Consider the following 230,686-nt stretch of genomic DNA (forward strand, 5'->3'; position numbering starts at 1 on the left):
AGATGGGCATATGCAAAACGTCTGAATACAGAACTTGGTAAAAAGATTGCCAGGGAAATCGTTTTCTATGCATCAGAAAATAGGGCAGATGTGATTGTTTTCGAATATCTGGAGATGAAAGGAAAACTTTCCGGGAAGAAAAAGCAGAAACTGCAGATGTGGAGAAAACGGGATATCCAGAAACGATGCGGACAGCAGGCACATAGAAAAGGAATACGGATTTCCCGAATCTGTGCATGGAACACGAGCAGGCTTGCGTTTGACGGATCTGGAAAAATTGACCGTGATATACAGGATCACCGTCTGTGTACCTTTCAGAATGGAAAGAGATATAATTGTGATTTATCTGCATCGTACAATATTGGAGCAAGATATTTTATTCGTGAAATTTTAAAACCCTTACCGGCAACGGAAAGGTCTTTGCTGGAGGCAAAAGTTCCTGTAGTAAAGCGTAGAACCTCATGTGTTTATGCAGATTTGAGAGACTTAATTTCAGAAATGGAACTGCGAAAAGCAGCATAAACACAGGCAGATATACCGTGGACTACCTGTTATGTGGAGACCTGCCGTATCCGGCATGGAAGAAGCGCGTATCCGCGCAAGATCTAAGAAACAGGCGTATCCGCCGATATTTTGTCTGCCGCCTAAAGCGGTTTGAAGCACGTGACTTTAGTCATGTGAGGTTCACTTTCTGGAAACTGCTGGTGATCTTTCTGGAGAGAACCATCATTGCTATTCCGCTGATCGTATTGTTTGCAAATATGATCGGGCTGTAAATACAGGAAAATACAAGATCCCCGATTTGGCACTTTTGTGCTGAATCGGGGATTTTTTGGCGTAAAAACGCAGGTAAAGGATTCGTAGATTGACAAAACAGCCTATTTTCGCCTATTCTGAGACTGTAAAAACGCTCCGCTGGGCAACATGAGACGGTGCGGGAACAGCAGGAGGAAGGGGCACGACGTGGAAGCGAAAGAGTTCGGGCGGTTTATTGCCGGAATGCGAAAAGAGAAAAAGATGACGCAGGCAGAGCTTGCGGAAAAGATTCATGTGACGGATAAAGCCGTCAGCCGGTGGGAGCGGGGACTTGGCTTTCCCGATATCCAGACGATTGAGCCGCTGGCTCAGGCACTTGGGATTTCTGTGCTGGAACTGATGCGCTCCGAACGGCAGGAGAAGGCGAAGGAAGAGGCGGCGCCGGAAATTCAGTATACTCAGAAGGAGGTGGCCGAAATGCTGCAGAACGCAGGTGACATTTCAAGGCAGCAGAAAAAACAGGACCGGAACGCAAATGTGATCGCGGGATTTCTGGTGATCGGTGTGGCAGCGGCAGCGTGGGCGGCAAAGATCGTAAACGTGGGCGGCGGCCTGATTCTAGGCGGTCTGGTGGCAGCAGCGTTTGTATCGCTGTGGTATTTCTTCCAGAACCTCGATGATGAAGAAAGCCGGAAAGTCTATGGGGCAGCATCCATTCTGTCTATCGGCATTCTGGCATCCCTGGTAAATTTCGTCTGGGGCGATCAGCTGGCAGAATTCATTCCCGGCGGTCTGGAACGAAAAGAGCAGATCTTCTGGACCCTGTGGTATCTGTTTGTTCTGGTAATGATGATGATCGGAACCATTCGATGTATCCGCCGGCAGAGACAGAAAAAAGAAAAGAAATACAAAACCGTTCTTTTCACGGCAATTATGGCGACGATCATGTTTGTAACACTGTGGCAGTATCAGAACACCATGCAGAACCGGTACAAAAACACAGGAATCTGGAGGGGCGCACAGCAGTACGCCGAGGTGCTGCTGAAAAGAAACAAAAACCTCGAAAACGACTGGCTGATCGGCGATGAGTCCTGGCGCGAAGGAAACAAAAATACTTTCGAAATTCGCCTTACCTATTACGCTGATGCCGATGACGCAAAAGAGGGACGTGAAAGCGAATATCAGTACAAGATTCATTTTGATGATGTTGACGGCTACGTCATCAAATCAGAAGGCGTACCAGAGAAAGAGATTGTTTTCCCGGAAAATAAATAAGAAGTGAGAAACGGGATTCCATTCTTGCGCCTCCCACAGAAAAAGACTATACTCATAGTATCAGCATGTACGCTCGGAATCTTTCTGCACTTGCTTTTGCGACTGGCGGTTGGAATCAGTTATGATAAAGAAACAAAAGAACATGCCTGTAAAATAGAAGTATTGTGATGATTTGCAAGCTGTGGAAAAGGGATATCGTGTGTGTGAACGGAGAAAAGCAAGTAAAAATAGTAATCTTTACTATTTTTACTTGCTTTTTCCTTGCTTTTTCCTCCATCATAGGATAATATAAAAATATACGGTTCGGAGCAGGTTCCGGGCAGGAAAAAACAAGATGGAAAGGATATGGATTTTTATGAAAATTACAGAGGATATTATCTACGCAGGAGTCAACGATCATCAGGTAGACCTGTTTGAAGGTCAGTACAAAGTGCCGAACGGCATGGCATACAATTCTTACGTAATTCTCGATGAAAAAACGGCAGTTATGGATACCGTAGATGCAAATTTTGCGGATGAATGGCTGGAAAATGTTGCGAAAGCACTGGATGGCAGAAAACCGGATTACCTGATCGTACAGCACATGGAGCCGGATCACTCTGCGAATATTGAAAACTTCGTAAAAGCATATCCGGAAGCAACCGTTGTTGCAAATACAAAAACTTTTGCCATGATGAAAAACTTTTTCCCAAAGATGGATCTCGCCGGAAAGAAACTGGAAGTAAAGGATGGCGAGTCCCTTACGCTCGGAAAACACGTTCTGACCTTCGTGTTCGCTCCGATGGTACACTGGCCGGAGGTTATGGTTACATACGACAGCACCGACAAGGTTCTGTTCGCAGCAGACGGCTTCGGAAAATTCGGTGCACTCGATCGCGAGGAACCGTGGGATGACGAAGCACGCCGTTATTTCATCGGCATCGTCGGAAAATACGGTTTGCAGGTACAGAAGCTCCTGAAAGTAGCAGGTACGCTGGATATCCAGAAAATCTGTTCCCTGCACGGTCCGGTTCTGACGGAAAATCTTGGCCACTACATTGAAAAATACGATATCTGGTCTTCTTATCGTCCGGAAGAAGAGGGCGTTGTGGTTGCCTATACTTCTGTTTACGGCAATACAAAAAAAGCTGCCGAATTGCTTGCAGATAAGCTGAAAGAAAAAGGATGCCCGAAGGTCGTTGTTTACGATCTGGCAAGAGACGATATGTCTGCTGCCGTAGCGGATGCTTTCCGTTACAGTAAGCTGGTTCTCGCAACCCTGACCTACAATGCAGGCATTTACCCGTTCATGCAGGATTTCATCAACCGTCTGACAGAGCGCAGCTTCCAGAACCGCACCATCGGTCTGATCGAAAACGGAAGCTGGGCACCGACCGCAGCGAAAGTGATGAAAGGTATGTTTGAGAAGAGCAAAAATATCACCTGGACAGAGAATAATGTAAAAGTAATGTCCGCTGTGAAGGAAGAGAACGTAAAAGAGATCGAGGCACTGGCCGAGGAACTCTGCAAATAAGAAATTAAGAAGAGAAGAAAGAATATGGGAAAAATGCTCCGCTGGACTTTGCGAAAGGCAAAGACAGCGGAGTCTTTCGTTCTACTCTTTTGGAAAGAAGATTCTGTGGAGTTCCGGAGGGAGCAGGATCGCCCTGCGGTGGGTCAAAAAAAGCCGGGGGTTGAATTTTGCGAAAGCCTGCGGCCGCCTCTTTGTAAGTGAGACTGCATCAGGTTTCTGATCTTTCGATTTTGATGTCATAATATTCTGAAAATAATAAAATACAAAATAAATTAAAAGAAAGTATTGACAAAACAGAGAAGATGAGTTAATATAAGATCAACAAAAGAAAAGAGAACAAAAATAAGAACAAGAAAGAAACATCAAGACGAAAAAGAAACATCAAAACGAAATCTAAGAAAGTAAGAGGTACAGTCCAATGGCATAGTTAATCCGAACATCAAAAAAATCTCTGAAGAGTTTACATATAGAACCTAAAGGAGATGATTCCAATGAAAGGCAGAGGCCCATAGGGAAAAAATAAAAACAAAAAAATTCAGGAGGTATGGTCCAAAAGGAACATAACGAAATACCCCGAAATCAATGAAAGCAGCAGGTGTATAAAATGAAATTACTGGAAATTCATTAAAAGCCCGGTCGAGAGAAAAAAGAATCGATCGGGCTTAAACTATGTCTGCTGAAAAATCTGTTTGACTGCCCTGCGGTCTGCGCGAGCCGTGAAAGCAGAAAAGACGCTACAGCCCCGAAAGAAACGAGAGCATACAGCGTCCTTTTTCTTTCAAGAATCAGTGTAATACTTGTACGCATGTGTTTACGAGTTGTTTTTTGCAAAAACGATTCTTTTTCAGATGTCTGGTTTTGGCAAGGTAAGTATGGTAGAATAAGAAACGGAAAATGGATAGGAGGATAAGAATCTATGTATTACGTACCAGACGGAACCAAAACATGTGGTTATTATGAATGCAAGAAATGCGGCAACCGCTTTTTATCCCTTCAGACGATGGAAAAAATCCCATGCCCGGACTGCGAGGCAGAGGTGGATTATGAGATCGGACCTGGCGAATCTTTGGAGGATGTGCTGGATACCGCAGTGCTGCTGCAAAGAATTGAGGGCGAAGAGGAAGTGGAAAAGATGGATGCACTCTTAAGTCTTGCGATTACCGGCGGAGATTTTGACTGGATCTGATATACCGGAGTCTTTTTCAAACAGGCGCCGGACAGGTGGCGGATATTTGATGAAAGCAAAGTCTGGCGTTCGCTCTGAATTTTCACAGAATTTTACCGGAGTTTTTCCGCGATTTTAAAAGAAAACAAAGAAATCTCAAAGGTTCATGAGAAAAATATTCAGAAATGACTGAAAAAATATCGGCAAAATTGTATAAAATTGACAGAACTGACGAAAAAGACCGGAAATCATCGAAAAATTTAAGGATTGACAAAAAGCGGGAATTCCGTTAGAATGTGCCTATGTTGAAAAACAGCAGAGCAATGGAACAAAATAAAGACAACGCAACGGAGCGGTTCTGAAAAAGAATCTCTCCGTTTTTTTATTTCTTCCCTTTCTCACAGGTTTAAATTTCTCCCGGAAAACACTCTCAGGAAACCAGAAAATGATCTGTCTGTTTTTCAAGATAAACTCCATATAAGTAATGGATTCGCGAAGGCGCGGTACGAAGGGAAAGCTTCGTGCCGCGTTTTTCAATTCAAAGGAGAAACGTCAGTAAAGAGTTCGCAACGGGGCGATCTGGAAGGAAGACTTCCAGGTCGTTTTTTGTTATCAAAGGTATCAGGGACTGCTTCTGAAAACCAGATTTGATTTTGTCAGAAACAGGACAGAAAAAATGCAGAACCGGAAAGGAGAAAGTCCGATGGAAAACACAAATGTTTTATTCGACCGAAAGCGTCTGATCCGGCTGATCGTTCCCTTGATTGTGGAACAGGTGCTGGCCGTTACCGTCGGTATGGCAGATATGGTGATGGTATCCGGGGCCGGTGAAACGGCTGTTTCCGGAATCTCACTTGTCAATACGATCTGCGTACTGTTGATCGTGATTTTCACATCGATGGCAAGCGGCGGTTCCGTTGTTGGAGCACAGTTCCTCGGAAGCGGGGATAAGAAAACAGCGTGTCACGCAGCCGAACAGCTCGTGATGATCTGCGGACTGATTGCACTTGTTATCTGCGGCATTTCCTTTTTCGGAAACCGCTGGATTCTCCGGGTAGTCTACGAATCGGTGGAAGAGCAGGTTATGGCCTACGCGGTGGAATACTTCTTCATTACATCGCTTTCGTTTCCGTTTCTTGGAATCTACAATGCGGGGGCGGCGCTTTTCCGGGTTATGGGAAACTCAAATATTTCAATGGTTACTTCCATCGTGATGAATGCGCTGAACATCATCGGAAATGCTGTTTTTGTTTTCGGCTTTGACATGGGAGTTGCAGGCGTGGCACTTTCCACTTTGATTTCCAGAGCTTTTGCCAGTATTGTGATTCTTGTGCTGCTGCATCAGGAAAAATACGAGATCCACTGTACGAAATGGTTCCTGGTCGGATGGGACAGGGAGATGCTGAAAAAGATCTTTTCCATCGGGATTCCGCAGGCGCTGGAAAACAGTATGTTCCAGATCGGAAAGCTGCTGACCCAGAGCATGATTGCAGGATTTGGAACAGCATCGATCGCAGCAAATGCCTGTGCAATGACCGTGGAACAGCTTGCTTTTATGCCGGGATCGGCGATGGGACTTGCCATGACAACCGTGGTTGGCCAGTGTGTCGGAGCGGGAGATTATAAGCAGGCGAGAAGCTATACAAAGAAGCTGATCACAGGAGCCTACGCATTCCTTTGGATTCTGAATATCCTGCTTCTGGCAGCAGCACCACTGTTCGCCGGAGCATATAACCTTTCCGATGGCGCTTACCGGATGGCAGTGATCGTGATCCGATATCACAGCATCTGCTGTATGATGATCTGGCCGCTGGCCTTTACCCTTCCAAACACGATGCGTTCCGCGGGAGATGCCAAGTTTACCATGACGGTCAGCATCCTGTCCATGTGGTTCGTTCGAATTGCACTGGCGTATCTGATCGGTGTTTCCCTCCATGTGGGACTCCTTGGTGTCTGGATTGCACAGACCCTCGACTGGGTAGTCCGTGCAGGATTTTACATTGTCCGGTATCTCGGTCATAAATGGGAAAATAAATCCGTTGTAAGGCAACAGGAAAAGGAAATTCTTACAGAATAAAAACAGAAGAATCAACTTGTCGGCATACTGGAAATCCATCTTGAAATCGGAACATAAAAAGACAGAAGTACAACAGGAGGCGAGGCGTATGAAAGAAGAAAACTATGAGGTAGTCGTTTTTCAAGGAGACCCGGGAACCATCGATCTGACGTACGAAGAAATAGAAGCAGAGTGGAACAAAATGCTGCAGAGTGTACCACAGATCGGAAAGTTCCGTATCATCCATCAGGAGAAAAAGAGGTACACCTTCGAAGATTACAGCAGTCAGATCGGGAACGCCGACGCAGCACTTGGTATCTGGGTCCACAAAGGAGTGATCAACGAAAAGCTCTTTGAAGCGCATCCGAATCTGAAATATATCGCAACGCTGGGACATGGATTTGAAGACTTCGATGTGGAAATGACAAGACGCCGGGGCGTGACCATAACGAATACGATTTACGGCGATGTCACCATTGCCCAGTATGCGATGGCACTGCTCATGAACATCTGTCATAACGTGACGGTACAGAGCGATTACACCAAAACAGGGTACTGGAAAGAAAAAGAAACGAATCCGCAGGCAAGCTACAATCAACTGTTCGTGCCGCAGATTGAGCTCTACCAGAAAACGATGGGAATCATCGGACTTGGCGCAATCGGCCTTTGGACGGCAAGAATGGCAAAGGGCTTTGGCATGAAGGTCATCGCAAACAGCCGTCACAAAAAGACGGGCCCGCAGTATGACGGCATCGAGCAGGTCAGCATGGAAGAAATTTTCGAACGGTCGGATGTGATCTCCATTCACTGTCCGCATACGAAGGAAACAGAAAACCTGCTGAACCGTGAAGCATTTGCCAAAATGAAGGATGGTGTCATCATTATCAACACCGCGCGGGGAATCATCATCGATGAGGAGGCGCTTCTTGAGGCGCTGGAATCGAGAAAGGTTTATATGGCAGGACTCGATGTTGTCGCAAATGAGCCGCCGCAGTATCAGATTCCGCTGATGCAGTCGCCGTACATCTTTATTACTTCCCATATCGCCTGGCAGCCGAAGGCAGCAAGACTCCGCGCAGTAGATCTGGCGGTGAAAAACTTCCGGTCTTACCTGGAGGGAATGCCGACGAGTGTGATTAATTAAAAACAGCGGATTGTGAAAACAGCTGCAAAAAAACGACTGTAAAAACAGCAGAGCTGCGGAACAGTCCAGGCATGAAAGAAGAGGTTAGAAAATCTGTCAGAAAACAGATTTCTATATAGAAGCAGCAGAGCCGGTAAATGAATGGAAGAGAAAACCGGGAAGGCGGATAAAAAAGAAATCCGCAGCCGGAAAAATCAGAAGCTGTACAGGAGCCGGTTCGGAAAGGGAGGGAAAATCATGAAAAAGCTGGAAATTGTAATTCGTCCGGAGAGCCTCGAAAACCTGGAGCTACTCCTCGAGGAGCAGAAGGCAAACGGTATGATGATCACAAATATCCTTGGATATGGAAACCAGAAGGGATATCGTCAGATGTACCGCGGAGCGGAAATCGTGGCTAAAATGCTTCCGAAGGTTAAAGTGGAGACCGTTGTGGAGGACGACAAGGTTTCGAAAATCGTTGATTTTGTTGTGAAAAACCTGTCAACCGGAAACTACGGCGATGGAAAAATTTTCGTTTACGATGTCGAAGATGCAGTGCGGATCCGGACAGGTGAGCACGGCGAACAGGCACTTTAAAAAATCTGAAAGCTACCGTTTCAGGATGACCGTTTCAGAAGATCTGCAGACGGGAACAGGTAAGATGGGAATGAGGAGGAACTTATTATGGAAAACACACAGGTATTACTCAATATTGTATGGACCATGGTCGGAGCCTTTCTGGTGTACTTTATGCAGGCCGGATTTGCCATGGTGGAGACAGGATTTACAAGAGCGAAAAACTCCGGAAACATTCTGATGAAGAATATGATGGATTTCGTGCTCGGCTCTATTTTCTTCTTTATCATCGGATTTGCGCTGATGTTCGGAGGAAGCAATGCCTTTATCGGAACAGCAGGTTTCTTTCATCCGAAATCGCTGGCAGATGCAGATGGCATGTTCAACGGACTGCCGATCGGCGTATTCATGATTTTCCAGACCGTGTTCTGTGCAACATCGGCCACGATTGTATCAGGTGCTATGGCAGAGAGAACCAAATTCATCTCTTACCTGATTTACTCCGCAGCCATCAGCGTTATCATTTATCCGATCACCGGACACTGGATCTGGGGCGGCGGCTGGTTAAGCCAGATCGGGTTCCATGATTTTGCAGGATCTACTGCAGTTCATATGGTCGGTGGTCTGTGTGCCCTTGCCGGTGCAAAAATGGTTGGACCTCGTATCGGAAAATACACAAAAGAGGGAAAACCGGTTGCTATTCCTGGTCATAACCTTCCGCTTGGAGCACTTGGCGTCTTTATCCTCTGGTTCTGCTGGTTCGGATTTAACTGTGGATCGACCACAGCAGCAACCTACAGCCTTGGCGACATTGCCATGACTACAAACCTTGCGGCAGCAGCAGCAACGCTGGTTACCCTGATTGTTACCTGGGTACGTTATGGAAAACCGGATATCAGTATGACAATGAACGGCGCACTGGCCGGACTGGTAGCTATCACAGCAAGCTGTGATGTAGTGAATGACTACGAGGCACTGTTCATTGGAGCAGTTGCAGGTGTCGTTGTTGTATTTGCGGTTGAATTCTTTGATAAAGTCGTAAAAATCGATGACCCGGTTGGTGCAATCAGTGTACACGGTGTCTGTGGAGCACTCGGAACTCTATTTACCGGTATTTTCGGTGAAGGATGCAGCTTTATCACCCAGCTGATCGGTTTTGTAGCAGTTGCAGCATATACCCTGATTCTGGCGTTCATTCTGTTCTTCGTCCTGAAAAAGACCATCGGACTTCGCGTAACCGAGAAGGAAGAGATCGACGGACTGGATATGCACGAGCACGGATGCAGCGCTTATGCAAACTTCCACTTCCACAATGACAAATAAAAAGAATCGATGAAAAAGGATCAATAAAAAGGTGGTGCGGATATGAAAAAGCTGACAGTTATTGTCAAACCCGCGAACCGGGAGGATGTCATCGACATCATGGAATCGTGTGCCGTGTACGGCGTGATGGAAACGGATATCACCGGATATGGAAACCAGAAGGGTTACCGGGTGATGTACCGTGGAACCATGAGCGGACCGAATGTACTGATGAAATGCAAATTCGAGACCGTCGGTGACGATAAGACAATTGAAGTATTAAAAGGCTTCCTGGAAAAGAAGCTGTGTACCGGAAATATCGGGGACGGAAAGATTTTTGTCGAAAAAGTGGCAGATGTCATCCGGGTTCGTACCGGCCAGCGCGGCGAGGAAGCATTATAAAAACAAAAGACAGTAAAAAGGTGCAAAGAGGCAGCCAGAACAGATCGTTCGGCTGCCTCTTCTGAGCTAAAAAAGCCGGAACGGGAGGAATGCTGCATGGTAAGATACATTATAAAACGTTTATTTATTGGAGTGGTGACGATCTGGGCACTGATCACCATTACCTTTTTCCTGATTCGGATTATGCCGGGCAGCCCGTTCGAGGCAGACAATCTTTCCCAGAGCGCGATTGAACAGCTTGAATCGACCTACGGACTGGATGAACCCATGTGGAAACAGTATATTCTTTACATGGAAAATCTGATGCACGGGGATCTCGGCATTTCCTATAAAAAGAACGTTTCTGTTAATACACTGATCGCAAGAGGATTTCCGTATACGTTAAGCATCGGACTTCTCTCTATCGCGGTATCCGCTTTCATCGGTATTCTGATGGGTATCTGGATGGCGACGAGCAAGCGGCTGGCAGTGAAAAACACCCTGCTTGGAATTGCGACGCTGGGGGTCAGTATCCCGGGATTCGTCACAGCGATTCTGCTGATGATGATTTTCGGTGTCTGGTGGCCGGTACTCCCGATCGTCGGTCTTGGTTCTCCGGCCAACTACATTCTTCCGGTGGCAGCACAGTCATTCGGACAGATCGCTTCGATTGCCAGACTGACCAAGAGTACGTATTCCGAGGCGATTCAGATGGATTACGTAACGATGGCAAGAGCGAAGGGACTTAGCAATCTGTACATCACCGCGCGTCACGTCCTTAAAAATGCACTGATCCCGGTTGTCACCTATTTCGGACCGGCTATCGCATTTCTGATCACAGGAAGCTTCGTCGTAGAATCTATTTTTTCCATTCCCGGAATCGGACGTGAATTTACGAATGCCATCACAAACCGTGATTACACCGTAGTCCTTGGCTTCAGTGTTTTCATCGGTGTGATTATCACCGTTGCCAACCTGGCGGTGGATATCATTTGTTCCCTCATTGACCCGAGAATCAAACTGACAAACTAGGAGGTGACTGTTATGGACTGGTTTTCACCGATTGATCCATCCAAAAAGAACAGCGAGTTTATTGCCGTGGAGAGCAAAAGCTTCTGGAAAGCGGCATGGGGAAGATTTAAGAAAAATCCAATGGCAGTTCTCGGACTGGTCGTCATCCTCCTTCTGGCGGTGGTTTCCATTTTCGGACCGATGATCAGCCCCTATGCATACGATGCACAGGACGCAGCCAATCAGTACGCGGGCTTTTCGGCACAGCACATTTTCGGAACCGACAAATTCGGCCGTGATGTATTTACAAGACTCTGCTACGGAGGCCGCATCAGCCTGGCGATTGGTTTTGGAGCAGCCGTCATCAACACCGTACTCGGTGTGGTGATCGGTGGACTGTGCGGCTACATTGGTGGAAAATTTGATAACTTTGTGATGCGTATTGTGGATATCATCTACGCAATGCCATCTATGATCTACGTTATTCTGATCATGATGGTTCTCGGATCGAATGTACGAAGCATTCTGATCGGTATCTGCATTCCGGGCTGGATCGGCATGGCACGTCAGGTAAGAGGCCAGCTGATCGCCTTAAAGGAGCAGGAATTTTCCATGGCAGCACTCGTCATCGGAGCAAGCGATGCGAGAATTCTGTTCCGCCATCTGCTGATCAATGCCATCGGGCCGATCATCGTACAGATTACTTTCCTTGTTCCGAACGCCATTTTCACCGAAGCCTTCTTAAGCTTCATCGGAATCGGCATTTCCGCTCCGATGGCAAGCTGGGGTTCCATGGCGCAGGATGCCCGACAGGTGCTCACCATGCACCCGGGACAGCTGCTTTTGCCGACCATCTGCATTTGTATCACCATTTTCTCCCTGAACTTCCTCGGTGAGGGAATCGGCGATGCCTTTAATCCAAAGAAAACCAGGGGGTGAAGCGTATGAGTTTACTCGAAATCAGCCATCTCACAACAAAATTTGAAACGCAGCAGGGAACCGTCAGCGCAGTCCGCGATGTTTCCTACCATCTGGAAGAGGGCGAGGTACTTGGTATTGTCGGCGAGTCCGGTTCCGGAAAAAGTGTCGGCATGCTGACCCTGATGGGGCTTCTGGCATCGAACGGCAGAGTGGAAGAAGGAGAGATCCTTTTCGACGGAGAAAACATTTCTCCGCCGCACACGAAGGACCGGAAAGAAAAACGGGCTTATGAAAAGAAAATGCAGCAGATCCGCGGAAACCGCATCGGCATGATTTTCCAGGATCCGATGACATTTCTGAATCCGATCCTGAAAATCGGAATTCAGATGACAGAGGGAATTCGAAAGCATCAGAATTGCTCTAAAAAAGAAGCGGAAGCGAAAGCCATTGAGCTGATGCGGCAGGTCGGAATTCCAAGTCCGGAAAAACGGCTCGATCAGTATCCATTTGAATTTTCCGGCGGCATGCGGCAGAGAATCATTATTGCGACGGCGCTGGCGTGTGATCCGAAGCTGATTATCGCAGATGAGCCGACAACCGCACTGGATGTGACCGTACAGGCACAGATTCTGGAGCTTTTGAAAAAGCTGACGAAGGAAAAAGGAACCTCCGTTATTATGATTACCCACGACCTCGGCGTTGTCGCTTCTATGTGTGACCGGATTGCCATTATGTACGCAGGACAGATCGTAGAAGAGGGAACCGTCGATGAGATTTTCTACGAACCACATCATCCGTACACGAAAGGTCTTCTGAACAGTATCAACAATTCGGCAAAGGATAACGACGAACCGCTCGTTCCGATTCCGGGAACACCGCCGGACCTCTTAAAGCTTCCGAAGGGCTGCGCATTTATGAGCCGCTGTCCTTACACTATGAAGATCTGTGAGGTACAGGCCTCTCCGGTGACAACCTACAGCGAGACGCACTGCTGCAGATGCTGGCTGGAATGTATGGATGAAACAAAAATCACAGTTTCCGGGGAGGAGGCGGCTGCCAATGAGTGAAAATGTACTGGAAGTAAAAAACCTGTGTAAATACTTTGATGTGAACAGAGGAATGAAGGGAGCACAGAAGGTCATTGCCGTAGATGGTATTTCCTTCGAGGTAAAAAAAGGGGAAACCTTCGGACTGGTCGGAGAATCCGGCTGTGGAAAAAGTACACTTGGCCGCACGATTTTACGGATCTATGAGCCGACAAAGGGCGAAATCGTTTTCGAGGGAGAAGATATTTCCAGGCTTTCCCGGAAAAAGATGCTTCCCTACCGGCAGAAGCTGCAGATGATCTTCCAGGATCCATATGCATCCTTAAATCCCCGTTTTACCGTCGGTGAGATTATTGAGGAGCCGATGGTGATTCATCACATGTACGATGAAAAAAAGCGAAAAAAACGCGTGCAGGAGCTGCTGGAAACGGTTGGATTAAAACCGGACCACATCCGAAGATATCCGCATGAATTTTCCGGCGGCCAGAGACAGCGAATCGGAATTGCGAGAACGCTGGCACTCGAACCGGACTTTATCGTCTGCGACGAACCGATTTCGGCGCTCGACGTTTCCATCCAGGCACAGGTCATCAACCTTTTGGAGGATATTCAGAAAAAAGAGGGTATCAGCTATCTCTTTATCGCACACGATCTTGGCATGGTAAAGCATATCAGCCACCGGATCGGTGTCATGTATCTGGGACACATGGTAGAGATCGGAGAATCCAATGATGTTTACCGCCGTCCGCTTCACCCATATTCGAAGGCACTGCTTTCTGCAGAGCCGATCCCGGATCCGAAGACCGCAAGAAGCAGAAAACGAATCCTGCTGGAAGGCGAAATCCCGAGTCCGATCCATCCGCCGAAAGGATGCCCGTTCCACACGAGGTGCCCCTACGCTATGGAAGAATGCAGCCAGGCCCGCCCGGCAACGTATGATATTGAGGGCAGGAAAGTGGCTTGCTTCTTATATTCCCCGCGGTATTTGAGACAGAGGGAGGGTCTGGCAATCGAACCGCTGCTGGCCGGAGCAAAATAGAACCATTCCGGTGCGGCAGGTTTGGGAACAGAGGTTTCAGGGACCGGAGCTGTGTTTCAAACAAGCATCAGCAGCAAAAGGAGGAGAACATTATGAGGAAATTATGGAAAACAACAGCGACACTGGCAGCGGCTGTTCTTCTGGCAGGATCCCTTGCCGGATGCGGAAGCAGCGGAGGAAGCAGCAGCTCTTCCGGAGGAGGCAAAAGCGGCAGTACTTCCGATATGATTGTAACAACGATGAATACCGAGGCCGGAAGCCTGGACAGCGCAGGAGAGAGCGGTTTATGGTGGTGGTCCTACGATGATGTGTGTATGGCCCCGATCATGGAAATGAAAGAGGACGGTTCCTGGGATTATATTCTGGCAGAAAGCGTTGATGTCAATGAGGATATGACACAGTACACCGTACACCTCCGCAGCGATGCAAAATGGAGCAACGGAGACGATGTGACAAGTGCCGATTTCAAAAATACCATTGTCCGCGCACTGGATCCGAACTGCAAGAGTGGTTATTCCTCAATGCTTTACCCGATTGCGGGAGCTGAGGAAATGTACAACGGAACCGGCGATGAGAGCGGTCTTGGCGTAGACACCAGCGATGACAAGACCATTGTGTTCAACTTAAAGGAGCCGTGCGCTTACTTCGAACAGCTCTTTGTACTTCCGGTTTATATGCCGACGCATCGTGAGCTTCAGACCGAGACCAACGGCGACTGGGCAATGGGAAATGACATGGATGCGCTGGTAAGCTGCGGACCGTACTACCTCGCAGAGTATGTACCGAACCAGTACAGCGTTTATAAGAAAAATGAAAATTACGTTCAGGCAGACCGGATCAAAACCGGTACGATCAAAAAAATGGTTATGGACGATACACAGTCCATCATTAATGCGTATAAATCCGGTGAGCTGAACTTTATCTCAGCAGATTATACCGTTATGGACGAGTATAAAGACAGCGATGGGCTGATTACTTCTCCATCTCAGACTAGTTATTATGTACTGTTCAATGTAAATGAAGCACCATTTGACGATGTCCGCGTCCGCCAGGCGTTCTCTATGGCAGTCAACCGCGATGAGGTAGCTTCCGCGTGCGGTTCCTCTTATGAGGCAAGTGATTTCTTCGTAGCAAAACATCTGAAATCCTCCGCAAGCGGCAAGGACTGGGCAGAGGAAGCAGAGGAAGATCCGATCGGCTTTGATCCGGACAAGGCAAAAGAGCTTCTGGCAGAGGCCGGTTACCCGGATGGAGAAGGCTTCCCGGCCATCACCTACAGATACCCGAGCCTCCAGCTCGACAGCGATATGGCACAGGCCCTGCAGGCACAGTGGAAAACAAACCTTGGCATCGAGGTGGAGCTTCAGGCAGAGGAGCAGCAGGTACAGGTAGCAGAGAGAAGATCCGGCGATTTCCAGCTTGCCCGTATGAGATGGACTGCAGACTTTACCGATCCGTTCACCTTCCTTTCCATGTACCGTTCCAACGACAGCTACAACGATAACAAGACCAACTGCCCGGAGTATGACGAACTGATGGCACAGTCGAATGAGGAAAGCGATCCGACCGCCAGATTTGAGCTGCTGCACCAGGCTGAGAGCGTACTGGTAAACGACTACTGCTTCGGCGTACCGGTACTGAATTCTTCCAATATTTATCTGGTAAGCACCGACATCACAAACTTTGAGATTGACCCGTCCAGAAACATGATCCGTACCAAATATCTGGTATTGGGAGACAGCTCTTCTGAGTCTTAAGCAAAAAATCGGAAAACGGGCAGGCTCCGCAGATGGCTTAGCAGCTGTTTCGAGGGGAGCCGTAAAACGGTAATTTTCCGAAAAAAAAACAATAGAAGCCGTGAAAACAGGAGGAAATGAATATGGAAGTAAATAAAATCATCAGCCACGCATTACAGAGCATGCCGCCGAGCAAACGTCAGAAGGCATTTGCGAAGGACACCTCAAAACTGATCCATATGGGATTAAACGAAAACAATTACGGAATGTCACCGAAGGCAGTGGCGGCACTGGAGGACTCTATGGCGGGAAGCCATTTTTATCCTGATTTTGCGGCAGTACTGCTGAAACAGAAGGTAGCGGAGCAGTACGGATTAAAAGCAGAAAATGTACTGACAGGCGCCGGATCGAGTGCGATGATCGATATGATCGGACTGACCTTTCTGGACGAGGGAGATGAGGTGCTGTTTTCCGCGCCGACCTACGGGGCATTTGCCGACATGGCGTATTTAAATGGCGGTGTGCCGGTCTCCGTACCGGTAACCGAGGAGCAGAAATTTAATCTCCCTGCCATGAAAGAAAAAATCGGTGAAAAAACAAAAATCGTGGTGATCTGCAATCCGAATAACCCGACCGGAACGTATGTGCCGATCGGGGAGCTGGAAGCATTCGCAGATACTCTTCCGGAGGACGTGCTGCTGGTGATGGATGAGGCATACATGGAGTTTGCCACCGAGCCGGACTGCTGCAGTATGGTTGATTATATGAAAGCGCATCCGGAAAAACCGATTCTGGTTCTCCGTACCTTTTCCAAATATTATGCGATGGCAGGCCTTCGTGTCGGCTATGCGCTGGGCTCCGAAGAGCTGATTGGAATCATGCGGAAATGTTCCGCTTCCTGGAACCTGAATGTCTGTGCCCAGAAAGCGGCAGTGGCAGGCCTGGCAGACCAGGAATATTATCAGGAGCAGAAAGCAAAAATCGTGGAGGGAAGAGAATATCTGGAAAAAGAGATGGCAGCGCTTGGCTGCAGGGTTTATCCGTCCCAGTCGAATTTCATCTACTTCGATACCGGAAAAGATCCTGCCTGGATTCAGGAACAGCTGATGGAAAAGGGCATCCGTATCGGCGCTTTTGAGATGAGCCGTGTGAGCGTGGGAACGATGGAGGAGTGTAAACTTTATATCAAAGCATTAAAAGAAATTCTGGAAGTGGCAGAGTGAAAAAGGTTTTACGGTAAACGTTAAAAGATAGAATGAAAGAGAAAAAGACCGGATGAGAAGTAAAAAATCCGGTCTTTTTCTGCTGGTATGAGAACAGAAAAAGCGGATCAGCAGGTTGCATATTTCAGGTAAAAAAGGTATACTTATAAGTGATAAAAAGAGAAATATGTTAGCAGCAGCTAATAAGAAAAAAACAGAGAAAAAACATGGTTTTTGCAAATTAGTGCTTGCCATTCCATGAAAATTGGAATATTATATGTGCAAACGCCTATAGATGAAAAAACATGTATCACATCCTGAAAGGGGAAAGAAAATATGCTTTTTAAAACATACCAGAAGATCACGACGTTATTTAAAGAACATCATGGATATATGAGTTTCGCAGACCTCAGAGATCATCAGGTGACTGTACTGCAGCTGGCAGAAATGGAAGAGGAAGGAAGTCTGGAACGATTTGCACGCGGCTGGTACTGGTGCAAGGACTGTGGTTATGAAAAACCGGAAGACTATCAATATATCGAAATTGCGAAAGTAAACCCACGCGCAGTCATCTGCATGGACAGTGCTGCATGGCTTGCCGGAATGCTGAAAGAAGAGCCGGCTACGATTGCAGTTGCAACAGCACGGACAGACCGAAAAAAAATGGATCTGGAAAATTTTGAAATCAGACGTTTTTATTTCCAGAATGCCGATGTCCCGGGCGAAATCTGTGAGAAAAAGACAGAGTTTGGTTCCTACAAATATTATTCTCCGAAGAGAACCTTCTGTGACTGTCTGCGCATGAACAACAAGATGCCGGAGGAAGTAAAAGAAGAAATCCTCACCTGGTGCCGGAAACAGAAATATTCCAAAGAAGAGATTCTGGAATACGCGAACAAGCTCCGTGCGGTAAAAAATATCGAGGAAGAGTATCAGAAATAAAATTTCACAGGAATAGATAAGGGAAACTCCCGACGGAAGATCTTATACGAGAAATTCTGCCGGGAGTTTCTGCGTGTATATCGGATGGTTACGCATACACGATTTCCTCGTATGTTCCCCGGTGTCGTTCGCAAAAATCGCATAAAATGAGAAGCAAAGAGCAATACTTGACTAGCCGAACGGGAAACGCGGCGATATAATAGAGGCAACAAATTTCGGGAGGATTTTACCTATGAGTAAAGAGACGAGAGAGTATGCAAAACAGCTGGTTTCCCAGATGACGCTGGAAGAAAAAATGAGCCAGATGGTCTATCAGTCACCGGCGATCGAGCGTCTTGGCATTCCGGCATACAACTGGTGGAATGAAGCGCTGCACGGCGTGGCAAGAGCTGGTGTGGCAACGGTATTTCCGCAGGCTATTGGCCTTGCAGCAACGTTTGATAAAGAGCTGCTGCAGGAGATCGGTGATGTTGTTTCTACCGAGGGACGTGCAAAATTCAACGAGTTTTCAAGAAAAGGCGACCGCGGCATCTACAAAGGCCTGACCTTCTGGGCACCGAACGTCAACATTTTCCGTGATCCGAGATGGGGCCGCGGCCATGAGACATATGGTGAGGACCCGTATCTGACTGGTGAGCTCGGATGCGCCTACATCCGCGGATTACAGGGACCGGACCCGGATCACCCGAAGGCAGCGGCGTGTGCCAAACATTTCGCCGTCCACAGCGGCCCAGAGGCGATCCGCCATGAGTTTGACGCAAGAGTCAGCAAACATGATCTGTATGACACCTATCTGTATGCCTTCAAACGCTGTGTCAAGGATGCAAAAGTCGAGGCAGTCATGGGCGCGTATAACCGTGTCAACGGTGAACCGGCATGCGGAAGCAAGACATTGTTAAAGGACATCCTGCGCGATGAGTTCGGCTTTGAAGGCCATGTTGTCTCCGACTGCTGGGCAATCATAGATTTCCATGAGCACCACAGAGTGACCAAAAATGTAGAGGAGTCCGCAGCGCGTGCCGTCAACAACGGCTGTGACCTGAACTGCGGCGTTGCTTTCCTGCATCTGCCGAAAGCATACGAGGATGGCCTGGTATCCGAAGAGGCAATCACCGCGGCAGTTGAGCGCCTGATGGAAATCCGCATCCGCCTCGGTATGATGAAAGACTATCCGTCACCGTACGAAGATCTGTCCTACGATCTAGTCGAGTGCAAGGAGCATGTTGATCTGTCCGTCGAGGCAGCGAGAAGAAGTATGGTTCTGCTGAAAAATGAAAACAACATGCTGCCGCTCGATGTGAAGAAGATCCGCAGTATCGCCGTGATCGGACCGAACGCGAACTCGAGAGCAGCGCTGGTTGGAAACTATCAGGGAACATCGTCCAGATACATCACACCGCTGGAAGGAATTCAGCAGTATGTCGGTGATGATGTGAGAGTGACATACGCAGAGGGCTGCCATCTGTATAAAAATAAAGTCGAAGGACTCGGCGAGGACAAAGACCGTTTCAAAGAGGCTGTCATTGCCGCTGAGCACGCAGACGTTGTCGTTCTGTGCCTTGGACTTGATGCAACTGTTGAGGGCGAGGAAGGCGATGCCGGAAACGAATACGCGAGCGGCGATAAGCTGGGTCTCAATCTGCCGGGCTTACAGGAGGAACTGCTTGAGACAATCACAGCGGTTGGAAAACCGGTAGTCCTCGTTCTCTCGGCAGGAAGTGCCATCGACCTGTCCTGGGCCGAGGAGCATGTACCGGCTATTCTTGACAGCTGGTATCCGGGTGCGCGCGGTGGAAAAGCCGTGGCAGAGGCGCTGTTCGGCGATTATGCACCGAACGGAAAACTGCCGGTGACTTTCTATCAGGGAACAGAAAATCTGCCGGAGTTCACCGATTACAGCATGGCAGGACGAACCTACCGCTATACTGATAAAAATATTCTGTATCCATTTGGATATGGACTGACGTATGGAACAATTTCCTACAGCGGCGCAAAAACGGAGCAGGAGACGAGCGCGGTGCTCGACGATGTGACCGTGTGCACGAAGGTGAAGAATGAGAGTGCATATCCGCTGCATGAGAGCATAGAGGTTTATGTGAAATACAAACACGCACAGCCGGGTGAACCAGGCTTCCAGTTAAAAGGCATCGCGTGCGTGGAACTGCAGGCAGGAGAAGAAAAAGAGGTTTCCGTGACACTGCATGCAAGAGATTTTGCTGTTATCACAGAGGACGGCGGATGTGCCGTACGGCCGGGCGAGTATGAAATCTCCATCGGTGGACAGCAGCCGGGCGAAAGAAGCCGCGCGCTGACAGGACGTGAGACAGAGATTCTGACGGTCAGAAAAGAAGGAAATGAAGAGAACGTCGAGTATTAAGTATTAGATAGAAATTGAAAAACGAAGAGGGAGGTGGAATCGTCTGCCTCCCTCTTTTGGTGACAGAATGGACGGCTTGGTGCGATGATCGCTGGAAATCTGCCGAACCTGCTTCATTTCCAGACCGGCGGACTGTATGGTGCTGCATCTTCGTGCACCGAAGGGAAAAGTGTCGGTTGAGGTGATGCTGAACCGTGCAAAATATTTTGACCGTACAGGAAAGGTCAACGATCATACGATTTATCTGAGCGGAAACCTCGGAAAAAATGCCCTGGAATTTGCCATGTGCCTGTCGGCAAAAGCAACGGGCGGCCGTGTGTATACCATGGGTCATACTCTGGTGATCGAAGAGGCAGAGAAGATTACCGAAAAGCTGGAGCGCGCGATGGCGCAGAGCAGAGAACACAAAATCATTCTCCTTCCGGCGCTGCCGAAGGCGTGGGATCATGGAGAAGTGAAAGGCCTGCGGCTGGTTGGAAATGCATCGATTGCACTTGCGTGGGAGAATGGAAAACTGACACGGTGTGCGGTTACGGCGGATCAGGCGTATGAAGGGGAAGTTGTGTATAGAGAGATGCGTCAAGCGGTAAAACTGGAAAAAGGTGAGACAGTTATGCTGGATGCGGTATTGCAGCTGCTTGAATCATAAACATGAAGATAGAAAATGCCGGGCAGAGAAAAATCTGTCCGGCGTTTTCAGCATATGTAAAGACTATAAGGCGATGGAGGAAAAAGAAGCTTCTTCTGCCAGCAGCAGGTGATAGTAATGCTCGGAATAGCGGCAGAGATAACCAGGCATTCCCCGATAAGAACTGGTTTCTAAAAACGCGGCTGCGACGCAGGTGCGGCATATCGGTTGCAAACGGCATTGACAGCATTGGGAACTTAGGGAAATCTTCTGTGCAGCGGCGGAAACTTTTTCCCAGGCGGAAATAAATCCAAGATCAAAAACAGGGGCGGAGATTTCGGATAACATCACACAGGGGAAAAGAAAGCCCTGCCAGTTGATGAAGAAGGAGCAGTTTCCGGCAAGACAGGAGATATGACCATTGCCCCGTGGAAAAGACGGATTGTTGACGCGGTGGATGGATTCATGAACGTACTGCCGGAAAATATCGCTGGTCAGCTGCAGTTTCAGTGTCTGCAGGGCAAGCGCAGCGGCGTCTTCCGGGTTCAGGCGGACCTGAGCATCAAAAGGAAGGGAGCGTTCCCGGACGGCGGGCATCATATAGTGATCGGCATGAACGGGGACTCCAAGCTTTTCTCCGAGAACAAAGATTTTTGGAAAATCATGCGCGTTCTTTTTAGTGACGCTACAGCTGATTTTGACATCAACGTTTCGTTCGCGGAGCAGACGGATGGCGCGGACGGTCTGATCAAAGCCCTGGGGGTAATGGCAGAGACGGTTATAGGAAGCGGCATCGGCACCGTAGAGCGTGATGTTAATGCGGCGCGGCCTGTACTCAGCAAAAAAATCAGCCCAGGATTCGCCCAGCAGGGTTCCATTGGTGTTGATGGTAAGAATCATGCCCATGTTTCGAAGCTCAAGATATAGTGTTTTGAAATCAGGAAAGAGAAGTGGTTCACCGCCGGTCAGAAGAAGAAAAAGTGTACCGGCTTTTTGCATCTGCTGTGCAAGCAGAATCCATTCATCAACTGTGCGGAGTTGTCCCTGACATTCCATTTCTGAACGGGACAGACGGACATAACACATGTCGCAGTTCATATTGCAGAGTGGCAGAAGTTCAAGCGCGCCGGTAATAGGAATGTGCTGCTGGCGCGCTTTCTGGAGAAAAGAACGCTCGAAGGTGGAAGCGTCGTCCATGTAGTTCATAAAGGTTCCTCCGAAAAAAGTGGTTTGATGAACCAATTATTAATAGGTATAGTAAAGGATCGAAACGAGTGGGTTCGATCCTTTTGCTGTGGTTTGAAAAATTATTATTTAGTGGAAAAATCAGGATTTGGCGGTTTCCCAAGTATTGATGTCTAATCTGGTAGTACAATGAACGTTTGTACCATTTTCGGTCCAGATGACAACGGGGGTTGCTTCATCATTGCGGGTAGACTGGTCATCTATAAAACCACTGATAAATCCACTATCAGATTCCGCTTCATGAGTCTTGTTACAAGGATGATATCCAGAAAATTGAGCTTGAGAGCCCCAGCCTCCCCATGAGCCTTCTTTTGCGATATATTTTTTTTGCCCAGATCCATCATAATAATAAACATTATAATTATGACCGTATTGTCCAGCATCGCAGACAAATTTATAAACTTTCCCGCTATCCCCGCAGGCCGCCACATATTCATTTGCAGCAAATTCCTGAACCTCAACAACAGGTTCCATCCACTCTTTCTTCATAACGATATAACCTCCTCTAATAATGCATACCTTAAAGTATCATGCACAAAATTTAAAGCAGAATTTTGAATCGTATCTTCCGCAGCCTCATATTCCTCTAACGCCTGTGCAACGACTTCCGAAATGGTACGTGGCTGCTGAAAAGCATTCCAGAGAAATGCAGCGGTATCGTTTGGAACCATCACTGCATTCGAAATCTGACAGGCAGTCCCAACGGGAATAATCGCATATTCCCCTGCAATTTCACGCAGCAGATAATTGGAATTGACACGATATTTTTTTTCATTTATCTTTTGTAACAAATCCGACCGGGTCGGAGAAGCAATCGGTTCCATCACAAACTCCCCTCTTGCAAAATGCTGTGCCTTTTCAGGCAGAAAGTATTTCTGCAGTCAGCAAGAAAAATATGTAGAATGTTCGCAGAAATAAATTACATTTATCATTACAAAAAGATTATAGAAGAAGAACTAGGAAAAGTCAAGTAAAAACTGGAAAAAGATGGGAATGTAATCTGCTCAAAAACGAAAAACAAATCGCTGCGTGCGGACACTCCAGCGATATCTGTGCGTGAGCCGTCCGAGACGATTTGGAAAATCTATGGCAGCGGATATGCTGGCGGCTTATTATGACAGAAGCATAGATATCGATGCACTATTTCGGAATTTAAAAATCGGCAGAAGTGAAACATATAAAAAACATCGGAATCAGTATGATGTAATAAAAACCAATATGCAGGAATTTTTAAGCGCAACAAGCGGCATTGACGAAATGCTGCGCATGCTGAACGACTATCTGATTTTTGATCTCAGAGAGCAGTACAGTCAGGTGCGCTTCCGTGATGAAAAGAATCTGATACAGGTAATGAAAGATCTGACATACGATAACGAAAAAGAAAACGTATCCATTCCAAACCGCGAAGTATCCCAGGAGTATATCAACGCAATCAGCAGATTTCCATTCTGCAATACAACGATGAAGACTCGCTGTGGAAGAATATTTTTATCATTATTCTCGGTTCCTGTGTGTTCCGTGTGATCTTGGTGTACACGATTTTCGCGTATTTCCATACCATTCCGTCACTGTATCTGCTGTATATCTTTTCGTGGAGAATTACCAGTGCGGCGGAGATCCTGTATTTCCGGCATGGCTATAAAACGTTGCAGACCAGTCAAAAATAAAATTACGTATTTAATTACAAAAAGGCTCCGAAGATTGACGGAGTCTCTTTTTTTTGTTATCATAAATGCGGAAAAAGGGATCGTGATACGTGGCGGAGAGAAGGGAAGATCAAGGGGAGAAAGAGGAGTTTTTGATGGAAAAAACATTTCAGACAGGGAGTTTTTCCTTCCGGCTGAAGTTTCCGGAAGAGCTGGTACTTCCGGTGGATATGGAAAAATTTTTGGCGGAAACGGATTCTGCGGATTATACATATATCATTACGGCCGTCGACATATTGCCGGAAGCGGAGGGAGAGCTGATTGTGGATCGGGTCGATCTGCAGGTGTTTCATACAAAAGAAGGATTGGAGAGCCGCCGGATCGGTGTGAAAGGAGAAGCGCGTCCTTATGCATTCTACCGTGAGACTGCGCAAAATCGTGCAGAGGTTTTCGTCGGCAGGTGGTATCTGGCAGAAGTTGAAAAGTATGAAGTTGTTTTTCTTTCCCTCCTTGCCCTGGAGCGCCGTCTGGCAGAGCAGCCGTGCCTGATTCTGCACTGTGCATACACGGAGTATCAGGGGAAAGCAATGCTCTTTTCTGCACCATCGGGAACGGGCAAAACCACACAGGCGGGACTCTGGGAACAGTACCGGGGAAGCCGTACCGTAAATGGGGATAAGGCATTGCTGGAATATGACGGCACAGCGTGGACAGCAAACGGCTGGCCGGTCTGCGGAACCTCAGGAGTCTGCGAAAACAAAAAGCTCCCGGTCGGATGCATTGTAATGCTGAGCCAGGCAAAGACGAATCAGGCGTGGCGGCTGCGTCCGGCAGAGGCATTTACGAGTCTGTACGGACAGATCACCATGAACCGCTGGGACAGGGAGGGAATGGTGCACAGTCTCGACCTTCTCGAACAGCTTGCTGGAAAAGTTCCGGTGTATCATCTGGCGTGCGACATTTCAGAAGATGCGGTGAAAACGCTGGAGCAGGAGATCGGGGCCGGCTCGTTCGAAAGTGAAACATATGCAGCTGCACTGCACAAAAACATGATTCAGAAAAGGGAGAAACATGCATGAAAATGATGGATACACGTGCCTATGTCGGAATGCTGAAAGAACTTGCAGAGCAGGGCAGAGAAGTGCGTATGGTGATTTCCGGGAGCAGCATGGCGCCGTTTCTGATTCATGGACGCGACAGTATTTTCTTCCGAGCGCCGGAGCGGGAACTTCGGAGAGGTGATATCGTATTTTATGAGCGGCCGGGCGGACAGTTTGTCGTGCATCGGATCTGCCGCGTTCATGCAGACGGTTATGACATAATCGGGGATGCACAGACGGAAATCGAGCATCATGTGCAACGGAAGCAGATCTTTGCACGGGTGACAAAAGTGGAACGAAAAGGAAAAATACTTGTACCGGGAACGTTCTGGTGGGAGTTTTTTGCACAGGTCTGGATTCGCATTATCCCGCTTCGTCCGATTCTGATGCATGGATATGCTTGGTTATTCGGTGTGGATAAAAAGAAAAATGATGCGTGCAGAGAAAATGAAAGGAAAAAAAGATGATTACAGAAACAGAAACCGCATTCCTTGCGGTGATTCGTGCGTTTTTGACAGAAGAAAAAGCATCGCCGGCGGAAATTCAGGGGCTGACAGAAAAACAATGGAATCATCTGTTTGTCCTCGCGGCACAGCATTCGCTGCTGTCAGCGGTCTACGATGTTGTGGGAAAAACACCGGAATTTGCGGGACTTCCGGGGGAGCTACGCGGACAGGTAAAAACACAGGCGATGCAGAGTATTTTTCAGCAGGTTTCGCGCACAGCGCTGTTTCTTTCCGATGAAAAGGAGCTGGCGCAGCTGGGCGTGCAGCCGCTGGTGATGAAAGGAATTGTGTGCAGAAATCTCTATCCGAAGCCGGATCTGCGCCCGTCCGGGGATGAGGATCTGCTGATTCCGGAAAAGGATTTTGCAGCAGTGGATGCCTGTTTTATGCGGAAGGGCTTTGTGCGGGACAAAGAAACCGCAATGCCGGATGGCATCAAAGACGGTGATGTCCCGGAAGAGATGGGCTATATTCATCCGAAAACAGGAGCCTTTTATGAAATACATACCAGGCTGTTCAGCACAGAATCCTCTGCCTATAGTTATCTGAACCGTGCATTTTCCGATGTTTTCGCGCATCCATCCAAAGTGGAAGTGCAGGGGCAGAGCATCTTTACCTTAGAAGAAACGCATCATCTTTTCTATCTTCTCTGTCACAGCTTCAAGCACTTTCTTCACGGTGGCGTCGGGATCCGTCAGGTCTGTGATATGGTACAGATGATTCGTGTATATGGAAGAAAAATAGACTGGGAAATGTTCTGGCAGCTGTGCGAGGAGTATCATATGACGTGCTTCTGCATCAATCTGCTGGATATCGGCGAGCGGTATCTGGGCTTTTCCTATGAAGCAAGTGGGGCAGTCCGTGCCGTAAAGAAGCTTCATCCGGATTCCGAAGCGCTTCTGATCGATATTCTCGATGCCGGTTCGTTCGGAAAATCGAGCGCGGGGCGGATCCACAGCGCAAACATTACCCTGTATGCGGCAGAGACCGGGGCGGAAAAGCACACGGCGGGGGGAATCTGGAAATCGCTGGTTCCGGAAGCTTCCTATATGAAAAACAAGTATCCCTATGCGGCGAGGTATCCGTTTTTGCTCCCGGCTGCATACGTGGAGCGAATCCTGAAATGGCTGGGGCAGGGAGAAAAAGGACAGAAATTGAGCATTGAAGTGGGTGCGGGACGTGTCGAGCTGCTGAAAAAATACGATATGATCCGTACCGCAGACGGGAAAAAGAGAGGAGACGCGCATGCAGGAAGAATCCAAAGAGAAAAGTAAAGACGCTCCCTTCGAGTCTCTCCGCATCCTGTCGGAGCGATGGAAAAACGGAACGTTCTCGGAAATCATCGATGACTGGAAATGGATTTTTGGCTACAGCGCGCGCTATAAGGGTGCGATTGTTTTTTATACGATTCTCGGTATCTTAAGCACTTCGCTTGGGCTTGTCGGCAGCGTGGCAGGAAAATACCTGATCGATATCATCACCGGATACCAGATACAGAAGCTCCCGCTGCTGCTTTGCATCATGATCGGAAGCACCGTGTTCAGCCTTGGGTTTGAGAGTGTCATCAACCGCATTTCAACGAAGCTTGGTATCGCCATCAACAACGACATCCAGGCGGATATTTTTGACAAAATCGTTGATGCGGACTGGCTGGAAATCAGCAAATACGCAAACGGTGACGTACTCAACCGTTTCAACGGCGACATTGGAACGGTCAGCGGCAACGCAATCAGCTGGCTCCCGACGATTATCATTGCCGTGTATCGGTTTATTGCCACCTTTTTCGTAATCCTGCATTATGACTGGGTCATGGCACTGATTGCTTTTTTAAGCGCACCGTTCCTGCTTCTGATGTCGCGGTTTATGATCCGCCGTCAGCGGGAATACAGCAAAGAAGTACGCGAGATGAGTAGTAATCTGATGAGCTTTGAGGTAGAAGCGTTCTACAATTTTGATACGATCAAGTCGTTTGGCATCGCACCGTATTACAGTAAAAAGATGCGTTGGTGGCAGGGACTTTTCAAGGATATCAGCCTGAAATATAATCTGTTTACGATTAAAACCAATATCGTAATGTCTATTCTCGGGAGTGCGGTGGAGTTTACGGCGTTCGGATACTGCCTGTTCCGTCTGTGGACGCACGACATTACCTATGGAACCATGACGCTGTTCCTGCAGCAGCGGAGTAACCTTTCCGGCGCGTTTGGAAACGTAATTTCGATTATTCCGTCCTTCCTCAACAGCTCTGTCTCGGCGCACCGGATCCGTGAGCTCGTAGAGCTGCCAAAAGAGGTCCATATCCCGGATAGCGCCGCGCTTGATCCACTGGCAAAGGATGGCTTCCGGGTACAGATGCATGGGGTAGAATTTTCTTATATAGAAGGAAACAAAGTAATTACCAGATCGGAGTTTCAGGCTGCCCCCGGCGAGATTGTAGCGTTGGTTGGCCCGTCCGGCGAGGGAAAAACAACGATGATCCGCCTGATTCTCGGCCTTATCCGCCCGCAGGAGGGGGAAACCGTGATCATTGCCTCAAACGGAAAAACGGTTCCCATGAACGCCGAAACGCGTCATCTCTTCGCCTATGTTCCGCAGGGAAATACGATCCTTTCCGGCACAATCGCCGAAAATATGCGCATGGTAAAAGAGGATGCGACCGACGAGGAGATCATCGAAGCGCTCAAAATCTCCTGCGCCTGGGATTTCGTCCAGCATCTGCCGGATACCATCAACAGCCGCGTCGGGGAACGCGGCCGCGGTTTCTCCGAAGGCCAGTCCCAGCGGCTTGCCATCGCCCGTGCCGTCCTCCGCGATGCCCCGGTGCTGCTTCTCGATGAAGCCACCTCGGCACTGGACGTTACGACGGAACGAAACGTCCTCCGAAACATCATCCGTCAGCGTCCCAACAAAACCTGTATCGTTACGACGCACCGTCCGAGTGTCCTCGGCCTCTGCCAGAGAGTCTACCGTGTCATGAATGGAACCGTGGCCGAACTCGATGGGGCAGAAGGGGCAAAGATGGTGGAAGATTTTTGACAGAAAATGGCTTTTCCTTCATAAAACAGATGGAGGAGGAGCCATTTTTTTCGTTGGATGGGAATGACAGAAAAAAGACACAAAAAAGACACAAAGGTCGGAAGAGTGATACTTCAAAGTCAAATCAGTTATAGAGATGGATGCCAAAGTCCTGCTATACTACAACCATCAAAGGTCACACAACATGATACGTGAAAAGGAGAAAAAGTATGAAGAAAAAAGTGTTAGCAGGCATTCTTGCAGCAACTATGGCATTTTCCATGGCAGCATGCGGAAGCACAGGATCCAGTTCTGATTCCGGTTCCTCCGCAGCTTCCGGAAGCACAGCAAAGACAGAGGAAAAAGGCGAGCCGTACACTGTAACTATGGTACTGCAGGGCAGCCAGCAGCAGGATGAAGAGAGAATCGAAGAAAAAATCAACGAGATTCTGGAGCCGGAGCTGAACGCAAAGCTCGATATCGTTGTTCTTCCGTGGGCAAGCGCAACACAGCAGTTACAGCTGATGCTTTCCGGCGATGAGAAAATCGATCTTCTGTACACAAATGCAACAACAGCTGTACAGTATATGCATTCCGGCCAGATCATGGATATGTCTGAACTGATTGACAAATACGGCACAAACCTGAAAGATATCTATGGCGAGGATATTGCAAAAACAAATCAGATTGATGGGTTTGTCTATGGCGTTCCGAACCAGATCGAACGAGGCAGCATTCCAGCCATCTTCATGAGAAAAGACCTGGTAGAAAAGTATAATATCAATACCGATGAAATCAAAGAGCCGAAGGATATGGAGAAAGTATTTGAGACCGTACAGGCAGGCGAGCCTGACATGACAATGCTGTATTCCATCAACGAAGGTGATACCCCACTGACCCGTCTGTTCCGTGGTGATGCACTTGGCGATGCCAACACGGGCGTTCTGATGGATCAGACCAACAGCACAACCGTAGAGAACTTCTTTGCGACCGACTGGTTCAAAGATACCGCAACGATGCTGTATGACTGGTATCAGAAAGGCTATATCAGCAAGGATGCCGGAACAAACACAGAAAACTGGAGAACCGTATGCAAAGCAGGAAACCTGTTCTCCCTGTTCTTCTCCTATCATCCAGGTACCCCGGTTGAGTTCCAGAGTTCTACCGGATATGATTTTGAAATCGTACCGTTCTATGATGCACCGATAATCAACTCTTCCTCCTACAGCGGAATTATCTTCTCTGTAGCACAGAATTCCGAAAACCCGGAAAAAGCAATGCAGGTTCTCGATTACATCTACGGCAGCCCGGAGATCATGAACCTTCTGAACTGGGGCGAAGAGGGAACCGACTACGTAGTAGAAGATGAAGAAAACGGAATCATCAACTACCCGGACGGTGTAACAGCAGACAACGTAGGCTACAGCTTTAACTGTGGATGGGAGCTTCCGAACCAGTTCATCGCATACAAATGGGATGGATCTGACCCGCAGCTCTGGGATAAAATGCAGGAGTTCAACGCTTCCGGTATCGAGTCGAAAGCACTTGGATTTATCTTTGATAACAGCGAATATACCAATCAGGTATCGGCTCTGTCTAACGTTGTAAAACAGTACAGCGGAGCACTTTACAGCGGTTCCGGTGATCCGGAAGAACTGATTCCACAGTTCCTGGAAGCACTGGACGATGCGGGAATCAATGATGTTATTGCTGCAAAGCAGGAGCAGCTGGATGCATTTCTTGCAGACAAATAGGCACCATGATTTGTAAAAAGAACACGACCGGGGCAAAAGAAAATCCGGTGTGATACAGTAACCGAAGGCTCCACTCTTACCAGAAAAGATGTGGAGCTTTCTCTGTGAAAGAACCTGAAAAAACAGCCCTCATAAAAGGAGACACGCTTTATGAAAAAAGCAGAGGTTAAAAAAGAGAAAAAGAAAAACGTGCTGAAGGAATACTGGCCGCTTTATCTGATGATGCTTCCGGCACTTCTGTATCTGCTGATCAACAACTACATCCCGATGGCAGGTATGGTGATTGCGTTTAAAAAACTGAACTTTGCAAAAGGTATCTGGGCAAGCCCGTGGGCAGGACTTGACAACTTCAAATTCCTGTTTTCCTCGAAGGATGCATGGATCATTACAAGAAATACGCTGCTGTATAACGTTGCATTTATTCTTGTAAACATGGTAGTCGGAATTGCCATTGCGATTCTGATTACGGAGGTAAGAAATACAAAGCTCAAAAAAGTGTACCAGAGTGCAATTCTTCTTCCGTTCCTGATGTCCATGGTTATCTTAAGCTACATCGTATATGCGCTTCTGAGTGCGGAAAATGGTCTTGTCAACAATTCGATCCTTCCGTTCTTCCATATTGACCCGATCCAGTGGTACCAGAAACCGAAATACTGGCCGGCGATCCTGATCATCGCGAACTGCTGGAAGGGCGTAGGATACGGATGCCTGATTTATATCGCATCGCTGATCGGTATTGATCCTTCCTTCTATGAGGCTGCCAGACTGGACGGTGCAAGCAAATGGCAGGAGATCACAAAAATCACACTGCCGAGCCTCGTTCCGACCATCATTACCCTGCTGCTTCTCAGCATCGGAAGAATTTTCTATTCCGATTTCGGTCTGTTCTATCAGGTACCAATGAACTCCGGTGTTCTGTTCCCGACCACAAACGTTATCGATACCTACGTATACCGTGCCCTGATTGAACAGGGAAATATCAGTATGTCATCTGCAGCCGGTGTATACCAGTCTCTGGTAGGCTTCTGTGTCGTAATGTTGAGCAACTGGATTGTCCGCAAAGTAGACAAAGACCAGGCATTATTCTAGGAGGATGGAAGTATGACAAATTCAAAAAAAGCAAAACGTTTCCAGTTCTGGATTAATGTAGTACTCATTCTGATTACCTTATCCATTGTACTGCCGTTTGTACTCGTATTTATTTCCTCGCTGACCGATGAAAACACACTGATCCGCAACGGATATTCGTTCTTCCCGGAGAAATTCAGCTTCTATGCTTACTCCTATATCATCCGCCAGGGCGAGAAAATCCTGAGAGCATACGGAATTACCATTTTTGTAACCATCGTCGGTACCGCTGCAAATATTGCGATGTCCTCTCTTCTGGCGTATCCGCTTTCGGTTAAAAAACTGCCGTACCGCAGAGCAATTACCTTTTTCGTATTCTTTACGATGCTGTTCAACGGCGGACTGGTGCCGACCTACCTGATGTATGTAAATTATCTTCATATCAAAAACACGATCTGGGCATTGATTGTTCCGGGCTTCCTGTTAAGTGCAAACAACGTGCTGATGATCCGAAGCTACTTTAACACCAGTATCCCGGACGCGCTGTTCGAGGCGGCCAAGATCGATGGTGCCGGACACATGAAAATTTTTACCAGCATCACCCTTCCGCTTGGAAAACCGATTCTGGTAACAATGGGACTGTTTTCCGCACTTGGCTATTGGAATGACTGGACAAATGGTTTATACTATTTATCAGGAAATGACGGTCAGAAGCTTTACAGCATCCAGAACCTGCTGAATCAGATGATCACCGATATTCAGTATCTGGCAAGCGGAAAAGTAACCGGAAATATCGGCGCGGAGGTGGCAAAGCTGCCGACAACCTCCATCCGTATGGCAATCGCATTTATCGCCATGCTGCCGCTGTTTATCATCTATCCGTTCCTTCAGAAATACTTCGCAGAAGGTATCACACTTGGCGCGGTAAAAGGATGATTCACATGCGGAAATGAAAAAAGAGAAACACGTTTGTGTTTCCGGCATACAGCAGAAAAACAGTACAGACTCATGAAAACATGAGGTGTGCTGTTTTTCTGCTGTATTATCATAGTCAGTAAAAAAGATCCGTTCGCAAAAACAAACATGGAAAGATTCCGAGCGTACCGGAACAGAAAAAAAGGAGGAAACTTCATGCATATTTCAAAACAGACGAAAAAAACAACACTGGCGCAGCAGGGGCGTTATCTTTTGATCTGCCTGCTGAGTATGCTGCTGCTTTTTCTGGCTGGGAGCATGCTTATTCTGAACCGGACGCAGCAGCAGGTATATGAGCAGCTGGAGGAGGTTTCAAAGCTGTATACGGATGAGCTGGACAACCGTTTTTTTCGAATCAGCCGAAATCTGTTTTCGACCGTAATGGACAGCTCCAACCCGGATTCTGCTTTCTGGAAATACATGGATCTGATGGAGAAGGATCAGTATGAGGAATATGTCATCACACAGCTGCGAAGGAACTATGTATCTGCAGCGTGGGATTTTGGAACGGATTACAATGTTTTTCTCTATACGCAGAAGGATGAGAGCTTATATCAGCTGAGCATTTCCTCCGACGGGCGTTATTCCATTGATCCGTATCTGCAGGAAGCGCTGAAGCGCCGGATCAGGAGTCTGTCCCAGCAGACGTATGCAGTCAAGAAAAAATGGACCGTGATGCGCCAGGGCAATGAGGTTTATATGCTCAAGGTAGCACAGAGTCAGGGCGTCGGATTCGGCTGCTACGTCAATCTGAAGACGATTTTGGAACCGTTCTCTGAGCTGTCTCTTGGGAAGAGCGGCTATGTCAGTCTCGTTGACCAGAACGGAAAAAGCATCGGAACACTGACGGAAAAAGGAATTGTAACGGATGGTTTGAAGCTTGATACCGGCAATTATACGTTCCGGCAGGAGCTTTCACAGGCACCGTTTGAAATTCGTACAAAAATCTCCTGGACGGGAGTCTTAAATCTGATGACGGGAAGTGTGTTTGCTCTTCTCGGCGTTGCATTTCTGATGGTGATTGCCGGTTCCGTGCTGCTGTTCCATCTGAAGACAAAAATCCTGAAGCCGGTCGCTATGTTTACGGAAAATCTTCAAAAATATGACAATGGGGATCTCACCTATCAGATGTCGGAAGGAAATCTGGTAGAGCTGGAGCAGATTGACGATAAATTCCGAAACATGATTCATCAGATCCGACGTCTGAAGATCACGCTGTATGAGCAGGAGCTGGAAAAACAGAAAATCGAGATGGATTACCTCAAAATCCAGATTCGTCCGCATTTTTACATGAACTGTCTGAACTTTATTTACAGCATGATTGACTTCGGACAGTACGATCATGCAAAGTCGATGAGCCGTATTACGTCCGATTATCTCGCCTATATTTTCCGCAATACAAGCGAGATGGTGCCGGTGACGGCGGAGACGAACCACTGCGAAAATTACCTCAAAATTCTGCTGCTGCGCTATCCGGAAAAATTCACCTATTATTTTGAAGTCCATGAAGAAGTGAAAGACGCGGTAATCTTCCCGTTTCTGATTCAGGTGTTTGTAGAGAATGCGGCAAAACATGCCCTGACGCTGGAGACGGTTCCGCTGATTTCCGTGACGGTTTACCCGGAGGACCGTGGCGAAGAAAAGTATGTCAACATTTATATTTCGGACACCGGAAACGGCTTCCCGGAGGAGACGCTGCAAAGGCTGAAAGCAGGGGAAGATATTTCCGAGCATGGAAAGCATATCGGGATTGAAAACTGCCTGAAACGATTCCGTTATTATTATGGTGATACAGGAGAGATTCATTTCGATAACAGCCCGCTCGGCGGAGCGATTGTAGATATCCATATTCCATACAAGACAGGGGGAGAAGAACATGAAACTATTGCTCGTGGATGATGAAGAGTACGTGATTGAAAGTATCAAAAGAAATCTCGATCTTACAGAGACCGGGGTGAGCGAGGTGTACACTGCGTTTTCCGTACAGCAGGCGAAGAACATCATGGGAATGGTGGACATTGATATTGTAATCAGCGATATCGTGATGCCGGGCGGAACGGGATTCGACTTTGTGGAGTGGGTCAGGAAAGAGGAGCTGAAGGTCCAGGTCATCTTCCTGACAAGCTATGCGGAGTTTGACTATGCCAGAAGAGCGATACAGCTGAACAGTGTCGATTATCTGCTGAAGCCCATTGATTTTGAAAAGCTGAAGGCGGCCGTGCAGCGTGCGGCGGAATCTGTTGCGAAAGAAAAGAAAATACAGGATCTCAGGCAGGAAAGCATCAAGTGGAACCGGAACAGAAAAATTCTGCAGCAGGATATCTGGAAAAATGTGCTGAAAGACGGCTTCTCTGAGAAAAAATTCTGCGAAACGGCGGCACAGCGTCAGTTGCCATACGGACCGGGACACTATTTCCGGCTGATTTGTCTGATGCCGGAAATAAAGAGCAATAAGCGGGAAATGTGGGATACCGCGACCATGGAATTTGTGATCGAAAATGTGCTGTCGGAACTGTATGAGGAAACGGATATTGCGGTAGATACTGTTTTTTACCAGGAACCGGGCAGCTACTGGATTGTTACACAGTCAAAGGAAAAAGCATTCCCGCAGGACGGTGGACGGGATTGTGAAATTCTGCGGCAGTTTGTTGCGTGGATGAATGAAAAAATCTATCCGGAGCTGTGGTGTGGTGCCGGACAGTGGGAATCTGTGCGGGGGATGCAAAAGCAGAGCCGGAATCTTCAGAAAATGCGGGAGGGAAGCCTTTCCGTGCGGAACGAGGTGCTGTTTCTGAACGAGTTTCGGGCTCCGCAGACCAGCTACGAAAATAGGGAGCTGGATGTGTGGAAAGCTCTGCTTTCGGAGGAAAAACCGGAGGAGCTGCTGGAGCAGCTGCAGAAATACCTTGACCGGACGGAACGGGAAGGAATGATTACCAGAGAATTTCTGGTAGCGCTCCGTACCGATCTGACCCAGGTGGTGTATGCATGGCTTTCGGAACGGGAGATTAAGGCGTACGCGCTGTTTGCCGATGCGGATATGGAAAACCTGCATCGGAATTCCCTTTATGGCGGAGAAGAGATGATGGAATATGCCGGGGTACTGGTTCGGAAAGCAGTGCAGTACAGACAGTACATCAACAAATCAGATTCGGTTACGAGCCAGGTATGCGCATACATTGATGCACATTACCGGGAGGAGATTCACCGGGAGGAGCTTGGAGAGCTTGTCTTTTTGAATACCGATTATCTGTCCCGGATTTTTAAAAAAGAAAAGGGTATTTCGATCAGCAATTATATTATTCAAAAGCGGGTGGAGGAGGCGAAAAAGCTTCTGACACAGAGTTCGCTGCCAATTAATACGGTGTCGCTGTATGTGGGGTACAGCAATTTCTCGTACTTTACGAAGATGTTTAAGGACAATACGGGATACGCACCGCTGGAATACCGAAGAAGCTTTAGTGAAAAATAGCGGAAAGCCACCCTTCACATGTCCGGGAAATAACAGAGGATTTTATCACTTTCTTACGCACCGGAACAACAGCAAACAGGTCAGAATAGTGAAAGAAAAAGGTCGGATCAGGGGATATTTTTTTCAGATCAGATGTGGTAAAATTTCAGTATAAGATTCAGAAAAAACGGAAAAACGATATTTTTCTGACATTTTAGGGGTTTCTGAAGAAGCAGATACAGCAAAAACGAGGTATGGAGGAGAAAAAATGACCGAGCAGAAATTAAAAGAGCTTCTGGCCGACATGACGCTGGAAGAAAAAGTGAACCAGATGAGCCAGGTGGTGGGTGCCTTCTTCAATAAAGATATGGACATCACAGCCATGGGACCGATGGCGGATAAAGGCTTTACGCCGGAAAATGTAGCGCTTTCCGGTTCCATCCTGGGCAGCATGGGCGCAGAAACGTTAAAGAAAATCCAGAAGGATTTTGTGGAGCAGCACCCGCATCACATCCCGATGCTGTTCATGCTGGATGTCATCAACGGCTTCAAGACCATTTTCCCGATTCCGCTGGGACAGGGCGCAACGTTTGAACCGGAGCTGTCCGAAAAGTGTGCGGCAGTTGCTGCAAAAGAGGCAGCCGTTTCCGGCCTTCACGTAACCTTCGCACCGATGACCGACCTGGTTCGCGATGCGAGATGGGGCCGTGTCATGGAGTCTACCGGTGAGGATCCGTATCTGAACGGCCTGTTCTGTGCCGGAATGGTGCGCGGATTCCAGGGAGACGATCTGAAGGAGCCGTACAAAATTGCTTCCTGTGTGAAGCATTTCGCAGGCTATGGCGCACCGACAGCAGGAAGAGACTACAATACGGTAGAGCTTTCCGAGCATACCTTCCGTGACTTCTATCTGCCGTCCTACAAAGCCGGCATCGATGCAGGCGCAGCGATGGTAATGACTTCCTTCAACACGGTAAACGGTGTTCCGGCAACCGGAAACAAGAAACTGATGCGCGGCATCCTGCGTGACGAAATGGGATTTGACGGCGTTCTGATTTCCGACTGGGCAGCGATCGAAGAGATTATTTACCACGGCTATTGCGCAGACCGCGAGGAGGCAGCTGTCCGCTCAGCCGAGGCAGGCGTTGACATTGATATGATGACCGGCATTTACTGCGAAAACCTGTGCCGTCTTGTAAGAGAGGGTAAGATTTCCGAGGATCTGATCGATGAGTCCTGCATGCGTATTCTGGAACTGAAAAACAAACTGGGACTGTTTGAAAATCCGTATAAAGACGCAGACGAGACGAAAGAAAAAGAGGTAATTCTCTGCAAAGAGCACCGCGATCTGGCAAGAGAAGCCGCAAGAAAATCGTTTGTACTGCTGAAAAACGACGAGAAAATCCTGCCGCTTGGCAAGGAGAAAAAAATCGCCTGGATCGGACCGTATGTCCACAGCAGAAACCTGATGGGCGCCTGGTCCTTTATCGGAGATGCAAAGGATGTGACAAATCTGGAAGAGGCCGTAAAAGCGCAGGCAGATACGACAAACATGAGCTTCCATGCAGGTTCCCCGATGCTCGGCTCCGACATCCGTCTGGAGGGCTTCGGTGAAGCGATGGAGCAGTCTCATACACCAAAGGAAGAGGAGACAATGCTTCTTGAGGCGGTAAACGCAGCAAAGGAGGCCGACGTTGTCGTTCTTGCGATCGGTGAGGACCGTCTGCAGTCCGGCGAGGCAACCAGCAACGCGAACATCCGCATCCCGGAAATCCAGCAGAGACTGCTTGAGCGCGTTTCGGAGGTCAATGAAAACGTTGTCGTTGTTCTCTTCAACGGCCGTCCGCTCGACCTGCGCGATGTCGTATCGAAAGCAAAAGCCGTTCTTGAAGTATGGATGCCAGGTACCGAAGGTGCCAATGCAATCGCAGACGTCGTTTTCGGCGCATACGCTCCAAGCGGTAAGCTGACCATGAGCTTCCCGTATTCCGTAGGCCAGGTGCCGGTTCACTACAACGAGTATTCCACCGGAAGACCGCATGTGCCGGGCAAGGACAAAGACCGTTTCCGTTCCAAATACCTCGACATCCCGAACGCACCACTGTTCCCGTTCGGATATGGCCTTGGCTACACCAGCTTTGCAATTTCAGATGTGAAACTGGACAAGGCAGAGCTTGGCATGGAAGATGAGATTAAAGCCTCCGTAACCGTGAAAAACACCGGCGATACAAAGGGAACCGAGACCGTACAGCTTTACATCCACGACGTAGCCGCATCCGTGGTACGCCCGGTGAAAGAGCTGAAAGATTTCTGCAAGGTAACCCTTCAGCCGGGAGAAGAAACCGAAGTCATCTTCAAAATCACAGAAGAAGAGCTTCGCTTCCTGACAGAAAATGAGCGTGTAGAAAGTGAAAACGGTGCTTTCGAAGTCTTCATCGGAAGCGACAGCACGACAGAGAATAAGGCAGAATTTGTGCTGAAAAAATAAGAAGCAATACTGGGATGTAGCGTAAGCGGAATCAAGATGGGGGTCTGAATCGCTACGGAAAGATAAAAGAAAAGCCAGCCACAAAAAGCGAAAAGAATTTTGCTTTTGCGGCTGGCTTTTTTCTGCCGGTACCGTATTGACCCTTCTGTTAAAACAAAGTAAAATAGAAATTGGTATTGGGACGAAAGAGAGGAAAAGAAATGGGGTACTTAGGAAACAAGTTACAGGGGAAATACCACAAAGACACATTCCAGACCGCCGTCAACATGGCGTGGCCGGCGATCGTGGAGTCGTTTTTCATTGCATTTGCGGGTCTTGTAGATTCGCTGATGGTAAGCTCGCTTGGCTCCTACGCAGTTGCCGCGGTCGGTCTGACGACACAGCCGAAGCTGCTTGGCCTGGCGTTTTTCTTTGCGCTGAATGTGTCGATTTCTGCTCTCGTTGCGCGGCGGCGCGGAGAGCAGAGGCAGGGTGCGGCGAATGAGACTCTGGTAACTGCGCTTGTATTTATTATCTTTGCGGCAGCTGCATTCAGTGTTGGATTTGTGGCGTTTGCAAGTCCGATTATCCATCTGTGCGGTTCAACGGCGGAGACTCATAATGGCGCAGTAACATATTTCCGTATCATCATGGGCGGTATGATTTTTAACTGTATCCAGATGGGGATCAACTCGGCACAGCGCGGTGCGGGCAATACAAAAATCACGATGCGCACAAATGTAACATCAAATACGATTAATATTATCCTGAATTATCTTCTGATCAACGGCCATTTCGGGTTCCCGGCACTCGGCATTCAGGGTGCGGCACTGGCAACCGTCACAGGAACGGTTGTCGGATGTGTGATGAGCATCCTTTCCATCACAAAGCAAGACGGATTCCTGAACCTTGGCTATATTCTGAAGAACAAAATTAAACCGACGATTGCAGCGTTCATCAGCCTGGTCAGGGTCGGGTACAGTGTGTTTTTTGAGCAGGTTTTCATGCGGATCGGCTTTATGATGACGGCGATCATGGCGGCCAAGCAGGGAACCGATGCGATGGCGGCACACCAGGTCGGCATGAATATTATGTCGCTTTCGTTTGCGTTCGGCGATGGCCTCCAGTCCGCAGCGGTTGCACTGATCGGCCGGAGCCTTGGCGCAAAAAAGCCGGATCTTGCGAAAGAGTACGGCAGAACGTGCCGTCTGATCGGCGCGGGCATCGCAGTATGTCTCGTTGCGATTTATCTCTTCGGCGGAAGATGGCTGTACAGTCTGTTTTTCGAAGAACAGCATATCATTGAAATCGGTGTCAGCATCATCCATGTCATTATCTTCGTCGTCATTTTCCAGATCTGTCAGGTTATTTACATGGGATGCCTGCGCGGTGCGGGAGATACGCTCTATACGGCAGTTGCATCTATGATCAGCGTTACATTTATTCGTACGATCGTTTCGTATCTTGGCGGTTACACGCTGGGGCTTGGCATCGTCGGAATCTGGTTCGGCGTGCTGGCGGATCAGATGTCACGGTTTATCTTTGCGACGATCCGATTCAAACAGGGAAAATGGGTGAAAATTAAGATTTAACCGAATCAAGCAAGTAGCGAAGCAGATTGCGAATATCCGCTTGACGTAACGATTCAGAGCCATGCGAAATGGTACTCTGAATCATTACCAATATAAAACTAAAACAGGAGGAAGCAAAACGATGTACAAATTTGACAGAGAAGCTTATGACAGGCGGATGGAGTGGTACCGCGACGCCCGTTTCGGCATGTTTATCCACTGGGGACTTTATGCCATCCCGGCGCGCGGAGAATGGGTGCGGAGTACCGAGCAGATTCCAAAAGAAGATTATATGAAATATTTCGAGGAGTTCAACCCCGTTGATTTCGAGCCGCGGAAATGGGCAAAAGCGGCGAAAGAGGCCGGCATGAAATACATGGTTCTGACTGCCAAGCATCACGACGGTTTCTGCCTCTTCGACAGCCAGTATACCGATTTCAAATCCACCAACACGAAATGCGGCCGCGACCTCGTTGCAGAGTACGTTGATGCCGTCCGCGCAGAAGGACTGAAGGTCGGTTTGTATTTCTCCCTGCTCGACTGGTTCCACGACGATTTCCCACATTACGGCGACCGGAACCACCCGATGCGGAACAACCCGGCATACAAAAACGATGACCGCGATTTCGACCGCTACCTGACCTACATGCACAATCAGGTACGCGAGATCTGCACAAACTACGGAAAGCTCGATGTGCTGTGGTTTGACTTTTCCTACGATACGCTGCGCGGCGAAGCATGGAAAGCGACGGAGCTGATCAATATGGTGCGGAAGCTCCAGCCGGATGTCATCATCGACAACCGTCTCGAGGTGAGCGGAGAGGGCTACGGTTCTCTGGCGGCCGGAAATCCGACCCCGTACCACGGCGACTTTGTGAGCCCGGAGCAGATGATTCCGCCGAATGGCATCCAGGATGTAAATGGAAACGATATCGCCTGGGAATCCTGCGTTACGATGAATAATCACTGGGGTTATTGTGCCAACGACCACTTCTTCAAACCGGCACCGATGCTGATCAAAAAGCTGGTCGAGTGCGTATCGAAGGGTGGAAACCTGCTTTTGAACGTTGGCCCGGACGCCAGGGGAAATATCCCGGAGGAGTCGATCGAACGGCTGGCTGAGATTGGAAAGTGGATGAAGAAAAACGGAGAGAGCATTTACGGCTGCGGAAAAGCCGGTATTGAGAAACCGGACTTTGGCCGTGTGACGCGCCACGGAAACCATCTGTATTTTCATGTCTATGAAAATACCGTTGGGCCGCTGCCGCTGCCCGGCGTGAAAAAAGAAGAAATCCAGGCGATCCGCTACGTCGCAACCGGCGCGGAAATCCCGGTTTCCACAAGCTGGGTACACAGCGATTATCCGACCATGGCATTCGCTGATCTCGGCGAAGACCCGGTATTGCCGGATGGAGTCGATACAGTCATCGATGTGATTCTGAAAAAGTAGAGGGTAAAATCGGATTTGATTCTGGAGCGTGTCTGAAAAAGCATTTCCGCAATCTGCAGGCTTCACTTTGCGGTATCTTTTTTTTCAGACACGCTCTAAAAGTCTTACAAGTTCTTACAAAATTCTGTATTTTTCGTTCCGCTGATTGACAGTTCTGGCAGAAGAATGCATACTGAAAAAAACACAAGATCACAGCCCGTGCTTCGAAATTTAACTGAATCAAGCAAGTAGCGAAGCGGATTGCGAAGATCCGCCTGACTCCTTTTCCTGCGCAGGGAAGGATAAGAGCTTTCGGAGTGAGAAAAGGGCAGTCTGTTTTTAGAAACGAAGCAAGAGAATCACAGTTTCGTTTTACAAGAAAAAAAGAGGGGGAATAAAACATGATTCGTCTGAACCACGTCAGCAAAATTTACGGCGATGGAAGCAAAAAAGCCGTCGATGATCTTTCCTGGGATATCGAAGATGGAAAGATCACCGGATTTATCGGCCCAAACGGAGCCGGGAAAACGACAACATTAAAAATGATCACCGGCATCCTGGCACCGTCCGAGGGAACGATTGAAATCAATGGAAAAGATATCCAGAAGGATCCGCTCGAAGCCAAGCGCCAGTTCGGTTTTGTGCCCGACGACCCGGATGCGTTTCTTCGCGTCAGGGGAATTGAATATCTGAATTTTATGGCAGATATCTACGGTGTCGGAACGGAAGAGCGTCAGCGTTTTATCGAAGAAACCGCAAAACGCTTTGAGATGGAAGAGAACCTTTCGAGCCGTATCATGAGCTACTCGCATGGCATGCGTCAGAAAATCATGGTGATGGGCGCACTGATCCACAAGCCGCCGGTCTGGATTCTCGATGAGCCGCTGACCGGCCTTGACCCGCGCTCCGCGCACGAGCTCAAACAGATGATGCGTGAACACGCCGATGCCGGAAACGCCGTGCTGTTTTCCACCCATGTGCTGGAAGTAGCGGAAAAACTCTGCGACCGCATCGCCATTATCCATCACGGCCGCCAGGTATACCTGGGTACCCTGGAAGAATTAAAAGCGGCCTATCCGGATCAGACACTTGAAAATGTCTTTTTGGAGATCACCGAACATGCGTAACTTATGGATTCTCACCCGTTTCCTTCTGAAAAGCGGACCAGGAAAAAGCAATCAGAAGAGCGGAAAAAAGAAAGCATTTTCGGACGGAGGACGTATCGTTGTATACCTTCTGCTTGGTGTCTGCCTCCTTCCCGTGTCGGTCTTACTGTTTCTTCTGGGATATTCCGGCTATACCTTCCTGCAGCCGCTCGGGCTGGAAACCCTGCTGATCGAGTTCGTCTGTGCCATCGGCATGATGGTCATTTTCTTCTATGGCCTGCCGTTGTTTCTGAGCGAGTATTACATGGACTCTGACCTCGTAAAGCTTTTGCCGCTGCCGTTTACCCCGGCGCAGATTGTCGGTGCGAAAGGCTTCTGCTGTCTGCTGAACGAATACTATCTTATTGTACTGCTGTTCTTTCCGTTTCTGTTAGGGTACGGGATCAGCGCCAAAATGGGCATTTTTTACTGGATCAATATGATCCTCGCCTGCCTTATTTTCCCGGTTGTGCCGCTCGTTTACGCCGCAGTTTTGACGATGCTCGTGATGCGTCTTTTCAAAAATATCCGAAACAAGGATTTCTTAAGCTACCTCGGATTCGCCGCATCCCTGATTTTTGCGATCGGCATCAACGTATTTTCGCGCAGTATCGGAAATTTTGAAATGCAGGATATCATGAACCTGATGGAAAGCCAGAAGGGCACTCTGCGCGCCTTCCGGACCATTTTTCCGAACCTGCCCCTGATGACCGGAAGCCTTGCAGATGCATCCTTTCTCAAAATGATACTCTACATCGCTACAACCGCCGTCATCCTTGCTGTCTTTTTCGCCCTCGCCTGGAAAATCTACCTCCCGGCTGTCCTTGGCATGAGCGAGACCACCAGCGAAAAACGCATTTTATCCAAAGAAGAAGTGACCCGAACCGTCAAAAGCAAAAATCCGGTCCGCACCTACGCGATGATCGAATGGAAAAAACTGTACCGAACCCCGGCCTGGTTTATGAATTGTGTTCTGATGCCTCTCATCTGGCCGGTCTTCATGCTTGGCATTGCCCTCGTTTCCGTCATTTCCAGCCTTGGCATGGCTAAAACCACCGGCCTTTGGACACGGCTTGTCGCCGATGGCACCATATTCCGCCTCCTGAAAGGGGAACTGCCTGTCGCAGTTGCCGTCCTTACCGCCGCCGGAATCGCCGTCATGATGTCCATGTTCTGCGTGATCTCCGCCACAGCGATGTCCCGAAAGGGCAGCGAATACATCTATATGAAATGCATTCCGATGAGCTATCACGACCAGATCCGTGCCATGCTGGTAAGCGGCATCCTGATCAGTCTCCTTGGCACCTTGCCGTACGCTCTGGTCTTCAACATCATCGCGGTCGTCTTCGGTCTGCACCCGGCGACCCTTCTTTACACCACGGCGATCACGGTTTTATTTACCCTGTTCGTAAACTATGAACAGCTCCTTTTTGACCTTGCATTTCCGAAATTAAACTGGGAAAACGAAACCGCCGCCATAAAATCCAACAACCGCTCCCTGATCTCCGTCCTCATCGACCTCACCGTCGGCGCAATCCTGATCGGAGCCGGCTACCTGCTGTACGGAAAACTTCACCTCAACATCCACATCACCACGAGCGTGATGATTCTGCTTACCGCAGTCCTGACCTTCGCCATGCGAACCGCCCTTTTTAAATGGGGCGTTCAAGTGATGGAACATCTGGAAAGCGCTTAACAGTTTCGAGACATAATAACAATATTAAAATGTGATAGAAAAGAGATTTCAGCCAATGTGCGGATCTCTTTTTTTTGCGCTCCTTTCCAATTTCGCTGCGTATTTTCTTTTATCGATTATGCTTCATCGTACTACTAAAAGACCTGTGTGGGCAATCCATTGCCGCCATTCCCCGAAAATTTTAAAAGACGGACAAAAAACAGAGGATTTCTCTCTGCATTTTGTCCGTCTCTCTACAACGTATTTATTGGATTCTCCGTTTACGGAAATGATTTCGGAAATGATGAACTAATTCATCGCCTCACCCTTCAGCAGTCTGCTGATGTGCTTGTACAGAAGCATGGTTACCAGTGATACCACAACACCTTTGATGATATTGAACGGTACAACGGCAAACAGAACAAAGGTCGGAAGGCTTGTAATTGCTTTGTTGACTGCAGATCCCATTCCCACAAGGGCATCCATCGGCATTCCAAAGGCTGCTGCATAAGCCGGAAGCAGTACAAAAGCGTTCAGAAGACCGCCGGCTGCTGCCAGAAATACGGTTCCGACTGCCATACCGATCATGGCATTTTTCTTGGTTTTCTGTGTTTTGTAGATCCATGCGGCCGGCATAACATACGCGCAGCCGATCAGGAAGTTTGCCACTTCGCCAACACCTGCGGTGGTACTTCCTTTCATAACAAGGTTCAGCAGAATCTTAATCAGCTCAATCGCAGCTCCGGCAAGAGGTCCCATCGCAAAGGCTCCGATCAGCACCGGAACTTCGCTTAAATCAATCTTGTAGAAACTCGGGGCAAACGGAAGCGGGATGTCAAAAAACATCAATACGACTGCGGCGGCGCCGAGCATTGCCACCTGTACCATGTAACGGGTTTTTCCGATTTGCGACATCTTTGATGTCTGTTTTGCTGTTGTCTGTGCATTCATAACTGCATTTCTCCTTTTTTCTGGAGATCTTGACCGGTTCTGCCGGAAGTAACGAGTCCAAATACGCTCCACGAATTTGAACTTGTTTTCGCGGCAGTCGCCAAGGTCTCGTGCAAGCACGGACTTTGGCTCGTTGTCCGCGAAAAAAAGTGCCCTGAATTCCTTTTCTTGAATTCAGGGCACCAAAAATATTTCCATGCAAATAAACTTTATTTCGTCTTCTTTCATCCAGACTTTAACTGTTGGTCCCGGAGTTGCACCGAGTCAGCCGCTGTTTGATATCGCAGCGGGTCGCGGACTATACCGCCAGTAGGGAATCACACCCTGCCCTGAAGATCTCCGTATTTTGTTTTTACAGGAACATTTTATTCATATTCACACAATTTGTCAATACTTTTTTTAGACAATACATGATCTGGTTAGTTTGCTACGCCCATCTGAATTTTTCCTGTGCTCTTATTTTTCAGCACACGCAGATAGCAGATCCGCATATCTCCCTTCAGGACGAGACGGATCTCAGATGCGCCGTCCGTCTGCGGTCTGTCTGCGAGGGAAATTTCAACATCCTCATAAACCGGCTCGCGGTACCGGTTGCGCTCTTTTACTTCTTCCTCCGCATAGCGGTCCAGTTTCGGGGCGCTGCGGAACTCACAGGTTCTTGTGTCACCGGTAAAGCTTCCCATCGAAACACCATCCACAAAGGCTTCCACACTGCCGCCGCGTTCGCTCTTCACATGAAGCGCCAGAACAGCAGCATCGGAAAGATCACAGTCACGGTAAACGAGAACACCTTCTTTCGTCTCATCCTGCACGAGGACTGCCTTGAAATTGAAGTGGCCTTCCGTCAGATACATGTTCTCGTAATCATCGTAGTGGTCTGCCGCGGTAAATGCACTCAGATCGCGTACTCCCCTTTTTCCGCCCGGAATAAAGATTTCTGCGGAAACGGCTTTATCCTTGCAGGATGCGCCCGCATAGATTTCATACGTTCCTTCTTCTACCATCAGTCTGCGGCTGATGACATCGTAGAAGCGAAGCTCCTCCACCGGGATTTCCAGTGCGATGTGTCTCGTCTCGCCCGGGGCAATGTTTTTCACACGGACAAAATCAAGCAGCTGGCAGATTGGTTTCTTTACGCAGGATTCCAGAGCGGAACCGTAGATCTGGACGACCTCGTCGCTTGCGGTATCGCCCGTATTTCTCACATCGAGAGAGATCTGCAGCAGACGGTCGTCTTTTAAGGAAATCTTATAGTTCTCATACGCAAATGTGGTATACGTCAGGCCATAGCCGAATGGATACAATTCCTTCCCGTCGAAATAGCGGTACGTTCTTTTTCCTTTGATGATGTCGTAATCGTCAATGTCCGGCAGCTGATCGATACTCTCATACCAGGTCATATTCAGACGGCCGGCCGGTGCATAGATTCCAAGCACAGCCTCTGCCATTGCGCTTCCCATATCCTGGCTTCCCGTTGCAGACATGATGATCGCCGGCAGTTTTTCCATCGCTTTCTGAAGTGTGTACGGATAATTCGTAAACAGCACCAGAACGGTATTCGGATTGACCTCTGCGATCCGGTCAAGCAGCATCTCCTGCTCCTCTGGCAGCTCCAGTGTGTTGCGGTCGATCTCCTCTTTCGCATTGATCACGGAGTTACAGCCGAGCGCAAGTAAAACCTGCTTTTTGCCCCGGACTGCAGCAACTGCTTTTTCAATTCCGTTTTCGACAACCTCCATCGTAATCGGAATTCCCTCCGTCTGCTCGAAGGAGAAAAATCCCTCTGCATCCTTATAAACCGGGTAATGGAAACGGTTGGTCAGCACAACGCTGCCATCCTCCTGCGGCTCCACGTGGAAAATCTCCATCACGAACCAGTCGAAGGCTTCCTCCCGGTCTGCCGCAATCTGTCCCATTTTCGGCTTTTCTCCCTGCGACTCTGAGAGTCTTGCACCGAGGTATTTTCCGGTACGGACACTCTTGAACGTATAGCTTCCCTCACCCCAGTATTCCTTGATAAACACATCTGGCTCATCTGCCATCTGAAGTGTTCCGTCTTCTGCTACGGCAAGACCTTTTCCATCACAGCGGAAAACAACGCGATCCAGACCATCCGCGAATGTAATGTTCTCCTGCTTCAGTACTTCTATCCCCTGCAGGAAGGTTGTGCGGTACGGTGCCGTTCCGCCGTACCAGTCCTGATACCATGCATCACCAAGCGGTCCGACAATGGCAATATCTTCTGCTTTCAGGGCTTTGTCAAGTGGCAGCGCTCCGTTCTCATTTTTCAGAAGTACGATCGATTCGCGGCTCAGCTCTTTACAGATTTCACGTGCCTTCGGGGAATCGATATCGTCCTCGGTCACACGGTCATACGGATTCAGATTTTCCCGATCATAAACGCCGAGACGAAGCTTCGTCTCCATCATACAGCGAATAGAGCGGTCCATATCCTCTTCTTTCAGAATGCCAAGCTCATATGCCTCGCGTGCCGCCTGCTCTACCATACGCGGATCGTCAGACATGGCATCCACACCGGCTTTCAGCGCCGTTGCGATCGTCTCCGCATGCTGTCCGAAATAGTGATGCAGATTCACGACAAGTCCCATCGCACCGCCGTCGCTGACAACGTGACGGAGACCGTACTGTTTTTTCAGAATATCGGTCACTTCCGGATTCAGGATACCGATCGTTCCGTTGATCTTGTTATATGCCGTCATGATGCCCTCTGCGCCGCCATCCTCAATACATCTGCGGAATGGCTCCAGATACAGCTCATATTTGTTCCGCGGGTCAATGGAAGAATTTTTCCATCCGCGGCCGACCTCCGTGTTGTTTCCATAGAAATGCTTTAAGGTCGCTGCACAGCGCAGATACTTCGGATCATCGCCCTGCATTCCCCGGATATAAGCACCGGCCATTTTTCCGGTCAGCACAGGATCCTCTCCGTAACCTTCTTCGTTTCTTCCCCATCTCGGATCGCGCTCAAGATCAACGGTCGGAGCCCATCTGCTGAGTCCATGGCCCTGATGGCGGTGCCATACGACGCGCGCCTCGGTTCCTGTTATTTCACCGGCCTGTCTGATCAGCTCCGGGTCCCAGGATGCACTCATACCGATCGGCTGTGGGAAGGATGTTGTCACATCCGGTTTTCCAAGACCGTTCTGATCGTTTCTGCCCTCAACGCCGTGTGCCGCCTCACCGCCCACAGAGACTCCCGGAATACCAAGGCGCGGCAGATCCGGGGAAGAGCTGGCGAGGTATCCCAGTTTTTCTTCGACCGTCATTTCTTTTAACAGCCAGTCGATTCTTTCCTGATCCGTCAGTGATGCATCCCAGAACGGTGTGTTTTTGTTTACCTGAAACTCCTTCTTTTCTGTCATTTTTCAAAAACCTCCCGATGATTTTGTCTCATGAAATTGTTTGCAGATTTTCCATATACTGTTATCTTTTTACAATGTTTCACATTTCCCATTACTGTCGCTGTATTTTAAAACATGGCCTGACATTTAATAATATCAGACCATGTTTTTGTGCCGCCTTCCGTTCAACGGCAAAACCTTATGTTTTTATGTTTTTGCTTTACTTACTCTACATCAACAAGTTTGGTAGCAAGGAACTCTGTCATAGCTTCTTCTGCATCTGCCAGACCATTGTCTGTCAGCTCCTGTACCATGCTCTCCCAGTTTCCATCAAACTCATCTTCGGTACCAGTTACGCATTTAACAAGTCCCGGCCAAGCAATTTCGTCCAGAATTGTCTGTTTCTCAGCAAGTTCCTGTGGCTGCTGATATGCCCACAGTGCAGAGTATGGAAGAAGATCGAACTCTTCCGGCTGTGCAAACATGTCGGTCAGCATCTCAAATCCCATCGCTTCGCATCCTTCTTTTTCTGCTGTATTGTAGTTTGCAATAACAGACTCTTTGGTAGTTGGAGTGTATGGGAATCCGTCTTCAGAGTAGGAACCTGTTCCGTAGATCGGGAATCCAGTGTAGTTGTCAATACCGGTGTTCTTTGCATAATCCGGATCAGACTGAGCTTTTGCAACTTCTTCATCGGTACGATATGGCTGTCCGTCATCATCGAGGAAGTAGTTCTCGCCTTCGATACCCCAGTGATACAGGATCTGTCCTTCATCGGAGCACAGATAGTCAAGGAATTTGATGGCACGAACCGGATCTTCACAGCTCTTGGTAATTCCAATACCCCAGCCAACGGTAGTTCCCTGATACAGAAGGGCTTTTTCTACCTGATCTTCTCTTAAGGTTACAGGAAGTCCAACATAAGTCTGATCTACTTTTCCATCTGCTACCAGAGTAGCTTCGCACTGGCTGTAATGCCACTCAGCATCGGTGATGGCAACAACACGGCCGCTGGCAACTTTTGCAATATAGTCATCATCTGTCTGCGTTGCAAAGTTCGGATCCAGGATACCTTCGTTGTACATACGGCACAGCCATTTGAAGTATTCTTTCTCTTCATCTGTTACATGTTTGTAATGTACGTTGTACTCGTCGTCAATGATCCACTGTCCATTATCCGGGGATGCATCAGCGATCAGTCCTGCCGGGTTTCCAAGGGTAATCATCCAGTGCCAGTCAGAAGCACTCATGGTGATACCGATCATATCCAGACCATCTTCTGTTTTTGGATGTGCTGCAAGATAGCTCTTGATCATTTTTTCATACTCATCCAGTGTCTTCGGATATTTATAATCGTTCTCTTTTAATGCAGCCCACTGAATCTGGCAGCTTCCGCCTGTTGTCAGGGTTTTCTGGTTTACACCTGCGTAGGAAAGCTGATAGATTCCAGGATCATCCTGGCTCCATTTCAGTTTTTCCATCTCTGCTCCGTACATTTTTTTGATGTTTGGACCATATTTTTCAATCAGGTCTGTCATATCAATCAGCGCGCCTGCCTGATACAAATCCGTTGCTGAGCCTTTTGCATAAATCATGTCCGGATACTCATCATTTGCGATCATCAGCGCAATATCTTCTTTTGCATCACCCTGGGATGCTACCGGATAGGAAACATCCAGTGTAACGCCGGTTGCCTCTGTGATTGCTTTTGCTACCGGGTTATCCCAGTTGCCGTTTTTACCATCAGCGTTAAAATACTCAAAGGTAATCGGAGATTTGTCATCTGCTGTCTCGCCTGAAGAACTTGCCTCTGCCGCTGATCCAGTCTCTGTGCTGGATCCTCCCTTGCTGCTGCCACTGTCGGAACCGCATCCTGCGAGCATTCCGGCCACCATAGCAGATACTAACATGAGTGATACTACTTTTCTTTTCATAAAAGCCCTCCTTAAAATGGTTTATGTCATCCTGCACTCTTTCTTTCGCCTGGCAGGAATAAACATCATCTTTTTCTAAAAATTTTTTAATACTGTTTTTTATCAGTCTTTAACAGAACCAAGTGTCATACCGCCGATAAAGTATTTCTGAAGGAACGGATATACAATAACGATCGGCACAGTTGCTACAATCGTTACGGCCATACGTACGGACATTGGTGTTACGGCCGTCTGTACATTGGTTCCTGCATGAACGTCCATTTTCATGGTCGCCTGGTTCATAATCTCATACAGTTTGTACTGCAGAGTCGGGAGTTTTTTCGCATACAGGTAAGTATCCATGAAGGAGTTCCACTGACCTACTGCATAGTACAGACCTACGGTTGCGATAACCGGTTTACAAAGCGGCATAACGACTTTATACCAGATCTGAAAATCGTTTGCTCCGTCGAGCTTTGCTGCCTCCTGCAGAGCCATCGGCAGTCCGTCGATATAAGAGCGGACCAGAATCATATTATAAACCCACATCAGACCAGGCAGAATGTATACCATGAAGTTATTGCCCAGCTTTAAGGTACGGATAATCAGAAGGTATTCCGGAATCATTCCGCCACCGACATACATGGTAACAACGAACAGAAACTGGAATGGTTTGCGGAGTACGAAGTCTCTGCGGCTTAATGTGTAAGCAACCATCGAGGTACATACAATACCTACGATTGTTCCGATGATGGTTCTTGTTACAGAAATCACAGCCGGCATTGCAATGCCGCCGTCTTTAAATACATATTTATAGTTGCTTAATGTAAACTTTCTCGGAATGATGAAGTTTACATTCTTAATGGTATCCGTAGAATCGTTGAACGAAATCGCCAGTACGTTCAGGAACGGATAAATGGTGATGATGACGAGGAATACGAAGATTACCGCCAGTACGTAGTCAAATTTTTTTGCTTTCTTGTTCATATTCGCGTCCTCCTACATAAGTTTATCTTCGCCTACCAGACCGGCAATCTTATTGGCGATCAGCAGCAGGGTAACGCTGACTGCAGACTGGAATACACCGATTGCGGTACCAAGACCGTAGTTGCTGTTTCCGATACCTCTCTTATAAGAGAACCAGGAAAGTACCATCGTGTGATCCTCAACCAGCGGGTTACTAAGAAGCATCTGACGCTCCATACCTACGTTCAGGGCGCCACCGATGCTCATAATCAGCAGTACGATGATGGTCGGTCGGATACCCGGCAGAGTGATATGCCAGATCTTCTGCAGACGGCTTGCACCGTCCATATCAGCGGCCTCGTAAAGACCAGGATCAATACCTGCCATGGCGGACAGATAAATAATTGCGTTCCAGCCAACCTCTTTCCAGCAGTTGATCAGGATAATGGTTACCCAGATAAGCGGTGAGTTGGAACTCATCAGGTGCAGGTTCTTGCCGAAGATACTGTCAACAACACCGCCGTCGTTGAAAATATTCTTTGCAATACTTGCAATGATAACCCAGGATACAAAGTGCGGCAGATAAGAAATGGTCTGCGTTACTTTTTTGAACTTCATAAAGAACATCTCGTTCAGAAGAACCGCAAACGCGATTGCTGCGATCGTTCCGACCGCGATGTCAAGGAAGCTTACCCCCAATGTATTGATTAATGTCTGTGTAAACAGACGGTCTTTGAATGCATCTGTAAAATTTTGAAATCCAACCCAGGTTCTCTCCCAGATCGGAAGTGCAAATGTCGCAGGTTTTACCTCCTGAAATGCCATGGTCCATCCCCACAGTGGAATGTACTTGAAAATAATCAGCCAGATTACAAATGGTACTGACATCACAAGCAGCCAACGCTGTTTCCACAAGATTACAGGGGTAATTTTCTCTCCTTTTTTCTTTTTCATTTTTTCCTTCGCCATACTCCCCATCCTTTCCGTTGTTTTGTGCGTTTTTATTACGCATTTTCTTTGATTATTTGTGATGTTTACACTATATCAAATAAAATCCCCGTTTGATATTGTGTATTTTGTCCACTTATATTGACTTTTTTTATCTTTTTCCACATTTTCAGTTGCTATGGCAGGCATTTTTACTAATTTATATGCGTTTGTTTTTATTTTTTACACCAGCTTACAATTCTACCAATCAGTGTTTTTTTTGTAAAAAAAGCAGGAAAACGTAATGGGGGATTACATTTTAAGAAAAATGTCAGTTTTTTATCCAAATAATCTCCGTTTTCTCTGCTATGATAAACACCATAGAACCAAGAGGGGAAAAACGAGATGAGCCAATACAACATATTAGTCGTAGACGACGACCGGGAAATCGTAAGATCTCTCGGCAAACTATTAGAACTGGAAGGCTGCAGGGTAAAAAAAGCCTACAACGGCATGGAGGCACTCGACATCCTCATGACCGAACAGATCCATCTGATCCTGCTCGATGTCATGATGCCCAAAATGAACGGCCTTTCCGCCCTGATGAAAATAAGAGAAAAAAACAACATCCCGATTATCATGCTTTCCGCGAAAACCGAAGAGAGCGATAAAGTCATCGGACTTTCGATGGGCGCCGATGATTACGTGACAAAGCCGTATAATACCGCCGAACTCATGGCCCGTGTTAAATCCCAGCTCCGCCGTTACTTCTCCTTAGGCGCCGCAAACGGAACCACACAAAGCCAGGATATCCTGAAAAACGGCGGTCTGCTGCTGAACCGAAACACCAAAGAACTCCTGGTGGACGGTGAACCTGTTCGCCTGACCGCAACCGAGTACAAAATTATGGAGCTTCTGATGGAGCATCCCGGCTATGTATTCTCAGCCGAAGAAATCTACAGCCAGGTCTGGCAGGAGGATGCTTACAGCGTAGAAAATACCGTCATGGTTCATATCCGGCGCATTCGTGAGAAAATCGAAATTACGCCGAAAAATCCAAAATATTTAAAGGTGGTGTGGGGAATTGGATACAAAATTGAAAAAATTAACGGAGACTGAAAAACGCATCCTGCTGTGGATGCTTCTCGATCTTTCTATGGTACTGATTTTGTGCGGAAAGCTTCTGCGGAAATGGGCCAGTGAATTCGAATGGGGAATGTGGCGCAACATCGAATGGGGTATCGGCATTGGAGTGACGGTAGTCGGCGTTTTGGGCATAGCCGCAGCCTTGTATCTGGTATGGAAATTCCGAAAAAATACCGGGAACTCGAAAATGACTGCTTTTGCCGGCAGTGAACCGGAAAAAGCGGGAAAAACAGCAAAAAGCAGCGAAGGGGCAGCCGCAGATAAGTCCGAGACAGATGAAATAGAAAAATCCCGGCAGATGCAGTTTGAGGCAAGAGCCGCTGCGGAAGCAGAGAAAGAGCAGCTGTTTCTGAAAAAATCCGAAAAGGTGCCAAATGAGCTTCTGGTTCTTGTCGGAGGATTTGCTTTTTTCGGATGGCTTCAGCCGCTCCGGCACAGCTATGCCAGATACCGCATTGTTGCCGAATGGGGTACTGTAATAGAGTGTGTGCAGACAGGTCTTCTGTTTTTTGGAATCTGTGGCGTTTTCCTTCTCAGTGCCGGCATTCTTGTCTGTCGCTATGAAAAGAAACAACTGAGAGAAATGTCCTTTTTTTGCAGAGAAAGGAAGCGTTACAGAGATCGGACCAGCCTGGAACGGCAGCTTGCCGGTCGGAGTAAATGGCCGTTCCGTGTGGCACTGATTGCGGAACTTCTAATCGTGATTACCATGATCACCGGACTGATAAACGGAATGGATGGCGAGGTGCTGTTTGTCATTCTTCTCGGGCTGACCACGCTGATTTTAATTCTGTTTGCCTGGAAAACATACCGCAGTCGCCTGAACCGGGAGATGGGCCTTTTGATGGAACAGATCCATACGATGGCAGAAGGCAGCATGGAAAGCCGGATCCATGAAATATCCGAAAAATCCCTGCTGTATCCGGCATTTGCAGAGCTGGAAAATATTGAGAGCGCTATGCAGAAGAGCGTAGAAAAACAGATGCAGGCGGAGCGTCTCAAAATTGACCTGATTACCAATGTATCGCACGATCTGAAAACACCGCTCACCTCGATGGTCGGCTATACGGATCTTCTGAAAAAAGAGGATCTGACACCGGCGGCACAGGATTACGTCGAAGTGATTTCTGTGAAACAGGAACAGCTAAAGGAGATGATCCAAAGCCTCTTCGAGCTCTCCAAATCGACAAGCGGAACCGAAAAATTCCAGATGGAAAAAATGGATATGAAACGGTTGATCGAGCAGACCCTCGCCGATATGGACGATGCGATTGCGCAGAGCAATCTGTCGTTTCGCACGGCGCTCGGAGATGAGCCGCTTCCGTTCCTTGGGGATAATGGGAAAATGTACCGCGTGATACAGAATCTCGTGGAAAATATCCTGAAATACAGCCTGGGCGGAACGAGAGTTTACATTGACGCAGGGAAGGAAAAAGGGGAGATTTTCGTGACGATGAAAAACATTTCCGCCTATGAGATGAATTTTGAAGCGGAGGAAATGATGGAACGCTTTGTGCGCGGCGACGAATCACGGACGAGCGAGGGGCACGGCCTTGGCCTTGCGATTGCATCAAGCTACACGGCCAACATGGGCGGCCGCATGGAGCTTGCGGCAGACGGCGATCTGTTTAAAGTCATCCTGCGTTTCCCGGAGGCAGGCGAGGATTCTGCAGCGGGAGAAACAGCCACAAAAACCTGACTTGCATAAGAATGAGACAGAAGCGGGATTGCAGCAGGAAGGATCTGCAGAAGGATTCTGAGAGAGTATGTAATCCCCGGGAGGAAAAAAATGGAGACAATCAGTATTATCATACCATGCTACAACGAAGAGGAAGCAATTCCGGTTTACTACGAGACGATGGTACGTCAGATGGATGAGATGGAAGAACAGCAGAAGGTTCAGTTCGAGCTGATCTTTGTTGACGACGGCTCGAAGGATCACAGCCTGTTTGAGATGCGCCGGCTTGCGCAGAAGGATATGCGCTGCCGTTACCTCTCGTTTTCGAGAAATTTTGGAAAAGAGGCAGCCATGTACGCCGGACTGCAGGCGGCCAAAGGCAATTACGTAACAGTGATGGATGTCGACCTTCAGGATCCGCCGTTCCTTCTTCCGAAAATGTACGCGATGCTGCAGAGCGGTACCTGTGACTGTGTGGCGGCACGCCGGAGCTCGCGGGAGGGCGAGGGAAAAATCAAATCCTTCTTATCAAATGCCTTCTACGGTGTGATCAACCGCCTTTCCAGAACAGAGATTGTAAGCGGTGCACGGGACTACCGTCTGATGAGCCGCAAAATGGTGGATGCCGTGCTCGAAATGAGTGAGTACAACCGCTTTTCCAAAGGAATTTTCGGATGGGTCGGCTTTCACACAGAATGGCTGGAATTTGAGCATGAGGATCGCTGCGCCGGAACATCAAAGTGGCCACTTCGAAAGCTCCTTGCGTACTCAATCGACGGCATCACAGGTTTTTCCGTAGCCCCGCTGTCACTCGCATCCGTCATGGGCGTGCTCTTTTTCCTGATTTCGATGATTCTGATCGTGTTCATTATCGTAAGAACGTTGCTGTTCGGCGATCCCGTTGCGGGCTGGCCGTCGATGGCATGCATCCTTTTTCTGGTGAGCGGTGTACAGCTTTTCTGCACGGGCATTGTAGGCATTTATCTTTCCAAGACATATCTTGAAACAAAGCACCGTCCGATCTATCTTTTAAAGGAGACGAGTGAAGAGACGGTCAAGATGCACAGTGTGCAGCCGGTGAAAAAGCAGGAGAGTGCTGCAAAGAGAAGAAAAGATGCCCATACGGCAGAAAAGAAAAATGTGTATTTTCCAGAGTATGCCGACAAACGCCATGCTTCTGAAAGAGGAGAAATCCGGGCATGAAAAAGGAAATCTTAAAGGAAATAAGAGAGCCGGGGAAATCACGGAAAAAGAAAGGTCAGCCGAAAGGACGGCGGAACGGCTTTTTGGAAGGTCTTACCGGAAAGGATTTTACGGCGGCTGGTCTGTTTTTCTTTTCTTTGCTTTTGTGCCGGCTGTTCGTCCTGCAATACGGCGTATTCGGCTCCTCGATTGACTGGATCAGCCAGCACAGCACCCTTGCCGATTGCTTCCGAAAGCGGTTTTACGCGACCGGAAACCTCTTCCCGGATTTCGCATGGAATCTGGGAGGAGGTCAGAATATTTACCATTTTGCCTACTACGGACTGCTGAGTCCGACCATGCTGTTATCCTACCTTTTCCCGTTCATCCCGATGGACCTGTGGGTGATGGGTTCCTCCGCGCTGCTGTATGCGGCGGATGCAGTGCTTTTTTATCAATGGATCAGCAAAAAGGGTCTGCATTACGGCAACTGTCTTTTTACATCACTTTTCTTTACGTGTTCTACCGCACTTCTGTATCATTCCTATAATCAGCTTATGTTTGTCAATTATATGCCGTTTCTGCTGCTGGCTCTGCTGGGCGTGGATCGCCATTTTCAGAAGAGAAAGAGCGGTCTTCTGATTCTTTCCGTTCTTGGGATGATTCTGACCAGCTTTTATTTTTCTGTCGGCGGGCTGCTTGCGCTCACGGCGTATGCGGTGACGGAGTATTTGAAATGCGGTACAGAAAATGCTGCGTATGAAGCGGAACAGGAGAATCGAAAAGTGTCGCGGAATCAAAAGGCCGGGGCAGAGAAAAAGCAGATGGCAGGTGAAAAATCTTCAGGAACAGTTGAAGCTTTGGCGGGTTTGCGGAGCTTTTTTGGCGCAGCAATCCGCTTTGCGCTTCCGGTCCTCGCAGGAATCCTTCTTTCCGGTATTCTGCTGATCCCATCGGCTGCCGCCTTGTTCGGCGGTAGCGGCGAGGGCGGACGCGGCACCGCAGCGGGCGGCATCGCAGGACTTTTTACCGATCCGGCGATGTGGAAACCGCAGTTTCTGATCCTACGTCTCTGCTACACGCCGTACGGCATTGGCCTCTCCGCATTTGCGGGGGTGGCGCTTTTGGGCAGAGTGATCGGAAAGAGCCGGTTGCGTGAGAAACTGTTGTCCTTCCTTTTGCTGGTATTCTTTTGTATTCCCCTGTTCGGCTATCTGCTGAACGGCGGCCTGTACAGCAAAGATAAAGTATTCATCCCGTTTCTTCCGGTCCTCTGTGCAGAAGTCGGGCTTTATGTGGAAAACCAGCTTGTCCGGAAGCGGGAGTGTGGAAAAAATCGAAGCACCGGGAATTTTAAGCGCAAAGTCATGACAGAGCTGCGAGAATTGCTTCCGTACCTCATAGTTCTGATTCTGATGTGGAATGCAAAGCAAGAGACATACTTTGAACCATACTGGCATCTCGGCATACTGGATGTGATTTGTGTGACTGCGTGCTATCTGGCATGGCGGTGGTTTCCGGCAAAAAAACGGCTGCGGGGCAGAGAGCTTCCGTTTCTGCCGCTCGTCTTTAGTGCTGTGATTCTTGCATTTGCCGGAAAAGCAATCAATCAGGAAAAGCATGTGATGATCCCGCGTAAAACGTATGAAGCTCTGACGGACAGCAAGATTGCAGCGGCAATCCGCGAGATCTGTGCGGAGGATCCCGGCTGGTACCGTATGGAGCAGTATGGAGACGGCGGACAGAACCTTGCGAACGTCAACCGGATATGGGATATTGGACAGAATGTTTCGACGATTTATTCCTCGGCATACAATGCAGAATATAAGAAATTCCGGGACGAGACGTATGGGATTAATGAAGCCTTCCGCAACCGCATGATGCAGACGGTTTCCGATGATCCGCTGTTCTGGCAGTTCATGGGAGTGAAATATATTCTGGCAGAAACACGGCCGGAGGGGTATGAACTGTACCGGGATTACGGGGACTTTCAGGTTTATCGTGCCATATCCGCAGCGCCGGTTGCCTACGTGACAGACCAGGTGGTTTCCGAGACGGAATACAAATCGTTACCTTATCCGCAGAACCAGGAAATACTGGAGACGGCAGCCGTGATCCCGGATCAGGAAATGCGGAAGACAACAGCGGCAATCACGGATCAGGAAAAATCGGCGAAATCTGTGGATAATTTCAGAGCCGCTGCAGATTCAGATACAAAGAATGGTTCTGTAGGACCCCTGTTTCACAGTTGTTTTCAGAAAGTAAACCTTGAAATTCCAGAGACCGATCAGGAAGATCTGCGCATTCAGAAGACAGCGGACGGATATGAGATTGAGACGAAAAAATCCGTGACCGTCTCAGCAACGCTGCCGGGTGCCGCAGAGGGAGCAACGCTGCTCGCCGTTTCTTTCGAGGTGGAGAATCAGAAAGCGAGTCATGATATGTTTATCCGCATCAACGGCCAGACCAACCGCCTGACCGGCATCAACCATACGTATGCCAATGGGAATACACAGTTTAACTATCTTGTAACGATGAAAGAAGATGGAACCGTATTCATTCGGATGGGAAAAGGCCATTATATCCTGAAAAATTTTGAGACATGGACTGGTATGGCACAGCCGTTGGAAAAAACGGAGCAGCTGTACAGTCAGGCGGTTACCCTGATTGGCGGAACAACAGCAACATACGGCGGCGACGGCATCACAGGCGTGGTTTCCGCGGAAAGAGACGGATACCTCATCACCAGCATTCCATACGATGAAAATTTTGTGCTGAAAGTGGATGGGAAAGAAACACTGCTGTTCCGCGCAAACACGGCATTTCTCGGCGCAAAAATCCCATCAGGCGAGCACAAAATTGTTCTTGTGTACCATGCGCCCGGACGGACGGCTGGCAGTTGGTGCAGCCTGATGGGAGGAATGCTGGCACTCATCCTTGTGATCTGTGAAAAAAAGAAACAGCAAAACGGCAGCGAACGGGCAGGAGAGAGCAAAATGTTGCAAAAACAGCGGAAATATTATATCATCAGAGTGTAAAAATAGTTGTAGTGACACTTGGTGGAATGGAGCATATCTTTACAGCCGCAGGAAGAACTGGCAGCGTTTGCCCGTTTTGGAAACGCCGTTGCAAGCCTTTGTGTGGAGAAAAAAGGTGCTAGAGCGTGTCTGAAAAATCATTTCCGCAATCTGCAAGCCCCACTTTGCGGTATATTTTACCCTCATTCGGTTGCCGTAGCCCGCTACGCCGCCCTTATTCGGATAAAATCTCCCACGAACTGGGACTCGCAGTTCACGAAAAGCCTTTTTCAGACACGCTCTATTCCGGCCATGCCGGATCTGGCACAGGTAGAAAAAAGACTGGGGGATAAGAAATGGAATTAAGAGAGCAGTTAAATGGAATCCAGCATGTCGGTATTCCGACCAACGATATTGAGATGACGATTGCGTTTTATGAAAAGCTTGGATTTGAAATTGCATTCCGCACCGTAAATGAGGCGGCGGATGAGAAAGTGGCATTCTTAAAGCTTGGAACACTTGTGATCGAAACGTACGAAAACAAAGCTGCAGCACTGAAACCCGGAGCAATCGACCATGTGGCGATTGACGTAAAGAATATTGAAAAGGTTCACGAAATGATTACCGGGGCCGGTCTGAATACGACGCAGGATGAAGTACATTTCCTTCCGTTCTGGGAAAATGGCGTCCGTTTCTTCACGATCGAAGGACCAAATAAAGAAAAAGTGGAATTCAGCCAGTATTTGTAACGATTCCAAGCCATGCGAAATGGAAGAAAAATCGCGAATCATGCTTGCATGAATATCCGTTTGACCAGCAAAGCCTCTGCCGGAAAGCAAAATTTTTGCCCGGCAGAGGCTTTTTTACTTACTCTGAAACAAATACTACCGGATAGTCAAAAAAGCGCAAATTATCCCTATAGAGTAAAGGAGATGCAAAATTTATCTGCAGTTACAAAAACGGGGTGGAGTTTTTATGGAAACAGGGCAGGAAATCATTGTGCTTTCTGCACGTGAGTGGTAAAATAGAATAGATAATATATAATCTGTTTTGAATAAAAACAGGATATTTTAGATAACATATAATCTGTAACAAGAAGGGGAAAAAATGGAACAATTTATATGGGAAACTCCGGAAGAACTGGATCAAAAACTTGCGCAGCGAGTGAGAAAAATCAGAAAGAGACGTTCAATTACGCAGGAAAAATTAGCATCTATAAGCGGAGTGAGTTACGGCTCAATCAAAAGATTCGAAACGACAGGACAAATTTCCCTGTTATCTTTAACGAAAATTGCAATCGCACTGGATCTTGCAGATGAGCTCAGAAATATTTTCACGCAGGTACCGTATAAAGATATTCAGGAGGTTATCAATGAAACAAGATAAAGTACTGCAGGTGTGTTATGAGGATCAAACGGTGGGAACATTAGCTATGACGGCAGACCACAAAGTGGCATTTCAGTACAGTGATGAATGGCTGGAAACCGGATTTTCGATCAACCCATTTTCATTGCCTTTGCAAAAACAGGTATTTGTTCCAGTTAAGGATCATTTTGAAGGATTATTTGGGGTTTTTGCGGACAGTCTTCCAGATCATTGGGGCAGATTACTGTTGGATCGCCTGTTACGGGCACATAAACAAAATCCGGATGAACTGACCGTACTGGATCGTCTGGCGATTGTGGGCACATCGGGGATGGGAGCGTTGACATATCACCCGGAAAAGAATTTTCCAGAGGAGCAGAGCAGTGCAGATCTGGACAAACTGGCGGAAGAGTGTCAAAAGATACTGAATACAGAGTATTCGGATAAACTGGACGAATTGTATCTGCTGGGAGGTACCAGCGGCGGAGCAAGACCTAAAATCATGACAACCATTGATAATGAAGAATGGATTATCAAATTTCCAGCGCATGTGGACGGAAAAGATGCAGGAAAAATGGAATATGACTATTCCTGCTGTGCCAAGGCCTGCGGAATTATGATGAGTGAAACGAGATTGTTTCCATCAGAAAAATGTAAAGGATATTTTGGAACTAAAAGGTTTGACAGGAGAAACTGTTTGAAAGGGAAAAAGAAAGTGCACATGTTGACGACAGCTGCAATTCTGGAATTGGATTTTGAGCAGCCAAGTCTGGACTATCATGGATTAATGAAACTGACAAAAATCATGACACGCAATTGCGATGAAGATGTTGAAAATATGTTCCGCCGAATGTGTTTCAATGTTTTTGCACATAACAGAGATGATCATTCGAAGAACTTCACGTATTTGTACGAAGCAGACGAAGATAAATGGCATTTAAGTCCGGCATATGATCTTACTTACAGTAATACGTATTATGGCGAACATACTACGTCAGTAGATGGAAATGGAAGAAATCCAGGCAGAAAAGAGTTACTGGCGGTAGGAACTGGTGCAGGGATGAAAAAGACAAGGTGTGAAGAGATCATAGACGAAATTGAGAAAAAAGTAAAGGAAATGTTGGAAGAATATCTTTTGGGTAAGTGATTCTCTTTGCATTCAAAAAATTTTAAACAGCAAGTTATTAACAGTTAAATAAAAAAGAGTTGCCAGACAAATGAACACTATAAGTACCTTGCTACGAGTTTTATTTTCGTAGCAAAGTACAAGATAGTACAGAGATAAAAATATGTCTCATTTGTCGTTTAACTCTTTACATTGCGCTTTTATTTCTTCTATCGAATCCTTCAATAACTTTAATCTGGCAGGCTACTTTCTAAACAAAGTCGTCCCCATCCCACCCGCCTGTTCGGGTATTCGCTCTCGGATGCGATGGGTTTTGTGCCTGCGATGAGATAAGCTTTCAGCTTTTCACCATATAAAAACGGGTCATTTCCGCGCAGAATACCCCATTCCATCATAAGCACGGCGCTTCCCGATACAAAAGGCGTGGCAAACGAGGTGCCGGTGAAGGAAGCATAGCCGCCGCCGGAACGGGGAGCTGGGATATTGACACCCGGGGCGGCGAGATCAGGTTTAATTTCGTGGAGAATACGGGTATAGCCGCGGCCGGAGAAGCTGGCATAGGAGGAAAGGCGGGGATCGTAGGCACCGACCGTGATGGCGGAGCGGGCGGTGGAAGGGATGGTGAGTGTGGTGTCGGCAGTGGGGGAGAAGAAGCGTGTCTGTGAACCGACGGCGTTTCCGCCGGGAAGCCAGAGGTCAAAGGAACCGGAGATCAGGCGGCCGGGGGTGAGACGCAAGGTCCAGATGCCGTTTTCGATGGACAGATGGTTTCCTGCGCCCTGAAAGGTCAGGTAAATTTCCTGCGCCTGGCTGTAGGGGGATGGCATGCCATAAAACAGGAGAAGTTCTGTCGGACCAAGCGTCAGACGCGCCGTGCCGAGGACAGGAGAGAGCGTGCCGGAGCGGATGCCGCCGGGGGAAATCAGTTCGATCGAGATTTCATCCCCATAAACCTTCCAGATCTGGAGACTGAACGAGGATTCATAAGCACCGACCTGAAATTCAACGGAGACAGCGCGGTCAGCCGTTGCCGAGACCGCAGACGTCGCAGCCGGATCAGATGTCGGACGGACTGTTTGCGTCTGACCGGACGACTTGCGGTCCGACTTTAGGTTCCCGGTATAATGGCGTCCGGTATCCCCTTCATTTCCTGCCCCGATACAGATCACGTTCTGCCCTAAATTTGACACTGCATTCAAATACGTTTCAAGTAAGGAATCCCCGCTGTGCGAACCGTAATTATTCCCGAAGCTCAAATTAATCACAAGCGGCCGCTCCACCAGAAGTGCATATCTTACGCAGAAATCTACCGCCTGCAGCAATTGCGATGTCCGCGGCAGATCCGCCGGATCAGGATTCCCAAGCTTTACGACCACGAGTGTTGCTTCCGGTGCCACGCCCCGCATGGCCGCATCTGCCGAGGATCTCCCATTTCCCGCTGCGATTCCGAGCACCGCTGTCCCATGCCCCGTCACATCGCGGGACGGCACGAGGGCAAACCGTTCTTCCGGCGTAGAAGATGCAAGTGCCTCATTGATCTGCTGCCGTGTATATACCGATCCGAGTGCATACCCCGTCGGTGGCTTTCCTGGAATCGTCTGATCCCATAAAAGTGCAATCCGGCTTGTCCCGTCTGATGCACAGAAATCCGGATGCGCATAGTCTACGCCCGAGTCAATGCACGCGAGCAGCACCCCGTCCCCATACAGCCCGGAAATCTCCTCCTGTACCGGTGAAATACAGGACACGCTCCGGGCAAACGCATCCGCGAAAAACAAAGGCTTCGGCTTCTCCAGATACGTAATCTGCGGCAGTTCCGTTACGTAATCCATCAGGGACTCCGGAACCAGAAGAATGGCATACGAAAACAGCAGCAGCGTCACACGAACTCCCTGCTCCTCCAGAAAAGCCAGGTCTCCCTGATACTGTACAATTACTTCCCATGTTTTGCTGTAAGAGTTATAACCTGCCGAAAGCTCCGGCACACGCCGCCGTTCGACTTCCGTTGCGGCCAGCGCAAGGTTCAACAGGTTTTCCCTTTTTTGATCAATCATTACAAAAACTCCGTCCAAAATGTTGTTAAAATCTATTCCGCTTTTCCTGGAAATATGATATAATCGCCATCGTACAATAGGGGTACAGATCTGCTTTTTGGAGTGCATCGAAAAATGGTTTTACGATGCCGCCTGGCGGGTCTTTACTATTTTACGCGAAATGCTTTTGCATTGAAGGGAGAGAACATGAAAATTATCATTGTGGGCTGCGGAAAAGTCGGAGCCGCACTGACCGCCCAGCTGAGCCGCGAGGACAACCTTGTGACGGTCATCGACACAGACAGTATTGTCGTCCGCAACGTCTCCAACACCTACGACGTTATGGGAATTGTAGGAAACGGAGCAAGCTATCAGGTGCTTCAGGAGGCGGATATTGAGCATGCGGATCTGATGATTGCCGTAACCAAAAGTGATGAAATGAACCTGCTTTGTTGTGTCATCGCCAAACAGGCAGCAGACTGTCACACCATCGCCAGAGTTCGAAATCCGATGTATCGGGAGGAGAGAGAATTTATCCGTAAAAAGCTGGGTCTGTCCATGATCATCAACCCGGAGCACGCGGCCGCCATGGAAATGGCAAGACTGCTGCGGTTCCCATCTGCGATTGAGATCGACAGCTTTTCCCGCGGAAGAATCGAAATGCTGCGCTTTAAAGTGCCGGAAACATCGAAAATTGTCCATATGTCGCTGCGTGAGCTGGCCGGAGCGCTTCAGTACAGTCTGCTGGTCTGTGCTGTTGAGCGAAACGGCGAGGTTTACATACCGGATGGAAATTTTGTGATCCAGGCAAAAGACAGCCTTTCCATCATTACCACACCGCAGAACGCAGAGAGCCTGTTTAAGAAAATTGGTGTTCATACAAACAAGGTACACAATACGATGATCGTTGGCGGCGGTGAAATTACGTATTATCTCGCAAAATCACTGGCAAATATGAACGTCGATGTCAAGATTATCGAGAAAAATAAGGATCGCTGTGAGGTTTTAAGCGAAGCACTGCCGGATGCAACCGTTATTTACGGTGACGGAAGTGACCAGGAGCTCTTAAAAGAGGAGCGCATCCAGAATATGGATTCCTTTGTGGCCTGCACCGATATGGATGAGGAAAACATCATTCTGTCGCTGTATGCGAAAGAGAAGGTATCCTCAAAGGTTGTAACGAAAATCAACCATCTGGAATTTAATGATGTTATCCACAGCCTGAACCTGGACAGCCTGATCTACCCGAAACACATCACCGCAGAGTACATTCTGCAGTATGTCCGGGCAATGAAAAACTCCATCGGAAGCAACGTTGAGACGTTGTATAAGCTGATGGAAGACCGTGTGGAGGCTCTTGAGTTTATCGTGAACCAGAATTGCCGTATGATCGGCATCCGTCTGCAGGATATGAAAACACGGCCAAACCTTCTGGTAGCAGCGATTAACAGACAGGGAAAGGTCATCATTCCGGGTGGACAGGATTCCTTTGAGGCAGGAGATTCCGTCATTATCGTAACAACGGAAACCGGTCTTCAGGATATCCATGAGATTCTGGCAGAGTAACGGGGGAAGCGGATTATGAACTATAAAATGATTCGTTTTGTCATCAGCTGGGTGCTGAAAGTGGAAGGTATGCTGATGCTGTTTCCGGCGCTGGTCGGAGCCATGTATCAGGAAAAGACAGGCTTTGCGTATCTTATCTGGGGACTGCTCTGCATTGCGGCCGGTCTGATCCTCTGCTTCAGAAAACCGTCCAATATGGAAATCTATTCCCGCGACGGATTTGTCTGCGTTTCGTTAAGCTGGGTTGTCCTTGGTGTTTTCGGAGCGGTGCCGTTTGTAATTACGGGGGAAATTCCGTTTTATATCAATGCGCTGTTTGAGATCGTTTCCGGTTTTACAACGACAGGAGCCAGCATTTTGAGTGATGTGGAAGCCCTTTCACACGCCAGCCTGTTCTGGAGAAGCTTTTCCCACTGGATTGGCGGTATGGGCGTTCTTGTGTTCATTCTTGCATTGCTTCCGATGAAGGGCGGTTCCGTCATGAACCTGATGAAGGCAGAGAGCCCGGGACCGACCGTTTCCAAATTTGTTCCGAGAGTGCGCGGAACCGCTAAAATTCTGTATCAGATTTATCTTGGCATGACACTTTTTACCATTGCTGCCCTGCTGCTTTCCGGCATGAAGACATTTGATTCTGTCACACTCGCCATGGGAGCTGCCGGAACAGGAGGCTTTGCCGTGTTGAACAGCGGTTGTGCAGTGTACACACCACTGCAGCAGTGGATTCTGACAATCGCCATGATTGCGTTCGGTGTGAATTTTAACTTTTATTATCTGATGCTTTGCAAAAAGGGAAAGGCCGCCATTTCGTCCCAGGAGGTAAGAGCGTATTTCCTGATTATCCTTCTGGCAGGAGGCGTGATTTCCTGGAATACCTATCCGATGTACCATTCCATCGGTGAAGCGGTGCGGACTGCCTTTTTCCAGGTCGGATCGATTATCACGACAACGGGTTATTCCACGACGGACTTTGACCTCTGGCCGGAGCTGTCAAAATGTATTCTGGTGATGCTGATGTTCATCGGAGCCTGTGCCGGTTCAACGGGAGGCGGAATCAAGGTTTCGCGAATCCTGATCCTCTTAAAAACCGTGAAAAAAGAGCTTGGTTCGATCGTACATCCGCGCAGTATCAAACGCATCCGTTTCGACGATCACCCGGTAGAGCATGAGGTTCTGCGGGCGATCAACGTATTTTTGATTGTTTATCTGGTGATCTACAGCTTTTCCATGCTGATCATCAGTATTGATGGATTTTCCTTCGAGACAAACTTCACGGCAGTTGCCGCAACACTGAACAACATCGGACCGGGTCTTGACCAGGTAGGACCGACCAGTAACTTCTTTGGATACGGTCCGGTTTCCAAGCTGATTCTGATTTTTGATATGCTGGCAGGCCGTCTGGAACTGTTTCCGATGCTGATTCTTTTCTATCCGTCTACCTGGAAGAAGAGAGGATAAAGCGGTTCACCGGGAAAAAGAGGGACTTTGCGTCGGCGGGAAACTGCCGGGGCAGAAGGAAAAGAAAAAATGGTTACGATTCACAGGGTTTCCAAAAAAACAGAAAGACGGAATAAAGTCAGGGTGCATTTCCTGATCACAGGCAGAAAGGAAGGAACTTATGAGTAACTGGGAAAAGAATGTAAGAAAAGTTGTGCCGTATGTACCGGGCGAGCAGCCGCATGAGACTGACATGATCAAGCTGAATACGAATGAGAATCCGTATCCGCCGTCACCAAAAGCCGCAGAGGCGATCAGACGGGTAGCAGAAGAGGATACCCTCCGTCTCTATCCGGATCCGACCGCGGCAGAACTGGTGCAGGCGATTGCGGATGTCTACCACGTAAGCACAAAGCAGGTTTTTGTCGGCGTTGGTTCGGATGATGTTCTGGCGATGGCGTTTATGACGTATTTTAACTCTGACAAACCGATTCTTTTCCCGGACATTACGTATTCCTTCTACGATGTCTGGGCGGAGGAATTCCGCATTCCGTACGAGCAGATCCCGCTCGATGAAAATTTCTGCATTGTGCCGGAGCAGTATTTTGCAGAAAACCATCCAAATGGCGGAATCGTGTTCCCGAACCCGAATGCACCGACGGGTGTGGAGCTTTCACTTTCTGCGATCGAATCGATATTACAGCACAACCCGGATGTGGTTGTAATTGTGGATGAGGCATATGTGGATTTCGGAGCAGCCACTGCGCAGCCGCTGTTGGAAAAATATGAAAATCTGCTGGTTGTGCAGACAACATCAAAATCCCGTTCGCTTGCCGGCATGCGCATCGGCTATGCAATCGGAAATGAGAAGATGATTTCGTATCTGAACGATGTGAAATATTCATTCAATTCCTACACCATGAATCAGACCACAATCGCCGCCGGAGCCGCAGCGATCCGCGATGTGGAATATTTCCGCAAGACGGTGAAAAAAGTGATGGAAACGCGAGAATGGTCGAAGGAGGAGCTGAAAAAGCTTGGATTTTCTTTCGAGGATTCGAAATCGAACTTTATTTTCGCAACACACAAAAGCGTACCGGCCGGGAAGATTTTTCAGGCACTCCGGGAACGCCATATTTATGTGCGGTATTTTGAGAAACCCCGCATTGACAATTATCTGCGTATTACGATTGGCACGCGGGAAGAAATGCAGACGCTGTTTGATTTTTTGAAAGATTACTTAACCGAATCAAGCAAGTAGCGAAGCGGATTGCAAATATCCGCTTGCCAAGAGGGATGAAGCAGCTGAAAATATAAAACAGAAGAAGAGTATCTGCAGAGGAGCAGAAGAAAATTTTAAAGGGGGACTGCCGTCGGAATCAGCCATGAGATCCGGCGGCAGTTTTAGAAGGTATTTGGGTATGAACAAAGAGAAGAAAGAAGTAGTAAAGGTAAATCAGATTACGGAAGGTGTTATCTGGCAGCAGATTCTGATCTTTTTCCTGCCGATTCTGTTCGGAACGTTTTTCCAACAGCTCTACAACACGGCGGATGCCATGATTGTCGGACACTTTCTCGGAAAACAGGCACTTGCGGCGGTCGGCGGAACGACAGGTACGCTGATCAATCTGCTGGTCGGATTTTTCGTCGGCCTTTCGAGTGGTGCGACGGTTGTTATTTCACAGCATTACGGAGCCAATAAAGAGGACAAGGTGCAGTGGGCAGTGCACACGTCCATTGCCTTTTCCATTCTCGGAGGTATTGTGCTGACAGTAGTCGGCATTGGCTGTTCGAGATGGATGCTCGATCTGATGAACACGCCGGATGATGTTGTAAATCATGCGCTGATTTATATGCGTGTTTATTTCCTTGGAACCATCGGAAACCTGATTTACAACATGGGTTCCGGTATTCTGCGTGCGGTCGGCGATTCGAAACGTCCGCTGCTGTATCTGATCATCTGCTGTATGACCAATATCGCGCTTGACTTTTTATTTGTTGTCGGTTTGCAGATGGGTGTTATGGGCGCGGCGCTTGCGACCATTCTGTCTCAGATCATCAGTGCGGTTCTTGTTATGGGCTCTCTGATGCGGACCAGAGACATTTACCGGCTTCATCTGCGGAAAATCAGCATTGACTGGATTATGCTGAAACGAATTGTCCGCATTGGTTTTCCGGCAGGCGTACAGTCAATTCTGTACTCGGTATCGAACGTGATCATTCAGTCTGCTGTCAATTCGCTGGGAACCAACAATGTGGCTGCGTGGGCGGCTTACGGAAAGGTGGACGGTCTTTTCTGGATGATGATCAATGCGCTCGGTATTGCGGCGACAACATTTGTCGGTCAGAACTACGGTGCGAAAAAGATGGATCGTGTACACCGCGGTGTGCGCACCAGCATGATCATGGCATTCCTGATGACGGGTCTGATGGTTGTGTTTATGTGGCTTATCGGTGATACACTGATTTCTCTGTTTACCACAGATACGGCGGTGCGTGAAATCTGTCACGGACTGATCCATTTCCTGGTTCCGACCTTCTTTACCTACATTTCCATCGAAATCCTTTCCGGTGCACTCCGTGGTGTCGGAGATGCATGGATTCCGATGTTTATCACCGGAATAGGAATCTGTGGAGTACGTATCGTGTGGATGACGGCGGTTCTGCCGCATTTCCACTCCTTAAAAGGAGCTGCCTTCTGCTATCCGCTGTCGTGGGTAATCACAACGATTGCATACTTTATTTATTACCTGTTCTTCAGTCAGCTGAGTAAGAGGAAAGAATTGAGGAGTATCTAACAGAATGTTCAAACTGTATTAACAAAACTGTGCTATCATGAAAATATCAGTGTCAAAAGGTCAAAAAACCGATGCAGGAGAATTTTTGAACTCGGGACACGGCAAAAAATGAGTAAGTAGCCATTTTTCAAAGAAAAATGAGCGGATTACAAAGGAAAGACAGGTGGAACGTAAGATGGTAAGTGAAAAAGTAACGATTGTCAATCCGTCAGGTCTGCATCTTTTAAACGCGGTAAATTTGTCAAACAGTATAAGCCGGTACAAATCTTCCATGTCGTTTACCTATGAAAACAACGGGATGCAGGGAACGGTTAATTTAAAGAGTATTTTGAGTATCGTAGCTGCAGGAATCAAGCAGGGAGAAACCATTGAGATCTGCAGCAGCGGGGAGGATGAAGAGGAGGCACTTCGGGCGGCTGTTGCCGCAATTAAAAGCGGGCTCGGAGAGACGCCGGAGTGAGGAGATAGGAACATAGAATAGAAATAAAGAAAAGGACCTCGCTTTTTGAAAAAACGGAATGGGAAACCGGACCGTATTTCAAAAAGCGAGGTTTTTGTGTGGCGGCAGATAAAAGATTCCTGCCTTCGGGGGGGATTTCGAAAGCAGGGATGAAAAGATAAGCTGCGAAGCAGCTCTTCGGCTATGAGCAAGCAGCGAAGCGGATTGCGAATATCCGTTTGACAACAGGAGGTATAAGGCCGGAAAAAAGTGTCTACACTCTGGATAAAGCAAAAATGCAGAGAAAAGGAGTGTAGAAAAAATGGCAAGGCAGAAGAAAATTGATCTGGAACATATGACGGAGAAGGAGAAAATGAAATACGAAATCGCAGGTGAGCTGGGGCTTTTAGAACGCGTGCTGAATGACGGCTGGCGATCACTCACGGCAAAAGAAACGGGACGGATCGGTGGCCTTGTGACACGGAGGAAGCGGCAGATGGCGGCGGAAGGAAAGAACGAAAACGAAGAAAAATAAGCGGTACCGCAATTTTTGCAATATCCTCAACAGTTTTGACCATAGATTTTTCCTGTGAAAGCGTTATAATAAAAACAAGGAATGGGTGGTGCCGCGCCAAAGTCCGTGTCTGCACGAGACCCGGCGACTGCCGCGATACCCTGAGAAACTCGCAGAGCGTGTTTCGGATCGTTTGGAGAAGTGAGGGAAAAGTTTATGGAAGCAAAAAAAGAGAAAAAGTATATGTCGGATATCCATCTCGAGGATTATACCGAACAGTACGAAACGGGATTTGCCACAGTGGACACGATGATATTTGAAGGGGGAAGAAGAGAGGAGCTGCTGAACGGCGGCTGGCATTATGCAGTCGATCAGTACGATACCTGTCTGCGCCAGAAATGGTACAAAGAGAGATACCGCGACGAAAAAGGCTTTACTGTGCCAATCGACTATTCCTTTGACGAGTGGCCGGTGATGCAGCTTCCGTGCAGCTGGAATACCATCGATCCGATGTATCTCCTGTATGAGGGAAGCATGGTCTTTACGAGAAAATTTTCCTATATCGCAGAAAGAGAGGAAACAGTCTTTCTGAAGGTGGGCGCAGCCAATTATCTGTGCCGCGTTTTCTTAAACGGAAAATACGTCGGTATGCATCGCGGCGGATCGACACCGGCGTTCTGGAATATCACAGAATACCTGAAAGCGGAGAACCGCATCGTGCTTGCTGTTGACGGAACGAGACGGCCGGAGCAGGTGCCGACCGAGAATACCGACTGGTTCAACTACTGCGGCGTATACCGCGATATCGCACTGATCCGTGTTCCGAAATGCCATATCAAAACTTTTAAAATTGCGCTTGTGCCGGACGGAACATTTGGACATGTTATGGCGAAAGTGACACTGTCGGAAAAAATCACAGCCAAGGCAGAGCTTGTCATCGAGGAGCTTGGCGTGAGCCGGAAAATCCAGCTGGAAAACGGAGCCGGAGAAGTTGTTTTGGATGCAAAACCGGAGCTTTGGACACCGGAAAAACCGAAGCTGTATGATGTAAAAGTAACCTGTGGAACCGATACCGTCAGCGATCGGGTCGGCTTTCGTGAAATTCGCGTGAACGGCAGAGACATTCTGCTGAACGGAGAGCCCGTTTTCCTGCGTGGTATCAGTTGCCACGAAGACAGCGTGGAAAACGGAAAAGGCCTGACAAGAGAGGAACGGATCGAAAATATCCGCATTGCGAAAGAACTGGGATGCAACTTCATGCGCCTTGCACATTACCCGCATAACGAAGAAATGGCAAAACTCGCCGACGAGCTTGGGCTTCTTTTGTGGGAGGAAATTCCGGTTTACTGGGCAATTCGTTTTGAACGTGAAAAAACATATGAGGATGCCCAGAATCAGCTCCGCGAACTCATCAACCGTGACTGGAACCGCGCGAGCGTGATCATCTGGTCTGTCGGAAATGAGAATGCCGATACGGATGAACGGCTGAAATTCATGAGCGCACTGGCAGAATGCGCGCATCGGGAAGATGAGACGCGAATGGTGTCTGCGGCCTGCCTGGTTAATGCTGCGAAAAATAAGATTGAGGACCGTCTGATGGAATACCTTGACATCATCGGCATCAACGAGTACTGCGGCTGGTACACCCCGGATTTTGCGATGCTGCCGGCACTGATGGAAAACAGCCAGCCGGACAAGCCGGTTATCGTAACGGAGTTCGGCGCAGACGCGCTGCCGCATCACCATGGAACCATCTCGGACAAAGGAACCGAGGAGTGCCAGGCGGATGTGTACGAAAAACAGATTGCAACGCTGCGGAACATTGACTACATCAAGGGCATGACCCCCTGGATTCTCTACGATTTCCGCTGCCCGCGCAGAACAAGCCTGATCCAGAAATATTATAACCGGAAGGGGCTGCTCTCTGAGGACAAAAAGTACCGCAAACCGGCATTTTATGTGTTGCAGAAATTTTATGAAGAGCTGAAAAGAAAAGAACAGTAGGGGCAAGAGCTTTTCAAAAAGATCAGCCGACTTGCACGGTTGATGATATCAAACGGAACAGAGAAAAAAAGACAAGAACAGACAAAAACAGATGGTATGAAATCAGCTTTGAAGTCCGATTTCATACCATCTGTTTTTTTCACTGCAACAATCCGCCGTAGGCGGAGAATCCGGCAAGTGCTGTGTTATGCTTTTTTCTGTGCAGCCATCCACTCCAGAATCGGAGTCTCTTTTCCGTCCGTCATAACCGGTTTGCCGTCATAATCGAGGACACACTCATCGTTCAGCATCGGGATCCAGGACCAGTGGCCGATGTATTCGAATGGGGTGCCGTCTGCATTTTTCTGTGTTCCGGTGTGATCGAGTACCTTGTCCCAGTAGGTAAAGTGTGCATTCGGGTTGACCTTTGCCAGACGCTCATAGGTCGGAACGACAAAGTCATCCGGAACGACAACCGGGTCGGTTTTTGCGTGTGTAAACCAGATCGGCAGATCTTTGAGCTTCAGGATGTCTTCATCGGAGATAAATGCATCCGCCAGAGCCTCGCAGACCGGATATGCGGCAGCGTAGCGGGACGGGTTGAAAATGATCTGTTTCATGGTCATAAAGCCGCCGTTGGAGCAGCCGCCGATGTAAATGCGGGAGCGGTCGATCTGCGGATGGGCATCCACGAAAGCACCGATCAGGGCATCGAGAACTTCGGTATATTTGGAAGAACCGTCTTTGGTATATTCTCCGCTTCCGTCATCCATCCACATGGTTGGCGCCTGTGGAGCGAGCAGGTAGGTCTTGCCGCCGAAAATTTTCTGAATCTTTGGGGAAATCAGGTTTACAACTTTATTTCCGATTGCTGCAATCGGCGGTTCCTGTCCGCCCTCACCTGCGCCGTGCAGCCAGATGATCAGCGGGATTTTCTCATCCGCATCCATTTCCGGCTCGTAGTAAACGTAAGAGAGCGGAATCTGCGGATCATCGTAGCGGTCTTCTTTGAGCCATTCACCGTAGATGACGCGGTTTCCGCCGTCTACGTCGAACGTCTGCGGAGAAATGGCATCATCGTCTGTTGCAATTTCAGAGGTCTGTGTCACATCGTAAGCAACATTGACAAATACATTAAAATTACCGTTGAATTTGATGATGGAGCCGATTCCTTCCATGATGAAACACGGCAGCTCCAGCGTCAGACAGGTACCGTCCTCGCACGGTGCACCGGTTTTGTCAGAAACGTAAACGTTCGAAACGCGGCGTGTGCCGTCCATGGAATCATCCGGTTTGTCACCCATGAAATTCGGCCAGACAAAGTTCTCACCCTCGGTGGATGTACGGGTAACGTGTACCGTAAACTGCTCCGGAGATGGGGCCGCACCCTTCATGCTTTTGCCATAATCCAGAATTATTTTCGAAATATGCGGACCGAAATCAAAAACTTCGGTAATGGTATAATAAGTTCCGTTCATTTGTAAAAACCCTCCTTTTGTACGGAATGTACGCTCAGAGTCTTTCTGCATTTGCTTTTGCGACTGACAAAAATCATCTCACAAAATCAGGTACAGAAAAAGCTTGAGAGTACAATTGTTTGCATGGGCAGAAAAGACGGTATTGGGAATAGTAGAATTTTTTTCTGCCCGACAATACCAGTTTACTACAGACATTCCGAAAGAAAAAGTACAAATCAGAGATAAAGTTGCACAGAGATGCTTTTTCTGTGTTTTTGTTTCCGGAACGGAAAAAGTCTGATCGAAACAGAAACAGCAGAAAAGTGTCAAAAAACAGCAGAATCGTTGTTTTTCGTATTGGAGCCGTATGGAATAATAAAATCATACAAGGAAAAAGGGAGGTTTTACGAGATGATTACAAGACTTGAGGAGATTCCGGTAACGAAAGAAAGCTATCCGTTTGCCAGTGCGGAGCGTTACCTGAAGCTGTCGGAGCGCGGCTATGTGGAGAAGGAATATTATATGTGTGGAACGGCCAACGTCTATGAGACTGCAGACGAGCGCGGCGGCGTCCGTGTGCGCACTGCGGATGCGCCGTATACAAACCGCATCATTGTCCGCGCACCGCAGGACACTGCAAAATGCAGCGGAAACGTTGTAGTGGAGATCATCAACCCAACGAGTTTTATGGAGATTGACCGCATGTGGATTCTCGGCTGGAAGAAATTTGTGCGGGACGGAGATATCTATGTGGGAATCACAAGCAAACCGAATACGATCGCAAAAATGGTGGAGTTTGATGAAAAGCGTTACGGCTGTCTTTCCTGGGCCAACCCGACACCGGAGGTACCGTTCTCGGAGCGACTGCAGGCCACAGGCGGACTCGGCGATCTGAATCATGATTACGAAACGGGTCTTTTCTGGGATATGCTGACAGACCTGGCGTGGCTGCTGCGCGGCGATGAGGAGCAGAATCCGATTCGGGAATATAAGAGAGAATACGTCTATTTGACGGGCTGGTCACAGTCGGGTTCGTATCTGTTCCGCTATCTGAACAGCTTTGCGTATCGTCCGGAGGTGGCACGCGGTGCGTGCGTATTTGATGGCTACCTTTCCGGTGGAGGAGTCCATTCCCTTGGTATTCCGGTCAACCAGTATGAATGCAGGGATCCCTACCATTACCGTCTGACACGTGTGGAAAAGGCGCGCGAGCCGTTTATCGCTGTGCAGACGGAGAGTGAAAACGGAAGAATGGAAGCATGGCGCATTGCCCAGCAGGACAGCGATGATCCGGAGTTCCTGTTCCGCCAGTATGATGTGACGGGTGCAAGCCATGACACTTCCTATAGCTATGTGGACTACTATCAGAACGATCCGGATCTGGTGCGGATCAACTATCTGCCATTCTATATGGGAAAAAATGAGGAAGGAAACGACTATCCGTCCCAGATTCTTTTTGCGGCAGCATTTCGGAATCTCTTTACCTGGGTACGGACAGGCGCAGCTCCGGCGCACTGTGACCGGATTGCGATTGACAGCGACGGAGAAAACAAAAAGGATGCGTTCGGAAATACGATCGGTGGACTGCGTACCTGCCTCCTTGACTATCCAACCGGAAGATACAGCAATACCAGCGACATTGAAAAAGGCCAGAATTTCCTGGATCCGGAATCGGAAAAGGAAGGATTGTTCGGTTATCAGCAGGCGTTTTCGAAAGAAATGATAAAAGAGCTGTACGGAACATTGGCACATTACCGGGAAATGGCGGAGAAAAACACGAAAGAGCAGGTAACGAAAGGCTTTGTCTGCCGCGAGGATGCGGCGGAGATGGTTGAGATTGCCGTGCAGCTTGCAAAGAAACGCGGACTGGAATAATAAACAATAAACAGTTACAGTAAAATCAGATTCGAGGAGCGTGCCCGAAAGAAAAGCCGGGCGCGCTCTGTGCAGATAAAGGAGAAAACAAAATGGGGATGAAAGCAGAACAGTGGAGACAAATTATTTTATCGTTTCAAAGTGAGAAAACATACAACAATCCATTCCTCGATGTTTCCATCTGGAGTGTTTTTACGGGACCGTCGGGAAGAAGGATCAGAAGAGAAGCATACTGGGACGGCGGAAATACCTATCGGATTGCCTTTGCGCCGACCGAAACCGGAATGTGGAGTTATAGGTTGGAAGCACCGGAGGAGACGGGACTTTCCGGAGTGCAGGGAACGATCGAATGTATTCCATACGAAGGAGATCTTGCCATTTATCGGCACGGATTCCTGAAAGTGCATCCATCAGGAAGATATCTGACGTATGCAGACGGAACACCGTTTTTCTGGCTCGGTGATACGCACTGGGAATTTGCCTTTGGTGAGCGGTGGGACGAGTCGAACCATCCGCAGATGACGAGCATGTTCCGCGGCATGGCGGACCGCAGGAAGGAGCAGGGTTATAACGTTTATCAGACGAACCTTCGAAGCGACAGCTGGAAGGAGCACAAGAGCCGTTACTGGAAAACGGATGCCACAGATGATGTGCCAGATGTGGCATTTTACCAGAACGAACTCGACCGCCGCATGCAGTATCTCGCTGACCTCGGCTTTGTCAACGCGCTCGGTTTTGCCTGGTCCGGCTCGATCGAGCAGGGCGTGGAGCACCAGAAACATCTGGCGCGCTATATCATTGCCCGCTATGGCGCCCTTCCGGTTGTGTGGACGCTGGCAGGCGAAGTGGCAGGCTATTTCCCGGGAAAGACGCGGGAAACAGCCATCAAAGGCTGGCGTGAGGTCGCAAAGTATGTGGAAGAAATGGACGGCTATGGAACACTGCAGACCGCACATTATACGAATGAGCGTCCGTTTGCAGATTACTATTATGATGAATCATGGTTTGATTTTGTGCTGAATCAGGCCGGACACGGCGATTTTCCAATCAATCCGTCCTGGTACCGTACCTATCGGAAGGAACACGGAACAAAACCGTTCATTGAAGGCGAGTCTCTGTATGAATACTGTTCCACACTGGAAGAAAACGGAACCCGGCTCTGCACCGATGTAATGCTGCGCCGCGTGGCATATATGGCAGTCCAGACCGGCGGCTGCGGTTATACGTACGGTGCGCAGGGAATCTGGGATAATATCTGGGAGGTAAGCGACATCAACCCGGATTTTAATGCATTCAACAAATTTGGCATCACCTGGGCGAAAGCCATTGACGGCCCCGGAGGCGCACAGATGGGATATCTGAAACGTTTCTATGAAGAACATCATTTTGAGGAGATGGTGCCTTACGATCCGGCAGAAGCAGAGGAGAGTATCAGCCCGTTTGCCAATAAGCTTGCGGCTGCCACGATCAGCCGGGATAAAACGAGAGCACTGATTTATTACGGAGAGATGGATGGCATGAGTACACCGCTCGCGGGCCTTTGCGACGGAATCTATGCAATTTCCTGGTTTGATCCGAGAACGGGACAGACAGAAAAAGCAGAAATCCAGGTGGAAGTGCGTGGAAAGTCGTGCATTATGCCAAAGAAACCGGCGGCGGGAGATTGGGTGCTGATAGCAGAATGCATAGAAAAAACTGAAAAGTGATCATAAACTATACAAAATGCGGAAAGAAACCGCAGAAAAGTGCAAATTCATCGCAGGATTGTTCTTTTTTGGAGGTAAGAAAGCAGATATAATAAGATCATCAAATGAGTCACGGCCGAAACTCAGAAACGAAATAAAGTAGCAAGACAAAAAGATAAAAAGCGAGGACGAAAGAATGAAAAAGAAAGTAGCAGCGATTTTCATGGCATCCATTATGGCATGCTCCATGGCTGCATGCGGAAGCAGCGGCGGAAGTTCAGATTCTGGAAAGACAGATTCTAAGGATAAGAGTACCGCATCCAGTACAGCAGAGAACGGAAGCGGAGAAGTGGAAAAAATCATCGTAAGCTTTCCGACCTGGACGGGTGCTCCGGCAGATACGGAGAAAGTACAGGAAGCCATCAATGATATCACAAAAGATAAGATTGGTGTTGAAATTGAGCTTTCCATTACTGATTACGGTTCCTTTAACCAGAACACGACGCTGGCGCTTTCCGCAAATGAGGAAATTGATGTACTTGCATGTGTAGGTTTCCCATATGCAACCGGAATTCAGCAGGGATACCTCTCCGACCTGGAAGAAAATGATCTGATTCAGACTTACGGACAGGGAATTATTGATGCGGTTGGACAGGAAAATGTAGATGCCTGCCGTGTAAACGGAGTTTTATATGGACTTCCAAGTAACCGAGACATTGCACAGGGACGTGGATGCGCAGCGATCGCAACCGAGTATCTCGATGGTATTGGCTACGAAGCAAACACAGACGATGAGATCGTAAAAATCAGTCTGGATGAATTAAATGACATTTATGCACAGCTGCATGAGAAGTATCCGGACAAAGAGGTTTATCGTCCGACAACAGGTTCTATGTCGCAGTTCTCTAACGTAGACTCCCTTGGAGGAAATGTGTTCGGTGTTCTGCTTGACTATGGCCAGAACCTTGATGTTGTAAATCTCTTTGAGAGCGATTTCTACAAGGATTATTGTGCAAGACTGTATGACTACAATCAGAAAGGCTATATCAGTGCCGATGCATCGACCGATACAACAGCAGTCGGAGAGCTTGTAAAAGCCGGAACTCTGATGAGCTATACCACAGGCGGAAAGCCTGGCATCAAAGCGCAGGAGACTACACTGACCGGTCGCGATATGACCATCTTCCAGACACTGGATGACTATATCAGTTCCACATCTGTGGCTAGTATGCCTTGGACCATTCCGATCTCTGCACAGCATAAAGAAGCAGCCATGAAATTCCTGAATGAGTGCTACACAAATGCCGATATCGCAAACCTTCTGGCATGGGGCATCGAGGGAACACATTATAAAATTGGCGATGACGGACTTGCTACTTATGCAGACGGTGTAGATGCATCCAACTCCGGATGGAATCATTCTATGGGATGGATGATGCCGAACCAGTTCCTGACCCATGTATGGGAAGGAAATGATCCGGATCTGTGGACAGAGATGAAAGAGTTTAACACCAATGCAAAGGTTTCCAAAGCAAGCGGTTTCTCCTTTGACAGCACAAATGTGGCAAACGAGCTCACAGCAGTACAGAACGTATACAACGAGTATCAGACCAGCGTAGAGTACGGCTTTGTAGACCCGGAGACCGGAATTGCCGAAATGAATGATAAGATGATGACTGCAGGCCTTCAGAAGATTATCGACGAGAAAAAGGCACAGCTTGCAGCGTGGCAGGAAGCAAACAAATAAAGTTTAAGAATTTAGATCAAAAAATGACTGCGCCGTCCCAAAAACAGGACGGCGCAGGTTGTAAGAAGAGAAAAATCTGTCAAAACCGGAACGCGTCATGACCGGCTGCGGATAAGAAAAAAGGAGAAGGAAAAACATGGCAAGAGTGAAAAGTCAGAAGAGCCAGAAAAGACGAAAAACATTTGTACGTTTTCTGCCGATCTATATTCTGATGCTGCCGGGTCTCATTTATCTGTTTATCAACAATTACATGCCTCTGCCGGGTCTTGTGATTGCATTCAAACAGTACAATGCCGGAAAAGGCATCTACGGAAGTCCATGGGTAGGACTGAAAAACTTTGAATATCTGTTTACGACAAGCGATGCCTTTGTTATTACACGAAATACCATTCTCTACAATGTGGCATTTATCGTAATCAACACAACACTGGCAATCGCAGTAGCTATTATCTTAAGTGAACTGGAAGGAAAACGGAAGAAAGTTTACCAGAGTGCAATCCTTCTTCCGAACCTCCTCTCCACCGTTATCATCGGATATCTTGTTTTTGCATTCTTCAGTGTAGAAAACGGATTCATTAACAACACGATTTTAAAGGCGCTGGGAAAAGATCCGGTTTCCTGGTATTCGGAACCGAAATACTGGCCGTTTATCCTGGTTTTTGTCAGTGCATGGAAGTCGGTTGGCTACAACTGTATTGTGTATCTGGCAACACTGATGGGATTTGATAAATCCTTCTATGAGTCAGCCAAGATCGATGGTGCAACGAGATGGCAGCAGATCAAATATATTACCCTGCCGCTTCTGCGTCCGACCATTATCATGCTGACCATGATGGCAATCGGAAGAATTTTCTACTCTGACTTCGGTCTCTTTTACCAGGTGCCGATGAACCAGGGAGCTCTGTATTCCACAACAAACACAATTGATACCTACGTATATCGCGGACTGCTTCAGATGGGCAATGTTTCGATGTCTGCCGCAGCCGGTGTTTACCAGTCGATCGTAGGATTTATTCTGGTGCTTGGCGCCAACCTGCTGGTACGTAAAATTGACCGCGACAGCGCGCTGATCTAGGAGGAACGGTATGAAAACAAGAGAAGATAAAATTTATAGCTTTTTCGGCCATCTGATCATGACAATCCTGACACTGCTCGCGATCATTCCGATTCTGTTGATGTTCATTTCCTCATTGACTGACAATGCAACTCTGTTACAGAATGGATACTCTTTTCTGCCGGAAAAGTGGAGTACCTATGCTTATGAGTGGGTATTCACATCCAGCAGTTCCATGGTAATCAAAGCCTATGGAATGTCCTTTATCCTGACCGCAACCGGCGTTGTCTGCAGCCTTGCCCTGACAACCTGTCTGGCCTATGGTCTTTCGAAAAAAGGTCTGCCGGGACGCAATGTCCTGACCTTTCTGGTGTTCTTTACCATGCTGTTCAACGGAGGCCTTGTACCGACCTATATCAACTACACAACCGTATTTCATGTGAAAGATACGTTTTTCGGATTGCTGGTTCCGTCTCTGATGATGAGCGCATTCAACGTTCTTCTGATGAAGAGCTACTTTGTCACCGGTGTGCCGGATGAAATTCTCGAGGCTGCCTATATTGACGGTGCAAACGAGTTCCAGACTATGTGGAAGATCGCAATTCCGCTGTCCAAGCCGATTATTACAACAGTTGCCATGTTCTCTGGTATTGCCTATTGGAACGACTGGAACAATGGTTATATCTATCTGACCAAGAGAACGGATCTCTACAGTATCCAGAATCTGCTGAACCGTCTGATGCAGAATATTCAGGCACTGACGCAGAATGCCAACAACATGGCGCAGGCAGGCGAGGGTCTCTCCCAGATCCCGTCCGGAACGGTTCGGATGGCGATGGCAGCACTTGGTATTCTGCCGATCATGATCATTTATCCGTTCATCCAGAAAAACTTTGTAAAAGGTATTACCCTTGGCGGCGTGAAGGGCTGATAAAAAAGTAAGTGAATCCAAAAAATCCGGCTTTCCGATATGCAAAAGGAAGGCCGGATTTTTTTAATTTCTAAACTGCCGTGGTGTCATGCCCGTCGATTTTTTAAACTGGCGGGAGAAGTACGAAATATTCTGGAAGCCGCAGGTGATGGCAATGTCGCGGATGCTCATTTCGCCCTTTGCGAGAAGCTCCTTGGAGCGAGCAATCCGGCGGTCGATGATGTAGTTGATGAGAGAACTTCCCGTGTCTTTTTTGAAGAGATGGGACAGATAATCGGCGTTCAGATACACCATGGCCGCAAGCGTATCGCGATCCAGCTCGTCGGAGAGGTGCGATTCGATATATGCCTTCACGGTGGCAACAGCCGTGTCCTGGGAAGCGGCTGCCTGACGGCTTTGTGTGAACAGCAGAAGACTGTTGGAAATCCATTCTCGTAAAGCACCAAACGAGGAGAAGGTCTGCTCCGGGGAAGCAACGGTAATCTGGCGACGGAAGGCTTCGTCTTCGCTGCCCGGATGATCCATCTGGCGAAACAGCAGCTGCAGGAACTGATAGTAAAAGCCGGTCAGAAATTCCCGTGTAGCAGTGCCGGAGCTTTTCGTCTGATTTAAGAAAGCGAAAACCTCAATCTGAAGCTGTTCCGTTCTTCCGGATGTGAGAAGATCGGACCAGCGGTCAGATGGAATCGGCTGAAAAGGCGTCTGAACAGGAGCTTCGGTTTCAGCGGCAAGATCGAAAACGTGATTTTCGTAGGTGACGTTCTTTCCGGCGAAGGCTTTCATGGAAAGAAAAGCTTTTCGCAGGTCTTCCGGGAGACAGACCTTCTGATCAACGAAAAAGTTGATCGAGAACGGAAAGTGTGTCACAAAGTCGGTCAGGGCCTGACGGCATCGGCCAATCACGGCGTCCCGAGAGTGTGTGGAGGCCGGGAGAAGCAGAAGATAAAAACCATCAAGCACACGGATCGTCAGCGGCAGCTCGCCGGGTTCAAAAAAATATTCCCGGGCAATATTTTTTAAGGCAAATTCATACAGGGTACGGTTGTCGGTCGGAGAAAAGGAGTTCGTCTGTCCGGTCTGGATCAGAAGCGGACAGAAGGGCTGATGAATCAGTTCGACATTCAGACGGCGATAGCGGATTTCATCCATCACTTCGGAAGGAGCAGAGGAAATACTGCCATTTAACAGGTCGAGGAAGAACTGTTCCGCAAGCGGGAGCTCACTTTCCTTCCAGTAATTGGCATGAAGGGTGTTGACGCGGTCCTTTTGCTGCTTTTCACATTGCGCACAGGCTTTGTCAAGAGCTTCCAGAAGAGCATGGTCGTCCAGCGGCTTCAACAGATAGTCACTGCTGGAAAGCTTCATAGCGCGGGAAATATATTCAAATTTTGCATAGGCGGTCAGAAAAATGCAGACGGTTTCGTAGTGTGCCTGGCGGATCTGGTCCAGCAGTTCGAGGCCGGAACCGCCGGGCATCTCGATATCACAGATCATCAGATCAATCGGATGCGCGGAAAAGGCTTCCAATGCCTGCGTCAGATTGTAGGCACAGAAAATCTCAAAAAAGTCCGGGCGTAGTGTGCGGATTTTGTTGGAGATGCTTTCGACGGTATAATATTCATCGTCTACAATTAACAGGTTCATAATAACCTCCCAAAACATATTTTTAGCTGTTCCGGTTATCCGTCGATGCGGAAAAAGGGAACGTAAGGAAAATCAATGGTAATCTGAGCGCCTGCGCCGGGGCGGTTGCCAAAAGCAAAAGCCGCGTCGGGAAAAATCTGGCGGAGGCGGAGCACCACATTTGTGATGCCGATGTGTTCCTGCTCGGAGTTTACATAGGTATCAAGCTTTTGCATCACGGCAAGTATATCCTCGGAAAAACCGCGTCCGGTATCCCAGATACAGATATGAAGACGGGTGCACTGATTTTCTTCCTGCGCGGTGATATCGATATGCATGTCCAGCACTTTCCCCATAACGACCTCATATTTGATCGTGTTTTCCACAAAGTTCAGGAGCATAAGCGGCACAACCGTTGCATTGTGCAGCGATTCTTCGCAGGAAGGGAGCAGGCGCAGCGCGCCGGGATAGCGGATGGAGGAAAGCTCCACGTAGTTTTTTACAAGGTTTAGCTCTTCTAAAAGCGAGACGGTCTGGCCGGAGGAAAGCGTATAGCGCAGATGTACACTCAGGTTCTGAAGCATCTGCCGTGCCAGGTCCGCGTGGTTATTTTCAGTCAGCTGATAAATGGTGTTCAGGCAGTTGATCATAAAATGCGGCGTGATCTGCTGCTTCAGGTAAAGCGCTTCCAGCTTCTGACGGGCGAGCTGTTTTTCATAATTCGCGATTTTCAGATCATCGATCTCTTCGACCATATCGTTGAAAGTGGTCGTCATTTTCCGGAATTCGTCGAGCATGGCGTCATCCGGAATCCGCACCTTGAGATCACCGCCGCGGAGCTGTTCCAGCGCATGCGTCAGCATGTGAACCGGGTGAAGAACCCAGCGGTGCAGGGAAGCAGACAGGAGCAGCCAGATTACGAACAGACCGAGAGAAACGATCAGGGCGAGAAGATAAAAGCTGCTCTGATATTTGGTGTATTCCGAAGCCTTCAAAAGCAGGGTCAGCGACAGCGGTGTTTCCTTCAGTTCATGTGAAACAGCCATCCAGGAGGTTCCATCAATGTCGTAGGAAGGATACCGCCGCCATTTCAAGCGGGGAGCCTCCATGCGGACATTGCTTGACGGGGTGCGCAGAAGAAGGGAGCCATCGGAAAAATACAGAAGGCTGTCCTGCGTTTTGGTATTGACCAGAGTGCCAAGGAGTGTATCCGTAGAAATGTACGCGCCGAGCAGATATCCGTTCAGGTTCAGGATACGGACAAGATAGTATTTCCCGTTGATTTCATTGAGGTTCCAAACAGAGGATGGATCCTCTGTATTGGCGATTTTACGGATATAGTTCCAGAGGAGCGGTGTAGGGTTGCTGGTCTGATCGTAGAGAACCAGGGCATCGGTGGCTTCCTGATAGCAGAAAAAGCCATCGACCGTGTAGTTCGGCGTTGCGCTTTCAAAGCTTTTTTTGATCCGATTCAACGTGACATACCAGCCGGTTGTCTGTGGTTCCGCTGCGCGAAGCGAAAGAAGATCGGCATCATTTAAGGCGAAAACATAGAGATAGGTTTCCGTGCGGGAAAGATTTTCATCTAGGCTTTTCTGGTACAGAACCAGTGTATTTTCCGAGTTCTCATGGATTCGCTCCAGCATCAGACCAAAAGCGGCTGTGTTGTTGTACACGACAAGAGCACAAAAAAGGACGATCATGACTGCAAGCAGAACAAAAATGCGAAAACCAAGTGAGTGTATGGAAATTTTGGAAAAGCGTTTTTTCAAAGGACCATCTCCTCTCCTGTACATGTTAGATATATGCTGAATTTTGAGCCAGATAAAAAGAAAATGCCGGAACTGTTCAGCAAAAGGTCCGGCAGACTCTATGGGAAAGTTTACAATAAAAGTGAAAAAACGTCAATAAATACAAGGAAAAAAGAAATAGATATCGGCAAAAGTGATAAAAAAACAACTGAATTATTGTTTAAAAGTTTAATTTAAAAAGATTGACTATTCAAAATGCATTTAGTAAAATTAAATTATCACGATACGAAGCAATACTTATTTCAGAAAGGTGGAACGTATGTTACAGTCTTATACCGAATATGTAAAACGATATGGAATTGCAGAACTGGTTTTCCGGGGACCGTCCGAGGGAAATCCGTTCGCGGAGCAGTGGGTGAAAGGAACGATGGCAGGCCAGGCAGAGGAAAAGCATGCCGAGGGCTTTTATGATGGAAACGGCGTATACAAGCTTCGCTTTATGCCATCCTGCGAAGGAACGTATGAGATTACCGCAGTAACAAGCTGGGGCGATGAGGCGAAGGTGACGGTGGAGGTCAGCGCAGCCGATGAAAACTGCCACGGTCCGGTTCGGGTAGCAAACACCTACCATTTTGCTTACGATGACGGAAAGGAATACTACCCGTGCGGTACGACCTGCTATGTGTGGGAGCTGCAGAGTAAGGAGACTCAGGAGAAAACGTATGAAAGCCTTGCTGCTTCTCCGTTTAATAAGATCCGCTTCTGCGTTTTCCCGAAGCACTATGTCTACAATTTAAAAGAGCCGGCACAGTATCCGTTTGAAATTCGTGAAAATTCTCCGTGGTCTCCGTCTGACTTTGAGACAGAGAAGCTGGAAAAAGCGCCGCGCAATATGTTCGGCGGCATTGATGCCATGATCGAAAACCCGGATGAAGTATGGGATTATACCCGTCCGAATCCTTCTTATTTTGAACACATTGAAAACACGATCGCACGCCTTGGCACCATGGGAATCCAGGCCGATCTGATTCTGTTCCATCCGTACGACCGCTGGGGCTATTCCCGCATGAATCTGGAGCAGCAGAACTTTTATTTAAGATACGTTGTCAACCGTTTCAGTGCATACCACAATGTATGGTGGGCTATGGCAAATGAATTTGACCTGTTCCGCTGGAAACCGGTATCCGAGTGGGAGTCCAATGCAGAAACCGTCTGCCGTCAGGATCCGTACCGCCATCTGCGCTCCATTCACAACTGTATGACCATGTACGATCATTCCAGGGGATGGATCACGCACTGCAGTCTGCAGAGAATCGATCTGTACCGTACCGCAGAAAATGTGGAAATCTGGCGCCCGCAGTATGGAAAACCGTGCGTACTCGATGAGATTGCATATGAAGGAAATCTTCCGTTCGGCTGGGGAAATATCAGCGGCGAGGAGATGACACGCCGGTTCTGGGAGGCATATACCAGAGGTGGATATGGCCAGCACGGCGAGACGTATGAAAATGAAAACGGTGTGATCTGGTGGTCACACGGCGGAGAGCTGAGGGGCGGCAGCCCGGCGCGTATTCAGTTCCTGCTGGACATTATGGAAGAAAACGGAGGCTATATGGAGCCGCTTCCGGCATTCTTTGATGAGACTTGCTGCACGAACGGCGCAAGCCATCCGAGAAAAGACTGTATCATGTACTATTTCGGAGCCAACCGCCCATGCCGTCGCCCGTTCCACATGCCGGAAGGCCAGGAGTTTGATGTGGAAGTCATCGACACCTGGAACATGACCATCACCCCGGCAGGCCGCCACAGCGGAGAATTCACGATCGACATGCCGTCAAGACCGTATATGGCTGTGCGACTGGTGAAAGTGAAATAAAAATGTGGGAGAGGAATCTTGAAATTCGGTTCTGCATATGATATAGTATATGTAGCTGATAAGAGAAATAAGTGACATGTGTTCACAAAGCGAACCCCCAGCAGCGGCAACTGCTGGGGGTTCTTCCCTATTTTACGGAAGGGCATCCGCCTGGGCTAATTGTCACCATGTTTTCCGTCTAGCCACTTGCAGATATAGTAGCTGATTACACCTGCTACAACGGAAACGATAAGAGAAATAAGTATAGACATGCGCTCACCCCCTTCCTGTTGCCAGTTTGGGAGGCGACAACAACGTAAGTATAACATGGTATAGGAAGAAACGGTTTGAAAAAATAGAACGCATATTTTGATGAAGTGTTACAGTTCACAGATTCCCTGCGAACTGTAACATTCGCAGCCCTCATTTAAAGTTTTGCTTCGCAAAAGGAGGGCTGCTCACTCCTGAATCACTTTCTTACGCAGCGAAACAGCAGGTGTTTCACTGCTGAGTGAACAGTAACGATGAAGTTGCACAAATATGAAAAAAATTCATTTTGATCTTGACAACCCTCCTCACATATGATAATATACCATTTGTATCACGCCGAAGACAGCAGGTGCCGCAAGGCGTAAGTTTCAAACGCCTGCCGAGGAGAAGTTACACAAGGTTCATGTTATGGAATTTTGAGATCTCTTCGCCAATCTTCGCGAAGAGCTTTTTTTATACTTCCAAAGCGTAGGTACGAAATACTACAAGGAGGTGCAATCATGGCAATCAATGCAAAAATCGATCTGAAGAAGCCGGTCCTGGAAGAGATCAGCGCACAGGTAGAAGGCGCACAGTGCGTGCTGCTGGTAAACTACAGCGGATTAACCGTTGCTCAGGATACTCAGCTGCGTAAAGAGTTAAGAGAAGCAGGCGTTCATTACAAAGTATACAAAAATACAATGATGAAACGTGCATTCGCTGGTACTGCTTTCGAGTCTCTTACCAAAGACCTGGATGGCACAAACGCTATCGCAATCAGCAAGGACGATGCAACAGCTCCGGCAAGAATCATCGCTAAATTTGCAAAAACCGCTCCGAAGCTGGAGATGGTTTCTGGTGTTGTAGAAGGAAACTACTACGACAAAGCTGGAATGGAAGCACTGGCAAACGTTCCGTCAAGAGAAGAACTTCTTGGCAAACTGCTTGGAAGCATCCAGTCCCCGATCGCAAACCTGGCTCGCGTCCTCAACCAGATCGCAGAGTCCAAAGGCGGCGCAGCAGAGGCCTAAGCCTCAAGCGGGCAGCGTGAAATACGCAGCCTGAGAACATTATTCAGAAAATATCCAAGGAGGAAAATAAAATGGCAAAGTTAACAACCGCAGAGTTTATTGACGCTATCAAAGAGTTATCTGTATTAGAGTTAAACGATCTTGTAAAAGCATGTGAGGAAGAGTTCGGCGTATCCGCAGCAGCAGGCGTTGTAGTTGCAGCAGCAGCAGGCGATGCAGCAGCAGCTGAGGAGAAAGACGAGTTCGACGTAGAGCTGACAGAGGTTGGCCCGAACAAAGTTAAAGTTATCAAAGTTGTACGTGAAGCTACAGGACTTGGCCTGAAAGAAGCTAAAGAAGTAGTTGACGGTGCTCCGAAAGTCCTCAAAGAGGGTGCTTCCAAAGCAGAAGCTGAAGAGCTCAAAACTAAACTTGAGGCTGAAGGCGCTAAAGTTACTCTTAAATAATTTAAGCGTAAATCAGAATCTATGGACGCACGGCGGGATTTCCTGCCGTGCGTTTTTTTCTTCACAGGATACTTCGTTGAATTTTTCTGTAAAGTAAAAAGCCATCCGGGCAGGAGCGCACTGTGGCGGAGGCAACGAGATAAAGTCCTTGCCGACGCTGCCCGTGGTGACTGCAGTGATAACGAAAGAAGCCCACAGAGAGTGTTTTTTTGAGTACAAAATGGATGAAAGTGGGAGGGAGAAGAAATGCAGGTACATTCCATTCTGGAATCTCTACAGCAGGGAATCCTGATCTGCGATCAGCACAGCAGGATTGTGTTCTTTAATCAAGTCTACAGCGATTTCATCGGCGTTCCGCTTGAAACCGCGAAAGGTCATAAAATCACGGAGTACCGTAAATCTGCCATTGCTCCGGAAGTCATTTGGAGCGGCATCCCGGTCGAGGGAATGGTGCGGAGAGAGGGAACACAGGAATACTTTGCAAGTGTTTATCCGATCTGGGAAGAGCATCATATCCGCGGAAGCATCTCAATTGTGACGAGTCTCGTACAGTTTGAAAAACGGGAATCAGAGGCTCACATGACGCTGGAAGAGCGGGTGCGCCGCTTTGAACGGCAGGAGATCAAAAATACGTTGTTGCTGTACGGACGGGATATGGAAGGGAAGCAAAAAGCGGCAAAGGAACTCGGAATTTCGCTGGCAACGTTATATAATAAAATCAAAGAATAAGACAGAAGGAGAATGAAATGCCGGAATTTCTGCAGCTTTGGGGCTTTGTGGTATTTTCTGTCTTTGCTGTAACAGAACTCACATAAAAGAGGGATCATGATTTCTAAAATTTTAGAAATTACGATCCCTTTTGTAGTATCTGCCCGGATATCGCATTACAATGATCTCAGATCAAAGAAAGCGAGGCCATAGAACATGAAAAAAATCAGAATCGGAAGCGGCGCAGGCTATGCGGGAGACCGCATTGAGCCGGCAGTGGAGCTGATGGAAAAAGGAAATCTGGACTACATTATTTTCGAGTGTCTGGCGGAACGCACCGTTGCGATCGGGCAGCAGGACAAAGAGAAAGATCCGTCGAAGGGATACAACCAGCTGCTCGACTACCGAATGGAAAAAATTCTCCCGCTGATGGCGAAAAACAAAGTAAAAGTCATTACCAATATGGGAGCTGCCAACCCGGTATCTGCTGCCGAACGGACGTGTGAAATTGCCAGAAAACTGGGTGTCGGAGGATTGAAAATTGCCTGTGTGACCGGCGATGATATTACAGACGAACTGGATAAGTATGAAAATGAAAAAGTGCTGGAGGATGGCACGCTGTTAAAAAAGAAAAAAGATGTTCTGATTTCTGCGAACGTCTATATGGGTGCGGAGGGCATCACAAAAGCGTTGGAAGAGGGTGCCAATCTTGTCATTACCGGTCGCGTTTCCGATCCTGCACTGACGATCGGACCGCTGGTATATGAGTTCGGATGGAACATTGACGACAACCCGGATCAGATGGGACAGGCGGTTCTGGCAGGCCATCTGCTGGAGTGCGCCGGACAGGTGACAGGCGGCTATTTTGCGGATCCGGGCTACAAGGATGTGCCGGATCTGTGGAAACTTGGATTCCCGCTCATTGAGATCGACGAGACAGGCGCATTTACCGTGACAAAGGTCGAGGGAAGTGGCGGACTGGTGAGTGTGGATACCTGTAAAGAGCAGATGATCTACGAAATCCACAACCCAAAGGCTTATCTGACCCCGGATGCAACAGCGGACTTTTCAAAGGTGACGTTCCGGCAGATCGGGGAAAACCAGGTTCGCGCCGAGCATGCGACAACGCATGGAAGACCGGAAACTTTGAAAGTGAGTGTCGGCTACAAGGACTGCTTCATCGGTGAGGGTGAAATTTCCTACGGCGGAAGCAACTGTATGGCACGGGCGGAGCTGGCGGCAGAGATTCTGGAGAAGCGGATTGAACTGACAGGCATCGAGCTGGAAGAGTACCGTACTGATTTTATCGGATGCAATTCCCTGTATCGTGATGCAATTTCCAAGGAGATCGGAAGTGGAACTCCGTGTGAAGTGCGCCTCCGCGCCGCAGGCAGAACGAAAGACCGGAAAAATGCCGTTCTGCTGGCAAACGAGGTGGAGGCTCTCTATACCAACGGTCCCGCAGGAGGCGGCGGAGCAGTGAAACGGGTGTCCGAGATTGTCTCGGTCTGCTCAATTTTTGTGCCGCGCGATGCAGTAGAAGCAAAAGTTACATTCCGGGAGGTATAAGGCGATGAAATTAAAAGAGATTGCACATGCAAGAACAGGCGATAAAGGCGAGATCTCCAATATTTCGGTGATCCCATATGATGAGAACAATTATGAAATGCTGAAAGAAAAAGTAACAGAAGCACGCGTAGCAGAATACTTCCGCGAAATCTGTCACGGAAAAGTAACCCGCTACGAACTGGACGGAATCCATGCGCTGAACTTTGTCCTCGACAAGACACTCGGCGGCGGTGTCACAAGATCGCTGGCGCTGGACAAACATGGAAAGACACTCGGTATGGCACTGCTTGAAATGGAGGTATAGGGCGATGGCAGAAGATTTTATGACGGCTGCGGTAAAACGCGTAGAAGCACAATTTGCGAAAAGCGGCGTTTCCGAAAGCTATGCAGCATTTGAGAGAAAAGAAAAACAGATCGAGATGCGTGACGGCGTGAAGCTTCACACGATCTATTATTTTCCAAAAGAAGACACGGCAGAAGAAAAAAAGTATCCTGTCATCCTGACCAGAACCTGCTACCCGGGGAATGACCGGATCCATCGTGCGTACGGCGAGGGACTGGCACACAGAGGTTATGTGTATGTCTATCAGTATTGCCGCGGCAGGGAGCAGTCGGAAGGAAAATGGGAGCCAAACATTAACGAACGGAATGATGGCATCGACACGATGAATTACCTTGTGGAACAGCCATGGTGCGAGATTTTAGGCTACTGGGGCCATTCCTACACGAGTATGACCGGCTGGGCTTTCGCCGATGCCGCGGAAGGAAAGGTTGCTGCCATGTTCCTTGAAGATTATGGAACCGACCGCTTTACCTCAGCCTACGAAAAAGGTTGCTTCCGCCACGATATCTTAACCGCATGGTCGATGGAAAATGCAGAAAAACCGGTGTCCGCCGATTACCGCGAAAGCTGTCGCTATCTGCCGCAGGTCAAGGTGGATGAAGCTCTTTGGGGACAGCGTGTTCCGTCCTACCGCGAATACATCACAAGCCCGAACCCGGGCGATGCGCTCTGGCAGACGGGCTGGTGGAAACAGTTACGGGAAATCCCGTCAAAAACGAAAGTCCCGATCTATCTCTTGAGCGGCTGGTACGATCATCACCACGGTAGCAGTATGAAAACGTGGGAGCGCCTGAACGAGGAGACGAAACAGCACAGCTGGCTGGAAATCGGTGCATGGAACCACTTTTTCCAGATTTGTCTTGAAGATAAAGAGGTGCTGCACCCGCAGAATGAAGAAATTCCAAAGATGCTGGAATGGTTTGAGCTGACGCTGAAACAAAAAGAAATCCCAACACAGCGGATCCGTGCCTATGAGATCGGCTCAGACCGTTGGATTGACATCGTGTCCGACGGACTGGGAGAAGAAGGAACTGCGGGAAGCATGACGCTGTATCTGGATGAGAAAACACTGCGGGAAGACGCGCCGGAACGGGAAAAAACGAGAAACTACACGTTTGACCCGGCCACTCCCGTCGAGAGCATCGGCGGAGAAGCCCTTCTGCATACGATGCCGCAGATTGGCAGCCATCTTCAGCCGGAACCGGACTATCGTGAGGATGTCCTGAGTTTTGTATCAGAACCGCTGGAAGAAACTTTCACGCTGAACGGAAAAGCTTCCGTCCGTCTGTTCGTGGAAAGTGATTGCGAGGATACGGCATTTACCGCTAAAATCATGGAGGTAACGCCGGAAGGAAAAGCGTACAACATTCGTTCCTCGATTGCAACATTGGAGCAGGGAAAAACGGAGGCCGGAGCCTATGAACCGGGCAGCGTGACAGAGGTACAGATTACTATGTGGAATATTGTATACACGATTCCAAAGGGTTCCCGCATTCGTGTAGATATTTCCTCTTCCGACTTTCCGCAGTACCATGTCCACAGCAATCAGAAAGGGCTGTGGTCGGAAAAGACGGAGAATAAAATTGCTCATCAGACCATTCATATGGGTGGAAAAGCTGCATCCTGTGTGATCCTGCCGCTGATGAAAAAACAGTAAAGTGTAACGATAAGGCAGGCGTCCGGGAAAAATCAGAAAGAAAAAGTAGCACAATCCATTCTTTTGTGATATAGTGAAAACACTATAAGTTTTGCGGTAAACCTAAAGAGCAGTACGCATCACGAAAACAAAAGAACAGGAGAAAAGCGATGGAGAAAAAGTGGTGGCACAAAACGGTCGGGTACCAGATTTATCCGAAGAGCTTTCAGGATACCAACGGGGACGGCATAGGAGATCTCAAAGGTGTGATCCGTCATCTTGACCAGATAGAAAAGCTGGGAGCCAATGTCATCTGGCTCTGCCCGGTGTTTGCATCCCCAATGGTGGATAACGGATACGATATTTCCGATTACATGGATATCGACCCGTCGTTTGGAACGATGGAGGACATGAAGGAGCTGATCGCGGAGGCAAAAAAACGCGGCATCCGCATTCTGATGGATCTTGTCGTGAATCATTCCTCTGATCGGCACGCGTGGTTTCAGGCGGCACTCAAAGATCCGTTTGGAAAGTACGGAAAGTATTATGTGTTCCGGGAAGGAAAAGACGGCAAAGAGCCGAACAACTGGCGGTCGATTTTTGGCGGCAGCGCATGGGAGAAAGTACCGAGATATGATAACCTGTATTACCTCCACATCTTCACAAAAGAGCAGCCGGATCTCAACTGGGAGAACCAGGAGCTGCGGGAAGAAATTTATGAGATGATTTTAAAATGGATGGATCTGGGACTTGGCGGATTCCGTCTTGATGCGATCAGCCATCTGAAAAAGAATTATCAGTACACCAACCTTCCGCCGGATGGACCGGACGAGTACAATATGGCGTTCGAGTATTTTAACAACGTAGACGGTCTTGCCGACATTCTGCGTGAAATGAAGGAGCGCACCTTTGCGCCGACCGATGCGCTGACGATCGGAGAGTACGATCACATGGGACCGGAGGATGTGGAGGATGTGATTGGGGAAAACGGCAGTTTCTCGTCCGTTTTCGATTTTTGTCACACCCTCGACAATGTGCGTAACCCGAAATGGGGCAATACCGTGGCGTTGTTTGACGATTATCGCGATCAGCTTTTTGCGGCGCAGAAAATCGTGGATGGCCGCGGCATGCTCTGCAACTTCCTCGAAAACCATGACAAAACGCGCATCATCGACCGGTTCCTGATGCCGGAGGATCAGAACCTCTACAGCGAAAAAATGCTTCCGGTCACTAATTTCTTCCTGCCGGGTATTGTGTTCCTGTATCAGGGACAGGAAATCGGCATGCGCGACGACCCGAAACAGTCCATTCAGGGATTCGTCGATAAACCGACCTTTGCTATTTACGACCGCCTGATTGCTGAAGGAAAAACGGATGCGGAAGCGCTCGAGCAGATCAACCGCGAGAGCCGCGAGCACAGCAGAACTCCGATGCAGTGGGATGCATCTGCCGAGGCGGGATTCACAACAGGTACGCCGTGGTTCCCGGTGAATAAAAACTATGCGGAGCTGAACTATGAGGCTGAAGAAAAGGATTCTGATTCGCTGCTGTGGTTTTACCGCAAAATGGTGGCAGTAAGACGACGTGAAGATCTGGAAGAAACCTTCCTCTACGGAATGCTGATTCCGGAATACGAGACGGTAAGCGGCGTTCTGGCGTACCGCAGGAAGGATGAGAAGAATAATATTCTGATCCTTACTACTTCTCTTGCGGATGGCATTACATTGCCATTTACAGATACAATCGAAGAAGTACTTCTGAATAACTATGACACCTGCGAGGCGGGCGAGGGAACGATCCGTCTGCAGCCGTATCAGTGTCTGGTGCTGAAGGTAAATAAATAGACAAAAAACGGAAACAAAAACTGCGGTTCTGCGGATGCATATGCTTTGCGGAACCGCAGTTTTTCGCAGATAGAGAATTAAAATTTCCCCTTGACATACTCCTTGGGAAACGTAAAAATAGAATTAAAAGGTGTGGGAGAGCAAAAGGAAAAGAGGATGAAAAAACAGGAGAAAAAAACAGGTCTGAAAGAAATCCTGAAAGGGGGTCAGGAGACGCTGCCGGGATTTCAGTTTCAGATCTATCGGGCGGAAGACAAGAGATCACTATGGAATGCAGATTTTGAGATTCTGTTTCTGCTGAAAGGTGATGGAAGAGTCAGTTATGAAGACGGTGTTGTGTATCGGGTTCAAGAGAAGGATCTTTTTGTTGTGAATGGGTTTCAGATTTGTTCGATTGATCTGAATGAGCAGGGGATTCTGCTGTCGTTGAAAATGAGTGCAGATGCGATTGCGTCCGTTCATATTGAATTTTTAAAATATGAGATAGAATGCAGATCCTTTTTGTTCACGGAGGAGCAGCAGGAAACATTTGATGTAATACGCAGTGATCTGGCACGGGTTTTTCAGGAAGCATACAAAAACGATATGATGCAGCCTGTCAATGCGCGCAGTCGGATAACGGCGCTTCTTGAGGATCTTTCGAGGTATTTTGCTGCCGGTGAACGGATGAAACATTCCAGGAGCGGCCGTGAACGGATTCAGATGGCGTCGGATTATATTCTGCAGCATTATAAAGAAGCAATCACGCTAGAGGATTTGGCGGACCATATTTATCTGAGCCGGACGTATATTTCAAGGAGCTTCCCGCGGTATTTTGGTGTTTCGTTTCTGGAATACATAACTCAGGTACGTCTGGCGCATGCAATTCTTGATATGCATGGAGATGCGACGCTGACGGAGATTGCATACAATAACGGATTTTCTAACGAAAATGTGATGATCCGCGCATTCCGAAAATATTTCGGCATGACACCGGGAGAATATCGGAAAAGCATAGTTCAGACTGCCGTAAGAGAAGAAGAAAAGAATTGCGGGCTCATTAAGTATATCGACAGAACAACAGAGGACTATGAGAAAGACAACGATGTATACCGGGTACTTTTGCAGTATGCGGGATTCCGAGAACAGGAATTTGATGCGGAAAAAGAAAATTCAGTTCAGATTCTGGCTGCACTGGGAGGAAGAAAACAGAGAATAGCAGGGCATTGGAGGCGTATCATCAATGGCGGCTATGCAAGATCTGTTCTGGATGCACGTGTGCAGGAGGAACTGGCGCAGGCGATTCGTGATATCGGATATGAATTTATTCGGGTAAAGGGAATTCTGGACGATGATATGTGCGTGCTGCGGAGAGATATGAAAGGAGAAATACGGGTCGGATATCAATATATTGATGCGGTTCTTGATTTTATTCTTTCCATTGGAGCGAAGCCCATGATAGAATTCGGTCATATGCCGGGGCTGCTGGCAGAGCAGCCGAGTCAGATTACCATGCGTCCGGTGCAAAATGCCGCGCCGAAGGATCTGGAAGCATGGAAAAGACTGATCGGCGGGATTATGGATCATCTGCGCACCCGGTATGGAGTGGAACGGATGCGCAACTGGATTTGGGTTCCTTGGGTGAACGCGGATTTCTTTGAGAACTGCGGGATGGATCGGTATATAGAGGTTTACCGGATTTCCCATCAGGAGATTAAAAGAATCTGCCCGGATTTTCTGACCTGTCTTTCTTATGGAACGATGGGAGAACATGGGATAAAAGAGCTGCTTTTGAAAATGGAGGAGGCGGGCTGCCTTCCGGAAATTTACGGAGTACGCAGCTTTGGCGCAGTTATGTCATGGGAAGAGCAGGAAGACCTGAACCTGATTGTCAATAGTGACAGCTTTGATTTTGCAGTCAGCCGGGATATGGATTATTTGCAAAACTATCTTCGGAAAATCAGAAAGAGGCTGCAGAAAATGGGATTTCAGGGAACACCGATCATTGTGGACGAGTGCAGCAATAATGTATGGCAGAGAGATCTGTGCAATGATACCTGCTATAAAGCGGCATGGCTGTTTAAAAACATGCTGGAAAACGAGAATGAGGCAAATGGCCTTGCATATTTTTCCATCAATGACCGTCTGGATGAGATCTTTCCGGTACACGATTCTTTCCATGGAGGATTCGGAATGTTTACGGATGATGGGATACCTAAAGCAGTTTATGGTGCGGCAAAACTTCTCGGAAAGATGGGGACGCGTTTTGTTGCATCGGGAAAAGGGTATTTTATCAGCACCGAAGAAAGAGAAGAGAAAATACAGATTTATCTCTACAATTATGTGCATTATGACATGCTGTACCGTCATCGCCATACCGTCAATATTTCACGGACAGATCGATATCGTGTTTTTCAGGCGGGAGAAAATCTGACATTTTCTGTGCAGCTCCAAAAAGTGCCAGGGGGAGAATACCGTATCCAGTGCTATAAGATTACGCGCGAACAGGGCAGCCCATATGACTGCTGGGCGGCGATGGGTGCGCCGGAGGCAATGACATCGGAAGAGAAGGAAATGATATGCCACAGTGCAGATCCGGAGTACCGTGTCTGGCGGGAAACGGTGGGAGAGGAACAGATTCTTTCTGTTCAGGAACATTTGAAGGTACATGAGGTTGCATGTATAGAGATAATTTGCCTGAATCATTATCGAGAATTGCACTAAAAAATATGAAAACATAATAATAAAACAGAAAAAGACAAGAAAATGAGAAATAGCGTGTGGAAAGTGAGTAGAAAATTGCCAAAAAAATCCTTATACTGAGAAACAGAACAAAGGTCGTAGGCGCATGGTACGGCCACAAAGAGGGCGGAAGAGAGAAGGAGATTCATCCGCAGCCTCAAAAATGTATGGAGGAAAAAACAATGGCAGCAAAAGAACAAGCTTCGGCAAAGCAGAGCCTTACCGAAAAGATCAGCACGAAAGAGAAGGTCAGCTACGGATGCGGAGATCTGGCCAGTAACCTGATTCTCGTGCTGACATCCACATTTGTAGCGTATTTCTACACCGATGCACTGGGATTAAATGCAGCAATCATCGGAAGCATCATGATGTTTTCCCGTTTTGCAGACGGTGTCACCGACATGCTCATGGGATATGTCATGGACCGCGTCAAAACGAAATATGGAAAGGCAAGACCATGGCTGTTATGGCTGGCAATACCGATTGCAGTAGCATGTGTACTTGTATTCCTCGTTCCGAATACCGGAACCGTTGGAAAGTATGTTTACGTAACGATTACGTATAACCTCGTTACCACATTCCTTTACACGATGATCAACATTCCTTACGGCGCACTGACATCCTTAATGAGCCGTGATCAGGGACAGAGAACTGTCATCAACGTATTCCGCATGTTTATGGCACAGGTTGGTTCCCTTATCATCAATGCATCTACCCTTCCGCTGGTAAATAAAATGGGTGGAAGCAGCAACCAGAAGAGCTGGATCATCGTATCTGCGATTTATGCAGTCATCGCAGCAATTCTGTTCTTAGTATGTTTCAAAAACACCAAAGAGCGTGTTACCGTATCTTCCGAGCAGAAAGAAGATGTCAACTTTGTACAGTCTCTGAAATTGATCTTCAAAAACAGCCAGTGGCTGCTGCTCTGCGGCATCTGGATTACTATGTGCCTTGGCATGGGCGCCAGCGGTGCGGTTGGAACTTACTATGCAAAATATATTCTGATGAATGAGAACATGGCAGGATTTATCTCATCTGTTTCTATCATTCCGGTTCTGGTTCTGATGCCGTTCTGTGTACCGCTCAGTCTGAAATACGGAAAACGAAACGTAGCCCTTGTCGGAACTTTCTTCAGCCTTGCCGGCCAGCTCCTGATGGTCATCAATCCGACCAATGCTACCTGGCTTCTGGTATGCTCGCTGATCAAAGGTGTCGGCTCAGCAACCCTGACCGGAACCATCTTCGCAATGGTAGCCGATACGATTGAGTACGGCGAGTGGAAAAATGGAACACGTGTCGAAGGTATGCTGTATTCCACCACAACCTTCGGTGCGAAAGTAGGAAGTGGCTTCGCAAGTGCCGTTGCTTTGTGGGTCATCTCCGCAGCTGGTTATAACGGACTTGCCGCAACCCAGACCGCAAGTGCACTTTCTGCAATCAAAGCCCTGTATCTGTGGATTCCGATTCCGTTCTATGCAATTATGATTCTCTTCTATGTATTTTATAAACTTGACAAAATTTATCCGCAGGTAATGGAAGACCTGAAGGCAAGAGAGGCAGCAAAAGAAAAACACTAAAACAAAAACACTAAAACAAAAACCGAAAAATCGGTCCCACAAAAGGAGAAGATCTTTTTGTGGGATCTTTTTTGTGGTACAATACAACAGAAAAAATCTATTATGAGGTGTGGAATGGAAAGAGACGAAGAAATAATGATGAGAGGAACAAAACAGGAAATGCCGGGATTTCGTTTTCGGCTACTCCGGCCGGAGAAGAAACGGGAACTGTGGAATCCGGATTTTGAACTTTTATTTCTGCTTCGTGGGAGCGGAAGAGTCAGCTACGAGGACGGGGAAGTTCACAATCTCCCGATGGGATCTATCTTTGCGATCAACCGGTTTCAGATCTGTGACCTGGATCTGGACGAAGACGGACTTGCTCTGTCGCTCTGCGTTTCAGCGGAGACGATTGATTCATTTCACATTAAGCTGCTGAAATGTGAAGTCAAATGTCAGTCGTTTTTTTATATGGAAGATCAGCAGGAAAAATTTGATTTGATCCGGCGGGATATGGCACGGATCTTTCTTGAGATGTACAAGAATAATGAGGAACAACCGATCTATATGAAAAGCCGTGTGACGGCGCTTCTGGAGGATCTGCTTTTTTACTTTACATCCGGGGAAAAGGTGGAACAGGGCCGGGGCGGAAGGGAACGCATTCAGCGGGCATCAGACTATATTCTGCAGCATTGCCGGGAAGAGATTACGCTGGAGGATCTGGCGGATCATCTTTATCTGAGCCGTGCCTATATTTCACGGAGCTTTCCGCAGTATTTCGGTGTATCATTTCGGGAGTACGTGACGCAGGTGCGCCTGGCGCATGCCGTACAGGAAATGCACAGCGGCGCAACGCTGACGGAGATTGCCTATCACAATGGATTTGTCAATGAGACGGCGATGATCCGCGCATTCCGCAAATACCGCGGTATGACACCGAGCGAATACCGGAAGCAGATGGAATATACAGTAAAACAGCGTGAAAAGAAAGGAAAAGAGCGGGAAGAGGCGGCGGGAGACCATGATATTTTCCAGAGTCTCCTGCAGTATGCAGCGGTCACGGAGCAGGAGATTGAGACGATAAATGAGAGTGCCGTTTCCGTGACAGCGGCAGTAAACGGACGGAAACCAAGAGTGGCAGGCCACTGGAAGCGCGTGATCAATGCCGGCTATGCGGCAAGTGTGCTGAACCGCGAGGTGCAGGATGAGCTGGAACAGCTGGTGCAGGAGCTCGGCTATGAGCTGATCCGCGTAAAAGGAATTCTTGATGATGATATGTGCGTATTTCGGCGGAATATGTGGGGCGAGATTCAGTTCTGCTGGAACTATATTGATGAGGTGATCGATTTCATCCTTTCCACGGGAGCGAAGCCGTTGCTGGAATTCGGCCATATGCCGTTGCTGCTGGCAAAAACAGACCCGGGAAGAACGATGCGTCCGGCGCTAAGCAGCTCTCCGCGGGATCTGGCTGAGTGGCGCATGCTGATCAAAAACCTGATGGAACATCTAAGGGAACGGTATGGAATCAACCAGATGCGGCGCTGGATTTTCAACCCGTGGATCAGCGGAGACGTGATCACGATTGATGGAGGAGATGAGTTCTTTGAGACGTGGAAAGCATCGTACGAGGAGATGAAACGTGTGAGCCCGGATCTTGTAACATGTCTTTCCTTTGGTCTTGGACCGGAGGAACATCTCAAAGCCTTTATCGAAACTATGAAGGAAAAGGAATGTGTGCCGGAAATTTTTGCATTCCGCTCGTTTGGCACGGTGATCTATGGAGAGGAAGAGGAGAAAATGAATCTGATCCAGAACAACGAGAGCGTCAATATGATTGTGAGCCGCGACCCGGATTTTCTGCGGAACCGCGGGGAGAAGGTAAAAGGTCTGCTGCAGAAGGCTGGGCTTGGTGCACTGCCGGTTCTGGTGGATGAGTGCAGCAGCAACATCTGGCAGAGGGATCTGTGCAACGATACCTGTTATAAAGCGGCATGGCTGTTTAAAAATCTTCTGGAAAATGAAGAGGCGCTGCAGGGAATTGCGTATTTCTCGGTCAATGACCGTTTGGATGAAGTATTTCCGGCGCGGGAAACGTATCATGGAGGTTTTGGGCTGTTCACGATGAACGGCATTCCAAAGGCGGTCTGCACTGCGCTGCGGCTGCTCGGCAGAATGGGATCTCGTCTGGTGAAGCGTGGGGACGGCTATTTTATCAGCACGGAGCCGGAGAAAAACCAAAGCCAGATTTACCTGTACAACTATGTTCACTACGATATGCTGTACCGCTACCGCCATGCCGTGAATATTTCCCGCACGGATCGTTACCGCGTATTCAATATGGGGGAAATCCGGACCTTTTCAGTGAAACTGACCGGACTGGAACCGGGAAAATATTGCCTGCGGCTGTATAAAGTGACAAAAGAGCACGGCAGCAGCTACGATGCGTGGGTGCGGATGGGAGCTCCGGAGCGGATGAACCGGATGGAGCGCGCGATGCTGTGCCACAGTGCGGACCCGGAATACCGTGTCTGGGAGCAGGAAACCGACCCGGAAGGCAGCCTCACGGTGCAGGAACGCCTGGAGCCGCACGAGACGGCGCTGATTGAGGTGGAGCAGATTCTGTAAAATCTTCAAAAAATTGCACTCGCGGTGGGAGAATACAGAGAAAGAGTGGAAAAAAAGCAACAATATAAGAAGATCTTGCGACAATTCGAGTAGAAAAGGACGAAAATATTGTTTATACTGAAAACAACATAAATGCTAAATTCTACAGAAAAGAGGTATTTCAAAATGGGGAAAATATTTGATTACGATGGCGTGCCGGTGCTGCATACCACATCCGGCGATTTAAAAGGTTATTTTTATGACGGTGTTTACATTTACAAAGGAATTCCGTATGCATACGCAGACCGTTTCCAGATGCCGGTTCCGTCCAAATGGGATGGCGTGAAGGATGCGACAAACTACGGCTTTGTATGCCCGCTTCAGAACCAAGATACACCGAACGGCGAGCTTATGGTTCCGCACCGCTACTGGCCGCAGGATGAGCACTGCCAGTCCTTAAATATCTGGACAAACAAACTTGATCCGGAAGCCAAAAAACCGGTTCTCGTATGGTTCCACGGCGGTGGATACGCAGCGGGATCTTCCATCGAGCAGGTTGCGTATGACGGCGTCAGCATCGCAAAGAAAGGTGATTCGATTCTTGTTTCTGTCAACCACAGACTGAATATTTTAGGATATCTGGATCTGTCTCCGTTTGGGGAAAAATACAAAAACTCCGCAAACGCAGGCCACGCCGATATGGTGGCAGCCCTGCAGTGGGTACATGACAATATTGCCCTGTTCGGCGGCGATCCGGAGAATGTAACCATTTTCGGCCAGTCCGGCGGCGGAATGAAGGTGATTGACCTGATGCAGATTCCATCAGCAGACGGCCTGTTCCAGAAAGGCCTTGTCATGAGCGGTGTTATGGAGGACGATCCGCTCGGCGCAGGAGAGAAAGACGGCACGGAGATTATTACGGCAATGATGAAAGCGCTCGGCTTTGACGATGTGGCTCAGCTGGAAACTGTACCGTATCCGCAGCTTGCTGCTGCATATGCAAAAGTGGCTCCGGCGATTGCACAGAGTGGCGGCTACATCGGCGGCGGCCCGAAAAAGGGCGATTACTTCTATGGAAATCCATTCGACGCAGGCTTCCGTGAGCATGCACATCAGATTCCGATGATGATCGGAACCGTATACGGCGAGTTCGCAACGTTTGCACCGGCAGCTTATGATAAGAACAAACTGACAGCGGAAGAGATTCTGGAAATCCTCAAAAAGGTTTATGGAGACAATGCCGAAAAGGTTCTGGACGCTTTCAAAGAAGCATATCCGGAGAAGAACGGCGTAGATGTTCTTGCCATCGACCGTGCAATGCGTGAGCCGACCGTAAAACTTGCCAAACTGTTCGCAAAAGGCGGCGGCAAAGCATATCTCTACAACTTCGCTCTGGAATTCCCGTTCCAGCACGGCAAGCCGGCATGGCACTGCTCCGATATCCCATATTTCTTCGGAAACGCAGATCTCGTAGAAATTTGTGGCATCCCGGATGTCAGCGATAAACTGGAAAGCGAAATCTTCGGAGCACTTCTTGCCTTCGCAAAGAACGGCACCCCGGATCATGCCGGACTCCCGCACTGGCCGGAAGTAGAAGCAGAGGATGCGGATACCATGGTGTTTGACCGCAAAACGGAAGTAAAACACAACTACGATGATAAAGTGTTTGCAGAGATCAACAAAGTTCTGAAACCATGGAGCTTTATGGACATGATGGCTGACAATATTCAGCATTAAAAAGAACGATTCGACGCGGCATAAGCGAAATCGGGATGGAGCTCTGAAATATTAAAAAATTAGAATAAAAAAACCGCCTGTTTGATTTGAAAAATAAAAAAATCAAACAGGCGGTTTTTTCTGAAAATTCGGTGCTTTCAATCACATCTAAAGTATTATTCTAACAGGGTCACGGAAGAAAAACCAGTAAAAAACAGATTGTACTGAAAAAAATACAATCTGTTTTGTTGACACACTTGAAAAAACATGATAATCTAGAAAATGCACTATTATGGCAAGATATGCCTAAAACCTTTTGTTCAGGCATGAGCGGTAATAAATATATTATAACACAAGGGGTGACAACGTCAATGGAGAAAAACAGAATACGTCCGATACCTACCGGAAAAAGTATGCGAATGAGTTACCAGAGACAAAAAGAAGTATTGGAAATGCCCAACTTGATTGAAGTCCAGAAGGATTCCTATGACTGGTTCCTGAGAAGCGGACTCAAGGAAGTCTTTGATGACATTTCACCAATCTCCGACTACGGCGGACGGCTGAGCCTTGAATTCGTAGACTTTACACTGTGTGAAGATGACGTAAAATACTCAATCGAAGAGTGTAAACAGCGTGACGCTACTTATGCGGCACCGTTAAAGGTAAAAGTAAGATTATATAATAAGGAAAAAGACGAGATCACAGAGCACGAAATTTTCATGGGTGATCTGCCGTTGATGACAGCAACAGGAACATTCGTTATCAATGGTGCAGAGCGAGTAATCGTCAGCCAGCTGGTACGTTCCCCTGGTATTTATTACGGCATCGCACATGATAAGCTCGGAAAGAGACTGTTCTCCTGTACCGTAATCCCGAACCGTGGAGCATGGCTGGAGTACGAGACCGATTCCAACGACGTCTTCTATGTCCGCGTAGACCGTACCAGAAAAGTTCCGATCACAGTCCTCATCCGTGCACTTGGAGTAAGCTCCAATGCAGAGATCGTAGAGCTGTTCGGTGAAGAGCCGAAGATTCTTGCAAGCTTCACCAAAGATACTTCCACCAACTATCAGGAAGGTCTTCTCGAGCTGTACAAGAAAATTCGTCCGGGCGAGCCTCTCGCAGTAGAAAATGCAGAGAGCCTCATCATGAGCATGTTCTTTGACCCGCGTCGCTATGACCTGGCAAAGGTAGGCCGTTATAAATTCAACAAGAAACTTGCACTGCGCAGCCGTATCCGCAACCAGATCCTCGCTGAGGATGTTGTAGATCCGTCCACCGGTGAAATCCTTGCAGAAAAAGGCACCACCGTTACTCTGGAACTCGCAGACAAGATTCAGAACGCAGCAGTACCGTATGTATGGATTCAGACAGAGGAGAGAAACGTAAAAGTTCTTTCCAACTTAATGGTAGATCTGAAAGCATGGGTAGATGTTGACGAGGAAGAACTTGGCATCAACGAGAAAGTATACTATCCGGTTCTGGAAAAGATCCTGGAGGAAAATACCGATATCGAAGAGATCAAACAGGCGATCAAACGTGACATTCACGACCTGATTCCGAAACATATCACAAAGGAAGATATTTTCGCTTCCATCAACTACAACATGCATCTGGAATACGGCGCAGGAAATGCCGATGATATCGACCACCTGGGCAACCGTAGAATCCGTGCCGTAGGTGAGCTGCTTCAGAACCAGTACCGCATCGGTCTGTCCCGTATGGAGCGTGTGGTACGTGAGCGTATGACAACACAGGACATCGACGGAATTTCTCCGCAGTCCCTGATCAATATCAAACCGGTTACAGCTGCAATCAAAGAGTTCTTCGGATCTTCCCAGCTGTCCCAGTTCATGGATCAGAATAACCCGCTTGGAGAGCTGACGCACAAGAGACGTCTTTCCGCCCTTGGACCTGGCGGTCTGTCCCGTGACCGTGCCGGATTCGAGGTTCGAGACGTACACTACTCCCATTACGGAAGAATGTGCCCGATCGAGACTCCTGAGGGACCGAACATCGGTCTGATCAACTCTCTGGCATCGTATGCGCGCATCAACGAGTATGGCTTCGTTGAGGCTCCATACAGAAGAATTGACAAATCAGATCCGAAAAATCCGCGTGTTACCGACGAAGTAGTCTACATGACCGCAGATGAAGAGGATAATTACCATGTAGCACAGGCAAATGAGCCGCTGGATGCAGAAGGACACTTCCTCAACAAGAACGTTTCCGGACGTTATCTGGATGAGACCCAGTCCTACGAGCCGCACATGTTTGATTACATGGACGTGTCTCCGAAGATGGTATTCTCCGTTGCTACGGCGCTGATCCCGTTCCTTCAGAACGACGATGCGAACCGTGCGCTGATGGGATCCAACATGCAGCGTCAGGCCGTACCGCTGATGATCACCGATGCTCCTGTAGTAGGAACCGGTATCGAAGCAAAAGCAGCCGTAGACTCCGGTGTCTGCGTCGTTGCAAAGAAAGCAGGAACCATTTCCTACTCCTGCTCCAACGAGATCCGCATGAACAATGATGACGGAACAAAAGATGTTTACCATCTGACCAAATTCATGCGAAGCAACCAGAGTAACTGCTACAACCAGAAACCGATCGTATTTAAAGGTGACCATGTAGAGGCCGGCGAAGTAATCGCAGACGGTCCGTCTACCTACCAGGGCGAGCTTGCTCTTGGTAAAAACCCGCTGATCGGATTTATGACCTGGGAAGGATATAACTACGAGGACGCCGTTCTTCTTAGCGAGCGTCTGGTACAGGATGATGTTTACACTTCCATCCACATCGAGGAGTACGAGGCAGAGGCCCGTGACACCAAGCTTGGACCGGAAGAGATCACAAAAGACGTTCCGGGCGTCGGCGATGAAGCCTTAAAAGACCTGGACGAGCGTGGAATCATCCGCATCGGTGCAGAGGTACGTGCCGGTGATATTCTGGTCGGAAAAGTAACTCCGAAGGGAGAAACCGAGCTGACCGCAGAGGAGCGTCTGCTCCGTGCCATCTTTGGCGAGAAAGCAAGAGAAGTACGTGATACTTCCCTGAAAGTACCGCACGGTGAGTATGGTATCATCGTGGACGCCAAAGTATTTACCCGTGAAAACGGCGACGAACTTTCTCCTGGAGTAAACCAGGCAGTCCGCATCTACATCGCACAGAAGAGAAAAATCTCTGTCGGCGATAAGATGGCTGGTCGTCACGGAAACAAGGGTGTCGTTTCCCGTGTACTTCCGGTAGAGGATATGCCGTTCCTGCCGAACGGACGTCCGCTGGACATCGTGCTGAATCCTCTGGGTGTGCCGTCCCGTATGAACATCGGACAGGTGCTTGAGATCCATTTAAGCCTTGCAGCAGCAGCGCTTGGATTCAACGTATCCACCCCGATCTTCGACGGCGCAAACGAGAAAGATATTCAGGATACCCTGGAACTTGCAAACGATTATGTAAACATGGAGTGGGAAGACTTCTCCGACAAATATAAAGATGTTCTTCTTCCGGAAGTATATCAGTATCTGGAAGAGCACCTCGACCACAGAGAACTGTGGAAGGGTGTTGATATCGCAAGAGACGGTAAGGTACAGCTCCGCGACGGACGTACCGGTGAGCCGTTCGATGGAAGAACGACAATCGGACACATGCATTACCTGAAACTGCATCACCTGGTAGACGATAAGATTCATGCCCGTTCTACCGGCCCATACTCCCTCGTTACACAGCAGCCTCTGGGTGGTAAAGCTCAGTTCGGTGGACAGCGTTTCGGAGAGATGGAGGTTTGGGCTCTTGAGGCGTACGGTGCATCCTACACGCTGCAGGAGATCCTGACTGTGAAGTCTGACGATGTGGTTGGCCGTGTGAAGACATACGAAGCCATCATCAAGGGCGACAATATTCCGGAGCCTGGTATTCCGGAATCCTTCAAAGTATTGTTGAAAGAGCTGCAGTCCCTGGCACTCGATGTCCGCGTACTGCGTGATGACAATACCGAAGTTAAAATTATGGAATCAGTTGATTACGGTGATACCAACCTGAACCACATCATCGAGGGAGACCGTTACTCTGACAGAGAGGACGAGAGATTTGGTGACTATGGATTCTCCAAGAAAGAATTTGACGGAGAAGAAATGGTAGATGTGGAAGAGGATGAAGAAGAAGACTCTTATCTTGATCTGGATGAAAGTTCAGATGATGACATGTAACTTGTAGATCTTCGCTTTGCGAGGAAAGGGGTAATCAAATGCCAGAAACAGCAAAAAAAGAAAATTACCAGATGAGCTTTGATGCCATCAAAATAGGACTTGCCTCCCCGGAGAAAATCCGGGAGTGGTCCCATGGCGAGGTAAAAAAACCGGAGACCATCAACTACAGAACGCTGAAACCGGAAAAAGACGGTCTGTTCTGTGAAAGAATCTTCGGACCAAGCAAAGACTGGGAGTGCCATTGCGGTAAATATAAGAAAATTCGCTACAAAGGCGTAATCTGCGACCGATGCGGCGTAGAAGTAACAAAATCCAGTGTGCGCCGTGAGCGTATGGGACACATTGAGCTGGCAGCTCCGGTATCCCACATCTGGTATTTCAAAGGAATTCCGTCCCGTATGGGACTGATCCTGGATCTGTCTCCGAGAACTCTGGAAAAGGTTCTGTATTTCGCAAACTACATCGTTCTTGATGCAGGCGATACCAAATTACAGTACAAACAGGTTCTGACCGAGAAAGAATACCAGGATGCCAGAGAGGAGTTCGGAAACAGCTTCCGTGCAGGTATGGGTGCGGAATCCATCAAAGAGCTTCTGATGGCAATCGATCTGGAAAAAGAGTCTGCTGAATTAAAGGCAGGTCTTAAAGATTCTACCGGACAGAAGAGAGCCCGCATCATCAAGAGACTTGAGGTTGTTGAGGCATTCCGTGAGTCCGGAAACCGTCCGGAGTGGATGATTCTTGATGCGGTTCCGGTTATTCCGCCGGATCTGCGTCCTATGGTACAGCTTGACGGAGGACGTTTTGCAACATCTGACCTGAATGACCTGTACCGCCGTATCATCAACCGTAACAACCGTCTGAAGAGACTGCTGGAGCTCGGTGCACCGGATATCATCGTGCGCAACGAGAAACGTATGCTCCAGGAGGCAGTTGATGCCCTGATCGACAACGGCCGCCGCGGCCGTCCGGTAACCGGTCCTGGAAACCGTCCTCTGAAATCTCTGTCCGACATGCTGAAAGGTAAATCCGGCCGTTTCCGTCAGAACCTTCTTGGTAAACGTGTTGACTACTCCGGCCGTTCTGTTATCGTCGTAGGACCGGAACTGAAGATTTACCAGTGCGGTCTGCCGAAAGAAATGGCAATCGAGCTGTTTAAACCGTTCGTTATGAAAGAGCTGGTTTCCAACGGCACTGCACATAACATCAAAAATGCAAAGAAAATGGTCGAGAAACTCGAGCCGCAGGTATGGGACGTTCTCGAGGACGTCATCAAAGAGCATCCGGTTATGCTGAACCGTGCCCCTACCCTGCATCGTCTGGGTATCCAGGCGTTCGAGCCGATTCTGGTAGAAGGTAAAGCGATTAAGCTGCACCCGCTGGTTTGTACCGCATTCAACGCCGACTTCGACGGTGACCAGATGGCTGTCCATCTGCCGCTGTCTGTAGAAGCGCAGGCAGAGTGCCGTTTCATGCTTCTTTCTCCGAACAACCTGCTGAAACCGTCCGATGGTGGTCCGGTAGCCGTTCCTTCCCAGGATATGGTTCTTGGTATCTACTATCTGACACAGGAGCGTCCGGGCGAGAAGGGCGAAGGAAGCTTCTTCCGCGATATGAACGAAGCCATCCTGGCATACGAGAACGGATATATTACCCTGCAGACCAAGATTACCATCCGCTGCGAAAAAGAGATGGAAGATGGTACTGTAATGCAGCAGAACGTAAGCTCCACACTCGGAAGATTCCTCTTCAATGAGATTCTGCCGCAGGATCTGGGATACGTAGACCGTACGGTTCCGGGTAACGAGCTTGCGCTTGAGGTTGATTTCCTCGTTGCAAAGAAACAGCTGAAACAGATTCTGGAAAAAGTCATCAATACACACGGAGCTACCAAAACCGCAGAGGTTCTGGACTATATCAAGGCAACCGGATATAAATACTCCACCCGTGCAGCCATGACCGTATCCATTTCCGATATGACCGTGCCGCCGCAGAAGCCGGAGATGCTCGCCGAAGCACAGGCAACGGTAGACAAGATTACAAGAAACTTCAAACGTGGTCTGATTACAGACGAAGAGCGTTACAAAGAGGTTGTAGATACCTGGAAGAAGACCGACGATGCGCTGACAAAAGCATTGCTCGACGGACTGGATAAATACAATAACATCTTCATGATGGCTGACTCCGGAGCCCGTGGTTCCGATAAGCAGATCAAACAGCTGGCTGGTATGCGAGGACTGATGGCCGATACAACCGGACACACCATCGAGCTGCCGATCAAGTCAAACTTCCGTGAAGGTCTTCAGGTACTGGAATACTTCATGTCCGCACATGGAGCACGAAAAGGTATGTCCGATACCGCGCTTCGTACCGCCGACTCTGGTTACCTGACCCGTCGTCTGGTAGACGTTTCTCAGGACCTGATCATCCGTGAAATCGACTGTGCCGAGGGCAAGGACGAAATTCCGGGTATGTGGGTCAGCGAGTTCACAGACGGAAAAGAGCAGATCGAGAGTCTGCAGGATCGTATCACAGGCCGTTTCTCCTGCGAGACGATCAAAGACAAGGACGGCAACGTCATTGTAAAAGCAAACCATATGATCACCCCGAAACGTGCTGCCCGTGTCATCAAAGACGGCATCAACGAGAACGGTGAGCATTATACAAAAGTAAAAATCCGTACCATTCTTACCTGCCGTTCCGGTAACGGAATCTGCGCAAAATGCTATGGTGCCAACATGGCAACCGGCGAGGCAGTACAGGTTGGTGAGTCTGTCGGAATTATCGCAGCACAGTCGATCGGTGAGCCTGGTACACAGCTGACCATGCGTACCTTCCATACCGGTGGTGTTGCCGGTGGAGATATCACACAGGGTCTTCCTCGTGTCGAGGAGCTTTTCGAGGCAAGAAAGCCGAAAGGACTTGCCATCATCACCGAAATCGCCGGTGTTGCACAGATCAAAGACACCAAGAAGAAACGCGAAATCGTTGTTACCAATCCGGAAGACGGCGTATCCAAGACATACCTGATCCCTTACGGATCCCGTATTAAGATCGCAGACGGAACAGTTCTGGAAGCCGGAGACGAGCTGACCGAGGGTTCTGTCAACCCGCATGATATCCTGAAGATCAAAGGTGTACGTGCCGTTCAGGATTACATGATCCGCGAGGTACAGCGAGTTTACCGTCTGCAGGGTGTAGAAATCAACGATAAGCATATCGAGGTTATCGTTCGCCAGATGCTGAAGAAGATCCGCATCGAGGAAAACGGAGATACCGAATTCCTTCCGGGCGACATGGTAGACTTCCTGGATTACGACGAGACCAACAAAGCTCTGATCGCAGAAGGCAAAGAGCCGGCAGAAGGAAAACAGGTACTGCTTGGTATCACCAAAGCATCCCTGGCATCCGATTCCTTCCTGTCCGCAGCATCCTTCCAGGAGACCACCAAGGTTCTGACCGACGCTGCTATCAAGGGTAAGGTTGACCATCTGGTAGGCCTGAAAGAGAACGTTATCATCGGTAAACCGATCCCGGCCGGTACCGGTATGAAGTGCTACAGCAACATTCATCTGAATACCGACAGCATGATCGAGGAAGAAGAGGACGAGGATCTGATTCTGACCGAAGATCTTGAGGACGATGCTCCGGCAGCTCCGATGGCAGAAGCTCCGGTTGAAGAGCCGTCAGCTGAAGAGGAAGAGCCGATGCTCGACTTCGACTTTGAGGAAATGATTCCGTCAAAGGATGATACCGAGGAGTAAACCCTTCAACAAATAATAGCAAGGATTCTCCCACCTCTATAGGTGGTGAGATGAATTGCAAATAAGAAAGTTAACGGCAGTGGCGGGCGGAGAGAAATCGGTATCCCCCACTGACATGAGGCAAACCACAGTCAGCATTCTGCTGACATGTCAGACTCTGTGAAATTACCGACTGTGGATTGAAACAAGGTTAAAAAATAAATATGTCATTTGTGAAAAGCAGAGAATTTTCGGTTCGCCGGGGTCTCTGCTTTCCTTGTGTTTTCGGGAGCATTTTGTTACAATGGAGACAGAAAAGAGGGAAGCCTATGTGGATAAAAAAATTACCTGGCATCGTGGCAAATGCGGCGGTACTGATTCTGGATATATTTGTGATTCTGATGATTGCAGCGCTGTTTCTCCACCAGCAAACGGCGGGAGAGCGTGTGAAAGAGACGATTACGCGTTTTTCCACGACATCGGAGGAGTATTATTCCGAGGGAGAGGCATACAGCCAGAAGAGCGACCGGGTGCATACGTATGCGGTGAAAGAACAGTCTAAATAAGAGGAAAAGATGAGGTAAACTATGCTCCAGAAGTGGAAAAGAAAAGGAAAAAGATTCCGCCATGTGGAAAAAGACGGAGAAGAGACGACGGAGCTTTCTGTGAAAATACAGGCGGCAAAATTTCGTGATCTGCCGATGAGTCTGCGGATTCTGATCGTGAATCTCAGTCTGTTTCTGATTCTGTGCGCCGTATTTTTTATGGCAGGCGCGTATCTGTATGCGCCGCAGGCGGCAGGACGGAATTACGTGGAAGCATGCCTGGCAGGAGACTGGAACAGTGCATACGATGTATGCCAGTTCCCGGACAGCACGTTTCTGTCGCGGAAGAACTACGTCAATGCAATGACCTGGAAAGCAAAACAGGACGGCACTGACGGGCAGGAAACACCGGAGATCAAGAGCTTTTTCATGCGCAGAAAACAGAATCTTGAGACCGGGGAAAACAGGATTTATACTGTGCGGTACACGTTAAAAGGCATGAGCGACTCGCAGGAAGAAACATTGGAGATCGCCGCCGGGGATACCGTAAAATGGAACTTCAAAGAGTGGTACGTTGTGCCGAAAGACAGCTGCGTGACGGATGTCGAAATCACCGTCCCGGCGGATGCCTCGTTCTATCTGGACGGCGTGCAGGTCGGGAAAAAGTATTTAAAAGAGACAGCAGATAACGTCAGCATCTACAAAATCCCGTATCTCTTCCTCGGCGGCCACACCATTGAACTGACCGAAAAACAGAAAGACCCATACCGCGAGATCGTCCTCGTGCAGGACAACAGCAGCATGGAATTCCTGCCGGATTTAAAACTCAACGATTCCACCGGCAAAACCATCGCCGACCGCGCAGAAGAGTCCCTGGACAAGGTATTCACAGCCGCAGCCGCCGGAAAATCCTTCAGCACCATCAAAAATGAATTTTCCGCCGACACCGCCGTACAGAAAACCGCCAAAGAACAGTACCAGCAGCTCTGCGATGCCTACCTGAACAGCGACACCAACACCGGAATCACCAGCATCACCGTGAGCAGCGTCTCCACAACCGTAACCAACGAATCCAACCAGATGAAGATCGAAACCAACGTGACCGCTGCGATCGAGCGACGAACCCGTTTCCTCCATTTCTTCCGCAAAACCAAAATAGAGACCGTCACCTGGAAACTCGAGTCCGTTGTGACGCTGGAAAACGAAAAATGGGTGATGGGCAGCGATTTCCTGACTAAAATAGGACATGAGGCATAAGGTGTTTGCTTCCGTTGTTCTGGCAACGTTAAAACTTTGCAGTTACTCTTAAGCAGAGAGGATAATCAGGCTGGACAGGTGAAAGACCTGTGATTTGGTGGCAAAGCACCAGAAAGAAACCAGGTTTTTTAAAAGAGAGTGACAAAGAGTGATTTTGTATCCGCTTTTACCATGGGTGCAGAGTCACTCTTTTTTTGTGACAAGATGTTAAGAAACGATAAACATTAATTTACCAGAAGTGGAAAAATGTAAGAATTTGTGCCTTGCATCTTAGGTCAGATCACGTTATGATAGTAAGTAGAAAAATGTCGAAAAACGTTTGTGTTACGATGGAAGAAAGTTCCGCAAAGGGGCGGGACGATGGAGTATAAACAGATCATATGGAAAGAAAATCATTGAAACAGAGAAGAAAGCAGATGCGCCGCAGACAGATGATGCAGAAAGTATCACGGATTTCCCTGTGTGTGGTAATCGGCCTTCTTTTTCTTGCGCTTATCTGGAAATTTGCGGGAGCGCAGCTTGCGAAAAAAGGAATTGTACTGAGTAATGACACAGCCGCAAAGACGGTGAGCGAGACGGCGCCGGAGGCGGAGGACGGATCGGGAAATGCGGGAATTAAGAAGCTTGCGGAGACCACGCCGCCGAATGAGACGCCGGGATGGCAGTACAGCTCGTCGGGCTGGTGGTACGCAACGGATGCCACAACGTACTACGTCAACGGCTGGGCAGATATCGACGGAAACCAGTACCATTTTGATTCCAATGGTTACATGGCGACCGGCTGGAAAGCGATCGGCGGAAAAGGCTGTTACTTTGATGACCAGGGTGTTTACCAGCCAGACCGCAACGGCTCGATGATGGTAGCCCTGACCTTTGATGACGGCCCAGGCGTCTATACCAGCACGCTTCTCGATACGCTGGAGCAGTACGGGGCACAGGCGACGTTCTTTATGCTCGGCAGCAATGTGGAAAAATACGGTGCAGATGTGATCCCGCGCATGGCGGCGATCGGCTGTGAGCTTGGAAACCACTCCTATGCGCATCCGAATATGAAAGAACTGAGCACCGACGACGGCCTTGCCCAGTTCCAGATGACGGATGATCTGATCGCCCAGTACAACAACGGACAGGGTGCAACTGTCATCCGTTTCCCGTATGGAAACAGCACCGATGAACTGCTCGCATCTATCGGCCGCCCGAGCATCATGTGGGATGTCGATACCCTGGACTGGCAGACAAAAAATGTACAGGCAAACATCAGCGCCGTTCTCGACAGTGTAAGCCCGGGAGACATTATCCTGATGCATGATATCCACGAGACGACCGTAGAATCGTGTGCAACGATCGTGCCGGAGCTGATCAACCGCGGGTATGAGCTTGTCACGATTCATACTCTTGCAGCGGCAAACGGCGTGGATCTTGCAGCGGGAGAGACGTATTACGGCTTCCATGGCGGAACGACAAACGAATAGAAAACAGAATAGAAAAACGACAAAGAACCGCCGGTTTACTCTCAAATCAAGAGTGAACCGGCGGTTCTTATGTCATTTTATGAAAATTTATTTCATTGCCGCTCTCTTACGAAGTCTGGAATCCAGCTCTTTCTTACGGATACGTAAGGAAACCGGAGTAACCTCAAGAAGCTCGTCCTTGTCGATGAAGTCCAGAGCCTGCTCCAGGGAAAGGATTCTCGGCGGAGTCAGACGCAGTGCCTCGTCGGAAGAAGAAGTACGGGTGTTGGTCAGGTGCTTCGTCTTGCAGACGTTCAGCTCGATATCCTCGGCCTTACCGTTCTGTCCGATAACCATACCGGCGTAAACCTTCTCGCCAGGTCCGATGAACAGAGTACCGCGCTCCTGTGCGGAGTACAGACCGTAGGTAACGGACTCGCCTGCCTCGAAAGCAATCAGGGAACCCTGTTTGCGGTATTCAATGTCGCCCTTGTACGGTGCGTAATCTTCAAACTCGGTGTTCAGGATACCAGTTCCTTTGGTGGAGGTCATGAAGATTCCACGGAAACCAATCAGGCCTCGTGCCGGGATTTCGAACTCCAGACGGGTGGAACCATCGCTTGCGCGGCTCATGCCGTGAAGCTCGCCTTTACGCTCGCTGAGGAGCTGGATGACAGTACCGGAGAACTCGTCCGGAACGTCAACGTATGCGATTTCCATTGGCTCGAGTTTGCGTCCGCGCTCGTCCTCTTTGTAGATAACCTCTGCCTTACTTACTGCGAACTCATATCCCTCACGGCGCATGTTTTCGATCAGGACGGACAGATGCAGCTCACCACGGCCGGAAACCTTGAAGCAGTCTGCGGAATCAGTCTCCTCGACGCGGAGAGAAACGTCAGTGTTCAGCTCACGCATCAGACGGTCACGCAGGTGGCGGGAAGTTACGTATTTACCTTCTTTACCGGCCAGCGGGCTGTCGTTTACGATGAAGTTCATGGAAATAGTCGGCTCGGAGATTTTCTGGAACGGGATGGAAACCGGGTTGTCCAGATCGCCGCAGAGAGTATCTCCGATGTGGATATCCGGGATACCGGAAACAGCAACGATAGAACCGATGCCTGCCTCAGTAACCTCTACTTTTTTCAGTCCGTCAAATTCATACAGTTTGCTGACCTTTACTTTTTTCTTCTTGGTCAGATCGTGGTGGTTGACCAGCATAACGTCCTGGTTCACGCGGATCGTTCCGTTTTCAACTTTGCCGACACCGATACGTCCAACGTATTCGTTGTAGTCGATGGTACTGATCAGAAGCTGTGTGCCAGCTTCCGGATCGCCGGTCGGAGCCGGGATGTATTTCAGAATGGTCTCGAACAGAGGTGTCATATCCTTCGGGGTGTCGTTCAGATCGAGTACGGCATGACCCAGCTTTGCGGATGCGTACAGGAACGGACAGTCAAGCTGCTCGTCGGATGCGTCGAGATCCATCAGAAGCTCAAGCACTTCGTCGATGACTTCGTCCGGGCGTGCCTCCGGGCGGTCGATTTTGTTGATGCAGACGATAACGGAAAGATTCAGCTCAAGTGCTTTTTTCAGCACGAATTTGGTCTGCGGCATAGCGCCCTCGAATGCGTCTACAACCAGAATAACGCCGTCTACCATTTTCAGAACTCGCTCAACCTCGCCGCCGAAGTCCGCATGGCCTGGGGTGTCGATGATGTTGATTTTCGTTCCTTTGTAGTAAACTGCTGTATTTTTGGAAAGAATGGTGATTCCACGCTCACGCTCGATATCGTTCGAGTCCATGACACGTTCCTGAACCTCCTGATTGGCACGGAAAACGCCACTCTGTTTCAGAAGCTCGTCTACCAGTGTAGTTTTACCATGATCGACATGGGCGATGATGGCAACGTTTCTTACATCTTCTCTCGTTGTTTTCATTTCTTCATTCCTCTTCCTATGGGTTGACCCTGCCGGGTTCAATTTTTCAAAATTTCAAGCCGGCCGGGAATGTTTATCACAGCACAAAGGCAGGTGCCTTGCCGTTTTGTCTCTGCTGGATGCCTGCCTATCTGAACTATTATAGCACAGAACAGAGAAAAAAAACAGGGAAGATGTGACATTTTTTGTATTGCAATGGTAGAAAATACGAAGCATGTGGTGCGGTTTTTACAGAAACATATACAAAAAATTGGGCAGAATGCTGATTTGAATAGAAATAAAAAAATCTGGAAAAAAGTGGTTCTGAAAAAGAAATGTGGTTCATACATTAGGATTATAGATCAGCAAAGTACCGATCAGAAATCAATATTCAGAAAGAAAAGACAAAGGAAGGGGATTTTCATTATGGCAGACAAGATGATTGAAAACAATCAGGTGGTTATCATGGGAGAGATTGTCTCCCCGTTTACATTCAGCCATCAGGTATTCGGAGAGGGCTTTTACCTCGTCGATGTGATGGTCAAGCGGTTGAGTGAATCGCAGGACATCATTCCGGTGATGGTCTCCGAGCGGCTGGTGGACGTATCACAGGATTACCAGGGTGAGTGGATCTGCATCAGCGGTCAGTTTCGGTCCTACAACCGCCACGAGGAGAAGAAGAACCGTCTGGTACTCTCCGTATTTGCGCGGGAATTAAGCTTCGTGGAGGAAGAGGACGATTCCGTCAAATCCAACCAGATTTACCTCGATGGATACATATGTAAACCGCCGGTCTACCGGAAAACACCTCTGGGAAGAGAGATCGCCGACCTTCTGATCGCGGTCAACCGTCCGTATGGAAAATCAGATTATATCCCGTGCATCTGCTGGGGACGGAATGCGCGGTATGCCTCTGCGTTTGCCGTGGGCGGCCACGTTCTCATCTGGGGACGGATCCAGAGCCGGGAATATATGAAGCGGCTGAGCGAGACGGAAATGGAAAAGCGGACCGCGTATGAGGTTTCGGTGAGCAAGCTGGAATATAGTGAGAGTTAAAGCGCGATCCGCTGTTGACAAGAAAATTTAATGATGCTATAGTAAAAGCAGAACTGAAGTGGATAGAGGTCGCATTACTTCAAGAGTACCTTTTCGGATGCCTCAGCAGCAAAAGAAGAAGAGGAAAAGGGAAGAATGCCGAAGGACATCCGGCGCTGAACCGGTATGCTCCTGGGCGCAGGTTGAAAAAATCTGCGACTGTCATCGAGAGATGGAGAGCTATCTGATCATAGATACTGCGTATGTGTGAATTTGGAGGCGATCTTATCTGGGATGAGGCGCCTCTTTTTTAAACGGAAAGTGAAATTTTCCGTGGGAGATAAGCTCCGGCGACTGATTTCTTATGGTTTTATCTGACACAACATACAGGAGGAAAAGAGAATGTCTATTTTTAAAGGTGCAGCTGTTGCAATTATCACACCGATGACCGAAACACAGGAAGTGAATTACGAAAAACTCGGAGAACTGATTGAGGAGCAGATCGCCGGCGGAACCGACGCCATCGTTATCTGCGGAACCACCGGTGAGGCTTCGACCCTGTCCCATGAGGAGCATCTGGATGCCATCAAATATACCGTGGAAAAAGTAAATCACAGAATCCCGGTAATTGCAGGAACCGGCTCCAACAGCACGGAGACAGCAATTTATCTGTCTCAGGAAGCAGAAAAATACGGCGTGGACGGACTTCTTCTCGTTTCTCCGTATTACAATAAAGCAACACAGAAGGGCCTGATTGCACACTTTACCGCAATCGCAGACAGCGTCAAAGTGCCGGTCATCCTTTACAACATTCAGGGCAGAACCGGCGTAAACATTGCACCGGAAACGATCGTCTATCTGTTCAACAACGTTGAGAATATCGTTGCAGTCAAAGAGGCTTCCGGAAACATTTCCCAGGTCGCAAAAATTATGCAGCTGACCGATGGAAAGATCGATCTGTACTCCGGAAACGACGATCAGGTTGTGCCGATCCTTTCCCTTGGCGGAAGCGGTGTAATCTCCGTTCTTTCCAACGTAGCACCGCGTGAGACCCACGACATGGTACAGAAATTCCTCGACGGCGATGTGGCCGGATCCAGAGAAATCCAGCTGAGAGCACTGCCGCTCATCGATGCGCTGTTCTGCGAAGTAAACCCGATTCCGGTAAAAGCAGCGCTGAACCTGATGGGCAAAGAGGTTGGCCCGCTTCGTCTGCCGCTGACCGAGATGGAGCCGCAGAACCAGGAGCGCCTGGCAAAGGCTATGAAAGATTTTGGAATCAAACTGGCTTAAGTTAAGAATACACGAAGTAAAGAAGGAAAAAGACAATGGTTAAAATTATTATGCATGGCTGCAACGGCCATATGGGACAGGTCATCACCGGCCTGGTAAAAGAAGATGCAAATGCAGAAATCATAGCCGGAATCGATATGAACGACAACGGCCAGAACGATTATCCGGTATTCAAAAGCCTGGCAGAATGCGATGTTCCGGCAGACGTAGTCGTTGACTTTTCTTCCTACAAGGCAGCCGACGCACTGCTCGATGCCTGCAAGGAGAAAAAACTTCCACTCGTCCTCTGCACCACAGGCCTCACCGAGGATCAGCTCAAAAAAGTGCAGGAGACCAGCAAAGAAATCCCGGTTCTCCGCTCTGCAAATATGTCCCTTGGTGTGAATACGCTGATGAAACTGGTACAGGCAGCTGCAAAAGTGCTTGCCGAAGCAGGCTTTGATATGGAGATCGTGGAGAAACACCACAAACTGAAATGCGACGCTCCAAGCGGAACCGCCATCGCCCTGGCAGACAGCCTGAACGCGGCAATGGACAACCAGTACCACTACGTATACGACAGAAGCCAGCGCCACGAGCAGCGTGACCCGAAAGAAATCGGAATCTCTGCTGTACGCGGCGGCACCATCGTCGGCGACCACGACGTCATCTTCGCAGGCCCGGACGAGGTTGTTACCCTGTCCCACAGAGCATATTCCAAAGGAGTTTTCGGAAAAGGAGCTGTAGAGGCTGCAAAATTCCTGGCTGGAAAACCGGCTGGCATGTATGACATGCAGGATGTCATTGCTGCGAAATAAGGCAGAAACAGGGAAAAAGTGAATAGAAACCAGAAAGTGCGCAACGAAAATGCGAAACGTTGCGCACTTTTTCTTTTCTTACAACGGGATTTTCGGAATTGAGGAAGTTATTTTGCAGAATATTTGGCAGAATACACAAGAAAAAATACGGAATATCAAAAGAGAACGTGAAAATCGCAAACGGTAATGGAAAAATCAATGCGCAACAAGGTAAAACGCTAAAGTTGCGCGTTTTGCACAAAAAATAGTAAAACAGTATATTTCGACAAGAAATATCTTATAAAAACTGCGAATTGTAAACAATATGCCGAAATGATATGATAATGGCACAAAGAAAAATAAAGAGTTGAGCAACAAAAAGTTGCGCAAACAAGAAAGGGAATGAGAAGATGAAAAAGAATGGTTGGAAAGGGTTTTGCAAAAAGCTCTACAAGTACCGGGTATTTCTTCTGATGCTTGCACCGGCAGTAATTTATACCCTGATTTTTTCCTACTACCCGATGACAGGAATTGTAATGGCATTCAAAAAATACTCCTACGCAGGAGGTATCTGGGGAAGCCCGTGGAACGGATTTGATAACTTCAAGTTCTTCTTTAAATCAGGACAGGCCGGACTCGTTACCAGAAATACCGTGCTGTATAATCTGGCATTTATTGTGATCAACACGACGATGCAGATTGCCGTTGCCGTGCTTCTGACCGAGATCCGCAACAAACATTACCGTAAGATCACACAGTCGCTGATGTTTCTGCCGTATTTCATTTCCTGGGTTATCGTAGGAGTTATGGCATTCAATATTTTCAGTTCCGACTACGGTTTTCTGAACCGACTGATTGAAACCTTCGGTGGAACACCAATCAAGTTTTACACGACACCAAAGGCATGGCCGTTTATCCTTGTCTTCTTTAATGTATGGAAGGGAATCGGATACGGTTCTGTTATGTACCTGGCAGCAATTATGGGAATTGACACTTCGATTTATGAAGCAGCCCGCATCGACGGAGCAAACGTGTTCCAGCGAATTTTCAAAGTAACAATCCCGATGATCATGCCGACCACAATCATCCTGCTTCTGCTATCCGTCGGAGGCATCTTCAAAGGAAACTTTGATATGTTCTACAACTTGGTTGGAAGTAACGGTCTTCTGTACAACTACACCGATGTAATTGATACCCTGACGTTCCGTGCCTTAATCAGCAGCAACGACTTCGGAATGTCCGCAGCTGTTGGTCTGTATCAGTCGGTACTGTGCTTTATCACTGTCGTAATCGTAAACAAACTGGTTGGTCTTTATGATAAAGACTACACCTTATTCTAGGAGGGATGAAAAGTGGGATCTTCCAGTCATACAAGTAAAATCAAAAGAGGAAAAGATGCGGTTGCACTTGATATCATCGCGTACGGATTCTGCGGAATCATCGCGCTGGTCTGCCTCGTTCCTTTCATCATGATCGTATCCGGCTCGTTTTCTTCGGAATCGGCCATTATCCAGAACGGTTTCAGCCTTCTGCCGCAGGATTTCAGCCTGGAGGCATACAAAACCGTATTTAAAGATCCTATGGTTGTCTTCCGCGCATACGGCACGACCATCGGTCTGACCATCGTCGGAACGGTACTTGGTCTGCTGCTGCAGACTATGACAGCTTATGTACTGTCACGTAAGGAGTTTGAGTGGAGAAATCAGTTTTCGTTTTTCTTCTACTTTACCACTTTGTTTTCCGGCGGTCTTGTTCCGTACTACGTACTGATGACACAGACCCTGAATCTGCGGGACAGCTACCTTGCACTGCTCCTTCCGCTGCTGTTCAGCGTATACAACCTTCTGATCATGAAGAGTTACATCGTGGGACTTCCGGATTCTCTGATTGAAGCGGCCAAGATTGATGGCTGCGGCGAGTTCCGTATTCTGTTCCGGATTGTAATGCCGCTGATCAAACCGGCACTTGCTACCGTGGGCCTCTTCATTGCACTGGCTTATTGGAATGACTGGTACAATGCGATGCTGTATATCAAAGACACGAACAAGTATCCGCTGCAGTATTTCCTGTATCAGCAGGTTAATGATATTGAGGCATATAAAAAGCTTCTTGCAAACAACGCCGCAGGCTCTGCCGTCAGCGCAATCTCATTGCCGACCCAGTCCCTGAAAATGGCACTTACCATTGTAGTAACCGGCCCGATCGTTCTGGCATATCCGCTGGTACAGAAATACTTTGTACAGGGTATCACAATCGGAGCAGTCAAAGGCTGATACAAATCATGTTAATTTAACTGAATCAAGTAAGTCCCCTGTTTCCATTGCGAAAAGCAATAAGCAGGCGGGTGGGGACTTGCTTGTATCAGGAGGAGTGCAAGCTCCTTCTGATAAACTGCGGAGCAGTTATTCGGTTATGAGCAAGTAGCAAAGCGGATTGCGAATATCCGCTTGAATTACACATTATATTTATGAAGGAGGTTCTTTATGAAAAAGAGCACAAAAAAACTGGTATCTGTATTACTTGCATCCGCAATGGCAGCCGGTATGCTGGCAGGATGCGGTTCCGGCAACGGAAAGGGAAGCACGGGCGACAGCAAAAGCAGCTCCGCAGCTTCCGGCACATCGGGAGACAACCTGAGTGCAGACACTTCGGAGCATGTCGATCTGACGATGTATCTGATCGGCGACCGTACCCCGGATTTTGATGAGGTTTACGCCAAAATCAATGAGATTCTGGAAGAGAAGCTGAACTGCTCTCTGAACGTAGAATTCCTTTCCTGGGGCGAGCATGACACGAAATATTCCCTGCTGTTCTCCTCACAGGAAGATTTTGACCTGATCTTTACCGCATCGAGCTGGTGCCATTACGAGCAGACCGTTTCCCTCGGCGGATTTGCACCGCTTTCTGAGGACTTTATCAAAACGTATGCACCGGATATCTGGGAGGTTGTTCCGGAAATGGCATGGGAGCAGGCAAAGATTGACGGACAAATCTACATGGTTCCGAGCTATGCCAACGAGTTTGGTCAGGAAGTTCTGGCAGTGCGCGGTGACCTGATGGAAAAATACGGTATGGATGATATTACATCCTGGGATGACCTGATGAAGTTCTACAAAGCATGTGCAGCAGACGGTATCTATGCAAGTCAGGGCGGACCGTGGTATCCATTCTTCCAGTCCCAGGGCTATTCCACAACGGGCGGAGCACCGAAGGGCGGCGAGCTGATTCTGTATCATACCCAGGATCCGAAAGATCTTGAATTCCAGTACATCGGTGAATGGGATGCGTTCCGTGAGTACTGCCAGGAGATGAAAGACCTGGTAGACGCCGGAGCATGGTCCAGCGACGTATTAAACAGCAGCGATGAGAGACAGACCGGACTTCTGACCGGAAGAACAGCAAGCATGAGCTGGAATCTCGGAACCTGTCTTACCTACGGAAAACAGGCAAATGAGGAACATCCGGATTGGAATGTAACGATGGTAGACCCGAACAAAAACCTGTCGAAAAAAGTAAACTCTTACATCAACAACGGTGTTGCCATCAACGCAAACAGTAAAAACAAAGAGAGAGCCATGATGGTATTAAATGAATTCTACACCAACCCGGATGTTTACGATCTGGCTATGCTCGGTATCGAAGGAAAGCACTGGGAAGCAGTCGGTGATGATCAGTACAAAGTTATTGATGAGAGCGGCTATGGTGTAGCAAGTAACTGCAACTGGGGATGGAACAACTGCACCATCCAGAGAGAGGAATATCTTGAGAACAGAACGGCTCTGGACGACAAGTATGAAAGCATCAAAGATGCCTTCAACAACAACATCAAAGAAGATCATGTTTACGACGGATTTAACTTTGATTCCAGCAATGTAAGTACACAGTTTGCAGCAGTAGAGGCAGCCATCGACAATTATTATAACCCGCTGATCAACGGTCTCGTTGACGATGTGGACGCTTCCATCGATGCCATGAACGCAGCTATGGACAGCGCCGGAATCCAGGATATTCTGGATGAGATGAACCGTCAGGCAGCAGAGTATGTAGCGGAGAAAGAAGAAAAATAAAACAGTAAAATAAAACAGGGAATGGACGCGCTGGTCTGCCAGAAGCTCCGGCGCGGCCGTTCCTTCTTTTAGAGATCAAGTGATGGTTCAAAAAGCTTTGAGGGATGACTTGATTTCTAACAGCATTCGTATTAAATATAAAAATATAGGAATTTTTCAAATTTAACAGAAAGTGACAGGGTATTTTTATGACACTGGAGGAAATTGCAAAAGAGATAGGGGTATCAAAAAGTACCGTTTCCCGTGCACTGTCCGGTAAGGGCAGAATCGGAGAGAAGACCAGAAACCGGATTCTCGAGGTGGCAAAACGGGGAGAAGAGCGGGAGGAGATGGCGCGGACCCGAACGGTGACGCACAACATCGGCGTGGTACTGCCTTCAGACGTTTATTATGGAAGCGGTGTTTATTTCCAGAACTGTCTGCTCGGCGTCTGCGAATCGGCATCGATGCTCGGGTACAATGTGCTGATTACGACGAGCAACGCGCATGATATTTCAGAGCTGCAGTCGCTGGTGGAGTCGAACCGGGTGGATGGTATGCTCCTGACACGTGCGCTTGAGGATGACCGTGCGCTGCAGTATTTAAGTCAGGCAAATTTCCCGACAGCACTGACGGGAACATGCCGGTATGACAACATTATCCAGGTGGATACCGACAATGAGGGTGCGGCAGAGAAAATGACAACGCTGCTGATCGGAAAGGGATTCCGCAGATTTGCGTTTCTTGTCAAGGATATGAGCTATAACGTAGACCGCAAGCGTCACGAAGGTTTCTGCCGGGCGCTGATTAAAAATGGAATTTCCGAGAAGGATCAGCTTTTCTACAATGGTTCGATCCGTATGGAGTTTCTGGATGCGATCATTGAAAATATTATATCCAAAAAAGTGGAATGCATCATCTGTGGCGACGACGAGATTTGTACGATGGTGATGTCCCGGCTCCAGGCGGAAGGCTATCGAATTCCCAAGGACGTCGCGATTGCTTCGCTCTACAACAGCACCAATCTGGACTGCTATTCCCCTGCAGTTACAGCAGTCAGTGTGGCAGCATCCCAGATGGGAGGCACAGCCGTGCGTCAGCTGATCCAGCGGCTCCGAGGGGAAAATTATGAGAAGAAGACGATGCTGGATTACGACATTTTATTCCGAAAATCGACAAACTAACGTAGCAGGGAGGACAGAACAATGGAATTTCAGAAGGGAATGGATCTATCTTTTATACCGGAGCTGGAAGATGCCGGAGTACAGGTGAAGGACTTTGACGGAACTGTTATGGATCCGCTGGATCTCGTTCAGAAATACGGGGTAAATTCCGTACGGCTCCGTATTTGGAATGCGCCGGAGCATGTCAGGGAGTCCGGCGGATACTGCAGCTATGCGCATACACTGGCGATGGCAAAACGGATCCGGGCACATGGCATGAGCTTTATGCTGGATTTCCATTATTCTGATTTCTGGGCGGATCCCGGTCAGCAGAGAAAGCCGAAAGATTGGGAAAACTTAAGCTTTAAAGAATTAAAAGAGGCTGTTTTTTCTTATACAAGAGATACGCTGACGGCATTAAAAGAGGAGGACGTTCTGCCGGATATTGTTCAGATCGGAAATGAGATCCGAAGCGGCCTTCTGTTTCCGGACGGAGAGCTGCCGGATTATACAAAAATGGTACAGCTTGTAAATGCCGGAATCCGCGGTGCGCGGGCTGCAGCCGGAAAAGATGAGATGCAGGTTATGATCCATCTCGACCAGGGCGGACGGTATTTCTATCTGAAAGAGTGGTTTGACTGTTCCTTTGAGGCAGGACTCGAGGATTTTGACCTGATCGGACTTTCCTATTATCCATTCTGGCACGGCACTTTCACGGATCTGAAAGAGACAATGACGAAGCTGATCCAGGATTACAAAAAGCCGATTATGGTCGTTGAGACGGCGCATGCATGGAGAAAGAGTGCGCATGGGTTTATCGATGAACAGCAGGAAAAAATCGCAGGATTTCCGGCGACGCCTGCCGGACAGAAGCAGGTGCTGGATCTGGTTGCCAATATCGTTGCTTCGCTGCCGGATGAAATGGGGCAGGGTATCTATTACTGGGAACCGATCTGTGTTCCGAAAGACGGTGAGGGCGGCTGGTCGGAAAATATGGGTCTGCTGGAGGAGAAGGGAACCATCATGGAGGGCATTCGTTCTTTCCTGTTTACACGGAATGATGCCTGTCCGGAAAAACCGGCCAAGATTTACGAGCCGGAGCCAATGACCGTAGTAAAAGACGAAGCATGCGGTCTGCCGGAGATGCTCCCGGTTTTGCTGTATGACGGAATGGTGGAGCAGCGGCGGGTAAACTGGAACGAAGTGCCGGACACACGCGTGACAGGCGAATATGATGTGACAGGAAATGTGGAAGGTGTTCCGTTTGCTGCACATGCGAAGATCTGCGTGGTGGAAGAGCTGCCGGAGGCGGAGAATCTGTTGCTCGATGTCGGCTGGGAAGACGGCCTGGCGCGCTGGAACGTAGAAAAATCCGAGGATGCCGTTGCAGTACAGCTGTTTCCGGAGTTTGTCGATCCGTTCCCAGCTCCGCCGGTGAATGCGGTACGCGTAGAAGCACCGAAAAACTTTACGTTTTCGATCTGCCAGACGGTAAAGGTACAGGAGGCAGGAACGTATACATTATCTGTTGCCTTTCAGGGAACCGATACAACAAATGTGGATGTGCGGCTGTTCCTCAATACGGAAGAGGGAAAAGAAGAGACTGTGATTCATCCGACAGAACATGCATGGACCGGCTACAAAGTGACATGCGAAATCAGAAAACCGCAGGAAGTCACTGCCGGAATCCGAATTTCATCGCCGCCGATGTACGGCATGATGCGGAATTTCTGTCTGCAGACAGTAAAAAGAGAGGGACAATAAGACGATGAGAGCAGAGTACAGCTATTGCAGGGATTATCTGATTAAAAATGGAAAACCGTGGTTTCCGGTGATGGGCGAAATGCATTACAGTCGGTACCGCAAAGAGTGGTGGGAGGAATCACTGCGCAAAATAAAGGCGGGCGGAGTTTCTGTCGTCTCGGCCTATGTGATCTGGATTCACCACGAGGAAGAGGAAAATGTGTTTGATTTTGAAGGATGCCGGGATATCGGAACGTTTGTAAGACTGTGCCGGAAAGTCGGACTGTCGGTATTCTTGCGTATCGGACCGTTTGTGCACGGGGAAGTGCGGAACGGCGGATTCCCGGACTGGATCATCGAGAGAGAGAAAGAGGGCATGGCGATCCGCTGTAACAACGAGGAATATCTTGGCTATGTCAGACGGTTCTGGAAAAAGGTTTATGCGCAGGTCGATGGATGCATGGAAAAGGACGGCGGTCCGGTGATCGGTATTCAGATCGAGAATGAGTACGGCCACGTCGGCGGTCTGCAGGGACCGGAGGGCGAGGCGCATATCCGCACATTGACAGCAATGGCAAAGGAAATTGGCTTTGATGTGCCGCTGTACACGGCGACCGGTTGGGGCGGAGCCTGCATCGGCGATCTGCTTCCGGTCATGGGCGGCTACTGTGAAGCACCATGGGATCAGAGAACGTGCGAGATTGAGCCGAACGCAAACTTTGTGTTCAGCCACACAAGGAACGATGCACTGATTGCGTGTGATCATCATGTGGAAAATGCAAACAGTTACAACGAGGAGGATTTTCCGTTTTTGACGGCAGAACTTGGAGGCGGGCTTCAGGTTACCATGCACAGAAGACCGGTGGCGAAGGGATGCGATGTCGGAGCGATGTCTACCGTAAAAATGGGAAGTGGAGCAGGGCTGCTCGGCTACTATATGTACCACGGCGGCAGCAATCCGAAGGGAAAACTGTCCACCCTGCAGGAGAGCCGCGCGACAGGATATCTGAACGACCTGCCGGAGATCAATTACGATTTCAACGCGCCGATCCGGCAGTACGGAACAATCTCGGACAGCTATCGGGAGATCAAGCTGCTGGCGCTGTTTTTGAATGATTTTGGCGAGGATATGGCCTCACTTCGGTCTGAAATTCCAACGATAAGGATTCTGCCGGGAGATATGCACACGGTTCGGACAGCGTGCCGTCACGATGCGGACCATGGATACGTCTTTTTTAACAATTACCAGAGAAGATGGAAGATGGATGATCATCCACAGGTGAAACTGGAGGGACTCCTGGATGGAAAAGCGAGCGTGGGATTTCCGGCATTTGACCTGAAAGAGGGAATGTATGGATTTTTTCCGTACAATATGAAACTAAACGATGCGGTTCTTCACACGGCACTTGCCACACCGCTCTGCGTTTTACATACGAAAAAGGGAGATGCGTTCGTATTTTACGGTGATCTCGACCCGCAGATTCAGTGGGAGGGCGATGCGCGCGCAGAACTCTGCCTGATTTCCCGGCAGGAGGCGCTGAATGCATGGAAGGTGCATCTGGATCAGGATTATCTCGTTCTTTCCGAAAATTATGTCTGGGAAGAAAACGGTGAGCTTGTTGTGACAGGCAGTGGAAAAACCATGATCGCTGTGTATCCGGCAGTGGAAAAAGGCATTGTGGATTTCAAAGAGTGTGGAAAAAGAGGAAACTTTACGCTGTATGAGCGTATTTACAAAGCACAGGAGCCGGAGGCAGAGCTTGTCTGCAAAGAGCAGGATAAAGAGAAAGCAGTATACGAACTGAAGCTTGCTTATCCGGGCGAAAAAAATTATCACGATGCGTTTGCTTTTCTGACCTGGTACGGAAACCGTATGGAAGTGTTTGATGGGGAAGAGAAAATCAACGATTATTTCTATACCGGTCAGGAGGCCCTGTTAAGCCTTGGCTATTTTGAGTTTCCGGAGAAACTGAAACTCGTTGTCTATCCTCTGCATCCGGGTGATCCGATTTTTCTGGAAAAGCAGCCGGATGCAGCGGATGGATGTGCCTGCAAAATTGAGAAGCTGCACGTAGAGACGATATTTCGATGAACAGAGAAAGGAAAACGAACATGAACCAGAGTGGATTTATCTATGGAGGGGATTATAACCCGGAGCAGTGGCTTGCGATGCCGGAAATTCTGGAGCAGGATATCGAATATATGAAGGAGGCGCATATCAACGAGGTGACGCTTGGTGTCTTTTCCTGGTCTGTGCTCGAGCCGGAGGAGGGTGTATACCACCTGGAATGGCTGGAAAAGATCATGGATCAGCTGTATAAGAATGAGATTTCAGTAATTCTCTCGACACCGTCTGCAGCACGCCCGAAGTGGCTTGCAGACAAATACCCGGAGGTACTGCGCGTAAACGCGGACCGCACGAAAAATCTGTTCGGCGGACGCCATAATCACTGTTATACTTCGCCGGTTTACCGGGAAAAGGTGGGGAAAATTGATCGCCTGCTGAGCGAGAAGTTTGGAAAGCACCCGGCGGTAAAAATGTGGCACATTTCGAATGAACTGAGTGGAGAATGCCATTGCCCGCTCTGCCAGAAGGCATTTCAGGGGTGGCTGAAGAAAAAATATGAGACGATTGATGCATTGAATATGTCGTGGAATACAACGTTCTGGAGCCATTCGTATCAGAATTTTGAGCAGATTGAGAGTCCGTCCCCAAAGGGTGAGATGGGGCTTCACGGACTGAATCTTGACTGGAAACGGTTTGTGACAGATCAGACAGCAGACTTTGTTGCCTGGGAAAAAGCAGCGATCCGCGCGGGCGGTTCCGAACTTCCGGTGACAATCAACATGATGTATGATTTCCAGGGACTGAATTATCATAAGTTCAAGGATCTGATTGATGTGGTGTCATGGGATAATTATCCGACCTGGCACAAGGAAGCAGAAGAGGTGACTGCGCTTGATGCGGCACTGCAGCACGATTTTATGCGGAGTTTGATGAAAAAACCGTTCCTTCTGATGGAGTCCTGCCCGACAAGCACGAACTGGCAGAGTGTCAGCAAGCTGAAACGGCCTGGGCTTTTAAAGGCGGCATCGCTGCAGGCAGTGGCGCATGGTTCCGACAGTGTCCAGTATTTCCAGATCCGCCAGAGCCGCGGTGCGAGCGAGAAGTTCCACGGGGCGGTCATTGACCACTACGGCGGAAAGGATACGCGCGTGTTCCGTGAGGTGACAGAGACGGGCGAGGCGCTTTTGGATCTGGCGCAGATTGCGGGAAGCACGACGAAGGCACAGGCTGCAATTTTGCATGACTGCGAAAGCCGCTGGGCCATGGAGGATGCGCAGGGACCACGGAATATGGGACTGCATTACATGAATACCGTGAAGAAAGTATATGGCGGTCTTCGGAAACTGGGTGTGAATGTGGATTTCCTTGATATGGAGGAGAGTCTTTCCGGCTACCGGATTGTCTTTGCACCGATGCTGTATCTGTTTCGGGCCGGAATTGAGGAAAAAATCCGGAATTTCGTGGCAGACGGCGGCACCTTTGTGATGACATACTGGTCGGGAGTTGTGGATGAAAACGACCTCTGTTTCCTCGGCGGAACCCCGCACGGACTGATGGATGTATTCGGCCTGCGGAGCACCGAGCTGGACGCATTGTATGATCAGGATGTGAATGCGGGTGTGGGAGAAGGAAAGACATATGAAATCCGAAATTTCTGCGACCTGGTAAAAACGAACGGTGCCGAAACGCTGCTGGCATACCGTGACGATTTCTATGCGGGATATCCGGCACTGACGAAAAATGTATTTGGAGAGGGCGAGGCGTATTATGTCTGCGCAGATTTTGAACAGGCATTTTACGATGACTTCTGCCGGAAATTGGCAGAAGAAAAAGGCCTGGAACGCGCGGCAGCCGAAATCCCGGAAGGGCTCGATGTTGCAACAAGGGAGGATGAGAAATACAAGTATCTGTTTGTACAGAACTACGGAGCTGAACCGGCTGCATTTCCGATGGATACGGAAACATACCAGCCGATGACGGGAGAGTATGATGGAGTGGTCAGAAGATTTGAGACGGTTGTGTTTCGAAAAGAAAAATAGAAGTTAGGGAATAGAAACAGACGGCAGGCTGTGTGTGAGTACACAGCCTGCCGTCTTTTGAATGGACGGTTATTTCAGTTCCTGTTCCGCCTTTTTCCAGACCTCTTCGTCCAGATCGGTCAGTGCCAGTGCATCGGCGAGTTCACGCACTCGTTTTACGGTGAGATAAAAATAATTCACGCCGCAGGTCAATGTCCGTTTTAAGGAACGGGCAAGGACACTGCCATGCGTTTCCAGCCCGGCGCGGTCGAATTCGGCGAGGTAGCCTTCGAGATCGTAGGGAATCTGAAAACATTCGATCTGCCATGTGCTGTTTTCCAGCGTCAGAATCGCGAAATGGGCATGGCCGCCGACTCCATCAAGCGCAAGCCCAAGGGAACCGGGATTCAGGTATGTTTTTCCGGCATATTCTCTTTGCTCCTGCTTGTGGCTGTGCCCGCCGAGCAGGATTGCGGCATCGAGATTTTCCAGATGGGACAGCAAAAGCTCCGGATGCAGACCGAAATTCCCACGGAGTTCTCCGGGCGCGCCGTGACAGAGACGAAGTGCCGGGAAGAGAGATTCGCGGCAGGTATCCGGTATGATTTCTTCCTGCGGAACAAAAACAGGAATCAGCCGGCCTGACTCATGCATTTTTCCGACCAGAACTCCGTCTGTCGGCAGCTGTTCGAAAAATTCCAGATCCTGTCCGGTAAGATTCCGAAACGTATAATCCAAAAGTCCGCTTGTCGAGGAACCTGCCTTCCAGTTCTGCGGATGCCGGAGATTTTCCAGCAGATATTCTTCCCTGTTTCCCCGCACCAGATAGCAGGGAAACTCCTCCTGCATTTCGCGAAGCACTCTCATCATCCGTTGCGGAAAAGGCCCGTCTGTTACAAAATCTCCCAGCCCGATGATACCGTCGATCTCCTGACTGCGAAGAAATGCCAGCACCTTTGCGAGCGCATAATAATTCCCGTGAAGATCACTGATTACTGCTAATTTCATGTGTCGTCCTTTCTGTGATATTGAGTCAAAAGGTGTTTTGTCCCAACATCTCTCTATATCAAAATTATAAAATGCGAGATACTGTTTCGATTTTATCAGATGGAGAGAAAGAACGCAATTTAAAAACCTGCTGACAGAAAAAGCATGTTATGATAAGATCAAAGGCAGAGAGTTTCGAATATCTTTACTGTCGGAGGGAATGTATGATTAATCGGGAAGACATGCTGGAGCTGACGAGGAGGATGACGCCGGCGCGGACTTCGTTTGTGCGGATGGCGGGTTGCTATACGGATTCGGATGGGGAGTATGACGGCAGTTTCAACATTCATTTTCTGAAACTGTCCGGTTCGGAAAAGGCCAGGAATCTGGCGATTGCCAAGAAAATTCCGTTTGCGGAATCGAATGAGAAGCTGCGGGAATACCGTTTTCCGGAAACATCCCAGGGGCCGGGCAGTATCTGGCAGATGCTGATGGCGCTGCGGGAATGCGGACTGAAGAACGATGCGCTGTTGGAAACGTTCTATGATATCCTGATCGAAGGATTGCAGATTCACGGGGCTTATGCCATTTACATGTTTTATGACCGGTATGATATTCCTGCAAAGGCTTTCGATAAAGAGCGCCTGGGGGAATCCGAGGAGATGTTCCCCTATCTGATCTGCGCTGTCTGCCCGTTGGTTGGAGAATACGAGCCGGGAAATCCTATCTGTGGATTTCTGTTCCCTGCCTTTGTGGACCGGAGCGGAGATCTGGAACGGGTTGATATTTATGCAGAGCGTGCAGCGTGGGGCGATCAGATGGCCAGCATTCTTGGCGCGAAGGGCAGAAAATTCAGATGCGGTCTGTAAAAGAAAAAATCAAAAGTGACGGATCAAACCAGGTGCTGATGTGCCTGGCAGTAAAAAAACTTCCCGGCGAACCTGCATATATCGTTCGCCAAGGGAAGTTTTTTAGATACGGGAGCAGCAGAAGTGCATATTTACTGTGCCATCCCCGCTCCATTCTGTGTAGTTGCTCCGTTTTCCTGCGGATTCTGCGTCTCATTGTCGCCGCCGCTTACCACATCGTCCACCGCGCGGCCGACATCCTCAACGCCCTCACCGACACCACGGGTCACATCTTCAGCGGCGTCGCCGACATCATCTCCAAGGGTATTTCTATCCCCGGTATTTGTACCGTTCGTACCGTTGGCATTCCCATCGGTGCCCTCCGTCACATCATTTACATTGTCGTTTGACGGCATCTCTGTCGTATTGACATCGTTTCTGTTATCCGTCTGTCCCATGTCGCTCTCCGTGTTGGTATTGCCATTTCCGGTGTCGTTCGTGGTGTTGTTTCCACAGGCCGTCATCCCGGCCAGTAATACCGCCAATGCCAGCGTCATACACACTCTTCTGATTTTTCTCATCTTCAAAATCTCCTTTCCCTAACAGTGTCTGGACAGTTGCTAGTATTTGAAAAATGCCGGAAAATATACGGAAAAAAGAGGCTTTTGGAAATCTTGACAAAGGAAGAAAAAAACACTAAAACAAAAAGTACGAAAACGGACTAAAAACGAAAACAGGATATATCGAAATGGAAGTCAATCCGGCAAACCGGCGGGAAAAAATCATCAGTCTGACTGAAACGGGAAAACAGTATGCGAGAGAGCTGGTTCTTCCGCTGTTTCAGTCCGAGGAGGAAGCTGCGGCGCAGTTTACGGAGCAGGAGATGAAAGAAGTAATCCGGATGCAGGAAAAATTTGCCGATGCACTGGCAAAGAGTATGGAGGAAAAGGTATCCATAGTTCACAATCTGTCCGCTTCGTGATATGATAACAGCAGAATTCGAAAAGGAGAGAAAGAGAATGAAAGAAGAACTGAAGAAATCCCTTCGCACCTACGGCGCCCTGCTGCTGCTCGGTGTGACCGGCGTTCCGCTCGGTGCGGCAGTCGGTCTGATTGAGGCGCTGTTCTGCCGTCTGCTTTTGAAAGTCACGGCTGTTCGCGTGGCACATCTTTTCTGGTGTCTGCCGTTTCTCGCTATGGCAGGTCTTGTGATCGTGGCAGTCAATCAGAAATTCGGTGGCAGGGGAAAAGGAGGCATGAGTCTGATTTTTGATGTAGCGTATGAAGAGGAGACAGAGCTTCCGCTTCGCATGATTCCGCTGGCAATGCTCTCAACGGCGTTGACGCATCTGTTCGGTGGAAGTGCCGGCCGCGAGGGCGTTGCCGTTCAGATCGGTGCTGTGTTTTCCTATTTTGCCGGCAAAAAATTACCGTTTAAAAACGCGCCTGGTATCTTTCTGGTAACCGGTATGGCCGCCGGCTTTGCGGGCATGTTCGGAACGCCGATTGCAGCTGTGATCTTTGCGGTAGAGGTGCTCGCTGCGGGTGAAATGCGGTACGAGGCACTGCTTCCGGCGTTTACCGCATCTTTCTCTGCGAGCGCTGTAGCTTCCCTGCTTGGAATCCGCAAAGAAAATCTGGCTGTCCACATCAGCGAAAGCCTGACACCGTTCCTGCTGGTGCGTCTGATTACACTTGGTATTATTTTTGGAATCACAGGCGGCCTCTTCGCCTGGTGCTTAAAGCACACGAAAAAATATCTCGGCGAAAAAATCAAAAATCCGCTGGTACGTGTTTTCTCCATCGGTGTTATCCTTAGCATTCTGTTCCTGCTTCTGTACCGCGGACGGTATTGCGGCTTTGGAACGAATCTGGTGGAAGCGGTATTTCATGGGGAAAAGGTATATGCATATGACTGGGCGCTGAAATTTATCCTGACAATTCTGACGCTGTCCGCCGGGTTTCAGGGCGGCGAGGTAACACCGCTGTTTACCATCGGAGCAACCCTGGGAGCAGTCCTTGGCAATCTGTTCGGTATTCCGGTGGAGCTTTCCGCGGCGCTTGGCTATGCGGCGGTTTTTGGCGGCGGAACCAACACCTTACTGGCGGCTATTTTCATCGGCGGCGAGATTTTTGGCTACGATTATCTGCCATATTTCTTTATTGTCTGCACCGCGGCCTACGTATTCAACCGCAACAGCTCGATCTATTCCCGCCAGAAACTGACGAAATACAGCTGCTGATAACAGAAACGTCACAAAGTTATCACACACCGTTACGTGTTACAGTTCACTGGTGCCCAGCGAACTGTAACATTCGCAGCCCTCATTTAAAGTTTTGCTTCGCAAAAGGAGGGTTGCTCACACCTGAAACATGTTCTTACGCAGCGAAATAGCAAGTGTTTCACTGCTGAGTGAACAGTAACGGTTACGTTACGATACGGGTTGACGCGTTTCCGGGAATGAGGTTATACTAGAGGTATCATATACGAAAAAGGAGTAACGAATTATGAAAGGTATCGTACTTGCCGGAGGTTCCGGCACACGTCTTTATCCGTTAACTATGGTAACATCGAAACAGCTTCTCCCGATCTATGACAAGCCGATGATCTATTATCCGCTGTCTGTTCTTATGAATGCAGGCATCCGCGACATCCTGATCATCTCCACCCCGCAGGACACCCCGCGTTTCGAGGCACTGCTCGGTGACGGCCATCAGTTCGGTGTACAGCTTTCCTACAAGGTACAGCCAAGCCCGGACGGACTGGCACAGGCCTTCATCATCGGCGAGGAGTTCATCGGGGATGATTCCGTTGCCATGGTGCTCGGCGACAACATCTTCTTCGGACACGGTCTGAACAAACGCCTGAAAGCAGCAGTAGAAAACGCTGAGACCGGAAAAGGCGCAACCGTATTCGGCTATTATGTAGATGATCCGGAGCGTTTCGGGATCGTAGAATTTGACTCCGAGGGAAAAGCCATCTCCATCGAAGAGAAACCGGAGAAACCGAAATCAAACTATTGTGTTACAGGTCTGTATTTCTATGACAACAAAGTCGTAGAGTATGCAAAGAACCTGAAACCGTCACCGCGCGGAGAGCTTGAGATCACCGACCTGAACCGGATCTATCTGGAAGACGGCAGCCTGAACGTTGAGCTTCTCGGACAGGGCTTCACCTGGCTGGATACCGGTACACATGAGAGTCTGGTAGAGGCAACCAACTTCGTAAAAACCATCGAGACCCATCAGCACCGCAAGATCGCGTGCCTCGAGGAGATCGGTTACCTGAACGGCTGGATCGGCAAAGACCAGCTTCTGACCGACATCGAACCACTGAAGAAAAATCAGTACGGCCAGTATCTGATGGATGTGATGAACGGAAAATATATCGACAAATAAAAGCGAACAGCGTTGAAGAAAACTGCCCCGGAAGAAAAATCCGGGGCAGTTTTTGAAAAAAATGCTTGACCATGACATAACGTCATCCTTTATACTCATGGTACAAACAGAAAATCAGACTGAAAAACAAGAGACAGACAAAACATAACGATAACAAAATCAGAAAAAAGGAGAACCATTATGAGAGTATTTGTAACAGGTGTAAAAGGCCAGCTCGGCCATGACGTCATGAATGAACTTGCAAAACGCGGTCATGAAGGAATCGGCGTTGATATTGAAGAAATGGATATCACCGATGCAGAAAGCGTAAGAAAAGTCATTACCGAAGCAAATCCGGATGTCGTAATCCACTGTGCAGCATGGACCGCTGTAGACCTTGCTGAGGATGATGACAAAAAAGAAAAAGTACATCAGGTCAATGCAGTCGGAACCGAGAACATCGCAAAAGTCTGCCATGACCTTGACTGCAAAATGATCTACATCTCCACCGACTACGTATTCGACGGCCAGGGCACCCGCCCGTGGGAGCCGGATGATGAGCGTCATCCGCTGAACGTATACGGCCAGACGAAATACGAGGGAGAGCTCGCGGTAGAGAAATGGGTGAAAAAATTCTACATCGTCCGCATCGCATGGGTATTCGGCGTGAACGGAAAGAACTTCATCAAGACCATGCTGAACCTTGGAAAGACACACGATCATCTGACTGTTGTAGATGATCAGGTAGGAAGCCCGACCTACACCTACGACCTGTCCCGCCTGCTTGTTGACATGGCAGAGAAAGAGAACTACGGCCGCTACCATGCAACAAACGAGGGACTCTGCTCCTGGTATGAGTTCGCCTGCGAGATTTTCAAACAGGCCGCTGAGATCGATCCGGCTTACGGAAAAGTAAGTGTATCACCGGTAAGCTCTGACCAGTACCCGGCAAAAGCAAAACGTCCGTCCAACAGCCGCATGAGCAAAGAGAAACTGACCGAGAACGGATTCGAAAAACTGCCGACCTGGCAGGATGCGCTGCACAGATATCTGCGCGAGATCGAATTCTGATAGCAAACCCCGAAAATAATGCAAAAAAGCAGTTCTGAATTTTTTTATCCTCTTCCGGCAAGAAGACACGTTCTGCGGTGGGAGATGAATTTGGTTTCTGAGATTGCTATAAACATTTCCAATAGGCGGAGCCCCAGGTAAAACGGGGGCTCCTTTTTCTTATGCCAAACCCATGCATTCAACAGGAAGAATGCCCTTTTTTCTTTTGTGAATATTGACAGAAAATGCCGTTGAAATTCTCACATTGGATCCGGGTATTTCTGTTGACATTTGAACATGAAATTGCCATTATGAAAGCAGAATCTTTACGTATCCGGCAGGGGGCAGGAACGTGAAGATGACAAAAGAAGGCATGGGGGATGAAGCAATGAAAAAGAGTCTGTTTTACCGGGCAAAAAAGATGCCGCCATCTGCGCAGATCATGCTGCTGTTTGCCGTCGAGGGTGTATTTCTGCAATATATCACATCGATCAACGGTTTCGGCCTGAATCTGTATGCGACAAACATGGGTGCAACCGACAGTCAGATCGGCATTATCCAGATGGTGCCGAACATTGTAGCGTGTGCAGCACTGCTGCCGCTTGGAATTCTGGCGGATCGTCTGAAGTCGACAAAGACGATACCGATGCTTACGCTTCTTATGATGTGTGCCGGCTATGCATTTCTTGGAAGTGTACCGGCACTCGGCGAGAGATGTATGGAGCTGTTTTTTGTATCACTGGCATTTACTGCGGGGGCACTTGCTATTTACAATGCGCAGTGGCAGGCAATGTTCGGTGCTGCGGTTTCACTGCGGCAGCGAAACGATGTCTATGCCTTTCGGAATCAGTTCATGTTTGTGATTGGCATTCTTGCACCGGTGATCTGCGGGATTTTGATGGGAAGATGCCACACGGCCGATGGAAAACTTCTGGTACTCCGAAGCTTCTTTTATCTGTGTGCTGTCTGCGTTCTGCTGCAGGCCGCTGCAATCAAAAAAATTCCGGTGAAACAGCAGGAGGAGGGCAAAGCTCCGGCAGAAGCGGGGAAGGCATCCTCACGTTTTTCTGTTTCCGATCTGCTGGAGGCGATCACAAGCGTGGGGAAAAATAAAGCATTGCGCTGGTTTTTCGTGCCGGTGGTCTTTTTCTATATCACCTGGCAGCTTGACTGGAGCATGTGGTATTTAGGACAGGTCAAATATTGCAAAATGTCGGAGATGACACTTTCCATCTGCAACGGTGTTTTCAATATCGGTCAGCTTGCGGCAGTTGGAATGATCGCGAAGGTTGTCCGGAAAAAATCGCCGGATTTTGCACTGATTTTCGCCGGGATCGGTCTTTGCTTCTGCCCGGTTATCATGATTCTGGCTCCTCATCTGCCCCTGGCGTACCGCGGGGTTGCTTTTATTGTTTTGATGACGGTTCTGAATGCTCCGCAGTGTGCCGTTGCACTTTGTACGATACAGATTCTCTTAAATGCCGCGCCGGAAAAGAACCGTTCGCTTTTGATCAGCCTCTTTACGATGATTACAACGCTGACCAACAGTGTTCTGCCGCTGCTTGGTGTCCGTCTGTATACAGCACTTGGGGCAGATCTTACGGCACTGTACCGGTTCAATCTGATAGATCTTGGGGTTCGCATTTTATCCACACTCGGGCTGGTATGGCGTTATCAGAAGGCGAAAAAAGATGGCTTTCTGACAAAGATTTCGGATTGAGACGGGCCGTAAAAGCCGAAAATAACATTTACAACAGGAACGATATCGTGTATGATAAATGTGGCTTTCTTTGCACGTATGGAAAAGAGAAGCGCAAAAAGGAGTTTAAACAATGAAATGGAATAAATTTACATTAAAAACAAGATCGGAAGTGGAAGACATTGTGATCTCTACTCTGGCCGATGTGGGAATCGAAGGCGTGGAAATTCAGGACAAACAGCCTTTGACCGAGAGCGACAAACAGCAGATGTTCGTAGATATCATGCCGGATATTCCGGATGACGACGGCATTGCCTATCTGAATTTTTACCTCGATGTGGATGAGGACAAGGAGAAGGTTCTTGCAGATGTCCGCGCGGCACTTGCAGAAATGCAGGAGTTCCTGGACCTTGGAGAGTGCACCATCACAGAGTCTGAGACAGAGGACAAGGACTGGATCAACAACTGGAAACAGTATTTCAAACAGTTCTATGTGGACGACATTCTGATCATCCCGTCCTGGGAGGAAGTAAAGCCGGAAGACCGGGATAAAATGATCATCCATATCGATCCGGGCACAGCCTTTGGAACGGGTATGCATGAGACAACACAGCTTTGCATCCGTCAGTTAAAGAAATATGTGACAAAGGATACCGAGCTGCTTGATGTCGGAACCGGAAGCGGTATTCTTTCGATTATTGCACTGAAGCTTGGTGCGCGTCATGCGGTCGGAACAGACCTCGATCCGTGTGCGGTTCCTGCGGTTGAGGAAAACAAAGAAGTCAATGGAATTCCGGTAGAAGCTTTTGATATGATGATCGGAAATATCATTGATGACAAAGAAGTACAGGACAGAGTCGGATACGAGAAATACGATATCGTTACCGCCAATATTCTTGCAGATGTTCTCGTTCCGCTGACGCCGGTAATCGTACACCAGATGAAGCCGGGCGCTGTTTATATCACATCCGGCATTCTCGATGTGAAAGAGGAAGTTGTTAAAGAGGCAGTCGTTGCAGCGGGACTTGAAGTAGTTGAAGTTACACATCAGGGCGAATGGGTTTCTGTTACAGCAAGAAAACCGATGTAAATTAAGAAAAGCGAAACACCAGAAGAGAAAGAGAACAGATTCATGTACCGTTTTTTTATAGAAGAAAGTCAGATTTATGACGGCACTGTCCACATCACGGGCAGTGACGTTAATCACATCAAAAATGTGCTCCGCATGCGGCCAGGCGAAAAAATACTGGTCAGTACCGGAGGCGAAAAGGAATATCATTGTGCCGTTTCGGATTTCCCGGAAGGTGAGGTTCTTGCCGCAGTAGAAGAAGTCACAGCAGCAGACAGAGAACTCCCGTCCGGAATTGTACTGTTTCAGGGTCTGCCAAAAGGTGACAAAATGGAACTGATCATCCAAAAAGCAGTGGAACTTGGTGCGACGAAAATTGTTCCGGTGGAGATGAAACGCTGCGTTGTGAAGCTGGACCGGAAAAAGGCGGAAAAGAAAGCAGAGCGTTGGCAGACGATCGCGCTTGGTGCGGCAAAGCAGTCCAAACGGATGCAGATTCCGACGGTACACATGCCTGTTACATTTCAGCAGGCGCTTGCAATGATGGCAGAATCAGACGTTCGCCTGATGCCGTATGAGAACGCAGAGGGGATGGAAGGAACGAGAAGAATTCTGGAATCCATTGAACCGGGTGAATCTATTGCGATCCTGATCGGACCGGAGGGCGGTATCGACGAAGCGGAAGTGGAAATGGCCATGAAGGAAAAGGTAGAGCCGATTACGCTCGGAAAGCGCATTCTGCGCACGGAAACGGCCGGAATGACCGTGCTTTCCATTCTGGTGTATCTTTTAGAAGGAAGGGAACGAACAAGATAATGGAAGCATATCTGGACAATTCCGCAACCACCTGTGTTTATCAGGAAACCGCAGATCTCGTCTGTGATCTGATGGTAAATCATTATGGAAATCCGTCTGCGATGCATCAAAAAGGGGTAGAAGCAGAACAATATATCAGAACCGCCCAGGAAACGCTGGCAAAGATTCTGAAAGTCAAAGAAAAAGAAATTTTCTTTACTTCCGGTGGCACAGAGTCCGACAACTGGGCGCTCGTCGGAACAGCAATGGCAAATAAGAGAACGGGAAACCACATCATCACAAGCGTGATCGAGCACCCGGCCGTGTCGGCACCGCTGGCATTTCTGGAGGAGCAGGGATTCCGTATTACGCGCCTGCCGGTAAATAAAGAAGGCCTTGTGGATGTGAACGAACTCGAAGAAGCGATCACGCCGGAGACGATTCTCGTTTCGATTATGTATGTCAACAATGAGATCGGTTCTGTTGAGCCAATCGGGGAGATCGGACGCAGAATCAAGGCGAAAAATCCGAAAACGTATTTTCATGTCGATGCGATCCAGGCGTTCGGCAAATACCGGATTTATCCGAAACGGATGGGCATCGACATGCTCTCCGTGAGCGGCCACAAGATCCACGGACCGAAGGGAAGCGGCTTTTTATATATTGATGAGAAAGTAAAAATCCGTCCGCTGATCTTAGGCGGCGGCCAGCAGAACGGCATGCGTTCCGGAACCGACAATGTGCCGGGCATCGCAGGCCTTGCGAAATCCGCTGAGATCGTTTACAGGCATTTTGACGAGCAGACTGCGCAGATGCGTGCCTGCAAACACCGTCTGATCGAAGGCTTGCGGGAGCTGGACGATGTGGTCATCCATGGCATGCCGGAAGAAGAGGGTGCGCCGCAGATTGTCAATGCATCGTTCTTAAATGTGCGTAGTGAAGTGCTGCTGCACACGCTGGAGGACCGCCAGATCTACGTTTCCGCCGGAAGCGCCTGCTCATCACACAAGAGAGCCGGAAGCCCGACGCTGACTGCCATCGGCGCATCGAAAGCCGAGATGGAGTCTGCCGTGCGGTTCAGCTTCAGCGAATTTACGACACTGGAACAGATTGATTACACCCTGGATACGCTGCGCGAGGTACTGCCGATGCTGCGCAGATTTACCAGGAAATAATAGAAAGAGGAAAATTATGATTACAATACAGCCGGAAATTGAAATCCTGAGCACCGAATCCTACGAGGATATGCTGCGCCGGATCGAGAAAATCGGAAGAGTCTGCTACAAGAGCGAGGAGCGCATTGGAGAAGGCACTGCAGAGAAATTCATTGCAGGCATCATCAAACGCGGCCATGAATCCGTCATTGAGCACGGCTCCATCACCGTAAAAGTAACGTGCGACCGCGGCGTGACCCATGAGATCGTCCGCCACCGTATCGCAAGCTACAGCCAGGAGAGCACCCGCTACTGCAACTATTCGAAAGATAAATTTGGAAACCAGATCACCTGTATCGATCTGGCAACCGGATTTTCCTATGATCTGGACGACGAGAACGACCGTAAAAAATACGAGGTATGGCAGAAAGCAATGGAAGCTGCAGAGCAGTATTACTTCCAGATGCTCGAACTCGGAGCAAAGCCGGAGGAGGCAAGAAGCATTCTTCCGAACTCTCTGAAAACCGAGATCGTCATGACCATGAACTTAAGAGAGTGGCGCCACTTTATCCGGCTTCGAAGCGCCAACGCCGCACATCCGCAGATGCGTCAGGTATCTGACCTGATCCTGAAGAAATTTTCTGAGGAATATCCTCTGTTCTTCCGTGATCTGGCTGAGAAAAAAGGAGAATAAAAAACGATGATGTACAAAGCATTTCTGGTAAAATATGCCGAGATCGGCATTAAAGGAAAGAACCGTCATCTGTTCGAGAAAGCGCTCTGCGTACAGATGGAGCACGCGCTTGCCCCGGTAGACGGAAATTTCCAGGTCACCCGTGAGATGGGACGAATCTATGTCAACACCGAAGGAGACTTTGATTACGAGGGCGCTGTCGATGCGCTGACAAGAGTTTTCGGTATCGCCGAGATCTGCCCGGTTGTCATTTTAGAGGACACCGGCTTTGAAGATCTGGCAGAGGCAGTGGTTTCCTACGTGAAAGAGCTGTACCCGACCGAGGAGAAAACCTTTAAGGTATGCGCACGCCGTGCGAACAAAAACTATCCGATGCACACAATGGAAGTCAACTGCGAGCTGGGCGGCCGCATCCTCGATGTCTGCCCGAACCTCAAAGTAGACGTTCACGAGCCGGATATCTATCTGAACGTCGAGCTGCGTCAGAAGATTTATCTGTACTGCGAGAGCATCGCAGGCCCTGGCGGTATGCCGGTCGGCACAAACGGACAGGCCATGCTGCTGCTTTCCGGCGGTATCGACAGTCCGGTTGCCGGATACATGATCGCAAAACGCGGTGTTAAGATTGATGCCGTTTACTTCCACGCTCCGCCGTACACCAGCGAGAGAGCCAAACAGAAGGTTGTGGATCTTGCAAAACTCGTTGCACGCTACAGCGGCCCGATCCGTCTGCATGTGGTCAACTTCACCGAGATCCAGCTTGCAATCTACGAAAAATGCCCGCACGACGAGCTGACCATCATCATGCGCCGTTATATGATGAAGATCGCAGAAGCGTTTGCACGTCAGGACAAATGCCTTGGCCTGATCACCGGAGAGAGTATCGGACAGGTGGCAAGCCAGACGATGCATTCCCTCGCCGTTACCAACGAAGTCTGCACCATGCCGGTCTTCCGTCCGCTGATCGGTTTCGACAAACAGGAGATCGTCGATATTTCCGAAAAAATCGGTACGTACGAGACATCTGTTCTGCCGTATGAGGACTGCTGCACGATCTTCGTTGCAAAGCATCCGGTGACAAAACCGAACCTGAATGTCATCAAATGCTCCGAGCGCCATCTGGACGACGTGATCGACGAGATGATGGAACGCGCAGTTTCTACCGCAGAGACGATCGAGGTCTGCTAAGGAAAACTTGCTTTAAAGAACAAAAAGGCCGGATCTTGTTTTGGGGGTTCTGAAAAACAAGATCCGGTCCTGATGATAAACAAAGACAAAAAAAGAGCCGCGGCGAGTGCGCGGCCCTTATGTTCTATCGTAATTATACAATGTACGGAGCAAGAACATCAAGTACGGTCTGAAGAGCATCTCCATCAGCATGGACGTTCAGGTCGATCGGTTTGGAAAGGTCGAGGCTGAAGATTCCCATGATGGATTTTGCGTCGATTACGTATCTTCCGGATACCAGATCGAAATCAAAATCGAATTTGGAAATGTCGTTGACGAAAGATTTTACTTTGTCGATAGAATTAAGAGAAATCTGTACTGTTTTCATGTTTGTAATCCTCCCTGTTATTTGGTTAACATTATTTATTACCCTCATTTAACAGCTTTATCTTACCGTCTGGAGGGGAAAAAGTCAATGCGAAAACATACAAAGATAAAGTGGAATCTTCGTGATTTTTAATAATAAAGATGAAGAAGAAAGGAGTATGGCATGAAAAAAACGGTAGCTTTGCATAATCTTGGGTGTAAAGTGAACGCATATGAGCTGGAAGCCATCCAGCAGCTCCTCGAAAACAGAGGGTACGAGATCGTGCCTTTTGCACCGGGAGCGGATGTTTACATTATCAATACGTGTACCGTGACGAACATTGCGGACCGGAAATCGCGGCAGATGCTGCACAAAGCGAAAAAGATGAATCCCGATGCGGTTGTCGTGGCCTGCGGCTGTTATGTGCAGGCGGCTGGGGAAAAACTCGAAGAGGATACGGCGATTGATCTGATCATCGGAAATAATAAGAAGAAAGATCTTGTGGATATTCTGGAAAACTTTCTGGCAGAACGTGAGGATGGTGGAAAACCATCCGACGCGGAGTGTAAGAGCTTCCTCGTGGATATGACACACAACCGTGAGTACGAGACACTCTCGATCAGCAAAACGGCGGAGCACACCCGCGCATTCCTGAAAGTACAGGATGGATGCAATCAGTTCTGTACTTATTGTATTATCCCGTACGCGCGCGGCAGAGTCAGAAGCCGCCGCCAGAGTGATGTGGTAGAAGAAGTAAAACGTCTGGTGGAGGCCGGATACCAGGAAGTCGTGCTGACCGGTATCCACCTTTCCTCCTACGGACTCGATTTCCCGGAGGGCGAAAAAGAGACGCTGCTCGACCTGATCCGTGCTGTTGATGCAGTGGACGGCATCAGAAGAATCCGTCTCGGATCCCTGGAGCCGGGCATCATCACCGAAGAGTTTGCAGAGGCGATCGCCGCAATGCCGAAGGTGTGCCCGCATTTCCATCTTTCGCTGCAGAGCGGAAGCAATGGAACACTGAAGCGGATGAACCGGAAATATACCGCAGAAGAATACAAACACAAATGCGATCTGCTGCGTAAGGTATATGGAAATCCGGCGCTGACGACCGATGTGATTGTCGGTTTCCCGCAGGAGAGTGAGGAGGAGTTTGAAGAGTCGCGCGCCTTTGTCGAGGACATTCATTTCTTCGAGACTCACATCTTCAAGTATTCGAGAAGAGAAGGCACCCGCGCCGCAGCGATGGCAGGCCAGATTCCGGAGCAGGAGAAGACGAAGCGCAGCCACGTTCTGCTGGAACTGGACGAGAGACGGAGACAGGAATATATGGAAGGCTTCCTCGGAAAAGAGCTGGAAGTGCTCATGGAAGAAGAAGTCGAGATCGACGGCGTCCATTACTGGACGGGACACACGAGAGAATATCTGCGCGTTGCTGTTCTTTCAGAAGAAAATCTCATGAATCAGATGGTGCTTGTCACCCCGGCGAGAATCCATGGAAAAGACTGTCTGATGTAGGAAATGATACCAATCCGGAAGATCTGATAGAAAAAAGAGCCGGAACGAAAAAGTTCGTTGCACTTTTTGAGGGTTCGTGGTAGAATACCCCGTGAGCCTGCAAAAAGGCGGGCAGACGAAGAAGAAAAACAGCGGCTGGCAGAACGAACGAAGAAGTGAGGGATGTCGGCTGCTTTCGCGTCTAAAAAGTATAATCTGTAATTCGTAGTAATTCGTAATGAAATGTTCGGCCGCAGATGCGGCAAAGGGTAAAAATCGTGATCAAAGAAGAGATTGTCAGAGAACTTTATGCAATTGCAGGGGAAGATGCGGTACAGACCGCAGAACCGATGAAAAATCATACGACCTTCCGTGTGGGCGGTCCGGCAGATTATTTCGTCGCTCCTCATACAGAAGAAGAAATTAGAAAAATCGTGGCTCTCTGCGAAGAAAAAGAGATCCCGTGGTTCGTCACCGGAAACGGCAGCAATCTCGTTGTAAGTGACGAGGGCTACCACGGTGTGATTCTTTCGGTTTACAAAAACTTTCAGGGAATCGAAGTGGAAGGAAACAGAATCCGGGCGAAAGCCGGAAGCATGCTCGTATCCATCAGCCGGGCGGCAAGAGAAGCCGGTCTTTCCGGTATGGAGTTTGCCTCCGGAATCCCTGGAACTTTAGGCGGCGGCGTCCGTATGAACGCGGGAGCCTACGGCGGAGAGATGAAGGATATTGTACAGAATGTCACTGTACTCACAAGAGAAGGTGAGATCCGGAAACTGGAAAAAGAAGAGCTCGGCTTCGGCTACCGTGCCAGCGTCATCAAAGACAGAGGCTACGTCGTACTTGGAGCAGAACTTATGCTTGTTCCGGGAGATAAAGAAGAAATTCTTGCCCGTATGCAGGAATTGAAAAACAAGCGGGTAGAGAAACAGCCGCTCGAGTATCCGAGCGCCGGCAGCGCATTCAAGCGGCCGGAAGGCTATTTCGCAGGCAAGCTTGTGATGGATGCCGGACTTTCCGGCTATGCAGTCGGCGGTGCAAAAGTATCGGAAAAACACTGCGGCTTTCTGATCAATGCAGGTGGTGCAACCGCATCGGATGTGATGGAACTGATCCGTCAGATCCAGGCAAAAGTAAAAGAACAGTTTGGCGTACAGCTTGAGCCGGAAATCCAGTTCCTCGGGGAATTCTGATTTTCGTTATCCACCAAAGGAGAAAAAACATGCGTTTTGTAATTGTGACCGGCATGTCCGGTGCGGGAAAAAGTACAGCGTTGAAAATGCTGGAGGACGCGGAATATTTCTGCGTCGATAACCTTCCGATCCCGCTGGTTGAAAAATTTGCACAGCTTACCGCCGACGGTACTTCCGGAGAAATCCAGAAAGTGGCAGTCGGAATCGATATCCGAAGCGGCCAGGCGCTCCCGGACCTGCAGAATGTTCTGGAGTGGATGAGCATCAACGGAATCTGCTATGAGATCCTGTTTCTGGACGCGTCCGATGACGTGCTGGTCAAACGATACAAAGAGACGAGAAGAACGCACCCACTGGCAGGCCTTGGACGGGTGGATGAGGGAATTAGAAAAGAGCGCAAAGCACTTGAGTTCCTGAAAAAAGATGCGGACTACATTCTCGATACGAGCCAGCTTCTCACAAGAGAGCTGAAAGCGGAGCTCGATAAGATTTTCGTGCAGGATCAGAAATTCAAAAATCTGATGATTACCGTGCTCTCATTTGGATTCAAATACGGAATCCCGGCGGATTCGGACCTTGTTTTCGATGTGCGGTTCCTGCCGAATCCCTACTACGTAGAAGGCATGCGCCCGCTCTCCGGCAACGATGCTCCGGTGCGGGATTATGTGATGGGATTTGAGACAGCGCAGGTGTTTGCGGAAAAATTAGAGGATATGATCCGTTTTCTGATTCCGAATTATATTTCCGAGGGCAAGCATCAGCTCATTATCAGCATCGGCTGCACCGGCGGAAAACACCGTTCCGTAACCCTTGCCAACGAGCTGTACCGGCGTCTTTCCAACGCGAAGGACTATGGAATCCGGATTGAGCACCGGGATCTGGAAAAAGACGCCATCCGAAAAGGAATTTAGAGGTGGAAGGATGTCATTCTCAAGCGAGGTAAAAGAGGAATTATCGAGACATCTTCCGACGGCACGCCACTGCCAGATTGCGGAAACAGCGGCGATCCTGTCACTCTGCGGACAGATTTCCGAGAAGGACGGGACGATACGGATTCAGACAGAGAATGCGTATGTGGCAAGAAAGTACTTTACTTTATTGAAAAAAACATTTAATATAGAGGCAGAGCTTGCAGTTAAGCTGAATCAGAAGGAAAATACGTATCTGATCCGCGCAAATGACAGGGAAGAAACCTGTCAGATTCTGCAGGCAGTGAAGTTACACGAGACAGACCGGCAGTTAACAATGCCGATTCCGGCTGTTGTGGTACAGCGTCAGTGCTGCAAACGGGCATTTCTGCGGGGCGCATTTTTAGCGTCCGGTTCCATCAGCGATCCCAACCGGTTTTACCATCTCGAAATTGTCTGCCCCGATGCGCCGAGAGCAGAACAGGTGCAGGAACTTCTGAAAAGCTTTGGAATTGATGCACGGATCGTTCTCCGGAAAAACCACCATGTGGTTTATATGAAAGAAGGCGCACAGATTGTGGAGATGCTTGGCATCATGGAAGCCAACATCGCACTTATGAATCTGGAAAACGTGCGGATCTTAAAAGAAATGCGCGGCAGTGTCAACCGAAAGGTGAACTGTGAAACTGCCAACATCAACAAAACGGTCAGCGCGGCGATCCGCCAGATCGAAGATATCCGGTATATCGAAGAAACCACAGGCTTTTCTTCTCTGCCGGAACCGCTGGAGCAGATGGCAAGGCTCCGCTTACAATACCCGGAAGCATCGCTTCTGGAACTGGGCAAGATGTTAACGCCGGTTGTTGGTAAATCCGGAGTTAATCATAGATTAAGGAAACTAAAAGAGATTGCAGAAGATTTGCGAAGGAAACAAGGAGGAGAAGTATTATGATTAAGAAACCAATCACAATTCGTCTTTCAAGCGGCCTGGAGGCGAGACCAGTTGCCATGCTGGTACAGGTAGCGAGCCAGTACGAAAGTGAAATCTACGTCGAGAGCGGCAGAAAAAAAGTAAATGCGAAGAGCATTATGGGTATGATGACACTTGGTCTGGACAATGGCGAGGAAGTTACCGTGACCGCAAACGGAAAAGACGAGAGCGAAGCCATGGACGGCGTTGAAAAATATTTAAGCAGTCCTTTTGCTGAATAATCTTACTGCACTTATAGCATGAACATAGAGCAAAACGGCATGTCAGAAAATTTTGACATGCCGTTTTGCTATGCTTTTTTATGTGAAATCAGACGAAAATCAGACCACGTTCTTCGCGCGGAACCAGTAGGTATAGAAATAGGAAAAACCGAGCGATTCATACAGTGTGATCGCAGGCGTGTTTCCCTCGACAACCTGAAGATATGCTTTCGTTGCACCGAGCCGGATTCCCTCGGAGAGGATTGTGCGGCAGATCGAGGAAGCGTAGTGGCGGTGGCGGTACGCAGGATGCACATGGATGGCATAGACACCGACGTAATCGCGGTCGCGGATGCCAAGGCCGGTGGCAACGATCGTTCCGGTTTCATCCTGGATGGAGGTACAGATGGTTTCTTTTGGAATAGCGCGGTACATCGAAGGAACGACCATGCGGTGCATCACGTTCGTCGTGCTCTTTAAAGCAAAGAGGCTGTCAATCCATTTCGGCGGGATAAAGCTGCTGACGGTCACGGCAACGGCAGGATCCTTTTTGGCAAAGTTCGCCAGATCCATTGTCATGACGTGCGTCGTGTGCTGGACTACATAGCCGCGGTCGGCGAGCATTGCATCAAAGCCGGGATTGACAAGCGGACTGATCTTGAAAATTGCCGGTGTACCCCAGCGACGGTAGATCTCCTCACAGTACTGCACTTTTTCCTCCACCGGAATCGTGGACGGCCCGATCTGCTCGACGCTGTTGGTCCGGTGTGTATAAAAATAAGAAAAACGAAGAATCCATCCGTCGTACAGCTCGATCTGGTGAGACGGCCATGCGTTCAGGGAAAGATCTTCGATGGTTTTGATCAGTGTATTCATATGAAAGTATTCCCCCTTTGGTTATGCATATAGTATAGAAGAAACAGGACAGATCTTCAAGAAAAAATCGAAAAATTCGACACGCGGAACCGGGCGGCCGGGACACGATGCGTAACGTTTTCTTGCATAATCGAAGAAAAGGGGTTATAATAGGGGGCAAAGACTGAGAATACAAGGAGAATTGAATATGTCAAAATTACTGAAGGTAATTGTGAATACGCTGCTTCTGCTTGCAATCCTGTCAGCAGGCGCACTGGTGATTCCGCCGTTTGCCGGCATCACGACACTTGTCTCAGACGGGATGGGAAATACCAACATTTCCCGCGGCGCTGTTACGTACGCAAAGAAGACAGATACGTCATCGGTTGCGACGGGAGACAAAATCCTGGTTGATGACAATTCCGGAAAGTATATCTATACGATACAGTCCCTCGACATCGCTGCCGGAACCGCATCCGTAAAAAATGTGATCAGTGGAGACACAACGGAAATTACCGTGAGAGCAACCGTGAGCAAAGTGATCATCACGATTCCGGTGATCGGCTTTCTGTCGATGGCGGCGCAGAGCAGAGAGGGAATCATGATCATCGGACTTGCCATTCTGTTTCTGGTCATTCTGTTCATCCTTTCCGAGGTATGGAAACGTGATGAAGAAGAGGATGAGGAAGAAGAGGAAGAAGACGAAGACGAGGACGATGAGAAAGCGTCCGAAGAGCTTCGCAGCAGAAAGAAAGCTGCTCTGGAAGAAAAAAAGAAACGGGAAGAACAGGAAATGATCGAACAGTTGAGAGCAGCCGACCAGAAAACGGCAGAAGAAGAGAAACAGGACGAATTTGAAATTCCGGATCTGGAAGAAGAAGAAACGGAGCAGGTGTCCTTTAATACCGTCGATCTGCAGAACCTTGTAAGAGGAGAAGAAACCGAAGAAATTCCGGAAGCCGTGGAAGAAACGGAAATCGTCGAAGAAGCTGCCGCAGAAGAAACAGCGGAAGAAGTGACAGAAGAAACCGAAGAAACGGAATCAGCAGAGCCGGAAACTGTGGAAGAAATCGAAGAGTTTGAAGAAACCATCGAAGAGCCGGAAGAAGAGCCGGAACCGGAATCGTCCGAACCGATCGAACTTGCCATGCCGGTTTACACGGCGGAAGAACTCCTCCAGAAGGCCCACGCAGCCGGAGATGACCCGAAAGTCATTGAAGATCCTGCAACCGGCATCACAATCTTAGATTATTCCGACATTCTGTAACTATTCAGAGCCATGCGAACGAAAAGAACGCGAATCATGCTTGCATGAATGGACGTTCTTTTCTTTTTGTTCATATGGCAAGAAGCCACATCGAGATGCATCGCAGCGGAATCGAGATGGGGCTCTGAATAGTTGGAAAACGTCAAAAAAGAGAGAGATATAGGAAAAGTGCACAACACGGCACCCCTGTATTTCTCTTTTTGCATAAAAACGGATAAATCGAAAAAAATAAAAAAAAACCTTGATTTTTCGCGTGCTTTCTTGTATACTAACAACTGTTGTGACATTGATAGCGTTGAAGCGCGAGGTTGCCGCTGAGAAACAGCGGGTTTTCCGTGGAGCGAATGTCAAGTTAAAGAAACTGGCGACAAGTCACTGTACCCACAATTAAGTCCACCTGTAAGAGTGGAAACGACCGTGTGCAAACATCAGGACACACACGGGTAAGTGTACAGTCACCGCTTGTCGTACTCGTAAAAGTGCGAAAAGGAGGCGACTTTTTTTATGGCAAGTCAAGTAATGAGAATTACACTGAAAGCGTATGATCATCAGTTAGTAGATGCATCTGCACAGAAAATTATCGAAACTGTAAAGAAGAACGGAGCAACGGTGAGCGGACCAGTACCGCTTCCAACGAAGAAAGAGGTAGTAACTATCCTTCGTGCAGTTCATAAGTACAAAGATTCCCGTGAGCAGTTCGAGCAGAGAACCCACAAGAGACTGATTGATATCATCGCACCTACCCAGAAAACAGTGGATGCATTATCAAGACTGGAAATGCCGGCTGGTGTTTACATCGACATCAAGATGAAAAACAAATAAGATCAGCTGCAAAAAGTCCGGGATCAGCCCCCGGCCATCAATTAAGTAAGCAATAGATGATATAGAAGCAACACTCATTCGAAGGAATCAACATCCCTAAGGGTCATAGTGTTCCACTTATATCAACTGTTCGCTAGAATGAACTTCTTTATAATAGGAAGTTCCGCTGTAGATAAAACAGGAGGTAAAAGGAATGAAGAAAGCAATTTTAGCTACAAAAGTCGGAATGACTCAGATCTTCGACGAAAACGGTGTTTTAGTACCGGTAACTGTATTGCAGGCAGGTCCGTGTGTTGTAACACAGGTGAAAACCGCAGACAACGACGGGTACAGTGCAATTCAGGTAGGCTTCGGCGAGAAGAAAGAAAACCGTGTGAACAAACCGATGAAAGGCCAGTTCGCAAAAGCAGGTGTTTCCTGCAAGAGATATCTGAAAGAGTTCAGATTTGAAGATGCCGAAACCTATACATTAGGACAGGAAATCAAGGCCGATATCTTTGGCGCAGGCGACAAAATCGACGCTACTGCAACAAGCAAAGGTAAAGGATTCCAGGGTGCCATCAAGAGACATGGTCAGTCCAGAGGACCTATGGCTCATGGTTCCAAATATCATCGTCACGCAGGTTCCAATGGTGCTTGCTCCGATCCGAGTAAGGTATTCAAAGGAAAAAGAATGCCAGGACAGATGGGTGGAAAGAAAATCACCGTACAGAACCTGGAAATCGTAAAAGTTGACGTAGAGAACAATTTACTGTTAGTCAAAGGTGCTGTACCAGGACCGAAAAAATCCATGGTTACCATCAAAGAGACAGTAAAATGCGGTAAATAAGTTCGTTGAAAGGAGGAACACACGTAATGGCTAACGTATCTGTATTAAATATGGAAGGCAAAGAAGTTGGCAGCATGGAGCTTAATGATGCAGTGTTCGGTGTAGAAATCAACGAGCATCTGGTACATCAGGCTGTAGTGCTTCAGCTTGCAAATAATCGTCAGGGAACTCAGAAAGCTAAAACCCGTTCCGAAGTAAGCGGTGGCGGAAGAAAACCGTGGAGACAGAAAGGAACAGGTCACGCAAGACAGGGTTCAACAAGAGCTCCTCAGTGGACAGGCGGCGGAGTTGTATTCGCTCCAGTACCAAGAGATTACTCTTTCAAAATGAACAAGAAAGAGAAAAGAGCTGCATTAAAATCCGTTCTGACAAGCAAAGTTCAGGAGAACAAATTCATCGTTCTTGATGAGCTGAAACTTGCAGAAGTTAAAACAAAAGAGATGAAGAAAGTGCTTGACAACCTCAAAGTAAACAACGCACTGGTAATCATCGGAGATGACAGCGAAAACGTAGCACTGTCCGCAAGAAACATTGCTGGCGTTCAGACTGCATCTGTTAATACCATCAACGTATTCGACATGCTGAAATACAACACCATCATCGCAACCAAAACAAGTGTTGCATCTATCGAGGAGGTGTACGCATAATGGCAGATATCAGATATTACGACGTAATCCTGAAACCAATCGTAACTGAGAAGAGCATGAATGCTATGGGCGAGAAGAAATACACATTCCTGGTTCACCCGGAAGCAAACAAATCTCAGATCAAAGAAGCAGTTGAGAAAATGTTCGAAGGAACAAAAGTTAAAAGCGTAAACACCATGAACATGGACGGAAAGAACAAACGCCGTGGAATGGTAGTTGGAAAAACTGCAAAGAGCAAGAAAGCAATCGTTGCTCTGACCGAGGACAGCAAAGACATCGAGATCTTCGAAGGACTTTAATTAGCAGCTGTTCGAAATATGCACACATAAGTGCGATACGAAATGAAAGGAGAACAAAGTAATGGGAATCAAAAGCTTTAACCCATATACACCTTCCAGAAGACACATGACCTCCTCTGATTTCAACGAAATCACGAAGAGCACACCGGAGAAATCTCTGGTAGTGTCCCTGAAGAAAAACGCTGGACGTAACAACCAGGGTAAAATCACTGTAAGACACCGCGGAGGCGGAAGCAGAAGAAAATACAGAATCATCGACTTTAAGAGAAGAAAAGATGATGTTCCGGCAACTGTTAAATCGATCGAGTACGATCCGAACAGAACAGCAAACATCGCTTTGATCTGCTATGCAGACGGCGAGAAAGCATACATCCTGGCTCCGGAAGGACTGAAAGTTGGCATGAAGGTTATGAGCGGCGCTGCTGCCGAAGTAAGACCTGGAAACTGCCTGCCGCTGTCCGAGATTCCGGTTGGTACCATGGTTCACAACGTAGAGCTTCATGCAGGCAAAGGCGGACAGCTTGTTCGTGCAGCTGGTAATGGCGCTCAGCTGATGGCTAAAGAAGGCAAATACGCAACCCTTCGTCTTCCATCCGGAGAGATGAGAATGGTTCCGATCAACTGCCGTGCATCCATCGGTGTTGTTGGAAATGGCGAGCACAGCCTGATCAACATTGGTAAAGCAGGACGGAAACGTAACATGGGTATCCGCCCGACTGTACGTGGTTCTGTCATGAACCCGAATGACCATCCACACGGTGGTGGAGAAGGAAAGACCGGTATCGGACGTCCGGGCCCGTCTACTCCTTGGGGAAAACCGGCTCTTGGCCTGAAGACCAGAGCAAAGAACAAGCAGTCTAACAAGTACATCGTAAGAAGACGCGATGGAAAAGCTTTATCGAAATAAGGAGGTAAACGATGTCTCGTTCATTAAAAAAAGGACCATTTGCAGATGAAAGCCTGTTAAAGAAAGTTGACGCTGCAAACGCTTCAGGAGATAAAACAGTCATTAAAACCTGGTCACGTCGTTCTACAATCTTCCCGTCATTCGTTGGACACACAATCGCTGTTCATGACGGAAGAAAACATGTGCCGGTATACGTTACAGAGGATATGGTTGGACACAAACTCGGTGAGTTCGTAGCAACCAGAACCTACAGAGGTCACGGCAAGGACGAGAAGAAATCCGGCGTCCGCTAAGTAGAATGATTTGAGAGAGGAGGTTTTTTAGCAATGGCTAAAGGACATAGAAGTCAGATTAAAAGAGCAAGAAATGCTAACAAAGATACCAGACCGTCTGCAAAGTTATCCTACGCTAGAATGTCTGCGCAGAAAGCTGGATTTGTTTTAGATGCAATCCGCGGTAAAGACGTAACAACCGCACTTGGTATTGTAACTTATAACCCGAGATATGCCTCCAGCGTAGTGAAAAAACTGCTGGAGTCCGCAATCGCAAACGCTGAGAACAACAACGGTCTTTCCAGAGAAAACCTGTATGTAGCTGAGTGCTTCGCTAACAAGGCTCCGACCATGAAGAGAATTCATCCGAGAGCACAGGGCAGAGCTTACAGAATCCTGAAGAGAAACAGCCACATCACGATTGTGTTAGACGAGAAATAAGGAGGACATGTCATGGGACAGAAAGTTAATCCACACGGCCTGAGAGTCGGTGTTATTAAAGACTGGGATTCCAAATGGTATGCCGAGGGTGATTTCGCAGATAACCTCGTAGAGGACTACAACATCCGCACATACCTGAAGAAGAAACTGTACAGCGCAGGTGTTTCCAAGATCGAAATCGAAAGAGCATCTGACAGAGTAAAAGTTATCATCTACACCGCAAAACCGGGCGTTGTTATCGGTAAAGGCGGAGCAGAGATCGAGAAAGTAAAAGCTGAAGTTCAGAAACTGACTGACAAAAAGCTTATCGTAGATATCAAAGAAGTAAAAAGACCGGACCGCGATGCACAGCTCGTTGCTGAGAACATTGCATTACAGCTGGAAAACCGTATTTCCTTCCGTCGTGCTATGAAGTCTACCATGCAGCGTACGATGAGAGCTGGCGCTAAGGGAATCAAAACATCTGTATCCGGACGTCTTGGTGGAGCTGATATGGCTCGTACCGAGTTCTACAGCGAGGGAACTATTCCGCTGCAGACCCTGCGTGCCGATATCGATTATGGATTCGCTGAAGCAGATACCACTTACGGTAAAGTTGGCGTAAAAGCATGGATCTACAATGGCGAAGTACTTCCAACCAGAACTAAAAAGGAAGGGAGCGAGAATTAATTATGTTAATGCCGAAGAGAGTAAAACGTCGTAAACAGTTCCGTGGTTCCATGAAGGGTAAAGCCCTCAGAGGAAACAAAATTAACTACGGTGAATTTGGTCTCGTAGCCCTTGAGCCATGCTGGATCAAATCCAACCAGATCGAGGCAGCCCGTATCGCCATGACACGTTACATCAAACGTGGTGGTAAAGTTTGGATCAAAATTTTCCCGGACAAACCAGTAACCGCACAGCCGGCTGAAACCCGAATGGGTTCCGGAAAAGGTTCTCTGGAGTACTGGGTAGCAGTAGTAAAACCAGGCCGTGTAATGTTCGAAATCGCAGGTGTTCCGGAAGAAACAGCCCGCGAGGCATTACGTCTTGCCATGCATAAGTTACCATGTAAATGCAAAGTTGTTTCTCGTGCAGACTTAGAAGGCGGTGATAACAGTGAAAACTAACGAATTTGTAAAAGATTTAAATACAAAGAGCGCAGCTGAGCTGAATGACGAATTAGTAGCTGCTAAAAAGGAACTCTTCAATTTAAGATTCCAGAATGCAACCAACCAGCTTGACAATACAAGCCGAATCAAAGAGGTTCGCAAAAATATTGCAAGAATCCAGACTGTTATTGCCCAGAAGGCAAACGCAGCTGAGTAATTAGGAGGAAAATATCGTGGAAGAAAGAAATCTTAGAAAAACTCGCGTGGGCAAAGTTGTCAGCGATAAGATGGATAAGACTATCGTGGTTGCCATCGAAGACCATGTAAAACATCCTCTGTACAAGAAAATTGTAAAAAGCACATATAAGCTGAAAGCACACGATGCAAACAACGAGTGCCATGTAGGTGATACCGTACGAGTTATGGAAACAAGACCTTTATCCAAAGATAAGAGATGGAGACTTGTGGAGATCGTTGAGAAAGCGAAATAAATAAGAGATCAGAATGCTAAAGGAGGAATACCAGCATGATTCAGCAGGAAACTAGACTGAAAGTCGCTGACAACACCGGTGCAAAAGAAATCTTATGCATTCGTGTTATGGGCGGTTCTACAAGAAGATATGCCAACATTGGTGATGTAATCGTTGCTTCGGTCAAAGATGCAACACCAGGCGGCGTTGTTAAAAAAGGTGACGTAGTAAAAGCTGTTGTTGTAAGAAGCGTAAAAGGCGCTCGTCGTAAAGACGGTTCTTACATCAAATTTGATGAGAACGCAGCAGTTATTATCAAAGATGACAAAACTCCAAAAGGAACCCGTATTTTTGGACCAGTAGCCAGAGAGCTTCGTGAGAAACAGTTCATGAAGATTGTTTCCTTAGCTCCGGAAGTATTATAGGAGGACAGCTATGTCAATGAAGATTAAAAAAGGCGATACCGTAAAGGTAATCGCCGGCAAAGATAAAGACAAAACCGGCAAAGTAGTCAGCGTTGACGTAAAGAACAACCGTGTTGTTGTTGAAGGCGTAAACATGATTACAAAGCATGAGAAACCGTCTATGAGCAATCAGCAGGGCGGAATCGTTAACAAAGAAGCTCCTATCGATGCATCCAACGTAATGCTGGTTGTAAAAGGAGTTCCGACCCGCGTTGGAATCAAAGTTGAGATGGTTGAGAAAAACGGCAAAACAAAAGCTGTTAGAACCCGCGTTGCAAAAGCAAAAGAGCTGAACGGCGCAGTAATTGATTAAGGAAGAGAGGAGGCAAAACCGTGAGTAGACTGAAAGATCTTTACAACGAGCAGATCGTTGATGCAATGACCAAAAAATTTGGATACAAAAACGTGATGGAAGTGCCGAAGCTCTCCAAAATCGTAATCAACATGGGTGTTGGTGAAGCTAAGGAGAACGCTAAACTTCTGGACGCTGCAATCAGTGATATGGAAGCTATCACCGGACAGAAAGCAGTTACCACGAAAGCGAAAAATTCCGTAGCAAACTTTAAAATCCGTGAGGGTATGCCGATCGGATGCAAAGTTACCCTTCGTGGCGAGAAAATGTACGAGTTCGCAGACCGCCTGATCAACCTGGCACTGCCTCGTGTACGTGACTTCCGCGGCGTAAATCCGAACGCTTTCGATGGCAGAGGAAACTATGCTCTTGGTATCAAAGAGCAGCTGATTTTCCCAGAGATCGAGTATGATAAAGTTGATAAAGTCAGAGGTATGGACATTATCTTCGTTACCACTGCTAACACAGATGAAGAAGCTCGTGAATTACTGACATTATTCAACATGCCATTCGCAAAGTAATAGGAGGAATTGATTCATGGCTAAAACAGCAATGAAAATCAAACAGCAGCGCAAAGCTAAATTCTCTACAAGAGAATACAATCGTTGCAGAATTTGTGGCCGTCCACACGCATATTTAAGAAAATACGGAATCTGCAGAATCTGCTTCCGTGAATTAGCATACAAAGGCCAGATTCCTGGCGTTAAGAAAGCTAGTTGGTAAAATTTTAGAAGGAGGCAAATTCAAATGAGTATGAGTGATCCGATTGCAGATATGCTTACAAGAATCCGTAACGCTAACACTGCAAAACATGATACAGTAGATGTTCCGGCATCCAAAATGAAAATCGCAATCGCTGATATCCTGGTAAACGAGGGATACATTGCAAAATATGAACTCAGCGATGAGGGTGCATTCCAGAATATGCACATCACCCTGAAATATGGCGCTGACAAAAACGAGAAGATCATCACCGGTCTGAAGAGAATCTCCAAACCGGGTCTGAGAATCTATGTTGGCAAAGATGAGCTGCCGAGAGTACTTGGCGGACTTGGAATCGCTATTCTTTCCACAAACCAGGGTGTTATCACCGATAAAGAAGCTCGTAAGCTGCAGGTCGGCGGCGAGGTTCTGGCATTCGTTTGGTAATAGAAACGAAACAAGGCAACTGAAAACAGAGAGAGCTTAAAGCTCTCTCCGAAAATCTAAGTTAATAGGAGGAAATTGGTATGTCACGTATTGGAAGACTGCCAGTGGCAATTCCTGCAGGTGTAACAGTAGACATCCAGGAAAACAACCACGTTGTAGTAAAAGGACCAAAAGGAACATTAGAGAGAACTCTCCCGTCTGAAATGACCATCAAACTGGAAGACGGACACGTAGTAGTTACAAGACCGAACGATCTGAAGAAAATGAAAGCTCTTCATGGTCTGACCAGAACTCTGATCCACAACATGGTAATTGGTGTTAGCGAAGGCTATACCAAAACACTGGAAGTAAACGGTGTAGGTTACAGAGCTGCAAAACAGGGCAACAAATTAGTTCTGTCTCTTGGATATTCTCATCCGGTAGAGATGATCGATCCGGAAGGACTCTCCTCCGCTGTAGACGGCAACAAGATCATTGTTTCCGGTATCAGCAAAGAGAAAGTTGGCCAGTATGCCGCTGAAATCAGAGACAAGAGAAGACCTGAGCCATACAAGGGCAAGGGAATCAAGTATGCTGATGAAGTGATCAGACGTAAAGTTGGTAAGACTGGTAAGAAATAATTAAGGAGAGTGTGAACATGATTAGTAAAGTATCAAGAGCGCAGATGCGCCAGAAAAAGCATAGAAGATTACGTAATCATATCGTAGGTACTGCACAGCGTCCGCGTCTGTGTGTATTCCGCAGCAATAACCATATGTATGCTCAGATTATCGACGATACGATTGGAAATACTTTAGTTTCTGCTTCTACTCTTCAGAAAGATGTTAAAGCAGAGCTTGAGAAAACCAACAATGTAGATGCAGCAGCATATCTTGGAACCGTTCTTGGAAAGAAAGCTGTAGAAGCAGGTATTACTGAAGTTGTATTTGACCGTGGCGGATTCATCTACCAGGGAAAAATCCAGGCATTCGCAGACGCAGCTAGAGAAGCTGGGCTGGTATTCTAAGAAAGGAAGGAAAAGAACACATGAAGCATACAATTATTGATGCAAGCCAGTTCGAACTGGAAGAAAAAGTCGTATCAATTAAGCGTGTTACAAAAGTTGTTAAAGGTGGTCGTAACTTCCGTTTCACAGCTTTAGTAGTTGTCGGCGACGGCAATGGACACGTAGGCGCAGGCCTTGGAAAAGCAGCCGAGATTCCGGAAGCTATCCGCAAAGGTAAAGAAGACGCTATGAAGAAACTGGTAAGCGTAGCAATCAATGAGAACGGAAGTATCACTCATGACTACGTAGGTAAATTCGGAAGCGCAGAGGTTCTGTTAAAGAAAGCTCCTGAAGGTACTGGTGTCATCGCTGGTGGCCCAGCCCGTGCCGTAATCGAGTTAGCTGGTATTAAGAACATCCGTACAAAATCCCTTGGATCCAGAAATAAGCAGAACGTAGTTCTGGCTACCATCGCTGGTCTGTCTGAGCTGAAGACTCCAGAAGAAGTAGCAAGACTTCGCGGCAAATCTACAAACGAGATCTTTGCTTAAGGAGGATGTGAAAAATGGCAGATAAATTAAAAGTAACACTGGTGAAATCCCCGATCGGATGTGTTCCGAAACATAGAAGAACCGTGGAAGCACTGGGTCTGAAAAAAGTTAACAAGACGGTAGAACTGCCGGATAACGCAGCAGTTCGCGGCATGGTTAATCAGGTTTCTTACCTGGTTAAAGTAGAAGAAGCATAAGGAGGTACCGTAATGGACTTATCTAATTTACAGCCGGCTGAAGGTTCCAGACAGAACGATAACTTCCGCAGAGGCCGTGGACATGGTTCAGGAAATGGTAAAACAGCAGGTAAAGGCCACAAAGGACAGAAAGCACGTTCCGGAGCACCGAGACCGGGATTTGAAGGTGGTCAGATGCCTTTATACAGACGTCTTCCGAAGAGAGGTTTCAAAAACAGAAACTCCAAGGAAATCGTTGGAATCAATGTAGATGCTCTGAATCGTTATGAGGACGGAGCTGTTGTAACCGTAGAAACTATGATTGAGACTGGTCTTGTTTCCAATCCGAGAGATGGCGTAAAAATCCTTGGAAACGGTGAAGTCACCAAAAAACTCACTGTAAAAGCAAATGCTTTCAGCGAGAGCGCAAAGGCAAAAATTGAAGCGGCAGGTGGAACAGTCGAGGTGATCTAATGTTTAAGACCTTTATCAATGCATTTAAGGTCAAAGATGTTCGTCGCAAAATATTTTATGTGCTTATGATGCTTGTTGTCATCCGGTTAGGCTCTCAGATGCCTGTACCGGGTGTCAATACAAGCTTTTTTGCGAATTATTTTGCAAATAATACGAATGAGGCATTCAGCTTCCTGAATGCATTCACGGGCGGCGGTTTCGACCGTTTCTCCATCTTTGCTCTGAGTATTACACCGTACATTACTTCTTCCATCATTATTCAGCTGCTCACCATTGCAATTCCACGACTTGAGGAAATGCAGCGTGACGGCGAAGAGGGAAGAAAGAAAATGACTGCGATTACTCGTTATGTGACAGTAGGTCTTGCATTGTTTGAGTCTGTTGCCATGGCAGTAGGCTTTGGACGCCAGGGACTCCTCACCACTTTTAACGCAGTTAATGTGATTGTTGTAGTGGCAGCTCTGACAGCCGGTTCTGCCTTCCTTATGTGGGTGGGAGAACAGATCAACGACAAGGGCGTTGGAAATGGTATTTCTATGGTCCTGTTAATCAACATCCTTTCCAGAATCCCGCAGGATATGGTAACCCTTTACGAAACCTTCGTAAAAGGCAAAACCATCGCGCGTGGTCTGCTGATGTGGATTATCATCGCTGTTGTGATCATCGCTGTTGTTGTGCTGGTACTGATCCTGAATGGCGCTGAGAGAAGAATTCCGGTACAGTATTCCAAGAAAATGGCCGGAAGAAAAATGGTTGGCGGACAGTCATCCAATATTCCGCTGAAGGTAAATACAGCGGGCGTTATCCCGATCATCTTTGCATCATCCATCATGTCTTTCCCATCGATTATCCTGTCGTTTGTCGGAAAGTCGGATATCAAAGGTATCGGCGGAACGCTGATCAAGATGCTGAATTCCAACAACTGGTTTGACAAAACCAATCCAGTTGCTTCGCTGGGCCTGATTCTCTACATTGTCCTTGTTATTTTCTTCGCTTATTTCTATACCTCCATCACCTTCAACCCGATGGAAGTTGCAGATAACATGAAAAAACAGGGCGGCTTTATCCCAGGCATCCGCCCGGGTAAATCCACGGTAGATTATCTGAACAATCTGCTCAGCTATATTATTTTTATCGGTGCAGCAGGTCTTACCATTGTTGCAGTGATTCCATTTTTCTTTAATGGATTTTTCAAAGCGAATGTATCCTTTGGAGGTACTTCTCTGATCATTATTGCCAGCGTAATTCTGGAAACCTTAAAACAGATTGAATCCATGATGCTGGTACGCAATTACAAAGGATTCTTAAACGATTAAGGCATAAGAGGGACTGTCTGGATAAGACAGTCCCTTTCTTTTGTTTAAAGCGCTTTTAAAGAGGCTTTAACAGAGAAAATTTTTGCTATTGTGGTTTATTTTATGGTATAATAGGGTAAATTACACGCAGTGGATTGCTGCAAATTCAAACATGGGAGGAAAAGCGCATGAAAATTATTATGTTGGGGGCACCTGGTGCCGGAAAAGGTACACAGGCAAAACAGATCGCTGCAAAATATGAGATTCCTCATATTTCAACCGGCGATATCTTCCGCGCAAATATCAAAGAGGGAACCGAGCTTGGAAAGAAAGCGAAAGCATTCATGGACAAGGGAGAACTCGTTCCGGACGAGCTGACCTGCGATCTTGTTGTAGACCGTATTTCCAAACCGGACGCAGCAAAGGGCTACGTGCTGGATGGCTTCCCAAGAACGATTCCGCAGGCAGAGGCACTGACGAAAGCCCTGGAAGCACGCGGAGAGAAAATTGACTACGCAATCAATGTAGAAGTACCGGATGAAAATATCGTTCACCGTATGGGCGGACGCCGTGCCTGCATCGGATGCGGAGCAACGTATCATGTAGAATTTAACGCACCAAAGGTAGAAGATGTATGCGATACCTGCGGCGGCGAGCTGGTTCTTCGTGATGACGATAAACCTGAGACCGTACAGAAGAGACTGTCTGTATACCATGCTCAGACACAGCCTCTGATTGACTACTATAAGAAAGCCAATGTTCTGGTGGAAGTTGACGGAACCCAGGATATCAACGTGGTATTTCAGGATATAGTAAAGATTTTAGGAGCGTAAAGGATGTCCATATCAATTAAAACTGCCCGGGAAATTGAAAAAATGCGCCGTGCCGGTGAACTGCTGGAGAAGGTACACGATGAATTAGGCCGCGCCATCCATCCGGGAATGTCAACCTGGGAAATCAACAAGCTCGGAGAAGAGATGATCCGCAGCTTCGGATGCACTCCCAACTTTTTAAACTATAATGGGTATCCGGCTTCAATCTGCGTTTCTGTGAACGAGGAAGTGGTTCACGGAATCCCAAGTAAAAAACGGATTCTGAAAGAGGGCGACATTGTCAGCCTGGATGCGGGACTTATCTATGAAGGATACCATTCCGACGCAGCCCGCACACACGCGGTCGGTGAGATCTCGCCGGAGGCAAGAAAACTGGTGGAAGTAACACGCCAGGCCTTTTTTGAAGGAATCAAATACGCAAAAGCAGGCCATCATCTTCATGAGATTTCGGCGGCGATCGGCGCATATGCAGAGAGCTTCGGCTACGGCGTTGTCCGTGATCTTGTGGGTCACGGTATCGGCACACACCTGCACGAAGACCCGGCGGTGCCAAATTTCGCACAGCCAGGCCGCGGCGTCCGTCTGCAGCCTGGCATGACGCTCGCCATCGAGCCGATGATCACAGCCGGAGGCTATGCAGTCAGATGGCTGGATGATGACTGGACCGTTGTGACAGAAGACGGCTCTCTTGCCGCACATTATGAGAACACGATTCTGATTACGGAGGGAGAACCGGAAATTCTGACACTTTCGCATACGTAGGAGGATTTATGAAACCGATTGTGAAAGGAATGTTTGCCAGAAGCCTGGCCGGCCACGATAAAGGAAAGCTGTATGTGATTTCGGATGTACAGGAGCCATACGTATTCCTGGTGGACGGAAAAATCCGTACCGCCAACCGGCCGAAAAAGAAGAAGCTGATTCACGTACAGCCGGATTACGAAATGACGGATGCGGTTCGTGATGAAGATATCCGTAAGGCATTAAAAGAAAAAAGTTGCAAAGAGTTGAAGGAGGATTAATCAATGTCTAAGGCAGATGTAATTGAAGTAGAGGGAACTGTCCTCGAGAAATTACCAAACGCAATGTTTAAAGTAGAACTGGAAAATAAACACGTTGTACTGGCTCATATCAGCGGAAAGCTGCGTATGAACTTTATCCGTATTCTTCCGGGAGACAAAGTAACCATCGAGCTGTCCCCATACGATCTGGACAAGGGACGTATTATCTGGAGAGATAAATAAGAAATACGATAAAAAAAGCCATCCGGCATGCCGGATGGCTTTTTCTCTGTATGTGTTTCTCTGTATTCATCCCCAATAACAGTAACCGTTCTACAGAACAAAGATTTCGATCACCGGCCTTCAGATTTCTGACAGCCACAAAGCAAGCACCAGTCTGCAAACCCTGCAGCATCCGCGGCGGCGGGCATCTGAATTTCTTTTCAGTCCCTTTTGAAACCTTCCAGATGTATTATGCAATATTTTAATAGAAAAAGCAATGAAAAAAGTATAAAATTTTATGAAAACTTTTTGTAAAAACCAGGAGAATTTGTGCACTTTTGAAACAAAATTTTTAAACCGTCAGAAAAAAAAGAAAAAGTGAAAAGACAGGAGAAAAGAGCGGCCGGAAAACCGTGAAAATGACAGATGAGGGCTCGAAAGCGACAGAAGAATATATGTTCGTGAATTCTGTGTGAAGTTGAAATATTTGGTTGAATTCTCAAAATAATGTGATACAATGCAATAGAGAAACTTTACGGGGAAATTTTACCGGGAAGGGTCTCCTGGGCGGTGTGGTAAAATCCATGCACCGGCAGAAATCAAGGAAACATTTTATGAAACAGCAGGCTGCAGTCTGAAAAATAATTCGGATCTGCAGCAATGGCATCGCTGCTCCTTACAGATAACAGGAAAGGAAAATGTGCAATGACAAAAATGGGAAAGAAAAAGAAAAAAGGCCTTGTTGCAGCATTGAGCGTAGTTGCAGTGATTGTTTTACTTGCCGCTGCATATGGAATCTTCTGTCTGATCATCGAGGATGACAAAATCTGGGCAGATGCTTCTATTAACGGAGTAAACATTCAGAGAATGAGCAAAAAAGAAGCTGCACAGACAGTGGAACAGAAGTTTGAAGAAGATTATAAAGATACAGCTGTTACCGTTGAGCTGGATGGTCAGCAGTATACGATGAATGTATTTCCAATGCTGGGGATGGATGCTTCCGCAGAAATTGAAAAAGCATATGAAAAAGGCCATGGAAATCTTCTGGTTCGCGGTCTGGAGTGGGTCGAGATGAAACGGGGAAAGGCAGAGAAACTTTCCTATGATGTGCAGCCGACTGTGGCCCATCCAGATGAGGTGGAAGGAATTGTACAGGCATCCGGCATTCAGGATTACAACTCCATGCAGGATACTACATATGAAGTAACAGATACCGGCCTGATCGTGCATAAAGGCATTTCCGGAACCAGACCGGATGTGGATGCTTTAAAACAGCAGATCCAGACGAATGTGACAGCAATGAATTTCCAGGATGTAATTTCCTGCCCGACGGCAGAAAATCAGCTGACGGAGCCGGATTTTGCCGGAATTGCAAGCCAGATTTATACCGAGCCGGTCAATGCGACGCTGGATCCGGACAACGGATATTCCGTTGTGGCATCGAAAAACGGAACCTCAATGGATGCGGACAGTGCGAAAGCCGAGTATGAGAGTGCAGAAGAAAATACGGATATCACGATTCCGTTTACCTTTACCGAGCCGGAGATTACAACCGAGAAGATGAACGCAAATCTGTTTAAAGACACGCTTGGAAGTTACAGCTCCAGCGCAGCAGGTGGAACGAGCGGAAGAATTCACAACGTCGGACTTACGGCATCTATCTGCAACGGACAGATCGTTCTGCCGGGAGAAACCTTCTCTTTTAATGGTGTCGTAGGTGATACAACGGCGGAAAAAGGATACCAGGAGGCAGCAGGCTATCAGGATGGCAAAGTCGTCCAGGTACTTGGAGGAGGCGAATGCCAGGTGTCTTCCACACTGTTTTCCGCTATTTTGTATACAGACCTTGATGTGTTGGAAAGAGCCAACCATTCGATGCCGGTACATTATGTGCCGTCAGGAATGGATGCAACCGTATTCTGGGATTCACCGGATTTCAAATTTGAAAATAATCATAAGTATCCGGTGAAAATTGTGATGAATATGGACAGCAGTGATACACTGACCGTAAAAATTCTCGGAACAAAAGAAAACGACTATACCATTGAGCCAAGGGTAGAGCAGATCGATGAGATGAGTAATGTAACGTATCGTGATTATAAAGATGCAAGCGGAAATGTAGTAAAATCAGAATCCGTATGCGCAAGCAAATACAAACCGCTGAACTCAGGATCATGATGCAAAAAAGATGTTACCTGTAAAAAACAGGCGGGACAGAGAAGAGAAATCTGTCCGGCCTGTTTTTTTCTTACCGGTGGGAGAGATGAAAAAATGCACAGAAAAAGAGCAAAAAAAAATGAAAAAATATGTAAAAAATTTCTTGCATTTCCGGGAACAAAATGCTATACTATAAAACGAACTTTTGCGCGTGGACTTTTTTCTAACCCACAAAAAGAAAACGCATTCCAAAAGTTTACAACAGAAAATTCCCCTACACGGGGCGCTAAGGAGCAAAGAAAGGAGGATTCATCATGAAGGTTAGATCTTCTGTAAAACCGATCTGCGAGAAATGCAAAGTTATCAAAAGAAAAGGTAGCATCAGAATCATTTGTGAGAATCCAAAGCACAAACAGCGCCAGGGCTAATCCGTCATTAGGCTTGATCGTAATTGTGCAGATTTTAAGTGCGGCTGCAGCGAGGACGCGCGTGAATGCGTTGTTCTGCTGTTAATATTATAAAGTGAGACACCTGGCAAGTTGCAGCCAGGACACCTCCGGCGGGTGGACGCGCGGAGCGCAGACATCCCTTATAATATTGCTTAATACTCCGATCTGTCAGGTGGCAGAAGGAGAAAGGTCGTGCGAACACGGCTGGATACACGCATACCTGTATCCCAATTAGGAAAATATTAATGTTTTAGAAAAATGGAGGACAAAGTACATGGCTCGTATAGCTGGTGTAGACTTACCAAGAGACAAACGTGTTGAGATTGGTCTGACCTATATCTACGGAATCGGTAGAACAAGTGCAGATCGTATCTTAAAAGAAGCTGGAGTAAATCCGGACACACGCTGCAGAGATTTGACAGACGATGAAGTAAAGAGACTCAGCGCAGTTATCGATGAGAGTCAGGTTGTAGAAGGAGATCTTCGTAGAGAAATCGCTATGAACATCAAACGTCTGCAGGAGATCGGATGCTACAGAGGTATCCGTCATCGTAAAGGCCTTCCGGTTCGTGGTCAGAAAACAAAGACCAACGCAAGAACCCGCAAAGGTCCTAAGAGAACTGTTGCAAATAAGAAGAAATAATTTAACCAGTAGTCCAATATAAGATTAAGAAAGTGTAGGTTAGTTTTAAAATGGCAAAAGTGACAAAGAAAACGACAAAACGTCGTGTCAGAAAAAACGTTGAACACGGACAGGCACATATCCAGTCTTCCTTCAATAATACAATCGTAACACTGACTGATGCAGAAGGAAATGCTCTTTCTTGGGCAAGTGCCGGCGGTCTGGGATTTAGAGGTTCAAGAAAATCTACTCCATACGCAGCTCAGATGGCTGCAGAAACTGCTACCAAAGCAGCGCTGGTTCATGGCTTAAAGACTGTTGACGTTATGGTAAAAGGACCAGGATCAGGTCGTGAAGCTGCAATCCGTGCCCTTCAGGCATGCGGTCTTGAAGTTACAAGCATCCGCGACGTAACACCGGTTCCGCACAACGGATGCCGCCCACCAAAACGTAGAAGAGTCTGATTAGGAGGTTAAGAACATGGCAGTAAATAGAGTACCAGTCCTGAAAAGATGCAGATCCCTCGGAATGGATCCTGTATATCTTGGAATTGATAAGAAGTCCACAAGACAGCTGAAAAGAGCAAACAGAAAAATGTCTGAGTATGGTCTTCAGTTAAGAGAAAAACAGAAAGCAAAATTCATCTACGGCGTTCTGGAGAAACCTTTTGTTAACTATTACAAAAAGGCTGACAGAATGGAAGGACAGACTGGTGAGAACCTGATGATCCTTCTTGAGCTCCGTCTGGACAACGTTCTGTTCCGTATGGGAATGGCTAGAACCAGAAAAGAAGCACGTCAGATCGTTGACCACAAACACGTTCTGGTTAACGGCAAACAGGTAAATATCCCGTCTTACCTTGTAAGCGCTGGTGATACCATCGAAATCAAAGAGGGTAAAAAATCCTCTCAGAGATATAAAGACATCGTAGAGGTTACAGGCGGCCGTCTGACTCCGGAATGGATCGAGGCTGATCTTGAGGCACTCAAAGGTGTTGTAAAAGAGCGTCCTACCCGCGAAATGATCGATGTTCCGGTTGACGAAGTGCAGATCGTCGAGCTGTATTCTAAATAAAGAATCGCCATACGCGGAAGGCTTTATTCCCATGAGTAATGAGCCAACCAATTTAAAAGGAGGGGCTTTCGAGTGTTTGATTTTAACAAACCGAAAATTGAAATTACTGAGATTTCTGATGACAAGAAGTACGGCAGATTTGTGGTTGAACCTCTGGAAAGAGGCTACGGTATCACATTAGGTAATTCTCTTCGCAGAATTATGCTTTCTTCCCTCCCTGGAGCAGCAGTAAGCCAGGTTAAAATCGAGGGCGTTCTTCATGAATTCAGCTCCATCCCTGGAGTAAAAGAAGACGTTACAGAAATCATCATGAACCTGAAGAGCCTTGCAATCCGCAATAACAGCGAAACCAACGAAGCAAAAGTTGCTTATATTGAGTTCGAGGGCGAGGGAGTTGTAAGAGCATCCGATATTCAGGTAGATCAGGATATTGAGATCATGAATCCGGATCAGGTAATCGCAACCCTGAACGGCGGCCCGGACAGCAAGCTGTACATGGAGCTGACGATCACAAAAGGCCGCGGTTATATCAGTGCTGACAAAGGCAAGAGCGATGACATGCCGATCGGCGTTCTCGCTGTGGATGCTATCTATACACCGGTTGAGCGTGTAAACCTTAAAGTGGAGAACACCCGTGTAGGTCAGATTACCGATTACGATAAACTGACACTGGATGTTTACACCAGAGGAACACTGGATCCGGATGAGGCAGTCAGCCTGGCAGCTAAGGTTTTAAGCGAGCATCTGAAACTCTTCATCGATCTGTCTGAGAATGCGAAGACAGCAGAAGTTATGATCGAGAAAGAGGACAATGAGAAAGAGAAAGTTCTGGAGATGAACATCGACGAGCTTGAGCTTTCCGTGCGTTCCTATAACTGCTTGAAACGTGCCGGTATCAATACCGTAGAAGAGCTGTGCAACAAAACTTCCGAAGACATGATGAAGGTTCGTAACCTGGGCCGCAAGTCTCTGGAAGAGGTACTTGCAAAGCTGAAAGAACTGGGACTGTCACTGAGTCCTGGGGACGGAGAATAAATCACAGCGATTTATCTTTCCGTTTGATTTGTAGACGAAAACCCCCTGTCAGTAAGTCCGAGGCAGCATGACTTGCGGGTTCCACAAATGGAGGAAAATTTAAAATGGCAAAATATAGAAAACTTGGCAGAACATCTGACCAGAGAAAAGCATTATTAAGAAACCAGGTAACCAACCTTCTGTATCACGGAAAAATCGTTACCACTGAGACCAAAGCGAAAGAGATCCGCAAGATCGCTGAAAGCATGATCGCACTGGCTGTAAAAGAGAAAGATAACTTTGAGACCGTTACCGTTACTGCTAAAGTAGCTCGTAAAGATGCTGATGGCAAACGTGTGAAAGAAGTAAAAGACGGCAAAAAAGTTACCGTATACGATGAAGTTCAGAAAGAGATCAAAAAAGATCTTCCGTCCAGACTTCACGCTAGACGTCAGATGGCAAGCTTCTTCTATCCTGTAACAGAGGTTCCGACCGAAGCAGCAGGACGCAAGAAAAACACCAAGTCCATCGATATGCCACAGAAAATGTTCGATGAGATCGCTCCGAAATATGCAGACCGTAACGGCGGATATACCCGTATCATCAAGATCGGACCGCGTAAAGGTGATGCAGCTATGGAAGTTGTAATCGAGCTGGTTTAATCTGTAAATAGTTTTGAAATCCGCAGGGGCTGCCTCTTAATAGGTGGCTCCTGTTTTGTTGTATATCATATTTTATATGACACAATTGCGAAATTGTGGCAATGTACGGGGTTGCATCTGCTTTGCGAATAAGGTACAATACAGAATACAGAACAGCTAAAATGGGATACAAAGGAGAGCATTTGCATGGAGAGCAAGAAAAAAATGTTGTTTATTTTTAATCCGTTTTCCGGAAAAGCACAGATTAAAAGTAAACTGTTTGAAATTATCGATGTTTTTGTAAAAGGCGGGTATGAGGTCATTGTCCACCCGACGCAGGCAGTCGGAGATGGTTTCGAAAAGACAAAGGAGCTTGCGCCGCAGGTGGATCTCGTTGTCTGCAGCGGGGGCGACGGAACACTGGATGAAGTTGTCAGCGGTCTGATGGAAGTGGATCAGCGCGTTCCGATCGGTTATATTCCGGCCGGAAGCACCAATGACTTTGCAAACAGTCTTTCTATTTCGAAAGATATGGTACAGGCGGCAAAGGATATCATCGAGGGAAACCTGTATTCCTGTGATGTGGGAGCGTTCAACAACGACAGCTTTGTCTACATCGCTGCATTCGGCCTTTTCACGGATGTTTCCTATGAGACAGACCAGCACATGAAAAACATTCTCGGCCATCTGGCATACCTGCTGGAGGGATCCAAACGGATCTGGAATGTGCCGACGTACTGGATTAAAGTCGAGGCAAACGGGGAAACCTTTGAGGGAGAGTATATCTACGGTATGGTGACGAATGCCAAGTCCGTCGGCGGCTTCAAAAACCTGCCGGGACAGGATGTACGCCTGGATGACGGACTCTTCGAGGTAACCCTGATCAAACGCCCGAAAAACCCGCTGGAACTGAATGAGATCATTGCGTCCCTGCTGATGCAGGAGGATCACACAGACCTCATCGATTCGTTCAAGACCGACCGCATCATCATCGAGTCCAACCAGGAGATTTCCTGGACTCTGGACGGCGAATACGGCGGAGATCACGGCTATGTCTGCATCGAAGCGCGCAAACATGCCATGGAACTGGTTCTGAACAATAAGTAGGCACGGCTTTTTGATAAGTTTTTCACAAAAAAGTGCAAAAAAATGGATTTCGCTACGAAAACCATTTGGCATTTGCAGAAAGATGTTGTATAATAAAACCAGTTATGAAAGTAACAAGTATGCCGTAAGCCTGAAAACGGTACACGGCACAATTACAGACACAGGAGGTCATTTGAGCTATGTTAGTATCAGCAAAAGAAATGTTGGACAAAGCAAAAGCTGGCCACTATGCAGTTGGTCAGTTTAACATCAACAACCTGGAGTGGACAAAATCCATCCTTCTTACCGCACAGGAGATGAATTCTCCAGTTATCCTTGGTGTATCTGAGGGTGCAGGAAAATACATGACAGGTTTCAAAACTGTAGCTGCTATGGTAAAAGCTATGATCGAAGAACTGAACATCACTGTTCCGGTTGCTCTGCATCTGGACCACGGAACCTACGAAGGATGTTACAAATGCATCGAAGCAGGTTTCTCATCCATCATGTTTGACGGATCTCATTATCCGATCGAAGAGAACGTTGCAAAAACAAAAGAACTGGTAGCTGTTTGCAAAGAGAAAGGAATGTCTCTGGAAGCAGAAGTTGGTTCTATCGGTGGAGAAGAAGATGGTGTTGTAGGTATGGGCGAATGCGCTGATCCAAACGAGTGCAAGATGATTGCAGACCTCGGTGTAGATATGCTTGCAGCAGGTATCGGCAATATCCACGGTGTATACCCGGCTAACTGGCAGGGACTGAGCTTTGAGACTCTGGCAGCTGTACAGGAGCTGACAGGAACTATGCCGCTCGTTCTTCACGGTGGTACAGGTATCCCGGATGACATGATCAAGAAAGCCATTGACCTTGGCGTTTCCAAAATCAATGTAAATACAGAGTGCCAGCTTGCATTCGCAGCAGCTACACGTAAATACATCGAAGAGGGCAAAGATCAGCAGGGTAAAGGATTTGATCCTCGTAAACTGCTTGCTCCGGGCGCAGAAGCTATCAAAGCTACTGTAAGAGAGAAAATCGAACTGTTCGGTTCTGCAAACAAAGCCTGAGTTTAAGCACGAAAATGCTGTGCAGGATTCCTGGGGGACTTCCCCCTCAGGGTCCGCACAGTATTTTTTTTCGCGAGCAACGAGTCAAAGTCCGTGCTTGTACGAGACCTTGACGACTGCCGCGAAAGCTTTCATCGAATCCGCTAATTTTTTCGCCTGAATTAGGAAAGTTTTGTAAAATAATACGAAAAAGGGACTGAGTTCAAAAAAGCACTTGCGTTTTTGGGGTTTTTGAGTTATTTTAGTATCAGTTGGAAATCAAATCCATATGCGAATGTAAAACAAGGGCGTTCTACAAAAAATATAGCTTTTTTAGCTACCTTTTTGAGAACTCCTTTTTCTTGTATTAGGATCTTTTTAGAATCCGGCGGGAAGGTCGCATCGCAAAATTCACAAATGGAAAGGAAGAAAGAAAATGGGAGAATATGTAAATCCAGCCAAAATTTTTGGCGAAAATGTATTCAATGACACTGTAATGCAGGAACGTCTTCCAAAAAATGTTTACAAGAAGCTGAAAAAGATCATCGAAGAAGGCGGTGAGCTGGATCTTGCTACTGCAGATACGATTGCACATGAGATGAAAGAATGGGCAATTGAAAAAGGAGCAACACACTATACACACTGGTTCCAGCCGCTGACCGGTGCAACTGCAGAAAAGCACGATTCTTTTATCACAGCACCGATGCCGAACGGCAAAGTACTGATGAGCTTCTCCGGTAAAGAGCTGATCAAAGGCGAGCCGGATGCATCTTCTTTCCCGTCCGGTGGACTGCGTGCTACCTTTGAGGCAAGAGGATATACAGCATGGGACTGCACCTCACCGGCTTTCGTTCGTCAGGACGCAGCAGGCGCAACCCTCTGCATTCCGACTGCATTCTGCTCCTACACAGGAGAGGCGCTTGACCAGAAAACACCGCTTCTTCGTTCCATGGAAGCTCTGAATGTACAGTCCCTGCGTCTGTTAAAACTGTTCGGAAACACCACTTCCAAGAAAGTAACTCCTTCCGTAGGACCGGAGCAGGAATACTTCCTGGTAGATGCAGAGAAATTCCTGCAGAGAAAAGACCTGATCTACACCGGACGTACCCTGTTTGGCGCAATGCCTCCAAAAGGACAGGAGATGGACGATCACTATTTCGGAACCATCCGTCAGAGAATTGCTTCCTTTATGAAGGATGTCAACATTGAGCTGTGGAAGATGGGTGTTACAGCAAAGACACAGCACAATGAGGTTGCACCGGCACAGCACGAGCTGGCTTCCATTTATTCCGAGGCAAACGTAGCAGTTGACAACAACCAGCTCGTTATGCAGACTTTAAAGAGAGTTGCATGCCAGCACGGACTGAAATGCCTGCTGCATGAGAAACCGTTCGCAGGTGTCAACGGTTCTGGTAAACACGACAACTGGTCCATCACCACAGATGACGGCATCAACCTTCTTGAGCCGGGCAAAACACCGCACGAGAACATTCAGTTCCTGCTCGTATTAAGCTGCGTTCTGAAAGCCGTTGATGTTCACGCAGATCTGCTTCGTGAGTCCGCAGCCGATCCGGGAAACGATCACAGACTGGGAGCTAACGAGGCGCCGCCAGCTATTATTTCTGTATTCCTTGGAGAGCAGCTGGAGGATGTTGTAGAGCAGCTCATCAGCACCGGAAATGCAACAAAGAGCAAAAAAGAGGGCGTTCTGGAGACTGGTGTTAAGACACTTCCGGATCTCAAGAAAGATGCTACCGACCGTAACAGAACCTCACCGTTCGCCTTCACCGGAAACAAATTCGAGTTCCGTATGGTTGGTTCCCGTGATTCCGTTGCAGCTCCGAACATCGTACTGAACACCATCGTTGCAGAAGCATTCCGCGATGCATGCGATGTACTGGAAGGCGCTGAAAACTTCGAGGACGCTGTCCATGATCTGATCAAGAAGAACTTAAGTGAGCATCAGAGAATCATCTTCAATGGCGACGGATATGCAGATGAGTGGTTAGCTGAGGCAGAGAGAAGAGGACTTCCGAACATCAAATCCATGGTGTACGCAATCCCGGCACTGACCACTGATACCGCAATCAAACTGTTCGGCGATTTCAAAGTATTCACCGAGGCAGAGCTGGTATCCCGTGCAGAAGTTAAATTCGAGAACTATGCAAAGACCATCAACATCGAAGCAAAGACTATGATCGACATGGCAAGCAAACAGATCATCCCGGCAGTCATCAAATATGCGACTTCCCTGGCTGGATCTATCAACACCATCACCGCAGCAGGTGTTACAGCAGTTGGTGTACAGAAGAATCTGCTGAACGAGACAAGTGCACTGCTTGAGGAAACCCAGAAAGCACTCGACGAGCTGATCGCAATCGAGAATGCAGGATGCGAGATGGAAGACGGCGAAGCAAAAGCAAAATACTACTACGAGAAAGTTGCTCCGGCTATGGAGGCACTCCGTGCACCGGTTGACAAACTGGAGATGATCGTAGACAAAGAGATGTGGCCGATGCCGTCCTACGGCGATCTGATGTTTGAGGTTTAATCCGCAGACGGTCTGATAAATTGTAAAAATTCTGTGAAAACAGGGCAGAAAAAGAGGCTGTTTTTGACAACAGCCTCTTTTTTTAGTATAATGAAGATTAGCTGTTGCCAGAAGAAAAAGGCGGACAGCGCTGCCGGAAGAAACGGCAGGAAAACATGGAGGAAACGCTTCTGGATTTCGAAGGAAAACAGAAGTATACAGAACAATGAATGCAGAACTGGAAATTTTAGGTGTGAAGCTGAAACATTACCGCGTCGATGCGGCGATGGAGATTGCAGAGGAATACCTCTCAAACGATAAGCTGAACACCATCGGGATTGTTACGATGCAGATGCTGATGCAGGCGAGCAAGGAACCGACGTGGAAACAGTATATCGAAGATCTGGATCTGACGGTCATCGGGGAAACCGAGGTGCTGGAGGCAGCAGGAATTGACCCGGAGACGCCGTCCTATGAGGAAGTGGAGACGAACGAGTTCATCGCACGCTTTTTCTGGGGACTGATTCAGAAGAAAAGCCGGATTTTCGTACTGGGCGACACTGGGGAAGAACTGCAGACACTGCAGAAATATCTGACAGAAACGTATCCCGGCATTGAGATCGGAGGCGGTGCTGTCGTCGAGACGCTGGAGGAATCCGCGTTTGACAGCCTGGTCAACGAGATCAACAGCCAGACGACGGACGTGATTGTGAGCGGCCTTGCGGGAACGCGGCAGGATCGTTTCGTTCTGGAAAACAGCAGCAAAATCAGCGCAAAAATCTGGCTGAGCCTTGGCGAGCATTCGACGCTGCAGAACGAGGCCGGTATAAAAACGAGCTGGTGGGGAACTCTGCTAAAGAAGAATACGTTCAAGTGGATGGTAACAAAATATAACAGCGAAAAGGACGGTTGAAGTTCATGAACTGGATACGGAACAAACAGCAGTGGAGAGATTATCTGCTGATTACGCTGGGAACCGCGGTCATGGCGGTTGCGACCAGCTCGATTTACGACCCGGCGGGGCTTGTTACTGGAGGATTTTCCGGTCTTGCAATCGTCATCAAACAACTGAGCCAGATGCTGTTCGGAAAAGGAGTTCCGCTCTGGGTGACGAACCTTGTGCTGAACATTCCGCTCTTTCTGTTCGGAATCCGCATGAGCCGCGATTTTCTGGTGAAAACCATCTTCGGAACCCTGATGAATACGTTCTGGATTGCCGTTCTCCCGGTGCTGCAGCTGGTGCCGGATGACAGGATGCTTTCCGCACTGTTCGGCGGCGTTCTGATGGGAGCAGGCATCGGCCTCGTCTTCATCGGAAACGGTACGACGGGCGGAACGGATATGATGGCGGCTCTGATCCAGAGAAAGCTGCGCCACTATTCCGTTGCACAGGTTATGCAGGTGCTTGATGGAATCATCGTCATCGCCGGTATTTTTGTCTTCGGTATCCACGCTTCGCTCTATGCGATCGTGGCAATCTACGTGACGACGAAAATGACGGATGCCCTGATGGAAGGTATGAATTATGCGAAATCCGCGTTTATCATTACCGCGCATCCGGAGCAGGTAGCCGATGAGCTCATGAAAGAACTCGACCGCGGCGCGTCCGGCATCCACATCAAGGGAATGTACACGGGCGAAGAGCGTATGATGGTATTCTGTGTTGTGGGCAAAAAACAGATCCCGCAGCTCAAACAGATCGTAGGAACGATCGATCCGAACGCGTTTGTCGTTGTGTCGGATGCAAGAGAGGTCTTAGGAGAGGGCTTCCAGACGGATTTCTCCTGACCTTTTTACGTAATTTGTGGTATAAATGTTGTGTTTTCTCTTCCTTTTTTGTCTATTTTGTATTAATATAAGTATATCTGTGAGGTACTTTGCATCAGGCGCAGAACCATAGGGGTGTGGATATGCCTGGCAATGAAAGCGGGTGCAGCCGGAGACAAACTATAGGATGAAAGAGGGAAGAAAATATGATTTCAAATCAGATTTTACAGAGTACCATTGAGGGAATCAAAAATATTTCGCGTGTCGAACTCTGCGTGACTGATGTAGAAGGAAAGGTTCTGGTAACGACGTTTCCGGAGGTTGAGATCAGCCAGAATGATATTGTAACGTTTGCGCAGTCTCAGGCAGATTCCCAGACCATGAAAAATTATCAGTTTTTTAAAGTATACGATGAACACCAGCTGGAGTACATTCTGGTTGTAAAAGGCGGAAACGATGACATTCACCTGATCGGGAAAATGGTTACCTTCCAGATTCAGGGCCTCCTTACCGCCTACAAGGAGCGCTTCGATAAAGACAACTTTATCAAGAACCTGCTGCTCGACAACCTGCTGCTGGTCGACATCTACAACAGGGCGAAGAAGTTACATATTGAAGTGGAAGCACGCCGCCTTGTATTTATTCTTGAGACAAATCCGGATAAGAACAGCGGGGCGCTGGAAAGCGTCAAGAGTCTGCTCGGTACCAAATCCGGTGACTTTATAACTGCAGTTGATGAGAAAAACATCATCATCGTAAAAGAACTTGCTCCAGGTGAGGATTATGCCCAGATGAACAAAGTGGCAGCCACCATTCTGGAAGCAGCAGGAAGAGATGAGGAGGGGAAAACCCACGTTGCTTACGGTACCATTGTCAAGGAGATCAAAGAAGTATCGCGTTCCTATAAAGAAGCCAGAATGGCGATGGACGTCGGAAAAATTTTCTCCGCTGAGAATGATATCTATGCATACAGCTCACTGGGCATCGGCCGTCTGATTTACCAGCTTCCGATCCCACTGTGCAAAATGTTCATCAAAGAAATTTTCGGCAACAAATCGCCGGATGACTTTGATGAGGAGACACTGACAACGATCAATAAATTCTTTGAAAATTCTCTGAATGTCTCGGAAACCTCGAGACAGCTTTATATACACCGAAATACCCTTGTCTATCGGCTGGATAAGCTGCAGAAGAGCACGGGACTCGATCTTAGAGTTTTTGAAGATGCGATCACATTCAAGATTGCGCTTATGGTTGTGCAGTACATGAAATACATGGAAACGCTCGATTATTAAGCGAGAACCCTTGAAGGAGGAATTGCATGATAACATTGGATAGTGTAAGTAAGAGTTACGCGAAAGGCCAGCCGGCCGTCAACAACGTATCCTTACACATCGAGAAGGGGGAATTCGTCTTTATCGTGGGAAACAGCGGTTCTGGAAAATCGACGCTGATCAAGCTCCTTTTGAAAGAACTCGAGCCCACATCCGGTACCATTAAGGTAAACGGACAGATCTTAAATAAAATGAAACGCTGGAGAGTGCCGAAATACCGCCGCGGTGTCGGCGTCGTATTCCAGGATTTCCGCCTTTTAAAAGACCGGAATGTCTATGAAAACGTAGCATTCGCACAGCGTGTCATCGAGAAACCGAACCGCGTCATCAAAAAGCGCGTGCCGGAAGTCCTGACGCTGGTCGGACTGGCAGAGAAGTACAAATCCTTCCCGAAGGAGCTTTCCGGAGGAGAGCAGCAGCGAGTTGCCGTGGCAAGAGCCATTGTCAACCGGCCTGACATTCTTCTGGCGGACGAGCCGACCGGAAACCTGGACCCGGGAAACTCCATGGAGATTATGAAGCTCCTGGAGGAAATCAACAACAGAGGAACGACCGTTCTTGTGGTAACCCACAACCGTGAGATCGTCAACTCCATGAAAAAACGCGTTATTACCATGCGAAAAGGCGTGGTAGTCAGCGATGAGAAGGAGGGCGAGTACCATGAGGTTTAGTACACTGGGCTACAGCATCAAACAGGGTGTCAAAAACATCTGGAGAAACAAGATGTTCTCGCTGGCATCCATCGCAACCATGGGAGCCTGTATCTTTCTTTTCGGTATCTTCTTTGCGGTTGTCATCAACTTTAACTACATCGTAAAAAATGCCGAGACAGATGTATCCATGACCGTCTTCTTCAACGAAGATGTGGATCAGGCGACGATCGATGAGATCGGAACGGAGATCAAGGCCAAGACCGATGTGGTCAAGGAATGTAAGTATGTTTCCGCGGATGAGACGTGGGAAAACTTTGCAAAACAGTATTTCGAAGGAAAAGAGGAATACAAGGACGGCTTTAAGCCAAACGACAACCCGCTCGCAACTTCTGCTCACTACGAGGTTTACGTATACCAGGTAGAGACGCAGGATGCACTGGCTGAGTATATCCGCTCGCTGGACGGTGTCCGTGAGGTTAAACAGGCCGAGGGCGCAACAACAACGTTGACGACGATGAACCGTGTCATTGGCTACGTTTCCATCGCGATCATCCTGATTCTTCTTGCCGTATCTGTTTTCCTGATCAGCAATACCGTCACGATCGGTATTTCGGTCCGGAAAGAGGAGATCGGTATCATGAAGCTGATCGGTGCGACGAACCTGTTTGTAAGGGCTCCGTTCCTGATCGAGGGTATCCTGATCGGTCTTGTCGGAGCAGCGATTCCGCTGGGGCTGCTGTACGTTGTATACAACAGAGTCATCAGCTACGTTATGACGGAGTTCAGCGTACTGTCGAACTTTATGGCATTCATGCCGGTATCGGCCGTCTTCCGGATTCTGCTTCCGGTCGGACTCATTCTCGGTATGGGAATCGGTCTTGTCGGCAGTATCTTTACGATTCGAAAACACTTGAAAGTCTGATAGGATTAGACAATATAATGAAGTAAAAATAAGTCCCGGAATCCGTCAAAAGATTCCGGGATCTTTCGATTGGGAGGCATATTTTGGAAGAGCTGATGAAGGAAGAAAAAGAGGGCGTAAAAGCGGCAGAGCAGGAAAAACCGAAAAAGCGCAGAAACAGAAAGAAAAACCGAAAAAATGAGATGCGGAAGAGCTACTTTGCGGGCATGATTTCGATGCTGGCGATTGTAATGATCGTGCTTGTCGGAACAACGTTTCTCTGGCCGGGAAGCAGTGCGGACCACCCCGGCGGCTTCTGGTCGTGGCGGAAGACGGCGGCGATCAAAGCGATGATCAGCCAGCTTTACGCGGGCGATGTGGATGACACAGAGCTGTCGGATGCGATGTATAAAGGGATGATCAGCGGCCTCGGCGACAAGTATTCTACGTATTACACGAAAGAGGAATACGAAGCGATCAAGACAGCGCAGGAGGGTTACTATCAGGGCATCGGTGTTACGGTGACGCTGGACGGCGATAAGCTGCAGGTCACCGGCGTACAGGACGATACCCCGGCGGCGAAGGCCGGTATTCAGGCGGATGACCGCATTGTGAAGATTGACGGGCAGACACTCGAAGGCTTAAGCCTCAACGATGCGGTCGGTCTTCTGAAAAACAGCGAGAACGATACCGTGACGCTTTCCATCGAGCGGGAAGGCGAGGCGGATCTGATTGAAACGGAAGTCACAAAAGAGAAGCTTGCGGCGATTGTGGCAGACGGTAAAATGCTGGACGACAAGATCGGCTATCTGGCCATCAGCGAGTTTACAGGGCTTACCTCCGAGCAGTTCCAGAAAGCATACCAGTCACTGCAGGATCAGGGCATGGAGCGCCTGATCATCGACCTGCGCGGCAATCCGGGCGGCCTTGTGACGGCAGTCTGCGACACCCTGCGCCAGATCCTGCCGGAGGGACTCATCGTGTATACCGAGGATAAAAATGGAAAACGGGAAGAGTATACCTGCGACGGCGATACCCCGATCTCGATTCCACTCGTCGTGCTGGTCAATGAAAATACGGCAAGTGCGGCAGAAATCTTCACGGGAGCAGTCAAAGATTACGGCATCGGAACGATTGTCGGAACGACGACATTCGGAAAAGGCATTGTCCAGAATACATTCCAGCTCTCGGACGGCAGCGTGGTGAAACTGACGATTGCCCATTATTACACGCCGCTCGGAAACGACATCCACAAGGTCGGCATTACGCCGGATGTCGAGGTGGAGCTGCCGGATGACGCGACGAGCGATGTGCAGCTCGAAAAAGCGCTGGAAGTTGTCAAAGGACTGGAAAGTGCGGAATAAAATAAGAATTTTCACAGAAAAGCAGGAAAAAGGTAGGAAAAAAAGCACGAACGTGTTATCTTAGTAGAGGAGCCGAAAACAGATCTTGGCAGGCTCTAAAAGAAAGTGAGGAAAGACAGATGAACTTTACAGAAAGAAGAAAACAGGTTTTTGATAAAATGGACCAGGATTCCGCACTGCTTTTGTTTTCCGGAATCGAGCTGCATGTCAGCGCAGACGAATATCTGCCGTTTGAAGCAAACCGCAACTTTTTCTATCTGACCGGCCTTCGCAGAGATCACATGATCCTGATGATGAAAAAGACCGCAAAAGAGGAGAAATCCATTCTGTTTATCGAGGAAGCGGATCTGAACCAGGAGAGATGGTTTGGAAGAAAAGTAACCGTATCCGAGGCACAGGAGATCACCGGAATCGATGACGTTCGTTTCCTGGATTCCTTTGAGGGCGTGGTAAACCGTCTGATGGCACGCGAGGACATCGGAACCCTGTATTTCGACTGCTACCGCTATCAGGTCGAGGATCTGCCGGATTACAACATGGTAAAGGCAGAGGAGTTCGCAAAGAAATTCCCGGGCAGACCGATCAAAGACATTGCGCCTGTCATCGCGGCACTGCGTATGCAGAAGGATGCGGATGAGATCGCACTTGTCCGCCAGGCAATCAAAATCACGGATGATGCGCTGAAATTTGTAATGAAAAACCTGAAACCGGGCTGCACCGAGTATCAGGCACAGGCTGATTTCGAGTACAAGATTTTCCACGAGGGAGCAGACGGAACCGCATTCCCGACGATCGCAGGAAGCGGTGCAAACGGAACGATGCTGCACTACGACACCAACCGTGACGTGTGCGAGGATGAGACCCTGCTTCTGATGGACCTCGGAGCAAAATTCCAGGGCTACTGCGCAGATATCACCAGAACGTATCCAGTCAACGGAAAATATACGGAACGTCAGAGACAGGTTTACGACGTTGTTCTGGCAGCAAACCGCGCCGTTGCAAAAGCAGCAAAACCGGGTATGACATTAAAAGAGCTCGACGATATCGCAAAGGATGTTCTCGGCGAGGGCTGTGTGAAACTTGGCCTGATCGAGAAGAAAGAGGATGTCGGAACCTATTACATGCACGGCGTTTCCCATCACCTCGGCATCGATGTACACGATGTGACCGCGGCATGGAACGACAAGCTGCGTCCAGGCGCCATCATCACCGATGAGCCGGGTCTTTATATTGATGAGTGGGAGATCGGAATCCGGATCGAGGATGATATCCTGATTACAGAGGACGGATGCGAGGTTCTTTCCGAGAATCTGATGCGTGATCCAGACCAGATTGAAGCCTTTATGCAGGAAAAAGAGGCGTAAGAAAAAAACTACGGAGGATTTAGTTAGATGAAAATTGCAGTTACATACGATAACGGGAATATTTTCCAGCATTTTGGAAAAACAGAGAATTTTAAGGTTTACGAAGTAGAAGACAATCAGGTGGTTTCCAGCGAAGTGATCGGATCCAACGGAACCGGCCACGGCGCACTGGCAGGCCTTCTTTCCGAGCAGGGCGTGGATGTTCTGATCTGCGGCGGCATCGGCGGCGGTGCACAGGCTGCTCTTGCTGAGGCAGGCGTAGAGCTCTGCTCCGGAGCGGAGGGAGATGTGGATGCAGCGGTGGAAGCTTACTTAAACGGAACGCTCACATCTGCGGGTGCAACCTGCGATCACCACGATCACGAGGAAGGCCATTCCTGCGGCGACCACTGCGGAAGCCATGAGGAAGGGGAGAGCTCCTGCGGCGGTTCCTGCGGAACCTGCGGCGGCGGATGCGGTGCACCGACTCCGGTTATGGAAGGTAAGAATGTCGGAAAAACCTGCCGTACCCACTACAGAGGAACCTTCAACGATGGAACCCAGTTTGATTCTTCCTACGACCGCGGCGAACCGCTCGAGTTCATCTGCGGTGTGGGGCAGATGATCCGCGGCTTCGATGCAGCCGTTGCAGAGATGGAAGTCGGCGAAAAAGTCAACATCCATCTGATGCCGGAGGAGGCTTACGGAATGCCGGATCCGAACGCAATTTTCACCGTTGCGATCGCACAGCTTCCGGGAGCAGAGGAAGTAGAGATCGGACAGCAGGTTTATCTGCAGAACCAGTATGGCCAGCCGTTCCCGGTAAAAGTTACTGCAAAAGACGAGACCAATATCACGTTTGATGCCAACCATGAGATGGCTGGAAAAGAGCTGAATTTTGAGATTGAGCTGGTTGAAGTGAAATAAAAAAATGCATAAAAAAGAGTGTCAGGACGAAGGAGCCAGGCACTCTTTTTTGATGCGCAGAAAAATCAACGATTCCCATTTCCGATTTCCGTTATTTTTTGTAAAAGTAAACAAAAAATGACCAAAATTCATTTTTCACCATTTCAAATATTGACTAATAGTCATTTAAGTTGTAAGATGTGGTACTAGAAAAACAAGTTAAAAATGAATCAGAGGAGATGAATGAAAATGGTTAAAGTTGGCAAATGGATTGCCAAGCACAGGATTCTGATGCTGATCATTGGATTTCTGCTGATTATTCCGTCAGTCATCGGAATGGCAGCAACGAAAGTAAACTATGATCTGCTCAGCTATCTGCCGGAGCATCTGGAAACTGTAAAAGGACAGGACATTCTGGTAGATGAATACGGCATGGGTGCGTTCTCCATGGTTGTCGTGGAAAACATGGAAATGAAGGACGTACAGAAACTCGAAGAAAAATTCGAGCAGGTAAACCACGTAAAAGAAGTTTTATGGTATGACGATGTGGCAGACATCAGCGTGCCGGTTGAGATGATCCCGGAAAAACTCCGGAAAGCATTCTACAATGGGGATGCAACCATGATGCTCGTTCTGTTCGATAATACGACTTCTTCCGATGACTCCATGGAGGCAATCGAGGATCTTCGTAAAATTGCGAACGAGCAGTGCTTCATCGGCGGTATGACCGGTGTTGTTACCGATATCAAAAACGTAGCATTAAAAGAGCTGCCGGTTTACGTTGTCATCGCCGCAGTTTTGAGCCTCGTTGTCATCGAGCTGACATCGACTTCCTTCGTTGTTCCGATCCTGTTCCTGTTAAGTATCGGACTTGCAATCCTTTACAACCTGGGAAGCAACGTGTTCCTTGGTGAGACTTCCTACATCACAAAAGCGCTGACCGCCGTGCTGCAGCTTGGTGTTACGATGGACTACTCCATCTTCCTGCTGAACAGTTTCGAGGAGAATAAAAAGCGTTTCCCGGATGACAAAGAGCGTGCGATGGGCCATGCAATCGCCAACACGTTCAAATCCGTAGCCGGAAGCTCCGTTACCACCGTAGCCGGTTTCCTGGCACTTTGCGTTATGACCTTTTCCCTTGGCCGCGACCTTGGTATTGTTATGGCAAAAGGCGTTCTGATCGGCGTTGTCTGCTGTGTTACCGTCCTGCCGGCCATGGTTCTGGTATTTGACAAGGCAATCGAGAAAACGAGACATAGACCGCTGGTAAAGAGTCTGGATAAACCATCCGCTTTTATCACCAAACATTATAAGGCGTGGGTTGTGATCTTCCTGATCCTGCTGTTCCCGTCGATCTACGGAAACAATCATACCCAGATTTACTACAACATTGCGCGTTCTCTTCCGGCTACCCTGGACTGCAACGTGGCAAATGATGAGGTAAAAGCGCAGTTTGACGTAAGCAACATGCATATTGTGATGATGGATCGCGATATGGATTCCAAACAGAAAAAGAAAATGATGGAGGAGATCGGCAACGTAAAAGGTGTCAAATCGACCATCAGCATGAGTTCCCTGCTTGGACCGACGATTCCGGAATCCATGATCCCGGAAAATCTCCGAAGCATGCTGCAGAGCGATGAGTATGAGCTTGCATTTGTGAGCTCTGAATATGAGTCCGCAACAGATGAAGTAAACGAACAGGTCAAAGCGATTGACAAAATCGTAAAATCCTACGATAAAAATGGAATGGTCATCGGTGAAGCACCGTTGATGAAAGACCTGCAGGATGTTACCGATGCTGACCTTGTCAACGTAAACGTGCTTTCCATTGGTGCAATCTTTATCATCATTCTGCTGATCTTCAAATCGATTTCTCTGCCGATTATTCTGGTAGCAGTCATCGAGTTTGCAATTATGCTGAATATGGCAATCCCGTATTATCAGGGAACCAGCCTTCCATTCGTGGCCAGCATCGTAATCGGAGCGATTCAGCTCGGTGCAACCGTGGACTACGCGATCCTGATGACAACCCGTTATCAGAAAGAGCGCCAGAATGGAAAAGACAAGAAGGAAGCTATCAGTATTGCCCATAAGACCAGTATGCCGTCCATCATCAGCAGTGGTCTGAGCTTCTTTGCCGCAACCTTCGGTGTGGCCTGCTACTCTCAGGTTGAGATGATCGGTTCCATCTGTACTCTGCTTGCACGGGGCGCGATCATCAGTATGGTCGTTGTTATCCTGATTCTGCCGGCCATGTTTATGATTTTCGATAAACTGATCTGTAAGACATCGATTGGATTTTTAAAGAAGAAAACAAAATAAAGTATGACAAATCCCCTGTACCGGAAGTAGCTGGTGCGGGGGAATTTTTTTGCTTTGCGTTCAAATTTCTGATATGACGGATAAGATTCTGCCACGGATTGAAGACTGGAAGAACCGGCCACTGGACGAGGTCTATCCTATTCTCCACATCGATGCAATCCATTATTCTGTAAGGGATAATGGCGTGATCCGAAAGCTTGCTGCTTATCCAATGCGTCGTAAAACCCCTTGCTGTGGGGAGTGTCAAATGGAAGAAGTATACCGGAAAAGAAGAAGGATAATACGGAAAATCTGAAAAGATAAAAACTACTCTTTATGAAGCGTATTCTCATAGTGACAGATCACTGGATGATATCCTGGCGTTTATTGAAGGAAGAGATGATGATATTGACTGGTGAGGGATGGGGAAAACAGTCTTTAGGGTACTTTTTTCAGGAAGTTCACAAAATAGGTAACTGTTTCATTTGATAAATATAGTATATTCTGGAAACGTGTTCTGTGTGTGGTGAGAAAATTAAGGGTTTCTAAAATAATGAACATTATATTGACAGAAATACTCCGGGGAAAAATAAAAATCCCCGGAGTATTTTTACGTGTTTCTATCTAAAAGCACCATCAAAAATCATATCAGCAAATCTTACATTCCGGTCACTCACCGCACCAGACAATTCAAACATTCCTTTAGTACCATCTGTGACAATCAAAGTCAAGGTATTTTCATGAAAATAGAATTTCCATGTTTGTGAATGCCCGGTTTCCTGCCAGCATATAGTCAAAAGAAGGGTACTCTGGTCTACCCAACTGTGATGGGCAGCATATTTCCAAATACGGTTTCTCTGTTCGTCTCCAATAAGTGGGCTATTTGACGGAATTTCAATTGCATATGTGGTTTCTCCAAACAAATCAACAGTACAGGAACTGTGAATAGTCTGCATTTCATCGATTACAAACTCCATACGGCTGTTGCCAATTTCAAAGCGAAGAGTATGTTTTTCATCTGATGTACGACTGCGTAAATCAAATTCTTTTCCCTGAAGCATATGCATTAGATAAGAAGCACTCGGCGAATATACAACAGGAGTTTCCCACTGGTTCATTACGTTTTTCATGTATTGGTAACACCATGCATCACGAGGTTTCGGCTGCTCAGTTATGTTATTAAGGATATACTTTTCAATCAGAGGGAAAATTCTGCTTCCATCCGTTTCTTCAGCAGTAGTTGTAATAACCATATCCATTTTCGGAAATACCATGCAATACTGGCCAAATGCTCCATCAGCACGATAGCTCCCCGGACTGTTCTCCCAAATTTGATATCCATAGTGGCGGCCCCATCCGGCACATCCCTGCACGTTTGTGGAAATGTGGGGGTATGATGCCTCCGTAACCCATTCTTCCGTGAGAATGCGTATGCCATTGTAAACACCTTTATGTAAGTACAAAAGTCCCAGCTTTGTGAGATCACGTGGAGCAATCAAAAGCCCCCATGCTCCAGTGTTAACATCTCCATGTTTATCCCAACTGACATCTGTAATCTCCATAGGATCAAATAGATGCTTCTGTAGCCAATCTTTCAGGCACATGCCAGTCACACGGCTGATAAGTTCTGACAGCATATAAGTTCCTCCGGAATTATAGACAAAATGAGTTCCTGGCTCATATACTATTTTTCTGGTAAAAAAGATTTCCGGCCAGGGTCTTATGCCATTGCACATATCTCCCACTGTATCCACGCCATGACCCGTACTCATAGTCAAAAGATGGCAAATTTTTATGGTACGGGCTGCATCATCCATGTCCAAATCTCGACATTCCGGAAAATAATCAAGAAGGAAATCATCTACCCGCAACAAACCTTCTTTTACCGCAATCCCTATAGCCGTGGATGTAAATGTTTTGCTTACGGAATATACCAATCTTTTATCAAGTGCACAAAACGGATATTTGGAAACTTCTGCTATCGCTTTATCATGGCGAACAATATGAAGAGTCCGCAATTTATAATTTATTTCATCACATTCTTTCAGAAACTGGGCAATAGCTACAGAGGAAATGCCTACATCTTCAGGAATATAAAATTTATTGAATAATTGTGTCATCAGAATTCTCTCCTTTATTGGGTATTTCTCAATTTTATAACTTCTTCATCTGGATTCATAAAGTTACTAATCAAAACTAACAAAATGCTACAGACCAAAGGAACGACTGCATATCCGCATCTTTCAGCAAACAGGGTGACAGAAGATTGTGCAATGCCATTATTTGCAGCTTGAGCGTCATATTTACACAGAGACAAAGTGTGTGTCCGGTCAATGATAAAACCGCTTGAAAATTCTGTCACTGCGTTGATAATACGTCCGGCAGACATCATAAAAGCAATAAACGACATGGACAACAGCAGATTGTCGGTCAGATACAGTGTTAAAAAGAACCAAGAATACCACCCAGACAATTAGCTCCACAGCCAAAAAGTGCGTATCCAAACATTTGAGATTTTGCAATCTCTCCATTATTCTTATCTCTCATTGTGATAATCCTCCAAGATTATTTTAAGTTTTTTACGCGCGCTTTTACTTATCTGAAAGATATCATAGATAGTATATTGTAAGATATAGGAAAATTAACCTTTGAATTTAGTAATATTGACCAGTCATTTTTATAAAATGATATGGGTGTCAAAACACTCGTTTTATAGTAACTCATTAACTAACGTACCTTTTGACCCCCTAATCATAAAATGGATTTTTTGTTATCATTTTTCTATAATTTCCAGGGGTTTTCGAATAATATTTTTTAAACTGAGCGATAAAACTTCCCTCATCCGAAAAGCCCACCTCCTGAGCGATTTCAGAGATCCGTGTGTTTGTGTCCTTAAGCAATTGTTCTGCATGAATAACCCTGCACTGTGTCACATACTGATTAAATGTCATACCTGTATTTTTTTTGAATAAACGGCAAAAATATTCTTTGGAGAAGAAAAAACGTTCTGCTACTTCACTGGTCTTGAGATTGCTGCTGTAGTTTTCATGAACATAATTAAGAACATGTTCAAAACGCTGAAAACTTTCCGAACTTGTCGCTTCGAACTTTTCCCGTTTCATACAACATTCTGTTGCAAGAATATACACAATTTCACAAATTTGTTTGATTGCATAAATATTCATATATGCTGCATCTTGTGTTTTACATTTCTTATTCATTTCTTCAAGAAGTAACTGTATCTTCCGTTCTGCCATATTGTTAAGAATAAAGTAACAGTTATCATAATCTGGAATCACTTTTTTTAGAAAATCGTAGCTGATTTGTATCGTAACCCCTGTAACGCAGATCCCGCCCTGTGGAAAAAAAGGGATAGACGAATGGACTTCTCTGCTGTTTATCACAACAACATGTGAAGGCGTTACATCTTCAATTCTTCCATTTATAAAGAAGCGGGAAGAGCCTTCAAAAACCGTATTTATTTCCAACTCTGGATGCCAGTGACTTTTTATGATTGCACTGTCCGCCCGGGTATGGCGAATCAATCGTCCAGGAACGATTCCGTTTAGTTTTACTTTTTCATAAATTCCATAATCTTTCATTCGTTATACCTCCCTGTCTGGATTTCAATCAAATAGGAGAGAGTGATTATTTTCCGTCATCAATAAACGTAGTACGCATTTCTGTATCCCATAGAGATATGTGTAGTATTCTCATTGCGAGAACTCATGTAAAGTATATCAGATTAATTTAAAAATGTCTAATAAGTATGATATGGGTGTCAAAACACTCGTTTTATAGTAACTCATTAACTAACGTACCTTGAAAATTTCATATAAGACAACAAATATTTCATATTAGTAGTGTTTTCCATTAACATACATTCAGATTCTTTGTTGCTTTTTTAGCTGTTTGCTGAAAGTAAGGCGCACTGATCCAGACTGTCCAGATATGCTGACAGTTTCTTAAAATTCAATGCCGCAAGTTTAATTCCGAACCGAAGCTTTGTGGCTAAAAGTCCTCTGACCGGCATTGCCCTGTCTGCTTGATATAGCTGCAGCTTTTCGGGGCATTTCCGGCAGGACAGCTGATAACCCTGGTCCCTTCTTCTGTGAATAAGAAATTATTCATTCTTAGCAAAAGACATGGGATCACCTCACAAATAATCTGAGATCATGATACCATTTCCTGACATAAATTTATTGTTTTATATGAAATTTTCAAGGTTCGCACGGGTGTACCTTTTTTTACAAAAATGATTAGTCAATATTTCTAAATTTAAAGGTTAATTCTTCTATATCTTCCAATATACTATCCATGATATCTTTTAGATAAGTAAAAACGCGCGTGAAAATCTAAAATAATTTTGGAGAGTTATTGCAATGAGAGACAAATAATAGAGGTATTGTAAAATCTCAAATGTTTGGCCTTATAGTAGGACTTTCTAAGAATATAGGGAGGAATAACATGAAAAGGAAGAAAATTTTAGCTCTGCTTATGGTAGCAGCACTCTGCGTTGGAACAGTGGCAGGATGTGGCTCCAAGGATACGGAAAGCAGTAAGAGCGAAAGCAGCAAGAATGAAAACAGCGAGAGCAGTACTGGGGACAGTAAGGATGATTTGTCACCTATAACTTTCAAGTACTACAATGCAGACGGAAAAAATGGTAACTGGGAAAATCCTGTTGCTCAGGCGATTACTGAAGCCACAGGTGTGACTTTGGATATTTCCTATCCGGTATCCAGTACAGGCGATCCTGACGAGGATATATCTTTGATGATTGCTGAGGACAAATATCCAGATATGATTTATGCTAAGCAAAGTGTAAACAGTCTGTATGAGGCAGGTGCACTTATTGATATGACAGATCTGATCGAGGAATATGGTCCAAATATTAAAAAAATGTACGGCGATGAGTTTGAAAAGCTGAAATGGGGTTCTGGAGATGAAGGAATATATCAGCTTTCTTATGCTGGTGTAGGATACCAGATTTTGGCAACCGGAGGAAACTGCCAGATACAGTACGCAGCTCTTAAGGAAAATAATTATGAATATCCTAAGACTCTGGAGGAGTATGAAGCCCTGATCAAGCAGTACCTGGCAGCACATCCTAAAACCGATGATGGTCTGGATACCATTGGTATTTCCATGAGTGCTGCTGACTGGCACTGGCTCATTACACTCAGTAATCCCGCTGGATTTATTGCTGATGGTGCACCGGATAACGGTTCCTGGCTTGTTGATGATAACTATAACTGCATTTACAAGCATGTGAGTGATAAAGAAAAAGAATATTTCAGATGGCTGAGTCGTATGTATGATGAGGGAATTCTGGATCCAAACTTTGCAACACAGACAGATGACGATTACATTGCAAAGCTTGCCAGCGGACGTGTTGTAGCTATTACTGATGCACTTTGGCATTATGGACAGGCGGAAGCAACATTGAAAGCAGAAGGAAAACTGGATAAAACATATTGTCCGCTTCCTGTGACAATTGATGCTGAGACGAAGGCACCCACACTGATGTATCAGGGTCTTCAGGTTGGATACGGACTGGCAATCACAAAGGACTGTGAGGATCCGGTTCGTGCAATTAAATTCCTTGATTATCTCTGCTCCGATGAGGGTGCAGTACTTTACAAATGGGGTGTTGAAGGAGAAAACTATTTTGTAGATGAGAATGGAATGAGATATCGTACGGAAGAAGAGATTGCAAAAGCAAGTTCTGATCCGGATTACGGAAAAAATACTGGTATTGGCAATTATACGGGATTTCCGATTTATGGAGACGGTGCAGTGGATGAAAATGGTAATCCTTACACACCTGTTACGAGAGAATCTGTAATTGCAGAGTATAACGAGGAGCAGAAGGCAGCTTGTGAAGCATGGAATGTAGAGATGCTGACCGATATCTTCCCGCAGCCAGATGAATTCGAAACACCGCCGTATTCCCCACTTTGGGCATATGCGACACCGCAGGAGATTACGAACAATGTGGAAATTCTGAATGAGATTGCATGGCCGGGACTGATTAAGTGCGTGACAGAAAGTGTAGATAATTTTGATGCAAACTGGGATAAGCTGATTGCGGATTATGAGGCTAATGGATTGGAAGAAACAGAACAGATGATGACAGATTTCCTGGCAGAAAAAATTTCATAAACAAAAATATGGAAACTGATAAAGGGACCTGATTCGTAAGGAGTCAGGTTCTTTTCATAAATGGATAAGAGGGGAATAGAAATGAAAGGCAGGGAAAAAATATGAAAAGTAATACGATATATCCGCCGATGTCCGAACGTGAGATCAGCGGTGCTGCAATATCGAGAGAAGCGGCGACGCAGGGAATGGTACTTTTAAAAAACATAAATGGGGTTCTTCCGTTAAAGGGCAGGGGAAAGATTGCCTTGTTTGGAAACGGAGCTGCCAGAACAATCCGCGGCGGAACGGGATCGGGAGATCCTTTTAACGGCGGTCTTTCCGGCGGTGGTGATCAGGATGTGGATCAGTCTCTGCGTTATCATATTAATATTCTGAATGCTATGGAAACAGAAGGTTTTGAGATTGTGAACCGGGAACAGCAGATGGCGTGGGCCAGATGCTATGATCTGGCCAAAAGAGAGATGAAGGACCAGGTCATGAGTGTTTTTGCGTTTCCGGAGGAACCGCTGACAACAGAAAAACTGGAAGAATATGCAAAAGAAACAGAAACTGCTATTTGTGTCATTTCGAGAAATTCCGGTGAGGGAAATGATCGTTTCATGAAAAAAGAAGTATCCATTGGGGATAAAAAGTATGAAATTGGAGATTACAGGCTTTCTGCAGTGGAGATGGATAATCTTAAAAAGCTGCGGTCAGCTTTTTCCTCATTGATACTGGTGCTGAATGTTCCGGGCTCCATATCGGTGCAGGATCTGGAGGCAGCTTGTGCGGATGCTATTCTTCTCATGGGGCAGGCAGGACAGGAGGGAGGAGCCGCCGTTACCGATATTCTCACCGGTAAGGCAACACCGTCAGGAAAGCTGACCGCAACCTGGGCAAAAAAATATGAAGATTATCCTACGGCAGGCAATTTCCTTCAGGATTTTAATAAAGCAGTATATACGGAAGGAATTTATGTAGGTTATCGTTACTTTGATACATTTAATGTTGGTCCGGGTTATCCTTTTGGTTATGGACTCTCCTATACGACATTTGCACTGGGAAATCTGGAGGCATCGCTGGATGAGGATACACTGGTTCTTGGCGTAACAGTAGAAAATACAGGAGCGTTTGCCGGACGTGAAGTTGTGCAGGTATATGTTTCTGCACCGGTATCGGAGATGGATATGCCGGAACAGGAGCTGAAAGGTTTCCAAAAAACGATGTTACTGGCACCGGGCGAAAAGGAAGATATCAAAATCCGCATACCGCTGCGTAATCTTGCATCTTATAGTGAAAATGCAGGAGGTTATATTCTGTCAAAAGGAGATTATGGAGTGCGTATCGGTACTTCTTCCCGAGATACAAAACCGGTGTGCAAGATTCGGCTGGAACAAACTGCTTTGACAGAACAGGTATTGGTGGAGCTTCCGTTAACGGAAACTTTGGAGGAAAAGAAGGGGTTAACTGACCGAAAGGATGAAACTATATGGAAGGATGTACCGGTTCTTCTGGCTGTGCAGATACCGGAAACGCTGGATTCGCGTTCAGCCTATAGCGATGAAAAGGTGGTTACATATGCGACAGATACCAGCTATCAGCCGGTTATGCCTTACGAAACAGTACGGTATGTGGAAAAGAAAGAATGGAAGCTGAATGATGTGGCTTCGGGCAGAGTGTCAATGGAAGAATTTGCCGCACAGCTTGATGCTGCACAATTGGCGGATCTTTGCTGTGGTACAGGCTGGGGTGTGCAGGATGAGAACAATCCTGTGATTGGAGCCAGTTCGGAATCTGTACCTGGAGCGGCAGGGGAAACAACACACGCACTGGAAAGTTATGGTGTTTCTTCTATTGTATTGGCAGACGGTCCGGGCGGTGTGCGTATCACACAGCAGTTTGAGGCAACCGATCTGGAATCGGGGGAAAAGAGGCAGGTATACCATTACTGTACGGCATGGCCGGTGGGTACGCTTCTTGCTCAGTCTTTTGATCCGGAAATTTTGGAACGGGTAGGATGCGGAATGGCAGCAGATATGCAGGCAATGCGGATTGATTTGCTTCTGGGACCAGGAATGAATATTCAGCGTGATCCTATGTGCGGACGAAATTTTGAATATTTTTCGGAAGATCCTCTCATATCTGGAAAGATGGCGTCAGCAATGGTACGCGGTCTTCAGAGTCTGCCAGGAGGAGGTGGATGCATTAAGCATTATGCAGCTAATAATCAGGAGACGAATCGGAATGCTGTGGATTCTGTGATTGGTCAGCGGGCACTGAGGGAGATTTATCTGGAACCCTATAAAATTGCTATTCAGGAATCTCAGCCGTTGTCTATCATGAGTTCCTACAATCTGATCAACGGTGTTCCTACAGCAGATAGTTATGACTTATGTACGGATCTTGCCCGCGGAGAATGGGGATTTGAAGGTCTGATCATGACTGATTGGAACGGAGGCAGCAGTACACCCTGGAAATCCATGCATGCCGGAAATGACTTGATTATGCCGGGAGGAAAAGGAAGGGCCATGAATATTCTTCAGGCTGTGAGAACAGTTATGCCAGAGTTTGATGAACGTGGGCAGGTAATTATGGTGCAGGAAGTACCATTTGCACCGGTTTTCGCAGCCAGCTGGAATTCCTTTACAGTTGATCCGGAAGGACCGGATACAGTCATGGCACCTCTGGGTGAAGGACATACTGCCGAGATGAAGGATGGAGAGATTTTGGTTGATGGGGAAAAAGTCTACATGCAGGCAAATGATATGAAAACATTTTTCAAAGATCCGGCAAGTTTTGTGCCAAAGATATGCCCGGCCAATGAGGAAGTTGCTTTTATTTTAGATGATGGCAGAGCAATCGGATACAAAGGACATTTAGATAAGAAACCTCGTCTGTGTCTCGGAGATGTGCAAAGATGTGCAGTCCATAATCTTCGGATCATTCTGAAATGTATGGGATTATAGTAGATGGGTATCAATAATTATTGTATAATGAGGTGAAAAAGTTTAGAAAATGAGAGGATGACTGAAGTCGGAAAAGAGATTGGATATGAAAATACGGAAAACTTTTTTCGTGCGTTTAAAAAGCATTATCATATGACTCCCTCTCAGTATCGGGCTGCAATACAGGAAGAGACCAATATGCAAACTGTATGTGGAGATAGAGATGTAATAAAACGGTAACAAAAAAATGACAAAATGGTAATGAAATAAGATATACATAAAATTACTAAAGAAAGGTGGAATACAAAATGGGAGATTGTTTTTACTGTAGTAAGGCAGAACCGGTAGTTCAGACTAAGGCGGGTAAGATACGGGGATTTAAGATGAATTCTACATACACTTTCCATGGCATCAAGTATGCTGATGCTGATCGCTTTCAAATGCCCAGAGAGGTAAAACCATGGAAAGGTATTAAAAATGCTCTGGCCTACGGTTATGTGTGTCCTATGCTGATGCAGGATCATCCGTTGATGGAGGTTATGATCCCACATCGTTACTGGCCAACGGATGAGAATTGCCAGTATCTGAATATTTGGACACAGAGTCTGGATCCGGAAGCAAAAAAACCGGTTATGGTATGGTTGCACGGAGGTGGATTCTTTGCAGGCTCATCCATTGAACAGGTGGCGTATGAGGGAGATCATCTGAGTGAGTACGGAGATGTGGTTGTCGTGTCATTAAACCATCGTCTGAATATTTTGGGATATCTTGATTTATCTGCTTATGGGGAAAAATACTACAATTCTGCTAATATGGGAAATGCAGATATGGTCGCAGCCCTTCATTGGATTCAGGACAATATTGCTAGTTTTGGCGGAGATCCAGGTAATGTAACCCTGTTTGGTCAGTCCGGTGGTGGAATGAAAGTTTATTCCCTGATGAATACACCGGCTGCAGAAGGTTTATTTCATAAGGGGATTATCCAGAGCGGCGTAATAGAAGAAGGTAAAAAAGGGGCAGAGGATGACGGTACCGCAATTGTGGAGGCCCTTCTGACGGAATTGAAGTTGGAATCCGTTGAGGATTTGGAAACGATTCCTTACTATTTCCTTGCGGAAGCATATAATAAGGTGTCACCCAAGCTGCAGGAGAAAGGACTCTACGTGGGAGGAGAGCCGAGAGCAAATTCATGGTATGCCGGTGATCCGCGCAGAGTAGGATTTACCGATGGAGCAAAAAAGATTCCGGTGATAGTGGGTAGCGTTTTTGGAGAATTTGATTTCAAGCCGGTTCTGGAGAATAGGGATGAACTGACCCGTGAGGAAACGATGAAACTTCTGGAAAAATGCTTTCAGGAGGATGCAGAAGAGATTGCAGCAGAATTCGAAAAAGCATATCCGAATAATCGCCTTGTAGATGTTCTGTCGCTGGATTATATTTTCCGTTATGCATCGAAAGATTTCATTGCGAAGAAGTCAGTACATAAGGAAGCTCCCGTATATTCCTACATGTTTAATTATGAATTCCCATATGAGGGAGGAAAACTGGCATGGCATTGCTCTGAAATCCCGTTTGTTTTCCATAATATTGACCGAATTCCTGTCTGCAATGTGCCGGGAGAAACAGACCGCCTGCAGGAGAGAATATGTGGTGCCTGGATAAACTTTGCGAGATACGGAAATCCTTCCGTTCCTTCTCTTCCGCAGTGGCCGGTATGTGAGCCAGGTAAAGAGGCAATTATGATTTTTGACAATATCTGCGAAGTTAAAGATAATTATGACCACAGGCTGATGGAGCTTCTTGTTAAACATGCTCCGGCATTTACGGTACCATTAGATGAGGATGCAGAAAATGTATTTATGCACTGATGCGGAAAGGATGGAATGGATATGGCAAAGCTGACTACATATCAGGTGATGGAGATTGCAAAAGACACCTGGGCTATCAATGAGGCTGGTATGACAGCCATGTTTTTGTTAAAAGGTACGGAACGTGCATTACTCATCGATACGGGTGTCGGAATGACAGACCTGAAAAAGCTGATTTCCTGGCTGACTCCGCTTCCCTATGATGTAGTGCTGACACATGGACATCAGGATCATATCGGAGGAGCTGCTCAGTTTGAAGAGGTATATATTCACGAAAAAGATGAGGATAGTCTTAAACCGATAAATTATGATAGCATCGCAGATTATGTGGAACTTTTGGGAAATATGGGAGCTTACGATGTGTATGACTGTAGCCCTGCGGATATCCGGCGGATACAAAAGATGCCAAAATGTCTTCCTTTGAAGGAGGGGATGGTGTTTGAGCTGGGGGGACGCAGTATCGAGGTAATTGAGACACCGGGTCATACATCGGGAGGCTGTTGTTTCCTTGATCGGAAAGAGCGAATCCTGTTTTCAGGAGATGCCTGCAATGGTAATCTGCTCTGCAGAGACAGTATTAATACACTATTGGGAGCTCTGGATAAAATCAAGTCCTATGAAAGTGAATTTGACCGCAATTTTAATGGCCATGTGGGATATGCGGGAATGCCTTTCGTTGGTTCCATGGATCATAGCATCATGAATACAGCGATACGCATCTGTGAGAATATCCTTTCAGGAACTGCGAAAATCGAGGATGGCGGTAAGAATGCGTTTGACGGAGATTGCAAGGTTGCGACAGACGGAAGAATCCGTATTGTATTTTCCCCAGACAGACTGATAGATGAAGGTGAAATTCCAGTAAGATAAACACAACAGACTCCGCTGGGGTTAACTTAAGCCTGAAAGCCTTGAAATCAAGACCTTTGGGCTTTTTATAAGTGTGCCATCAAGGCAGAATCTCCGGTTCTGATGGCTTACAGTACCATAGAAATGATGAGGTAATAATAATGAAAAAATATTTTTTGTATTTTCTTGGTTTGAATTTAATAGCTTTTGCTGTTGTATTAAATGTTCGCTTTGATTTAGGAGTTGCTGCTTTTAGTTCTGTGATGTATTCAATATCACAAATCTATAACATTTCTTTAGGAACAGCTTCTATTATCTGTTACTTAATATTTGTTATTATTCAATGTATTTTATCCAAAAAGATCACAGTTACTTTTATTTTAGAAATTCCGTTATCGTTTGCTTTTGGTTGGTTGACTGATTTATATGATTTTATAATTCCTACATTATCGTTAAGTTTATACTTAAGGGTTATTTGTTTTATTATGACGATGTTCATTACTGCAATGGGCGTATTTTTAAGCGTGAAAACAAATCTTATTTTAACACCAACTGATGGTATTGTAAAAACTATTTCAGAAGTCTTCTCTTTTCCTTTTTCAATAGTGAAAAATACTTTTGATATTACACTTGTGTTTGTCACTATTATTTTATGTTTAATTAATCATACCCATTTTTATGGTCTTGGTATAGGAACCATACTGACAGCCTTATTTATAGGAAGAATTATTAATATTTATGAAAAAAAGATACAGTTATCTTTTTAAAGGTGGCAATTGGGTATTACGATGCTAAACTGTTGCTGGAAGCATCGAAGGAGACACGGATCCATATGCAGATGGTCTTTGCCTTGTTAATGGGGCTTAGCCAACCTTGATCATAGCGCACAATAAAACACTTGCAGCACAGCTGTATGGTGAGTTTAAGGAATTCTTCCCGGAAAACGCAGTGGAATACTTTGTCTCCTAGTATCTTGATATTAATTTGCATACCATATATTGATTTGGAAAGGTAAAATAATACTATATAAAGCATAATAAACGATGCGTTAAAAGTAAATGGACATGATGGATTGGCTATAACGGTGAACAAAATTCGTCGAAGAAAGTAGTAAAATTGATACATGGAAAATACTGATTGAGAAACGAAGGTAAACTGATTATAATAAAATCAAGAAGAAAGATTTGTGAATCGAGAAACTTATAGTATTATCAGCAGAAAATGAGGTGATGATGTATGCCAAAGATTATGCAGGATTTAATTAAACAGTATGTGGAAGAGGTCAAGAAGATTTATGGCTCCCATGTACGTCAGATAATCCTTTATGGTTCTTATGCAAGGGGTGACTTCCGTCCGGATTCTGATGTGGACATTATGATTCTGGTAGATATGTCGGATCTGGAATTAAAGGCATATGCACAACAGCTCTCGTACATGACCTATGACTTTAATATGGATCATGACACGGATATTAAGCCTATTGCAAAAAGTGAAGCACATTTTAACAAGTGGATTGTGAACTATCCATTTTATTCCAATATTCATAAAGAAGGGGTAGTTTTGTATGGAGCAGCATAATCAGGAAATCGGTACTAGACGGGATCTGGTGTTATATCGTCTGGAAACAGCCCGAAATGATCTGAAATCAGCAAGAGCATTATTTTCTATTGAAGATTATAAAGGAGCCAATAACAGGGCATACTATTCTATTTTTCATGCAATTAATGCAGTACATGCTGTAAGCGGTAAAGCATATAAAAGGCATAAGGATGCTGTGGCTAACTTCAATAAGGATTATGTGAAAACATCAGTGTTTCCAAGAGAAATGGGAAGGAAAATCGGACAGGCAGAAGAGATTCGCCATGCCAGCGATTATGATATATTGCAAGTAAAGAAGAATCAGAACGGCAGATTTCAGTTGCAGATGAATTTATAATTCTGGCAGAAAAATATTGTATGGAACAGCTTGAAAAACAAAAGGAAAATTGAAATGAACGAGGATGCCCCTCAGGGTTTGAAGCCCTGAGGGATATTTTATGTAAAAGTATATTATTCTAATAAGCGCAACGGATGCTCCCCATACCACAATGGAAATATTATAGCTGAGGAGATTCCGCCGGAATTGCTTTCTTATATGGAAGAAGTATTACCGGAAAAGAAGGAGCTGGATACGGAAATTGTTCTGGATACAATGATAAATGTAAATGAATTTTTGAAGAACTAATGTTCGCATCATATATACAATTTTAAATTTCCATGATATAATATCTCTTACATTTGAGTGTTAATTCGTCCACGTTAGTTTTACTACTTTTTATCAGTCTATAAAATATCGGGTGGTGAACAGAATTCGTCGAGAGGCATATTCGGCTAAAATCAGAGAATGTGCTTCGACGAATTTCTGACTGATAGACGAACTTTTTTGATATAAAAACCAGGAGGTGCTTTTTTGCAGAATTCACAACAAATATTCAAATTACACTCCGAATACCAGCCTACAGGCGACCAGCCCCAGGCAATCGAAAAACTGGTCAAAGGCTTTCAAGAAGGCAATCAATGCGAGACTTTGCTGGGCGTTACAGGTTCCGGCAAGACCTTTACCATGGCAAATGTTATTGCACAGTTAAATAAGCCAACCTTGATCATAGCGCACAATAAAACACTTGCAGCACAGCTGTACGGTGAGTTTAAGGAATTCTTCCCTGAGAATGCAGTAGAATATTTTGTCTCCTACTACGACTACTACCAGCCGGAGGCTTACGTGCCGTCTTCGGATACGTATATTGCGAAGGACTCTGCGCGGAACGATGAGATTGATAAGCTGCGGCTTTCCGCGACTTCTGCACTGAGTGAGCGGAACGATGTCATTGTGGTTTCCAGTGTTTCGTGTATCTATGGAATCGGAAGCCCGAAGGACTACATGGAGATGATTATTTCGCTCCGCCCGGGAATGGAAAAGGACCGGGACGATGTGATCCGGCAGTTGATTGATATTCAGTATGACCGGAATGATATGGATTTCCACCGCGGTACGTTCCGCGTGCGCGGTGATGTATTGGAGATTTTTCCGGCGGAAGAGACGGACAAGGCGGTGCGCGTCGAGTTCTTCGGGGATGAGATTGACCGTCTGGTGCAGATCGATACGCTGACGGGTGAAATCTTATGTGAACTGAACCATATCGCAATCTTTCCGGCCTCCCACTACGTTGTGCCGATGGACACGATCCTGAAAGCAACAGGCGAGATTGAAAAGGATATGGAAGAGCAGGTGAAGTTCTTCAAGCACGAGGGAAAACTGATCGAGGCCCAGCGCATCGAGGAGCGGACCAATTTCGATATTGAGATGCTCAAAGAAACCGGCATCTGTTCCGGCATCGAAAACTATTCGCGTTACCTCTCCGGATTAAAGCCAGGCGAGCCGCCCTACACACTGATGGACTATTTCGGAGATGATTTCCTCATCATCGTGGATGAGTCGCATAAGACTGTTCCGCAGATCCGCAGCATGTATGCCGGCGACCAGTCGCGGAAATCGACGCTGGTGGACTATGGATTCCGTCTGCCGTCCGCAAAAGACAACCGCCCGTTGAACTTCGGCGAGTTCGAGGACCGGATCGATCAGATCCTCTTCGTATCTGCCACGCCGGGCGACTACGAGGCAGACCACGAGCTGCTGCGCGCCGAACAGATCATCCGCCCGACCGGCCTTCTCGACCCGGATGTCGAGGTGCGCCCGGTGGAGGGACAGATCGACGATCTGATTTCGGAAGTAAAGAAAGAAACTGAAAAACACAACAAAGTTCTCGTGACGACGCTGACGAAGCGTATGGCAGAGGATCTGACCGACTATATGAAAGAGGCCGGCATCCGCGTGCGCTACCTGCACTCCGATATCGACACCCTGGAACGGACCGAGATCATCCGTGATATGCGTCTCGATGTCTTCGATGTGCTCGTCGGTATCAACCTTCTGCGTGAGGGTCTCGACATCCCGGAAATCACACTCGTGGCGATCCTGGATGCCGATAAAGAAGGTTTCCTGCGTTCCGAAACCTCCCTGATCCAGACCATCGGCCGTGCCGCGCGAAACAGCGAGGGCCATGTTATCATGTACGCCGATGTGATGACCGATTCCATGCGCCTCGCGATCGACGAGACGAAGCGCCGCCGTGCCCTGCAGGAAGCCTACAACAAAGAACACGGCATCACTCCGACCACCATCAAAAAAGCCGTCCGCGATCTCATCAGCATTTCGAAAGAAGTGGCAAAGACAGAAGAAAAGATGGAAAAAGACCCGGAGTCCATGAGCCGCGAAGAACTGGAAAAACTGATCGGCCAGGTACAGAAACAGATGAAAGCCGCTGCTGCCGAACTCAACTTCGAAATGGCCGCCGAGCTGCGTGACAAAATGATCACACTGAAGAAGAGCCTGGATGACATGGAAGAATAAAAAAGAAGAAAAGAGCATGAAAAAAAGCGTGCCGGAAAAGCGACAGAAAACTTTCCGACACGCTTTTTTGCGTCCGATTTTGATTCCTTATTGTTCAGAATTGACGCAAAATAAGAATACCATTATAATATAAAATACGACCAAATGGTCGTATCGAAACGCAAAACACCAAAATAAAAAGACAACAATAAAAAAATTAATCGCCGAATTTTCTCTTTTTACTGGAGACACTCAGCAGATAGTCGACCGAGCAGTCATAGAACCGTGCAAGCCGGATCACATAGTCGATCGGGATGTCGCGGATTCCTTTTTCGTAGCGGGAATAGACGTCGCGGTTGCATTCGAGCAGGGCAGAAATCTCTTTGATGGTGAGATCCTGATCGATCCGCATATCTTCAATTCTCTGGTATTTCATACGTTGTACCATCCTTTCAGATTCAAACCCATACTACCAAACGGTTGGATGGACAAAGTTAAATCAGATCATATGGTCGCAAATTGGAGAATGGGGCGGGAGAGAGAAACGGCGGGTGAAGACAGCCTGTGCAGAAAACAGAAAAATATGTACGGCAGAAATGGGGGAACGAATGGGAAAAGCAGAAAGAATAGAAATAGAAGATTTTGTCCAGAATATAGTGGAACGGATGGAGACGCCGGAAGCGTTTGAAAAAATGATCAGCCGGGAGGAAGAATGCGAAGCGCAGGGGCAGGAGAGCCGTCTGAGGGATGTGCTGAAGAAAGAATGGCCGGTGGACGAAAAGGGAGAGCGGATCTATCAGATCACTAATATATATGAAGAAAAAGCAGAAGAACTCCTCATTGTAGAACTGTATACCGGCATCCACCTGGAAAACGGAGTCCCGTGCGGGCATTTTACGCTGTATCTCTGCGGGGAGCCGGACGGATGGAAACTCAGCGAAACGCGGATGATGGAATATCTGCAGAATCTGTAAACGAAAAAGCAAAACAGGGAGGACAGGGAAAAGAAAAACTGTCCTCCTGCTTTTGCTGCGGCGGAGACACCGGAAAGTCAGGATCCATACGGCCGCTTCTCATCGCTGATGCCGACCAGATAATCCAGACTGACCTGATACAGCTCCGCCAGACGGATGGCAATGGAGATCGGCAGCTGCCGGACGCCTTTTTCATATCGGGTATACACATCGCGGTTGCAGCCGAGATAGTCGGCAACCTGGCGGATCGTCAGATCGCGGTCCGTGCGCAGATCCTCCAGTCTCTGATATTTCATGATTCATCACCTCTGAGAAAATGCTACTAAATGGTCGTATCGAAATGGCAGAATCCTACCATACGGCTATAGCGCCTTTGAAACAGTAGAATGCAATAAAAAAGAAAAGTCAGATTCCTTTTCAGAAAGAAAACGGTTTATACTTTTTTCACAATTTCTTCATAGAAAAACCGGGAAAAGGTGTTGACAAACAAAAGGCAGAGTGCTATCTTAAGAGCATAGATGTTAGCACTCCACTGAAACGAGTGCTAACAGGACTATACAACAGGAAGGAGCTTATCTTAGTGGATACAGAATTGGATGAAAGAAAAAGAAAAATATTAAAAGCGATCATCCAGACGTATCTGGAAACGGGCGAGCCGGTCGGCTCAAGAACGATTTCCAAATACACGGATTTGAATTTAAGCTCCGCCACAATCCGGAATGAAATGTCCGATCTGGAAGAGATGGGTTACATCTTACAGCCCCACACTTCCGCAGGACGCATTCCTTCCGATAAAGGCTACCGCCTCTATGTAGATGAGCTGATGCGGGAAAAAGAACAGGAAGTTGCAGACATCAAAAACATGGTCATTGAAAAAACAGACCGAATGGAAAAAGTTCTGCAGCAGGTTGTCAAAGTCCTCGCTTCATCTACCAACTATGCAACGTTGATTACAGGACCGGAATATCACAGAAATAAAGTGAAATTCATCCAGCTCTCAAAAGTCAATGAAGAGCAGCTCCTGGCCGTCATCGTCGTAGAAGGCAACCTGGTGAAAAACCAGATGATCGACCTAGACGAGACCATCAACGATGAACAGATATTAAAGCTGAACCTGCTTCTGAACACACAGCTCAATGGCCTGACCATTGAAGAAATCAATCTTGGCATGATCAAGAAGATGAAAGAGCAGGCAGGCATCCACTCCGGCATCATCAGCAAAGTGGTCGATACCGTAGCGGAAGCCATCGCAGTCAGCGAAGAAGATGTGCCGGTGTACACCAGCGGCGCAACCAACATTTTCAAGTACCCTGAGCTTTCCGACAGCAGCAAAGCCAGCCAGCTGATCTCCACATTCGAGGAACGGCAGAAACTGGTCGATATGATCAAAGGAGCTGCCGAGGAGCAGGACGGAGAGGAAAATACCGGTATTCAGGTATACATCGGAAATGAATCTTCGATGGAACCCTTACGGGACTGCAGCGTGGTCACCACCACATACGATATGGGAAACGGTATGCGCGGAACAATCGGTATCGTGGGACCAAAGCGGATGGATTACGAAAATGTGGTAGATAACCTGAAAACATTAAAAGTTCAACTGGACGCCGTCTTCAAAAAGCCGGACACAGGTGAGTAGAAAGGTGGAATGATCAGTGAGCGAAGAAAATAGAAAGAAAGAGGAAACCATGGAAGAACCTACACGCGAGATGGAAAAAGAAACCGGAGCAGAGACCGATCTGCCGGAAACCGAACCGGCTGCGGAGCAGGAAGAAGCAAAGAAAGCAGCAGAGGCAAAAGAAGCGGAAGCTGCAGAAGAAACTGCTGAGGATGGCAAAGAACGAAAGTTCTTCAAAAAGAAAAAAGATAAAAAAGATGAGAAAATCGAAGAGCTGACTGACCGCCTGACCCGTCAGATGGCAGAGTTCGATAACTTCCGCAAACGCACCGAAAAAGAAAAAGCAAATATGTATGCCATTGGAGCAAAAGACATCATCGAGAAGATTCTTCCGGTTGTTGACAGCTTCGAGCGCGGACTTGCAACGGTGGAAAACCCGGAGGAAGATCCGTTCGCAGACGGCATGAATAAAGTATACAAACAGTTTACCACAGCACTCGATGAACTCGGTGTAACCGTGATCGAGGCCGTTGGAAAGGAATTTGATCCGAACCTGCACAACGCAGTGATGCATGTGGAGGATGAGGAAGCCGGCGAGAACATCGTCGTAGAAGAGTTCCTGAAGGGCTACATGTACAAAGGCTCCGTAGTCCGTCACAGTATGGTCAAGGTGGCTAATTAAGCCTTGAAGATAAATAAATAGAAATTAAACCATTTTTTAGCATAATTCATTGAGGAGGAAACAACAATGGGCAAAATTATTGGTATTGACTTAGGAACAACAAACAGCTGTGTAGCCGTTATGGAAGGTGGAAAACCAACCGTTATCGCAAACGCAGAGGGTGAAAGAACAACTCCATCTATCGTAGCATTCACAAAAACAGGTGACCGTCTGGTCGGCGAGCCGGCAAAACGTCAGGCTGTAACAAACGCAGACAGAACCATCCGTTCTATCAAACGTGAGATGGGTACTGACTATAAAGTAGACATCGAAGGAAAGAAATACTCTCCGCAGGAGATCTCCGCTATGATTCTTCAGAAACTGAAAGGTGATGCAGAGAACTACCTTGGTGAGAAAGTAACAGAAGCAGTTATCACAGTTCCGGCTTACTTCAATGACGCACAGCGTCAGGCAACCAAAGATGCCGGTAAAATCGCAGGTCTTGATGTAAAACGTATCATCAACGAGCCTACCGCAGCAGCTCTGGCATACGGACTGGACAACGAAAATGAGCAGAAGATCATGGTATACGACCTTGGCGGCGGTACTTTCGATGTTTCCATCATCGAGATCGGTGACGGCGTTATCGAAGTTCTTTCCACAGCAGGAAACAACCGTCTGGGCGGCGATGACTTCGACCAGAAAGTAACAGATTATATCCTTGCTGAGTTCAAGAAACAGGAAGGCGTAGATCTTTCCAATGATAAAATGGCTCTGCAGAGAATCAGAGAAGCAGCAGAGAAAGCAAAGAAAGAGCTTTCCAGCGCAACTACAACCAACATCAACCTGCCGTTCATCACTGCAACCGCAGATGGCCCGAAACATCTCGATATGAACCTGACAAAGGCTAAATTCGATGAGCTGACCCACGACCTGGTAGAGAAAACCGCAGAGCCGGTACAGAGAGCACTTTCTGATGCAGGCCTTCAGGCATCCGAGCTTTCCAAAGTCCTTCTGGTAGGCGGATCTACCCGTATCCCGGCTGTACAGGATAAAGTAAGACAGCTGACCGGACACGAGCCGAGCAAGAGCCTGAACCCGGATGAGTGCGTAGCACTTGGTGCTTCCGTACAGGGTGGTAAACTTGCAGGAGACGCCGGCGCAGGCGATATCCTTCTTCTGGATGTAACTCCGCTGTCTCTGTCCATCGAGACCATGGGAGGTATTGCAACTCGTCTGATCGAGCGTAACACCACAATCCCGACCAAGAAGAGCCAGATCTTCTCAACAGCAGCAGATAACCAGACAGCAGTAGATATCAACGTAGTACAGGGTGAGCGTCAGTTCGCGAAAGACAACAAATCCCTCGGCCAGTTCCGTCTGGATGGAATTCCGCCAGCAAGAAGAGGCGTTCCGCAGATCGAGGTTACCTTTGATATCGATGCCAACGGTATCGTAAATGTATCTGCAAAAGACCTTGGAACAGGAAAAGAGCAGCACATCACCATCACCGCAGGCTCTAACATGTCCGACAGCGAGATCGACAAAGCAGTCAAAGAAGCTGCTGAGTTCGAGGCTCAGGATAAGAAACGAAAAGAAGCAATCGACGCAAGAAACGATGCAGACTCCATGGTATTCCAGACCGAGAAAGCAATCGAGGAAGTCGGCGACAAGCTTGATGCAAACGACAAAACAGCAGTAGAAGCTGACCTGAACGCACTGAAAGATCTCATTGCAAAATGCAATCCGGAAGAAATGACCGATGCACAGGTAGCTGATCTGAAAGCAGCTCAGGAAAAACTGATGACAAGCGCTCAGAAACTGTTTGCAAAACTGTATGAGCAGCAGGGCGGAGCAGCAGGCGCTGGTGCCGGAACAGCAGGTGCAGGCCCGGATATGGGAAATGCAGGAGCAGCAGGCGGCCATGACGACGATGTCGTAGACGCTGACTACAAAGAGGTTTAATTTTCGGCATGTCACACTCCGTGAAAATACCGACTGTGAGTTGAAACAATAAGTAAATAAACGCAAAAAGCCCTGTGAGGCGAATGTTTGCAGGGGACGGAAAATACATTCCGCCCCCTGTATTTATGCTGGTATTGCTTTCGGAAAAGTGCTATACTGGAGCGTGCGGAAAAACATTTCTGCAAAGATGAAATTTGTGGAACAGAAATGAAAAGGTGAACATAAATGGCAGAAAAAAGAGATTATTACGAGGTCCTCGGCGTAGACCGCGGAGCGGACGATGCAACATTAAAAAAAGCATACCGTAAACTGGCCAAGAAATACCATCCGGATATGAACCCGGGCGACAAAGAGGCCGAGGCAAAATTTAAAGAGGCGACAGAAGCCTATGGCGTGCTGAGTGATCCGGACAAACGGCGTCAGTACGATCAGTTTGGCCACGCTGCATTTGAAAACGGCGGTGGCGGCGCAGGAGCCGGCGGATTCGGCGGTTTCGACTTTGGCGGCGGAGATATGGGTGATATCTTCGGTGATATTTTCGGCGACCTGTTCGGTGGCGGCGGAAGCAGAAGAAGAGCAAACAATGGACCGATGAAGGGAGCAAACCTCCGCGCTGTTGTCCACATTACGTTTGAGGAAGCTGTTTTCGGATGCCAGAAAGAGCTCGAGATCAACCTGAAGGATACCTGTACAACGTGCCACGGAACCGGCGCAAAACCAGGAACTTCACCGGAGACATGCTCCAAATGTAACGGAACTGGTCAGATTACGTACACACAGCAGACCATGTTCGGTTCTGTGAGAAACGTGACGACCTGTCCGGATTGTAACGGAACCGGAAAGATCATTCGCGATAAATGTACCGCATGCCACGGCACGGGCTATACATCCAGCAGAAAACGCATTCAGGTCAACATTCCGGCTGGAATCGACGATGGACAGAGCATCCGGATCCGTGAAAAAGGTGAGCCGGGTGTAAACGGCGGACCGAGAGGAGATTTGCTTGTCGAGGTTCAGGTAACCCGTCATCCGATCTTCCAGAGACAGGATATGAACATCTTCTCTACCGCACCGATTACATTTGCGCAGGCAGCGCTCGGCGGTGATGTGAAGATCAGCACCGTTGACGGAGACGTTCTCTATACCGTAAAACCGGGAACTCAGACCGATACCAAGATCCGTCTGAAAGGAAAAGGCGTTCCATCTCTCCGGAACAGCAATGTACGCGGCGATCACTATGTAACACTTGTTGTTCAGACACCGACCAGGCTGAACGAAAAAGCAAAAGAAGCCCTTCGTGCCTTTGATGAAGCTTGCGGAAACCGTCAGGTGTCAGAAGCAAAAGCAGCCGATGGTGAGAATACCGCAGAACAGCCGAAGAAGAAAAAAGGGTTTATGGATAAGGTGAAGGAAGCGTTTGAGGATATTGATAAATAAAAAATCTATCTGTTTTTGTTCTCATTCGGACAAAATTTCTCACAGACTTGAGCATGTAGAATATGAAAAGTCTTTTCCAACACGCTCTAATATGAAAGAAATAGAAAATATGAGATAAATGAAAAGAAGAACCTGCAGGAGAAACAGGTTCTTCTTTTTTGACAAAATTTAAAAATACAGAATATTCAGAAAATTGCAAATATTGATCTAAATCAAGAGAATGATGAGATGTGAAAAACTGTTCATGATATAATTAACAAAATTGCATAGGAATAAAAAAGATTGATGTTATGTAATGTAAAATAAAAAGGCAGAAAGGAAATAGAGCGGTTGGAAAATGAAAATATAGAAAAACAGGAGTTCTTCAAAACTTATTTAGGTATCAAAAATAAAAATGTGCTGAGCAGTCTGGAACAAATGGCGTATGTCTGGAAGGTGAAAGATAAGGAAGTTATCATTCGAGAAGGGGAAGCGCTGCCATGCGTTCCTTTTCTGGTATCGGGCATTGTAAAAGGGTATTGTGAAAGCAAGGGAGATGGAAAAGAGCATGTTTCCTGCTTTGGTTATTTAAAAGGAGACATTGTTGTAGGAATTTCCAATTTATCCGTAAATGTGAAATCACTTTTGACGATAGAATCAATCAGTTCGTGTACCATGCTGTGCGTCCCGATACCAGAATTGTTGAAGTTGATTGAGCAATCGCCGGAAATGATGCGTTTATATAACCGTGCACTCAGCCTTGCATATAAAAAGCTAATTGAACATGAGGATATTGTTGCAAACCACAGGGCAAAGGAACGATATCAATATTTTGTTGATACCTATCGGGATCTGGTAGACGTTGTGAGTAAGAAAGATATCGCTTCCTATCTGCATTTATCGCCGGAGAGTCTGAGCCGTGTCCTGAAAAGCTATAAGGAAGAAAAATAGAAAAACGAATCGAAAAGTGATGCGCGCTGAGCGGAAAAATTTAATCAAATCAAGGAAATCCCTGTTTTCATTGAGGAAAGCAATAAGCAGTGAGGCGGGGAATTGCGTGAATCAGGAGGGGAAAGCCCCTTATAAGAGAGAAGACGGCAGATCTAAAAAAAGCAGATCATAAAGTACAAAAAAGAAATGGAAGGGGAAGAAAAATGGCATTTTTAGATGGAGTAAAAGGAAAAATTTCAAAAGCAGGATATTCAACTATGCAAAAAGCAAAGGATTTGTCGGAGATTACGAAACTGAATATGGCGGTTTCTGAATCGGAGACGAAAATCAATGAAATCTACAGTGAAATAGGATATAAAGTTTACTGTGCATATCGGGAAAATCCGCTGGAAGAAGTCAAAGAGGAAATTGGCCAGATCCGGGAGCTGGAAGAGGCTATGGAAGCATGCAAACTGCAGATCCAGGCAATCAATGCAATGAACAGCTGCCCGCGCTGCGGTGCAAAAATCAAACCGGAAATGATGTTCTGCAGCAACTGTGGAATGAAACTGCAGAGTGAAGAACAGGAAACGGTGGAAGAAGAACAGGAACGGCCGGCTTTTTGCAGTGAATGCGGAGCACCGCTGGAACCGGATATGAAATTCTGTACGGTTTGTGGACATAAAGTTGACGAGTAAAATCGAGAGCGTGTTTGAAAAAGCAAAGCACAGAAGAGAAGATCAAATCAGACAGCAAAAAGATAAATGATCCAAAATAGGGAGGTGGATTTTGGATCATTTATTGCAAAGAAAAAAGATTTGTGGATAAAAAGGGACAGGAGAGGAAAACAAGTATGAAAAAATGCCCGGTATGTGGAAAAGAGTGGTCAGATGCGACAAGATTTTGCGGAAGCTGTGGAGCAAAACTGGAGGATGGAAATATTGTAGTGCCAGATATAGTGCCGGATGATGGGAAAGAGGAGCAGAGGAAAAAAACAGAGCCGGTCAAACCGAGTGTGAAAAAAACGATAGAACCTGTCAGACCGAAAACGAGGGAAACAGCAGAAAATAAAAAGATAGCAGAAGAAAAAGAAGAAGAAAAAAACACAGCTGAACGTAAAAGAGCAGAATACAATAAATCGGACGCCGTGCTGCCGGTAAAACGCAGAAAAAAAGGATGGAAAATTGCGACAGCACTTGGCCTGACTGCAATAGTGGCAGTCGGAGCAGTAGTTTTCTGTGTGAAGTCCGGGGAAAACATGGAACACCCATTTGTAGAATTATATGGGGACAGTTATGAAATTCTCACGAAAGAAAAACTGGGACATACCATAACCATTACAGACAATGGGCTGGACTGGTGAGAAGAGATCCCTATTACCTATTGTGGAAAGCAGAGTAGCAGTGTCCTTACAGAGTAAGAGAGTGCAAAAAATCTGGAAAATTATATTAGGACTCTATTCAGAAGTAAAGATACGATGAGAGAAAAAGGAGTAGAGAATATATGAAAAAAGCAGGAAGCCGAATTTTGATCATTACTTTTGGAATTATGGCGGCTATAGCAATTTTATATCCATGGAAGTTTGTTCCGGAATATGGAATACTCCAGATGACGGAATCAGGGGAAAAAGCTGGAAAAACAGCGGAAAGCCAGGAGTCCGATGAGGAATATATGCAGGTGGCAGATCGTGCAGTCGAAGCATTATTTACAGGAGATACCGATACGCTTCTGAGCCTGTTGCCGGAGCGGTATTTTGGCCAATATGGGGAAACGTTACAGTGGATCATAGAAAATGCAGTGGAAGAGGAATTTCAGAAACTGCAAGATGAAGTTGGGGATATACAAATTACCCATTGGCCAGTCAGATCAGAAAAACAGTCCGAAGGCAACATGGAAAAAATAAAAAGTCATTATGGAGAAGAAGGAGATACGGTCACCGATGCAAGAAATGTGTTTGTGGAAGTGAGTGCATCTGGCATAGAACCGGAAGAAATGGAGATAGCGGTTGTTGAAATTGACGGAAAATGGTATCTCGACTTTGAGGGTTGGGACGATGGATCGGAAGAAAACTATGACGACGAAGACGAAGAAGAAGAAGATGATGATGATGATGATGATACATGGTCGGATGATGAAGACGATATAAGTTCAAATGCGGAGACGTCTCATACATTGGAAAATATGAAATTTTCTGATGCAAGAGAATTTCAGGATGGACTTGCCTTTGTAAGAATTCACGGAAAGGGGGAATCTTACAAAGGCTTTCTGGATAAAAAGGGAAAGTTAAAGTTTTATATACCTTTTGATGAAGATGCAATTGATGCAGATATTTATCGGTACGATGTGAATTTTAATAATGGTTATAACTGGTTCGTCTATGACAATATTTTTTATGTGATTGACACGGATGGAATGATAAAAAGCCAGTATGATGCAGACAAAGTGGCAGATTACGGCGGTGGTTATACCTGGCTGGAGGAGGAAGAAAATGTATCCTGGGATGATGCCGGGTTTTGGAAATATACACTGTATAGTCCGGAAGGGGGTGAAGTGTGTGATTATACAGTCAGCAATCAGGACCTGGAAAATCTGAGCTTTAAAAGATCCTACATGGGTGATGGAAAATTTCTGTATAAAAAAATGGACGGTACGAAAGAAGTCTGTGTTCTGGTTGAGCCGGAACTGGGAAAAGAAACAGAGTTAAACGTTTCGTTTGACAAAGCAGAAGAACATGGAATGCGGGACGGACTTATCATAGAAACGGGCGCAATGGACGATGGATATTGGGCAGGGGATGAAAATCCGTTTCATATTACAGTGATCGGGAATGGAGAAGAAAAAGAAATTGAAATCCCGAGTCAGTATCTTGGCCCGTTTGGCGGATATCCGACTCTGCTCGACTGGACAAAAAAATATGCACTTTTTACGGTAAGACAGGACGACCAGGACATTTATTTTTTGTGTGATCTGGAGACAGGCGATATCAAAAAATATACAGGAAAGTATGCGCCGTATTTTAAATATTATTCCACTACAACAAGCTGCATCGAGGATAATGTTCTTGCACTTTCCATGTATGGGGAAGATAATCAGTTTTATGTCTGCCTGATCAATGCGGATACCATGAAAGAAATTGCCGATCCGATTGCCGGAGAATCTTTTTCCATGGAAGATAAGACATTACTGATCGATCAGAAAGAATTGTATGATTTAAGCGGGAATCTGTTATATACCGTTGAGGATGGAAAAAAAGGAGAACTGGTCAGTGATGGAATCCTGCAGGTAACATACAGCGAGGAAGAAAAAGAGACTGTGGATGGTGAGTCGGAATATGTCGAGGTAGATAAGACAGATTATTACGATCTGAAAGGCAAAAAGTTATTTTCGGAAATGGATACAGCAGATAGCAAAATGGTGCTGGAACCATCCGAAGAAGTATAAAAATAGAGCAGAACAGGAGAATTTTCAGATGAAAACAAAAGCAAAATACGTCATTGTAATTCTGTTTTTATGTACGATACCACTATATTTCTGCAGAATGATCGGCTGGAAAGATGATGCCATCCGGCTTTACGATGTGATTCTCTATGGAATGGAAAGCCAGGAAGGAGACTCTTTTGTCGGAGGGATGATCTGGAAACTGATGCAGGAAAGTGTCTTTGAAAATATCAACGCATGGCTGATTGGAACAGCGGCAGTAACGCTTGTGGGATCAGTTCTGGTTACGCTGTTAAATGGAAAAAAGACATATGTTCTGGCAATTGTATTATCCATCGTGACAAACGGAGGTCTTGCGTGGTCAATGCAACGACTCAGCTGGGGATGGAAAAACAAGGTTGATTATAACGGCCAGATGACAGGAATGCCGCTTCGCATGGAATTTGTGTGGGTGTGGATAGCACTTCATGTTCTGATTCTTATATTTGCACTGTGGGGAATGGTTTCTAAAGAGAAAAGTGCTTCAAAGAAAAGTGTTTCAAGAAAAATTGAGCCGGAAAAAATCAAATCAAAAAAAACGGAATCGAAAAAAATCAAGCCGGAAGAAACCGTATCAAAGAACCCGGCAGCTTCGAAGATGCGGTCAGCGTGTCCCTCCTGCGGAAGAATTCCGAAAGAAGGAGAAAAGTTTTGTACGCGCTGCGGATCAAAACTGCAATAAGAGGAGCAGAAAATGAAAAAGGAAATCAAATGTCCCAGGTGCAGACGCAGGATTCAGAAAGAAGATGCCTATTGCCAGTACTGTGGCTGCCATGTGGCGGAAGAAAAAAAGAAGAAGAGAAAAAAGAAAATTCGAAGATTTCTGGTACTTGTCATTGTGATTGTGCTGTTTTTAGGTATCCTGCTTGCCATTGCAGTTGGATCACAGAAGAAGCAAATACAGGGATGGAAAGAAAGACAACTGGAAGAATGGAAACAAAAACAGGAAAAAGTGCAGGCAGATGAAGGTGACCAAAGCCAAAAACAGAACAAGAATCAGAATGGAGAACAGTCGCAGGATAGTCAGGATGTGAAAGAGCCAGGCACAATGAAAAAATGTGCCAATGGGGATACGGTTTATCAGCCGTCGGTAAGTACCGTTTCTTATGATGAAGATACCGGCCTGTTGTACTACGAAAATCTGCTGATTGTTTATCTGATAGAAAACAGCAGCCAGGAAGAGCGGGAAGCACTTGCAGCAAAGGTAGATGGAACGCTGGTTGGAAATATGAGCGGGAGCATGAACGTGATTGAAATCCTGGTGGAGGACACCGCGTATGCGGATCTGGAACAGAAGGCTGAAATTCTGATGGAAGAAGAAAATGTGCTCTACAGTTCGACGGAAATTCCGATGATGATGGAAAATACTGCAGATGAGAATCCATGGGAGGCAGGAGAACAGGATAAAAAGAATAATGACCATAATGAAAGCAAACCAGATGGAAATGACTGGTGGGCAGAGGCAATTGGAGCATTTTCTGCATGGGACTATGTTGATTCCCACGAGCAGGATCTTGCCAATGTGGCGGTCGGCATTATGGATGATGGAGTTGATGCGGAACACGAAGAATTTCAGAAAAACGGCGAAAGTAAAATTCACTGGCTGGAAGATTACAAAGAAAATCTGGCATTTGACCATGGCACACATGTGACGGGATTGATCGGTGCGGAAAATAATCAGGCCGGAATCCGTGGTGTGGCAGATCGGACGGATTTGTATTTTGTGAGCTGGTGGAAAGAAGATCTCTTCAGTACAGGAGAATATGTAAATGTAACAAAACAGATGATTGAAACGATGCTAAGTGAACATACGGCCTGCGTGGTGAATAATTCATGGGCAACTGTGATACAATCCAGAGAGCAGTATTTAAAAGATACGCTAATCGGGGAAAGACCGGTATGGGAAGAAAAAATAGCGGAGTTTCTCATAGAAAAAGGGAAGATTGATCAGAAATATGAGTTGTACGAAAGTTATCAAAAGGAATTAGAAACGAGCGCAAAATGCACTTCCAGTCAGATGATAGTGATGCTTTTTGAATTGCTTTTAAATCAACAGGAAAGATTTTTAATTGTCCAGAGTGCAGGCAATGGGTATGATAACGGTGGTGTGGGATTTGATGCTCAAAAGACAGGAGATTATTGCGGAATTAATAAGGAGGTTTATAACAGACTGGATGGAGAAACGCATAGATTAAGCAGAAGCGGATACTCCTATGAGAAAATTCGAAATCATATCCTGATTGTAGGTGCAGTGCAGGAAACAGAAAAGGGATATCAAATGACAGAATTTTCAAATTATGGTTCCAATATAGATATTGTTGCACCTGGATATGATGTTTACAGCACGATTACAGAAAAAGATGATTCCTATACCGAAGAAAATCCAGGCCATGAAAATCTTAGAACAGTGAAAAACGGGATTAAATATGGAAATCTGCCTGGAACATCCATGGCGGCCCCACTGGTTTCCGGTTCTGCGGCTGTTCTGTGGTCTGTGGCTCCGGAACTTTCGGCGGAGGAGGTAAAAGAGACACTGATCTCCACAGCCGGAACCGCAAGATCAACCTGTCAGGAGGACAAGCGGGAAGAGTATCCGATGCTGAATCTGAAAGCTGCTCTGGAAAAGGTGGCAAAAAAAGATGCAACACATGTAATACTGGAAACCTTTTATAATAACGGAGAAAAAACGCATGACCTGTTTGCTTCAGAAGAAAATCGGGATCAGGAGTATGCTGTGATTACCGGATTGGATCAGGATGAAAATGTAGTATGGACCATTGAGACAGAAAAATCTCCGGCAGCGGAGATAACAGCCAATACAGAAATTGGAATTTATGAAGACAGGTATTATTATGCGCATTGTGGAGTTATTTATGCCGTACGCCTCCGGGACGGAAAAGAAATCTGGCACAGTGCATCATCACATGGTTCCATGACAGGAACGGATTTCGGACCGGACGGAACACTTTATTACTGCTCTTTCTATGGACCGGATTTTGGCGCAATTGATAAAGACGGAAATGAATTGTATGAAGTAGAAAGTTTCTATCCGGGATACTATTGGGCATATAAAGTACATTACGAAGGTGATTATGTTGATGTGAAAATGGACGGTACACCGTCCGGAGAAGAAACGGTGATCCGTGTCAATCTTTCTGACTATTCTTATTCTGTGGTACAGGAGTAGAAAACATGATTCCAGGCATAAACCAAAGGATAGACTGAAACATGAGTCTAGGCATAAGCACGGGATAGGACAAAACATAAGATAAAGTATAATGGGATGCCGCAGTTCGGGAAAAAATCCGGATTGCGGCATTTTTTTGCTGTCATGCACACGAACAAAAGATCCAAGGGGAGCTTTTTAGTGAAAAAAGAGTGAATTTGCACACAGGAAGTCCGAAATTTGATATAATATGAGAAATTTGAGGGAGATAAAAATTTTTTAACCGAATCATCGCTAACTACAGATATCCATTCGATGAACAGGAAAGGGACAGGGGACTTTATTTATGAAATTTCGACCATGTATTGATATCCACAATGGAAAAGTAAAACAGATTGTTGGGGGATCCTTAAAAGATCAGGGAAACCAGGCAAATGAAAATTTTGTTTCGGAGCAGGATGCGTCTTACTATGCGCAGTTATATAAAGAAAAAGGGATCACCGGAGGTCATGTGATTCTTCTGAACAAAAAAGATTCCGAATATTATCCGGAAACAAAGCGGCAGGCGCTGCTGGCACTTTCTACGTATCCGGGCGGACTGCAGGTTGGCGGCGGTATCGACGCGGAAAATGCCTGCGAATTTCTGACGGCCGGTGCAAGCCATGTGATCGTGACATCGTATGTGTTCCGGGATGGCCATGTATTCTATGAAAATCTCGAAAAACTGGTAACGACTGTTGGAAAACAGCGGCTGACCATGGACTTAAGCTGCCGGAAACGAAACGGGAAATATTATATTGTAACGGACCGCTGGCAAAAGTTTACAGAGGAAGAAGTAACGGAACCGCTCCTGCATCATCTGACGGAATACTGTGATGAATTTCTGATCCACGCGGTAGATGTCGAAGGAAAAGCATCCGGTATCGAGACAGAACTGGTGGAATTACTTGCGAAAATGAAAGATTTCCCTGTTACATATGCCGGCGGCGTCGGAAACTTTGCGGATCTGGAACTGCTGAAAAAGGTTGGGAACGATCATGTGGATGTGACGATCGGAAGCGCACTGGATCTGTTTGGCGGAAACATGAAATTTGAAGACGTACTGGAAATGTGCAGAAGGTAAGGAAAAAGATAACAAGCAAAGAAAATAACATGACAGGATAAAGTGTGTTTGATTTCCTCATATAGATGCGAGAAAAAATGGACGGAAAGAAAGAATCACAAAAATTGCAGGAAAAAACTCTAAAATATTCATGAATTTTCTAAATACTATTGCAAATAAAGACAACTATTGCTATAATTAGAGTTACTTACAGGGGAAGTGAAAAACCTGTAAAATTTGAGAGCAAAGGGGTTGGGCATAATGAAAATTACCATCAGCGGAAAAAATATTGACGTGACAGAGGGATTAAAAGCCGCGGTCAATGAAAAACTTGGCAAACTGGAGAAATATTTTACGCCTGACACAAATGTCATTGTAACCTTAAGCGTAGAGAAAGAAAGACAGAAAATTGAGGTTACCATTCCGGTAAAAGGAAATATCATCCGTTCCGAGCAGGTAAGCAACGATATGTACGTATCCATCGATCTGGTAGAGGAAGTCATCGAACGCCAGCTTCGCAAATACAAAAACAAAATTGCCGACAAACAGCAGGAAGCAGGAAACTTCCAGAAAGAATATCTGGAGCATGACTATCTGGAGGACGAAGACATCCAGATCATCCGTACGAAAAAATTCGGCATGAAACCAATGTATCCGGAAGATGCCTGCGTACAGATGGAACTTCTTGGACACACCTTCTTTGTATTCCGCAATGCAGAGACCGACGAAGTAAACGTCGTTTACAAGAGAAAGAACAACACCTACGGTCTGATCGAGCCGGAGTGCTGAAAAGTAAATAAAGAATGAACAGTCACCCTGTTTCCAGCTTAGAAAAGCTGTGAAACAGGGTGATTTTTTCGCGGAAAGGGCCGGAAAGTCCGGGAAAAGCCGTAAAAACAGCGGGAAACCGGGGAACGGCACCAAATGTTTACGAAAAATTCATTGTTATCTTGTGCCAGAAGTGGTAGAATAGTACCATATGTTAATATGGCAATTAATAGAGAAAGCAGGAGCAAACATTCTATGAAATTCACAGAAAAACTTTTTGGTACGCACAGTGAGCGTGAGCTGAAACGAATCTATCCAATTGTAGACAAAATCGAAGCTCTCCGCCCGACCATGCAGGCGCTGACCGATGAAGAGCTGCGTGCCAAGACAAAGGAATATAAAGACCGCTACAACGGAGGCGAATCCCTGGATTCCATTCTCCCGGAAGCATTCGCAACCGTCCGCGAGGCAGCAAAACGTTCCCTCGGTATGGAACACCACCGCGTACAGCTGATCGGTGGTATTATCCTCCATCAGGGCCGTATCGCTGAGATGAAAACCGGTGAAGGAAAAACCCTCGTTTCCACCCTTCCGGCTTACCTGAATGCACTGACCGGACGCGGTGTCCACATTGTTACCGTCAACGATTACCTGGCAAACCGAGATGCTGAGTGGATGGGCAAAGTCCACAGATTCCTCGGTTTGACCGTCGGTGTCGTTCTGAACGATATGAAGAACGATGAGCGCCGCCAGCAGTATGCATGCGACATCACCTACATCACCAACAACGAACTTGGTTTCGATTACCTGCGTGACAACATGGTGATCTACAAGGAGCAGCTCGTACAGAGAGAGCTTGCTTACTGTATCATCGACGAGGTCGACTCCGTCCTGATCGACGAGGCAAGAACACCTCTGATTATTTCCGGACAGAGCAGCAAATCCACCAAGCTGTACGAGACCGCAGATATTCTGGCACACCAGATGCAGCGCGGCGAGGCAAGCGGCGAGATGACCAAGATGACCGCGATCATGGGCGAGGAGATCGAGGAGACCGGAGACTTCATCGTCAACGAGAAGGACAAATTCGTTACCCTGACCGATGACGGTGTGAAGAAAGTCGAGAACTTCTTCCATATCGAGAACCTCTCCGATCCGGAGAACCTGGAGATCCAGCACAACGTGATCCTGGCGCTGCGTGCCAATTATCTGATGCACCGCGACAAGGACTACGTAGTCAAAGACGACGAGGTTCTGATCGTCGATGAGTTCACCGGCCGTATCATGCCGGGCCGCCGTTATTCCGATGGTCTGCATCAGGCAATCGAGGCAAAAGAGCACGTTAAAGTAAGAAGAGAGAGCAAGACTCTGGCAACCATCACGTTCCAGAACTTCTTTAACAAATACGAGAAAAAAGCCGGCATGACCGGTACTGCCCTCACCGAGGAGCAGGAGTTCCGTGACATCTACGGCATGGACGTTATCGAGATCCCGACCAACCGCCCGGTCATCCGTGTGGATATGGACGATGCCGTATACATGACGAAAAAAGAGAAATTCCACGCAGTCGTAGAGGAAGTCAAAGAGGCACATGCCGTGAACCAGCCGGTTCTGGTTGGTACCATCACCATTGAGACTTCCGAGCTGATCAGCAAAATGCTGCGCCGCGAGGGAATTCCGCATCAGGTCTTAAATGCGAAGTTCCATGAGCTCGAGGCAGAAATCGTAGCCCATGCCGGCGAGGCAGGAGCCGTTACCATCGCGACCAACATGGCCGGCCGTGGTACCGATATCAAGCTGGATGATGTGGCAAAAGCTGCCGGCGGCTTAAAGATCATCGGCACCGAGCGTCATGAGTCCCGCCGTATCGACAATCAGCTCCGCGGTCGTTCCGGCCGTCAGGGAGACCCGGGTGAGTCCCGTTTCTACATTTCCCTGGAAGACGATCTGATGAGACTCTTCGGTTCCGAAAAACTGATGGGCATTTTCAAATCCCTCGGCGTACCGGAAAATGAGCAGATCGAGCACAAGATGCTTTCTTCCGCCATCGAAAAAGCGCAGAAGAAGATCGAGGGCAACAACTACGGAATCCGTAAAAACCTGCTCGACTATGACCAGGTCAACAACGAGCAGCGTGAGATCATCTACAAAGAGAGACGCCGCGTTCTGGACGGCGAGAGCATGAGAGACACCATCTTCAAGATGATTGCCGACACCATCGACAATACTGTGGATCTCTGCATCGGCGAGAACACCGAGCAGTCCGAGTGGGATCTGACCGAGTTAAATGAGATGCTGATCTCCATCATGCCGGTGAAGGCAGTGACAAAAGAGCGCGTAGAGAAGATTTCCAAAAACGAGCTGAAACAGCAGTTAAAAGAGGAAGCTGTTAAACTCTACGAGGAGAAAGAAGCAGAATTCCCGGAGGAGGAGCAGATTCGTGAGCTTGAGCGTGTCGTTCTTCTGAAGGTTATCGACCAGAAGTGGATGGATCATATCGATGATATGGATCAGCTCCGCGAGGGTATCGGCCTGCAGGCATACGGCCAGAGAGACCCGAAGGTTGAGTACAAGATGGCAGCTTACGACATGTTTAACGAAATGCTCGAGTCCATCCAGCAGGATACCGTCCGTCTCCTGTTCCATGTACGTGTTGAGCAGAAAGTAGAACGTGAGCAGGTAGCCAAAGTGACCGGAACCAACAAAGACGAGTCCGGCCCGAGAAAACCGGTACAGCGCGCAGAGCGTAAGATCTATCCAAACGATCCATGCCCGTGCGGAAGCGGCAAGAAGTACAAACAGTGCTGCGGAAGAAAACCGGTTTGATAAAAGCAGAACAGCAGTGAGACGGATGAGCACGATCCGTTTGACAAAGCACGCAGCTTCCCTACCAGAAGCTGCGTGTCATACAAAATATAAAACAGAAAGCAGGTGAAGCTTGTGGTAGTTGAATTAGACCAGTTCAAAATGGAACTTGGCACATACGATAAACCATTAGTGGAAGTGAGGGATTCACTTTGACCTCGCTAACAAAGAGCAGAGGATCGAAGAATTAGAGCGTAAAATGGAGGAACCCAATTTCTGGGACAACCCCGAAGAAGCGCAGGAGCAGATGAAACAGCTGAGCAGCATGAAAGAGGACAGAGATACGTATCAGAAACTGGTATCCGCCAAAGAAGATATGGAAACTCTGATCGAGATGGGACAGGAGGAGGATGACGATTCCGTTGTTCCGGAAATCGCGGAAATGATGGAAGAGTTCAAGGCATCCTTCGATGCCATCCGCATCAAAACCCTGCTGTCCGGCGAATTTGACAAGGACAATGCGATCATCAAACTGAACGCAGGTGCAGGCGGAACCGAGGCGTGCGACTGGTGCGGCATGCTGTACCGTATGTACACCAGATGGGCAGAACGCAAAGGCTTTACGATCGAGGAACTCGACTTTCTGGACGGTGATGAGGCCGGTGTGAAGTCCGTGACATTCCAGGTCAACGGCGAAAACGCTTACGGTTATCTGAAATCCGAAAAAGGAGTTCACCGTCTCGTCCGTATTTCTCCGTTCAACGCGGCAGGAAAACGCCAGACATCGTTCGTATCGTGCGATGTTATGCCGGATATCGACAAAGAGATCGATGTTGAGGTTCGTGATGAGGATATTCGTATCGATACGTACCGTTCCAGCGGTGCCGGCGGACAGCACATCAACAAGACGTCATCGGCGATCCGAATCACGCATATGCCGACCGGCATCGTGGTTACGTGCCAGAATGAGCGTTCCCAGTTCCAGAACAAGGACAAGGCAATGCAGATGCTGAAAGCAAAATTGTATATGCTGAAACTCCAGGAGCAGGCAGATAAGCTGAGCGACATCCGCGGCGAAGTAACCGAGATCGGCTGGGGCAACCAGATCCGTTCTTACGTTATGCAGCCATACACCATGGTCAAAGACCACCGTACCAACGCAGAGACCGGAAACGTCGATGCAGTCATGGACGGCGGAATTGATCTGTTTATCAACGCATATCTGAAGTGGATTGCCCTCGGAACCGGAGCGAAAGAGGAAGAAGCATAATTCGGCTGTGGGCAGAGCACAGTGACAAGTAAAATAAGGAGCATTTTCACCAACAGAGGACGGAAATGCTCCTTTCTGTTTTGAAGCCAAAGGCAAACAGGAGGTAAAAGTATGGGTATTATCAGAGCAGCAGTCAATGCAGTACACGGCAGTCTCGCCGATCAGTGGCTGGAGACCGTGGAACCGTATGAGATGGGGGAACATACGGTATTTACAGAGGGAATTCTGGTAAGAAAAGGCCAGAATAAAAAGGGAAGCCAGACGATTTCAAACGGTTCTGTGATCCATGTCTATGACAATCAGTTTATGATGTTGGTGGACGGCGGAAAGATTATTGATTACACCGCAGAGCCGGGCTACTTTACCGTAGACCAGTCATCGTCTCCGTCGATGTTCAGCGGATCGCTTGACGCAGCCGTAAAAGATACGTTTGAGCGCCTGAAATTCGGCGGCCAGACCCCGCATGAGCAGAGAGTTTTCTATATTAATCTGCAGGAAATCAAGGGAATCAAATTCGGAACGAGAAATCCGGTCAACTATTTCGACCAGTTCTACAATGCCGAGCTGTTCCTTCGGGCACACGGTTCCTATTCCATCCGCATCATCGATCCGCTCCGCTTCTACGCAGAGGCTGTGCCGAGAAACGCATCCCGCGTAGAGATCGAGGATATCAACGAGCAGTATATGAACGAATTTTTAGAGGGCCTGCAGTCCTCGATCAATCAGATGGCAGCCGACGGCATCCGCATTTCGTTCGCAGCATCCAAGAGCGCCGAGCTGTCCCGCTACATGGCAGATGCGATGGATGAGAGCTGGCGGGCAATGCGCGGCATGGAGATCCAGTCCGTGGCAATCGCAAGCCTTTCCTACGATGAAGCTTCCCAGAAACTGATCCAGATGCGCAACGAAGGTGCGATGATGTCTGATCCATCGATCCGTGAGGGCTATGTACAGGGAGCGATGGCACGCAGTATGGAGAAAGCAGCAGCCAACCCAAACGGAGCCATGAACGGCTTTATGGGTGTTCAGATGGGCATGAATGCCTTCGGTTCCTCGTTTGCATCGGCGTCCGCTTCGAATCAGCAGCAGATGCAGCAGCAGGCGGCAGCCAAGGCACAGCAGGAAGCTGCAAAAGGCGTATGGAAATGCTCCTGCGGAACGGAGAACACCGGCAATTTCTGCTCAAACTGCGGAAGTGCAAAGCCGATGGTGTGGATCTGCGGCAAGTGTGGAACCGAGAACAGCGGTAAATTCTGTTCGAACTGTGGCAGCCCGAAACCGGAAGCGGCAGGAAAATGGGTCTGCGCATGCGGAACGGAGAATACCGGCAAGTTCTGCTCGAACTGCGGAAAACCAAGACAGTAAAAGAAAACAGATAACCATCCAATACAACAGCGGCTCCGGGGAAGGAGGGATAGAATATGGAGGTTATTACATACAAATGCCCGAACTGCGGAGGCGATCTGACCTTCGATCCGGCAAGCGGAAAGTATAAATGCGAGTACTGCCTGTCCTCGTTTACACAGGAAGAAGCCGAAAAGGCGAACCCGAAAGCAGCGGAAGCGCTGAACGGGGAGGACGATGCTGCCGGTGCACAGGAAGCATCCGATGCACAGAAGGAAAGCAGTACGGAGGAAACAAAAGGGGAAACAGAGCAGGGCGAAGCAGTTGTCTACACCTGCCCGAACTGCGGCGCCGAGATTGTGACCGATGCGACGACGGCAGCGACATACTGTTTCTACTGCCACAATCCGGTGGTGCTTTCAGGCCGGCTTTCGGGAGAATATATGCCGGATTTTGTGCTGCCGTTCAAAATCAGCAAGGAGCAGGCAATCGAGAAATTTTTGTCATTTACCCGGAAGAAACACTTTATTCCGAAGGACTTTTTCGAAAAGAGTCAGGTACAGAAGATGACAGGTGTCTATTTCCCGTACTGGATTTACGGCGGAGACTTTGAGACGGATTACATAGCGCGCGGCCGGAAGGTGAGAGTCTGGCAGACCGGTGATGTGGAGTACACAGAGACCAGCATCTACGATGTCCGCCGGGAGGGAGAGGTCCGTGTGGACGGTCTGTCGCGTAACGCTCTGAACAAGGCAGACCGCGATCTGATCGAATGCGTACAGCCATACCGTCTGGAGGAGATGCAGCCGTTTTCCATGGGGTACCTTTCCGGCTTTCAGGCGGAAAAGCGTGATATCGAACAGCAGCAGATCGCACCGGAACTGAAAAAAGAACTGGAGACGATGGCACGCGGCGCCATGCGGAATGAGGCGAACGAATATATCTCCCTCGAGCAAGAAAAAATGAACCTTTCCCCGAAGCAGGAGAACTGGCGTTACGTCCTGTTTCCCGTCTGGACGCTGACGTATCCGGGAAAGGACGGGAAGGTTTACTACTATGCGATGAACGGCCAGACCGGAACGATCAACGGCGATTTTCCCTATGAGCGGAAGAGAGCCCTTCTGACGTCGGCTGTGAGTGCTCTTCTGGTTCTGATTGTGATGCTGATAGGAGGGTATTTCGCATGAGAAGAATGAAAAAAGCAGGACAATATCTGCTCGGGATTTTTGCGGCCCTTCTGCTGTGCGGGATTTTTTCTGTGAATACCGTAAAAGCCGAATCCCAGCATATCTACGACAATGCATCGCTTCTTTCTGATGCGGAGGAGCAGGACCTCGAGAGATCCTGCGCGGAGTTCGAGAACAATACGGAAATTCATATGGTCATCCTGACCGAGCGCAGCAGCGGTTCCGAGGACTGTCAGGCGATTGCAGATGATTTTTATGACAAAAAGTATCCGAAAGAGCCAAACGGTGTCTGCTTCCTCATCGACATGGGACAGCGCCAGATCGTGATTTCGACGTCCGGTATTATGCAGTATTATATGTCGGACACGGAAATTGACGATATTCTGCAGGCGGCGCAGGGGTACGCGAAAGACGGCGACTATGCGGGAACTTTTGCAAAAATGATTACGATGACGCAGGAATGCTTCGACCGCGGCGTTTCCGATGCGGACTATCTGATTACAGAAGACGGTTCCATTATTCATTACCGCAAAATCAACAGCACGGAAGCTCTTATTTCTGTTATCGCAGCGGCTGCGACAGGAATTCTTGTTTATTTTGGAATCTGGAAGAGCTATAGACGAAAGAAAAACCGTGGTGCAAAGAGCTATGCGGATCTGAAGCGCGTAAACATCAGAGACCGCAGGGATGCGCTGATCGACCGTCATGTATCGATGCACAAAATCCAGAAGGATGATGGAAACCACGGCGGAGGCGTTTCTGGCGGCGGAGGTGGCGGCGGAAGCACCGTTCACACTTCGTCGAGCGGAAACAGTCACGGCGGCGGAAGCATTGGCTTCTGAAAACCGATTCGAAAAAATTCCTTGCGTATTGTGTCGGAATATGATACGATCTTTCCTGTGAAAACAAATGTATTTCCTGGAAAGAGTATAAAGGTAGAGGATTGCCATGAGAGAAGAGAAAACAAAGTACTATGTAATCAAAGAAAAAGCGGTTCCCGAGGTCCTTTTGAAGGTCATCGAGGCCAAACGGTTGATGGATATGCAGGAGCTTACCGTGCAGCAGGCAACGGAAAAAGCGGGAATCAGCAGAAGCTCTTTCTATAAATACAAAGATGATATTCTTCCTTTTCATGACAATGCAAAAGGAAAAACGATTACGTTTATTCTGCAGATGGACGATGAGCCGGGACTGCTTTCCGATGTGCTGAAGATTATCGCCGAGTTTCACGGAAACATTCTGACCATTCATCAGACGATTCCGTTAAACGGCGTGGCATCGCTGACGATCAGCGTGGATATCGCGGAAGACCGGGGAGACGCCTCGGAGATGATTAACGAGATTGAGTCCAGACAGGGAGTTCATTATTTTAAAATATTAGGACAGGAGTCCTGAAAAAGAAAAAGCAAGAGAGGGACAAAAGAGATGATTCAGATTGCAGTATTAGGATATGGCACGGTTGGTTCCGGCGTGGTAGAAGTGATCAACACGAACCATGACAGCATCAACAAGAGAGCAGAGAACGAAATTAATATCAAATACGTTCTGGATTTAAGAGATTTCCCGGGAGATCCAGTGGAAAAAGTGCTGGTACATGATTACGAAGTGATCGCAAACGATCCGGAGGTTGATATTGTTGTCGAGGTCATGGGCGGCGTTGAGCCGGCTTACACCTTCACAAAACGTGCGCTGGAGGCTGGAAAGAGCGTCTGCACATCCAACAAAGAGCTGGTGGCAAGACACGGTACCGAGCTTCTTGCAATTGCAAAAGAGCACGGCGCAAACTATCTGTTTGAGGCAAGCTGCGGCGGCGGTATCCCGATCATCCGTCCGTTAAACTCCTCCCTGACTGCAGATGAGATCGATGAAGTAACTGGCATCTTAAATGGTACCACGAACTATATCTTAAGCAAAATGGCAAGCGACGGTTCCGATTTCGCGGATGTATTAAAAGAGGCACAGCGCCTCGGCTACGCAGAGCGCAACCCGGAAGCAGATGTAGAAGGCTACGATGCGTGCCGTAAAATTGCGATTCTTTCTTCTCTTGCTTATGGAAAAGAAGTCAATTACGAAGAGGTTTACACCGAGGGAATCACAAAGATCACCGCAGAGGATATCAAATATGCGACCTCGATGGGAACCGCAATCAAACTGCTCGCAACAAGCCGCAAGGTGGGTGATCAGTATTACGCTATGGTAAGCCCGGTGATGATTGACGCGAAAAACCCGCTGTACAGCGTAAACGGTGTCTTCAACGCCATCTTCATCCACGGAAATGTACTGGGTGATGCGATGTTCTACGGAAGCGGAGCAGGAAAGCTTCCGACCGCAAGTGCCGTTGTAGCCGATGTCGTAGACTGTGCAAAGAACAAAGGCAGAAACATCATGATGAGCTGGAGCGAGGAAAAACTGGACCTGCTGCAGATCGATGATGTAAAGAGCCGCTTCTTCGTCCGCGTGTCCGGCCACGCCGCAGAGCGCCAGAGTGAGATCGAGGAGCTGTTCGGAAAAGCAGAAATCGTAGCAGTTCCAAGTCTGTCCGAGGAGTTCGCATTTATTACCGGCGAAATCACAGAGCAGGAGTACAGAGAAAAAGCAGAGAAACTCGACGGAATCCAGAGCAGAATCCGCGCGAGAATTTAAGATCTCGAAATAGACATAACTAAAAAGACGTTTCACAGCCGTAAAGCAAGGGGTGTGAAACGTCTTTTTAGTTATCTTAAAATTTATTTTTAAAGATCTGTGCCGGATCCAAAGGAATCCGTATCATATCCCACCGGTTCCGATGCCGGATACAGGACATCTTTCCGTTCCTGATAGAACGCAGCCATCGTGATCTGCATATAGGGCATTACCCACAGAAAGCCGATGGCACAGGAACAGGATGCGAGAATCTCAAGCCCTAAGAAACTTAAGAGAAGCAGAATGTAGCGGAAAAAGTTCTTCTTCATCATCGCAAAGCTCTGACGGATCGCCTGGATCGGGCCGATGCCGGGAGCGTCGTTCATCACAAAGGTGGAAAGGGAAAACGGAACCAGCACCAGCGTGGAAACGAGAGAGCCGATCAGCTTGTAAACGTAAACGTTCATCAGAGAAGAAAGCTCGGCTTCGATGGAAAGTGCTGTTCCAAGCGTCAGTTCCGCACTCGGGGAGGAAAGATACTGGAAGCCCGGAATGCTGGAAATCAGGGCGATCACGGAGCTGATGCCGTTGATGATAAGGAACATCAGCACGTACTGGTCCGGGTGGTGATAGAAAGCGTAGAGCATATCACCGACGGAAATCGGTTCCCCGCGCAGCGTTGAGAGGCAGATCTTTAAGTAGCCCGCCTGAAAGAGGCTGAGGAGCAGGGAAAACAGGAACAGCGTCAGATTCAGGAAAATGATATCGTACAGCGTTGTGCCTGAAAAAATCAGCGTCGGGATGAGGGAGCAGGAGAAGGTGAGAAACAGGTTGATCGCGGTTGCGCCCACCAGCGTGCCGCATCGGCCTGCCATGGCCTCACGGGCCTGCTTTTTCAGTTCTGAAAATTTCTGTTTTTGTCCGTTCATGAAAAATCCTTTCTGGTACCTAGATGGTATTTCCGTCGGTGGTTGTTCCGTTATCCGGTGTCATCTGGTATTCCTGCATGTACTGATTGTAATACCGCTCAAGCAGGTTGGTGCTGCCGCCGCTGACCATGTTGAAAAGCAGGAAAGCATACATGATGCAGATACCGACAATTATGCCGATGGTACAGCCCGCAAGACCGGCTTTTGCCGTGCCGCTCATGCGTCCTGCGCCGCGGCTTAAAAGGGCGAAGATCACGCCGAGCGAGCCGAAAAACAGGGACCCCATGTTAAGCATGAACAAAAAGGAGCAGATCGCCATGACCATCGAAGCGGCCGCAAGGGCCTGCGAACCCGTCCTGCGCGGCGGCTGTACGGGAGGCTGCTGCTGGTAATGCTGATACGGTCCGGGACGCTGGCCCTCAGGCACGCCGTACGGATGGGAGGACTGATAGGAATCTCCGGACTCATTGGTGTTTGGATCGTAATTTTCTGGTGTCATAAAATGTCCTTTCTTCTGCAAAAAAGCGCGGTTTCACACGCAGTCTGTCAAAAAAGCTATAGTAAAGATTTTATCATGTAAGGTTGACAAAAACAAGACCTATTGATAAGGTAATAGAGTGGCTGTTCCGCCAAGGGTCCCGCTTTTTATGCGGGAAAAACAGAGAAGGAACAGCGTGTTTTGGAAGAGACAACAGGAGGAATTTACCTATGGATATGAATCAGGTATTGGCAGCTGAGCTGAACGTCAAACCGTGGCAGGTAGAAGCTGCAGTGAAACTGATTGACGAGGGAAACACGATCCCTTTTATTTCACGATATCGAAAAGAAGCAACAGGTTCCTTAAACGATGAGATACTGCGAAATCTGTACGATCGTCTGATGTACCTGCGCAGTTTAAATGACCGCAAGGCCGTTGTCCTTGCGAGCATCGAGGAGCAGGGCAAGCTGACCGCAGAACTGAAAAAATCCATCGAAGAGGCCGCAACTCTCGTGGTCGTAGAGGATTTATACCGCCCGTACCGTCCGAAACGCCGGACGCGTGCGACGATCGCAAAAGAAAAAGGACTGGAGCCGCTGGCGAATATCATTCTTCTGCAGATGACAAAAGAGCCGCTCGAAAAAGAGGCAGAGGCTTTTGTTTCAGAAGAAAAGGAAGTCAAAACGGCAAAAGACGCCATTGCTGGTGCCTGCGACATCATCGCCGAGAGCATTTCCGATGAGGCCGATTACCGTATGGAGATCCGCCGCAGAACCGAGGCGAAGGGCCTGATCGTCTCGACAGCAAAGGATGAGAAAGCAGAGTCCGTTTACGAGAATTACTATGAGTTTTCCGAGCCGGTATCGAAAATTGCCGGACACCGTGTGCTGGCACTGAACCGCGGTGAGAAAGAAAAATTCCTGAACGTCAAAATTGAGGCGCCGACGGAAGAAATCCTGCGTTATCTCGAGAAAAAAATCATCACCAAAGAGAATCCGCAGACAAAGCCGGTTCTGCAGGCGACCATCGAGGATGCCTACAACCGTCTGATCGCTCCGGCCATCGAGCGTGAGGTCAGAAATCAGCTCACCGAAAAGGCAGAGGACGGTGCGATCAAGGTCTTTGGAAAGAACCTTGAGCAGCTTCTGATGCAGCCGCCGATCGCAGGCCAGGTTGTCCTTGGATGGGACCCGGCGTTCCGTACGGGATGCAAGCTGGCCGTTGTCGATGCGACTGGAAAAGTGCTCGATACCACCGTGGTTTACCCGACCGCGCCGACGAACGAGAAGAAGATTGCGGCAGCGAAAGCCACTGTAAAAGATCTGATCCACAAATACGGCGTCACCCTGATTTCTGTCGGAAACGGAACTGCAAGCCGTGAGTCCGAGCAGATCATCGTCGAGATCTTAAAAGAGATCCCGGAGAAGGTTGCGTATGTGATCACAAACGAGGCAGGAGCGTCCGTTTACTCCGCAAGCAAGCTGGCAACCGAGGAATTTCCAAACTTTGATGTCGGACAGCGAAGCGCCGCTTCCATCGCACGCCGTGTGCAGGATCCGCTGGCAGAGCTTGTCAAAATCGATCCGAAATCCATCGGTGTCGGCCAGTATCAGCACGATATGAACCAGAAGAAGCTCGGCGAGGCGCTCGGCGGTGTCGTTGAGGACTGCGTGAATAAAGTCGGTGTCGATCTGAACACGGCATCCGCGTCGCTGCTGGAATACATTTCCGGTGTCAGCAAGGTGATAGCAAAAAACATCGTATCATACCGCGAGGAGAACGGCCGTTTCGAGAGCAGAAAAGAGCTCCTGAAAGTGGCAAAACTCGGACCGAAGGCGTTTGAGCAGTGCGCGGGCTTTATGCGCATCACCGGCGGCAAAAATCCGCTGGACGGCACAAGCGTTCATCCGGAGAGCTACGAGGCAGTCGAGAAGCTGTTTGCAAAGTTAAATATGAAGACAGAGCAGATCAGCGAGGGACCGACGGCGTTCTTCATCAAAGATTACAAAAAGATGGCAGAGGAGATCGGTGTCGGCGAGATTACGCTGCGCGATATCATCAAAGAGCTGCAGAAGCCTGGCCGTGACCCGCGTGACGAGATGCCGCGCCCGATCCTGCGCACCGACGTGCTCGATATGAAGGACCTGAAGGTCGGCATGATCTTAAAGGGAACCGTGCGCAACGTCATTGACTTCGGTGCATTCGTCGATATCGGCGTGCATCAGGACGGACTCGTCCACATTTCCCAGATGACGAAACGCTTCATCAAGCATCCGCTGGAGGCTGTGAGCGTCGGCGATATCGTGGAAGTGAAGGTCATCAGCCTTGATCTGGCGAAGAAGCGGATCGGGCTGTCGATGCTGCTGGATAAATAAAGTGTGATACGTGGGCTGCCCGAAAGAAAACAGGGGCAGCCCGCGGTGTATCAAAGGGGGATTACCATGAATGAGGAAGAAGTGCTGGTCGGACGGATTCAGGATCTGGCAGAGCAGTGTTATCACAGGGATGTTCCGTCACACACGGAGTTTCTGACGCTGGCGGAGCAGGATCTGTTCTACCGTACGGTAAATAAAATCCCGGGCGTGCGTTACGTGCTGTCCGGCGGATACGAGGCGGCAGAGCGGAAAGCGGCGCTGTTTCTGCCATCCTATGCAGAGGACGGTGATGCGTCGATGCTTCCGATCGCAGTCGTGCGCATCAGCCCGCTGAATGAAAAATTTGCGGATGCGCTGTCACACCGTGATTTCTTAGGATCACTGATGAATCTCGGCGTGGAGCGGTATAAGCTGGGAGACATTCTGATCGATGGAAACCAGGCGTATCTGATCTGTATGGCGGATATGGCGGACTACATCTGTGCGGAGCTGAAAAAAGTGCGCCATACGAGCGTGTACTGTGAAGTCGAGGCGGGACTGCCGGAGGAGCTGACGGAGCCGAAAACCGAGCGGAAAGAAGGCTCCGTCGCTTCCGTGCGGCTCGATGCGGT

The 230,686-nt window shown here is 47.7% G+C and carries 199 protein-coding genes, 3 pseudogenes, 2 riboswitches and 1 other annotated feature (1 of these 205 cut by a window edge); of the genes and pseudogenes, 177 read left to right on the forward strand and 25 right to left on the reverse strand.

Features of this window, described 5'->3' with window-relative positions:
- The 19 genes and pseudogenes from DWY63_RS02915 to DWY63_RS03005 all read left to right on the forward strand — a co-directional run.
- Positions 1-522 (forward strand): annotated as a pseudogene (locus DWY63_RS02915) (IS200/IS605 family accessory protein TnpB-related protein); the annotation flags it as partial.
- 17 nt (positions 523-539) lie between these two features.
- Complete coding sequence (locus tag DWY63_RS02920; RefSeq protein ID WP_117762113.1) at positions 540-776, forward strand: hypothetical protein; 237 nt, start codon at positions 540-542, stop codon at positions 774-776.
- A 187-nt stretch (positions 777-963) separates the two neighbouring features.
- Positions 964-2,031 carry a helix-turn-helix domain-containing protein gene (locus DWY63_RS02925; RefSeq protein WP_117801243.1) on the forward strand — a complete coding sequence of 356 codons (1,068 nt, stop codon included), beginning with the start codon at positions 964-966 and terminating at the stop codon, positions 2,029-2,031.
- Positions 2,032-2,386: 355 nt separating this feature from the next.
- Positions 2,387-3,544 carry an FprA family A-type flavoprotein gene (locus DWY63_RS02930; protein WP_117801518.1) on the forward strand — a complete coding sequence of 386 codons (1,158 nt, stop codon included), beginning with the start codon at positions 2,387-2,389 and terminating at the stop codon, positions 3,542-3,544.
- Between the two features lie 916 nt (positions 3,545-4,460).
- Positions 4,461-4,730: a hypothetical protein gene (locus DWY63_RS02935; RefSeq protein WP_022462435.1), complete on the forward strand. Its 270-nt coding sequence runs from the start codon at positions 4,461-4,463 to the stop codon at positions 4,728-4,730.
- A gap of 682 nt (positions 4,731-5,412) precedes the next feature.
- Positions 5,413-6,786 carry an MATE family efflux transporter gene (locus tag DWY63_RS02940; RefSeq protein WP_117801519.1) on the forward strand — a complete coding sequence of 458 codons (1,374 nt, stop codon included), beginning with the start codon at positions 5,413-5,415 and terminating at the stop codon, positions 6,784-6,786.
- A gap of 88 nt (positions 6,787-6,874) precedes the next feature.
- On the forward strand, positions 6,875-7,909 hold the full coding sequence (locus DWY63_RS02945) for a 2-hydroxyacid dehydrogenase (RefSeq protein ID WP_117801245.1): 1,035 nt from the start codon (positions 6,875-6,877) through the stop codon (positions 7,907-7,909).
- 237 nt (positions 7,910-8,146) lie between these two features.
- Positions 8,147-8,485, forward strand: coding sequence for a P-II family nitrogen regulator (locus DWY63_RS02950; RefSeq protein WP_117801520.1), 339 nt, complete (start codon positions 8,147-8,149; stop codon positions 8,483-8,485).
- An 87-nt stretch (positions 8,486-8,572) separates the two neighbouring features.
- Positions 8,573-9,787 carry an ammonium transporter gene (locus DWY63_RS02955; RefSeq protein ID WP_117801247.1) on the forward strand — a complete coding sequence of 405 codons (1,215 nt, stop codon included), beginning with the start codon at positions 8,573-8,575 and terminating at the stop codon, positions 9,785-9,787.
- Between the two features lie 42 nt (positions 9,788-9,829).
- Positions 9,830-10,168 (forward strand): P-II family nitrogen regulator, encoded by a 339-nt coding sequence (locus DWY63_RS02960; RefSeq protein ID WP_022462439.1) that lies wholly within the window; start codon positions 9,830-9,832, stop codon positions 10,166-10,168.
- A 96-nt stretch (positions 10,169-10,264) separates the two neighbouring features.
- A complete protein-coding gene (locus DWY63_RS02965) occupies positions 10,265-11,179 on the forward strand; it encodes an ABC transporter permease (RefSeq protein ID WP_117801249.1) in 915 nt (304 codons plus the stop codon).
- Between the two features lie 12 nt (positions 11,180-11,191).
- A complete protein-coding gene (locus tag DWY63_RS02970) occupies positions 11,192-12,097 on the forward strand; it encodes an ABC transporter permease (protein ID WP_117801251.1) in 906 nt (301 codons plus the stop codon).
- Positions 12,098-12,102: 5 nt separating this feature from the next.
- On the forward strand, positions 12,103-13,146 hold the full coding sequence (locus tag DWY63_RS02975) for an ABC transporter ATP-binding protein (RefSeq protein WP_117761474.1): 1,044 nt from the start codon (positions 12,103-12,105) through the stop codon (positions 13,144-13,146).
- Positions 13,139-14,164, forward strand: coding sequence for an ABC transporter ATP-binding protein (locus tag DWY63_RS02980; protein WP_117801253.1), 1,026 nt, complete (start codon positions 13,139-13,141; stop codon positions 14,162-14,164). The genes DWY63_RS02975 and DWY63_RS02980 overlap by 8 nt, the downstream gene beginning before the upstream one ends.
- Before the next feature lie 92 nt (positions 14,165-14,256).
- Entirely contained in the window at positions 14,257-15,921 is a 1,665-nt protein-coding gene (locus DWY63_RS02985; protein WP_117801255.1) for a peptide ABC transporter substrate-binding protein, read from the forward strand.
- A gap of 122 nt (positions 15,922-16,043) precedes the next feature.
- Positions 16,044-17,123, forward strand: a complete 1,080-nt coding sequence (gene hisC, locus DWY63_RS02990) for a histidinol-phosphate transaminase (protein WP_158568308.1) — start codon at positions 16,044-16,046, stop codon at positions 17,121-17,123.
- A 315-nt stretch (positions 17,124-17,438) separates the two neighbouring features.
- Complete coding sequence (locus DWY63_RS02995) at positions 17,439-18,044, forward strand: type IV toxin-antitoxin system AbiEi family antitoxin domain-containing protein (RefSeq protein ID WP_022462444.1); 606 nt, start codon at positions 17,439-17,441, stop codon at positions 18,042-18,044.
- Between the two features lie 232 nt (positions 18,045-18,276).
- Positions 18,277-20,421, forward strand: a complete 2,145-nt coding sequence (locus tag DWY63_RS03000; RefSeq protein ID WP_117801258.1) for a glycoside hydrolase family 3 C-terminal domain-containing protein — start codon at positions 18,277-18,279, stop codon at positions 20,419-20,421.
- Positions 20,422-20,518: 97 nt separating this feature from the next.
- The gene (locus DWY63_RS03005; protein ID WP_278309066.1) at positions 20,519-21,070 is read left to right on the forward strand and encodes a glycoside hydrolase family 95-like protein; all 552 of its coding nucleotides are present in this window, start codon (positions 20,519-20,521) and stop codon (positions 21,068-21,070) included.
- Between the two features lie 63 nt (positions 21,071-21,133).
- On the opposite strand, the gene DWY63_RS03010 is transcribed toward DWY63_RS03005, so the two are convergent.
- The 3 genes from DWY63_RS03010 to DWY63_RS03020 form a co-directional block, all read right to left on the reverse strand.
- Positions 21,134-22,255, reverse strand: a complete 1,122-nt coding sequence (locus tag DWY63_RS03010; RefSeq protein ID WP_022462366.1) for a radical SAM protein — start codon at positions 22,253-22,255, stop codon at positions 21,134-21,136.
- Between the two features lie 120 nt (positions 22,256-22,375).
- Positions 22,376-22,783: a hypothetical protein gene (locus DWY63_RS03015; protein ID WP_022462365.1), complete on the reverse strand. Its 408-nt coding sequence runs from the start codon at positions 22,781-22,783 to the stop codon at positions 22,376-22,378.
- A complete protein-coding gene (locus DWY63_RS03020) occupies positions 22,780-23,118 on the reverse strand; it encodes a PqqD family protein (protein WP_117801263.1) in 339 nt (112 codons plus the stop codon). Before DWY63_RS03020 ends, DWY63_RS03015 begins: the two co-directional genes overlap by 4 nt.
- 205 nt (positions 23,119-23,323) lie before the next feature.
- Here DWY63_RS03020 and DWY63_RS03025 point away from each other — a divergent pair, with 205 nt between their 5' ends.
- The 15 genes from DWY63_RS03025 (at position 23,324) to DWY63_RS03100 (ending at position 44,117) form a co-directional block, all read left to right on the forward strand.
- The gene (locus DWY63_RS03025; RefSeq protein ID WP_278309061.1) at positions 23,324-23,818 is read left to right on the forward strand and encodes an AAA family ATPase; all 495 of its coding nucleotides are present in this window, start codon (positions 23,324-23,326) and stop codon (positions 23,816-23,818) included.
- A gap of 277 nt (positions 23,819-24,095) precedes the next feature.
- Positions 24,096-25,019 carry a hypothetical protein gene (locus tag DWY63_RS03035; protein ID WP_117801267.1) on the forward strand — a complete coding sequence of 308 codons (924 nt, stop codon included), beginning with the start codon at positions 24,096-24,098 and terminating at the stop codon, positions 25,017-25,019.
- Entirely contained in the window at positions 25,016-25,507 is a 492-nt protein-coding gene (locus DWY63_RS03040; protein WP_117801268.1) for a S24/S26 family peptidase, read from the forward strand. Before DWY63_RS03035 ends, DWY63_RS03040 begins: the two co-directional genes overlap by 4 nt.
- Entirely contained in the window at positions 25,504-26,820 is a 1,317-nt protein-coding gene (locus DWY63_RS03045) for a nucleotidyltransferase domain-containing protein (RefSeq protein ID WP_117801270.1), read from the forward strand. The genes DWY63_RS03040 and DWY63_RS03045 overlap by 4 nt, the downstream gene beginning before the upstream one ends.
- Positions 26,792-28,582, forward strand: coding sequence for an ABC transporter ATP-binding protein (locus tag DWY63_RS03050; RefSeq protein ID WP_117801272.1), 1,791 nt, complete (start codon positions 26,792-26,794; stop codon positions 28,580-28,582). Before DWY63_RS03045 ends, DWY63_RS03050 begins: the two co-directional genes overlap by 29 nt.
- 209 nt (positions 28,583-28,791) lie before the next feature.
- Positions 28,792-30,315: an ABC transporter substrate-binding protein gene (locus DWY63_RS03055; protein WP_117801274.1), complete on the forward strand. Its 1,524-nt coding sequence runs from the start codon at positions 28,792-28,794 to the stop codon at positions 30,313-30,315.
- Positions 30,316-30,465: 150 nt separating this feature from the next.
- The gene (locus DWY63_RS03060) at positions 30,466-31,404 is read left to right on the forward strand and encodes an ABC transporter permease (RefSeq protein WP_117761461.1); all 939 of its coding nucleotides are present in this window, start codon (positions 30,466-30,468) and stop codon (positions 31,402-31,404) included.
- Positions 31,405-31,416: 12 nt separating this feature from the next.
- A complete protein-coding gene (locus tag DWY63_RS03065; protein ID WP_117510373.1) occupies positions 31,417-32,319 on the forward strand; it encodes a carbohydrate ABC transporter permease in 903 nt (300 codons plus the stop codon).
- 195 nt (positions 32,320-32,514) lie between these two features.
- The gene (locus DWY63_RS03070; RefSeq protein ID WP_117801521.1) at positions 32,515-34,257 is read left to right on the forward strand and encodes a sensor histidine kinase; all 1,743 of its coding nucleotides are present in this window, start codon (positions 32,515-32,517) and stop codon (positions 34,255-34,257) included.
- A complete protein-coding gene (locus DWY63_RS03075) occupies positions 34,235-35,830 on the forward strand; it encodes a response regulator transcription factor (RefSeq protein WP_117801276.1) in 1,596 nt (531 codons plus the stop codon). Before DWY63_RS03070 ends, DWY63_RS03075 begins: the two co-directional genes overlap by 23 nt.
- A 247-nt stretch (positions 35,831-36,077) precedes the next feature.
- Positions 36,078-38,297, forward strand: a complete 2,220-nt coding sequence (gene bglX, locus DWY63_RS03080) for a beta-glucosidase BglX (RefSeq protein ID WP_117801278.1) — start codon at positions 36,078-36,080, stop codon at positions 38,295-38,297.
- Positions 38,298-38,497: 200 nt separating this feature from the next.
- Positions 38,498-39,868, forward strand: coding sequence for an MATE family efflux transporter (locus DWY63_RS03085; protein ID WP_117801280.1), 1,371 nt, complete (start codon positions 38,498-38,500; stop codon positions 39,866-39,868).
- 121 nt (positions 39,869-39,989) lie between these two features.
- The gene (locus DWY63_RS03090) at positions 39,990-41,297 is read left to right on the forward strand and encodes an alpha-L-fucosidase (RefSeq protein WP_117801282.1); all 1,308 of its coding nucleotides are present in this window, start codon (positions 39,990-39,992) and stop codon (positions 41,295-41,297) included.
- A 380-nt stretch (positions 41,298-41,677) separates the two neighbouring features.
- Positions 41,678-42,403, forward strand: a complete 726-nt coding sequence (locus tag DWY63_RS03095) for an ABC transporter ATP-binding protein (protein WP_117801284.1) — start codon at positions 41,678-41,680, stop codon at positions 42,401-42,403.
- On the forward strand, positions 42,396-44,117 hold the full coding sequence (locus DWY63_RS03100) for a putative ABC transporter permease subunit (RefSeq protein ID WP_118666711.1): 1,722 nt from the start codon (positions 42,396-42,398) through the stop codon (positions 44,115-44,117). Before DWY63_RS03095 ends, DWY63_RS03100 begins: the two co-directional genes overlap by 8 nt.
- Positions 44,118-44,405: 288 nt before the next feature.
- On the opposite strand, the gene DWY63_RS03110 is transcribed toward DWY63_RS03100, so the two are convergent.
- From DWY63_RS03110 to DWY63_RS03130, 5 genes are all read right to left on the reverse strand, one after another.
- Positions 44,406-45,047 carry an ECF transporter S component gene (locus DWY63_RS03110; protein WP_022461231.1) on the reverse strand — a complete coding sequence of 214 codons (642 nt, stop codon included), beginning with the start codon at positions 45,045-45,047 and terminating at the stop codon, positions 44,406-44,408.
- Between the two features lie 212 nt (positions 45,048-45,259).
- Positions 45,260-45,388: riboswitch (FMN riboswitch) on the reverse strand.
- A gap of 78 nt (positions 45,389-45,466) precedes the next feature.
- A complete protein-coding gene (locus DWY63_RS03115) occupies positions 45,467-48,430 on the reverse strand; it encodes a beta-glucosidase (RefSeq protein ID WP_117801291.1) in 2,964 nt (987 codons plus the stop codon).
- A 203-nt stretch (positions 48,431-48,633) separates the two neighbouring features.
- A complete protein-coding gene (locus DWY63_RS03120; protein WP_117801293.1) occupies positions 48,634-50,343 on the reverse strand; it encodes an extracellular solute-binding protein in 1,710 nt (569 codons plus the stop codon).
- Between the two features lie 102 nt (positions 50,344-50,445).
- A complete protein-coding gene (locus DWY63_RS03125; protein ID WP_117801295.1) occupies positions 50,446-51,309 on the reverse strand; it encodes a carbohydrate ABC transporter permease in 864 nt (287 codons plus the stop codon).
- A gap of 12 nt (positions 51,310-51,321) precedes the next feature.
- On the reverse strand, positions 51,322-52,257 hold the full coding sequence (locus tag DWY63_RS03130; protein ID WP_243001832.1) for an ABC transporter permease: 936 nt from the start codon (positions 52,255-52,257) through the stop codon (positions 51,322-51,324).
- A gap of 363 nt (positions 52,258-52,620) precedes the next feature.
- On the opposite strand from DWY63_RS03130, the gene DWY63_RS03135 reads away from it, so the two are divergent.
- From DWY63_RS03135 to DWY63_RS03150, 4 genes are all read left to right on the forward strand, one after another.
- Complete coding sequence (locus DWY63_RS03135) at positions 52,621-53,334, forward strand: response regulator transcription factor (protein WP_117801299.1); 714 nt, start codon at positions 52,621-52,623, stop codon at positions 53,332-53,334.
- Positions 53,300-55,060 carry a sensor histidine kinase gene (locus DWY63_RS03140; protein ID WP_117801301.1) on the forward strand — a complete coding sequence of 587 codons (1,761 nt, stop codon included), beginning with the start codon at positions 53,300-53,302 and terminating at the stop codon, positions 55,058-55,060. Before DWY63_RS03135 ends, DWY63_RS03140 begins: the two co-directional genes overlap by 35 nt.
- 90 nt (positions 55,061-55,150) lie before the next feature.
- Positions 55,151-56,242, forward strand: coding sequence for a glycosyltransferase family 2 protein (locus DWY63_RS03145; RefSeq protein WP_117801303.1), 1,092 nt, complete (start codon positions 55,151-55,153; stop codon positions 56,240-56,242).
- On the forward strand, positions 56,239-59,259 hold the full coding sequence (locus DWY63_RS03150) for a YfhO family protein (protein WP_117801304.1): 3,021 nt from the start codon (positions 56,239-56,241) through the stop codon (positions 59,257-59,259). The genes DWY63_RS03145 and DWY63_RS03150 overlap by 4 nt, the downstream gene beginning before the upstream one ends.
- 39 nt (positions 59,260-59,298) lie before the next feature.
- Here the strand turns inward: DWY63_RS03150 and DWY63_RS18820 are convergent, their stop codons facing one another.
- Positions 59,299-59,511, reverse strand: coding sequence for a DUF6783 domain-containing protein (locus tag DWY63_RS18820; protein ID WP_334294724.1), 213 nt, complete (start codon positions 59,509-59,511; stop codon positions 59,299-59,301).
- On the opposite strand from DWY63_RS18820, the gene DWY63_RS18825 reads away from it, so the two are divergent.
- From DWY63_RS18825 to DWY63_RS03170, 4 genes are all read left to right on the forward strand, one after another.
- Positions 59,431-59,604, forward strand: a complete 174-nt coding sequence (locus DWY63_RS18825; RefSeq protein WP_334294725.1) for a DUF6783 domain-containing protein — start codon at positions 59,431-59,433, stop codon at positions 59,602-59,604. The two genes, DWY63_RS18820 and DWY63_RS18825, sit on opposite strands and share 81 nt — an antisense overlap.
- Positions 59,595-59,987 (forward strand): VOC family protein, encoded by a 393-nt coding sequence (locus DWY63_RS03160; RefSeq protein ID WP_055227805.1) that lies wholly within the window; start codon positions 59,595-59,597, stop codon positions 59,985-59,987. The genes DWY63_RS18825 and DWY63_RS03160 overlap by 10 nt, the downstream gene beginning before the upstream one ends.
- 358 nt (positions 59,988-60,345) lie before the next feature.
- Positions 60,346-60,624 carry a helix-turn-helix domain-containing protein gene (locus DWY63_RS03165; protein ID WP_055227803.1) on the forward strand — a complete coding sequence of 93 codons (279 nt, stop codon included), beginning with the start codon at positions 60,346-60,348 and terminating at the stop codon, positions 60,622-60,624.
- Entirely contained in the window at positions 60,611-61,750 is a 1,140-nt protein-coding gene (locus DWY63_RS03170; protein ID WP_055227801.1) for a type II toxin-antitoxin system HipA family toxin, read from the forward strand. Before DWY63_RS03165 ends, DWY63_RS03170 begins: the two co-directional genes overlap by 14 nt.
- 209 nt (positions 61,751-61,959) lie before the next feature.
- On the opposite strand, the gene DWY63_RS03175 is transcribed toward DWY63_RS03170, so the two are convergent.
- Positions 61,960-63,783 carry a S8 family peptidase gene (locus DWY63_RS03175; protein ID WP_117801307.1) on the reverse strand — a complete coding sequence of 608 codons (1,824 nt, stop codon included), beginning with the start codon at positions 63,781-63,783 and terminating at the stop codon, positions 61,960-61,962.
- A 114-nt stretch (positions 63,784-63,897) separates the two neighbouring features.
- Here DWY63_RS03175 and trkA point away from each other — a divergent pair, with 114 nt between their 5' ends.
- From trkA to DWY63_RS03210, 7 genes are all read left to right on the forward strand, one after another.
- Positions 63,898-65,328 (forward strand): Trk system potassium transporter TrkA, encoded by a 1,431-nt coding sequence (gene trkA / locus DWY63_RS03180; protein ID WP_256359696.1) that lies wholly within the window; start codon positions 63,898-63,900, stop codon positions 65,326-65,328.
- Between the two features lie 15 nt (positions 65,329-65,343).
- Entirely contained in the window at positions 65,344-66,786 is a 1,443-nt protein-coding gene (locus DWY63_RS03185; protein ID WP_117801309.1) for a TrkH family potassium uptake protein, read from the forward strand.
- Positions 66,787-66,946: 160 nt separating this feature from the next.
- Entirely contained in the window at positions 66,947-68,026 is a 1,080-nt protein-coding gene (gene hisC / locus DWY63_RS03190; protein WP_117801311.1) for a histidinol-phosphate transaminase, read from the forward strand.
- A gap of 160 nt (positions 68,027-68,186) precedes the next feature.
- Positions 68,187-69,563, forward strand: a complete 1,377-nt coding sequence (locus DWY63_RS03195; protein WP_117801313.1) for an MATE family efflux transporter — start codon at positions 68,187-68,189, stop codon at positions 69,561-69,563.
- Positions 69,564-69,738: 175 nt separating this feature from the next.
- Positions 69,739-70,023 (forward strand): HPr family phosphocarrier protein, encoded by a 285-nt coding sequence (locus tag DWY63_RS03200; RefSeq protein ID WP_117801315.1) that lies wholly within the window; start codon positions 69,739-69,741, stop codon positions 70,021-70,023.
- A gap of 301 nt (positions 70,024-70,324) precedes the next feature.
- On the forward strand, positions 70,325-70,537 hold the full coding sequence (locus tag DWY63_RS03205; RefSeq protein ID WP_055220834.1) for a small, acid-soluble spore protein, alpha/beta type: 213 nt from the start codon (positions 70,325-70,327) through the stop codon (positions 70,535-70,537).
- Between the two features lie 195 nt (positions 70,538-70,732).
- Positions 70,733-72,520: a glycoside hydrolase family 2 protein gene (locus DWY63_RS03210; protein WP_117801317.1), complete on the forward strand. Its 1,788-nt coding sequence runs from the start codon at positions 70,733-70,735 to the stop codon at positions 72,518-72,520.
- Between the two features lie 185 nt (positions 72,521-72,705).
- On the opposite strand, the gene DWY63_RS03215 is transcribed toward DWY63_RS03210, so the two are convergent.
- On the reverse strand, positions 72,706-73,977 hold the full coding sequence (locus DWY63_RS03215; RefSeq protein WP_158568309.1) for a prolyl oligopeptidase family serine peptidase: 1,272 nt from the start codon (positions 73,975-73,977) through the stop codon (positions 72,706-72,708).
- A 390-nt stretch (positions 73,978-74,367) separates the two neighbouring features.
- On the opposite strand from DWY63_RS03215, the gene DWY63_RS03220 reads away from it, so the two are divergent.
- The 5 genes from DWY63_RS03220 (at position 74,368) to DWY63_RS03240 (ending at position 81,248) form a co-directional block, all read left to right on the forward strand.
- Positions 74,368-75,831: an alpha/beta hydrolase domain-containing protein gene (locus DWY63_RS03220; RefSeq protein ID WP_117801523.1), complete on the forward strand. Its 1,464-nt coding sequence runs from the start codon at positions 74,368-74,370 to the stop codon at positions 75,829-75,831.
- Positions 75,832-75,923: 92 nt separating this feature from the next.
- Positions 75,924-77,537: an apiosidase-like domain-containing protein gene (locus DWY63_RS03225; protein ID WP_117801320.1), complete on the forward strand. Its 1,614-nt coding sequence runs from the start codon at positions 75,924-75,926 to the stop codon at positions 77,535-77,537.
- Between the two features lie 175 nt (positions 77,538-77,712).
- Positions 77,713-79,263, forward strand: coding sequence for an ABC transporter substrate-binding protein (locus tag DWY63_RS03230; protein ID WP_117801322.1), 1,551 nt, complete (start codon positions 77,713-77,715; stop codon positions 79,261-79,263).
- 136 nt (positions 79,264-79,399) lie between these two features.
- Positions 79,400-80,338 carry an ABC transporter permease gene (locus tag DWY63_RS03235; protein ID WP_055266921.1) on the forward strand — a complete coding sequence of 313 codons (939 nt, stop codon included), beginning with the start codon at positions 79,400-79,402 and terminating at the stop codon, positions 80,336-80,338.
- A 10-nt stretch (positions 80,339-80,348) separates the two neighbouring features.
- A complete protein-coding gene (locus DWY63_RS03240; protein ID WP_055266923.1) occupies positions 80,349-81,248 on the forward strand; it encodes a carbohydrate ABC transporter permease in 900 nt (299 codons plus the stop codon).
- 63 nt (positions 81,249-81,311) lie between these two features.
- On the opposite strand, the gene DWY63_RS03245 is transcribed toward DWY63_RS03240, so the two are convergent.
- Together DWY63_RS03245 and DWY63_RS03250 are read right to left on the reverse strand one after the other, a co-directional pair.
- The gene (locus DWY63_RS03245) at positions 81,312-82,892 is read right to left on the reverse strand and encodes a response regulator transcription factor (RefSeq protein WP_158568310.1); all 1,581 of its coding nucleotides are present in this window, start codon (positions 82,890-82,892) and stop codon (positions 81,312-81,314) included.
- 35 nt (positions 82,893-82,927) lie between these two features.
- On the reverse strand, positions 82,928-84,643 hold the full coding sequence (locus DWY63_RS03250) for a sensor histidine kinase (protein WP_158568311.1): 1,716 nt from the start codon (positions 84,641-84,643) through the stop codon (positions 82,928-82,930).
- Positions 84,644-84,941: 298 nt separating this feature from the next.
- Between DWY63_RS03250 and DWY63_RS03255 the strand changes: the two genes are divergently transcribed.
- The 17 genes from DWY63_RS03255 (at position 84,942) to DWY63_RS03335 (ending at position 114,128) form a co-directional block, all read left to right on the forward strand.
- Positions 84,942-86,498, forward strand: a complete 1,557-nt coding sequence (locus tag DWY63_RS03255) for a DUF5605 domain-containing protein (protein WP_117801328.1) — start codon at positions 84,942-84,944, stop codon at positions 86,496-86,498.
- Between the two features lie 567 nt (positions 86,499-87,065).
- Positions 87,066-87,210: a sequence feature (ribosomal protein L10 leader region), on the forward strand.
- Positions 87,211-87,247: 37 nt separating this feature from the next.
- Positions 87,248-87,757, forward strand: a complete 510-nt coding sequence (rplJ, locus tag DWY63_RS03260; protein WP_055227784.1) for a 50S ribosomal protein L10 — start codon at positions 87,248-87,250, stop codon at positions 87,755-87,757.
- 71 nt (positions 87,758-87,828) lie between these two features.
- Complete coding sequence (gene rplL, locus DWY63_RS03265) at positions 87,829-88,203, forward strand: 50S ribosomal protein L7/L12 (RefSeq protein WP_022462823.1); 375 nt, start codon at positions 87,829-87,831, stop codon at positions 88,201-88,203.
- Positions 88,204-88,449: 246 nt separating this feature from the next.
- Entirely contained in the window at positions 88,450-88,932 is a 483-nt protein-coding gene (locus tag DWY63_RS03270) for a helix-turn-helix domain-containing protein (protein WP_117801330.1), read from the forward strand.
- 195 nt (positions 88,933-89,127) lie between these two features.
- The gene (locus DWY63_RS03275; protein WP_117801332.1) at positions 89,128-90,480 is read left to right on the forward strand and encodes an acyclic terpene utilization AtuA family protein; all 1,353 of its coding nucleotides are present in this window, start codon (positions 89,128-89,130) and stop codon (positions 90,478-90,480) included.
- Between the two features lie 4 nt (positions 90,481-90,484).
- Entirely contained in the window at positions 90,485-90,784 is a 300-nt protein-coding gene (locus DWY63_RS03280) for an AtuA-related protein (RefSeq protein WP_022462826.1), read from the forward strand.
- Between the two features lie 4 nt (positions 90,785-90,788).
- The gene (locus DWY63_RS03285) at positions 90,789-92,480 is read left to right on the forward strand and encodes a CocE/NonD family hydrolase (RefSeq protein WP_158568312.1); all 1,692 of its coding nucleotides are present in this window, start codon (positions 90,789-90,791) and stop codon (positions 92,478-92,480) included.
- Between the two features lie 149 nt (positions 92,481-92,629).
- Positions 92,630-94,303 carry an alpha-glucosidase gene (locus DWY63_RS03290; protein ID WP_117801336.1) on the forward strand — a complete coding sequence of 558 codons (1,674 nt, stop codon included), beginning with the start codon at positions 92,630-92,632 and terminating at the stop codon, positions 94,301-94,303.
- A gap of 156 nt (positions 94,304-94,459) precedes the next feature.
- The gene (locus tag DWY63_RS03295; protein ID WP_117801338.1) at positions 94,460-97,006 is read left to right on the forward strand and encodes a GH39 family glycosyl hydrolase; all 2,547 of its coding nucleotides are present in this window, start codon (positions 94,460-94,462) and stop codon (positions 97,004-97,006) included.
- A gap of 200 nt (positions 97,007-97,206) precedes the next feature.
- Entirely contained in the window at positions 97,207-98,601 is a 1,395-nt protein-coding gene (locus tag DWY63_RS03300; RefSeq protein WP_117510483.1) for an MFS transporter, read from the forward strand.
- Between the two features lie 114 nt (positions 98,602-98,715).
- Positions 98,716-101,205 carry a GH39 family glycosyl hydrolase gene (locus DWY63_RS03305; protein WP_158568313.1) on the forward strand — a complete coding sequence of 830 codons (2,490 nt, stop codon included), beginning with the start codon at positions 98,716-98,718 and terminating at the stop codon, positions 101,203-101,205.
- Positions 101,206-101,370: 165 nt separating this feature from the next.
- A complete protein-coding gene (locus DWY63_RS03310) occupies positions 101,371-102,921 on the forward strand; it encodes a carboxylesterase/lipase family protein (protein WP_117761434.1) in 1,551 nt (516 codons plus the stop codon).
- Positions 102,922-103,271: 350 nt separating this feature from the next.
- The gene (gene rpoB, locus DWY63_RS03315) at positions 103,272-107,111 is read left to right on the forward strand and encodes a DNA-directed RNA polymerase subunit beta (RefSeq protein ID WP_117801342.1); all 3,840 of its coding nucleotides are present in this window, start codon (positions 103,272-103,274) and stop codon (positions 107,109-107,111) included.
- Positions 107,112-107,149: 38 nt separating this feature from the next.
- A complete protein-coding gene (gene rpoC / locus DWY63_RS03320; protein WP_117510453.1) occupies positions 107,150-110,875 on the forward strand; it encodes a DNA-directed RNA polymerase subunit beta' in 3,726 nt (1,241 codons plus the stop codon).
- Between the two features lie 308 nt (positions 110,876-111,183).
- Positions 111,184-111,420: a hypothetical protein gene (locus DWY63_RS03325; RefSeq protein WP_055266947.1), complete on the forward strand. Its 237-nt coding sequence runs from the start codon at positions 111,184-111,186 to the stop codon at positions 111,418-111,420.
- A 21-nt stretch (positions 111,421-111,441) separates the two neighbouring features.
- Positions 111,442-112,656: a hypothetical protein gene (locus DWY63_RS03330; RefSeq protein ID WP_117801344.1), complete on the forward strand. Its 1,215-nt coding sequence runs from the start codon at positions 111,442-111,444 to the stop codon at positions 112,654-112,656.
- 395 nt (positions 112,657-113,051) lie between these two features.
- Entirely contained in the window at positions 113,052-114,128 is a 1,077-nt protein-coding gene (locus DWY63_RS03335; RefSeq protein ID WP_158568314.1) for a polysaccharide deacetylase family protein, read from the forward strand.
- A gap of 87 nt (positions 114,129-114,215) precedes the next feature.
- Here DWY63_RS03335 and typA read toward each other — a convergent pair whose 3' ends face one another.
- Positions 114,216-116,045 (reverse strand): translational GTPase TypA, encoded by a 1,830-nt coding sequence (typA, locus tag DWY63_RS03340; protein WP_055266953.1) that lies wholly within the window; start codon positions 116,043-116,045, stop codon positions 114,216-114,218.
- A gap of 405 nt (positions 116,046-116,450) precedes the next feature.
- Here typA and DWY63_RS03345 point away from each other — a divergent pair, with 405 nt between their 5' ends.
- The 10 genes from DWY63_RS03345 to DWY63_RS03390 all read left to right on the forward strand — a co-directional run bounded on the left by DWY63_RS03345 (position 116,451) and on the right by DWY63_RS03390 (position 130,187).
- Positions 116,451-117,080 (forward strand): single-stranded DNA-binding protein, encoded by a 630-nt coding sequence (locus DWY63_RS03345; protein WP_055220802.1) that lies wholly within the window; start codon positions 116,451-116,453, stop codon positions 117,078-117,080.
- Positions 117,081-117,135: 55 nt separating this feature from the next.
- A riboswitch (Lysine riboswitch) is annotated at positions 117,136-117,310 on the forward strand.
- A gap of 151 nt (positions 117,311-117,461) precedes the next feature.
- Positions 117,462-118,352, forward strand: a complete 891-nt coding sequence (gene dapA, locus DWY63_RS03350) for a 4-hydroxy-tetrahydrodipicolinate synthase (RefSeq protein ID WP_022461866.1) — start codon at positions 117,462-117,464, stop codon at positions 118,350-118,352.
- A gap of 35 nt (positions 118,353-118,387) precedes the next feature.
- Positions 118,388-119,149, forward strand: a complete 762-nt coding sequence (gene dapB, locus DWY63_RS03355) for a 4-hydroxy-tetrahydrodipicolinate reductase (RefSeq protein ID WP_117510456.1) — start codon at positions 118,388-118,390, stop codon at positions 119,147-119,149.
- 389 nt (positions 119,150-119,538) lie between these two features.
- Positions 119,539-120,468 carry an ABC transporter permease gene (locus DWY63_RS03360; protein ID WP_117801346.1) on the forward strand — a complete coding sequence of 310 codons (930 nt, stop codon included), beginning with the start codon at positions 119,539-119,541 and terminating at the stop codon, positions 120,466-120,468.
- Positions 120,469-120,480: 12 nt separating this feature from the next.
- Positions 120,481-121,401, forward strand: coding sequence for a carbohydrate ABC transporter permease (locus DWY63_RS03365; RefSeq protein WP_022461863.1), 921 nt, complete (start codon positions 120,481-120,483; stop codon positions 121,399-121,401).
- Between the two features lie 210 nt (positions 121,402-121,611).
- Positions 121,612-123,195 (forward strand): ABC transporter substrate-binding protein, encoded by a 1,584-nt coding sequence (locus DWY63_RS03370; RefSeq protein WP_022461862.1) that lies wholly within the window; start codon positions 121,612-121,614, stop codon positions 123,193-123,195.
- 188 nt (positions 123,196-123,383) lie between these two features.
- Entirely contained in the window at positions 123,384-124,358 is a 975-nt protein-coding gene (locus DWY63_RS03375) for a LacI family DNA-binding transcriptional regulator (RefSeq protein WP_055227760.1), read from the forward strand.
- A gap of 21 nt (positions 124,359-124,379) precedes the next feature.
- On the forward strand, positions 124,380-126,101 hold the full coding sequence (locus DWY63_RS03380) for a glycosyl hydrolase 53 family protein (protein ID WP_022461860.1): 1,722 nt from the start codon (positions 124,380-124,382) through the stop codon (positions 126,099-126,101).
- Between the two features lie 4 nt (positions 126,102-126,105).
- Complete coding sequence (locus DWY63_RS03385; RefSeq protein ID WP_022461859.1) at positions 126,106-128,172, forward strand: beta-galactosidase; 2,067 nt, start codon at positions 126,106-126,108, stop codon at positions 128,170-128,172.
- A gap of 20 nt (positions 128,173-128,192) precedes the next feature.
- Positions 128,193-130,187, forward strand: coding sequence for a beta-galactosidase (locus DWY63_RS03390; protein ID WP_022461858.1), 1,995 nt, complete (start codon positions 128,193-128,195; stop codon positions 130,185-130,187).
- Positions 130,188-130,256: 69 nt separating this feature from the next.
- Here the strand turns inward: DWY63_RS03390 and DWY63_RS03395 are convergent, their stop codons facing one another.
- On the reverse strand, positions 130,257-131,174 hold the full coding sequence (locus DWY63_RS03395) for a metallophosphoesterase family protein (RefSeq protein ID WP_117801348.1): 918 nt from the start codon (positions 131,172-131,174) through the stop codon (positions 130,257-130,259).
- A gap of 203 nt (positions 131,175-131,377) precedes the next feature.
- Here DWY63_RS03395 and DWY63_RS03400 point away from each other — a divergent pair, with 203 nt between their 5' ends.
- Positions 131,378-132,022: a DUF4317 family protein gene (locus DWY63_RS03400; protein WP_117801350.1), complete on the forward strand. Its 645-nt coding sequence runs from the start codon at positions 131,378-131,380 to the stop codon at positions 132,020-132,022.
- Positions 132,023-132,153: 131 nt separating this feature from the next.
- On the opposite strand, the gene DWY63_RS03405 is transcribed toward DWY63_RS03400, so the two are convergent.
- Positions 132,154-132,582 carry a hypothetical protein gene (locus DWY63_RS03405; protein ID WP_117510459.1) on the reverse strand — a complete coding sequence of 143 codons (429 nt, stop codon included), beginning with the start codon at positions 132,580-132,582 and terminating at the stop codon, positions 132,154-132,156.
- 167 nt (positions 132,583-132,749) lie between these two features.
- Here DWY63_RS03405 and DWY63_RS03410 point away from each other — a divergent pair, with 167 nt between their 5' ends.
- From DWY63_RS03410 to thiI, 10 genes are all read left to right on the forward strand, one after another.
- On the forward strand, positions 132,750-132,983 hold the full coding sequence (locus DWY63_RS03410) for a hypothetical protein (RefSeq protein ID WP_117801352.1): 234 nt from the start codon (positions 132,750-132,752) through the stop codon (positions 132,981-132,983).
- A gap of 37 nt (positions 132,984-133,020) precedes the next feature.
- Entirely contained in the window at positions 133,021-134,244 is a 1,224-nt protein-coding gene (locus tag DWY63_RS03415; RefSeq protein WP_055227751.1) for a chloride channel protein, read from the forward strand.
- 265 nt (positions 134,245-134,509) lie between these two features.
- Positions 134,510-135,400 (forward strand): glucose-1-phosphate thymidylyltransferase RfbA, encoded by an 891-nt coding sequence (gene rfbA / locus DWY63_RS03420; protein ID WP_022461852.1) that lies wholly within the window; start codon positions 134,510-134,512, stop codon positions 135,398-135,400.
- 180 nt (positions 135,401-135,580) lie between these two features.
- On the forward strand, positions 135,581-136,450 hold the full coding sequence (rfbD, locus tag DWY63_RS03425) for a dTDP-4-dehydrorhamnose reductase (RefSeq protein ID WP_022461851.1): 870 nt from the start codon (positions 135,581-135,583) through the stop codon (positions 136,448-136,450).
- A gap of 337 nt (positions 136,451-136,787) precedes the next feature.
- Positions 136,788-138,149 (forward strand): MFS transporter, encoded by a 1,362-nt coding sequence (locus tag DWY63_RS03430; RefSeq protein ID WP_243001841.1) that lies wholly within the window; start codon positions 136,788-136,790, stop codon positions 138,147-138,149.
- Positions 138,150-138,261: 112 nt separating this feature from the next.
- Complete coding sequence (gene prmA / locus DWY63_RS03435) at positions 138,262-139,218, forward strand: 50S ribosomal protein L11 methyltransferase (RefSeq protein ID WP_022461849.1); 957 nt, start codon at positions 138,262-138,264, stop codon at positions 139,216-139,218.
- A gap of 42 nt (positions 139,219-139,260) precedes the next feature.
- Entirely contained in the window at positions 139,261-140,013 is a 753-nt protein-coding gene (locus DWY63_RS03440) for a 16S rRNA (uracil(1498)-N(3))-methyltransferase (RefSeq protein WP_117801356.1), read from the forward strand.
- Positions 140,013-141,167 (forward strand): cysteine desulfurase family protein, encoded by a 1,155-nt coding sequence (locus tag DWY63_RS03445; protein ID WP_117801358.1) that lies wholly within the window; start codon positions 140,013-140,015, stop codon positions 141,165-141,167. The genes DWY63_RS03440 and DWY63_RS03445 overlap by 1 nt, the downstream gene beginning before the upstream one ends.
- 16 nt (positions 141,168-141,183) lie before the next feature.
- Positions 141,184-141,840 (forward strand): FAD-dependent thymidylate synthase, encoded by a 657-nt coding sequence (thyX, locus tag DWY63_RS03450; RefSeq protein WP_022461846.1) that lies wholly within the window; start codon positions 141,184-141,186, stop codon positions 141,838-141,840.
- Positions 141,841-141,849: 9 nt separating this feature from the next.
- Positions 141,850-143,028, forward strand: a complete 1,179-nt coding sequence (gene thiI / locus DWY63_RS03455) for a tRNA uracil 4-sulfurtransferase ThiI (protein ID WP_082424694.1) — start codon at positions 141,850-141,852, stop codon at positions 143,026-143,028.
- Between the two features lie 133 nt (positions 143,029-143,161).
- On the opposite strand, the gene DWY63_RS03460 is transcribed toward thiI, so the two are convergent.
- Positions 143,162-143,395: an HPr family phosphocarrier protein gene (locus DWY63_RS03460; protein ID WP_022461844.1), complete on the reverse strand. Its 234-nt coding sequence runs from the start codon at positions 143,393-143,395 to the stop codon at positions 143,162-143,164.
- A gap of 162 nt (positions 143,396-143,557) precedes the next feature.
- Between DWY63_RS03460 and mtaB the strand changes: the two genes are divergently transcribed.
- From mtaB to DWY63_RS03485, 5 genes are all read left to right on the forward strand, one after another.
- Positions 143,558-144,892 (forward strand): tRNA (N(6)-L-threonylcarbamoyladenosine(37)-C(2))-methylthiotransferase MtaB, encoded by a 1,335-nt coding sequence (gene mtaB / locus DWY63_RS03465; RefSeq protein ID WP_117801360.1) that lies wholly within the window; start codon positions 143,558-143,560, stop codon positions 144,890-144,892.
- A 260-nt stretch (positions 144,893-145,152) separates the two neighbouring features.
- Complete coding sequence (gene murB / locus DWY63_RS03470) at positions 145,153-146,064, forward strand: UDP-N-acetylmuramate dehydrogenase (RefSeq protein ID WP_416388107.1); 912 nt, start codon at positions 145,153-145,155, stop codon at positions 146,062-146,064.
- Positions 146,065-146,093: 29 nt separating this feature from the next.
- Positions 146,094-146,975, forward strand: a complete 882-nt coding sequence (gene rapZ / locus DWY63_RS03475; RefSeq protein ID WP_022461841.1) for an RNase adapter RapZ — start codon at positions 146,094-146,096, stop codon at positions 146,973-146,975.
- A gap of 10 nt (positions 146,976-146,985) precedes the next feature.
- A complete protein-coding gene (gene whiA / locus DWY63_RS03480; RefSeq protein WP_117801362.1) occupies positions 146,986-147,924 on the forward strand; it encodes a DNA-binding protein WhiA in 939 nt (312 codons plus the stop codon).
- Positions 147,921-148,184, forward strand: a complete 264-nt coding sequence (locus DWY63_RS03485) for an HPr family phosphocarrier protein (protein WP_022461839.1) — start codon at positions 147,921-147,923, stop codon at positions 148,182-148,184. The genes whiA and DWY63_RS03485 overlap by 4 nt, the downstream gene beginning before the upstream one ends.
- 99 nt (positions 148,185-148,283) lie before the next feature.
- On the opposite strand, the gene DWY63_RS03490 is transcribed toward DWY63_RS03485, so the two are convergent.
- Entirely contained in the window at positions 148,284-149,039 is a 756-nt protein-coding gene (locus DWY63_RS03490; protein ID WP_117510467.1) for a GNAT family N-acetyltransferase, read from the reverse strand.
- Between the two features lie 187 nt (positions 149,040-149,226).
- On the opposite strand from DWY63_RS03490, the gene DWY63_RS03495 reads away from it, so the two are divergent.
- The 48 genes and pseudogenes from DWY63_RS03495 to DWY63_RS03730 all read left to right on the forward strand — a co-directional run.
- Positions 149,227-150,285, forward strand: coding sequence for a hypothetical protein (locus tag DWY63_RS03495; protein WP_117801364.1), 1,059 nt, complete (start codon positions 149,227-149,229; stop codon positions 150,283-150,285).
- Between the two features lie 504 nt (positions 150,286-150,789).
- A complete protein-coding gene (gene rpsJ / locus DWY63_RS03500) occupies positions 150,790-151,107 on the forward strand; it encodes a 30S ribosomal protein S10 (protein ID WP_117510469.1) in 318 nt (105 codons plus the stop codon).
- Between the two features lie 193 nt (positions 151,108-151,300).
- A complete protein-coding gene (rplC, locus tag DWY63_RS03505; RefSeq protein WP_022461666.1) occupies positions 151,301-151,936 on the forward strand; it encodes a 50S ribosomal protein L3 in 636 nt (211 codons plus the stop codon).
- Between the two features lie 26 nt (positions 151,937-151,962).
- On the forward strand, positions 151,963-152,583 hold the full coding sequence (rplD, locus tag DWY63_RS03510) for a 50S ribosomal protein L4 (RefSeq protein WP_055220759.1): 621 nt from the start codon (positions 151,963-151,965) through the stop codon (positions 152,581-152,583).
- On the forward strand, positions 152,583-152,882 hold the full coding sequence (gene rplW, locus DWY63_RS03515; protein ID WP_055220757.1) for a 50S ribosomal protein L23: 300 nt from the start codon (positions 152,583-152,585) through the stop codon (positions 152,880-152,882). Before rplD ends, rplW begins: the two co-directional genes overlap by 1 nt.
- A 61-nt stretch (positions 152,883-152,943) precedes the next feature.
- Complete coding sequence (gene rplB / locus DWY63_RS03520) at positions 152,944-153,789, forward strand: 50S ribosomal protein L2 (protein WP_117510470.1); 846 nt, start codon at positions 152,944-152,946, stop codon at positions 153,787-153,789.
- 11 nt (positions 153,790-153,800) lie between these two features.
- The gene (rpsS, locus tag DWY63_RS03525; protein WP_022461662.1) at positions 153,801-154,082 is read left to right on the forward strand and encodes a 30S ribosomal protein S19; all 282 of its coding nucleotides are present in this window, start codon (positions 153,801-153,803) and stop codon (positions 154,080-154,082) included.
- 33 nt (positions 154,083-154,115) lie between these two features.
- On the forward strand, positions 154,116-154,502 hold the full coding sequence (gene rplV / locus DWY63_RS03530; RefSeq protein ID WP_022461661.1) for a 50S ribosomal protein L22: 387 nt from the start codon (positions 154,116-154,118) through the stop codon (positions 154,500-154,502).
- Between the two features lie 12 nt (positions 154,503-154,514).
- Complete coding sequence (gene rpsC, locus DWY63_RS03535) at positions 154,515-155,171, forward strand: 30S ribosomal protein S3 (RefSeq protein WP_022461660.1); 657 nt, start codon at positions 154,515-154,517, stop codon at positions 155,169-155,171.
- Positions 155,172-155,173: 2 nt separating this feature from the next.
- The gene (gene rplP / locus DWY63_RS03540) at positions 155,174-155,611 is read left to right on the forward strand and encodes a 50S ribosomal protein L16 (protein ID WP_022461659.1); all 438 of its coding nucleotides are present in this window, start codon (positions 155,174-155,176) and stop codon (positions 155,609-155,611) included.
- Positions 155,601-155,810 carry a 50S ribosomal protein L29 gene (rpmC, locus tag DWY63_RS03545; protein ID WP_022461658.1) on the forward strand — a complete coding sequence of 70 codons (210 nt, stop codon included), beginning with the start codon at positions 155,601-155,603 and terminating at the stop codon, positions 155,808-155,810. Before rplP ends, rpmC begins: the two co-directional genes overlap by 11 nt.
- A gap of 16 nt (positions 155,811-155,826) precedes the next feature.
- Positions 155,827-156,084 (forward strand): 30S ribosomal protein S17, encoded by a 258-nt coding sequence (rpsQ, locus tag DWY63_RS03550; protein WP_022461657.1) that lies wholly within the window; start codon positions 155,827-155,829, stop codon positions 156,082-156,084.
- Positions 156,085-156,119: 35 nt separating this feature from the next.
- Positions 156,120-156,488, forward strand: coding sequence for a 50S ribosomal protein L14 (gene rplN / locus DWY63_RS03555; protein WP_022461656.1), 369 nt, complete (start codon positions 156,120-156,122; stop codon positions 156,486-156,488).
- 10 nt (positions 156,489-156,498) lie between these two features.
- On the forward strand, positions 156,499-156,840 hold the full coding sequence (gene rplX / locus DWY63_RS03560; RefSeq protein WP_022461655.1) for a 50S ribosomal protein L24: 342 nt from the start codon (positions 156,499-156,501) through the stop codon (positions 156,838-156,840).
- Positions 156,841-156,860: 20 nt separating this feature from the next.
- Positions 156,861-157,400: a 50S ribosomal protein L5 gene (gene rplE / locus DWY63_RS03565; protein WP_022461654.1), complete on the forward strand. Its 540-nt coding sequence runs from the start codon at positions 156,861-156,863 to the stop codon at positions 157,398-157,400.
- Between the two features lie 16 nt (positions 157,401-157,416).
- Positions 157,417-157,602, forward strand: a complete 186-nt coding sequence (locus DWY63_RS03570) for a type Z 30S ribosomal protein S14 (protein ID WP_022461653.1) — start codon at positions 157,417-157,419, stop codon at positions 157,600-157,602.
- A 24-nt stretch (positions 157,603-157,626) separates the two neighbouring features.
- On the forward strand, positions 157,627-158,028 hold the full coding sequence (rpsH, locus tag DWY63_RS03575) for a 30S ribosomal protein S8 (RefSeq protein ID WP_022461652.1): 402 nt from the start codon (positions 157,627-157,629) through the stop codon (positions 158,026-158,028).
- 80 nt (positions 158,029-158,108) lie between these two features.
- Complete coding sequence (rplF, locus tag DWY63_RS03580; RefSeq protein WP_022461651.1) at positions 158,109-158,648, forward strand: 50S ribosomal protein L6; 540 nt, start codon at positions 158,109-158,111, stop codon at positions 158,646-158,648.
- A gap of 17 nt (positions 158,649-158,665) precedes the next feature.
- Complete coding sequence (rplR, locus tag DWY63_RS03585) at positions 158,666-159,034, forward strand: 50S ribosomal protein L18 (RefSeq protein ID WP_022461650.1); 369 nt, start codon at positions 158,666-158,668, stop codon at positions 159,032-159,034.
- Positions 159,035-159,054: 20 nt separating this feature from the next.
- Positions 159,055-159,564: a 30S ribosomal protein S5 gene (gene rpsE / locus DWY63_RS03590; RefSeq protein ID WP_022461649.1), complete on the forward strand. Its 510-nt coding sequence runs from the start codon at positions 159,055-159,057 to the stop codon at positions 159,562-159,564.
- A gap of 14 nt (positions 159,565-159,578) precedes the next feature.
- Entirely contained in the window at positions 159,579-159,761 is a 183-nt protein-coding gene (gene rpmD, locus DWY63_RS03595) for a 50S ribosomal protein L30 (RefSeq protein WP_022461648.1), read from the forward strand.
- A gap of 12 nt (positions 159,762-159,773) precedes the next feature.
- A complete protein-coding gene (gene rplO, locus DWY63_RS03600) occupies positions 159,774-160,214 on the forward strand; it encodes a 50S ribosomal protein L15 (protein WP_022461647.1) in 441 nt (146 codons plus the stop codon).
- Positions 160,214-161,530: a preprotein translocase subunit SecY gene (secY, locus tag DWY63_RS03605; protein WP_022461646.1), complete on the forward strand. Its 1,317-nt coding sequence runs from the start codon at positions 160,214-160,216 to the stop codon at positions 161,528-161,530. Before rplO ends, secY begins: the two co-directional genes overlap by 1 nt.
- 167 nt (positions 161,531-161,697) lie before the next feature.
- Positions 161,698-162,342, forward strand: coding sequence for an adenylate kinase (locus DWY63_RS03610; protein WP_022461645.1), 645 nt, complete (start codon positions 161,698-161,700; stop codon positions 162,340-162,342).
- A 3-nt stretch (positions 162,343-162,345) separates the two neighbouring features.
- Complete coding sequence (gene map / locus DWY63_RS03615) at positions 162,346-163,104, forward strand: type I methionyl aminopeptidase (RefSeq protein ID WP_117801366.1); 759 nt, start codon at positions 162,346-162,348, stop codon at positions 163,102-163,104.
- 8 nt (positions 163,105-163,112) lie between these two features.
- Positions 163,113-163,364: a KOW domain-containing RNA-binding protein gene (locus DWY63_RS03620; protein ID WP_022461643.1), complete on the forward strand. Its 252-nt coding sequence runs from the start codon at positions 163,113-163,115 to the stop codon at positions 163,362-163,364.
- Positions 163,365-163,367: 3 nt separating this feature from the next.
- The gene (gene infA, locus DWY63_RS03625) at positions 163,368-163,586 is read left to right on the forward strand and encodes a translation initiation factor IF-1 (protein ID WP_022461642.1); all 219 of its coding nucleotides are present in this window, start codon (positions 163,368-163,370) and stop codon (positions 163,584-163,586) included.
- Positions 163,587-164,270: 684 nt separating this feature from the next.
- Complete coding sequence (locus tag DWY63_RS03630; RefSeq protein ID WP_158568315.1) at positions 164,271-165,743, forward strand: VanW family protein; 1,473 nt, start codon at positions 164,271-164,273, stop codon at positions 165,741-165,743.
- Positions 165,744-165,836: 93 nt separating this feature from the next.
- Complete coding sequence (locus DWY63_RS03635; RefSeq protein ID WP_055220743.1) at positions 165,837-166,040, forward strand: hypothetical protein; 204 nt, start codon at positions 165,837-165,839, stop codon at positions 166,038-166,040.
- Entirely contained in the window at positions 166,037-166,150 is a 114-nt protein-coding gene (gene rpmJ / locus DWY63_RS03640) for a 50S ribosomal protein L36 (protein WP_003022746.1), read from the forward strand. Before DWY63_RS03635 ends, rpmJ begins: the two co-directional genes overlap by 4 nt.
- A gap of 295 nt (positions 166,151-166,445) precedes the next feature.
- Complete coding sequence (gene rpsM / locus DWY63_RS03645; RefSeq protein ID WP_022461573.1) at positions 166,446-166,814, forward strand: 30S ribosomal protein S13; 369 nt, start codon at positions 166,446-166,448, stop codon at positions 166,812-166,814.
- Positions 166,815-166,864: 50 nt separating this feature from the next.
- Positions 166,865-167,257, forward strand: coding sequence for a 30S ribosomal protein S11 (gene rpsK / locus DWY63_RS03650; RefSeq protein ID WP_022461574.1), 393 nt, complete (start codon positions 166,865-166,867; stop codon positions 167,255-167,257).
- A gap of 16 nt (positions 167,258-167,273) precedes the next feature.
- A complete protein-coding gene (gene rpsD / locus DWY63_RS03655; RefSeq protein WP_022461575.1) occupies positions 167,274-167,867 on the forward strand; it encodes a 30S ribosomal protein S4 in 594 nt (197 codons plus the stop codon).
- Positions 167,868-167,939: 72 nt separating this feature from the next.
- Complete coding sequence (locus DWY63_RS03660) at positions 167,940-168,902, forward strand: DNA-directed RNA polymerase subunit alpha (RefSeq protein WP_022461576.1); 963 nt, start codon at positions 167,940-167,942, stop codon at positions 168,900-168,902.
- Between the two features lie 104 nt (positions 168,903-169,006).
- Positions 169,007-169,543: a bL17 family ribosomal protein gene (locus DWY63_RS03665; RefSeq protein WP_022461577.1), complete on the forward strand. Its 537-nt coding sequence runs from the start codon at positions 169,007-169,009 to the stop codon at positions 169,541-169,543.
- A 186-nt stretch (positions 169,544-169,729) separates the two neighbouring features.
- Positions 169,730-170,629 carry a diacylglycerol/lipid kinase family protein gene (locus DWY63_RS03670; RefSeq protein ID WP_022461578.1) on the forward strand — a complete coding sequence of 300 codons (900 nt, stop codon included), beginning with the start codon at positions 169,730-169,732 and terminating at the stop codon, positions 170,627-170,629.
- A gap of 179 nt (positions 170,630-170,808) precedes the next feature.
- Complete coding sequence (fba, locus tag DWY63_RS03675) at positions 170,809-171,672, forward strand: class II fructose-1,6-bisphosphate aldolase (protein WP_022461579.1); 864 nt, start codon at positions 170,809-170,811, stop codon at positions 171,670-171,672.
- Positions 171,673-172,087: 415 nt separating this feature from the next.
- Complete coding sequence (locus DWY63_RS03680) at positions 172,088-174,202, forward strand: glutamine synthetase III family protein (RefSeq protein ID WP_117761415.1); 2,115 nt, start codon at positions 172,088-172,090, stop codon at positions 174,200-174,202.
- Positions 174,203-174,407: 205 nt separating this feature from the next.
- Positions 174,408-175,094 (forward strand): WecB/TagA/CpsF family glycosyltransferase, encoded by a 687-nt coding sequence (locus tag DWY63_RS03685; protein ID WP_117510477.1) that lies wholly within the window; start codon positions 174,408-174,410, stop codon positions 175,092-175,094.
- Between the two features lie 5 nt (positions 175,095-175,099).
- A complete protein-coding gene (locus DWY63_RS03690) occupies positions 175,100-175,969 on the forward strand; it encodes a YitT family protein (protein WP_117801370.1) in 870 nt (289 codons plus the stop codon).
- Between the two features lie 185 nt (positions 175,970-176,154).
- Entirely contained in the window at positions 176,155-177,243 is a 1,089-nt protein-coding gene (locus tag DWY63_RS03695) for a PucR family transcriptional regulator (RefSeq protein ID WP_117510479.1), read from the forward strand.
- A 26-nt stretch (positions 177,244-177,269) separates the two neighbouring features.
- Positions 177,270-177,953, forward strand: coding sequence for a cell division ATP-binding protein FtsE (gene ftsE, locus DWY63_RS03700; RefSeq protein WP_022461638.1), 684 nt, complete (start codon positions 177,270-177,272; stop codon positions 177,951-177,953).
- Positions 177,943-178,857, forward strand: a complete 915-nt coding sequence (ftsX, locus tag DWY63_RS03705) for a permease-like cell division protein FtsX (protein ID WP_022461639.1) — start codon at positions 177,943-177,945, stop codon at positions 178,855-178,857. The genes ftsE and ftsX overlap by 11 nt, the downstream gene beginning before the upstream one ends.
- Before the next feature lie 83 nt (positions 178,858-178,940).
- A complete protein-coding gene (locus DWY63_RS03710; protein ID WP_055220738.1) occupies positions 178,941-180,200 on the forward strand; it encodes a S41 family peptidase in 1,260 nt (419 codons plus the stop codon).
- Between the two features lie 119 nt (positions 180,201-180,319).
- Positions 180,320-181,564, forward strand: coding sequence for an aminopeptidase P N-terminal domain-containing protein (locus tag DWY63_RS03715; RefSeq protein ID WP_117801372.1), 1,245 nt, complete (start codon positions 180,320-180,322; stop codon positions 181,562-181,564).
- 27 nt (positions 181,565-181,591) lie between these two features.
- Positions 181,592-182,470 (forward strand): NifB/NifX family molybdenum-iron cluster-binding protein, encoded by an 879-nt coding sequence (locus DWY63_RS03720; protein ID WP_117801374.1) that lies wholly within the window; start codon positions 181,592-181,594, stop codon positions 182,468-182,470.
- Positions 182,471-182,698: 228 nt separating this feature from the next.
- Positions 182,699-184,774, forward strand: a complete 2,076-nt coding sequence (locus tag DWY63_RS03725; RefSeq protein ID WP_117801376.1) for an efflux RND transporter permease subunit — start codon at positions 182,699-182,701, stop codon at positions 184,772-184,774.
- 64 nt (positions 184,775-184,838) lie between these two features.
- Positions 184,839-184,982, forward strand: a pseudogene (locus DWY63_RS03730) (transposase); the annotation flags it as partial.
- A 391-nt stretch (positions 184,983-185,373) separates the two neighbouring features.
- Here the strand turns inward: DWY63_RS03730 and DWY63_RS03735 are convergent.
- The 3 genes from DWY63_RS03735 to DWY63_RS03745 form a co-directional block, all read right to left on the reverse strand.
- Complete coding sequence (locus DWY63_RS03735) at positions 185,374-186,873, reverse strand: serine hydrolase domain-containing protein (protein WP_117801377.1); 1,500 nt, start codon at positions 186,871-186,873, stop codon at positions 185,374-185,376.
- Between the two features lie 14 nt (positions 186,874-186,887).
- Complete coding sequence (locus DWY63_RS19035; protein WP_147343053.1) at positions 186,888-187,163, reverse strand: hypothetical protein; 276 nt, start codon at positions 187,161-187,163, stop codon at positions 186,888-186,890.
- 337 nt (positions 187,164-187,500) lie between these two features.
- Positions 187,501-188,355, reverse strand: coding sequence for an AraC family transcriptional regulator (locus DWY63_RS03745; protein WP_117510987.1), 855 nt, complete (start codon positions 188,353-188,355; stop codon positions 187,501-187,503).
- A gap of 865 nt (positions 188,356-189,220) precedes the next feature.
- Here DWY63_RS03745 and DWY63_RS03750 point away from each other — a divergent pair.
- The 10 genes and pseudogenes from DWY63_RS03750 to uvrB all read left to right on the forward strand — a co-directional run bounded on the left by DWY63_RS03750 (position 189,221) and on the right by uvrB (position 201,009).
- The gene (locus tag DWY63_RS03750; protein ID WP_055220729.1) at positions 189,221-190,918 is read left to right on the forward strand and encodes an extracellular solute-binding protein; all 1,698 of its coding nucleotides are present in this window, start codon (positions 189,221-189,223) and stop codon (positions 190,916-190,918) included.
- A 101-nt stretch (positions 190,919-191,019) separates the two neighbouring features.
- Positions 191,020-193,863 carry a beta-glucosidase gene (locus DWY63_RS03755; RefSeq protein ID WP_117801379.1) on the forward strand — a complete coding sequence of 948 codons (2,844 nt, stop codon included), beginning with the start codon at positions 191,020-191,022 and terminating at the stop codon, positions 193,861-193,863.
- A gap of 57 nt (positions 193,864-193,920) precedes the next feature.
- Positions 193,921-194,082 carry a helix-turn-helix domain-containing protein gene (locus DWY63_RS19040; RefSeq protein WP_082424921.1) on the forward strand — a complete coding sequence of 54 codons (162 nt, stop codon included), beginning with the start codon at positions 193,921-193,923 and terminating at the stop codon, positions 194,080-194,082.
- Between the two features lie 68 nt (positions 194,083-194,150).
- Entirely contained in the window at positions 194,151-195,710 is a 1,560-nt protein-coding gene (locus DWY63_RS03765) for a carboxylesterase/lipase family protein (protein ID WP_117801380.1), read from the forward strand.
- A 21-nt stretch (positions 195,711-195,731) separates the two neighbouring features.
- Positions 195,732-196,580, forward strand: a complete 849-nt coding sequence (locus tag DWY63_RS03770) for an MBL fold metallo-hydrolase (RefSeq protein ID WP_158568316.1) — start codon at positions 195,732-195,734, stop codon at positions 196,578-196,580.
- 140 nt (positions 196,581-196,720) lie between these two features.
- Entirely contained in the window at positions 196,721-197,326 is a 606-nt protein-coding gene (locus DWY63_RS03775) for a YczE/YyaS/YitT family protein (protein ID WP_117510997.1), read from the forward strand.
- Between the two features lie 100 nt (positions 197,327-197,426).
- Positions 197,427-197,525: pseudogene (locus DWY63_RS18830) on the forward strand (DEAD/DEAH box helicase family protein); the annotation flags it as partial.
- 270 nt (positions 197,526-197,795) lie between these two features.
- Positions 197,796-198,137 carry a nucleotidyltransferase domain-containing protein gene (locus tag DWY63_RS03780; RefSeq protein ID WP_055220717.1) on the forward strand — a complete coding sequence of 114 codons (342 nt, stop codon included), beginning with the start codon at positions 197,796-197,798 and terminating at the stop codon, positions 198,135-198,137.
- The gene (locus DWY63_RS03785; protein ID WP_330410170.1) at positions 198,124-198,495 is read left to right on the forward strand and encodes a HEPN domain-containing protein; all 372 of its coding nucleotides are present in this window, start codon (positions 198,124-198,126) and stop codon (positions 198,493-198,495) included. The genes DWY63_RS03780 and DWY63_RS03785 overlap by 14 nt, the downstream gene beginning before the upstream one ends.
- A 513-nt stretch (positions 198,496-199,008) precedes the next feature.
- On the forward strand, positions 199,009-201,009 hold the full coding sequence (gene uvrB / locus DWY63_RS03790) for an excinuclease ABC subunit UvrB (RefSeq protein ID WP_055228290.1): 2,001 nt from the start codon (positions 199,009-199,011) through the stop codon (positions 201,007-201,009).
- Positions 201,010-201,205: 196 nt separating this feature from the next.
- On the opposite strand, the gene DWY63_RS03795 is transcribed toward uvrB, so the two are convergent.
- Complete coding sequence (locus tag DWY63_RS03795) at positions 201,206-201,424, reverse strand: helix-turn-helix domain-containing protein (RefSeq protein WP_055228291.1); 219 nt, start codon at positions 201,422-201,424, stop codon at positions 201,206-201,208.
- A gap of 172 nt (positions 201,425-201,596) precedes the next feature.
- On the opposite strand from DWY63_RS03795, the gene DWY63_RS03800 reads away from it, so the two are divergent.
- Positions 201,597-201,962 (forward strand): hypothetical protein, encoded by a 366-nt coding sequence (locus DWY63_RS03800; RefSeq protein ID WP_022461735.1) that lies wholly within the window; start codon positions 201,597-201,599, stop codon positions 201,960-201,962.
- Between the two features lie 77 nt (positions 201,963-202,039).
- Here DWY63_RS03800 and DWY63_RS03805 read toward each other — a convergent pair whose 3' ends face one another.
- Positions 202,040-202,258 (reverse strand): helix-turn-helix domain-containing protein, encoded by a 219-nt coding sequence (locus tag DWY63_RS03805; RefSeq protein WP_117509604.1) that lies wholly within the window; start codon positions 202,256-202,258, stop codon positions 202,040-202,042.
- Positions 202,259-202,542: 284 nt separating this feature from the next.
- On the opposite strand from DWY63_RS03805, the gene hrcA reads away from it, so the two are divergent.
- From hrcA to DWY63_RS03900, 19 genes are all read left to right on the forward strand, one after another.
- Complete coding sequence (hrcA, locus tag DWY63_RS03810; protein ID WP_022461073.1) at positions 202,543-203,601, forward strand: heat-inducible transcriptional repressor HrcA; 1,059 nt, start codon at positions 202,543-202,545, stop codon at positions 203,599-203,601.
- 49 nt (positions 203,602-203,650) lie between these two features.
- Entirely contained in the window at positions 203,651-204,262 is a 612-nt protein-coding gene (gene grpE, locus DWY63_RS03815) for a nucleotide exchange factor GrpE (RefSeq protein WP_055218747.1), read from the forward strand.
- 66 nt (positions 204,263-204,328) lie between these two features.
- On the forward strand, positions 204,329-206,206 hold the full coding sequence (gene dnaK / locus DWY63_RS03820; protein ID WP_117509603.1) for a molecular chaperone DnaK: 1,878 nt from the start codon (positions 204,329-204,331) through the stop codon (positions 206,204-206,206).
- A gap of 225 nt (positions 206,207-206,431) precedes the next feature.
- Positions 206,432-207,643: a molecular chaperone DnaJ gene (dnaJ, locus tag DWY63_RS03825; protein WP_117801382.1), complete on the forward strand. Its 1,212-nt coding sequence runs from the start codon at positions 206,432-206,434 to the stop codon at positions 207,641-207,643.
- A 330-nt stretch (positions 207,644-207,973) separates the two neighbouring features.
- Positions 207,974-208,573: a Crp/Fnr family transcriptional regulator gene (locus tag DWY63_RS03830; RefSeq protein ID WP_117801383.1), complete on the forward strand. Its 600-nt coding sequence runs from the start codon at positions 207,974-207,976 to the stop codon at positions 208,571-208,573.
- Positions 208,574-208,776: 203 nt separating this feature from the next.
- A complete protein-coding gene (locus DWY63_RS03835) occupies positions 208,777-209,250 on the forward strand; it encodes a zinc ribbon domain-containing protein (RefSeq protein WP_117801384.1) in 474 nt (157 codons plus the stop codon).
- Between the two features lie 155 nt (positions 209,251-209,405).
- On the forward strand, positions 209,406-209,915 hold the full coding sequence (locus DWY63_RS03840; RefSeq protein WP_117801385.1) for a zinc-ribbon domain-containing protein: 510 nt from the start codon (positions 209,406-209,408) through the stop codon (positions 209,913-209,915).
- 140 nt (positions 209,916-210,055) lie between these two features.
- The gene (locus tag DWY63_RS18110; RefSeq protein WP_199607174.1) at positions 210,056-211,993 is read left to right on the forward strand and encodes a hypothetical protein; all 1,938 of its coding nucleotides are present in this window, start codon (positions 210,056-210,058) and stop codon (positions 211,991-211,993) included.
- 28 nt (positions 211,994-212,021) lie between these two features.
- On the forward strand, positions 212,022-212,711 hold the full coding sequence (locus DWY63_RS03850) for a zinc ribbon domain-containing protein (protein WP_117801386.1): 690 nt from the start codon (positions 212,022-212,024) through the stop codon (positions 212,709-212,711).
- 12 nt (positions 212,712-212,723) lie between these two features.
- Entirely contained in the window at positions 212,724-215,216 is a 2,493-nt protein-coding gene (locus DWY63_RS03855; RefSeq protein WP_117801387.1) for a S8 family serine peptidase, read from the forward strand.
- Between the two features lie 325 nt (positions 215,217-215,541).
- Positions 215,542-216,318, forward strand: coding sequence for a phosphoribosylformimino-5-aminoimidazole carboxamide ribotide isomerase (gene hisA, locus DWY63_RS03860; protein WP_117801388.1), 777 nt, complete (start codon positions 215,542-215,544; stop codon positions 216,316-216,318).
- Between the two features lie 240 nt (positions 216,319-216,558).
- Positions 216,559-217,086 carry a ribosome hibernation-promoting factor, HPF/YfiA family gene (gene hpf, locus DWY63_RS03865; protein ID WP_055218411.1) on the forward strand — a complete coding sequence of 176 codons (528 nt, stop codon included), beginning with the start codon at positions 216,559-216,561 and terminating at the stop codon, positions 217,084-217,086.
- 234 nt (positions 217,087-217,320) lie between these two features.
- Positions 217,321-219,891, forward strand: a complete 2,571-nt coding sequence (secA, locus tag DWY63_RS03870; protein WP_117801389.1) for a preprotein translocase subunit SecA — start codon at positions 217,321-217,323, stop codon at positions 219,889-219,891.
- A 141-nt stretch (positions 219,892-220,032) separates the two neighbouring features.
- Positions 220,033-221,140 (forward strand): peptide chain release factor 2 gene (gene prfB, locus DWY63_RS03875; RefSeq protein ID WP_117509617.1). Its coding sequence is split into 2 segments (ribosomal slippage): positions 220,033-220,083 and positions 220,085-221,140, totalling 1,107 coding nucleotides; the frame shifts between segments, so codons are not numbered across the junction.
- A 111-nt stretch (positions 221,141-221,251) separates the two neighbouring features.
- On the forward strand, positions 221,252-222,505 hold the full coding sequence (locus DWY63_RS03880) for an SPFH domain-containing protein (RefSeq protein WP_117801390.1): 1,254 nt from the start codon (positions 221,252-221,254) through the stop codon (positions 222,503-222,505).
- Positions 222,506-222,561: 56 nt separating this feature from the next.
- Positions 222,562-223,671: a TFIIB-type zinc ribbon-containing protein gene (locus tag DWY63_RS03885; protein ID WP_055218422.1), complete on the forward strand. Its 1,110-nt coding sequence runs from the start codon at positions 222,562-222,564 to the stop codon at positions 223,669-223,671.
- Positions 223,668-224,513, forward strand: coding sequence for a TPM domain-containing protein (locus DWY63_RS03890; protein WP_117801391.1), 846 nt, complete (start codon positions 223,668-223,670; stop codon positions 224,511-224,513). Before DWY63_RS03885 ends, DWY63_RS03890 begins: the two co-directional genes overlap by 4 nt.
- A 106-nt stretch (positions 224,514-224,619) precedes the next feature.
- Entirely contained in the window at positions 224,620-225,066 is a 447-nt protein-coding gene (locus tag DWY63_RS03895) for an ACT domain-containing protein (protein WP_022461318.1), read from the forward strand.
- Between the two features lie 30 nt (positions 225,067-225,096).
- Entirely contained in the window at positions 225,097-226,314 is a 1,218-nt protein-coding gene (locus tag DWY63_RS03900) for a homoserine dehydrogenase (RefSeq protein WP_117801392.1), read from the forward strand.
- 89 nt (positions 226,315-226,403) lie between these two features.
- On the opposite strand, the gene DWY63_RS03905 is transcribed toward DWY63_RS03900, so the two are convergent.
- Together DWY63_RS03905 and DWY63_RS03910 are read right to left on the reverse strand one after the other, a co-directional pair.
- Positions 226,404-227,222: a DUF975 family protein gene (locus DWY63_RS03905; protein WP_055265104.1), complete on the reverse strand. Its 819-nt coding sequence runs from the start codon at positions 227,220-227,222 to the stop codon at positions 226,404-226,406.
- 19 nt (positions 227,223-227,241) lie between these two features.
- On the reverse strand, positions 227,242-227,721 hold the full coding sequence (locus DWY63_RS03910) for a hypothetical protein (RefSeq protein WP_117801393.1): 480 nt from the start codon (positions 227,719-227,721) through the stop codon (positions 227,242-227,244).
- Positions 227,722-227,930: 209 nt separating this feature from the next.
- Here DWY63_RS03910 and DWY63_RS03915 point away from each other — a divergent pair, with 209 nt between their 5' ends.
- Complete coding sequence (locus DWY63_RS03915) at positions 227,931-230,075, forward strand: Tex family protein (RefSeq protein ID WP_117801394.1); 2,145 nt, start codon at positions 227,931-227,933, stop codon at positions 230,073-230,075.
- Between the two features lie 66 nt (positions 230,076-230,141).
- Positions 230,142-230,686: the 5' portion of a YlmH family RNA-binding protein gene (locus DWY63_RS03920; protein WP_022461313.1), read on the forward strand. Its footprint extends 220 nt past the window's final position; 545 of the gene's 765 nt are visible here — the first part of the coding sequence; its start codon is at positions 230,142-230,144; its stop codon lies beyond the right edge, outside the window.

This window comes from Blautia sp. AF26-2 (assembly GCF_003460955.1).
GTDB lineage: Bacteria > Bacillota > Clostridia > Lachnospirales > Lachnospiraceae > Fusicatenibacter > Fusicatenibacter saccharivorans.

What these genes read in the sequence shown, in the direction of transcription:
- DWY63_RS02930 (WP_117801518.1), top strand. Translation starts at nt 2,387, where the DNA reads ATGAAAATTACAGAGGATATTATCTACGCAGGAGTCAACGATCATCAG.
- DWY63_RS02935 (WP_022462435.1), top strand. Translation starts at nt 4,461, where the DNA reads ATGTATTACGTACCAGACGGAACCAAAACATGTGGTTATTATGAATGC.
- DWY63_RS02940 (WP_117801519.1), top strand. Translation starts at nt 5,413, where the DNA reads ATGGAAAACACAAATGTTTTATTCGACCGAAAGCGTCTGATCCGGCTG.
- DWY63_RS02945 (WP_117801245.1), top strand. Translation starts at nt 6,875, where the DNA reads ATGAAAGAAGAAAACTATGAGGTAGTCGTTTTTCAAGGAGACCCGGGA.
- DWY63_RS02950 (WP_117801520.1), top strand. Translation starts at nt 8,147, where the DNA reads ATGAAAAAGCTGGAAATTGTAATTCGTCCGGAGAGCCTCGAAAACCTG.
- DWY63_RS02955 (WP_117801247.1), top strand. Translation starts at nt 8,573, where the DNA reads ATGGAAAACACACAGGTATTACTCAATATTGTATGGACCATGGTCGGA.
- DWY63_RS02960 (WP_022462439.1), top strand. Translation starts at nt 9,830, where the DNA reads ATGAAAAAGCTGACAGTTATTGTCAAACCCGCGAACCGGGAGGATGTC.
- DWY63_RS02965 (WP_117801249.1), top strand. Translation starts at nt 10,265, where the DNA reads ATGGTAAGATACATTATAAAACGTTTATTTATTGGAGTGGTGACGATC.
- DWY63_RS02970 (WP_117801251.1), top strand. Translation starts at nt 11,192, where the DNA reads ATGGACTGGTTTTCACCGATTGATCCATCCAAAAAGAACAGCGAGTTT.
- DWY63_RS02975 (WP_117761474.1), top strand. Translation starts at nt 12,103, where the DNA reads ATGAGTTTACTCGAAATCAGCCATCTCACAACAAAATTTGAAACGCAG.
- DWY63_RS02980 (WP_117801253.1), top strand. Translation starts at nt 13,139, where the DNA reads ATGAGTGAAAATGTACTGGAAGTAAAAAACCTGTGTAAATACTTTGAT.
- DWY63_RS02985 (WP_117801255.1), top strand. Translation starts at nt 14,257, where the DNA reads ATGAGGAAATTATGGAAAACAACAGCGACACTGGCAGCGGCTGTTCTT.
- hisC (WP_158568308.1), top strand. Translation starts at nt 16,044, where the DNA reads ATGGAAGTAAATAAAATCATCAGCCACGCATTACAGAGCATGCCGCCG.
- DWY63_RS02995 (WP_022462444.1), top strand. Translation starts at nt 17,439, where the DNA reads ATGCTTTTTAAAACATACCAGAAGATCACGACGTTATTTAAAGAACAT.
- DWY63_RS03000 (WP_117801258.1), top strand. Translation starts at nt 18,277, where the DNA reads ATGAGTAAAGAGACGAGAGAGTATGCAAAACAGCTGGTTTCCCAGATG.
- DWY63_RS03010 (WP_022462366.1), bottom strand. Translation starts at nt 22,255, where the DNA reads ATGAACTACATGGACGACGCTTCCACCTTCGAGCGTTCTTTTCTCCAG.
- DWY63_RS03015 (WP_022462365.1), bottom strand. Translation starts at nt 22,783, where the DNA reads ATGAAGAAAGAGTGGATGGAACCTGTTGTTGAGGTTCAGGAATTTGCT.
- DWY63_RS03020 (WP_117801263.1), bottom strand. Translation starts at nt 23,118, where the DNA reads ATGGAACCGATTGCTTCTCCGACCCGGTCGGATTTGTTACAAAAGATA.
- DWY63_RS03035 (WP_117801267.1), top strand. Translation starts at nt 24,096, where the DNA reads ATGGAAAAAACATTTCAGACAGGGAGTTTTTCCTTCCGGCTGAAGTTT.
- DWY63_RS03040 (WP_117801268.1), top strand. Translation starts at nt 25,016, where the DNA reads ATGAAAATGATGGATACACGTGCCTATGTCGGAATGCTGAAAGAACTT.
- DWY63_RS03045 (WP_117801270.1), top strand. Translation starts at nt 25,504, where the DNA reads ATGATTACAGAAACAGAAACCGCATTCCTTGCGGTGATTCGTGCGTTT.
- DWY63_RS03050 (WP_117801272.1), top strand. Translation starts at nt 26,792, where the DNA reads ATGCAGGAAGAATCCAAAGAGAAAAGTAAAGACGCTCCCTTCGAGTCT.
- DWY63_RS03055 (WP_117801274.1), top strand. Translation starts at nt 28,792, where the DNA reads ATGAAGAAAAAAGTGTTAGCAGGCATTCTTGCAGCAACTATGGCATTT.
- DWY63_RS03060 (WP_117761461.1), top strand. Translation starts at nt 30,466, where the DNA reads ATGAAAAAAGCAGAGGTTAAAAAAGAGAAAAAGAAAAACGTGCTGAAG.
- DWY63_RS03065 (WP_117510373.1), top strand. Translation starts at nt 31,417, where the DNA reads ATGACAAATTCAAAAAAAGCAAAACGTTTCCAGTTCTGGATTAATGTA.
- DWY63_RS03070 (WP_117801521.1), top strand. Translation starts at nt 32,515, where the DNA reads ATGCATATTTCAAAACAGACGAAAAAAACAACACTGGCGCAGCAGGGG.
- DWY63_RS03075 (WP_117801276.1), top strand. Translation starts at nt 34,235, where the DNA reads ATGAAACTATTGCTCGTGGATGATGAAGAGTACGTGATTGAAAGTATC.
- bglX (WP_117801278.1), top strand. Translation starts at nt 36,078, where the DNA reads ATGACCGAGCAGAAATTAAAAGAGCTTCTGGCCGACATGACGCTGGAA.
- DWY63_RS03085 (WP_117801280.1), top strand. Translation starts at nt 38,498, where the DNA reads ATGGGGTACTTAGGAAACAAGTTACAGGGGAAATACCACAAAGACACA.
- DWY63_RS03090 (WP_117801282.1), top strand. Translation starts at nt 39,990, where the DNA reads ATGTACAAATTTGACAGAGAAGCTTATGACAGGCGGATGGAGTGGTAC.
- DWY63_RS03095 (WP_117801284.1), top strand. Translation starts at nt 41,678, where the DNA reads ATGATTCGTCTGAACCACGTCAGCAAAATTTACGGCGATGGAAGCAAA.
- DWY63_RS03100 (WP_118666711.1), top strand. Translation starts at nt 42,396, where the DNA reads ATGCGTAACTTATGGATTCTCACCCGTTTCCTTCTGAAAAGCGGACCA.
- DWY63_RS03110 (WP_022461231.1), bottom strand. Translation starts at nt 45,047, where the DNA reads ATGAATGCACAGACAACAGCAAAACAGACATCAAAGATGTCGCAAATC.
- DWY63_RS03115 (WP_117801291.1), bottom strand. Translation starts at nt 48,430, where the DNA reads ATGACAGAAAAGAAGGAGTTTCAGGTAAACAAAAACACACCGTTCTGG.
- DWY63_RS03120 (WP_117801293.1), bottom strand. Translation starts at nt 50,343, where the DNA reads ATGAAAAGAAAAGTAGTATCACTCATGTTAGTATCTGCTATGGTGGCC.
- DWY63_RS03125 (WP_117801295.1), bottom strand. Translation starts at nt 51,309, where the DNA reads ATGAACAAGAAAGCAAAAAAATTTGACTACGTACTGGCGGTAATCTTC.
- DWY63_RS03130 (WP_243001832.1), bottom strand. Translation starts at nt 52,257, where the DNA reads ATGGCGAAGGAAAAAATGAAAAAGAAAAAAGGAGAGAAAATTACCCCT.
- DWY63_RS03135 (WP_117801299.1), top strand. Translation starts at nt 52,621, where the DNA reads ATGAGCCAATACAACATATTAGTCGTAGACGACGACCGGGAAATCGTA.
- DWY63_RS03145 (WP_117801303.1), top strand. Translation starts at nt 55,151, where the DNA reads ATGGAGACAATCAGTATTATCATACCATGCTACAACGAAGAGGAAGCA.
- DWY63_RS03150 (WP_117801304.1), top strand. Translation starts at nt 56,239, where the DNA reads ATGAAAAAGGAAATCTTAAAGGAAATAAGAGAGCCGGGGAAATCACGG.
- DWY63_RS03160 (WP_055227805.1), top strand. Translation starts at nt 59,595, where the DNA reads ATGGAATTAAGAGAGCAGTTAAATGGAATCCAGCATGTCGGTATTCCG.
- DWY63_RS03165 (WP_055227803.1), top strand. Translation starts at nt 60,346, where the DNA reads ATGGAACAATTTATATGGGAAACTCCGGAAGAACTGGATCAAAAACTT.
- DWY63_RS03170 (WP_055227801.1), top strand. Translation starts at nt 60,611, where the DNA reads ATGAAACAAGATAAAGTACTGCAGGTGTGTTATGAGGATCAAACGGTG.
- DWY63_RS03175 (WP_117801307.1), bottom strand. Translation starts at nt 63,783, where the DNA reads ATGATTGATCAAAAAAGGGAAAACCTGTTGAACCTTGCGCTGGCCGCA.
- trkA (WP_256359696.1), top strand. Translation starts at nt 63,898, where the DNA reads ATGGTTTTACGATGCCGCCTGGCGGGTCTTTACTATTTTACGCGAAAT.
- DWY63_RS03185 (WP_117801309.1), top strand. Translation starts at nt 65,344, where the DNA reads ATGAACTATAAAATGATTCGTTTTGTCATCAGCTGGGTGCTGAAAGTG.
- hisC (WP_117801311.1), top strand. Translation starts at nt 66,947, where the DNA reads ATGAGTAACTGGGAAAAGAATGTAAGAAAAGTTGTGCCGTATGTACCG.
- DWY63_RS03195 (WP_117801313.1), top strand. Translation starts at nt 68,187, where the DNA reads ATGAACAAAGAGAAGAAAGAAGTAGTAAAGGTAAATCAGATTACGGAA.
- DWY63_RS03200 (WP_117801315.1), top strand. Translation starts at nt 69,739, where the DNA reads ATGGTAAGTGAAAAAGTAACGATTGTCAATCCGTCAGGTCTGCATCTT.
- DWY63_RS03205 (WP_055220834.1), top strand. Translation starts at nt 70,325, where the DNA reads ATGGCAAGGCAGAAGAAAATTGATCTGGAACATATGACGGAGAAGGAG.
- DWY63_RS03210 (WP_117801317.1), top strand. Translation starts at nt 70,733, where the DNA reads ATGGAAGCAAAAAAAGAGAAAAAGTATATGTCGGATATCCATCTCGAG.
- DWY63_RS03215 (WP_158568309.1), bottom strand. Translation starts at nt 73,977, where the DNA reads ATGAACGGAACTTATTATACCATTACCGAAGTTTTTGATTTCGGTCCG.
- DWY63_RS03220 (WP_117801523.1), top strand. Translation starts at nt 74,368, where the DNA reads ATGATTACAAGACTTGAGGAGATTCCGGTAACGAAAGAAAGCTATCCG.
- DWY63_RS03225 (WP_117801320.1), top strand. Translation starts at nt 75,924, where the DNA reads ATGGGGATGAAAGCAGAACAGTGGAGACAAATTATTTTATCGTTTCAA.
- DWY63_RS03230 (WP_117801322.1), top strand. Translation starts at nt 77,713, where the DNA reads ATGAAAAAGAAAGTAGCAGCGATTTTCATGGCATCCATTATGGCATGC.
- DWY63_RS03235 (WP_055266921.1), top strand. Translation starts at nt 79,400, where the DNA reads ATGGCAAGAGTGAAAAGTCAGAAGAGCCAGAAAAGACGAAAAACATTT.
- DWY63_RS03240 (WP_055266923.1), top strand. Translation starts at nt 80,349, where the DNA reads ATGAAAACAAGAGAAGATAAAATTTATAGCTTTTTCGGCCATCTGATC.
- DWY63_RS03245 (WP_158568310.1), bottom strand. Translation starts at nt 82,892, where the DNA reads ATGAACCTGTTAATTGTAGACGATGAATATTATACCGTCGAAAGCATC.
- DWY63_RS03255 (WP_117801328.1), top strand. Translation starts at nt 84,942, where the DNA reads ATGTTACAGTCTTATACCGAATATGTAAAACGATATGGAATTGCAGAA.
- rplJ (WP_055227784.1), top strand. Translation starts at nt 87,248, where the DNA reads ATGGCAATCAATGCAAAAATCGATCTGAAGAAGCCGGTCCTGGAAGAG.
- rplL (WP_022462823.1), top strand. Translation starts at nt 87,829, where the DNA reads ATGGCAAAGTTAACAACCGCAGAGTTTATTGACGCTATCAAAGAGTTA.
- DWY63_RS03270 (WP_117801330.1), top strand. Translation starts at nt 88,450, where the DNA reads ATGCAGGTACATTCCATTCTGGAATCTCTACAGCAGGGAATCCTGATC.
- DWY63_RS03275 (WP_117801332.1), top strand. Translation starts at nt 89,128, where the DNA reads ATGAAAAAAATCAGAATCGGAAGCGGCGCAGGCTATGCGGGAGACCGC.
- DWY63_RS03280 (WP_022462826.1), top strand. Translation starts at nt 90,485, where the DNA reads ATGAAATTAAAAGAGATTGCACATGCAAGAACAGGCGATAAAGGCGAG.
- DWY63_RS03285 (WP_158568312.1), top strand. Translation starts at nt 90,789, where the DNA reads ATGGCAGAAGATTTTATGACGGCTGCGGTAAAACGCGTAGAAGCACAA.
- DWY63_RS03290 (WP_117801336.1), top strand. Translation starts at nt 92,630, where the DNA reads ATGGAGAAAAAGTGGTGGCACAAAACGGTCGGGTACCAGATTTATCCG.
- DWY63_RS03295 (WP_117801338.1), top strand. Translation starts at nt 94,460, where the DNA reads ATGAAAAAACAGGAGAAAAAAACAGGTCTGAAAGAAATCCTGAAAGGG.
- DWY63_RS03300 (WP_117510483.1), top strand. Translation starts at nt 97,207, where the DNA reads ATGGCAGCAAAAGAACAAGCTTCGGCAAAGCAGAGCCTTACCGAAAAG.
- DWY63_RS03305 (WP_158568313.1), top strand. Translation starts at nt 98,716, where the DNA reads ATGGAAAGAGACGAAGAAATAATGATGAGAGGAACAAAACAGGAAATG.
- DWY63_RS03310 (WP_117761434.1), top strand. Translation starts at nt 101,371, where the DNA reads ATGGGGAAAATATTTGATTACGATGGCGTGCCGGTGCTGCATACCACA.
- rpoB (WP_117801342.1), top strand. Translation starts at nt 103,272, where the DNA reads ATGGAGAAAAACAGAATACGTCCGATACCTACCGGAAAAAGTATGCGA.
- rpoC (WP_117510453.1), top strand. Translation starts at nt 107,150, where the DNA reads ATGCCAGAAACAGCAAAAAAAGAAAATTACCAGATGAGCTTTGATGCC.
- DWY63_RS03325 (WP_055266947.1), top strand. Translation starts at nt 111,184, where the DNA reads ATGTGGATAAAAAAATTACCTGGCATCGTGGCAAATGCGGCGGTACTG.
- DWY63_RS03330 (WP_117801344.1), top strand. Translation starts at nt 111,442, where the DNA reads ATGCTCCAGAAGTGGAAAAGAAAAGGAAAAAGATTCCGCCATGTGGAA.
- typA (WP_055266953.1), bottom strand. Translation starts at nt 116,045, where the DNA reads ATGAAAACAACGAGAGAAGATGTAAGAAACGTTGCCATCATCGCCCAT.
- DWY63_RS03345 (WP_055220802.1), top strand. Translation starts at nt 116,451, where the DNA reads ATGGCAGACAAGATGATTGAAAACAATCAGGTGGTTATCATGGGAGAG.
- dapA (WP_022461866.1), top strand. Translation starts at nt 117,462, where the DNA reads ATGTCTATTTTTAAAGGTGCAGCTGTTGCAATTATCACACCGATGACC.
- dapB (WP_117510456.1), top strand. Translation starts at nt 118,388, where the DNA reads ATGGTTAAAATTATTATGCATGGCTGCAACGGCCATATGGGACAGGTC.
- DWY63_RS03360 (WP_117801346.1), top strand. Translation starts at nt 119,539, where the DNA reads ATGAAAAAGAATGGTTGGAAAGGGTTTTGCAAAAAGCTCTACAAGTAC.
- DWY63_RS03370 (WP_022461862.1), top strand. Translation starts at nt 121,612, where the DNA reads ATGAAAAAGAGCACAAAAAAACTGGTATCTGTATTACTTGCATCCGCA.
- DWY63_RS03375 (WP_055227760.1), top strand. Translation starts at nt 123,384, where the DNA reads ATGACACTGGAGGAAATTGCAAAAGAGATAGGGGTATCAAAAAGTACC.
- DWY63_RS03380 (WP_022461860.1), top strand. Translation starts at nt 124,380, where the DNA reads ATGGAATTTCAGAAGGGAATGGATCTATCTTTTATACCGGAGCTGGAA.
- DWY63_RS03385 (WP_022461859.1), top strand. Translation starts at nt 126,106, where the DNA reads ATGAGAGCAGAGTACAGCTATTGCAGGGATTATCTGATTAAAAATGGA.
- DWY63_RS03390 (WP_022461858.1), top strand. Translation starts at nt 128,193, where the DNA reads ATGAACCAGAGTGGATTTATCTATGGAGGGGATTATAACCCGGAGCAG.
- DWY63_RS03395 (WP_117801348.1), bottom strand. Translation starts at nt 131,174, where the DNA reads ATGAAATTAGCAGTAATCAGTGATCTTCACGGGAATTATTATGCGCTC.
- DWY63_RS03400 (WP_117801350.1), top strand. Translation starts at nt 131,378, where the DNA reads ATGATTAATCGGGAAGACATGCTGGAGCTGACGAGGAGGATGACGCCG.
- DWY63_RS03405 (WP_117510459.1), bottom strand. Translation starts at nt 132,582, where the DNA reads ATGAGAAAAATCAGAAGAGTGTGTATGACGCTGGCATTGGCGGTATTA.
- DWY63_RS03410 (WP_117801352.1), top strand. Translation starts at nt 132,750, where the DNA reads ATGGAAGTCAATCCGGCAAACCGGCGGGAAAAAATCATCAGTCTGACT.
- DWY63_RS03415 (WP_055227751.1), top strand. Translation starts at nt 133,021, where the DNA reads ATGAAAGAAGAACTGAAGAAATCCCTTCGCACCTACGGCGCCCTGCTG.
- rfbA (WP_022461852.1), top strand. Translation starts at nt 134,510, where the DNA reads ATGAAAGGTATCGTACTTGCCGGAGGTTCCGGCACACGTCTTTATCCG.
- rfbD (WP_022461851.1), top strand. Translation starts at nt 135,581, where the DNA reads ATGAGAGTATTTGTAACAGGTGTAAAAGGCCAGCTCGGCCATGACGTC.
- DWY63_RS03430 (WP_243001841.1), top strand. Translation starts at nt 136,788, where the DNA reads ATGACAAAAGAAGGCATGGGGGATGAAGCAATGAAAAAGAGTCTGTTT.
- prmA (WP_022461849.1), top strand. Translation starts at nt 138,262, where the DNA reads ATGAAATGGAATAAATTTACATTAAAAACAAGATCGGAAGTGGAAGAC.
- DWY63_RS03440 (WP_117801356.1), top strand. Translation starts at nt 139,261, where the DNA reads ATGTACCGTTTTTTTATAGAAGAAAGTCAGATTTATGACGGCACTGTC.
- DWY63_RS03445 (WP_117801358.1), top strand. Translation starts at nt 140,013, where the DNA reads ATGGAAGCATATCTGGACAATTCCGCAACCACCTGTGTTTATCAGGAA.
- thyX (WP_022461846.1), top strand. Translation starts at nt 141,184, where the DNA reads ATGATTACAATACAGCCGGAAATTGAAATCCTGAGCACCGAATCCTAC.
- thiI (WP_082424694.1), top strand. Translation starts at nt 141,850, where the DNA reads ATGTACAAAGCATTTCTGGTAAAATATGCCGAGATCGGCATTAAAGGA.
- DWY63_RS03460 (WP_022461844.1), bottom strand. Translation starts at nt 143,395, where the DNA reads ATGAAAACAGTACAGATTTCTCTTAATTCTATCGACAAAGTAAAATCT.
- mtaB (WP_117801360.1), top strand. Translation starts at nt 143,558, where the DNA reads ATGAAAAAAACGGTAGCTTTGCATAATCTTGGGTGTAAAGTGAACGCA.
- rapZ (WP_022461841.1), top strand. Translation starts at nt 146,094, where the DNA reads ATGCGTTTTGTAATTGTGACCGGCATGTCCGGTGCGGGAAAAAGTACA.
- whiA (WP_117801362.1), top strand. Translation starts at nt 146,986, where the DNA reads ATGTCATTCTCAAGCGAGGTAAAAGAGGAATTATCGAGACATCTTCCG.
- DWY63_RS03485 (WP_022461839.1), top strand. Translation starts at nt 147,921, where the DNA reads ATGATTAAGAAACCAATCACAATTCGTCTTTCAAGCGGCCTGGAGGCG.
- DWY63_RS03490 (WP_117510467.1), bottom strand. Translation starts at nt 149,039, where the DNA reads ATGAATACACTGATCAAAACCATCGAAGATCTTTCCCTGAACGCATGG.
- DWY63_RS03495 (WP_117801364.1), top strand. Translation starts at nt 149,227, where the DNA reads ATGTCAAAATTACTGAAGGTAATTGTGAATACGCTGCTTCTGCTTGCA.
- rpsJ (WP_117510469.1), top strand. Translation starts at nt 150,790, where the DNA reads ATGGCAAGTCAAGTAATGAGAATTACACTGAAAGCGTATGATCATCAG.
- rplC (WP_022461666.1), top strand. Translation starts at nt 151,301, where the DNA reads ATGAAGAAAGCAATTTTAGCTACAAAAGTCGGAATGACTCAGATCTTC.
- rplD (WP_055220759.1), top strand. Translation starts at nt 151,963, where the DNA reads ATGGCTAACGTATCTGTATTAAATATGGAAGGCAAAGAAGTTGGCAGC.
- rplW (WP_055220757.1), top strand. Translation starts at nt 152,583, where the DNA reads ATGGCAGATATCAGATATTACGACGTAATCCTGAAACCAATCGTAACT.
- rplB (WP_117510470.1), top strand. Translation starts at nt 152,944, where the DNA reads ATGGGAATCAAAAGCTTTAACCCATATACACCTTCCAGAAGACACATG.
- rpsS (WP_022461662.1), top strand. Translation starts at nt 153,801, where the DNA reads ATGTCTCGTTCATTAAAAAAAGGACCATTTGCAGATGAAAGCCTGTTA.
- rplV (WP_022461661.1), top strand. Translation starts at nt 154,116, where the DNA reads ATGGCTAAAGGACATAGAAGTCAGATTAAAAGAGCAAGAAATGCTAAC.
- rpsC (WP_022461660.1), top strand. Translation starts at nt 154,515, where the DNA reads ATGGGACAGAAAGTTAATCCACACGGCCTGAGAGTCGGTGTTATTAAA.
- rplP (WP_022461659.1), top strand. Translation starts at nt 155,174, where the DNA reads ATGTTAATGCCGAAGAGAGTAAAACGTCGTAAACAGTTCCGTGGTTCC.
- rplN (WP_022461656.1), top strand. Translation starts at nt 156,120, where the DNA reads ATGATTCAGCAGGAAACTAGACTGAAAGTCGCTGACAACACCGGTGCA.
- rplX (WP_022461655.1), top strand. Translation starts at nt 156,499, where the DNA reads ATGTCAATGAAGATTAAAAAAGGCGATACCGTAAAGGTAATCGCCGGC.
- DWY63_RS03570 (WP_022461653.1), top strand. Translation starts at nt 157,417, where the DNA reads ATGGCTAAAACAGCAATGAAAATCAAACAGCAGCGCAAAGCTAAATTC.
- rpsH (WP_022461652.1), top strand. Translation starts at nt 157,627, where the DNA reads ATGAGTATGAGTGATCCGATTGCAGATATGCTTACAAGAATCCGTAAC.
- rplF (WP_022461651.1), top strand. Translation starts at nt 158,109, where the DNA reads ATGTCACGTATTGGAAGACTGCCAGTGGCAATTCCTGCAGGTGTAACA.
- rplR (WP_022461650.1), top strand. Translation starts at nt 158,666, where the DNA reads ATGATTAGTAAAGTATCAAGAGCGCAGATGCGCCAGAAAAAGCATAGA.
- rpsE (WP_022461649.1), top strand. Translation starts at nt 159,055, where the DNA reads ATGAAGCATACAATTATTGATGCAAGCCAGTTCGAACTGGAAGAAAAA.
- rpmD (WP_022461648.1), top strand. Translation starts at nt 159,579, where the DNA reads ATGGCAGATAAATTAAAAGTAACACTGGTGAAATCCCCGATCGGATGT.
- rplO (WP_022461647.1), top strand. Translation starts at nt 159,774, where the DNA reads ATGGACTTATCTAATTTACAGCCGGCTGAAGGTTCCAGACAGAACGAT.
- secY (WP_022461646.1), top strand. Translation starts at nt 160,214, where the DNA reads ATGTTTAAGACCTTTATCAATGCATTTAAGGTCAAAGATGTTCGTCGC.
- DWY63_RS03610 (WP_022461645.1), top strand. Translation starts at nt 161,698, where the DNA reads ATGAAAATTATTATGTTGGGGGCACCTGGTGCCGGAAAAGGTACACAG.
- map (WP_117801366.1), top strand. Translation starts at nt 162,346, where the DNA reads ATGTCCATATCAATTAAAACTGCCCGGGAAATTGAAAAAATGCGCCGT.
- DWY63_RS03620 (WP_022461643.1), top strand. Translation starts at nt 163,113, where the DNA reads ATGAAACCGATTGTGAAAGGAATGTTTGCCAGAAGCCTGGCCGGCCAC.
- infA (WP_022461642.1), top strand. Translation starts at nt 163,368, where the DNA reads ATGTCTAAGGCAGATGTAATTGAAGTAGAGGGAACTGTCCTCGAGAAA.
- DWY63_RS03630 (WP_158568315.1), top strand. Translation starts at nt 164,271, where the DNA reads ATGACAAAAATGGGAAAGAAAAAGAAAAAAGGCCTTGTTGCAGCATTG.
- DWY63_RS03635 (WP_055220743.1), top strand. Translation starts at nt 165,837, where the DNA reads ATGCACAGAAAAAGAGCAAAAAAAAATGAAAAAATATGTAAAAAATTT.
- rpmJ (WP_003022746.1), top strand. Translation starts at nt 166,037, where the DNA reads ATGAAGGTTAGATCTTCTGTAAAACCGATCTGCGAGAAATGCAAAGTT.
- rpsM (WP_022461573.1), top strand. Translation starts at nt 166,446, where the DNA reads ATGGCTCGTATAGCTGGTGTAGACTTACCAAGAGACAAACGTGTTGAG.
- rpsK (WP_022461574.1), top strand. Translation starts at nt 166,865, where the DNA reads ATGGCAAAAGTGACAAAGAAAACGACAAAACGTCGTGTCAGAAAAAAC.
- rpsD (WP_022461575.1), top strand. Translation starts at nt 167,274, where the DNA reads ATGGCAGTAAATAGAGTACCAGTCCTGAAAAGATGCAGATCCCTCGGA.
- DWY63_RS03665 (WP_022461577.1), top strand. Translation starts at nt 169,007, where the DNA reads ATGGCAAAATATAGAAAACTTGGCAGAACATCTGACCAGAGAAAAGCA.
- DWY63_RS03670 (WP_022461578.1), top strand. Translation starts at nt 169,730, where the DNA reads ATGGAGAGCAAGAAAAAAATGTTGTTTATTTTTAATCCGTTTTCCGGA.
- fba (WP_022461579.1), top strand. Translation starts at nt 170,809, where the DNA reads ATGTTAGTATCAGCAAAAGAAATGTTGGACAAAGCAAAAGCTGGCCAC.
- DWY63_RS03680 (WP_117761415.1), top strand. Translation starts at nt 172,088, where the DNA reads ATGGGAGAATATGTAAATCCAGCCAAAATTTTTGGCGAAAATGTATTC.
- DWY63_RS03685 (WP_117510477.1), top strand. Translation starts at nt 174,408, where the DNA reads ATGAATGCAGAACTGGAAATTTTAGGTGTGAAGCTGAAACATTACCGC.
- DWY63_RS03690 (WP_117801370.1), top strand. Translation starts at nt 175,100, where the DNA reads ATGAACTGGATACGGAACAAACAGCAGTGGAGAGATTATCTGCTGATT.
- DWY63_RS03695 (WP_117510479.1), top strand. Translation starts at nt 176,155, where the DNA reads ATGATTTCAAATCAGATTTTACAGAGTACCATTGAGGGAATCAAAAAT.
- ftsE (WP_022461638.1), top strand. Translation starts at nt 177,270, where the DNA reads ATGATAACATTGGATAGTGTAAGTAAGAGTTACGCGAAAGGCCAGCCG.
- ftsX (WP_022461639.1), top strand. Translation starts at nt 177,943, where the DNA reads ATGAGGTTTAGTACACTGGGCTACAGCATCAAACAGGGTGTCAAAAAC.
- DWY63_RS03715 (WP_117801372.1), top strand. Translation starts at nt 180,320, where the DNA reads ATGAACTTTACAGAAAGAAGAAAACAGGTTTTTGATAAAATGGACCAG.
- DWY63_RS03720 (WP_117801374.1), top strand. Translation starts at nt 181,592, where the DNA reads ATGAAAATTGCAGTTACATACGATAACGGGAATATTTTCCAGCATTTT.
- DWY63_RS03725 (WP_117801376.1), top strand. Translation starts at nt 182,699, where the DNA reads ATGGTTAAAGTTGGCAAATGGATTGCCAAGCACAGGATTCTGATGCTG.
- DWY63_RS03735 (WP_117801377.1), bottom strand. Translation starts at nt 186,873, where the DNA reads ATGACACAATTATTCAATAAATTTTATATTCCTGAAGATGTAGGCATT.
- DWY63_RS19035 (WP_147343053.1), bottom strand. Translation starts at nt 187,163, where the DNA reads ATGTCGTTTATTGCTTTTATGATGTCTGCCGGACGTATTATCAACGCA.
- DWY63_RS03745 (WP_117510987.1), bottom strand. Translation starts at nt 188,355, where the DNA reads ATGAAAGATTATGGAATTTATGAAAAAGTAAAACTAAACGGAATCGTT.
- DWY63_RS03750 (WP_055220729.1), top strand. Translation starts at nt 189,221, where the DNA reads ATGAAAAGGAAGAAAATTTTAGCTCTGCTTATGGTAGCAGCACTCTGC.
- DWY63_RS03755 (WP_117801379.1), top strand. Translation starts at nt 191,020, where the DNA reads ATGAAAAGTAATACGATATATCCGCCGATGTCCGAACGTGAGATCAGC.
- DWY63_RS19040 (WP_082424921.1), top strand. Translation starts at nt 193,921, where the DNA reads ATGACTGAAGTCGGAAAAGAGATTGGATATGAAAATACGGAAAACTTT.
- DWY63_RS03765 (WP_117801380.1), top strand. Translation starts at nt 194,151, where the DNA reads ATGGGAGATTGTTTTTACTGTAGTAAGGCAGAACCGGTAGTTCAGACT.
- DWY63_RS03770 (WP_158568316.1), top strand. Translation starts at nt 195,732, where the DNA reads ATGGCAAAGCTGACTACATATCAGGTGATGGAGATTGCAAAAGACACC.
- DWY63_RS03775 (WP_117510997.1), top strand. Translation starts at nt 196,721, where the DNA reads ATGAAAAAATATTTTTTGTATTTTCTTGGTTTGAATTTAATAGCTTTT.
- DWY63_RS03780 (WP_055220717.1), top strand. Translation starts at nt 197,796, where the DNA reads ATGCCAAAGATTATGCAGGATTTAATTAAACAGTATGTGGAAGAGGTC.
- DWY63_RS03785 (WP_330410170.1), top strand. Translation starts at nt 198,124, where the DNA reads ATGGAGCAGCATAATCAGGAAATCGGTACTAGACGGGATCTGGTGTTA.
- DWY63_RS03795 (WP_055228291.1), bottom strand. Translation starts at nt 201,424, where the DNA reads ATGAAATACCAGAGAATTGAAGATATGCGGATCGATCAGGATCTCACC.
- DWY63_RS03800 (WP_022461735.1), top strand. Translation starts at nt 201,597, where the DNA reads ATGGGAAAAGCAGAAAGAATAGAAATAGAAGATTTTGTCCAGAATATA.
- DWY63_RS03805 (WP_117509604.1), bottom strand. Translation starts at nt 202,258, where the DNA reads ATGAAATATCAGAGACTGGAGGATCTGCGCACGGACCGCGATCTGACG.
- grpE (WP_055218747.1), top strand. Translation starts at nt 203,651, where the DNA reads ATGGAAGAACCTACACGCGAGATGGAAAAAGAAACCGGAGCAGAGACC.
- dnaK (WP_117509603.1), top strand. Translation starts at nt 204,329, where the DNA reads ATGGGCAAAATTATTGGTATTGACTTAGGAACAACAAACAGCTGTGTA.
- dnaJ (WP_117801382.1), top strand. Translation starts at nt 206,432, where the DNA reads ATGGCAGAAAAAAGAGATTATTACGAGGTCCTCGGCGTAGACCGCGGA.
- DWY63_RS03835 (WP_117801384.1), top strand. Translation starts at nt 208,777, where the DNA reads ATGGCATTTTTAGATGGAGTAAAAGGAAAAATTTCAAAAGCAGGATAT.
- DWY63_RS03840 (WP_117801385.1), top strand. Translation starts at nt 209,406, where the DNA reads ATGAAAAAATGCCCGGTATGTGGAAAAGAGTGGTCAGATGCGACAAGA.
- DWY63_RS18110 (WP_199607174.1), top strand. Translation starts at nt 210,056, where the DNA reads ATGAAAAAAGCAGGAAGCCGAATTTTGATCATTACTTTTGGAATTATG.
- DWY63_RS03850 (WP_117801386.1), top strand. Translation starts at nt 212,022, where the DNA reads ATGAAAACAAAAGCAAAATACGTCATTGTAATTCTGTTTTTATGTACG.
- DWY63_RS03855 (WP_117801387.1), top strand. Translation starts at nt 212,724, where the DNA reads ATGAAAAAGGAAATCAAATGTCCCAGGTGCAGACGCAGGATTCAGAAA.
- hisA (WP_117801388.1), top strand. Translation starts at nt 215,542, where the DNA reads ATGAAATTTCGACCATGTATTGATATCCACAATGGAAAAGTAAAACAG.
- hpf (WP_055218411.1), top strand. Translation starts at nt 216,559, where the DNA reads ATGAAAATTACCATCAGCGGAAAAAATATTGACGTGACAGAGGGATTA.
- secA (WP_117801389.1), top strand. Translation starts at nt 217,321, where the DNA reads ATGAAATTCACAGAAAAACTTTTTGGTACGCACAGTGAGCGTGAGCTG.
- DWY63_RS03880 (WP_117801390.1), top strand. Translation starts at nt 221,252, where the DNA reads ATGGGTATTATCAGAGCAGCAGTCAATGCAGTACACGGCAGTCTCGCC.
- DWY63_RS03885 (WP_055218422.1), top strand. Translation starts at nt 222,562, where the DNA reads ATGGAGGTTATTACATACAAATGCCCGAACTGCGGAGGCGATCTGACC.
- DWY63_RS03890 (WP_117801391.1), top strand. Translation starts at nt 223,668, where the DNA reads ATGAGAAGAATGAAAAAAGCAGGACAATATCTGCTCGGGATTTTTGCG.
- DWY63_RS03895 (WP_022461318.1), top strand. Translation starts at nt 224,620, where the DNA reads ATGAGAGAAGAGAAAACAAAGTACTATGTAATCAAAGAAAAAGCGGTT.
- DWY63_RS03900 (WP_117801392.1), top strand. Translation starts at nt 225,097, where the DNA reads ATGATTCAGATTGCAGTATTAGGATATGGCACGGTTGGTTCCGGCGTG.
- DWY63_RS03905 (WP_055265104.1), bottom strand. Translation starts at nt 227,222, where the DNA reads ATGAACGGACAAAAACAGAAATTTTCAGAACTGAAAAAGCAGGCCCGT.
- DWY63_RS03910 (WP_117801393.1), bottom strand. Translation starts at nt 227,721, where the DNA reads ATGACACCAGAAAATTACGATCCAAACACCAATGAGTCCGGAGATTCC.
- DWY63_RS03915 (WP_117801394.1), top strand. Translation starts at nt 227,931, where the DNA reads ATGGATATGAATCAGGTATTGGCAGCTGAGCTGAACGTCAAACCGTGG.